This is a genomic window from Bacillus sp. FSL R5-0523, from assembly GCF_037975295.1.
GTDB lineage: Bacteria > Bacillota > Bacilli > Bacillales > Bacillaceae > Bacillus > Bacillus subtilis.
Map to the genome: position 1 here is coordinate 2,838,283 of NZ_CP150251.1, position 164,218 is coordinate 3,002,500.

Annotated in this window: 160 protein-coding genes, 11 tRNA genes, 1 pseudogene, 1 riboswitch and 2 other annotated features (2 of these 175 running past the window's edge); of the genes and pseudogenes, 43 read left to right on the plus strand and 129 right to left on the minus strand. The window is 44.6% G+C overall.

The features are described from left to right. Nucleotides 1-190: the 5' end (the start) of an N-acetyltransferase SnaA gene (snaA, locus tag NYE53_RS14580; protein WP_015251464.1), read on the minus strand. It extends 347 nt beyond the left edge of the window; only the first 190 of its 537 coding nucleotides appear in the window; its start codon is at nt 188-190; its stop codon lies beyond the left edge, outside the window. A 152-nt stretch (nt 191-342) separates the two neighbouring features. Here snaA and ytlI point away from each other — a divergent pair, with 152 nt between their 5' ends. Next, nucleotides 343-1,269, plus strand: coding sequence for a LysR family transcriptional regulator YtlI (gene ytlI / locus NYE53_RS14585; RefSeq protein ID WP_339245340.1), 927 nt, complete (start codon nt 343-345; stop codon nt 1,267-1,269). 50 nt (nt 1,270-1,319) lie between these two features. On the opposite strand, the gene NYE53_RS14590 is transcribed toward ytlI, so the two are convergent. The 14 genes from NYE53_RS14590 to sppA all read right to left on the minus strand — a co-directional run bounded on the left by NYE53_RS14590 (nt 1,320) and on the right by sppA (nt 12,451). Further along, a complete protein-coding gene (locus tag NYE53_RS14590) occupies nt 1,320-2,003 on the minus strand; it encodes a metal-dependent hydrolase (RefSeq protein ID WP_003245964.1) in 684 nt (227 codons plus the stop codon). Between the two features lie 62 nt (nt 2,004-2,065). Further along, nucleotides 2,066-2,833 carry an SDR family oxidoreductase gene (locus NYE53_RS14595; RefSeq protein WP_032726400.1) on the minus strand — a complete coding sequence of 256 codons (768 nt, stop codon included), beginning with the start codon at nt 2,831-2,833 and terminating at the stop codon, nt 2,066-2,068. A gap of 126 nt (nt 2,834-2,959) precedes the next feature. Then, a complete protein-coding gene (locus tag NYE53_RS14600; protein ID WP_009967976.1) occupies nt 2,960-3,091 on the minus strand; it encodes a hypothetical protein in 132 nt (43 codons plus the stop codon). A gap of 64 nt (nt 3,092-3,155) precedes the next feature. After that, on the minus strand, nt 3,156-4,541 hold the full coding sequence (gene argH, locus NYE53_RS14605) for an argininosuccinate lyase (protein WP_064670905.1): 1,386 nt from the start codon (nt 4,539-4,541) through the stop codon (nt 3,156-3,158). Then, nucleotides 4,538-5,749 carry an argininosuccinate synthase gene (locus NYE53_RS14610; protein ID WP_003229357.1) on the minus strand — a complete coding sequence of 404 codons (1,212 nt, stop codon included), beginning with the start codon at nt 5,747-5,749 and terminating at the stop codon, nt 4,538-4,540. The genes argH and NYE53_RS14610 overlap by 4 nt, the downstream gene beginning before the upstream one ends. A gap of 169 nt (nt 5,750-5,918) precedes the next feature. Further along, nucleotides 5,919-6,431, minus strand: a complete 513-nt coding sequence (locus NYE53_RS14615; protein WP_339245343.1) for a molybdenum cofactor biosynthesis protein B — start codon at nt 6,429-6,431, stop codon at nt 5,919-5,921. Between the two features lie 84 nt (nt 6,432-6,515). Next, nucleotides 6,516-7,703: an acetate kinase gene (locus NYE53_RS14620; protein ID WP_003223511.1), complete on the minus strand. Its 1,188-nt coding sequence runs from the start codon at nt 7,701-7,703 to the stop codon at nt 6,516-6,518. Between the two features lie 172 nt (nt 7,704-7,875). Beyond that, complete coding sequence (locus NYE53_RS14625) at nt 7,876-8,079, minus strand: hypothetical protein (protein ID WP_251187627.1); 204 nt, start codon at nt 8,077-8,079, stop codon at nt 7,876-7,878. Next, on the minus strand, nt 8,051-9,040 hold the full coding sequence (locus tag NYE53_RS14630) for a class I SAM-dependent methyltransferase (RefSeq protein ID WP_251187628.1): 990 nt from the start codon (nt 9,038-9,040) through the stop codon (nt 8,051-8,053). The genes NYE53_RS14625 and NYE53_RS14630 overlap by 29 nt, the downstream gene beginning before the upstream one ends. A 60-nt stretch (nt 9,041-9,100) precedes the next feature. Then, complete coding sequence (gene tpx, locus NYE53_RS14635; protein WP_003223506.1) at nt 9,101-9,604, minus strand: thiol peroxidase; 504 nt, start codon at nt 9,602-9,604, stop codon at nt 9,101-9,103. Nucleotides 9,605-9,712: 108 nt separating this feature from the next. Beyond that, nucleotides 9,713-10,168: a GerW family sporulation protein gene (ytfJ, locus tag NYE53_RS14640; RefSeq protein ID WP_003223504.1), complete on the minus strand. Its 456-nt coding sequence runs from the start codon at nt 10,166-10,168 to the stop codon at nt 9,713-9,715. Nucleotides 10,169-10,181: 13 nt separating this feature from the next. Further along, complete coding sequence (locus NYE53_RS14645) at nt 10,182-10,862, minus strand: DUF2953 domain-containing protein (protein ID WP_015483561.1); 681 nt, start codon at nt 10,860-10,862, stop codon at nt 10,182-10,184. A 74-nt stretch (nt 10,863-10,936) separates the two neighbouring features. Further along, nucleotides 10,937-11,431 carry an RDD family protein gene (locus NYE53_RS14650; protein WP_014477652.1) on the minus strand — a complete coding sequence of 165 codons (495 nt, stop codon included), beginning with the start codon at nt 11,429-11,431 and terminating at the stop codon, nt 10,937-10,939. A 12-nt stretch (nt 11,432-11,443) separates the two neighbouring features. Then, nucleotides 11,444-12,451, minus strand: a complete 1,008-nt coding sequence (sppA, locus tag NYE53_RS14655; RefSeq protein WP_021480310.1) for a signal peptide peptidase SppA — start codon at nt 12,449-12,451, stop codon at nt 11,444-11,446. A gap of 185 nt (nt 12,452-12,636) precedes the next feature. Between sppA and NYE53_RS14660 the strand changes: the two genes are divergently transcribed. Beyond that, entirely contained in the window at nt 12,637-13,440 is an 804-nt protein-coding gene (locus NYE53_RS14660) for an NAD kinase (protein ID WP_046160737.1), read from the plus strand. A gap of 29 nt (nt 13,441-13,469) precedes the next feature. Here the strand turns inward: NYE53_RS14660 and NYE53_RS14665 are convergent, their stop codons facing one another. The 5 genes from NYE53_RS14665 to NYE53_RS14685 all read right to left on the minus strand — a co-directional run bounded on the left by NYE53_RS14665 (nt 13,470) and on the right by NYE53_RS14685 (nt 19,510). After that, a complete protein-coding gene (locus tag NYE53_RS14665; protein WP_339245348.1) occupies nt 13,470-15,059 on the minus strand; it encodes an amidohydrolase in 1,590 nt (529 codons plus the stop codon). Nucleotides 15,060-15,078: 19 nt separating this feature from the next. Beyond that, a complete protein-coding gene (locus NYE53_RS14670; protein WP_339245351.1) occupies nt 15,079-16,668 on the minus strand; it encodes an acyl--CoA ligase in 1,590 nt (529 codons plus the stop codon). Between the two features lie 178 nt (nt 16,669-16,846). Further along, nucleotides 16,847-17,062, minus strand: coding sequence for an alpha/beta-type small acid-soluble spore protein (locus NYE53_RS14675; RefSeq protein WP_010329658.1), 216 nt, complete (start codon nt 17,060-17,062; stop codon nt 16,847-16,849). A 93-nt stretch (nt 17,063-17,155) separates the two neighbouring features. Further along, on the minus strand, nt 17,156-18,361 hold the full coding sequence (gene thiI, locus NYE53_RS14680) for a tRNA uracil 4-sulfurtransferase ThiI (RefSeq protein WP_003229326.1): 1,206 nt from the start codon (nt 18,359-18,361) through the stop codon (nt 17,156-17,158). A 3-nt stretch (nt 18,362-18,364) separates the two neighbouring features. Beyond that, the gene (locus tag NYE53_RS14685) at nt 18,365-19,510 is read right to left on the minus strand and encodes a cysteine desulfurase family protein (RefSeq protein ID WP_339245355.1); all 1,146 of its coding nucleotides are present in this window, start codon (nt 19,508-19,510) and stop codon (nt 18,365-18,367) included. Nucleotides 19,511-19,704: 194 nt separating this feature from the next. Between NYE53_RS14685 and brnQ the strand changes: the two genes are divergently transcribed. Then, the gene (gene brnQ / locus NYE53_RS14690; RefSeq protein WP_017695726.1) at nt 19,705-21,042 is read left to right on the plus strand and encodes a branched-chain amino acid transport system II carrier protein; all 1,338 of its coding nucleotides are present in this window, start codon (nt 19,705-19,707) and stop codon (nt 21,040-21,042) included. Nucleotides 21,043-21,137: 95 nt separating this feature from the next. Here brnQ and ezrA read toward each other — a convergent pair whose 3' ends face one another. Further along, nucleotides 21,138-22,826 carry a septation ring formation regulator EzrA gene (gene ezrA / locus NYE53_RS14695; protein ID WP_003229320.1) on the minus strand — a complete coding sequence of 563 codons (1,689 nt, stop codon included), beginning with the start codon at nt 22,824-22,826 and terminating at the stop codon, nt 21,138-21,140. Between the two features lie 196 nt (nt 22,827-23,022). Here ezrA and hisJ point away from each other — a divergent pair, with 196 nt between their 5' ends. Continuing rightward, nucleotides 23,023-23,829 (plus strand): histidinol-phosphatase HisJ, encoded by an 807-nt coding sequence (gene hisJ / locus NYE53_RS14700; RefSeq protein WP_327828210.1) that lies wholly within the window; start codon nt 23,023-23,025, stop codon nt 23,827-23,829. Here hisJ and refZ read toward each other — a convergent pair. Continuing rightward, complete coding sequence (refZ, locus tag NYE53_RS14705; RefSeq protein ID WP_327828211.1) at nt 23,826-24,449, minus strand: transcriptional regulator RefZ; 624 nt, start codon at nt 24,447-24,449, stop codon at nt 23,826-23,828. The two genes, hisJ and refZ, sit on opposite strands and share 4 nt — an antisense overlap. A 126-nt stretch (nt 24,450-24,575) precedes the next feature. Here refZ and NYE53_RS14710 point away from each other — a divergent pair, with 126 nt between their 5' ends. After that, nucleotides 24,576-25,067 carry a GAF domain-containing protein gene (locus NYE53_RS14710; RefSeq protein WP_251187637.1) on the plus strand — a complete coding sequence of 164 codons (492 nt, stop codon included), beginning with the start codon at nt 24,576-24,578 and terminating at the stop codon, nt 25,065-25,067. Nucleotides 25,068-25,104: 37 nt separating this feature from the next. Here the strand turns inward: NYE53_RS14710 and NYE53_RS14715 are convergent, their stop codons facing one another. Next, nucleotides 25,105-26,844 (minus strand): diguanylate cyclase, encoded by a 1,740-nt coding sequence (locus tag NYE53_RS14715; RefSeq protein WP_339245363.1) that lies wholly within the window; start codon nt 26,842-26,844, stop codon nt 25,105-25,107. A 294-nt stretch (nt 26,845-27,138) separates the two neighbouring features. Between NYE53_RS14715 and rpsD the strand changes: the two genes are divergently transcribed. Then, nucleotides 27,139-27,741 (plus strand): 30S ribosomal protein S4, encoded by a 603-nt coding sequence (gene rpsD / locus NYE53_RS14720; RefSeq protein WP_003229304.1) that lies wholly within the window; start codon nt 27,139-27,141, stop codon nt 27,739-27,741. A gap of 21 nt (nt 27,742-27,762) precedes the next feature. Here the strand turns inward: rpsD and NYE53_RS14725 are convergent, their stop codons facing one another. The 3 genes from NYE53_RS14725 to acsA form a co-directional block, all read right to left on the minus strand. Next, the gene (locus NYE53_RS14725; protein WP_064911653.1) at nt 27,763-27,891 is read right to left on the minus strand and encodes a hypothetical protein; all 129 of its coding nucleotides are present in this window, start codon (nt 27,889-27,891) and stop codon (nt 27,763-27,765) included. A 129-nt stretch (nt 27,892-28,020) separates the two neighbouring features. Further along, the gene (gene tyrS, locus NYE53_RS14730; RefSeq protein ID WP_336153765.1) at nt 28,021-29,289 is read right to left on the minus strand and encodes a tyrosine--tRNA ligase; all 1,269 of its coding nucleotides are present in this window, start codon (nt 29,287-29,289) and stop codon (nt 28,021-28,023) included. A 50-nt stretch (nt 29,290-29,339) separates the two neighbouring features. Next, nucleotides 29,340-29,576, minus strand: a binding site (T-box leader). A 54-nt stretch (nt 29,577-29,630) separates the two neighbouring features. Beyond that, a complete protein-coding gene (gene acsA, locus NYE53_RS14735) occupies nt 29,631-31,349 on the minus strand; it encodes an acetate--CoA ligase (RefSeq protein WP_339245367.1) in 1,719 nt (572 codons plus the stop codon). 159 nt (nt 31,350-31,508) lie between these two features. Between acsA and acuA the strand changes: the two genes are divergently transcribed. Genes acuA through NYE53_RS14750 form a run of 3 tightly spaced genes read left to right on the plus strand, consistent with a single transcriptional unit; the run spans nt 31,509 to nt 33,972 of the window. Continuing rightward, the gene (gene acuA / locus NYE53_RS14740) at nt 31,509-32,141 is read left to right on the plus strand and encodes an acetoin utilization protein acetyltransferase AcuA (RefSeq protein WP_014477669.1); all 633 of its coding nucleotides are present in this window, start codon (nt 31,509-31,511) and stop codon (nt 32,139-32,141) included. A gap of 26 nt (nt 32,142-32,167) precedes the next feature. Beyond that, entirely contained in the window at nt 32,168-32,812 is a 645-nt protein-coding gene (locus NYE53_RS14745) for an acetoin utilization AcuB family protein (RefSeq protein WP_003229294.1), read from the plus strand. Further along, on the plus strand, nt 32,809-33,972 hold the full coding sequence (locus NYE53_RS14750) for an acetoin utilization protein AcuC (RefSeq protein WP_339245370.1): 1,164 nt from the start codon (nt 32,809-32,811) through the stop codon (nt 33,970-33,972). The genes NYE53_RS14745 and NYE53_RS14750 overlap by 4 nt, the downstream gene beginning before the upstream one ends. 9 nt (nt 33,973-33,981) lie before the next feature. On the opposite strand, the gene motS is transcribed toward NYE53_RS14750, so the two are convergent. The 13 genes from motS to NYE53_RS14815 form a co-directional block, all read right to left on the minus strand. Next, nucleotides 33,982-34,710 (minus strand): flagellar motor protein MotS, encoded by a 729-nt coding sequence (gene motS / locus NYE53_RS14755; RefSeq protein WP_335388772.1) that lies wholly within the window; start codon nt 34,708-34,710, stop codon nt 33,982-33,984. Continuing rightward, nucleotides 34,700-35,518 (minus strand): flagellar motor protein MotP, encoded by an 819-nt coding sequence (motP, locus tag NYE53_RS14760; RefSeq protein WP_014477672.1) that lies wholly within the window; start codon nt 35,516-35,518, stop codon nt 34,700-34,702. The genes motS and motP overlap by 11 nt, the downstream gene beginning before the upstream one ends. Before the next feature lie 62 nt (nt 35,519-35,580). Then, the gene (gene ccpA / locus NYE53_RS14765; protein WP_003229285.1) at nt 35,581-36,585 is read right to left on the minus strand and encodes a catabolite control protein A; all 1,005 of its coding nucleotides are present in this window, start codon (nt 36,583-36,585) and stop codon (nt 35,581-35,583) included. 275 nt (nt 36,586-36,860) lie between these two features. Beyond that, nucleotides 36,861-37,937, minus strand: a complete 1,077-nt coding sequence (locus NYE53_RS14770; protein ID WP_339245374.1) for a bifunctional 3-deoxy-7-phosphoheptulonate synthase/chorismate mutase — start codon at nt 37,935-37,937, stop codon at nt 36,861-36,863. 235 nt (nt 37,938-38,172) lie between these two features. Continuing rightward, nucleotides 38,173-38,499, minus strand: a complete 327-nt coding sequence (gene ytxJ / locus NYE53_RS14775) for a bacillithiol system redox-active protein YtxJ (protein WP_014480571.1) — start codon at nt 38,497-38,499, stop codon at nt 38,173-38,175. 23 nt (nt 38,500-38,522) lie between these two features. Beyond that, nucleotides 38,523-38,978 carry a YtxH domain-containing protein gene (locus tag NYE53_RS14780; RefSeq protein WP_187957011.1) on the minus strand — a complete coding sequence of 152 codons (456 nt, stop codon included), beginning with the start codon at nt 38,976-38,978 and terminating at the stop codon, nt 38,523-38,525. Between the two features lie 30 nt (nt 38,979-39,008). Next, nucleotides 39,009-39,431, minus strand: coding sequence for a DUF948 domain-containing protein (locus tag NYE53_RS14785; protein WP_003229276.1), 423 nt, complete (start codon nt 39,429-39,431; stop codon nt 39,009-39,011). Between the two features lie 161 nt (nt 39,432-39,592). Beyond that, nucleotides 39,593-40,891, minus strand: a complete 1,299-nt coding sequence (murC, locus tag NYE53_RS14790; RefSeq protein ID WP_038429473.1) for a UDP-N-acetylmuramate--L-alanine ligase — start codon at nt 40,889-40,891, stop codon at nt 39,593-39,595. Nucleotides 40,892-41,140: 249 nt separating this feature from the next. Beyond that, nucleotides 41,141-43,999 (minus strand): DNA translocase SftA, encoded by a 2,859-nt coding sequence (gene sftA, locus NYE53_RS14795; RefSeq protein ID WP_339245377.1) that lies wholly within the window; start codon nt 43,997-43,999, stop codon nt 41,141-41,143. 159 nt (nt 44,000-44,158) lie between these two features. Next, complete coding sequence (gene ytpR, locus NYE53_RS14800; protein WP_076458270.1) at nt 44,159-44,764, minus strand: YtpR family tRNA-binding protein; 606 nt, start codon at nt 44,762-44,764, stop codon at nt 44,159-44,161. Nucleotides 44,765-44,779: 15 nt separating this feature from the next. Further along, entirely contained in the window at nt 44,780-45,589 is an 810-nt protein-coding gene (locus NYE53_RS14805; protein WP_009967991.1) for a DUF1444 domain-containing protein, read from the minus strand. 14 nt (nt 45,590-45,603) lie between these two features. Continuing rightward, on the minus strand, nt 45,604-45,927 hold the full coding sequence (locus NYE53_RS14810; protein ID WP_003229265.1) for a thioredoxin family protein: 324 nt from the start codon (nt 45,925-45,927) through the stop codon (nt 45,604-45,606). A 38-nt stretch (nt 45,928-45,965) separates the two neighbouring features. After that, nucleotides 45,966-46,082 carry a hypothetical protein gene (locus tag NYE53_RS14815; RefSeq protein ID WP_004399150.1) on the minus strand — a complete coding sequence of 39 codons (117 nt, stop codon included), beginning with the start codon at nt 46,080-46,082 and terminating at the stop codon, nt 45,966-45,968. 78 nt (nt 46,083-46,160) lie between these two features. Here NYE53_RS14815 and NYE53_RS14820 point away from each other — a divergent pair, with 78 nt between their 5' ends. Then, nucleotides 46,161-46,607 carry a YtoQ family protein gene (locus tag NYE53_RS14820; RefSeq protein ID WP_003229263.1) on the plus strand — a complete coding sequence of 149 codons (447 nt, stop codon included), beginning with the start codon at nt 46,161-46,163 and terminating at the stop codon, nt 46,605-46,607. Between the two features lie 54 nt (nt 46,608-46,661). On the opposite strand, the gene NYE53_RS14825 is transcribed toward NYE53_RS14820, so the two are convergent. Next, a complete protein-coding gene (locus NYE53_RS14825; protein WP_339245380.1) occupies nt 46,662-47,735 on the minus strand; it encodes a M42 family metallopeptidase in 1,074 nt (357 codons plus the stop codon). Between the two features lie 158 nt (nt 47,736-47,893). On the opposite strand from NYE53_RS14825, the gene NYE53_RS14830 reads away from it, so the two are divergent. Further along, a complete protein-coding gene (locus tag NYE53_RS14830) occupies nt 47,894-48,211 on the plus strand; it encodes a PepSY domain-containing protein (RefSeq protein ID WP_014477682.1) in 318 nt (105 codons plus the stop codon). Nucleotides 48,212-48,263: 52 nt separating this feature from the next. On the opposite strand, the gene NYE53_RS14835 is transcribed toward NYE53_RS14830, so the two are convergent. The 3 genes from NYE53_RS14835 to trmB form a co-directional block, all read right to left on the minus strand. Continuing rightward, nucleotides 48,264-49,964, minus strand: a complete 1,701-nt coding sequence (locus NYE53_RS14835) for an NAD-dependent malic enzyme (protein WP_339245382.1) — start codon at nt 49,962-49,964, stop codon at nt 48,264-48,266. An 82-nt stretch (nt 49,965-50,046) separates the two neighbouring features. Then, on the minus strand, nt 50,047-50,892 hold the full coding sequence (locus NYE53_RS14840; RefSeq protein ID WP_032726424.1) for an MBL fold metallo-hydrolase: 846 nt from the start codon (nt 50,890-50,892) through the stop codon (nt 50,047-50,049). Nucleotides 50,893-50,961: 69 nt separating this feature from the next. After that, nucleotides 50,962-51,603: a tRNA (guanosine(46)-N7)-methyltransferase TrmB gene (trmB, locus tag NYE53_RS14845; protein WP_014477684.1), complete on the minus strand. Its 642-nt coding sequence runs from the start codon at nt 51,601-51,603 to the stop codon at nt 50,962-50,964. 206 nt (nt 51,604-51,809) lie between these two features. On the opposite strand from trmB, the gene NYE53_RS14850 reads away from it, so the two are divergent. Continuing rightward, nucleotides 51,810-52,088, plus strand: coding sequence for a YtzH-like family protein (locus NYE53_RS14850; RefSeq protein WP_003237926.1), 279 nt, complete (start codon nt 51,810-51,812; stop codon nt 52,086-52,088). Here the strand turns inward: NYE53_RS14850 and NYE53_RS14855 are convergent, their stop codons facing one another. From NYE53_RS14855 to thpR, 5 genes are all read right to left on the minus strand, one after another. Continuing rightward, the gene (locus NYE53_RS14855; protein WP_009967993.1) at nt 52,089-52,886 is read right to left on the minus strand and encodes a phosphotransferase family protein; all 798 of its coding nucleotides are present in this window, start codon (nt 52,884-52,886) and stop codon (nt 52,089-52,091) included. It abuts the gene before it with no gap. 179 nt (nt 52,887-53,065) lie between these two features. Next, the gene (pulA, locus tag NYE53_RS14860; RefSeq protein WP_339245384.1) at nt 53,066-55,222 is read right to left on the minus strand and encodes a type I pullulanase; all 2,157 of its coding nucleotides are present in this window, start codon (nt 55,220-55,222) and stop codon (nt 53,066-53,068) included. Nucleotides 55,223-55,247: 25 nt separating this feature from the next. After that, nucleotides 55,248-56,177 carry a YegS/Rv2252/BmrU family lipid kinase gene (locus NYE53_RS14865; protein ID WP_327828222.1) on the minus strand — a complete coding sequence of 310 codons (930 nt, stop codon included), beginning with the start codon at nt 56,175-56,177 and terminating at the stop codon, nt 55,248-55,250. Nucleotides 56,178-56,225: 48 nt separating this feature from the next. Further along, nucleotides 56,226-57,140, minus strand: coding sequence for a hypothetical protein (locus NYE53_RS14870; RefSeq protein ID WP_339245388.1), 915 nt, complete (start codon nt 57,138-57,140; stop codon nt 56,226-56,228). Between the two features lie 25 nt (nt 57,141-57,165). Further along, nucleotides 57,166-57,717, minus strand: a complete 552-nt coding sequence (gene thpR, locus NYE53_RS14875) for an RNA 2',3'-cyclic phosphodiesterase (RefSeq protein WP_339245390.1) — start codon at nt 57,715-57,717, stop codon at nt 57,166-57,168. A 148-nt stretch (nt 57,718-57,865) separates the two neighbouring features. On the opposite strand from thpR, the gene cysK reads away from it, so the two are divergent. Next, complete coding sequence (gene cysK, locus NYE53_RS14880) at nt 57,866-58,801, plus strand: cysteine synthase A (protein WP_339245392.1); 936 nt, start codon at nt 57,866-57,868, stop codon at nt 58,799-58,801. Nucleotides 58,802-58,834: 33 nt separating this feature from the next. On the opposite strand, the gene pepV is transcribed toward cysK, so the two are convergent. Beyond that, nucleotides 58,835-60,226, minus strand: coding sequence for a dipeptidase PepV (gene pepV / locus NYE53_RS14885; protein WP_029318264.1), 1,392 nt, complete (start codon nt 60,224-60,226; stop codon nt 58,835-58,837). Between the two features lie 96 nt (nt 60,227-60,322). On the opposite strand from pepV, the gene pbuO reads away from it, so the two are divergent. Next, entirely contained in the window at nt 60,323-61,621 is a 1,299-nt protein-coding gene (gene pbuO / locus NYE53_RS14890) for a hypoxanthine/guanine permease PbuO (protein WP_339245395.1), read from the plus strand. Between the two features lie 38 nt (nt 61,622-61,659). Here pbuO and NYE53_RS14895 read toward each other — a convergent pair whose 3' ends face one another. Next, the gene (locus tag NYE53_RS14895; protein ID WP_336156224.1) at nt 61,660-62,817 is read right to left on the minus strand and encodes an ABC transporter permease; all 1,158 of its coding nucleotides are present in this window, start codon (nt 62,815-62,817) and stop codon (nt 61,660-61,662) included. Continuing rightward, nucleotides 62,814-63,524, minus strand: a complete 711-nt coding sequence (locus tag NYE53_RS14900; RefSeq protein ID WP_339245397.1) for an ABC transporter ATP-binding protein — start codon at nt 63,522-63,524, stop codon at nt 62,814-62,816. The genes NYE53_RS14895 and NYE53_RS14900 overlap by 4 nt, the downstream gene beginning before the upstream one ends. 289 nt (nt 63,525-63,813) lie before the next feature. Here NYE53_RS14900 and NYE53_RS14905 point away from each other — a divergent pair, with 289 nt between their 5' ends. Continuing rightward, nucleotides 63,814-64,035, plus strand: a complete 222-nt coding sequence (locus tag NYE53_RS14905) for a DeoR family transcriptional regulator (protein ID WP_003152337.1) — start codon at nt 63,814-63,816, stop codon at nt 64,033-64,035. A gap of 121 nt (nt 64,036-64,156) precedes the next feature. Here the strand turns inward: NYE53_RS14905 and NYE53_RS14910 are convergent, their stop codons facing one another. Further along, nucleotides 64,157-64,876, minus strand: coding sequence for a pseudouridine synthase (locus NYE53_RS14910; RefSeq protein WP_339245400.1), 720 nt, complete (start codon nt 64,874-64,876; stop codon nt 64,157-64,159). Between the two features lie 68 nt (nt 64,877-64,944). Beyond that, entirely contained in the window at nt 64,945-66,579 is a 1,635-nt protein-coding gene (murJ, locus tag NYE53_RS14915; protein WP_283933671.1) for a lipid II flippase MurJ, read from the minus strand. Nucleotides 66,580-66,782: 203 nt separating this feature from the next. Here murJ and NYE53_RS14920 point away from each other — a divergent pair, with 203 nt between their 5' ends. Further along, nucleotides 66,783-68,045, plus strand: a complete 1,263-nt coding sequence (locus NYE53_RS14920) for an NAD(P)/FAD-dependent oxidoreductase (RefSeq protein WP_072173641.1) — start codon at nt 66,783-66,785, stop codon at nt 68,043-68,045. 188 nt (nt 68,046-68,233) lie between these two features. Next, nucleotides 68,234-69,772, plus strand: a complete 1,539-nt coding sequence (gene opuD, locus NYE53_RS14925) for a glycine betaine transporter OpuD (RefSeq protein ID WP_003229220.1) — start codon at nt 68,234-68,236, stop codon at nt 69,770-69,772. A gap of 36 nt (nt 69,773-69,808) precedes the next feature. Here opuD and NYE53_RS14930 read toward each other — a convergent pair whose 3' ends face one another. The 6 genes from NYE53_RS14930 to rmgP form a co-directional block, all read right to left on the minus strand. Further along, complete coding sequence (locus NYE53_RS14930) at nt 69,809-69,991, minus strand: sporulation protein Cse60 (protein ID WP_003223398.1); 183 nt, start codon at nt 69,989-69,991, stop codon at nt 69,809-69,811. 67 nt (nt 69,992-70,058) lie between these two features. Further along, entirely contained in the window at nt 70,059-70,727 is a 669-nt protein-coding gene (locus NYE53_RS14935; protein ID WP_339245403.1) for a YesL family protein, read from the minus strand. A gap of 22 nt (nt 70,728-70,749) precedes the next feature. Continuing rightward, on the minus strand, nt 70,750-72,036 hold the full coding sequence (locus tag NYE53_RS14940; protein WP_339245405.1) for a Gfo/Idh/MocA family oxidoreductase: 1,287 nt from the start codon (nt 72,034-72,036) through the stop codon (nt 70,750-70,752). Nucleotides 72,037-72,047: 11 nt separating this feature from the next. Next, nucleotides 72,048-72,551 (minus strand): rhamnogalaturonan transport/degradation protein RmgS, encoded by a 504-nt coding sequence (rmgS, locus tag NYE53_RS14945; protein ID WP_077671500.1) that lies wholly within the window; start codon nt 72,549-72,551, stop codon nt 72,048-72,050. Then, nucleotides 72,548-73,669 carry an unsaturated rhamnogalacturonyl hydrolase gene (rmgQ, locus tag NYE53_RS14950; RefSeq protein ID WP_335388810.1) on the minus strand — a complete coding sequence of 374 codons (1,122 nt, stop codon included), beginning with the start codon at nt 73,667-73,669 and terminating at the stop codon, nt 72,548-72,550. The genes rmgS and rmgQ overlap by 4 nt, the downstream gene beginning before the upstream one ends. A 7-nt stretch (nt 73,670-73,676) precedes the next feature. Beyond that, nucleotides 73,677-74,642 (minus strand): polygalacturonan/rhamnogalacturonan ABC transporter permease, encoded by a 966-nt coding sequence (gene rmgP / locus NYE53_RS14955; RefSeq protein WP_014477700.1) that lies wholly within the window; start codon nt 74,640-74,642, stop codon nt 73,677-73,679. A gap of 215 nt (nt 74,643-74,857) precedes the next feature. Between rmgP and NYE53_RS14960 the strand changes: the two genes are divergently transcribed. Further along, nucleotides 74,858-77,176 carry a helix-turn-helix domain-containing protein gene (locus tag NYE53_RS14960; RefSeq protein WP_339245410.1) on the plus strand — a complete coding sequence of 773 codons (2,319 nt, stop codon included), beginning with the start codon at nt 74,858-74,860 and terminating at the stop codon, nt 77,174-77,176. Nucleotides 77,177-77,216: 40 nt separating this feature from the next. On the opposite strand, the gene NYE53_RS14965 is transcribed toward NYE53_RS14960, so the two are convergent. From NYE53_RS14965 to NYE53_RS15010, 10 genes are all read right to left on the minus strand, one after another. Continuing rightward, nucleotides 77,217-78,713, minus strand: coding sequence for an extracellular solute-binding protein (locus tag NYE53_RS14965; RefSeq protein ID WP_339245412.1), 1,497 nt, complete (start codon nt 78,711-78,713; stop codon nt 77,217-77,219). A 24-nt stretch (nt 78,714-78,737) separates the two neighbouring features. Next, nucleotides 78,738-79,598 (minus strand): carbohydrate ABC transporter permease, encoded by an 861-nt coding sequence (locus tag NYE53_RS14970; RefSeq protein ID WP_015251420.1) that lies wholly within the window; start codon nt 79,596-79,598, stop codon nt 78,738-78,740. 206 nt (nt 79,599-79,804) lie between these two features. Continuing rightward, nucleotides 79,805-80,566 (minus strand): NAD(P)-dependent oxidoreductase, encoded by a 762-nt coding sequence (locus tag NYE53_RS14975; RefSeq protein ID WP_003245974.1) that lies wholly within the window; start codon nt 80,564-80,566, stop codon nt 79,805-79,807. A gap of 80 nt (nt 80,567-80,646) precedes the next feature. After that, the gene (gene bioI, locus NYE53_RS14980) at nt 80,647-81,834 is read right to left on the minus strand and encodes a biotin biosynthesis cytochrome P450 (protein WP_339245415.1); all 1,188 of its coding nucleotides are present in this window, start codon (nt 81,832-81,834) and stop codon (nt 80,647-80,649) included. A gap of 68 nt (nt 81,835-81,902) precedes the next feature. After that, complete coding sequence (bioB, locus tag NYE53_RS14985) at nt 81,903-82,910, minus strand: biotin synthase BioB (RefSeq protein ID WP_017695470.1); 1,008 nt, start codon at nt 82,908-82,910, stop codon at nt 81,903-81,905. Nucleotides 82,911-82,912: 2 nt separating this feature from the next. Continuing rightward, nucleotides 82,913-83,608: a dethiobiotin synthase gene (gene bioD, locus NYE53_RS14990; RefSeq protein WP_015251416.1), complete on the minus strand. Its 696-nt coding sequence runs from the start codon at nt 83,606-83,608 to the stop codon at nt 82,913-82,915. Continuing rightward, nucleotides 83,605-84,774, minus strand: coding sequence for an 8-amino-7-oxononanoate synthase (gene bioF, locus NYE53_RS14995; RefSeq protein ID WP_339245417.1), 1,170 nt, complete (start codon nt 84,772-84,774; stop codon nt 83,605-83,607). The genes bioD and bioF overlap by 4 nt, the downstream gene beginning before the upstream one ends. Further along, complete coding sequence (gene bioA, locus NYE53_RS15000) at nt 84,764-86,110, minus strand: adenosylmethionine--8-amino-7-oxononanoate transaminase (protein WP_339245420.1); 1,347 nt, start codon at nt 86,108-86,110, stop codon at nt 84,764-84,766. The genes bioF and bioA overlap by 11 nt, the downstream gene beginning before the upstream one ends. After that, the gene (gene bioW / locus NYE53_RS15005) at nt 86,100-86,876 is read right to left on the minus strand and encodes a 6-carboxyhexanoate--CoA ligase (protein WP_033884852.1); all 777 of its coding nucleotides are present in this window, start codon (nt 86,874-86,876) and stop codon (nt 86,100-86,102) included. Before bioW ends, bioA begins: the two co-directional genes overlap by 11 nt. A gap of 209 nt (nt 86,877-87,085) precedes the next feature. Further along, complete coding sequence (locus NYE53_RS15010; protein WP_339245423.1) at nt 87,086-87,985, minus strand: alpha/beta hydrolase; 900 nt, start codon at nt 87,983-87,985, stop codon at nt 87,086-87,088. Between the two features lie 217 nt (nt 87,986-88,202). Here NYE53_RS15010 and NYE53_RS15015 point away from each other — a divergent pair, with 217 nt between their 5' ends. From NYE53_RS15015 to melA, 5 genes are read left to right on the plus strand one after another with little or no spacing between them, the layout of a single operon-like run. Then, the gene (locus NYE53_RS15015) at nt 88,203-89,237 is read left to right on the plus strand and encodes a LacI family DNA-binding transcriptional regulator (RefSeq protein ID WP_339245427.1); all 1,035 of its coding nucleotides are present in this window, start codon (nt 88,203-88,205) and stop codon (nt 89,235-89,237) included. A gap of 32 nt (nt 89,238-89,269) precedes the next feature. Continuing rightward, nucleotides 89,270-90,550: an ABC transporter substrate-binding protein gene (locus NYE53_RS15020; RefSeq protein WP_339245429.1), complete on the plus strand. Its 1,281-nt coding sequence runs from the start codon at nt 89,270-89,272 to the stop codon at nt 90,548-90,550. Continuing rightward, the gene (locus tag NYE53_RS15025; protein ID WP_015251409.1) at nt 90,543-91,454 is read left to right on the plus strand and encodes a sugar ABC transporter permease; all 912 of its coding nucleotides are present in this window, start codon (nt 90,543-90,545) and stop codon (nt 91,452-91,454) included. Before NYE53_RS15020 ends, NYE53_RS15025 begins: the two co-directional genes overlap by 8 nt. Next, nucleotides 91,451-92,281, plus strand: coding sequence for a carbohydrate ABC transporter permease (locus NYE53_RS15030; RefSeq protein WP_339245431.1), 831 nt, complete (start codon nt 91,451-91,453; stop codon nt 92,279-92,281). The genes NYE53_RS15025 and NYE53_RS15030 overlap by 4 nt, the downstream gene beginning before the upstream one ends. Nucleotides 92,282-92,300: 19 nt before the next feature. Further along, nucleotides 92,301-93,599 carry an alpha-galactosidase MelA gene (gene melA, locus NYE53_RS15035; protein WP_038429489.1) on the plus strand — a complete coding sequence of 433 codons (1,299 nt, stop codon included), beginning with the start codon at nt 92,301-92,303 and terminating at the stop codon, nt 93,597-93,599. A 21-nt stretch (nt 93,600-93,620) separates the two neighbouring features. Here the strand turns inward: melA and NYE53_RS15040 are convergent, their stop codons facing one another. From NYE53_RS15040 to NYE53_RS15050, 3 genes are all read right to left on the minus strand, one after another. Next, nucleotides 93,621-93,932 carry a rhodanese-like domain-containing protein gene (locus NYE53_RS15040; protein WP_004398993.1) on the minus strand — a complete coding sequence of 104 codons (312 nt, stop codon included), beginning with the start codon at nt 93,930-93,932 and terminating at the stop codon, nt 93,621-93,623. A 115-nt stretch (nt 93,933-94,047) separates the two neighbouring features. Continuing rightward, nucleotides 94,048-96,462 carry a leucine--tRNA ligase gene (gene leuS, locus NYE53_RS15045; RefSeq protein WP_063335761.1) on the minus strand — a complete coding sequence of 805 codons (2,415 nt, stop codon included), beginning with the start codon at nt 96,460-96,462 and terminating at the stop codon, nt 94,048-94,050. Nucleotides 96,463-96,571: 109 nt separating this feature from the next. Next, nucleotides 96,572-96,786: a binding site (T-box leader), on the minus strand. A 102-nt stretch (nt 96,787-96,888) separates the two neighbouring features. Then, a complete protein-coding gene (locus tag NYE53_RS15050; protein ID WP_003246114.1) occupies nt 96,889-97,224 on the minus strand; it encodes a DUF4257 domain-containing protein in 336 nt (111 codons plus the stop codon). Between the two features lie 404 nt (nt 97,225-97,628). Between NYE53_RS15050 and NYE53_RS15055 the strand changes: the two genes are divergently transcribed. Then, complete coding sequence (locus NYE53_RS15055) at nt 97,629-98,414, plus strand: blue-light photoreceptor (RefSeq protein WP_014480616.1); 786 nt, start codon at nt 97,629-97,631, stop codon at nt 98,412-98,414. A gap of 236 nt (nt 98,415-98,650) precedes the next feature. On the opposite strand, the gene NYE53_RS15060 is transcribed toward NYE53_RS15055, so the two are convergent. After that, nucleotides 98,651-99,844 (minus strand): MFS transporter, encoded by a 1,194-nt coding sequence (locus NYE53_RS15060; protein ID WP_339245434.1) that lies wholly within the window; start codon nt 99,842-99,844, stop codon nt 98,651-98,653. 188 nt (nt 99,845-100,032) lie between these two features. Here NYE53_RS15060 and NYE53_RS15065 point away from each other — a divergent pair. Continuing rightward, a pseudogene (locus NYE53_RS15065) lies at nt 100,033-100,780 on the plus strand (hypothetical protein). 36 nt (nt 100,781-100,816) lie between these two features. Here the strand turns inward: NYE53_RS15065 and bceB are convergent. The 12 genes from bceB to NYE53_RS15125 all read right to left on the minus strand — a co-directional run bounded on the left by bceB (nt 100,817) and on the right by NYE53_RS15125 (nt 111,257). Further along, nucleotides 100,817-102,757: a bacitracin ABC transporter permease BceB gene (gene bceB / locus NYE53_RS15070; protein ID WP_339245437.1), complete on the minus strand. Its 1,941-nt coding sequence runs from the start codon at nt 102,755-102,757 to the stop codon at nt 100,817-100,819. Beyond that, entirely contained in the window at nt 102,747-103,508 is a 762-nt protein-coding gene (bceA, locus tag NYE53_RS15075; RefSeq protein ID WP_003229137.1) for a bacitracin ABC transporter ATP-binding protein BceA, read from the minus strand. Before bceA ends, bceB begins: the two co-directional genes overlap by 11 nt. 101 nt (nt 103,509-103,609) lie before the next feature. After that, nucleotides 103,610-104,614: a two-component sensor histidine kinase BceS gene (bceS, locus tag NYE53_RS15080; protein WP_339245440.1), complete on the minus strand. Its 1,005-nt coding sequence runs from the start codon at nt 104,612-104,614 to the stop codon at nt 103,610-103,612. Next, entirely contained in the window at nt 104,607-105,302 is a 696-nt protein-coding gene (gene bceR / locus NYE53_RS15085) for a two-component response regulator BceR (protein WP_339245444.1), read from the minus strand. The genes bceS and bceR overlap by 8 nt, the downstream gene beginning before the upstream one ends. A gap of 96 nt (nt 105,303-105,398) precedes the next feature. Further along, complete coding sequence (gene ytrF / locus NYE53_RS15090) at nt 105,399-106,709, minus strand: ABC transporter permease YtrF (protein WP_021480351.1); 1,311 nt, start codon at nt 106,707-106,709, stop codon at nt 105,399-105,401. After that, nucleotides 106,699-107,394, minus strand: coding sequence for an ABC transporter ATP-binding protein YtrE (gene ytrE / locus NYE53_RS15095; RefSeq protein ID WP_014477726.1), 696 nt, complete (start codon nt 107,392-107,394; stop codon nt 106,699-106,701). The genes ytrF and ytrE overlap by 11 nt, the downstream gene beginning before the upstream one ends. Nucleotides 107,395-107,408: 14 nt before the next feature. Continuing rightward, nucleotides 107,409-108,386 carry an ABC transporter permease YtrD gene (gene ytrD / locus NYE53_RS15100; RefSeq protein WP_327828263.1) on the minus strand — a complete coding sequence of 326 codons (978 nt, stop codon included), beginning with the start codon at nt 108,384-108,386 and terminating at the stop codon, nt 107,409-107,411. Between the two features lie 29 nt (nt 108,387-108,415). Beyond that, entirely contained in the window at nt 108,416-109,402 is a 987-nt protein-coding gene (gene ytrC, locus NYE53_RS15105) for an ABC transporter permease YtrC (protein WP_327828264.1), read from the minus strand. Next, nucleotides 109,396-110,274: an ABC transporter ATP-binding protein YtrB gene (ytrB, locus tag NYE53_RS15110; RefSeq protein WP_003229123.1), complete on the minus strand. Its 879-nt coding sequence runs from the start codon at nt 110,272-110,274 to the stop codon at nt 109,396-109,398. The genes ytrC and ytrB overlap by 7 nt, the downstream gene beginning before the upstream one ends. After that, on the minus strand, nt 110,267-110,659 hold the full coding sequence (gene ytrA / locus NYE53_RS15115) for a GntR family transcriptional regulator YtrA (RefSeq protein WP_003229121.1): 393 nt from the start codon (nt 110,657-110,659) through the stop codon (nt 110,267-110,269). Before ytrA ends, ytrB begins: the two co-directional genes overlap by 8 nt. Nucleotides 110,660-110,692: 33 nt before the next feature. Further along, complete coding sequence (locus NYE53_RS15120; protein WP_003229119.1) at nt 110,693-110,830, minus strand: hypothetical protein; 138 nt, start codon at nt 110,828-110,830, stop codon at nt 110,693-110,695. A 154-nt stretch (nt 110,831-110,984) separates the two neighbouring features. Then, nucleotides 110,985-111,257 carry a YtzC family protein gene (locus NYE53_RS15125; protein WP_003229117.1) on the minus strand — a complete coding sequence of 91 codons (273 nt, stop codon included), beginning with the start codon at nt 111,255-111,257 and terminating at the stop codon, nt 110,985-110,987. A gap of 161 nt (nt 111,258-111,418) precedes the next feature. On the opposite strand from NYE53_RS15125, the gene NYE53_RS15130 reads away from it, so the two are divergent. Both NYE53_RS15130 and NYE53_RS15135 read left to right on the plus strand, forming a co-directional pair. Continuing rightward, nucleotides 111,419-112,387 (plus strand): TIGR01212 family radical SAM protein, encoded by a 969-nt coding sequence (locus NYE53_RS15130; protein WP_064670861.1) that lies wholly within the window; start codon nt 111,419-111,421, stop codon nt 112,385-112,387. Then, nucleotides 112,384-112,968: a class I SAM-dependent methyltransferase gene (locus tag NYE53_RS15135; protein WP_161621753.1), complete on the plus strand. Its 585-nt coding sequence runs from the start codon at nt 112,384-112,386 to the stop codon at nt 112,966-112,968. Before NYE53_RS15130 ends, NYE53_RS15135 begins: the two co-directional genes overlap by 4 nt. On the opposite strand, the gene tbcS is transcribed toward NYE53_RS15135, so the two are convergent. Then, on the minus strand, nt 112,958-114,061 hold the full coding sequence (tbcS, locus tag NYE53_RS15140) for a tetraprenyl-beta-curcumene synthase (protein ID WP_004399076.1): 1,104 nt from the start codon (nt 114,059-114,061) through the stop codon (nt 112,958-112,960). The two genes, NYE53_RS15135 and tbcS, sit on opposite strands and share 11 nt — an antisense overlap. 20 nt (nt 114,062-114,081) lie before the next feature. Next, on the minus strand, nt 114,082-114,861 hold the full coding sequence (gene ytpA, locus NYE53_RS15145) for a phospholipase YtpA (protein WP_014477734.1): 780 nt from the start codon (nt 114,859-114,861) through the stop codon (nt 114,082-114,084). Between the two features lie 48 nt (nt 114,862-114,909). Between ytpA and NYE53_RS15150 the strand changes: the two genes are divergently transcribed. Next, nucleotides 114,910-115,425, plus strand: coding sequence for a gamma carbonic anhydrase family protein (locus tag NYE53_RS15150; RefSeq protein WP_327828266.1), 516 nt, complete (start codon nt 114,910-114,912; stop codon nt 115,423-115,425). Between the two features lie 245 nt (nt 115,426-115,670). On the opposite strand, the gene alaP is transcribed toward NYE53_RS15150, so the two are convergent. The 3 genes from alaP to metK all read right to left on the minus strand — a co-directional run bounded on the left by alaP (nt 115,671) and on the right by metK (nt 120,448). Continuing rightward, nucleotides 115,671-117,062, minus strand: coding sequence for an alanine permease AlaP (alaP, locus tag NYE53_RS15155; protein WP_003229105.1), 1,392 nt, complete (start codon nt 117,060-117,062; stop codon nt 115,671-115,673). A 135-nt stretch (nt 117,063-117,197) separates the two neighbouring features. Beyond that, entirely contained in the window at nt 117,198-119,096 is a 1,899-nt protein-coding gene (gene asnB / locus NYE53_RS15160) for an asparagine synthase (glutamine-hydrolyzing) (protein WP_004398625.1), read from the minus strand. Between the two features lie 149 nt (nt 119,097-119,245). Next, nucleotides 119,246-120,448, minus strand: coding sequence for a methionine adenosyltransferase (metK, locus tag NYE53_RS15165; RefSeq protein WP_003229102.1), 1,203 nt, complete (start codon nt 120,446-120,448; stop codon nt 119,246-119,248). 167 nt (nt 120,449-120,615) lie between these two features. Further along, a riboswitch (SAM riboswitch) is annotated at nt 120,616-120,754 on the minus strand. Nucleotides 120,755-120,950: 196 nt separating this feature from the next. On the opposite strand from metK, the gene pckA reads away from it, so the two are divergent. After that, nucleotides 120,951-122,534, plus strand: coding sequence for a phosphoenolpyruvate carboxykinase (ATP) (gene pckA, locus NYE53_RS15170; RefSeq protein ID WP_339245450.1), 1,584 nt, complete (start codon nt 120,951-120,953; stop codon nt 122,532-122,534). Nucleotides 122,535-122,572: 38 nt separating this feature from the next. On the opposite strand, the gene NYE53_RS15175 is transcribed toward pckA, so the two are convergent. Continuing rightward, nucleotides 122,573-122,815, minus strand: a complete 243-nt coding sequence (locus NYE53_RS15175; RefSeq protein ID WP_004398611.1) for a DUF2584 domain-containing protein — start codon at nt 122,813-122,815, stop codon at nt 122,573-122,575. Between the two features lie 45 nt (nt 122,816-122,860). Beyond that, nucleotides 122,861-123,640 (minus strand): prolyl oligopeptidase family serine peptidase, encoded by a 780-nt coding sequence (locus tag NYE53_RS15180; protein ID WP_339245452.1) that lies wholly within the window; start codon nt 123,638-123,640, stop codon nt 122,861-122,863. A gap of 151 nt (nt 123,641-123,791) precedes the next feature. On the opposite strand from NYE53_RS15180, the gene NYE53_RS15185 reads away from it, so the two are divergent. The 3 genes from NYE53_RS15185 to NYE53_RS15195 are packed head-to-tail and all read left to right on the plus strand — an operon-like array spanning nt 123,792 to nt 126,378. After that, complete coding sequence (locus NYE53_RS15185) at nt 123,792-124,796, plus strand: ABC transporter substrate-binding protein (RefSeq protein WP_339245455.1); 1,005 nt, start codon at nt 123,792-123,794, stop codon at nt 124,794-124,796. Between the two features lie 12 nt (nt 124,797-124,808). Continuing rightward, a complete protein-coding gene (locus NYE53_RS15190; RefSeq protein ID WP_003229092.1) occupies nt 124,809-125,591 on the plus strand; it encodes an ABC transporter ATP-binding protein in 783 nt (260 codons plus the stop codon). After that, on the plus strand, nt 125,566-126,378 hold the full coding sequence (locus NYE53_RS15195; RefSeq protein WP_003229090.1) for an ABC transporter permease: 813 nt from the start codon (nt 125,566-125,568) through the stop codon (nt 126,376-126,378). Before NYE53_RS15190 ends, NYE53_RS15195 begins: the two co-directional genes overlap by 26 nt. Nucleotides 126,379-126,404: 26 nt before the next feature. On the opposite strand, the gene ytkD is transcribed toward NYE53_RS15195, so the two are convergent. The 3 genes from ytkD to NYE53_RS15210 all read right to left on the minus strand — a co-directional run bounded on the left by ytkD (nt 126,405) and on the right by NYE53_RS15210 (nt 128,097). Beyond that, a complete protein-coding gene (gene ytkD, locus NYE53_RS15200; RefSeq protein ID WP_003229087.1) occupies nt 126,405-126,881 on the minus strand; it encodes an RNA deprotection pyrophosphohydrolase in 477 nt (158 codons plus the stop codon). A 208-nt stretch (nt 126,882-127,089) separates the two neighbouring features. Further along, nucleotides 127,090-127,494 (minus strand): holin family protein, encoded by a 405-nt coding sequence (locus tag NYE53_RS15205; RefSeq protein WP_003229085.1) that lies wholly within the window; start codon nt 127,492-127,494, stop codon nt 127,090-127,092. A 165-nt stretch (nt 127,495-127,659) separates the two neighbouring features. Further along, nucleotides 127,660-128,097: a Dps family protein gene (locus NYE53_RS15210; protein ID WP_003229083.1), complete on the minus strand. Its 438-nt coding sequence runs from the start codon at nt 128,095-128,097 to the stop codon at nt 127,660-127,662. 128 nt (nt 128,098-128,225) lie between these two features. On the opposite strand from NYE53_RS15210, the gene ytzI reads away from it, so the two are divergent. Next, a complete protein-coding gene (gene ytzI, locus NYE53_RS15215) occupies nt 128,226-128,366 on the plus strand; it encodes a YtzI protein (RefSeq protein ID WP_003229081.1) in 141 nt (46 codons plus the stop codon). Here the strand turns inward: ytzI and NYE53_RS15220 are convergent. Together NYE53_RS15220 and NYE53_RS15225 are read right to left on the minus strand one after the other, a co-directional pair. Then, on the minus strand, nt 128,360-128,797 hold the full coding sequence (locus NYE53_RS15220; RefSeq protein WP_339245457.1) for a FixH family protein: 438 nt from the start codon (nt 128,795-128,797) through the stop codon (nt 128,360-128,362). The genes ytzI and NYE53_RS15220 overlap by 7 nt on opposite strands. Nucleotides 128,798-128,916: 119 nt before the next feature. Beyond that, complete coding sequence (locus NYE53_RS15225; RefSeq protein ID WP_003219361.1) at nt 128,917-129,390, minus strand: S-ribosylhomocysteine lyase; 474 nt, start codon at nt 129,388-129,390, stop codon at nt 128,917-128,919. A gap of 127 nt (nt 129,391-129,517) precedes the next feature. On the opposite strand from NYE53_RS15225, the gene yidD reads away from it, so the two are divergent. Next, complete coding sequence (yidD, locus tag NYE53_RS15230; RefSeq protein WP_014665092.1) at nt 129,518-129,745, plus strand: membrane protein insertion efficiency factor YidD; 228 nt, start codon at nt 129,518-129,520, stop codon at nt 129,743-129,745. On the opposite strand, the gene NYE53_RS15235 is transcribed toward yidD, so the two are convergent. Together NYE53_RS15235 and NYE53_RS15240 are read right to left on the minus strand one after the other, a co-directional pair. After that, nucleotides 129,742-130,305: a carbonic anhydrase gene (locus NYE53_RS15235; RefSeq protein WP_014665093.1), complete on the minus strand. Its 564-nt coding sequence runs from the start codon at nt 130,303-130,305 to the stop codon at nt 129,742-129,744. The two genes, yidD and NYE53_RS15235, sit on opposite strands and share 4 nt — an antisense overlap. A 93-nt stretch (nt 130,306-130,398) precedes the next feature. After that, nucleotides 130,399-130,647 (minus strand): type B 50S ribosomal protein L31, encoded by a 249-nt coding sequence (locus tag NYE53_RS15240; RefSeq protein ID WP_003219346.1) that lies wholly within the window; start codon nt 130,645-130,647, stop codon nt 130,399-130,401. A 204-nt stretch (nt 130,648-130,851) separates the two neighbouring features. Between NYE53_RS15240 and NYE53_RS15245 the strand changes: the two genes are divergently transcribed. The 3 genes from NYE53_RS15245 to NYE53_RS15255 are packed head-to-tail and all read left to right on the plus strand — an operon-like array spanning nt 130,852 to nt 133,479. After that, nucleotides 130,852-132,183, plus strand: coding sequence for a cytochrome ubiquinol oxidase subunit I (locus tag NYE53_RS15245; protein ID WP_339245460.1), 1,332 nt, complete (start codon nt 130,852-130,854; stop codon nt 132,181-132,183). 43 nt (nt 132,184-132,226) lie between these two features. Beyond that, complete coding sequence (locus tag NYE53_RS15250) at nt 132,227-133,267, plus strand: cytochrome d ubiquinol oxidase subunit II (protein ID WP_015384444.1); 1,041 nt, start codon at nt 132,227-132,229, stop codon at nt 133,265-133,267. Between the two features lie 53 nt (nt 133,268-133,320). Further along, nucleotides 133,321-133,479 carry a DUF1540 domain-containing protein gene (locus tag NYE53_RS15255; RefSeq protein WP_014665097.1) on the plus strand — a complete coding sequence of 53 codons (159 nt, stop codon included), beginning with the start codon at nt 133,321-133,323 and terminating at the stop codon, nt 133,477-133,479. 18 nt (nt 133,480-133,497) lie between these two features. Here the strand turns inward: NYE53_RS15255 and mntD are convergent, their stop codons facing one another. From mntD to NYE53_RS15305, 10 genes are all read right to left on the minus strand, one after another. After that, a complete protein-coding gene (gene mntD / locus NYE53_RS15260) occupies nt 133,498-134,385 on the minus strand; it encodes a manganese ABC transporter permease MntD (protein WP_339245464.1) in 888 nt (295 codons plus the stop codon). Further along, complete coding sequence (gene mntC / locus NYE53_RS15265) at nt 134,375-135,682, minus strand: manganese ABC transporter permease MntC (protein WP_339245466.1); 1,308 nt, start codon at nt 135,680-135,682, stop codon at nt 134,375-134,377. Before mntC ends, mntD begins: the two co-directional genes overlap by 11 nt. 5 nt (nt 135,683-135,687) lie before the next feature. After that, entirely contained in the window at nt 135,688-136,440 is a 753-nt protein-coding gene (gene mntB, locus NYE53_RS15270; protein ID WP_339245468.1) for a manganese ABC transporter ATP-binding protein MntB, read from the minus strand. A gap of 18 nt (nt 136,441-136,458) precedes the next feature. Further along, a complete protein-coding gene (gene mntA, locus NYE53_RS15275; protein ID WP_339245470.1) occupies nt 136,459-137,379 on the minus strand; it encodes a manganese ABC transporter substrate-binding protein/adhesin MntA in 921 nt (306 codons plus the stop codon). A gap of 279 nt (nt 137,380-137,658) precedes the next feature. Next, on the minus strand, nt 137,659-138,774 hold the full coding sequence (gene menC, locus NYE53_RS15280; protein ID WP_339245473.1) for an o-succinylbenzoate synthase: 1,116 nt from the start codon (nt 138,772-138,774) through the stop codon (nt 137,659-137,661). Continuing rightward, nucleotides 138,771-140,231: an o-succinylbenzoate--CoA ligase gene (locus NYE53_RS15285; protein WP_339245474.1), complete on the minus strand. Its 1,461-nt coding sequence runs from the start codon at nt 140,229-140,231 to the stop codon at nt 138,771-138,773. Before NYE53_RS15285 ends, menC begins: the two co-directional genes overlap by 4 nt. A 90-nt stretch (nt 140,232-140,321) precedes the next feature. Beyond that, on the minus strand, nt 140,322-141,137 hold the full coding sequence (menB, locus tag NYE53_RS15290) for a 1,4-dihydroxy-2-naphthoyl-CoA synthase (RefSeq protein WP_003229054.1): 816 nt from the start codon (nt 141,135-141,137) through the stop codon (nt 140,322-140,324). Nucleotides 141,138-141,171: 34 nt separating this feature from the next. Further along, the gene (gene menH / locus NYE53_RS15295; protein WP_015714575.1) at nt 141,172-141,996 is read right to left on the minus strand and encodes a 2-succinyl-6-hydroxy-2,4-cyclohexadiene-1-carboxylate synthase; all 825 of its coding nucleotides are present in this window, start codon (nt 141,994-141,996) and stop codon (nt 141,172-141,174) included. Continuing rightward, on the minus strand, nt 141,984-143,726 hold the full coding sequence (menD, locus tag NYE53_RS15300) for a 2-succinyl-5-enolpyruvyl-6-hydroxy-3-cyclohexene-1-carboxylic-acid synthase (protein WP_339245477.1): 1,743 nt from the start codon (nt 143,724-143,726) through the stop codon (nt 141,984-141,986). Before menD ends, menH begins: the two co-directional genes overlap by 13 nt. Further along, nucleotides 143,723-145,138: an isochorismate synthase MenF gene (locus NYE53_RS15305; RefSeq protein WP_251187682.1), complete on the minus strand. Its 1,416-nt coding sequence runs from the start codon at nt 145,136-145,138 to the stop codon at nt 143,723-143,725. The genes menD and NYE53_RS15305 overlap by 4 nt, the downstream gene beginning before the upstream one ends. A gap of 289 nt (nt 145,139-145,427) precedes the next feature. Between NYE53_RS15305 and NYE53_RS15310 the strand changes: the two genes are divergently transcribed. After that, nucleotides 145,428-146,147: a yteA family sporulation protein gene (locus NYE53_RS15310; protein WP_003229046.1), complete on the plus strand. Its 720-nt coding sequence runs from the start codon at nt 145,428-145,430 to the stop codon at nt 146,145-146,147. An 8-nt stretch (nt 146,148-146,155) separates the two neighbouring features. Here the strand turns inward: NYE53_RS15310 and NYE53_RS15315 are convergent, their stop codons facing one another. Then, nucleotides 146,156-146,974, minus strand: coding sequence for a UTP--glucose-1-phosphate uridylyltransferase (locus tag NYE53_RS15315; protein ID WP_339245480.1), 819 nt, complete (start codon nt 146,972-146,974; stop codon nt 146,156-146,158). Nucleotides 146,975-147,145: 171 nt separating this feature from the next. On the opposite strand from NYE53_RS15315, the gene NYE53_RS15320 reads away from it, so the two are divergent. Genes NYE53_RS15320 through NYE53_RS15330 form a run of 3 tightly spaced genes read left to right on the plus strand, consistent with a single transcriptional unit; the run spans nt 147,146 to nt 150,605 of the window. Continuing rightward, nucleotides 147,146-148,432 carry a UDP-glucose/GDP-mannose dehydrogenase family protein gene (locus NYE53_RS15320; protein ID WP_339245483.1) on the plus strand — a complete coding sequence of 429 codons (1,287 nt, stop codon included), beginning with the start codon at nt 147,146-147,148 and terminating at the stop codon, nt 148,430-148,432. Beyond that, nucleotides 148,429-149,379 carry an NAD-dependent epimerase/dehydratase family protein gene (locus NYE53_RS15325; RefSeq protein WP_339245486.1) on the plus strand — a complete coding sequence of 317 codons (951 nt, stop codon included), beginning with the start codon at nt 148,429-148,431 and terminating at the stop codon, nt 149,377-149,379. The genes NYE53_RS15320 and NYE53_RS15325 overlap by 4 nt, the downstream gene beginning before the upstream one ends. A gap of 2 nt (nt 149,380-149,381) precedes the next feature. Next, nucleotides 149,382-150,605 carry a glycosyltransferase family 4 protein gene (locus tag NYE53_RS15330; protein WP_336156180.1) on the plus strand — a complete coding sequence of 408 codons (1,224 nt, stop codon included), beginning with the start codon at nt 149,382-149,384 and terminating at the stop codon, nt 150,603-150,605. A 73-nt stretch (nt 150,606-150,678) separates the two neighbouring features. Here NYE53_RS15330 and NYE53_RS15335 read toward each other — a convergent pair whose 3' ends face one another. The 3 genes from NYE53_RS15335 to cotSA are packed head-to-tail and all read right to left on the minus strand — an operon-like array spanning nt 150,679 to nt 153,318. Continuing rightward, nucleotides 150,679-151,113 carry a hypothetical protein gene (locus NYE53_RS15335; RefSeq protein WP_339245488.1) on the minus strand — a complete coding sequence of 145 codons (435 nt, stop codon included), beginning with the start codon at nt 151,111-151,113 and terminating at the stop codon, nt 150,679-150,681. A 1-nt stretch (nt 151,114) separates the two neighbouring features. Then, on the minus strand, nt 151,115-152,170 hold the full coding sequence (cotS, locus tag NYE53_RS15340; RefSeq protein ID WP_014477763.1) for a spore coat putative kinase CotS: 1,056 nt from the start codon (nt 152,168-152,170) through the stop codon (nt 151,115-151,117). A 14-nt stretch (nt 152,171-152,184) separates the two neighbouring features. Continuing rightward, nucleotides 152,185-153,318, minus strand: a complete 1,134-nt coding sequence (gene cotSA, locus NYE53_RS15345; protein ID WP_339245489.1) for a spore coat protein CotSA — start codon at nt 153,316-153,318, stop codon at nt 152,185-152,187. Between the two features lie 189 nt (nt 153,319-153,507). On the opposite strand from cotSA, the gene cotI reads away from it, so the two are divergent. Together cotI and NYE53_RS15355 are read left to right on the plus strand one after the other, a co-directional pair. After that, nucleotides 153,508-154,581 carry a spore coat kinase CotI gene (cotI, locus tag NYE53_RS15350; protein WP_339245490.1) on the plus strand — a complete coding sequence of 358 codons (1,074 nt, stop codon included), beginning with the start codon at nt 153,508-153,510 and terminating at the stop codon, nt 154,579-154,581. Between the two features lie 79 nt (nt 154,582-154,660). After that, complete coding sequence (locus tag NYE53_RS15355; protein ID WP_339245491.1) at nt 154,661-155,128, plus strand: TspO/MBR family protein; 468 nt, start codon at nt 154,661-154,663, stop codon at nt 155,126-155,128. Between the two features lie 30 nt (nt 155,129-155,158). On the opposite strand, the gene glgP is transcribed toward NYE53_RS15355, so the two are convergent. The 16 genes from glgP to NYE53_RS15435 form a co-directional block, all read right to left on the minus strand. Next, complete coding sequence (gene glgP / locus NYE53_RS15360) at nt 155,159-157,555, minus strand: glycogen phosphorylase GlgP (RefSeq protein ID WP_339245494.1); 2,397 nt, start codon at nt 157,553-157,555, stop codon at nt 155,159-155,161. Next, entirely contained in the window at nt 157,542-158,996 is a 1,455-nt protein-coding gene (glgA, locus tag NYE53_RS15365) for a glycogen synthase GlgA (protein WP_339245497.1), read from the minus strand. The genes glgP and glgA overlap by 14 nt, the downstream gene beginning before the upstream one ends. Continuing rightward, nucleotides 158,993-160,024 (minus strand): glucose-1-phosphate adenylyltransferase subunit GlgD, encoded by a 1,032-nt coding sequence (gene glgD / locus NYE53_RS15370; protein WP_021480380.1) that lies wholly within the window; start codon nt 160,022-160,024, stop codon nt 158,993-158,995. The genes glgA and glgD overlap by 4 nt, the downstream gene beginning before the upstream one ends. Nucleotides 160,025-160,047: 23 nt before the next feature. After that, nucleotides 160,048-161,190 carry a glucose-1-phosphate adenylyltransferase gene (locus NYE53_RS15375; RefSeq protein WP_339245498.1) on the minus strand — a complete coding sequence of 381 codons (1,143 nt, stop codon included), beginning with the start codon at nt 161,188-161,190 and terminating at the stop codon, nt 160,048-160,050. Beyond that, on the minus strand, nt 161,187-163,070 hold the full coding sequence (gene glgB, locus NYE53_RS15380) for a 1,4-alpha-glucan branching enzyme (RefSeq protein WP_339245501.1): 1,884 nt from the start codon (nt 163,068-163,070) through the stop codon (nt 161,187-161,189). The genes NYE53_RS15375 and glgB overlap by 4 nt, the downstream gene beginning before the upstream one ends. A 231-nt stretch (nt 163,071-163,301) precedes the next feature. Then, nucleotides 163,302-163,373 (minus strand) — tRNA-Glu (locus NYE53_RS15385). A gap of 25 nt (nt 163,374-163,398) precedes the next feature. Continuing rightward, nucleotides 163,399-163,489 (minus strand) — tRNA-Ser (locus tag NYE53_RS15390). 3 nt (nt 163,490-163,492) lie between these two features. Next, nucleotides 163,493-163,567, minus strand: a tRNA-Asn gene (locus NYE53_RS15395). A 12-nt stretch (nt 163,568-163,579) separates the two neighbouring features. Continuing rightward, nucleotides 163,580-163,656: transfer RNA gene (locus NYE53_RS15400), tRNA-Ile, on the minus strand. Nucleotides 163,657-163,671: 15 nt separating this feature from the next. Further along, a tRNA-Gly gene (locus NYE53_RS15405) sits at nt 163,672-163,745 on the minus strand. Between the two features lie 10 nt (nt 163,746-163,755). Next, nucleotides 163,756-163,831: transfer RNA gene (locus NYE53_RS15410), tRNA-His, on the minus strand. Nucleotides 163,832-163,848: 17 nt separating this feature from the next. Continuing rightward, nucleotides 163,849-163,924, minus strand: a tRNA-Phe gene (locus NYE53_RS15415). A 12-nt stretch (nt 163,925-163,936) separates the two neighbouring features. Beyond that, nucleotides 163,937-164,013, minus strand: a tRNA-Asp gene (locus NYE53_RS15420). An 11-nt stretch (nt 164,014-164,024) separates the two neighbouring features. Further along, nucleotides 164,025-164,101, minus strand: a tRNA-Met gene (locus tag NYE53_RS15425). Between the two features lie 17 nt (nt 164,102-164,118). Further along, nucleotides 164,119-164,211: transfer RNA gene (locus tag NYE53_RS15430), tRNA-Ser, on the minus strand. 6 nt (nt 164,212-164,217) lie between these two features. Continuing rightward, nucleotide 164,218, minus strand: a tRNA-Ile gene (locus NYE53_RS15435); it runs 76 nt beyond the window's last position.

Consider the following 164,218-nt stretch of genomic DNA (forward strand, 5'->3'; position numbering starts at 1 on the left):
TCAGCTTCCCATCCCGCTCCAGCACAATCGCTGAATGATGTTCAATATTTTCTGATACCATTTGGATATCAGCTCTCGTGGATGGCCAATCAATATCCAGCTGCCGAATGGGCTGAAATGCGCTGTTAACCAGTTTCAACAGCTCCGATGCATCTTCAACAGTTGCCAGTCGAAAAATATCCTCACTCATTTTTGTCACTCCTCTTCACAAAATATATAATTCCTATTTGTTTACTAAGTTTTTATTGTTTATACTATAAAGCATACTCTGATCTTTGACTAATCAAAAAAAGTAAACCTTCACTTCAGTATTTTTAATGATGAAAAACAGGAGGGAGCACATTGGAGTTACGCTCAATCAAAACGTTTCATACGATTGTAAAATTTGGAAGCTTCTATAAAGCTGCAGAAATACTCAACTACTCGCAGCCGACGATATCGATGCGTATGAAGCAATTGGAGCAGGATTTAGGCGTACTGCTGTTTGAAAGAGGAAAAAGCCTGCAGTTGACAAAAGCAGGGAAGCTTTTTTATGAACGAACAGGAGATCTCTTGATACAATACGAGGCGCTTAAACACAACCTCTCCGACTTAAAGGAAGAAGAGGCAGGCATTATCAACATAGGGGTTTCAGAGCCAACCGCCAGTCTGATATTCCCCGAGATTTTAAAGGATTTCTTAAAGGATTACCCAAAGATAACAGTTAATATCAAGGTTGATGACGCCAATACCTGCAGTCAAAAGCTCTTAGACGGGACGATTGATTTTGCAGTCTGCGGCGAGCCGGAGCTGATTCTTGAAAATTACTACCATCCATTTTTTTATGACACATTAAATGTGATTGTATCTGATCAACATCCGCTCGCTGAGAAGAAGGCTGTCCATTTGTCTGATTTAGCAGAAGAGCGCTTCATATTTACGCCCGCCAATTGCCCCATTCGCTTACAAATTGAACAGCACTTACATAGAGAACTCGGGAATCGCTACAAAAAAATGGAGCTCACAAGCAGCATGTCACATGAATATTACGTACGTGAAAACATCGGAATTTCAATCTTTACCAGCACCGCACACTCTAAACCGTTCAACGGCACTAAAGTCATTCCAATTCTGAACCTGGATATCACCCCGCCCATAGGGCTGTTGACAAATCAAAAAGAAGATCATTTTGACCGCGCCACGAAGGACTTGATCGCCCGGATAACCAAACGTTTTCAGCAGCACAGCAAAGAATTGGAAGGAACCTCTGATAAGACCATTACAGGATAACTGAAAAAATAAAAACCACCTCCTGATTCATCAGGAGATGGTTTCACGGTTTAAAGCTCGATCGTCTCACCGACCGACATGACTTTGCCGACTCCGCCCGGCAGGCTGTCAGCGAATGCTTCTGGGTCTTGTTCGATGACCGGGAATGTATTGTAATGCACCGGCACGACCTGTTTTGCGCGCAGCCATTCAGCGGCAAGCTTGGCGTCTTCAGGCCCCATCGTAAAGTTATCGCCAATCGGCAGGAAAGCAAGGTCGATATGATTCAATTCGCCAATGAGTTTCATATCAGAGAAAAGAGCCGTATCGCCCGCGTGGAAAATCGTTTTATCTTCTACAGTCAGCAAAATACCGGCAGGCATGCCTGTGTAAGTGATTGTTTTGTTTTCTTCATCTGTGATGGCTGATCCATGAAAGGCCTGTGTGAGCTTCACTTTTCCAAAATCGAACTGGCGGGAGCCGCCAATATGCATTGGATGAACATTCAAGCCTTTCCAGCCTAAGTACACAGCGAGCTCGTTCGGGGCTATAACTAACGCGTTATTTTGCTTGGCGATTTGTTCAGTATCGCCGACATGGTCATTGTGGCCGTGCGTTAGTAAGATGACATCCGCTTTTACATCCTCCGGCTTTATATCCGTTAATGAATTCCCTGTTAAAAACGGATCAAAAATAATATGATGGTCCTTCGTTTCCACTGTGATTACAGAATGTCCGTGATATGTCACTTTCATTTCTTTCACCTCGTCACATGATTTTGATTTTTTTATTTTCCCTTTTTAAAAAGCTGAAAAACTTATGTTGTTTGATTCTTGTTAATGACATTGAGGCCACCGGTGGCTTCAATGACAGTCCCTGTCACAAGGTCTGAGTTCTCCTCACACAAGAAAGCGATAATCCGGGCGATATCCTCGCCTGTACCGGATCTTCCTATCGGCGTTTTTTCTTTGCCGATTCGCATTCTGGCTTCCTCTATTGATGCTTCTTTCATGTCGCCGACAATGTCTCCCGGGCAAACCATGTTGGCGGTTATGCCGAATTCGGCTTCTTCAATGGCAATTGTCTTCGTCAAAGAAGCCAAGCCCACTTTCGCAGCGCCAAATGCCGATCGGTGAAGCCAGCCGGGCGCGTGAGCCGCACCTTGGAATCCGTACGTAATGATGCGTCCAAATTGCTGTTTTCTCATAACAGGAATAACCGCTTTGAATAAATGAAAGACGGCGCTTAAATTTCCTTCCAGCATGCCATACCATTCATCATCAGTATAATCGGCTAACTTTTTACGTTCAAATATGTATGGTCCCGCGTTGTTAATCAAAAAGTCGATCCTTCCGAAGCGGTTTAAGGCAGCCTCTGCAATACGCAGCAGATCTTCTTTTTTGGTGACATCACCTTTTACAAATTGCAGCCGGTCAAGACAATCGGGACAGGCTTCCTTCAGGCGGCTGACTGCCTCCTCATCCTGTCTGTAATTGACTGTTACTGAATACCCCTTTGCAAGCAACGTTTCAGTCACTTTGCGGCCTAAACCCTTCGAACCGGCAGTAATTAAAGCATGTCGCACATGAATACCTCCCAAAGCAACGTCGCCGCTTTCAATAAAGTGTTTCTTCTTCTACTTTACTATAAAAGGCTTGCAATATCACTTTTTACACTTTGGCATACAAAAAAAGCTGCCTGTACAGACAGCTTATTCTGCAGGAGATGAAGACTCCTGATCAGGCATATCGACATAACCGCTTTGATATGCTTCTGAAATGAGCCTTGTTGTCTCCTGGCTTTCTTGTTCATCATAAATATAGCGTTCCGGTTCTTTTTTCATCATTCTGCCTCCCATCATTATAGAGGTAGGTTGGCTATAATGACGGGATTTTATGAAGGAAATTTTAACAAACTCCAGCTGCCACGCAAGCTTTCGCTTTTTCAAGCGCCTGCTTTACCTGTTTGAATCCGGTGCCCCCGGCGCTCATTCTTTTTTCAACTGCGTAGTAAGGGTCTAACACAGTGTAAATATCTTCTTCGAATAGTGTGCTCGCCTGCTGAAACTCGCCAAACGGCATATCGCTTAAATAGATCCCTCTTTCGATGCATGTGTACACAAGTTTCCCGACCACTTCATGCGCTTCTCTGAACGGCATTCCCTTTTTAGCTAAATAATCCGCCAGTTCCGTCGCATTTGAAAAGTCTTGTTTTGTCGCTTGCTTCATGACGTCTTTGTTTACAGTCATTGTTTGGATCATGCCTGTGAAGATTTGCAGGCTGCCCTCCACCGTTTTCACCGTGTCAAACATGCCCTCTTTGTCTTCCTGCAGATCTTTGTTGTAAGCGAGCGGAAGTCCTTTCATGATCGTAAACAGCCCCATCATATCGCCGTATACGCGTCCTGTCTTGCCGCGGATCAGCTCCGCCATATCAGGATTTTTCTTTTGCGGCATCATGCTGCTCCCTGTTGCGTACGTATCGTCAAGCTCGATGAATTTAAACTCCTGCGAGCACCATAAAATGATTTCTTCAGAGAAACGGGATAGGTGCATCATCAGCATACTGCTGTTGCTTAAAAACTCCAAAATGAAGTCTCTGTCGCTGACGCCGTCCAAGCTGTTTTCATAAATGGCATCAAAGCCGAGCAGTTCTGCTGAATAATCACGGTCAATTGGGAAGGTTGTTCCCGCGAGCGCCCCGCAGCCGAGCGGAGATTTGTTAATCCGCTTCATCGAATCCTGAAAACGCTCCTTGTCGCGCTCAAGCATCCAGAAATACGCAAGCAGATGGTGAGCGAATGAAATCGGCTGGGCGCGCTGCAGATGTGTGTAGCCCGGCAGAATCGTTTCAACGTTCGCTTCCGCCTTTTCAATCAGCGCACTTTGGAATGCCTCAATCAGCTCGATGATGTGGCCGACATGATTCTTCAAGTATAAATGCATGTCAGTCGCCACCTGGTCATTCCGGCTTCTGCCGGTATGCAGCTTGCCGCCAAGAGGACCGATTTCGTCAATGAGCATTTTCTCAATGTTCAAATGAATATCCTCATAATCGACTGAGAATTCCAATGCTCCCTCCTCTGCTTTTTGCAAAAGGGTATTCAGGCCCTCTCGGATTTTCAGCTCTTCTTCTGCTGTCAGAATACCGCATTTTTTCAGCATGGCAGCATGTGCGAGAGACCCTGTAATGTCTTCAGCAACTAAATGTTGGTCAAATGATATGGACGCGCCGAACTCGTCGACCCATTTTTCCGGTGTTTTTTGAAATCGGCCTCCCCAAAGCTTCTTCATGCTTTAATCTGCTCCTTCTTTTTCACGATGCTGTTCACTTTTGTCGGAAGTCCCCAAAGCTCGATAAATCCGATTGCTGCATGGTGATCAAATGCATCGTCTTTTGTATATGTTGCAAGTTTTTCATCATATAGAGAGTATTCCGATTTACGTCCTTCTACAATTGCATGGCCTTTAAACAGCTTCACGCGGACAATGCCTGTGACATGCTTTTGCGTTTCTTTTAAGAAAGCGTGCAGCGCATCTTTTAACGGCGAGAACCATAAGCCGTTGTAAATGATCTCTGACATTTTTTGCTCGATGATCGGTTTAAAGTGGGCTACCTCTTTCACCAGTGTCAAATCTTCTAATTCTTTATGCGCTTTGATCAGTGTCATCGCACCAGGGCATTCGTATACTTCCCGGGATTTAATGCCGACGAGGCGGTTTTCCACGTGGTCGATACGTCCGACACCGTGCGCCCCCGCCATTTCATTCAGCTTCAAAATCAGCTCAGAAAGCGAGTAGGAAACACCGTCAATGGAGACAGGCACGCCCTGTTCAAATGCAATTTCAATCACTTCCGGCGTGTCCGGCGTTTTTTCCAGCGGAGCTGTTAAATCGTATGCACCTTCTGGCGGCGCCGCCCATGGATCTTCTAGAATGCCGCACTCATTGGCGCGTCCCCAGAGGTTTTGGTCGATAGAATACGGGCTGTCAAGATTGATCGGAATCGGAATGCCGCGGCTAGCCGCATATTCAATTTCTTCTTCACGTGACCACTGCCATTCGCGAACCGGCGCGATGACTTCAAGATCAGGGTTTAATGATTTAATGGAGACTTCAAAACGAACCTGGTCATTTCCTTTCCCTGTGCATCCGTGGGCAATCGCCTGTGCATCTTCTTTTTCCGCAATTTCAACCAGTTTTTTCGCGATCAGCGGTCGAGATAATGCCGAAACAAGCGGGTATTTTCCTTCATACATCGTGTGGGCCTGCAAAGAAATAAGCGCGTAGTCCTGTGCAAATTCTTCTTTTGCATCGATCACGTAGGAGTTTGTCGCGCCGACTTCAAGCGCTTTCTGCTGAACAAATGCCAAATCTTTACCCTCACCGACATCCAGACAGCAGGCGATTACATTATATCCTTGCTCCTGAAGCCATTTTATTGCGACGGAAGTATCAAGACCCCCTGAGTATGCTAATACGACTTTTTTCTGTTCTGACATGATAAAATTCCCCTCTCAACCGTGTTTCTATTTTGTATAAAAATAAATTATATTTAATAAAAATACATTTTGTATGTATACACTTTAACAAGTACGTTTCGTTTTTTCAAGCCTTTTATAAAAAAAACTTCACCTAAATTTCAGGTGAAGTTTCATAGTATTTATTCATTTACTTGTCTTTTCTGATTTCTCTGACCACATGTGCAAGTTCGGGAATAATCAGCTTATTCATTGCCAGCTTTACCGCGCCGCTTGAGCCTGGCGTTGAGAAAACAGCGGTATGCTGAATGACGCCGGCAGTTGCTCTCGACATGATTGCGGCAGATCCGATATCCTCTGTATAACTCAACATCCTGAATATTTCTCCAAAGCCGGGCAGTTCTTTCGAAAACAGCTGCGTTATGGCTTCAATTGTGACATCCCGATCTGCTATGCCTGTCCCTCCGTTTAAGAGTACCGCGTCTGTCTGTTCATCCATGCAGCCCGCAAGCACTGACCGCTGCAAAGCATCCTTTTCGTCTTTTACAATTTCATATGCAGCAATGTGATGACCGGCTTCTTCTAAAAACGAGATCATCAGCTTGCCGCTTTTATCGGTTTCCTCTGTCCTCGTGTCACTGACAGTAATCACTTTGCACCGAACGATATCGGGAGCTTCTTGTTTATGCTCTTGAACGCTCATTGGCCCACCTCTTTTATGTTTTCTGTCTGTCACTATCATGCATCAACAAAAAAGCACATTCAAGAGAATGTGCTTTCATGCGATTTATTTTGCTAAACGAACAACGTCGCGCGCAATCATGACTTCTTCATCAGTTGGAATGATCATGACTTTTACCGGGGAATGCGGATAGCTGATGAAAGCTTCCTCGCCGCGCACGTTATTAAGCGCAGGATCCCAGTATACGCCCATGAATTCTAAACCGCGAAGAACGCGTTCTCTGACTTCCACACTGTTTTCACCGATACCGGCAGTAAAGATGATCGCATCGACACCGCTCATTCTTGCAGCGTAAGAACCGATGTATTTGTGGATTCTGCTTGCGAATACCTCAAGAGCCGTTTCCGCGCGCTCATTTCCTTCTTTCGTTGCTTCAACGATGTCACGAAGATCGCTTGAGAAACCGGAAATGCCGAGCAGTCCGCTTTTTTTGTTTAATGTATTCAATACTTCGTCAGCCGTTTGGCCTGTTTTCTCCATGATGTATGGAATCAGGGCAGGGTCGATGTTTCCAGAGCGTGTACCCATTGCTACACCGGCAAGCGGCGTAAAGCCCATGGATGTGTCAATTGATTTTCCGCCTTCAACAGCCGCAATACTTGCTCCGTTTCCAAGGTGGCAGGAAATCAGGCGCAAGTCTTTTAACGGACGGCCGAGAAGCTCTGCCGCACGCTCAGTTACATATTTATGTGAAGTGCCGTGGAAGCCGTATTTACGGATGCCGAATTTTTCATAGTATTCATACGGCAGGCTGTACAGGTAAGACTGCTCAGGCATTGTTTGGTGGAATGCCGTATCAAATACAGCTACCGCAGGAACATTTGGAAGCACTTCTTTGAACGCTTTAATTCCAACGATATTTGCCGGATTGTGAAGCGGTGCCAATTCAGAAATATCTTCGATTTCCTTAATGGTTTCATCCGTTAATAAAACAGAATCGCTGAATTTTTCTCCGCCGTGAACGACACGATGGCCAATTCCGTCAATTTCATTCAAGTCTTTAATAATGCCAAATTCCGTTAACTTATTCAGCAGCATTTTAACAGCTACCGCATGATCCGGAATATCAGTTACTTCTGTATTTTTTTCGCCGTTCACAGAAATTGTGAATACGCTGTCGGCGATACCGATTCGTTCAACTAACCCCTTCGTTAAAACGGTTTCTGAAGGCATTTCGAAAAGCTGAAATTTCAAAGACGAGCTTCCTGCGTTAATTGCAATAATTTTGGACATGATTGACGCTCCTTTATACTCTGTATCAACAACTTCGTTTTTCGTACTTTTTTCCCGGTGAATATCAACATCTTCTCCGAAAAATATCTGACTTTTCCATTTAAACATTGTCATGTCGGCTTTTCAAGTCAACTTGCGTATTGATAACGCTTACAATAAGAAGTCGTTATTTTCAGACACATTCCCTATAGGTTTTGTATTGATGAACGCTTACAATTTGCGGTTTTTCCCTCTGTATTTTGTGTTTCAAAGCTGGATTCAATTCGTCAAGTCCGGTCTTCAAAAGCATAAATAAAAACAGCTTAGGCATCGACCTCATACGGCTGCCTAAGCTGCTTTTAAAACATTTACTTTTCTTTTTTAAACCATTCATCAAATTGAGCCATCATATCAAGCATCGCCTTTTGATTGGAGAAAGACGGAAGATTCGCAAGCAGAATTTGCCCCGGCGCTTTCGTATTCTCTCCTTGTTTCTGAAGCACAAGGATGCTTTTGGCATGAGCTTCGTCTTTAAAAATAGATTTTGGCAGCTGCAACAGTGCGTTGATATGAACCTTATCTTTGAAAAACTGTTTCAGCTTGCCGCTTTGGGAGCTCTCAAACAAATGATTCGGAATCATAAAAAATAAGTAGCCGCCCGGTTTGGTATGCTTGACGCTCTGTTCAATAAACAGATGATGAGCGAAGGAATGGCCTTCGTCAGCTTTGAGCTCAAACGCTTCTGCTCCTTCGTCATTCGGATAATAGCCGACTGGCAGATCACAAATGACCGTGTCAACTGGATCGATAAACAACGGCTCAAGGCTGTCCTGGTGGAAAAGCTCAAGCTCTTTTTTCAGAAGGTTCGCTTGGGCATAGGCGATCTTCAAGAGCACATCATCAATTTCAATGCCAAAGCTATTTGCCGTTTTTTCAGACAGCTGGTTCAGCACGGTAAACAGAAGGTTCCCAGTTCCCAAGGCTGGATCAAGAATGGTCAGTTCCTTTTTGTCCGCCATAAACTTATTCACCAAATAGCTGATGAAAAGCCCGATCGTATCCGGCGTCATTTGTCTGTTTGGATGGGAGATATCTTTCATTCCTTTAAGAACGGCAAGCTGAAAAGCCTTGCGTACCCACTCATCCTCATACGTGCCGAATTCCGCTTTTTCAAGCAGAGCCTGAAGTTGTTTGGTTTTCTGATCAGCAGGCAGTTTCAGCTGATCCGTTTTTTCAAGAAAATACATTTCTCCTGCTTCGGCCAGCGCCTCTATATATGAAATTTGCAATTCATTCTTTATCATAATCGCGGCTTCGTTTAACAGCTCATACACCGCACCTACATGGTCTTTTTGCATATTGTGTTCCTCCTTGCCATGAAAAAAGCTCCGGCGGCAGCCTGGAGCTTTTTTCCCTGCTTACTTCACTAATGCCTTAGCAGCCTCAATTGGCTTTTCATAGTTCGGGTGGTTTGTTGCTTCGCTTACATATTCAGCGTAAACGACTTTTCCGTTCTCATCAAGGACAAATACGGAACGCGCAAGCAGACGAAGTTCTTTAATATACACACCGAACGCTTCGCCAAATGACATATCTCTGTGGTCAGACAGTGTTTCCACTTTGTCAATTCCGTTAGCGCCGCACCAGCGCGCTTGCGCGAATGGAAGATCTGCACTGATTGTGTAGACGTTGACATCTCCAAGCTTTGCAGCTTCTTCGTTAAAACGGCGTGTTTGTGCATCACAAACACCTGTATCAATTGAAGGGATAACAGAAATAATCGTTACCTTTCCTTTCATGTCAGCTAACGATTTTTCTTCAAGGCTGTTAGTCAGCACTGTGAAATCAGGAGCTTGATCTCCTACCTTCACTTCTTGTCCGACAAGTGTAACCGGACCGCCTTTGAATGTAATTTCAGCCATTATAATTCCTCCCTTTTGTATGTATGTCTCTATCATAGTAAAGTTTCCTGCAAACTGCAAAGTTTATGCCAAAAAAAAGTTAACTGCGGCCAGCGCAGTTAACCTTTTTTAATAGTTCATATTGTTCATTTGGTTTTGATTTTGGCCCTGGCCTTGGTTTTTGTTATTTTTCTTGAACATTTGCTGGATGCGTTCGAGTGTTTGAGGGGCTGCGTCTAAAATTTTCTCTATTAAATGGGTATTTTCATCTAAATGAAGCATTCTGATGCCTGTCGATCCGACAATTAAAAACGCGATCGGCGTAATGGACACACCGCCCCCGCTTCCGCCTCCGAAAGGAAGTTTCTGTTCTCTTGTCTCATCGTCTTCCGATTTCTTTTCGGCCGGCTTTCCGCCAAACTCGCTTCCGCCTGCGGCGAATCCGAATCCAACTTTAGAAACAGTTAAAATCACACTTCCATCAGGCGTTTCTACTGGATCTCCGATGATGGTGTTAACATCAATCATTTCCTTCAAGTTTTCCATTGCGGTTTTCATTAACCCTTGGATGGGATGGTCTGCCATATACGCTTCCTCCTTAAACTGATGAATCATTCTTTGAAGTCATTCTAGCCGACGGATTCTTCTTTAATACGGATAGCTCCCGTCCGTATTTGACGAATTTGAAAGCTGCAAGCATAGCATGTCCAAAGCGAAAAAAGAATATACACTGAAAATGGGTCTTGGAAACAGGGACTTGAAACGACGGGATCACCTCATAGACAGGTTTATTCACAAAGTCCAGGTGGTCGTAGAGCATTGCTGCGATACCGCCCTTCACACCCCATACAGCACCTGTTAACACACCTGTCACTGCCGCGTCCTGAATTCCGATTACTGTAACCCATTCTAGTTTTGTGATATGTAAATGCGCGAGAAAAGACGCGCTGATTTTTCGCAGTCTGGTGACCTGATGCAAAAGCATTTCGATTTTATTAATGCTTTGCTGCACATCGTTTTGTGTAATTTTTTTCTTTCCGCTGCTTTTTTTCATTTTAGATTCAGTTTTTTGTTTGATATCCACTGTTCCGTCTTCTTTGTTCACCTTAATCGCCGGGATTGTTTTTTTGATCCTTATAAGGCCAAACAGCGCCGTAATCTTCAAAGTCAATTTGTCATTATCAGCGGCATGAAGATACTCCAGCGCGACATGGATTTTCATTCTGAGAAGCAGTACGATCCCTATGAGAATAAGAATGGCTGTCAGTACATACACCATATTCTTCACTTCCTCTAGGAGCATTATCGCCAATTCCTAAAAAAATAAACCCGGACAGAGGTCCGGGTTATCGGTTATTTGCGGTATAATTTTTCATGCACCACGGTGGTATCCGCGATGTAATCATGAATCCCTTGTTTTGTAGGTGAAAAAGCAACAACGATATATAAAATCCAAATCTTATCAATATACCGTCCCACCACTTCACGAAAAATCACTGTACTCCATGTCAGCTTGCTATCTTGCTTCACAGAAACCACTTTGAGGCCGAACACCATTTTACCAAGCGTCTGCCTGAAGTATTTTGTCATTAGTGCGAAATAGGCAAGATACACAATAAGCGTTGTCACACTGTAGGCCGAGAAGGTAAACATGCCAGATGTTTTCGGCAGATCCAATACGGTAAAGAGGGGAGAAACGAGTAAATGGTTTAATCCCCATATCACGAGCCAATCAAGCAGGAAAGCCCAGAAACGAACCCAAAAGCCAGCATAGGCATGTGTCAGCTGCTCCGCTTCTTGCGGGCCTTTGATGTCATTGCGCTCTAACTCTTCATATGTCGCGTCCATTATTGTTCCCTCCTACTTCGCATAGAGATACATCATTCTCGGCGAACCGGATTGCGATAGAATTTCTCTCATATTCAAAAAATCAATTTCACTTTTAAACATTTTGTTCGCACCCATAGAAAACAGTGAGCCTAATCCGAAGCTTTCCTCATAAGAAATGACAGAGGCGTTTTTCAAATCCTTGTGATCCTTTTTCATCGCCGTAATGGTATCGTCATAAAAACCAAGCTCATCAACGAGGTTCAGTTTTTTTGCCTGCCGTCCGTCATACACGCGGCCGTCCGCAATTTTCTTTACCTCTGCTTTCGGCATGCTGCGCCCTTTTGAAATGACATCAACAAAGCCTTCATACGAATTATCAACCATTGATTGCATGATGTTTTTTTCTTCTTTCGTCATCTCACGGGAAGGAGACATAATGTCCTTATGGGCCCCGCTCTTAATCGTTTCAAAAGAAATGCCAAGCTTATCGGCAAGCTTTGAATAATTGACGCTTTCCATAATGACGCCGAGTGACCCGGTCAGGGTTTCTGGTGTCGCAAAAATCTTATCAGCCGCTGTTGAGATGTAATAGCCTCCTGATGCTGCCATCGAACCCATTGACACGTAAATCGGTTTTTTCGTTTCTTTCTTGATTTCTTCCAGTTTCTTATGTATTTCAGCACTTTCATACACTCCGCCACCCGGAGAATTCACCTTCAGAACGATACCTTTGACCGTCTTGTCATCTTTTGCGCGCTCAAGGTTTTTTAAGAACGTTCTGTGGTTATATCCGTCTGCACCAAGCAGACTGCTTGAGTCCCCATTATCCTGAATGGTGCCGCTGACCTCTAATACGGCAATTTTACTTGAGAGACTGCCGTTTTCCAGCGTCTTTTCCTGCGATTCATCCGTCAGTGATGTGAGATCCGTTTGAGCGCCTTTGACGCTTTCAAAGAAACTCATAGAGATGCTGACGATAATAGACACGCCGAAAATCCCCAGAGCAATCACTAATGCAATCCATCTTTTTGCATTCATTTTTTCTCCTCCTTTTTCCCAAACTCTCTCATTATACGATTCAATATGAAAAATGTTTCACTTCATGAGAAAGCTCCGGCTTAACGGGCTGCCGGCAAACGTGGTACACTTATGGCCAAAGGTATTTTACCACAAATACTGGATGGCAGAAAAACTTAAATATGACAGCAAAGGGGAAATGGGATATGACCGATCAACGCCGTAATGTTTATTTTTTTCACAAACAGGATCAGGAAACGAACGAACAAGCCCACTCGTTAACACAATTGGCGGAAGAGCATGGATTTACCGTTGTGAACCAGCACTCAGACGCCAATATTATCGCTAGCATTGGCGGGGACGGCACATTTTTGCAGGCAGTCAGAAAGACGAATTTTCGTGACGACTGCTTGTACGTCGGCATTACCAAAAAGGGGAAAGCTCATCTATATTGCGACTTTCATAGTGATGAGCGAGAAAAAATGGTTGATGCAATGACGTTTGAACAAATTGAAGTGAGAAAATACCCGCTGATTGAAGTGACAGTGGATCAAGCCAGTCCTTTTCACTGCTTAAACGAGGTATCCATCCGCTCAAGCATCATCAAAACCTTTGTGATGGACGTGCTGATTGACGATCTGCACTTTGAAACGTTTAGAGGCGACGGAATGATTATCTCAACGCCTACAGGGAGCACCGCCTATAACAAGTCTGTTGCAGGAGCGGTTGTTGATCCATTGCTTCCATGCATGCAGGTATCAGAGCTTGCATCCCTTAACAATAATACCTACCGGACACTCGGCTCGCCATTTGTCCTCAGCTCTGACCGAAAGCTGACCCTTCGTGTGGTGCAGGACGGCAATGAACACCCAATCATCGGCTTGGACAATGAAGCACTCAGCACGAGAAATGTGAAAACGATCGAAATCAAACTGTCTAATAAGAAAATCAAAACAGTCAAACTAAAGGACAATTCATTTTGGGAAAAAGTGAAGCGTACTTTTTTATAGAAAATAAGGACAGGCTGCTGCCTGTCCTTTTATGATTTCTCATATACAATCTGGCCGTTAATCACGGTTTTTTTAATATCTAAAAGATGAAGCTGTGCGGGGTCAATGGCAAACGGATCACCACTGAGAACTGTAAAATCCGCGTCATAGCCTTCCGCAATTTTCCCGCGTGACTTCTCTTTATAAATGATACCGGCGCTACCTTCTGTATAAAGCTTTATCGCTTCATATACAGGTAAACATTCACTTTCATTATAGCTTGGCCCGTTTTGCTCATGACTGCTTTTCCTTAGGACCGCGGACTGGATCCCTAGAAGCGGGTCAACAGGCTCAATCGGGGCGTCTGAACCGCCCGCGCATAAAATGCCTTTAGATATGAGGGTTTTCCAGGCAAATGCAGTCTTCATCCGGTCTTTTCCGAGACGGTCAATGACCCACGGAAAGTCGCTTGCAACGAAATGCGGCTGAAGATCAAGTGCGATCGGCATGCGTGCTGCTCTCTCGATTAATTCGTTATCAAGCACTTGGGCATGAATAAGCCGATCATGCCGGCCGTTTTTGGGCGGATGCTTTTCAATTGCGTTCAGCACTTTTTCAAAAGCAAGATCGCCGATTGCATGAACAGCAACCTCCATCCCTTTTTCTCTCGCTTTGCGAATGAGCCGGCCAAGGGTTTCGTCATCGTGAACCTGAACACCATTTGTTGATGGATCATCCTGATATGGTTCTTTCAACAAAGCCGTTCTCCCGCCAAGCGCCCCGTCCGCAAAGATTTTCATTGCACCAAACTCCACATAAGGGCCGGACGGCTTATCCAGCTGCTCCCATCGATCGACCGCTTCATGATGAACGAGCAAATGGCAGCGGAACGGATACTTTCCGCCAGCGGCAGCTTTCTCATAAGCTTTCAACGGCACCGAAACATCACCATAATAGGACAAGTCTTCCGAATGACCGCCCGTCAGGCCTTTTGTCCAGCAATCCTTTATTCCAGCCGTTAATGCCTCATCAACATAGTGCTGGGAGACTGGCGGGACAGCCTTCAGAATCAAATCCTGCGCCTTATCAAACAGGAGTCCGGTCGGCTCGCCATTTGCATCTTTTACGATGACTCCGCCGTCAGGATCAGGAGTATTTCTTGAAATTCCCGCTGCTTGAAGAGCCGCAGAATTGACAGCTATTGCATGCCGGCATATACGCTTGAGCAAGACGGGCCTGTCAGGAAACAGGCGATCAAGATCATGCTTAGTCAAGTAGTCAGGTGTCTCAAACTGATTTTCATTCCAGCCTTCTCCAATGAGCCAATCGTTTTTAGGAAGCTGCCGCTCTCTTTCCTTCGCAGCCTGTAAAATTGAATCTTTCGACGTCAGTGCGGACAGATCGAGCTGAAGCTGTTTCTCACCGTGGCCGATCAAATGTAGATGGCTGTCAACAAAACCGGGGAACATCACTGCTCCGTTCAGGCTGATTTCTTCTGTTTCCGGCGACCCGTACTTTTCCTTCAAAAGTTCATAGCTGCCGGTGCCTTTTATGACACCATCCTCAACATAAACTGCCTCAGTCCGATCGCCTTCTTTGAGCATCGTATAAATGAAACCGCCGTGCCATATCGCCTTCATTCACGTTCACTCTCTTTCTTTACGCCTTTTTATTGGCTTTGAGCTGTTCTTCCCGTTTTCTTAATTCCACTCGTCTGATTTTTGCAGAAGCCGTTTTTGGCAGGCTTTCCACAAATTCAATTTCTCTAGGATATTTGTATGGAGCGGTAATCGTCTTCACATGGTTTTGCAGCGTTTTGACAAGCTCATCACTGCGTTTTTCATGATTTTGCAGGACAACATATGCCTTTACGATGGAGCCTCTGATTTCATCAGGGCTTGCGACAACAGCACATTCTTTTACTTCTGGGTGCTTAACAAGCGCGTCTTCCACCTCGAAAGGCCCGATCGTGTAGCCGGAGCTGATAATAATATCGTCATTTCGGCTTTCAAACCAGAAGTAACCTTCCTCATCTTTTCTTGCTCTGTCTCCCGTTAGGAAATAATCGCCGCGAATTTGTGTTTTCATTCTTTCCGGATCTTTAAAATACTCTTTAAAGAGCGCAGGCGTACTGAGGTGAACAGCGATATCGCCGACCTCACCAGGTTTGCAGATTTCACCGTCTTCATTTATGATCTCCACCTGATTTCCCGGTGTCGGTTTTCCCATGCTTCCCGGTTTAATAGGCGTATCTTTCAAAACACCAACCAAAAGCGTGCTTTCTGTTTGGCCATATCCGTCCCGTACCTTAATGCCAAAGTGCTTTTGGAAAACATCAATGACTTCACGGTTGAGCGGCTCACCTGCGGAAACAGCACTGTGCAGGGCAGAAAGATCAAAGCGGTCCAAGCCCTCGACCTTCGCCATTAAGCGGTATTCTGTCGGCGTGCAGCAGAAAACATTGATTTTGTAGCGATTTAAAAGCTCTAGATATTTTTCTGCTTTGAATCTGCCGTGGTACACAAAACCGGTTGCTCCGCTGCCAAGCACCGCTAAAAACGGACTCCATACCCACTTTTGCCAGCCAGGGGCAGCAGTTGCCCAGACGATATCCTTTTCAGAAATATCAAGCCAAGCGCCGGCAGAAGTTTTTAAATGAGCAAATGCCCATCCATGTGTATGTACAACACCTTTCGGCTGACCTGTTGTCCCGGATGTATAAGATAAGAATGCCATATCATCTCTTGTTGTGTCAGCTGTTTTAAATTGGCTTCCGTCCGCTTCAATTGATAAGAGGTTTTTCCAGCCGGCATCATTTTCACCAATAGACAGTGTAATCAGTTTGTCAGTCGTACTGACATCCCGGAAAGCGCCAATAAATTCTGAGTAGACGATGGCGCCTTTTACCTCTGCATGTTCAATCCGGTAATCAAGATCTTTCGCGCGAAGCATTTCGGAGCACGGAATGACAACCATCCCTGATTTCAGGATAGCCAAATAAACAGCATAGGCTTCAAGCACCCGCGGTACCATTACAATCAGCTTGTCTCCCTTTTTAAATCCAAGGTCAGCTAAGGCCGCTCCGATTTTATTTGTTTCTTCCATCAGCTTTTCATACGACCAAGATTCTTGCTTGCCCGACTCGTCCTCCCACAGAAGAGCGGTTTTTTGTCCAGCAGCACTGAACTTTTCCATTTCATTCACTAAATTATATTGCATAGGGGCAATTAAATCTTCACGTTTTAACACGAACAACTCCTCACTTTCTCCACCCATTATACATAAATACAGGCTCTTTCCGTAAGGATATGCCTAAAAACAACCTCTGTAAACATAGATTTTATAGGCCGCTGGTCCTTTTTTATATGTAAAAAATGAAAAGGAGTGGGGATTCCCCCACTCCAAAGCCATTATGTGAAATTGTAAATTAGAATTGTCCTCCGCCCATGTTTTGTTGAGCAAAAGATACAAGACGTTTTGTGATCTCTCCTCCAACAGAACCGTTAGCGCGAGAAGTTGTGTCTGCTCCAAGGTTTACACCGAATTCAGAAGCGATTTCTAATTTCATTTGGTCGATAGCTTGAGCAGCTCCTGGTACTAGAAGTTGGTTACTGCTGTTACCGTTTTGACTGTTTTGTGCCATGTGTCTCACCTCCTTGTGAGTATAGAATGTGTCAAAACACATGGCTTCATTCAGAAAAACTTTGGTAATTGTATACAGGAGCTGAAAATTGATTTAAAAGAGTTCAGCGAATTTATCGTTAGCTTCTTGTTCGCTATACAGGGTCATTGTCTCAATGTTATCTACCGCTTCTTGAATATACGGCTCGAAATCAACAAAGCTTTCAAAGTGTTCAATTTTCTCTTTTTTAGGGCGGGTTTTCGGGCTTGGCGGTGTAAAGATCGTGCAACAGTCTTCAAACGGCTGAATGCTTGTCTCATATGTGCCGATTTCCCGTGATTTTTCGATGATTTCTGTTTTGTCCATGGCGATTAACGGACGCAAAATCGGTGTTGACGTCACCGCATTAATTGCATACATGCTTTCAAGCGTTTGGCTCGCTACCTGACCGAGGCTTTCTCCCGTAATAATGGCAAGCCCGTTTCTCTTTTCTCTGATTCTGTCGGCGATCTGAAGCATGAGGCGGCGGGTTGCCGTCATTGTGTAATTTTCAGGAATTTGTTTTTGGATGAGCTCTTGCGTTTTTGTAAATGGAACAATATGAAGTGTCATACTTCCCCCAAAACGGGACAGACATTTCGCCAGATCCATTACCTTTTGCTTTGCGCGCTCACTCGTGTATGGCGGGCTGAAGAAATGAACAGCTTCTACCGACAGTCCCCGTTTCATCGCATAAAAACCGGCCACAGGGCTGTCAAAACCGCCAGAAAGCATCAGCATCGCTTTTCCTGCTGAACCAACTGGCAGCCCGCCTGCACCTTTTTCATCACGAATTGTCAAAAATGTTGCTTCTTCCCTGATTTCGATTCTGAGCGGGATGTCTGGGTTGCGAACATCGACCGTCAATCCTTCTGTATTTCGCAAAATATGGCCGCCGATTTCAGCGTTCATCTGGTTTGTATCTAATTCAAATTGCTTATACGCTCTCTTTGTCGCGACTTTAAACGTATCACCTGGTTTATACTGATCTTTGATAGCCTTTAGTGCGGTTGCCTTAATATCATCAAGGCGGCTGTCACATTTAATTGCCAGGCTGAAGCTTTGAATCCCAAACACTTGCTTTAAATGAGGAAAAAGAGCCTCAGGATCCTCTCCATTTAATGTAATCGTCATACGATCCCTGTTGGAAAAGTATTTTAAATTCGGATAGTCTTTCAAAACGAGTCTGATGTTTTGTTTTAAGCGCTCAATAAAGCTTTTTCTGTTTTTGCCTTTGGTCGAAATTTCCCCAAAACGAATTAATATATGATCGTAATTCATGTTCTACCTCATCATTTTCCTTAATTTTTTGATGCCAGGACGAAGCGCGTTCATAAACGGTTCTGCCACATTGCTTGTCTGGCTGTAATTTAAACTGATTCTGATGCTGCTTCCGGCAATCTGCTCTCCTTTGCCCATCTCTAAGAGAACCTTGCTGGGTTTATGTTCTTTTGCCGAGCAAGCCGATGTTGTGGAGACGAAAATACCCTGTTCCTCAAGCATGTGTAAAAGCACTTCCGCTTTAATCCCCGGTACAGAGAAATTAATAATGTGCGGCGCGCTATTCATTTGAGGCGTGTTGATAACGACGCCCTCAATTTCTCTCAGCCTTTTCATAAACAATTCCTTTGCGGCAGTCATCGTGTCAAGCCGTGTGTCAAAATCTGCAGAGGCAAGATTAATGGCCTTGGCAAGCGAAACCGCACCAGCAGTATGTTCTGTTCCGGCCCGTATGCCTTTTTGCTGAGAGCCTCCCGTTATGAGCGGAATAAGGCGTGTTCCTTCTTTTACAATAAGTGCGCCTGTCCCCTTCAGCCCGTGAAATTTATGCCCGGAAATTGAACATAGATCAATGCCGGCCTTTTCAATTGCCAAGGGCACTTTATAGATGCCCTGCACATAATCGACGTGAAACAAAATGTTCGGGTGCTTCTTCAGCACTTCCCCTGCCGCTTCAATCGGCTGCACGGAACCGACTTCATTGTTCACATGCATCATGCTGACAAGCACGGTATCGGGACGGATGGCTGCTTTTAGTTCTTCAATAGAAACAAAACCGTCTTCATTCACAGAAAGATAAGTGATATCAAACCCGAACAACTCTTTCAGTTGTTCTAACGATTCCGTAACGGATGGATGTTCAATAGAAGTGGCAATGATATGTTTGCCTGTTTTTATCTTGGACAAAGCCGCTCCTTTTAAAGCCGCATTATTGGCTTCTGTGGCGCCTGACGTAAATACAATATCATATTTTTTTAGGCCTAAGGACCTTTTGATTTGATTTTTGGCTGCTTGAAGCAGCTGTTCCGTTTCGGCTCCATATCGGTGCAAAGATGAAGGATTGCCAAAGTATCGGCTGCTTGTCTGTTCATATACGTTCAAGACTTCATTGTAAGGCTTCGTCGTTGAACTATTATCTAAATATATCATCTTTTTTACTCCTTTATGAAAGCGGTACAAGGTATGATATTTATGTTACCATAACAAAATTTAATAGAAAATTACGAAAAACTAGTATTGACTTCTAATTTTTTTACCATATAATAAGATTTGTTCGTTTCGTCATATTATCTGACAATTAATTGACAGAATATTTTAACATAATTATTAGGAGGATTTTTTTCATGAAACACTCACTGCCTGTCAAAGATACCATTATTATTGGTTTCATGCTATTTGCGTTATTCTTTGGAGCAGGAAATATGATTTATCCGCCGGAACTTGGACAAGCAGCCGGACACAACGTCTGGAAGGCCATCGGCGGATTTTTACTGACAGGGGTAGGCCTGCCGCTTCTCGGCATTATCGCCATCGCATTAACCGGTAAGGACGCTAAAGGCCTTGCTGACAAAGCGCACCCTGTTTTCGGCACAATCTTTACTGTCGTGCTTTATTTATCAATCGGACCATTATTCGCCATCCCGAGAACAGGAACTGTTTCATATGAAATTGGCGCTGTTCCGTTTTTGACTGGCGTACCAGAAAGACTTTCTTTATTAATATTTACACTTATCTTTTTCGGCGTTACGTACTATTTAGCGTTAAACCCATCCAAGGTTGTCGATCGAGTCGGAAAAATTCTGACTCCCATTAAATTCACAATTATTTTAATCATTGTTCTCAAAGCCATCTTCACGCCGATGGGCGGATTGGGCGCCGTGACAGAAGCATATAAAGGAACACCGGTTTTTAAAGGATTTTTAGAAGGCTATAAAACAATGGACGCACTTGCTTCAATTGTATTTGGCGTTGTCGTTGTAAATGCTGTAAAAAGCAAAGGCGTTACACAGTCTAAAGCTCTTGCTGCAGCCTGCATTAAAGCAGGTGTGATTGCCGCTTTAGGCCTGACTTTCATTTATGTATCCCTTGCTTATCTAGGTGCAACAAGCACAAATGCCATTGGTCCTGTTGGTGAAGGAGCTAAAATTTTATCTGCGTCTTCCCATTATTTATTCGGTTCATTAGGCAACATCGTACTCGGAGCAGCGATTACAGTCGCATGTTTAACAACAAGCATCGGCCTTGTCACATCTTGCGGCCAATATTTTTCAAAACTTATTCCGGCATTATCATATAAAATTGTCGTTACGATTGTCACGTTATTCAGCTTGATCATTGCGAATTTCGGACTCGCGCAAATTATCGCGTTTTCTGTTCCTATTTTATCAGCTATCTATCCGCTTGCCATTGTCATTATCGTTCTTTCCTTCATCGATAAGATCTTTAAAGAAAGACGCGAAGTGTACATCGCATGCTTGATCGGCACAGGACTTTTCAGTATTTTAGACGGTATCAAAGCAGCCGGTTTTTCACTTGGATCTTTAGATGCGTTTCTAAATGCGAATCTTCCTCTTTACAGCCTCGGCATCGGCTGGGTGCTTCCAGGAATCGTCGGAGCGGTTATCGGCTATGTGCTGACCTTATTCATCGGACCATCCAAACAGCTTAATGAAATAAGTTAATGTCACAGAACGCCTGCGTTATTGCGCAGGCGTTTTGTAATGAAAAAAAGAGCCTGCTCATTACACTGCGGGCTCTTTTTCATGGTCGTGATTATCTAAGCGGATATGTCAGCTTTGATTTTTTCAACTGCACCTGGCGCAGCCTTTTCTACAGCGGCAGCTGCAATTTCATAAGAGTCGTCATAATCAAAAGCATAAAAACGTCTTTCCGCTTCTTTCAGCTGTTCAGATAAAATGTGATTTTGGCTTCTGAACCGGTTTCCGAACTGAATGATTTTTTCAATGAGGATGACCTGCTCGACAAGTTCCTCTGATTCCCGGCTTGCCCTGTTGACGATATCTTCTGCTTGTTTCAAATGGGCTCCGGCTTCTTCCATATTTAATGGAAGTTCGTTTAGTTGATTGACTGTTTCTTGAATATGATGATGCGCGTTCTCCAGCATCTCTTGAATATGGCTCGGGATGCCTGGGATGTTGCTAGTCTTCAGCAGTCTTGCTGTCTCAGAAATTGTTTTTTTCAAATTGCTGAGCGTCTCCCTCGCCTGAAGCTCTTCTTTTCTCAGCGCTTGCAGATTTTCACGATACTCGGCATGCTCTTTTTTCACTTCTTCAATTTGCTTCTCTATTGAAGCAACTTCTTCTACTAAAAGTGAGTAGGCGACATGCTCTGCATCGAGCTTATCTTTAACGGATGATAGCAGCTTCCCAATTTCATCAAGGCGCTTTTCAAAAGCCTGCTGTTTGCCGAGCTCACCGGCTGTCAGCCTGTAGCTTTCCTTCACCAGCTCAGTTTCCGCCTTCGTATGCTCTTTCTCTTCTTTAAGCTTGTCGTAAGCAATAATCAATTCAGGCATTTTGCTTAGTACGGATTGACCGGCTTCAACTTCGCCCTCCAGCTGCTGATAAACAGATTGAATATTTTCGTCAATGAGCTGCAGGATTGCGGATGCTTCATCAATATCCAGCTCAGTCATCAGGACATGTTCCGCTCGTTTCAGCTGGTTTGACAGATTTTCTAATTCCTTATCAAGCTGGATATGCTCAAGCTTGTACCCTTTTTCTTTCATTTCGCCATAGCCATCCTTGAGCTTTGCAATCTGTCCGGGCACCGTCTGTTTACAGTCAGCTAACAGCTTCGGCACATCATCTATGTATGACTGAAGCCGTTCAAGATTGCGGTCCTGCTCAAGCAGTACTTTTCGTGCAGTAATATAGTTTCCGCCTTCTGTTTCTTCTTCAAATTGTTTGATGCCGCTCCAAATTTCGTCCAGATCCTTTTCAAGGCTGTCATAAAGCTCCCCGTAAAGGTGGCTGTAAGCCAGCAGGTTTTTTCGAGATTTCGAATAGCGCTCCCTCACCTGTTCAATCTCTTCACGGCTCTTTTCCTCACTTGTGACAAGATCGCTGATTTCCCGAAGAATCTTTTCAATGCTTGATTCAGCCGCTGTCAGCAGGTCGTCGATATGAACGAGCACTTGATTGGCCTTTTTAAACCGGTATTTGTCTGCATTTTCCTCGGCATCATAAAGGAGCTCTTCAACTTTCGGCATGTGGGCTGTGACAATCTCATCCCATTCTTCACGCCACTTCTCAAAGAACTCTTCTGTCTGACCCGTCATTTTTAAATGTTTTATTTTAGACATTTCTTCCACGATCGACCGATTCAGAATTTCAATCTTCCACGATTCCAGCCGGTCGATTTCGGCGTAGATTTTTTTCCTGAAAAAGTAGCCTGCCGCAAACAGCGCAAGCAGTACAATTAATAATCCAATGACAAACTCCATAATGAGCCCCCTTGCTGTTTACCTTAATCTGTCAGGGTGTTTTATTTATTCAGAAAGATTTCAGGATATGTATTGAGAAAAACTGTCGTTTTCATTGTTATTATGATACCATGTAACAAACATTTTTTGACCAGAAATCAAAAACTTTTTGTGCAAAATCGGCAGGATTTGACTATTTTTTCATGGGGTGACATTAATGCAAAAGCGAGACGGACATATTCACACACCATTTTGCCCTCACGGCTCCAATGACACACTCAGACAATATGCAGAAGAAGCCTTAAAAAAAGGGTTCGAATCGATTACTTTTACCGAACACGCCCCATTGCCGCCCTCTTTTACCGATCCCACGCCGCTGAAAGACAGCGCGATGGCGCAAGCTTCTTTGGAACGCTATATCAATGAAATTTCCGGATTAAAAAAAGAATATCGCGGACAGCTTAGCATACGGACAGGGCTTGAAGTCGATTATATCGCTGAATTTGAAGACGAAATTACATTATTCCTGGACACATACGGGCCATATTTAGATGACAGCATCTTATCCGTTCATTTTTTGCGCACAGACTCTTCCTATCTATGCCTTGATTATGACGAGCATACCTTCAAAGAGCTGATTTCAGCCTGCGGAAGCATTGAAGCTGTATACGAACAATATTACCGGAGTATCTATTCTTCCATTGTAGCATCTCTCGGCATTTATAAGCCAAAAAGAGTCGGTCACATCACACTCGTCCAAAAATTCATCAAGCTGTTTCCATACAGCATGTCAGAGCATATTCGCGGCCTCGTTTCCCTGTGCTTAAATGCCATTGAAGAAAACGGAATGGAGCTCGACTTCAATACTTCCGGCTTAAGAAAAACTTACGCTGGCGGTATTTATATCGAGGATTGGATGCTGAATGAAGCGAAGCAAAAGAAGATCCCGCTTGTGTTTGGGTCTGATGCCCATCAAGCGGGAGATGTCGGATATGCGTATGAGGCGTTTTTGGAACGGTGCTAATTGGTGAGCGCCACGTCTCCTGTCCGGAAGACGCTTCTGATCCAAATCTTGATTTCTTCAAAATACATTTTATAAAAATACGGCTCGTGCGGCTGCATGTAGAGTACTTCTGAAATATATTGAGGCTGGAGATAGGGCATCATCAAGAGAGATTTTAATTGGAGAATAAAATGAGGCAGCGGCAGCGTTAAATATTCACGCTGTTTTTCTCCTTCCTCAATGATCAGCTGAAAGATATACTTTTCCTTCATTAGATATGTCGACATAATTTCCCTGATTAATGTGGAGTCAATTGTGACTTCCCGGTAGACAAAACGAGTTAATTGACGATGATTATGCTGATAGGATAAAATATCGAAAACCAATTGAAGAAGCTGTTCCTGCGTGCTTTGAGAAGAGATACTGCTTGCCGCTGTTTCAAGCGTTTTGCTGTAGCCTTCGTAAAACTCTGAAACTAAGTGTTCCATCAAGCCTCCTTTGCCTTTAAAATAGTAGGAGATGTGCGCAACATTTACATCAGCTGACTTTGCGATTTCACGGACAGACGTGCCAGAAAATCCTTTTTGGTTAAAAAGCATGACAGCAGATTCAATAATTTTGTCTTTGGTGCTTACTTTCATACGGCTCACTCCTTCCTCTTGATACTATTCAAGCAGAAAGCCGCTGTTCCTGTAAGAACTTATCGACAAATGCCGGCAGAAAAGCCGGAACTTTGTTTTATATTATAGAAAAAGTGAGGGTTTTCCATGTTCCATGTCGAAAAACAATCTGGAGATAAAGAAAAAGACTATCAGCTTCTGCTAAAACAGCTCGAAGCCATGACCGAAGACGAAACAGACCAAATAGCTAACTTTGCAAATGCCTCAGCACTGCTGTATCATTCGCTGCCTGAAGTCAACTGGGCGGGTTTCTATTTTGCCAAAGAAGAGGATGGACAGCTTGTGTTAGGTCCGTTCCAAGGCCTGCCGGCATGTGTTCGGATTCCTTTCGGCAGAGGGGTTTGCGGCACAGCGTACGCAAACGGAAAAGTGGAACGTGTTGAGGATGTAAACGCGTTTCCTGGACATATCGCCTGCGATGCAGCGTCTCAATCAGAAATTGTGCTTCCGATTCGTGTAGACGGAAAAATTGTTGGCGTCTTGGACATCGACAGCCCAGTGAAAAACCGTTTCGACGAAATTGATGAAAAATACTTAACTCAATTTGCCGAAACGCTAGAAAAAGCGTTAGCGCAGTAATATAAAAGCCCAAAACTGATATCGTTTTGGGCTTTTTTTATTTTATTGAGTCATGAATCATCAAGCGGTTTTTCCCGCTCCGTTTCGCGCTGTAGAGCGCTTCATCTGCCTCATGCACAAGCTCTTTCAGCGACTTTTTTGTTTCTGTCGTCCAGCAGGAGATACCGCAGGAAATGGTTACCTCGGGTTTCGTATTTTTTCTGACCGCATAAACCAGTCGCTCGGTAATCCGTTTCCCCACTGCAACCGGCACATTTGGCAAATAAATCGCCAGCTCCTCGCCTCCCCAGCGGGCACCGACATCATGCTTTCGGATGTTGCTTTTAATCACTGAAGCGACTTGAATTAAAATCTCGTCCCCAGTCTGATGGCCGTACGTATCATTTACATTTTTAAAATTATCAATATCAACAAGAATAAAAACACCCTTTTGGTGGATTTTCATGCTGTATTGAATTTTTTCATCTAAATACACTCGTGAATACAGTTCAGTCAGCTGATCTGTTTTCACAAGGTGCTCAAGACGGTCGCGAAGCATTGAATTGGTTACAGCCAGTGTCGCGTGATGAATCAGCGCCTGAAACAGCTTGTACATTTCAAATGTAAAAGCGTACAGCTCCTGTTTCAATAAAACCGCAAAGCCCAGAAGCCGGTCGTTTTGAATCATCGGAGCAGCCATCAGCGAGCCGTACCCCGCCTTCCCAAAAACAGACTGGCCATTCCCGATGAAAACCCCTTTTTCACCTTCATACAGCTTTTCTTTCAGCTCATTATAAAAATCTGACGGCTTCGCTTCTTTAAAAAATGCTGTGCTGCCTGGGAGCAATGTTAGGTTTTCAAAATGGTCTATATGAAAAAATCCCACTTCTTCTGCCTGAAACGATTCTGCCATTCTCACAGCCAGATCATTCATTGTATCAGTCAGTGTCAGCCGCTGATTCAGGCGGCGTGATGTTTCATTAATCAATTCCAAATTTGCGATGCTTGCTTTGGATTGTTCATAGAGCTGGGCATTTTCAAACGCTTTTCCCGCCGCGTTTGCTAACAGCGACATTTCATCAAGGCAGGCATCAGTAAGAAAGCTGTCACCCGTTCCCTCAGCCTTCAACACCCCGTATGTGCCCTGCTGTCCTTTGATCGGAATATAGGCGGCAGATTCATTTTTCCGCAAAATGTCTCCGGACAAATACACTTTGAGCGCAAAGGAATCGGATTTTTCCCCTTCCATATACAGCTCTTTTGCAGGAATCCCTAAACATTGGTCTTGATCGTGCGATATAAATAAAGAAAACTCAAAAAGAGAAAATGTGCTGGTCAAGCTTTCTAAAAGCTGCTTCAGCACATCTGTCTGATCAAGCAGTGAATGGAACAGCTCTGTCATTTTGTATATCTTTTTTTGGTAGATCGTTTTGTTATAGAGTCTTTCCTGTTTCATCGACTGGTTTAAAAATGAAGCAACCACGTCCGGAAGCCCCTCAGGAATCTCTTCATCCTGCCTGCACGCAAGATGGAAACGCCTGCCGGAGCCGTCCTCAATCAGATAACATGAAGTGTTTATTTTTGAAGCGGAAAAACGCGCTTCACCATCTGCCAGTTTTGTCACAAAGTCTGATGATGACGGTGTAAGCGAAACACAAAGGGTTGAAAAATAGGTTTGAATAGCCGAAGTCAGCCATATGAAAGAGTCGGTGAATGTGACTTTTTCAGATTTGGTTAATAAAAAATCGAGCATATGATAATGAAAGGCGGATAATTGATCTTTAGTTTGTTCTACCATGTTTTTATCACCTAAAAGTTTACCACTAATTTTTGTTTATTATATCATAAACGTTGAAGCAATAATGGAGGAATGGTTGACTTCAAGACAAATAAATTATATAATGACCTTTGTGTGAAATATTGCAGCCTTTTTGTTCAGCTTCTATGTTTTCATTTTGTTCCTTATCAATAAGGTGTATCGTGTAACTCTCTGCTGCTGGAGCGAGGATACATGAAAACAAAATGTGCATGGTCGAATAGAGCAGACGGTTTTTATTTTCCACAAAAATAAAACCAAAGGAGGAGTCACATTATGGCTCGCTATACAGGTCCATCTTGGAAACTGTCCCGCCGTCTAGGAATCTCTCTTAGCGGTACAGGAAAAGAATTAGAAAAACGCCCTTACGCTCCAGGTCCACACGGCCCAGGACAACGTAAAAAATTATCAGAATACGGTTTGCAATTGCAAGAAAAGCAAAAGCTTCGTCACATGTACGGTGTAAACGAACGTCAATTCCGCACTTTGTTTGACAAAGCTGGCAAACTAGCTGGTAAACACGGTGAAAACTTCATGATTCTTTTAGATTCTCGTCTTGATAACGTTGTGTACAAGCTAGGTTTAGCACGTACTCGCCGTCAAGCTCGCCAATTGGTTAACCACGGTCACATTCTTGTAGACGGAAGCCGCGTTGACATCCCGTCTTACCTTGTGAAACCTGGTCAAACAATCGGTGTTCGCGAAAAATCAAGAAACCTTTCTATCATCAAAGAATCTGTTGAAGTGAACAACTTCGTTCCTGAATACCTTACTTTCGACGCTGAAAAGCTTGAAGGTACTTTCACTCGTCTTCCTGAGCGTTCTGAACTTGCTCCGGAAATTAACGAAGCGCTTATCGTTGAGTTCTACTCTCGTTAATCGTTTTAAAAACCCCTGCCGCTATGCGGTCGGGGTTTTTTTATCGTCTGTTTCGTCATTCGCCTCTTGCTGGCCAACACTATCCTGCGCCTGCCGCTCCCAATAATCCCGCTGCAGCCGTTCTTTTGCAATCGTACACATGAGATTCACGCTTTAGCGCTCCTTTCATTTAAAAGGTGGTGATTGGTCGTGTTTGCCCTATCTAATATACTCTTTTCCTTTCATTCCTATGCGGTAAACAAAAAGATCCTTTGCCTTCAGTGGCAAAGGATCTTTTTCTTATTTATACGTCACAAGGAAGTATTTTTTCTTCCCGCGGCGCAGAACAGTAAATTGGTTTTCGATACGGTCTTCACCTGATAGGGTATAATTTATTTCCGTCTGGCGTTCACCGTTAATGTAAACAGCTCCGTTTTGAATGTCTTCACGCGCTTGGCGTTTAGAAGGAGATAATGTAGATTGCACCAACACATCTACCAGTGAAAGCTCTTGGGTGCTGTCAACTTCCATAGAAGGAACATCTTTAAAGCCTACTTTTACGTCTTGAGCAGAAAGCTCTTTAATATTGCCGCTGAACAGCGCTTGGGAGATGTTGATGGCTTGCTCCAGCGCCTCGCGTCCGTGAACAAGTGATGTCACTTCTTCTGCCAGGCGTTTTTGCGCTTCACGTTTTTCTGGCGCCGTTTCTGTTTTTTCAGCGTATGCTTCAATTTCCTCTTTTGAAAGGAACGTAAAGTATTTCAAGTATTTGACAACGTCACGGTCGTCTGTGTTGATCCAGAATTGATAGAATTCATATGGCGATGTTTTTTCTTTATCAAGCCAGATCGCGCCGCCTTCCGTTTTTCCGAACTTCGTGCCGTCTGCTTTTGTGACAAGCGGAATCGTTAGGCCGAACGCTTTTGCTCCTTCTTCTTCTGATTTTCTGATCAGTTCAAGACCCGCTGTGATATTGCCCCACTGATCGCTTCCGCCGATTTGCAGTTTACAGTTTTTGTCTCTGTAAAGATTTAAGAAATCATAAGATTGAAGAATCATGTAGCTGAATTCCGTGTACGAGATGCCGGATTCAATTCTTGAGCTAACCGTATCTTTTGCCAGCATGTAATTGATGCCGAAATTTTTACCAACGTCACGAAGGAAATCGATCACATTCATTTTGCCGATCCAGTCAAAGTTGTTCGCGATGACAGCTGGGTTTTCTGCTGCTTCAAAATCTAGAAATCTGGACAGCTGGTTTTTGATTTTTTGGGACCATTCGGATACGATGTCAGCAGTGTTTAATGTACGCTCTGCTTTTTTTCCGCTTGGATCACCGATGAGGCCCGTCGCGCCCCCCACAAGCGCAATCGGATGATGCCCTGCAAGCTGAAAACGGCGAAGTGTTAAAATAGGCAGCAGGTGTCCGATATGCAAGCTGTCTGCTGTCGGGTCAAAGCCTGAGTACAAGCGGATTTTTTCTTGATTCAGCTGTTTATTTAACCCTTCTTCATCTGTCATTTGCTGAATCAATCCGCGGAAGGATAAGTCTTCAAGTAAGTTAGTCATAAGATAAAGCTCCTTTTTTGATTAAAATAAAAAACGCCCCTTCGTTTACACGAAGGGACGATTGATTATCGCGGTACCACCCTACTAATAAGAGAATGCAAACATTCGTCTTATCACTTTGCCTGATAACGGATCAGGTCCGTTCTTTCACTACTGAAAGCCTGGGCGGCTTTGTTTGCAAAAGCGGTTCATGAGTGTATTCGATATATCCGTCTGTGCTGATTTTCACCGGCCATCAGCTCTCTGGAACGTAAGGATATTCTACTTGTCTCAATCTTTACCTTTTCATATGAAGCTATATCATTTTTAACATAAATAAAATCCTGTGTCAACGCCGCCTTTTAATCCTCCATTGTTGACAGATCTCCAGCCGGCAAATTAAGCTCCCATGCCTTCAGCACGCGTCTCATGATCTTTCCGCTTCGGGTTTTCGGAAGCTTCTCTTTAAATTCGATCTCACGCGGAGCCGCATGGGCTGCAAGACCTTGCTTTACAAATAGGCGGATCTCTTCTTTCAGTTTATCAGACGGCTCAAATCCTTCCCTGAGTGCAATAAAGGCTTTAATGATTTCTCCACGCACCGGGTCAGGCTTTCCGATTACGCCTGCTTCTGCAATAGCCGGATGCTCGACAAGCTTGCTTTCCACTTCAAATGGGCCGACGCGCTCACCGGAGGTCATGATGACGTCATCAACTCTGCCTTGGAACCAAAAGTATCCCTCTTCATCCATGTAAGCAGAATCGCCGGACACATACCAGCCGCCCGGCATGAAATACGATTCATACTTTTCAGGGTTATTCCAAATGGTATGCATCATGGAAGGCCAGCCCTTTTTGATGGCGAGATTGCCCATTCGGTACGGCGGTAGCTCGTTGCCTTGATTGTCAACGATCGCTGCCTCTACTCCTGGAATCGGCTTACCCATTGAACCCGGTTTAATATCCATGCAAGAATAGTTGCAGATGAGCTGACTGCCCGTTTCTGTCATCCACCAGGTATCATGGATACGTTTGTTAAAAACTTTGTGTCCCCATCTGATGACTTCCGGATTTAGCGGCTCACCGACACTGAGCACATGCCGGAGTGAAGTTAGGTCATATTTCGCAGCCATTTCATCTCCCGCTCCCATCAGCATCCGAAAAGCGGTCGGCGCGCTGTACCAGACATTGACGCCAAGCTGTTCAATCGTTCCATACCAGCTTTCCGGGCTGAAACGTCCGCCGACGATGACATTTGTCGCTCCGTTCAGCCACGGTGCAAAAATGCCGTATACCGTACCTGTCACCCAGCCTGGATCAGCTGTGCACCAATAAATGTCTTCTTCCTTTAAATCAAGGACCCACTTTCCTGTTTGATATTGCTGAATCATCGCTTCATGGACATGCAGCACGCCCTTTGGCGTTCCAGTGGAACCTGATGTATAGTGAAGCAGAAAGCCATCTTTTTTATCCATCCATTCGATATCCAGCCTTGTGCTCTCCTGTTTCGCTGCTTCATCATAATTGATGATGTTCGTGCCGCTCTCAGCCTCTCCCCCGACTACGAAGACATGCTGCAAGTGAGGCAGTTTGTCTACCGGTATTCTCTCCAGCAGCTCAGGTGTTGTGACAACAACCTTTGCCTCACTGTTTTCAAGCCGGTCTTTCACCGCTCCCTCCATAAATGCTTCGAACAGCGGCCCGGCGATGGCGCCAATTTTGATTGCGCCAAGCATAATAAAATAAAGCTCGGGTGATCTCGGCATAAAAATAAAAACGCGGTCCCCTTTTTCCACATTTCCATACCGTCTCAGCACATTCCCGGCTCTGTTTGATTCTTCCTTCATTTCTTTAAATGTGTATTTTTCATCCCTTTTTGCGTCTTTATAATAAAGCGCTACTTTGTTTTTTCGAAACGATTCGGCATGGCGGTCAATCGCTTCATACGCCGCATTCAGTTTCCCTGTCTTATGCCAAGAGAAATGTTTCTCTGCCTCGGCCCAATCAAAATGCCGGTACGTTTCTTCATAGTTTTTTAAGTTATGATCCCCCTCTATTGCTGGTAACGCTTTCAAATTCATGCCCAAACATCCCCCTTTGCTGAAGTTGTCACAATTATTATAGTATATATTCATATTCTTCTCAATTTTTAAAATATAAACCATGTTGAAAACGCTTTATAATTTGGTATTCTTAAAGAAGGCATGTATTTTTATAAGAATTGATGGGACGGTGAATTAGTGGAACATCATAAAACATACCATTCAGCAAACATCAAAACAGCAACCGGCTCTATACTGATAGAAGGGCCCGTCTCTCCAGAGGATTTGGCAGGTTATGAGTTTCATAAAGATTTAACCGCATTTCGCCCGCCTCGCGAGCAGCATGAAGCGCTAGTCGACATTGCAGGCCTTCCCGAAGGGCGCATTATTATTGCCAGAGACGGCCGAACCATTGTCGGCTATGTCACGTATTTATATCCTGACCCGCTCGAAAGATGGTCTGAAGGAAATATGGAGGATTTGATTGAGCTCGGAGCCATCGAAGTAGCGCCGGACTATCGGGGATGCGCTGTCGGAAAGACGCTCCTGACCGTCAGCATGATGGATGAACAAATGGAAAACTACATTGTGATGACGACAGAATATTACTGGCATTGGGATTTAAAAGGGATGAAAAAAGATGTGTGGGAATACAGAAAGATCATGGAAAAGATGATGAATGCAGGCGGATTGGTCTGGTTTGCAACGGATGAGCCGGAGATCAGCTCCCACCCTGCAAACTGTCTGATGGCCCGCATTGGAAAAAACGTCAGCCAAGAATCAATTGAGCAATTTGACAGGCTCCGTTTTTATCATCGTTATATGTATTAACTGACACTGGCAAAGGGGAAAAAATAATGATTGTTGAGCAAATCATGAAAAGAGATGTCATTACATTAACGAAGACGGATACGCTTGAAACAGCAATATGCAAACTGAAGGAATTCCATATCAGGCATCTGCCTGTTGTAGATGAAGAACGACACGTGATCGGCATGATTACAGACAGAGACATGAAACAGGCCAGCCCGAGTATTTTTGAAGAAAACAAACGAAGCCTATTTCTCACACGAAGCGTAGATTCAATTATGAAAAAGGATGTTGTCTGCGCCCACCCGTTAGATTTTGTCGAAGAAATATCAGCCGTGTTCTACGAGCATGGCATCGGCTGCCTTCCAGTGGTACACCATCAAAAATTAATAGGCATTTTAACAAAAACCGATTTGCTGCGGACGTTTGTCAAATTGACAGGCGCTGACCAGCCGGGATCGCAAATTGAGATAAAAGTAAACGACATCACCAAAAGCCTCGCTGAGATCAGCAGTCTTTGCCAAGACCTTCAAGTGAAAATATTAAGCGTGCTTGTTTATCCGCATGACGATCCCGGTGTAAAAGTGCTTGTCTTCCGTGTAAAAACGATGAATCCGCTGCCGTTTTTGCAGGCATTACAAAGAAATGGACACCACGTCGTATGGCCGTCAGAGCAAAGGGATCTGCTATGAGAGACAGTGTATTTATCTATTCTCCATCCTACCAAACCTATATGTTTCATCAGGAGCATCCCTTTAATCAGCAGCGGGTTCTGTTAACATATGATTTGCTTAAGACGATCAATGCCTTTGATGATGGAGACATTGTCACCCCCAGACTCGCTTCAGAAGAAGAGCTTTCCCTTGTCCACACGGACGATTACATTCAGGCCGTAAAGCTTGCGGGCGCCGGAAAGCTTCCCGCTGAAGAAGGAGAAAGCTACGGGCTCGGCACTGAAGACACACCCGTCTTTGCCGGCATGCACGAAGCGGCATCACTCTTGGTCGGCGGCACTTTAACGGCCGCAGACTGGGTCATGTCAGGACAAGCCCTGCATGCGGCAAACCTTGGCGGAGGGCTTCATCACGGCTTTCGTGGGAGAGCTTCAGGGTTTTGCATATACAACGACAGCGCTGTGGCGATTCAATATATCCAGAAAAAATATAGCGCCAGAGTGCTTTATGTTGATACGGACGCCCACCACGGGGACGGTGTGCAATTTACATTTTACGATAATCCTGACGTATGCACGCTGTCCATTCATGAAACAGGAAGGTATTTATTCCCTGGAACCGGTCAGATCCAAGAAAAAGGCAGCGGAAAAGGATATGGCTATTCCTTTAATATCCCGCTTGACGCTTTTACAGAGGATGATTCTTTTCTTGAGGCTTACCGGACAGCAGCTTCAGAAGTCGCCGCTTATTTCAAGCCCGATGTCATTATCAGCCAAAACGGCGCCGATGCCCATTACTACGACCCGCTGACGCATTTATCAGCAACAATCAATATATACGAAGAAATCCCCCGTCTTGCACACACTTTGGCTCATCAATATTGCGGAGGGAAATGGATTGCAGTCGGAGGCGGCGGATATGATATTTGGCGTGTCGTGCCTCGCGCCTGGGCCAGAATATGGCTTGAAATGAAGGGAATTGATCCGGGACACGAGATCCCGCCGGAATGGATCGCTAAATGGCAAAAACAATGCCCCGTCGCTCTTCCGTCGAGCTGGAGCGATCCGGCTGATTTATATCCTCCGATTCCCCGCAAGCCTGAAATTACAGAAAAAAATGCCCAAACTGTCAGCAAAGCATTATATGCGATACGTTCTGAACAGCAAAGAACAAAGTAAAAAACGACCTTACGAAGAGGTCGTTTTTGATTTTTTAATCACTATTTCCACACGCCGATTTTCCTTCATGTGTTCATTTGTCTTGTTATCCTTCACCGGCTTTGTATCCGCATAACCGACAGCAATAAAGCGCTTGGAGGGAAGCTTCTCTTTTGACGTGAAGTATTGAATCACTCCACTTGCCCGTGCTGCTGATAGCTCCCAATTCGACGGGTATCGGTATGTCGAAATGTTTCGGCTGTCTGTATGCCCCTCCACCTGAATGTCATTTGGAATTGTTTGAAGAAGAACGGCAATTTGGTGAAGAAGTGTTTCGGCATTTTTCAGCACCTTTGCCTCACCTGTATCAAACAGCACAGCCTCCTGAAGAACGAGCACGACACCGCGTTCATCCCGTTTGGCTGTCATTTGGGCCTTCAAATGATTGTCTTTTATATATGTATTTACTTTCTTGAGAAGCTGATCCTGCTGATCCTCTTGCTTCTTCGTATCAGATGCGGATGTATTCTTTTTTTCTATGGATGTTTGGTCCGGCTGAAGCCCGTTGCCTTCCTTCTGGATCGAGTCCACTGCAGCTTTGAATTTTTGCAGATCGATTTGGGACATCGAAAAGAGTAAAATAAAGAACACAAGGATCAAGGTAATCAGATCTGTAAAGGTTACCATCCAGCTGGATGAAGATTGACTGTTTTTTCCGCTTCCATTCCTTCTTTCAAAACGTTCTCTTCTAAGCTTCATGTACAGATCCCTTTTTTGTTTTTACTTGTTTTGGCTGCTTCTGCCATTCTTCCCGTGAGCTGAAAACGACCAGCTGACTTTCAAGGTTGCGCGGGTTTTTTCCGGATTGAACACCGATAATCCCTTCCACCATTACCTGCTTGATGAAAATTTCACTTTCTGTTTTCTCTTCAAGCTTAGCCGCGATCGGGTTGAAGACCATATTTGCCAGTAATGAGCCATATAAAGTCGTCAGAAGCGCAATGGCCATGTTTGGTCCAAGCATATGCGGGTCATTTAAGTTTTTGAGCATCAGCACAAGCCCGACGAGTGTTCCGATCATTCCCCATGCCGGAGCGAATTCTCCCGCTTTTTCAAAAACTCGCCGCCCTTTGCGGTGCCGTTCCTCCATTGCTGCGATTTCTGAATCCATGACGAGCCGAATCGTTTCTTCATCCCAGCCGTCAATCGCTAAAAGCAACCCTTTTTTCAAGAATGGATCTTTGATTTCCCGAGCCTGATCATCCAATGATAAAAGCCCGTGTTTTCGCGCGTGATCGGAAAGGGAGACAAAGGTTTTCACAAGATCTTTCACATTGTCTTCCTGGCGGATGAATGCCTGCTTTAACACAGAGGGCGCTTTTTTCAGCTCTCTTGGCGGAAAACTGATAAAAACAGCCGCGCAAAGTCCCCCTGTTACGATGAAGAAAGAGGTCAGATCAAGAAAAGAGCGGAAACCGCTTACTCCCGATCCCGAAATAATCCCGATAACAATAATAATCGTTCCTAACACAAATCCAACAGGTGTAAGATAATCAAAACGTTTCATCATTTCTCCCCATGAAAAAAGCAAGAATTCACCATAAAGGTGAAGCTTGCTCTTAGTTTTTCTTATGACTTGGTTGACTTTCTTAGCTCTATACGGTGCGGCAGTTCGACGATATGCTCTTCAACCGGCTCTTTATTCATGAGCTTCGTCAGCAGTCTCATCGCAACGGCGCCAATATCATATGTCGGCTGAACAACTGTTGAAAGCTGCGGACGAACCATGAGGCTTAATCTTGTATTATCAAAGCCGATAATGTCGAGATCCTCCGGAATGGATAAGCCCTGATCCTGAGCGGCATGGATAATGCCGAGTGCCATTTCATCAGTTGCAGAAAGAATGGCTGTCGGTTTTTTATCCAGGCTCATCAGATGCTGCAGTGCTTCGAGTCCGGAATCATATGTGTAATCCCCTTCAGCTACAAATTGTTCATTAAACGGAAGGTTCGCTTCTTCAAGCGCACGTTTGTAGCCTTGGAGTTTTTTCGAACGGTTGATCGGCTCTGCCATTGGTCCGGAAACGAACGCGATGTCTGTATGTCCTTTATCAACCAAAAGCTTCACGGCATCATAAATCGCCTGTTCGTAATCGATAGCGACTGACGGTGTTTCCTCCTGCTCTTCTACAGAAGCGGCAAGTACAATCGGCACTGGGGAACGCTTAAATTCCGCCACATGCTCGTCCGTAATGTTTCCGCCCATAAACACGATGCCGTCCACTTGTTTGCCGAGCATTGTGTTTAACAAGTGCAGCTCTTTCTCCATGTTTTGGTCAGAGTTACTCAAAATAATATTGTATTTGTACATTGTCGCGATATCTTCAATTCCGCGCGCAAGCTCTGAATAGAAAATGCTTGAGATATCAGGAATGATGACACCTACAGTTGTTGTTTTTTTACTTGCCAGTCCTCTTGCCACCGCGTTTGGACGGTAACCGAGACGTTCAATGGCTTCCAATACTTTTTTCCTCGTTGTCGGTTTTACATTCGGGTTGCCGTTCACGACACGGGAAACGGTTGCCATGCTTACATTAGCTTCTCTCGCTACATCGTAGATCGTAATATTGCTCATCCTAAAACCACTCCTTTTACTGGATACACTTATCCTTATCTATAGCATAAACACTTTATGTAGAGAAATGTCATAATGTCCGAATTTATGTCGTTTATGATTTGTAAGCGTAAGTCAGTAGTGTACATTATTTTTCATTATTCATCAAATTTAATTACTTCTCATGAAATTATACACGTTTTTATAGATGATGAAAACGTATACTTGGTTTTTATAACTAAATAAACGAGAAAGCATAAAAAAAGGCCGCAGGCGCGGCCTTTTGGATTGTTCAATTAAGCGTTGACTTTCACCATTGGCTTCAGTTCATTCAGCCATTTTTCGAATTCAGGAATCGCCATTTGCTGAGCAGAGTCAGAAAGTGCGACTGACGGATCAGGGTGAACCTCAGCCATTACGCCATCTGCACCGATCGCTAAAGCGGCTTTAGCTGTCGGAAGCAAGAGGTCACGGCGGCCTGTTGAATGCGTAACATCAACAAAGACTGGCAAATGCGTTTCTTGTTTCAAAATTGGCACAGCTGAAATATCCAGCGTGTTTCTCGTTGCTGTTTCATATGTTCTGATTCCGCGCTCACAAAGGATAATTTGGTCATTTCCTTGTGACATGATGTATTCAGCAGCATTGATGAATTCAGAGATCGTTGCAGCAAGACCGCGCTTCAGAAGCACTGGCTTTTTCACGGCGCCGGCCGCTTTCAGCAATTCGAAGTTTTGCATGTTGCGCGCTCCGATTTGAATGACATCAATGTAGTCCAGCGCTTCTTCGATATGAGCCGGAGTTACGATTTCACTGATAACCGCCAGATCAAATTCATCCGCTACACGTTTTAAAATTTGAAGGCCTTCAACACCAAGCCCTTGGAAATCGTATGGGCTCGTACGAGGCTTAAAGGCTCCACCGCGCAAAATTTTAATCCCTTGTTTTTTCGCAGCTACAGCGACTTCAGCTACCTGCTCATAGCTCTCTACCGCACATGGGCCGACAATGAATCTTTGCTGGCCGTCTCCGATTTTTTCGCCTTTGATATCAACAATTGTATCTTCAGGTTTTTTCTTGCGGGAGACAAGCAGCGCTTTGCTGTGATCTTCTTCCTGAAGCTCTAAACCGGCTTTGAATATCTCTTTAAAAATGTGCTGGATGGTTGAATTTTCGAACGGCCCGTCATTGTTTTCAATGATATTGTTTAACATCGTGCGTTCTCTGACAGGGTCAAATCGGTTCACACCCTGTGCTTCCTTCGCTTTACCGATCTCTTTTACAACATTTCCGCGTTCGTTGATTAATTTTAAAATTTGTAGGTTTAATTCGTCTGCTTTCTGCCTTAAAAGCTCTAACTCTGTGTTGCTCATTTTTTTCATCCTTTCCCTGCACATTCATTTTTTATTTTGTAGTTATCATGCATCTTACTATAAGTAATTCCAAATGGAAATACTGAAATACAAAAAATTTTATAAAAACTCTACTTTATTACCCAAACGCTTTTCAGTGATAAAGTAATCTATGAAGCTATCCTACATGATGTGAGGGCAATGTTCAAGGGTTTTTTACAAAAAAAAGCGCCAGATGATATCTGGACGCTTTTTTCTATGACAAATGCTGCTCAATAGCGGCTTCTGTAATTTGTGAATGTGAGGTATGCCATTTCACTTCACCGTTCTGAATGATGAATATCTGAGGGCTTTCATGCTTGACCCCATATGTTTCTGCAATGAAATTTGACAGCGGCCGGGCTTCTTGTACTTGAAGATAGTAAGCCGGCACATCCTCATGCTGATTTGCAAAGGCATCAAACTCATGAAATGCTGCCTGGCTGATCGGGCATGTGGTGCTGTGTTTAAAGAAGACGAAAGCGCCTTCCTGTTCTGCAATCCGTTTAAATTCTTCCTCAGATTGAATAAGCTGTTTAGCCATGACTCAAGCTCTTCCTTCCCTGCTCAGCGATTCATCTGCTCAGCCTGTTTTTGTGCATCTTTCAGTTCGTCTTTTACATCTTCTTTCGTCTGGAGGACTTGATCTTTTGTTTCATCAGCCGCCTGCATCGCTTCTTCCCTCATATCTTGCATTGCAGTCGATGAATCCGTTTTGTCAGATTTGGAACGGTCTCTTAAATCCTTTACCTTGTTCATGATTTGCCCAGACTGATCCGCTACAAGCTGTGTGATGTTGGAAGTTTTGTCTTTTGCGATGCTGACATATTGCGTGCCTTTTTCCTTCGCATCTGCCGTCATTTTATCAGTTTTGTCCCGTAAAGCAACAGCTTGGCTGCCGAGATCGTCGCGAAGTTCTTTGCCTGATTTAGGCGCTAGAAAAAGAGCTGTAGTGGCACCGATGATTCCCCCGATTAAAGTTCCGATTAAAAAATCTTTACTATTAATTCCATCTTTGCTCATCATTATTCCTCCTCTTAGTATTTTTTTCTCTTACAGGGCTGATTTTTTCTTTTGCTTCCATTTCTCCCAAATTTCCATTGCTGCTTGACTCCATGTGACAACTTGATTGATCTTATCTTGATTTTCTCTAACTGATGCCGATACAGACCCTGCCGCTTGTTTCATGGATGTATTGAACTGCTGTACAGAAGCTCCCACTCCTTGAACAGCATGAACGACCGTGTTCAGCTTTTCTGATTTTTCCTGAATATCTTCAGCCAGGCGGTTGGTCTTATGTAAAAGCTCGGCTGTTTCAGTTGTGATGCCCTTCATTTGTCCCTCCAGCCCTTCAAGAGTGGATGCGACGTTTTTTAGTGTCAGCTGCAGTGACTTCAATGTTTTAGACAAGTAGATCACTAATACGAGAAATGCAACTGCGATGAGTGCAACGCTCAAATAAAGAATAATAATCATCTCAAACCTCCTTGCTGCAGGATATACTGCTGTTTACCCGTTTTCTTCAATCATAAACATGTGTACTGGGCTGTATACATACTATTCTCCGTTATGTAAGAAAATCCTTTAATAAGCTTTTCCATCAGATAAATAAAAAGCAGTGAGATCACTGCTTTTTATTATGCCATGACGTTTTCGTAGGCTCTCATATATTTTTGGATATCTCCTGCTCCCATGAAGATGAGAACGGCTTTATCATGAGCTTTTAAAACAGATGTGTCATCTTCTTCAATCAGCTTGGCATTATGAATTTTTCCCTGGAGATCACCGATCGTCAGCTTTCCGGCATTCTCACGGGCTGAGCCGAAAATATCGCATAAATACACACAGTCAGCGCCGCTCAGGCTTTCTGCAAATTCGTCAAGGAACTGCTGCGTCCGTGTAAATGTATGAGGCTGAAATACCGCGACAATTTCCCGATCAGGATATTTCTGTCTTGCCGCCTCAATTGTCACTTTTATTTCTGTCGGATGATGAGCATAGTCATCGATCAGCACTTGATCCCCAAGCTGCTTCTCATTGAATCTGCGTTTGACACCCCCAAAGGATTTGAGAGCATGCTTAATGATGCTGGAATCAATTTCTTCATAATGGCATAACGCAATGACCGCCAATGAGTTTAATACATTGTGGTGGCCGTACGCAGGAATATAAAACGTATCATAGAACGTATTGCGGACAAAGACATCAAAAGTTGTCCCTTCCGTGCTTTTTACGATGTTTCTGGCTTGAAAATCATTTTCTTCCCCCGTGCCATAATACACAACCGGGACGTTCGCATGGATTTTCGGCAGATGCTCATCGTCTCCGCAGGCAATAATGCCTTTGTTGACTTGAAGAGCCATCTCTTGGAAAGCGTCAAATACATCGTCAATGCTTGAGAAGTAATCAGGGTGATCAAAATCAATATTCGTCATAATCGCATAATCTGGCTGATAGCTTAAGAAATGGCGGCGGTATTCGCACGCTTCAAACACAAAGTATTCGCTGTTTTCATTTCCCTGGCCTGTTCCGTCTCCGATTAAGAAAGACGTCGGTTTTGCGTTTTGGATCACGTGAGCCAGCAGACCCGTAGTCGACGTTTTGCCGTGTGCGCCCGTAACGGCAACACTCGTGAATTTTTTCATGTAGTCGCCTAAAAACTTATGATAACGTATCACCGGAATTCCCTCAGACATCGCTTTTTCTATTTCAGGATGCGTGTCTGGGAATGCGTTTCCGGCGATGACTGTCATGCCGGGTTTAATATTCTCCGCGCTAAAAGGAAGAACCGTAATATTTCTTTTTTCAAGCGCTGTTTGCGTAAAAATAAATTTTTCGATATCCGATCCTTGGACAGTATATCCATTATCATGAAGTATTTGGGCAAGCGGACTCATACCGGTCCCTTTTATTCCAACAAAATGATAAACAGTCATAATTGTACCTCCAACAAACGTCTATCTGTTCCCCAGTATATGACGCTCATTTCAATTTGCGACCGCGGCGGCTGAAAAGCCTCCCTTAGCGGCGTATTTTATATGTTTTGTTATGTTTAGTATCAGGTTATTTCTTTCCGATTAAACCCAGATATCAAGATTTGTCTATGCACAGCTGCTGTAAAGCGGCATAGCTGTTAAATGCTCTAAACACTATCATACCATGTTTGGTGTGAAAATGAACCCATATTATTCGTTTATTAGATCACTTGCTGTGATCAGAACCTCCCGAGGCTTGCTTCCTTTTGCCTCAGAGATCATGCCTTCCGCTTCCATCATGTCGATCAGCCTTGCCGCACGATTGTAACCGATTCTGAATCTTCTTTGCAGGCTTGAAGTGCTCGCACTGTTTTGCTCTACAACAAACTCACACGCTTCGTAAAACAGTTCGTCCTCTTCTTTCAGGGCTGATCCTTGTCTTACGAGCTCTTCTTGTTCAAATAAATAGGTCGGCGGCATTTGGCTTCTGACGTGGGAAACGACGCGGTCGATTTCCCGGTCTGACACAAAGTTACCTTGCAGACGGACCGGTTTTCCCGAGCCGTTTTCCAAAAAGAGCATATCCCCTTTTCCGAGAAGCTTTTCTGCACCGGCTATGTCAATAATTGTTCGGGAATCAACCTGGCTTGAGACAGAAAAGGCGATTCTCGTCGGGATATTCGCCTTAATCAGACCTGTTATGACATCGACTGACGGACGCTGAGTTGCGACGAGAAGATGGATACCGCACGCTCTGGCTTTTTGGGCGATCCGCGCAATGCTTTCTTCCACATCGTTTGGAGCCACCATCATCAAATCTGCAAGCTCATCAATAATGACAACTAAATATGGCAGCTTTTCACCCATTTGGTGTTCAGCCGTTAATTGATTAAAGCGGTCAATGTCGCGGACACCGGAATGGGCAAAAAGCTCATAGCGGCGCTCCATTTCCTCAACGACCCATTTCAAAGCAGCTGTAGCCGCTTTAGCGTCAGTAATGACCGGGCTGACGAGGTGAGGAATTTTATTGTAAGGGGCCAGCTCTACCATTTTCGGATCAATCAGCAGCACCTTTACCTCACTCGGGTCAGCTTTATAAAGCAGGCTGACTAATATTGTATTGATGCATACGCTTTTTCCGGAGCCTGTAGCGCCGGCAATCAAGCCATGCGGCATTTTCTTCAAGTCGATAACAACAGGATTTCCTGAAATATCTAATCCCAGCGCAGCTGTGAGCGGTGACTTGCTTGTCCTGAAAGCTGAGCTGCGAATCATTTGGCGCAAATCAACCACCTTGCTCGTGCGGTTCGGCACTTCAATTCCGATCGTGTTTTTCCCCGGAATCGGCGCTTCAATCCGAATATCTCTCGCTGAGAGACTGAGTTTAATATCATCGGACAAGTTGGTGATTTTATTCACCTTTACACCTGGTTCAGGATGCACTTCAAATCTCGTGACAGACGGACCCTGGGTTACATGGACCACATTGGCGCGGACATTGAAGTTTTTCAGGGTCAAATCAAGAAGCTGACGCTGTTCTTCGATCCACGCAGTATCATCTTGAACCTGCGCTGGCGGGACATCAAGCAGTGCAACATTCGGAAATACATAGCTGCCGCGGCGCTCCTCTGCTTTTTGCTGTTTATGCGTATCTCTTTTCAGCATCATCACATTAAAAGGAACGGATGGCCCTTTTTGAGAAGATGCGCTTTGTTCAGTCCTTTTCTCCTGTACACCAGGCCTTTTTTTCGGCTCTTCTGAAGCTTCGCGAGGTTTGTCTGCGCGAATTCCCTGCCGGTTTTCAAGGGTTGCAGAAAACGATTTGGAACCCTGCTCCAAGCGTTCAGTTTTCTCAAGCTCTGTATGGCTGTCTGGCTGAACATCTATCTTCGTTTCCTGAGCCTCTCCCAGGATGTCATAATGATTATTTATTATACTGTCTGATGGCTCTTCTGATTCTTTTGCCACAGTTTCTGCTTGAGCCAGAGCCTCTGATGAATACTCATGATCAGTAAATAAAGGCTCTTCCTGACGAATGTCCATTTGTTCTTCTTGAACGAACGGGGACTCAGCACCTTCTGCCGCGTTTTCATGATGATTGTATACTGGGCTGTCTGTCGGCTCTTTTGCTTTTTCATCCTCAGATACTGCCTCTGTCTGAGATTCAGGAGCTGTTTGCTCTTCATCAAGTTCAGCGGAGAAAACAGGCTCTTCAAGTTTCTCTGGCTGCCGCTCCCTTTGTTCTTCCTCAGCCGTTGCAGGCTCTTCGCGGCCTACTTCACTGTCTGAAAGCCCTTCAGCCGCCGTATCTGTGAGCATCTCAGGCGGTGTTTGCTCTTCGGCATGTTCAGCTGGGAAGGAAGGCTCCTCTTTTTCCGGCTGTTGAACGCCTGACTCAAATGGCACTTTGTTACCTGACGGCTCGGCTGGCCGTTTCGCCAGCGCCTCATCATTCTCCATATCCTTTCTGTTTAAAACGCCAGAAGGCTGTTTTTCAAATTGGGTATCCGGGAAGAAAGGACTTTCTTTTTTGGAATGCGCCTGTGTGTCTGAAGCAGGATAGCCGCGTTCACGTTCGATCTCTTCTGACAGCAGTGTTACCTTCTCTTTTACCGATTTATCCGGTTCGTTCAATGTTTCAGAAGGCTTTTTCGGCATATCCTTTTTAACAGATGGTTTTTGATTGAATCCATAGACAGGAGAAGGGATATTTGTCGGTTTAAATGGTTTCTTCGCCGGCTCTGCTGCTTGATATGTATGCTGCTCTTCTTCATTTCTGGGACGCTCTCTGTAAGGTGCAGCACTTGGACGAGGAGCGGATTTCGGTTCGTCCGATGGTGTGCGGCGCCTTCTCAGGTCATGATTTTTGTATCCGTCAGGCACGACTGGAAAACGGAATTTGCCTTTTGGATATTCATAATATATTTTAGGATCTTCCATTCTTTTTAATTGTCCTTCAGGATGATGTACTTCTTGTTGCTGCGGAATTTGAGCGGGTTTTGTCTCCCGTTCAGCATCCTCTTCGCTTTCGCCTAAAAACAAATCAAAAAATTTATGAAGCCAACTCATAATTTATCTCTAACTCCCTTATAGTTTTCTGGGACGGTTTTTAGTATACCACTGCTGGTCGGCCCAGAAAAGATTAAGCTATCAGCAGAAACAAAGCCGCTAAACAAGGGCTTAGCGGCTTTTCACATGATTCGTTTTTTTTGGCGGATTTATGGGAGTCTAAAACTGAAATGCGTCTCCTGCCTCATAGTCTCCTTCTAACACAAGGATTCCTTTTTCAGCAGGGGCATCCGGCAAATCAAGCTCTTTCGCTGAGCAGATCATCCCGCTTGACGGAACGCCGCGAAGCTCTGCATCCTTAATGACAAGTCCGCTAGGCATCACAGCACCGACTTTGGCAACGACAACTTTTTGGCCTTTGTCAACGTTAGGCGCGCCGCAGACGATCTGAAGCGTTTCTTCTCCTACGTTGACTTTACATACGCTTAATTTATCCGCATTCGGATGTTTTTCTTTTGATTCAACATACCCCACAACAAACTTCGGAGATAAATCAACGACTAATGTTTCTTCAACGCCGTTTCTGTTTAAAATTTCATTCACATCTTGCACGAATGTTTCTGAGAGCGCAACAGGGCCGTTTTCATCAATGGTCAAGTAAGAAGACGCGTTGAAAATGTTGAAGCCCGTTGTTTCTTTTGTTTCGTTATTGAAAATTTTGACGACGTCGCCGTGTTTTTCATAGCCTAATTGTTCGCGTGTCACATCTTGAAGAGAGATCAGGAGCGTGTCTCCCACACCTTCTTTATTATAAAAAGCGTTCATAAGTAAAAATCCTTTCTAATCCTTTTTCGGACGGCTTTTCGCCAGGATAAACACCGGTTCCAGCTTTCCTTCATTGTACAAAAATGAAAGGGCGGTAATCGGGACGGTGCCGCCTGCAAAGAAGCTCATCGACATTTGTCCTAGAATATCATACCCCGATTCATTCCGGATGTCAGCAAGAATCAAAACGTCCTGATGAGGAACAGAGATCGCCAGCTCCCCTTCTGCATGCTGCTTATACTCATTTAAGATCGCTTCGTTCAAAATCCGGCTTGCGTCGTATCCGTCGTTTGCCCTGAAGAAATAAAAGTAATTGCCGGCAACCGTATCCTCTTTGACAACCGTCGGCAGGGAACGGAGATTAAATGCGGCCGTCTCTCTGATCCGCTCTTTTGTCCAGTTTTCTTTCTCAAGCATGCGCTGGTCAATTAAACGGTAGGTTTTCCCGAGATCTAGCGCGTAATAAATTCTTGTCTCTGCGGTATGATCGTCATAAATGAGCGGGATATCTTCGCTGGACTTGTCCGGGAAGGAAGTCGAGCGGATGACCGGATAAATGCGAGTTTCTTTCCCGGTCATTTCCTGAGCCTTCCCTTCCATTGCCGTCATCGCTTCGGAGACATAGTACACGATCTCATCAATCGCTTCGTCTTTTTTCAGTTCCCATTTTGCAATAATCGGCGGCAAATCGAGTGTAATCCCTTTTTTAGTCGTTTGATCCTCAACACGGAGGGTGTCTTTTTCTCTGTCAAACAGAAAGGAGCGATTCTCGTGCTGAAGGCGCTGCTTCAGTATATCTGACAGCTTCCTTGAGGTCATTTTCAAACCGATGTCCTCCTTTACGCTTTAGCGAGAGAGTCTGTTAAAAACTGTTCAATTTCTTCTTTAGTTTTGCGGTCTTTGCTCACAAAACGATTTACTTCTTTACCTTCATTAAACACCACAAAGCTTGGGATTCCGTAAATTTCCCACTCTGCACATGTATCAATGAATTTGTCACGGTCTACGTAGTAGTAGGTGAATTCAGGGAAATTCGCTTCCAATTCAGGCAGGAAAGGCTCTACAAAACGGCAATCCGGGCACCAATCGGCTGAAAACATAAATACAGACCAATCATCCTTTACCGCTTTTTCCAGCTCTTGAGTTGATTCAATTTTTTTCATTTCATATCCCTCCAGTTGTTTATGTTCTTACATGTTTTTTATCGATACTCGTCCATTTGGATCATACCAAACTGCTTGAGGCAAAACCACTTATATGCAACGAATGAATATGTAAGATTTGCTTTCCCATTATCATTATCATATTTTATTTGCATTATCAAGCTCGTTTCGTTTAACATCGTGTACATGAGGGTAAAATTTACAGATGGACATACATAAGGAGGGATTTTAATATGGAGTTTATCGTCTATTTAGCAGGAGAAATCCACAGCAATTGGCGCGAGGAAATCAAAGAGAAAACAAAATCACTGAAACTGCCGATTACGTTTGTTGGCCCGATGGAGAATCATGACCGCTCAGACAATATTGGTGAAGAAATTATGGGCGTACAGCCAAATGCCGTTTTAAAGGATGACAAAGCCTCTGACATCAACAACTTCAGAACCGCCGTCCTGATGAATAAAGCAGACTTTGTGATCGCCCTGTTTGGCGAAAAGTACAAACAGTGGAACACGGCAATGGATGCATCATATGCGATCGCAAAAGGAAAACCCCTGATTATCATCCGCCCGGAATCGCTCCACCATCCTTTAAAAGAGCTTTCCAATAAAGCGAATATAACGGTCGAAACTGTTAACCAAGCCATTAAGGCCCTTTCCTATCTATTTGAAACAGAATAAGAAAAAAGCTTGTCGATCCGGGCTTACTGCTCGTTCAACAAGCTTTTATGAAACCTACATATTTTCTTTAATCGCATCCACTGTCTGCTTATCGCAGGCTGTTACAAGTTTGATGAGCATTTCTTTAGCAGCAGCATAATCATCAATATGAATGATAGAAGCGTTTGTATGAATATAGCGGGAACATATTCCGATAACCGCTGACGGCACACCGCTGTTCGAAATATGAACCTTGCCTGCGTCTGTTCCCCCGCCGGATACAAAATATTGATATGGAATATCATGCGTTTCAGCCATATCAAGAACGAATTCCCTCATTCCGCGATGCATGACTGTCGTTCTGTCAAGAATGCGCAGCAAAAAGCCTTTTCCAAGCTGGCCGAATTCATTTTTGTCTCCGCTCATATCGTTTGCAGGGCTGGCGTCAAGGGCGAAAAACAAGTCCGGTTTAATCATATGAGAGGCCGTTTGCGCGCCCCTTAGCCCTACTTCTTCCTGAACCGTTGCACCCGCATAGAGTGTATTCGGAAGCTCTTTACCGTGTAATTCCTTCAGAAGTTCAATGCTTAAGCCGCATCCATATCTGTTATCCCATGCTTTTGATAAAATTTTCTTTTCATTCGCCATCGTCGTAAACGGACAAACAGGCACAATCTGCTGTCCCGGTTTAATGCCGATTTTGATGGCGTCTTCTCTATCATCCGCTCCAATATCGATCATCATGTTTTTGATATCCATCGGGCGGTTTCGCTGAGCATCTGTCAGCAGATGCGGCGGTATGCTTGAAATCACACCCGGAACCGGCCCGTTATCTGTTTGAATTTCAACCCGCTGCGCAAGCAAAACCTGGCTCCACCAGCCGCCGAGCGTCTGGAATCTGAGCAGCCCGTTGTCTGTAATGGATGTCACCATGAAGCCGACTTCGTCCATGTGCCCGGCTACCATAATTCTCGGTGCGTCCTCTGCGCCTCGTCTGACTCCGAAAACACTTCCCAGTCTGTCCTGAACGATGTCATCGGCATATTTGGCTAGCTCCTGCTTCATAAAAGCACGAACCTGATGCTCATTGCCCGGCGCGCCGGGAAGCTGCGTCAGTGTTTGGAAAAGCGCTTTCGTTTCTTGATTCATGTTTTCCCCTCATTTCTATGTAGTCCTTTTATTTTATTAGAAACAATGAAGTTTTCCAAGCACCCTGACCCAATCTGCTCGATCAGCCGCGTATTGCTTAACAGGATTTGGCTGTTTCTGTATAATGAAAAGTACGATCAACCAGGAGGTGCTTTATTTTGAAATTGCGTCATCTTCTTTTAGGAGCAGGACTTGGAATTTGTACGGCTGTCGTTGTGAAACAATATGTGATGAAGCCTTATATTTCTTCAGAAAAAGCGCTTCGCATTGTAAAGTCTGCTTTTAAGCAGCGGGGCCCGATTGACGGATCATGGATTTACACCCAGCCGGAGCCTTACAATATTAACGGAGAAACGGTACAAGTATACAAAACCGGCATTACACGATCAGCTTTCGGAGAATTAGAACAGTATGAAGTCATGGTGGATGCGAAAACGGGAGAAATTGTTGATGTCATTGATACAATCGCCTCTTAACACCGGACAAGCAAAAAATAGAAGCCGCTGCCTATGCAGCGGCTCTTTTTTATTATATCGCGCGAATCGGTTTGTATACCGGATACCACATCGCATCCTGCACTGCCTGTATAATGTCTTCAGGCTCTTCCGTAGCGACGCCTTCCTTCATTGCGGTTTTTGCAACTTCAACAGCAACGGTTGCCGAAACAGTGCGCAAATCTTCAACTTTTGGAAGCATCGGCGCGCCAGGCACCCCGACATTGACCATACCTGCGATTGCCCGGGCACATGCTTCAAACATGCCGTCGGTAATTAATTTTGATTTTGTAACAATCGTTCCAAGACCGAGACCAGGGAAGACAAGCGCGTTGTTTGCCTGCCCGATATGATACGTAACTCCTTTATATTCAACTGGCGGGAACGGGCTTCCTGTTGTGATCAGCGCACGGCCTTCTGTCCATTCGATTAAATCCTCCGGTTTTGCTTCAGAAAGGGTTGTCGGATTTGACATTGGCAAAATCGCCGGCCGTTTCACATGTGACGCCATTTCTTTTACAATTTCTTCAGTGAAAGCGCCGGAAACTGTAGATGTGCCGATCAGGATCGTCGGTTTCGCCTGCCGGACCACTTCAAGAAGATCAATGCCTCCACCGTCTCCGTTCCGCTGATAATCCTTCACTTCATCAGCCGAACGAGCATACGGCTTTTGGAAATCAAGAAGCTGATCCATATCATCTGTTAACAGCCCGTTTCTGTCTATGCACCAGAAGCGCTTGTATGATTCTTCTTCACTCAGTCCCTCGCGCACCAATGCTTCCCGCAGCTGTTCGGCAATTCCGATTCCTGCCGTTCCCGCTCCGAATATAACAACTCTGTGATCCCTCAGCGGAACTTTAGACGCTTTTGCACAGGATAAGACTGCGGCCAAAGAAACAGCGCCAGTTCCTTGGATATCATCATTGAAGGTACACACTTTATCTTTATAGCGTTTCAAAATGCTTCGCGCGTTTTTCGCCCCGAAATCCTCCCAATGCAGCAATGCATTCGGAAATGTTTCTCTCGCCAGCGCAACGTAGTCGTCAATAAATTGGTCATAGCGTTCTCCGCGCACTCTGGAATGCTGGTTGCCGACATAAAGCGGGTCGTTCAAGAGGCTCTCCTGATTTGTCCCCGCATCTAAAACAACAGCCAGCACTCTGCTCGGATCAATGCCTGCAGCCGCTGTATAAACCGCCAGCTTGCCAATAGAAATCGCGATTCCTCCGACGCCCCAGTCACCGATTCCTAAAATTCCTTCCGCATCAGTTGCAACAATTAAATCGATCGTATCGCTTTGATCTTTATACTGTTTAAATGCTTCTTTCATACCGTCCGGGTCATCGATTGACAGATAGAGCCCTCGTGGTTTTCTGTATTCATGGCTGTATCTCTGAATTGCCGTTCCGACTGTCGGTGTGTAGACAATCGGGAGCATTTCTCCTAAATGGTCATTTAACAGGCGGTAAAACAGCGTTTCATTCCGATCGTGCAGCGCCGTTAAATAGACATTTTTGCTCAAATCGTCAGGCTGTGCGGAATATTGTTCATACGCTCGTTTCGCCTGATCATCAATTGTTAATACCTTGGGCGGCAGAAAGCCTTTTAAACCAAGTTCTTTTCTTTCTTCCTCAGTAAAAGCAACACCTTTGTTCAAAAAAGGAACAGAGAGCACTTCAAGGCCTCTTAATGTTGTTTGAATGTCTCCTTCGTTTGTTACTTTGAATTGTTTCACCCTGCCTCTTCCTTTCTGAGCATAATTAGTACTAGGTTTGCATTATTAGCCGGAAAACATGCAGGGTAAACATAAAAATATGCTATTGCTTCATTCGCTTGACTGAATCTTTGATGCTTCCGTCCTCCTCCCATTGAAGGGCGCGATACTCGGCATCATGATAAAAAATAAACCAAGCGTCTTTTTCTGCTGCGAACGCCTGCCATTTCTGCTTTTGCGGGATAGAGGTCATCGGATAATCATCGTAAGCCAGCACCCATAGCGGATTGCGGTGGGCATGTGTCGGCATCAGATCTGCCATATGTACGGCAGTTTCACCCGCATCCTCGCATATCAGGACACTGTGTCCGTCGCTATGGCCTCCGGTGTGATGCAGTGTAATACCCTCTGTGATCGTTAAGGTGTCTTCAAAGGTTTTGACTTGGCCTGCTACAGCCTCCCAATTTTCTTTCCAATACGTATTTTTCGACCTGATATTCGGATGGCGCATTTCGTCCCATTCAACAGCTGATGTATAAATCACTGCATTCGGAAAGACAGAGACGAGCCGTTCACCTTCATATTCCGTTAAACCGCATGCATGATCAAAATGAAGGTGTGTCATTGCGATCACATCTATATCGGCAACCGTTAATCCGAGTGCAGCTAATGAGGGTTTCACATTCGACTCTTGTGTCACGCCATAGTTTCGTTTTTGTTTATCAGTCAGCTTGCCGGACCCAATTCCGGCGTCAACGATGATATTGAGCCCATCCTTTTGAATCAAAATAGGGTCTGTCCTTAGTTCAATCTGGTTTTTTTCATTGACTGGATATTTTTTAGACCAAAGCGGCTTTGGCACAACGCCAAACATGGCGCCTCCGTCCATATGCGTCACGCCTCCGTCAAGCCAGGTCAACGTGATGTTTCCAATTTTCATTGTTTCCATTTTCATCCCCCCTGTCATCATGGTAGCAAACGGCCCATAAAAAAAACAGACTCCTGTCAGAGTCTGTCTTTACGTTCTCCATTCAACCTCAGCCCGATAGATCGGCTGGCCGAGTGCAGAGAATTTTTCTTCATATTCTGTCATAATATTGCCTTCCAGATTGCTGTTATGCAAATCGAGACTGACGTATGTCAGCAGGAGGCCGTACTCAGAGAAGCTCTTCAAAGAGTACTCAAACAAACCTCGGTTGTCCGTTTTAAAATGAATCGCTCCGCCTTTGCCCATTACATCTTCATATTTTTTGAGGAAGTGGGAATATGTCAGGCGGCGTTTTTCATGCCGTTTCTTCGGCCAAGGATCAGAAAAGTTCAAGTAGACCCGTTTCACTTCCCCCGGCTCAAACACATCCGTCAGCGTGTCCGCATCTATATTCAGAAGCTTTACATTCTGCGCTTCGCTGTCTTTTACTTTTTGGACGGCTGTCACGATGACGCTTTTAAATAACTCAATACCAATATAATTGATGTCGGGATTTTGTTTGGCCATACCAGAAATAAATTGGCCTTTTCCTGTACCAACCTCGATATGGATCGGATTGTCGTTGCCAAACACTGTGTTCCATTTCCCTTTATAATCAGCAGGATTGCTGATGGCAATATCTGCGTTTTCAGCCAAAAAGTCATCAGCCCAAGGCTTGTGGCGCATTCTCATATGATTGACACCTCTATCTATTATTTCGACTAACAACATACCATGAATTAAAAAGACCCGCAAGCTCGTTTTTCCAGTGTATCTCTCTTAAGGCCGAGCGCATAAAAAAAGAGGGTCCCGTCTGCCGGAACACTCCTTTCACATGTATAAAAACGCTCTGTTTTGAACAATTTAACCCGTATGATACTGAAGGGATGTGTACCGTTATGGGTTTACATTATGAGCATCAAGTTCATTTATTGAAGGATATATTGACTGACCATCAATTGGACTGCTGCGGAACAGTCGCAGAGTACGAGCAGCTTGAGCGTGTGATTAAATCACTGATGGCAAACACCGAGCTTGATTCAAATTTCAAAAACGTGCTTGAAGATGTTTACCGCTACAGCCAATCAGGAATATCGTCCAAATCCATCGACTCACACATACAAGAGCATCAGAACAGCCTGTCTCAATGGGTAGAGCAAATGGATTCGTATTCCTGATTAATCAACAATTCGTTTCATGAGGATATGCAGCTCTTCCATTGCATCATGAAATTCCTTATCATTGCCTTTTGCTTTATGCCAGGCAATGAAAGTAATTGTTTCAGATAACACATACCAAGCCATTCGCAACCGAAGGCTTTCTGTCAGCTCTATGCCGTACATGCTCAGCCAGCTCTCCCAAGCTGGCTTTTCGACGTAGTGGTACAGCAAAGGCCCGAGGTCCATCGCCGGATCAGCGATCATGGCGCCGTCCCAGTCAATTAAATACAGCTGGTTGTCTTCAGACAATAGCCAGTTATTATGATTGACATCACAATGGCAAACGACTTTCTCACCGAAATGCACTTCATGCAGGTGTTCTTCCAAATACTTGATCCCTTCTTGAATCAGCGGCGAAGATTGCTGCACAGCAAATACAGCCTGCTTCAGCTGAGACAAAAGAGCCCCCGGGTTCAGCGGTTCTTTTCCAAGTCTCTTCAGCATGTCCAGCAAGGCTTTTGATGTGTGTATTTTACGAAGCAATTCAGCAACGGGCCGTCCGCTCATGTCTTTAGGCTTCAGCTCTCTGCCGGTCATCCAGTGCTGGGCCGTAATGACGTCCCCATTTTCCATCCGTTTTGTCCAAACCAGCTTCGGAACAATGCCTTCGGCGGATAAAACAGCTAAAAAAGGTGAGCTATTACGTTTTAAAAAAAGCTGCTGCCCGTTATGTTTCGCATAATATGCATCTCCTGTAGCTCCTCCGGCGGGGAAGATCTCCCAATCGCTACCTAGTAATTGTCCCAACCAGTTCATATCAATGTTCAACCCATCATTTCTTAAAATATTTTAGAATTAAGGCTAATCGTTTCTAGTCTATCCAGCGAATGCCTTTTTCGTACGAATCGTATAAAAATAAAAAAGACAGCTATTGAGAGTCTCATATGCTAATCAATAGCCGTCCTTTAAATTTTAGCGCTATAGCACAAACTTCGTCAAGCAAAACTCTTAAGATCTGATGCTAAATATAAGATAACCGTTCCGATGCCGTTTACTGTAACCGTTTTCTTGATTTCTGCCGGATCTTCCTGAAATCCTGATGGATCACATAAAAGCCGATAAGGTATGTCGTTTGGCAGCCTCCACTCGACGGAGTCTGGACTCGCGTGATGGATAACAATGATATCTTTCCATTCGTCAACCTCGTCAAGATCATAAAGCCTGTATGCGATAAGGTGTTCTTTTAGCGTCAAGCATTCAAGATGGCGCCGGATGTCTGCAGCGGACCTAAGACGGAATGCAGGATGCGCTTTTCTCAGCGAGATCAGCCTGCGGATATAGTGAACATCTTCTTTGAATGTTTCACGGCGATCCCAGTCGAGCTGGTTGATGCTGTCATTGGATTGATAGCTGTTTTCCACTCCCTGCTTCGTCCGGAAAAATTCCTGGCCGCTGTGAATAAACGGCACCCCTTGGGCAAGCAAAATAATCGCGGCTGCAAGCCTTTGCCTGCTTCGCTTTCGGCTGTCATTTTCTTGAGGAAGCGCGAAGCTCATTTTATCCCAAAAGGTGTGATTGTCGTGTGATTCGACATAATTGATGGACTGGCTTGGTTCCGGAACAATCGGTGCTAATGCCTTCCATCCGGAAGACCCGGTAATTCCATGCATCACAGCTTGTGCTGATTCACTGCCGCCGAGCGCAAACCCTGCTGCCATAAGGTGAAAGGTGTTCCCTTTTACAGCGTCACGAAACATATCATTAAAAAAACCGATGCCCGGCATTCTTGGCGCGTTCGCCAAAGCAGCTTTCTGTTCATGCGGCAGAGGTGTAGCCAGATCCCACCCTTCTCCAAAAAGCAGGATTCCGGGCTTTGTCTTAGTTGCTTTCTCTTTCATATAAAGCACGGTGTCAATATCTAAAATCCCGAGGAGATCAAAGCGGAAGCCGTCAACATTGTATTCTTCAAGCCAATAGACCACGCAATCCGCGATGAATTTTCTTGCCATCCTTCTTTCTGATGCAATATCATTGCCAACGCCGGTGCCGTTTGATGGCATCCCACATTCGTCGTGCCGGAAAAAATAACCGGGCACTGTCTTTTCAAAGGGGGAATTCTCCCTCTTATACACATGGTTAAAAACAACATCCAGAATGACTCGCAGACCGTGCTGATGCAGGGTATTGATCATTTGTTTCAGCTCTGTTTTTCTCGTTTGAGGATCATGAGGATTTGAGGCATAGCTTCCCTCCGGGGCAAAGAAATGAAGCGGGTTATATCCCCAATTGTATGCATCAAGCGGCTTCTCTTCATCAACTCCGGCAAAATCATTCACCGGCAGAAGCTCCACATGTGTAACACCAAGCTCTTTTACATACGCTAATCCCGAAGAACTGCCATTCGCGGTTTGTGTATCAGTTTCCGTCAGCGCTAAGTATTTTCCCTTGTTTATCATGCCGCTGTTTTCATGGATGGAGAAGTCGCGAAGATGCGTCTCATAGATGACGGCATCCACAGGGTGTGAGAATGGTTTAAGAGGAGCAGTCCATTTCATTTGATCCGGGCGCAAGACGACGCCCTTCTCTCCATTTACAGTCACAGCCTTGGCATACGGGTCAACGGTTTCCATCCATTCTGAATTGTTGCAGATGCAAAACAAATACTCATATCCGTGAAGGTCACCTGTGACCGTAACGGCATAGACGCCTTTTTCCAACCGAGTCATTTGAAATGTGCGCCCGCTTTTATTGGGGTGTGAAAGCTTGACAGCAGCTGAGGTTGCAGCAGGCGCCCATACTTTAAATACGGTATGATCCGCGGTATAAACGGCGCCCAGCTCTCCGTCATAATAAAATTCGTCATCAAACGCAGCCGTCCGGATGACCGCGCCAATTTGGAGATCCGTTTTGTGGCCGCTGGATGCTCTGACGCAATGGATTTTTCCAAATGTCACAGGATGGTCGGATACGCAGACGTACTTGTATTTTGCTTCAAGGGAGTATTCCTCCCTGACAGCCAGAGGAAAAACTGTTGTTTCTGTCTCAAGCCGAAACGGCGGTGTCATGATTTCCTTTTGTTCAGCAGGAATCAGAACAGTAATGATATTCATGTCATCGACATACGCTTCGAAGCTGCGGCGGATGCTGACCATCGGAAGCTCTCTCCTTCAAACACGTTTATGTTTTGATCCTTAGGGGTGAAGGACTAGATGCCAGACGAAACGGGGTAGTGCCCATGATTTCTCCGTCAGCATGGAACGGGATTTTGTCCTTCGTGTAAAATGTAATGTCCTTCGCTTTAAACATCGTAACGCCATCCATCTTTGTATGTTTTCCAAATGCCATGAGACATAAAAGCCAATATTTTTTCAAAAACGGCTGGTTTTCAACGATTACGATATCAAATGTCTTCTCGCGCGGATTTGCTAGGGGCGCCGCCTTCATGCCTCCCCCGTAAAACGGATGGTTGGATACAACGGCAAACCAGACATCATGAAATTCGCGCGTCTCGTCTTCCGTCGTACAAGCTAACGTAAACGGCTTAAAGGTTGCCGAAGCGTGCAAATGAGAAAGCGGATACACAAGAAATCCAAGGCGGAGAAAAAGAAAAAACCGTCTCAACGGAAATTCCATCGCCTTTTTATTGACATATGCGTCAAACCCGATCCCGATATGATTCATAAAATAAAGAATCTGTGATTTATCCTGGAGGAAATTGACGCTCCCTAAATGAAAGGTTCTTGTTAACGGGCGCTTTACCTTCTTGATTTCCTGTATCAGATCGATTTTTTTAATAGAAAACCCTCTCGAAAAATCATTATACGCGCCCGCCGGCACAAAGCTCAGCTCAATATCGTCAACATCTTTCAGCCCGTTGACAACTTCATGCATGGTTCCGTCTCCGCCAATGACGATCAGGCGCTTCAGCTTATATTCTTGTATCGTTGAAATCTGTCTGGCGAGCACCTCGGCGTGTCCCGGATGTTCAGTTAAAAATGAACGGTGCTCAACCTTTCGTTTGATCAATTCTTTTTGAATGGACTTCCAAACACGCAGGCCGTTTCGATGTCCTGCTGTCGGGTTAATAATAAAAAACCAATGGCTCATCTTTCTCACCTGCTTATGTTATGAGAAAACCGCTCAAATCGTTCTCTTTTACTCCAGCCACTCCTGTCTGCGATAGGAGTCAGACATGCAGTAAGACAATAGAGCCTTTGCAGCCTTTACCTGATGATGTTTGATCGGAGCAGTGTTTTTCTTCTGCCGCTCAATCCATTCTTCCGCGCTCCGCTTATCCGCTATTTCTAAGCCGTATGGCGGCTCCGGGTAATCGATGTACGACGTTCTGCTCAGAAGCAATTTTCGAACCGGAATCTCAGCCTGTTTTTCCTTTACGATCTTTGACACAACCGAGTCCGTACGAAACAGGCTAAGCCCTGGATTTAACACTGATGCAGTCTGAGAGGCTGTTTTCTTGTCCCAAAAACGATTTTTAGACCCTATGTAGACACTGTCTTCCTCAGCCTCTAAAAAAGAAACGCAATAAATTTCCAGAGGAGAAATAATCACAATGCTTAATTCAACCGCCGCCTGCTGAATTTTCAGCACAGGCTTATACATAATAAAATAAGAATCGGGCAGCTGCTGGGTCAGATAACGCAAAATGCGGTCCTGCTTCACCTGGTTTGAGAGTTGAGATATTTCTGAAAGAGTAGAGCTTGCCCATTTGAGCTGAAAATCATATAAATGTCTTTTATAAAAAGAAGCAAGCGCCACCCTGCTCTTCGGGAGCCTTACATGAATATCTTCTTCGTCCTCAAACCATCGGTGTCTCTCTTCTTGTATATCGGCTTTTATCTCTTCTTTTCTTCTTTTCAATGAAAATTTTTTTCGTTTCTGCACCGGTTCCGGTTCTTCAGCTCTGGCTTGCCTTTCTTCATGCTGGCGCTCCGCTCCTTCTACCAGTGAAAGCCAGCGTTCTTTTTTCAGACGTACGAACTGGTTGATATAATGGTATGGATCAAGCTCATATCTCGATATATAATCATGAATTTTGATGATTTGTGCCATGTTTGTTTCTCCACTCCGCAATGAATTAAGATAATTGAAATTTGAATATTTCCTCGTATTTTGGTGATTGGTTCAAGTGTATTTGAAAGAGCGAAAATCGTTCAGCCACCATCGAAACCTCGCCGCTTTCAAACGGAACATGAGCTGGAAATCCATCTTCGCCTGTCCATTTTCTTGCCAGCGTCATATGAGGATGATACGGTCTTTTTTCCACTTGAAAGCCAGCCTGAAGTACAGCCTGCTTCGTATGTTCCCGCAGTCTTTCAAGCGTTTTGTTTTTCTTTGGCTCCAGATGTAAAACACGCGGCCTTCTGCGGTCGCCGAATACATCTATCTTGCCAAACTCAATTGAAAATGGGTCAATTTCTGAAGCAATCTCTGCTAGCGAACCTTCAAGCTTCTTTATTTGTGTCTCATCCGCCGCTCCGAGAAAAATTAACGTGATATGATAGTCAAGCGGGTGCACCCATTTTTGAAACGTCAATACTGGTTCGTTTTTCGCAGCCTGGTAGATCGGCTTTGCAATTCCCTCAGGTATGGGAACGCCGATGAAATAATGAGGCCGTATATCTGGCATCCGTCTGACACTCCCTTCTTTGACAGCTATTATTTTATCAATAAAGAGGCTGTGCGGATAGAGGAACAGTGTATGAAAACACTCTCGCACAAACGTTTATTATGTTAGGATATTATATGACACTTGTTTTATTCAGAAAGGAATGACAATGTTGAAAATCGTTGCAAACACAGCTGATCTGATAGGAGATACACCGCTAGTGAGATTGAATCGGCTTCAGCCGGAAAATGCGGCACAAGTCTATTTGAAGCTTGAATTTTTCAATCCGAGCGGCAGTGTGAAAGACAGAGCCGCTTATCAAATGATCATAGAAGCTGAACAAAACGGTTTACTCAAGCCGGGATCAGTTATTATAGAGCCGACAAGCGGAAATACCGGAATCGGGCTCGCCATGAATGCGGCAGCACGCGGATATAAAGCAATCTTAGTTATGCCTGATACGATGACGAAGGAACGGATCAACCTACTTAAAGCTTACGGTGCAGAGGTTGTATTAACTCCCGGAGAGGAAAGAATGCCGGGCAGCATCAAAAAAGCGAAGGAGCTTGCCGAACAAATTCCGAACAGCTATATTCCAATGCAGTTCGATAACACTGCTAATCCTGATGCGCACCGGAAAACAACAGCGCCTGAAATCGCCCGGGCAATAGAGGAAATCGGAAAACCGCTCGGCGCTATTCTCGCCTCCTCTGGAACGGGCGGAACCATTACCGGAACAGGTGAGGCGCTCAAAGAGCTTTTTCCGGATATCACGGTTCATGTTGTTGAGCCAGCGGGTTCGCCTGTATTATCCGGCGGAAAACCTGGCGCGCATAAACTTGTAGGAACGAGCCCAGGCTTTATACCGCCGATTTTAAATGAAGACGTTTATGATGAAATTATCAAAATCTCCGATGAAGACGCGTATACGACGACAAGACGGCTTGCTGCTGAAGAAGGAATTCTTGTTGGTCCTTCATCAGGCGCTGCCTGCTTCGCGGCAATCGAAACAGCGAAACGCCTCTCTCCTGACAAAGTTGTGGTCTGCATGACAGCTGATACAGGAGAACGGTACTTATCAACTGATTTATGGTCATTTATTTAAAAAAAGGACTGGCTTCAGCAGAAGCCGGTCCTTTTATTTTGCAAGCTCGTAAATGGCCTGCGCATATAACGCTGTCGATCTAAGAAGGTCATCAATTTCAATATATTCATCCTTTTGATGTGCGCTGTCAGGGCGTCCGGGAAACAGCGGGCCGAACGCGACACCGGCTTTTAGCGATCTGGCATAAGTCCCACCGCCGATTGAGATTAAGTCAGCTTTTTTACCCAGCTGGCCTTCATAAACCTTTTGCAGGGTTTTGACTAGCGGATGATCTGCTGACACGTGATGCGGCTTGCTGTCTTTGAATTCTCCCAGATCAAATTCAGATGCACTTTCGAATGCATCGCGAATCGCTTTGCTTTCTGCTGTCACAGGATAGCGGATATTGATCCCGAGCTCACCTCCTTGCCCTTCTTTATAGCGCAGTGTTCCGACATTTAATGTCAGCTCACCGCTGATTTCATCCTCACAGTCGATGTCCAGTTTTTTTCCTCTTGTATCACCTGAGAATTTGTCTGTCACAACTTGCACAAACCGTTTTCCTGCATCGTCAAGCTCAGTCTGCTGGAGAAATTCGCACAATAAAATGCCGGCATTGATCCCATTGTTCGGTTCCATCGCATGGCAGGAAAGACCGTACATACGCAAAATGAGCTGTCCGTTCTCTATTGCAGCTTCCCCTTTTTGGTCCGTCGTGCGGAGCATGTCTTTAAATGAAGACAGAATCTCTTCATTTTTCGGCCCTTCAATGACAGCTTCCGCAGCATCAGGCACCATGTTCAAACGAAGGCCTGATTGAAACGAGACAAGCACTGCCTTTGGTTCTGCTTGATTTGGACGGTGCGGAATAAGTAAAGAAGCATCGATGATCCCTTTTTCCGCATTAATGATCGGAAAATCGGCGTCAGGCGCAAAGCCCATTGTTGGCATTTCTTCATGCTTGAAATAATGCTCTACGCATCTCCAATCACTTTCTTCATCTGTTCCGATAATCATTCTGACTCGCTTGGACAGGGGCAAATTCATGTCTTTCACGATTTTCAGCGCGTAGAATGCCGCCATTGTCGGGCCTTTGTCATCAATGGCGCCCCTTGCATAAATCCGTCCGTTGCGGATTTCAGCTGAAAATGGATCACTCGTCCACCCATCTCCCGGCGGCACGACGTCAACATGGCAAAGTACGCCGATAATGTCATCGCCCTCCCCCCATTCAATATGACCTGCGAAGCCGTCAAGATTTTTTGTTGTAAAGCCTTCTTTTTCTCCAAGCTCCAGCAATGAAGTCAGGCTGGCGTTTACCCCTTCTCCAAACGGTTTACCGGGTCCGGCGGTTGTTTCGTCCATGACACTATTGATTCTCAAAAATTCCTGCGTATCACGAATTAAATCCTCTTTTTTTCTGATCACTTCAACTTCCCAGTTCATAATGATCCCCTTTCCGCAAGAAATGACTTGCAAAAACCAAATAAAACGAATAATATTAATGGTGTTTTGTTAAAACGTTCGTAATTGGAGGATACTATGTTTCATCTAAAAGAGCAGCAAACATCCATAAAGCAAGAAATCATAGCAGGGCTGACGACCTTTTTCACAATGGTCTATATCGTCGTGGTCAATCCGGTCATTCTGGCTAACGCCGGGGTTCCTTTCGACCAGGTGTTCACCGCAACGATTATTGCCTCCATTGTCGGAACGCTGTGGATGGCCCTGGCAGCAAATTATCCGATTGCTATTGCGCCCGGCATGGGCTTGAACGCTTATTTAGCCTTTCATGTCGTAAGCGCAAGCGATGGCGGCATCACGTACGCAACAGCTTTCAGCGCAGTATTTACAGCAGGGGTTCTCTTCATTATTCTATCGTTAACGCCTTTAAGAAAACAACTTATAGAAGCGATTCCAAACAATTTAAAATACGGGATCACAACAGGGATCGGGCTGTTTATTGCTTTTATCGGTTTGCGTCAAGCGGGCATTGTGGCAGCTGATGAGTCAAACCTGGTCACTCTCGGCAATCTGCATTCACCTGGTGTTATCTTAACGCTGGTTGGCCTTTTGATCAGCGTGGTCCTGATGGTGCTGAATGTAAGCGGCGCTTTATTTATCGGAATGGCAGCTACCGCTTTGATCGCCTTTTTCACCGGTCAGCTCCATTTTCCAAAGGGATTTATGTCGCTTCCTCATTTGCCGGAAGGATTGATGATCTCAAATCCATTAACCGCTTTTGGCGATGTCATTCATCACGGCCTGTATGCTGTCGTCTTTTCTTTTCTATTAGTCACCATTTTTGATACGACAGGCACGATGATCGGAGTTGCCGAGCAAGCCGGGCTGATGAAGAACAACAAGCTGCCAAACGTGCGAAAAGCGCTGCTTGCTGATTCAACCGCGACGACAGTAGGAGCTGTTTTCGGCACAAGTCCAACGACTGCATTTATCGAGTCTTCCGCCGGTGTCGCAGCCGGGGGAAGAACGGGGCTTACGGCTTTGACTGTCGCGGTGATGTTTGCGGCTTCAATGTTTTTCAGTCCGCTTGTCAGCGCCTTGTCCGGTATAGCCGCCATCACCTCGCCTGCTTTGATTATCGTCGGCAGCCTGATGATGGGCTCAGTTTCCAATATGAATTGGAAAGAGATGGACGAGGCATTTCCTGCGTTTCTCGTCATTCTAGCCATGCCTTTGACCTCTAGCATTTCTACAGGAATTGCGCTTGGCTTTATTTCATATCCGATCGTAAAAGCGGCGCGGGGAAAATGGAGAGAGATTCATCCGCTCGTCATCGTTTTCGCCATTCTGTTTTTCATCCAGCTGTTTATTTTATAACATAGACCAAAAAACCCAAACGTCGCCGTTTGGGTTTTTTATGTAAACAATAAAGAGACAGCGGCCGCTAAAAAACAACAGGCGGCAAACGCATAGTGCAGGATGTTGATACAGTTTTTTCTGGCCCGATAATATTCATCACTTTCCTTATCGGTGCCAATTAAAAAAGGGGCATCCATGACCTTGTCAAAAATAAGCGTCAGGATATAACGGCAAACCCCTGTATATACCAGCAGCGCAATCACCTTCAGCCAAATTGGGGAAACAAATATGAGAACGGTGAAAGCTGACAATAGCATGTACATCTGCCTCGCATACTCGCCATTCCTCAGCATGACTTTAAAAAACAATTCCTTATAGCCTGTGCAGATCGTTCGTCTTTTAAATATCCTTTTTGAATTTCGGTATAATAACGGTTTTCTTCTCATCTTGTCTTTTACTTTTGGCATTCCCGCCTCCTGACTCATCATCATCACAAGTCCTGCAAGGGCAAGCCTGCTTTTTTTCTCTTCAGTCACTTCAGCTTCAAAAGCCGTGAACGAAGCCGTCTTTTTCAAACTGCGGATAACTGAGAAAAGCAAAAATAAAATGCCAAAAAGCGCAAGCAAGTGCCACTGAGTCAAAACAATCAGGATAGCAGAACCAGCAAAAAGAATAGCTCTGACAAGGATATCGCCAATCCATCTCGAAATAGAGCGCGGCTTTCTGATCCTGTCTTGCTTTAAGGATAAAAAGAATATATGAAGGCCAAACAAATAACACAATAGAGCAGTGGTTTCTGCGAATGTGATGTGAACAGAATGACTGATCAAGGGAAGGACAATGAAAAAGAGAAGCAGCCATTTAGCCATCGTGACGAGAAAAGAATACAAAAGCGCGTACCGTTTGAGCTGATAGATGATTTCTTTCTTTTGCAGCAAAAACACTTTGTCCGCTTCCATTAAAAATGTACGAATCGAACCTGTAAACATGATCAGCCCACACACAGCGTACAGCCATCTCCACTCCGCCACTTCAGACCACTCATAAAGAAGACCTCTTCCATTCATCAAATCAATATACTGATAGATGACAAAAGCAATCGCCGGCAAAACAATATAGAGAGCGACTGTCCAGTCAATGACCGCATGCAACACTTTAAACTGATACTTATAATAGTCAAACAGCCTTCGAAAAAAGAGCGTACGCCCGTTCATGGCCGATCACCTTGAACTGCCTTATAAAAACAGTCAAGCAATGACTGCCCCTCTAATCCGGTCTCGTCCTGAATATCTTTTAACGTGCCTTGGAGAAATAATGAACCTTTCTCAATCATATAAAACCGGTCACAGATTTTTTCCGCGGTATCGAGTACATGCGTGCACATAAGAATTCCGGCTCCACGTTCTTTTTCAGCCTTAAGCATGTCCACAAAGCGTTTCGTCGATATCGGATCAAGGCCGATAAACGGTTCATCAATCACATACATATCCGGCTTAGAGAGAAAGGCCTGGATAAGCATTAGTTTTTGCTGCATGCCCTTCGAAAAGGTGACAGGCAGCTCATGTTTGACATGATCAAGCGAAAACGTCTGCAGCAGGCTTTGGGCCCGAGGCGCAAATTCTCTCTCTTCAATGCCGTGGAGTGTGCTGATCAGATCCAAATGCTCCCACAGCGTCAGTTCTTCGTAAAAGGACGGATGCTCCGGAATATATGCAAATGAACAGTCGTTCCAGGCAATATGCCCTTTAAAATCTTCTGAAAGGCCGAGTATCGCCTTGATTGCGGTGCTTTTTCCGGCGCCGTTAGCTCCGATCAGTCCAACTAGTTCCCCTTTTCTGACTTCCAGAAAAACATCGGTGAGCACTTTTTTTCGGCTTGTATACCCGGCCTGTTCTATTGAAGCTTCAAGCAAATTTGTCAAAACTCACCCACCTCCAAAATTTACTACGAAACAGAATAAAAAAAGTTTCTTTAACCATAATAATATTGAGCCGAAATACATAGTAATCCAACAAGGATGGCTGCCCAACGCGAATTGGAAAAAATTAATAGGAGTTATCCCTAGATTCATCACTGCAATATCGTGTATAATGAGGGCGAATTATTATAACAATTACAGATGTCTGCCTTTGTTGCTATTTCGTATGCAGTTGATAGTCGTGAGTTGTGGTTAGTCAAGTCCATCCGATCTTATGATAGGGAGTGGTTTTTTGAAACCTTCAACAAACCGTATGCTAACTCGAATCAAATCAGTTTACATGTTTATCCAAGAAAAAGGTCTTGTGACAACACAGGAACTGGTTGACGAATTCGGCATTACACCTAGAACGATTCAAAGAGACTTAAATGTGTTGGCATATAATGATCTTGTTCATAGTCCAAGCCGTGGCAAGTGGGAGACAACGAGAAAGAAAGTAAAGATTACCTCATAAATTGAAAAATTACATAGGGCCGCCTGAGAGCGGCCCGATAGATAACAGGGCGAAGAAACTACTGAGCCTTGTTTTTGTGCGCTTATAAATAAAACCCCGCATTCGGTATGCGGGGTTTTTGTCATGCTTTCGGCTCATTGAGCAAATGAAGCTCTTCCTCTGTCAGCTCACGGTATTCTCCGGGTGCCAGAGCGGGATCTAGGGAAACGCGTCCCATCGAAAGCCGCTTCAGATAAACCACTTCATTGCCGACTGCCTTTGCCATTTGCTTGACCTGATGGTATTTTCCTTCTGTAATTGTCAGGTATATCACGGTATTGCCACTGTCGTTTGTTTTGATTTCCGTTTTTGCCGGCTTTGTTTTATAGCCGCCCTCTATGTAGACACCCGTTTCCAAATCGGAGATGTCTTCCCGAGAAATCTGTGATTTTAAATGGACTTCATACGTTTTTGGAACATGCTTTTTAGGAGAAAGGAGCCGATGTGCGAGCTGGCCATCATTTGTGAGCAGCAAAAAGCCCTCTGTATCTTTATCAAGCCTGCCGGCTGGAAATGGCTCAAATCTCATCTCCTCCGGCGTCAGCAGATCGACCACTGTTTGCTGCCGGCTGTCCTCAGTCGCCGACAGCACACCCTGCGGTTTATTCATCATAAGATAAATGAACTCTCGATAATCAACCGGTTCCCCGTATACGGTCACCTCCTGCGCATCAGGATCAACGTGCGCCTTTACATCTTTGGCAGGTTTGCCGTCGATCATCACGGCTCCAGCCTTCACAACGGCTTTGACTTCTTTTCTCGAACCATACCCGCTGTTGGCAAGCAGCTTATCAAGTCTCATTCCCAATCTCTCCTTTATAAAAGAAAGCCCGCAGCATGCGAGCCCTCAGTTTCATCATATCTAGTTCATCAGCCTGCATGTCTGCCTTTCCTTAAGAAACCTGGCAAACGGCGGCCTAAAATTTTCTGCAAAAATCCTAATCGGTAGCCGCAGTACAGGTAGACAGCTCCGCCAACAGCGGCCGCGATCACCACAACAATCGCAGCTTGCAGCTGGCCATCCTGATAGGAAATAAAGAAGCCTAATACCCACTGCACGATTTTCACGGCAATACCCATAATGGCTGATAAGACCAGCATCAAAACAGTTCGTTTAACAAGTATCTTATACGAATAGCCTGCATGGCGCTTAATCATGATAAACCCATATAAAAGGGAAGCGATATATCCAAGCGCCGTCGCTAAAATCGCTCCGTCAGCCTGCATCAGTTTGATCAGCGGAACATTCAGCACAAGCTTGATCACGACGCCGATCACAAGGCTGACAACCGCAAATTTTTGCTTATTGATGCCCTGCAGAATGGCTGCGTTGACTGTAAACAAAGAGAACAAAATCGCGACTGGCGAATACCATAGCAAAATGTTTGCCCCCAGTTCAGGGTGAAGGCTCTCTGACCCGTAAAAGAACGTATACGTCGGTCCTGACAATAGAGAGATCCCGACAACAGCCGGAATAATTAAAAACAGGATCGTCTGCATCGTTTGATTAATCTGCTGATTTAACAGCTTATAGTTTCCGCTTGTAAACGATTCAGTAATCGTTGGAATTAATGTCAGTCCGAAAGCAGTTGCTAGGGAAACCGGGATCATCACGAGCTTCTGAACATACAGGGTTAGAATCGCTAGCATGTCCTGGCTGATGGCTTGATGACCGGCTTCAATCATCGCTTTGTTAAACGTATTTGTATCAATATAGTTATACAAAGGGATGGCTAGTCCGACAAAAACGTACGGAGCAGCATAGCTGAACAGCTCGAAAAACATTCTCTTGTAGCTTAGGTTTGCTGTCGGACCCGTATTCGGCATCATCGCCAGCAGGCTGCCCTTCCGTTTGTTCCAATAAATATAAAGCACGACCAGCCCACCGAAGGCACCGATCAGCGCTGCGAAGGTTGCATAGCCCACAGCGATGACAAGGCCGCCGTTGAAAACCTTCAAAATCAAGAATGTCGCACTCAATAGAAAGATGATGCGGACAATCTGTTCAACGACTTGGGAAACAGCTGTCGGACCCATCATTTGGTGCCCTTGAAAGAATCCGCGGACAAGGCTCATAATCGGTACGACCAAAAGCGCTAAGCTGACCATGCGGATGACATAAACGACATGATCAATTGTCAGGCCGTTATTATCCTTGCCACCCAGCGATATTTCCGCAAACATCGGAGCCGATAGATACAGAATGAAAAAGGCTATCATTCCTGTGACGAGCATAACCGACATGCCCGCCTTGAGCATTTTCCTGCTTGTCTCATAATCCCCTTTTGAATTATATTTGGAAACAAATTTAGAAACAGCGGCCGGAAAGCCCATCGTAGCAATATTCAAAAATAAAGTGTATTGGTTGTATCCGTATTGAAATAATGCACCGCCTGTCGCCCCGACCATAATGCTGAAGGGAATTAAATAGACCATCCCCAGAATCCGCGATATATATGTACCGAGCGTTAATACAAACGTGCCTCTTAACAGTTTGCTTGACATGTTTCTTCATCACCATTTTCTACGAAGATTCAACTTTTCTATTTTACCACAACTGGGCATTTAGACGGTAATAAATACAAAAGCAATCCTGTGAACATTCATGTCCGCGGCAAAAGACGTTTAAGGAGCGGCTTTCTTTCGCTATAATAGTACTGCGGACGGGGGTGTCCGCACACGAAATGAAAAGAAAGTTGATGATAAAGATGAAACAATATGACGTAATCGTAATCGGTGGAGGCCCTTCAGGCTTGATGGCTGCGATTGCAGCAGGAGAACAGGGCGCTGGCGTGTTGCTGATAGATAAAGGAAATAAATTAGGACGGAAACTCGCGATTTCCGGGGGCGGCCGCTGTAATGTGACGAACCGCCTTCCTGTGGAAGAAATTATCAAGCACATCCCCGGCAACGGGCGTTTTTTATACAGCGCGTTTTCTGAATTTAATAATGAAGACATTATCAAGTTTTTTGAAAACCTCGGCATTCAATTGAAGGAAGAGGATCACGGCCGGATGTTTCCTGTGACCGACAAAGCCCAAAGTGTCGTTGACGCGCTGTTAAACAGGCTGAAGCAGCTCCGCGTAACAATCAGAACGAACGAGAAAATTAAATCTGTTATATATGAAGATGGACAGGCAGCAGGGATTGTGACGAATAATGGCGAAATGATCCATAGCCAGGCAGTCATTATCGCTGTAGGCGGTAAAAGCGTGCCTCATACCGGAAGCACGGGAGACGGCTATGAATGGGCTGAAGCCGCGGGCCATACCATAACAGAGCTGTTTCCGACAGAGGTTCCAGTCACTTCTGGCGAACCGTTCATTAAGCAAAAAACACTTCAAGGCTTATCACTAAGAGATGTAGCCGTCAGTGTGTTAAATAAAAAAGGCAAACCGATTATCACACATAAAATGGACATGCTGTTTACCCATTTCGGCCTCTCAGGACCTGCCATTCTCAGATGCAGCCAATTTGTCGTAAAAGAGCTGAAAAAACAGCCTCAAGTGCCGATCAGAATCGACTTGTATCCGGATATCAATGAAGAAACGCTTTTCCAAAAGATGTATAAAGAACTGAAGGAAGCACCGAAAAAAACCATTAAAAACGTGCTGAAGCCTTGGATGCAGGAGCGCTATCTCCTATTCCTGCTCGAAAAAAACGGCATCTCTCCGAACGTATCGTTTTCTGAGCTGCCGAAGGATCCTTTCAGACAATTTGTAAGGGACTGCAAGCAGTTTACTGTTCTCGCAAATGGCACACTGTCGCTTGATAAGGCATTTGTCACGGGAGGCGGGGTATCTGTAAAAGAAATTGACCCGAAAAAGATGGCTTCTAAAAAAATGGAGGGGCTGTATTTTTGCGGTGAAATTCTGGATATCCACGGCTACACAGGCGGATACAATATTACCTCCGCCCTTGTCACAGGCAGGCTTGCGGGGCTTAATGCCGGACAATACGCCCGTTCTTAACCATTGCTTTTGAACACTTGCCACAAAGGCCGAATATTTGAACATTCCCCGCATTCATGTTAGGGTGAGACTTGTTTTGTTTCACCTGATTGCGGGGTAATTTTAAGAGAGGAATGAGCAGCCATCGTACGACCATACTAAGCCTGCGAGCAAGATATAGGCGTACACAAAAAATTAGAGGGTGAGAAATGTTGAAACATATATCTAGTGTATTTTGGATTGTGATTGCCATCACAGCTGCAGCTGTATTATGGGGCGTTATTTCTCCTGACAGCCTGCAAAATGTGTCTCAATCGGCACAAGCATTTATTACCGATTCATTTGGTTGGTATTATCTTTTAGTTGTCTCTTTGTTTGTCGGGTTTTGTCTCTTTTTGATTTTCAGCCCGATCGGAAAAATCAAACTCGGAAAGCCTGATGAAAAACCGGAATTCGGGTTATTATCATGGTTTGCCATGCTGTTCAGCGCAGGCATGGGAATCGGCTTAGTATTCTACGGTGCGGCTGAACCGATCAGCCATTACGCAATTAGCTCTCCATCAGGTGAAACAGAAACCCCCCAAGCCTTCAGAGATGCACTCCGCTATACGTTTTTCCACTGGGGTTTGCACGCTTGGGCCATTTATGCCATTGTGGCATTATGCATTGCCTATTTCCAATTCCGCAAAGGCGCGCCCGGGTTAATCAGCAGCACACTGTCACCGATTCTCGGCGATAAAGTAAACGGACCGATCGGAAAGGCCATTGACTGTATTGCAGTTTTCGCCACTGTTGTCGGGGTGTCAACAAGTCTTGGTCTTGGCGCAACCCAAATTAACGGCGGTTTGAATTACCTGTTCGGCATTCCGAATGCGTTTATCGTCCAATTGGTTTTAATCATTATTGTGACAGTGCTCTTTTTACTTTCTGCGTGGAGCGGACTCGGAAAAGGAATTAAGTATTTAAGCAACACAAACATGGTATTGGCCGGATTGTTAATGTTGTTTATGCTCGTTGTCGGGCCTACAGTGCTGATCATGAACTCATTTACAGATTCTATCGGACAATACATTCAAAATATTGTTCAAATGAGCTTCAGACTGACACCGAACGATCCTGAAAAACGCGAATGGATTAACAGCTGGACGATTTTCTATTGGGCATGGTGGATTTCCTGGTCTCCATTTGTCGGCATTTTCATCGCCCGTGTATCCAGAGGCCGGACGATCCGCGAATTTTTAATCGGCGTCTTGGTGACACCTTGTATTTTGACATTTCTATGGTTCTCCATTTTCGGCGTATCAGCCATGGATCTCCAGCAAAAAGGCGCGTTCAATGTAGCAAAGCTGTCCACTGAAACGATGCTGTTCGGAACACTTGATCACTATCCGCTGACAATGGTGACATCGATCCTTGCATTGATTCTGATCGCAGTATTTTTTATCACGTCTGCAGATTCAGCTACATTCGTGCTGGGCATGCAGACGTCGTACGGTTCTTTAAATCCGGCGAATTCTGTGAAACTCAGCTGGGGTATCATTCAGTCTGCCATGGCGGCTGTGCTCCTATATTCCGGAGGGCTTGCCGCTTTGCAGAACACAGCGATTCTGGCAGCGCTGCCGTTTTCTATCGTTATCCTGCTGATGATTGCCTCTCTCTATCAATCGCTCTCAAAAGAAAGAAGAGAGATCAAAAAAGCGGAGAAACTCGATAAACCGAGAAGTCCAAGAGTGAAAAAAGCATATTAACAAAAAAGATCTTTCCGTGCCTGCGGAAAGATCTTTTTATTTGCGATATAAGATAAGGGCGGAAAAACAGTAAAGCTGCTCGCCGTCTGGGTCGCACGCTGCCGAAACCGTATATTTGATATCAATCAGCTGCTCCTCCGATATCCCTTTTAAAAATGAATTGATTTCCGTTTGTAAGTCTTTTTCATGCTCTTCATCAAATACCGCTACCTTCAGCATTTTATCCGCTCTCCTTTCTCTATCAATCTATTCCGTTTGGAACAGCGTTATGATAGAGAAATGATGATTATCTCGTTTCCGGATAAAAAGCTTTCCGTATACGGGATTCCCTCTGTGGCTCGCCGCCTTGCTGCTCCACTTTCAGCAGCACGGCATAAACAATTCGCATATGGCAGTAGCTGATCAGGCTGACGCTGAAAAAAGGGACAATGCCGGGCAGGTACGCAAGCAAGAAAAAGAGAACAACAGTCAGTGCAAGCATCGCAAGCGTATATTGCAAATACGCCACACTGAGCAAGAGCGAAAATTTCACATACAGACGTTTTTTCCAGTCAAAATGGACAAGCAGCGGAAACACATAAAAAAGCATGGATACGAACAAAAAGCCAAATATCATAATGGCGAAGCGCAGGATGTGCAGTAGGAAATGACTTGGATAAATGAAGGCCAAATCAATATAAATGATCACTCCGATGAGCGCCAGTACAGCACCGAGCAGATTTGAACGAAAAAATTCACCCTTGTATTCCTGCCAAAACGTTTTGAGCACCGGAACGTTGTCCTGCCCCTGGATCCACTTCCGCATGACAGCAAATAAAGCCGCGGTCGCGGGCATAATGCCAAACACACCGAGACCGAGCAACGTAAAAAACAGCCACAGCAAGTTTGTATACGCAAATCTCATGATCCATTCGCAAAAACGCAGCATTCGTCCCAGTGAGCCATCATGTTCCATGGCGCCCCCTCCTTTTTTTGCATTATACATTCTGCATCTGAAAAAGCTCTTTCATGCCGATCGGCTTCTTTTCGGCAACCGAGCGCCACATTCCCTCACCAACCGCGATGGAGTAGGCTCCAGCTTCAGCCCCGGCTAAAATATCATAGCGGCGCAGCGGGTCTTTTCCTAAAAAAAGATCCTCAAGCAAAAGCGGATCACCTCCGCCATGCCCCCCTTCATTTTTGACTACTTGTATCGTCTGCTTTGATTCAAAAAGCGGATAGTATTCGATTGTCTGCTCAGGAAAAGCAAACGGAATTCTGGAAGGTTCGTGAAATTCATTTGATTCAATACGCCCTTTTGTGCCGTTGATCGTCAGCCGGTAGCCTTCATACGGGGCCGAAAAAACAATCGAGTAGCTTAACAGTGCGCCGCCATCATATTTGACTGCCGCCACGTACGTATCCTCGATGTCAATTTCCTCGTCAAAAATACACGCGTCAGGCCTGTATGCAGTATATAAGCTAGACTGGTCTCCTGCTTCGAGATGATCATCTTTTATAGAAGCTTTAGAGGAACGGGGATGCCACCTTGAATAGTAGTGGCATTTTTCTTTGACCCGGCACGTCCCGCAAAAACGCCCGTCTTCTTCAGGCAAAGGGTTCCACTCACTGTCCGGCCCATAGTAATTCAAGGCGCCATAAGCAAATACCTCTTCCGGATTTTGCCCGAGCCACCAATTGACGAGATCGAAGTGATGTGTTGATTTATGGACAGAAAGGCCCCCGGAAAACTGTCTCGACCTGTTCCAGCGTTTAAAATAGCTGGCGCCATGATACGTATCAATATACCAATTTAAATCAACGGAGGTGACCCTGCCTATTTTTCCGTCCAGAATCATTTCTTTTATTTTCCGATGAAACGGGCTGTAGCGATAGTTAAACGCGACGGTGACTTTCCCTTCGCTTTTGGCCTCAGCTTCAAGCACCCAATTCGCATCCTGCACTGTTGTCACCATTGGTTTTTCAGTAATCACATCTGTATTCCACTGAAGACTTTTTACAATATATGTGACATGCGTATCGTCCCTGCCTGCCACAATGACGATATCAGGCTTTGACACGCGCATCATCTCGTCAAAAGCATCTTCGCTAAACTCGGGCACGTGGGCCAGCTCGGGAAATTTCTTTTTGCAAACGGCAAAACGTTTCGGATCGGCATCCAGCAATCCCGTAATCTCATAATGAGTTGAAAACCGCTCCAACAGCGGTTTGATAAACATACTGAATGCTCTGCTGCTCAATCCGCAAAAGACGATGTTCTTCAATATCCTCACCTCTATCGGGCTTCAGTTAGTTGAGAAATCAGCTGCAGCGCTTCCTCTGTTTTTTCAGCATACACAGGGATAAACGCCGCCATATCGCGATTCAATCGAAAAGAATAGCCGTTCAGCTGTTTTTTCCCTTTTTCGATCTGAACGGCATAGATCGTTTTTTCTCCTGTTTTTTTATTAACAGTTGTATAAGGAGATGTTTTTTTAGGAGGCAATCCGTTTAACGGCTGAAAATTTTCCGGATCATCGTAAGCTTGAAACATGTCTTCAGGCACGATGAAAACATCTCCCTCATGGGCGGTAATTTCAGTCAGCAGTTTTTCCTGAAAAGCTGGAAAGATATCGACCTTCCTGGCATTCTGCTCGGCTGCCTTTTTTATTTTTTCCTGTACGCCAGCCTGCATATCAGAAAAGAGAATGACATGCATTCCGTCCGGCCTGCTTGAGCATGATGCCAAAAAGAGGACTGAGACAATCACACACAAAGCCGTACGTATCTTTTTTGTCATTTCCCCGCTGACCTAAAGAGAGGCTCCAGCTCTGTCATAGCTAAAATAAACGCGCCGGCTCCGTGCAGGTCGTTTGTGCTTCTTTCGCGGCTGATATAATAGTCATAGAAACCGGCTGACGTTCCGACACATATGTCTTTGACGAGAAACGCGCCGTCTTCTGATGTTTCGGTTTTATGCTGAATCAAGCCTTGATACGCTTTTAGCAGTGTTGTTTCGTAAGCTCTGTCTAAATAGCCTTTATTGATTCCCTTCGCAAATGCGTACATGTACAGGCAGGATCCTGAGCTTTCTAGCCAGTTATCAGACCTGTCTCCCTTATCAACAATCTGATACCATAGCCCCGTCTCTTTGTCTTGATAGCAGCAGATGCTTTCCATCATGTCCTGCAGCGTGTTTTTCCACACATGACGGTTTGGATGCTTCTTCGGCAGCTCTTCAATCATGTCAGCAAGAGACATGACGTACCAGCCGATGGAACGTGCCCAAAATTCCGGTGAACAGCCTGTCTCTTCATTGGCCCAAGGCATTTTTTTCGCTTCATCCCAGGCGTGATAAAAGAGTCCGGTTTTTGCATCCTTCGTATGCTTTCTCATCAATGACTCCTGCAGCACGACCTGATCAAACAGCTCCGGCTCCTGCTTCAGATTGGCATATTTCAGTGCGAACGGCCCCCCCATGTATAAGCCGTCAAGCCACATTTGGTATGGATAACCGTCTTTATGCCAAAAACCGCCCTCAGACGTCCGGTTCAGTGTTCCATATAAGCCGCGCAGCCTTTTTGCCGCTTTGACATACCGTTCATCCTTCGTCTGCTCGTATAATGGAAAAAGAATGAGACCCGCTTGAATGGCGTCCAGTTCATCTCTTCTAAATAATAGATTGCCATAATCATCGATTAAGAGATCTGCATAAGCCTTCGCATACTCAAAATACCGCTTTTCCCCGGTTGCTTCCCACAGCCGCAATACACCGCATAAGAAAACACCCTGATGGTAGTGCCAGCGGTTTGCAGGAGGCAGCTCCTCGACTGTGTACGTATTCATAATGGTTTTTGCCAATGCCTCCGCGTACGTAAGAGGCGATTTTACAGCGATTGATTGATCCATTGATCCCATCCCTTTCTTAATAAATTCCTTCCTCGCCAAATTTCTTCGCCAAACGATTCGCTAGCATGACCAAAATCAGCCCGACCGCCGCTTTAAATACGCCGACTGCTGTACTGTAGCTGAATTGGCCCTGTTTCAGCCCTGCAGTATAAACATACGTATCAAAAATTTCCGCCACTTCCCTGTTTGTCGCATTTAACAGCAAATACACATGCTCGAAGCCAAGCTCCAGCGTGTCTCCGATTTTCAAAATCAGCAAAACGACGATAACGCTTTTAATGGCGGGCAGCGTAATATGCCACATTTGCCGCAGCCGTCCCGCTCCGTCCATTTTCGCCGCTTCATACAGCTGGGGGTCAACCGCTGTAATGGCCGCGAGATAAATGATCGTCGACCAGCCCGCTTCCCTCCAGATAACCTGAAGAATATACAGGGGCCGGAACCATTCTTCGTTCAGCAGAAAATTGATTTTTTCACCGCCAAAAAACACAATCAGTTCATTAATCAAGCCCCCGTCTACTGTTAACAGCACAAACGAAAGCGATACAACAATGACCCAAGACATAAAATGCGGGATATAAATCAGCGTCTGAACAAATTTTTTAAAGAGAGCAATCCGCACTTCGTTCAATAGAAGCGCCAGCAGTATCGGCACCGGGAAAAATATGGCCAGGTTCAACGCAAATAACACGAGCGTGTTTTTTAACAAGAGAAAAAATGTAGGCTCAGTAAACAGCCTGATAAAATGCTTCAGCCCCACCCACTCACTGCCCAAAATGCCGAGGAACGGCTGATAATCCTGAAACGCAATCACAATTCCCCACATCGGCACATACTTAAAAAGCAAAAAATAAATACACCCCGGCAAAATCATCAAGTACAAATATTTTTGCTGGACCAGCTTACTTAGTAAGCGCTTTCTTTTTTCTTTTTTAAAAATGACTGTATCAACAGCCGGCGCTTGCGCTTCTGCTGTTTTCATTTTTTCCTAGCCTCCTTTCACGGGTTCTTGCATTCACTGTAGCGCGGCAGACAAAAGTCCGTCTACAATCATATGATCACATCCTGATTTATCCCTTTATAATCAAGGGTTCAGCCGGTCCACCTGAAAAAAAGACACCGATATTAGAAAATGATTATTGACAATATCTATCAATCTTTGGATTAATTGTATTAAGGTGAAGTGGATGTTATGAAATGGGGGGTTTTATGAAAAGAAGCCAATACAAGTTTTACTACAAACTGATCACGTTTTTCTGCCTGCTCAGCACCATTCCGGTTATTTTGGTCGGATTGTTTTCGTACGAGCACTCTCAGAAAACGGCTATTTCCAACGTTTCGGAGGAAAAATTCGACACACTCCAGCAGACCCAGCAAAGCATCGAGCATATATTGAAAACCGTTGATCACTCTTTAACCCACTATGTGAGTTCGCCGCCTCTCCTTCGCACATTGTCCGAGCCTTTGCACTCAGACCAATTTCAAATCTATAACCAAGTGAACCAAGAGCTCAATTATCTGCAAAGCTTTGATACCGATCTGTCCAACATGACGTTAGTCAGTTATACGAAAAAATGGTACATGAACAATTCCGGTTTGTACCGTTTGAATACAGACACTCTTCATGAAGCAGCCTCAGCGTACACGAAACACAAAGCGAGCCGCTCATATTGGACGCTTGAGGAAAACAATCATTTGATTTCAACCAAAGAAGGCACATCAGACAACTGCCGCTACAATATCAATTTAATTAAGCAGCTTCCTTTGAACAGCACAAATACAAAGGGATTGGCCGCCGCAAGCATCCCGAGCTGTTCGCTTGTCAAAAATATGCCTGGCTATTCAAACGCCAACAACCTGTTTATCATCGATGAAAAAGGCCGCATCATCCTTCATAACAACATGTCTGACATTGGTGAATCTCTTCATAACGACGGCTTTGTCCAAAAAGTGCTGGCGCAAACCGCCAATAGCGGACAGTTTGAAACAGTGATTGACCGGATTCATTATAAAGTCACCTATCAAAAATCTGACTATAATACATGGACTTATTTTTCTCTCGTTTCCCTGCCTGAGCTAAAAAAAGAAGCCAAATCAATTGGCTGGATCACTTTTGCAGTATGCCTTATTTTGTTAACGCTTTCATTATTGTTCTCTTGGCTGGGCTCCCGCCATTTTTACAAGCCGATCAGGATGCTTTACGAATCATTCGCAAGACATGGAGCCATACAAGAGAAACAGCAGCCTCCTCAAAATGAATTTGAGTTAATTGAACAGAGCTTTAAGCAGCTGAAGGACAGAAATGACGACCTTGAGGAAACGATGAAGCAGCAGGCCACTCATCTGCAGCAATATTTTATGGTCAGGCTTATGCTTGGAAAACTGACGGATGAGGAAGTCGATAACCGCTTTAAAAGCCTCGGTTTAAAGCAAAATTGGCGGCACCTTGCTCTGCTTGTGCTCCAAATTGACACACTGAATCATACGCCTTATGAGAAAAAAGATATGGATCTGCTTTTGTTTGCCGTCAACAGCCTGATTGAGCGCAACATCCCGACGGACAAACATCTTGCCCCCGCCGTAGTTGACAAACAGCAGGCGACGATTTTGATCAACCAAAGCGGGACAAAAGAAGAATTCATAGCTGAGCTGAATGAGACTGCAAGGATGATTCAGGAAAAAGCGGAAGCTGAGCTGCAGCTGTCTGTCAGCATCGGCATCAGCCAGCCGTTTGATGTGCTGACAAAAGCGAAAACAGCCTATGCGGAAGGCTCAGAAGCGTTGAAATACCGGCTTAAAGCGGAAAACAAGTCGATCATCTTTTACGAAGACCTTGACCAGAAAAAAACCTTCAAAACCCATTTTCCAAAGCAGCTTCAGCATGAGCTGTTCGATGCCGTTAAAGCAGGAGACAAGGAGAAAGCGGATAAATGCCTGCACGCGATTTTGCAAGCCATTTTCACCCAGAACACCAACCCGTATCAATTTCAAATCGCCATCGCCCGTTTTTTGAACCATGTGATTGAGCTGATGCATGTGCTCGGGATCGAATTGTTTGAGCTTGAAGAAAACAAAATGCTGTATGACCAAATTTTTGAGCTGAAAACGTTCGAGGATACCGAAAACTGGCTAAAAAATGAGTTTATTGATCCGATGACAGACAAAGTGAACGCCCGCGCGGATGCCCAGTACAAAAATATTTCCGACAACATCATTCATATCATCCATCATGAGTTTGAATCCGAATTGACACTGGACGAAATCGCGCGCAGGCTGCATTACAACCCAAATTATTTAAGCAGCATTTTCAAAAAAGAAATGGGTATTTCATTCAGCGAGTATGTCTCAAGCTACCGACACCATATGGCGAAAAGCTGGCTTGCCGAAACAGACATGGCGGTCAAGGACATTGCCGAAAAGCTGAAATATAAAAACTCGCAAAATTTTATCAGGTCTTTTAAAAAGCTGGAGGGGATTACACCGGGAAACTACCGCCAGCAAAAAAGAAGCATGTAAAAAACCCAAAACCGCTTGCGCGTTTTGGGTTTTTCCAACATTATTTTGCTTGTTTAAACGCTTCTTCGTATTCCTGAATAATTTGTTTTCCTCCGCTTGACTCCCATTTTTCCACTTCTTTATCGAACTGGCTTTCTGTGATGTCTCCAATCATATATTTGTAGGTCGCGTCATCAATGATTTTCTTCAGTTCATCACCCCGTTCCGACTCCGATGCGGAATATAGGCTTTCAGCCGGGTTTGAGACGATAATCTTTTCATTGTCCTCGGTCAGCTCCTCGTACGCCGTCCGAAGCGGATCTCCAGTGTTTTTTAAGTAGGCTTTATCAATGGCAATTAAGGCGGACAGCGGCTGAATATCAGTCTGCCAGTCTTTTACCTGGCTTTCTTTGCGTGTAAACGTTTTGTCCTCACCTTTGTTGTAATGAACACCGTCAATGCCATAAGTCATCAGGCTATAGACATCTTCTTCGGCAATTCGGTCAAAAAACGCCAAGATCCGTTTAAGCTCAGCTTCCGTTTTCACACTCGTTTTCGGGAAAGCAAACACGCCGTTATGGCCTCCTGATGCCCATACCCGCTCTTTCCCATCTGGACCTTTTATGCGGTTGATGATCTCGAGCTTCATCGATTTATCAGAGGCATGGTCGCGCAGATTGACCGCATCTACCATATTGCCAATATAAATTCCGGCTTTTCCTTGAGAAAACAGCTCCTGCTGCTGGGTTTTGCTTGTGACGGGAAAATCCTTATTCATATACCCGTTATCACGCAGCTTTTTCATATAGTTCATCGTGTCTTTGTATTCCTGTGTCATGAAATCAGGCGTGAATTTGCCGCCCGATTCCTTCCAATCTGTCGGCATGCCTTCATACGAGCCAATCGTTTTAAACGCGCCGTAAATCAAGTCATTACGGTCTGCCAGCCCGATCGTATTATCTTCCCCATCCTTGTCCGGGTCGTCCTCCGTAAATGCTTTGGCCACTTCATAAAGCTCATCCAACGTTTTCGGGGTTTTCAAATTTAAATTGTCCAGCCAGTCCTTCCGAATGACGATCCCCTGTCTGGAAAGCGGGCGCTCTCTGTATATCCCGTAGAGCTTGCCTTCAATTGTCACATTTTTATTAATGAGTTTGTTCATTTTGTTTAAGTTGGGATAATCCTTGATATAATCGCCGATTTCCCAAAACATTCCTGACCGAAAGGCATTCATGACTGACGAATTTTTAATATCCTGGATGGTCACGATTTGCGGAAGATTGCCGGCTGCAAGCGCTGCATTCAGCCTGTCTTCTTTCACCGCGTCTGGAACCCAGGTGATGTCGAGTTCTGTATTTGTCAGCTTTTCGATTTCTTTAATCGCCCTGTCTTTCGGCGGCTGCTGGTGATACAAAATCGCCATCCAAGACAGCTTTACCTTTGAATCCGGGCCATCTTTGCCTTCAGCCGAAGACTGATCAGCCCCTTTACAGCCCGCCAGCACTCCGCCGAGTGCCAGTACAAGCACAATCAAAAGCACCCTCCATTTGTTTCCCATCGTACCCCTCCGTTTCATATTTCTTTATCCTTTGACAGATCCCAGCAAAGCTCCTTTTGCAAAATGCTTTTGTATAAACGGATAGACAAGCAGAACCGGGATGGTCGCCACCACTATGACCGCCATTTTAATGGTTTGCTCAGGCGGCGGGCTGCCCGACCCCATTTCAGACATATCCCCCTGCATACCGCTTGATACAATGACGATTTGGCGCAGAAGCACCTGAATCGGCCATTTTGCTGAATCATTTAAGTACAAGATCGCTGTCATATACGTGTTCCAATACGTGACCGCATAAAATAGCGAAATCGTTGCGATCGCAGGAAGAGACAGCGGCAGCACAATTTTAAAGAATATGCCCAGATCATTGCACCCGTCAATTTTCGCGGACTCTTCCAGGCTTGACGGGATATTTTGAAAGAAGTTTTTCAGAATGATCAGGTTAAAGGCATTAATGGCTGTCGGCAAAATAAGCGCCCAGTAAGAATCGAGCAATCCAAGCGATTTGACCACAAGGAAAGTCGGAATCATGCCGCCGCTAAACAGCATCGTAAATACGACGAGAAACATGAGCGGCTGCCGGCCGATTAAATCACGGCGGGATAACCCGTAAGCCATCAGTGAAGAAAGAAACATGCTGACCGCAGTGCCTATCACTGTCACAAACACAGAAACAAGCAAACTCTTATAAATAATATCTGTTGAAAAAATGTAGCGATAAGCATCTAGCGAAAAAGTGGTCGGTATTAAAATAAATGTTTTCGACACGACTTCTTCTACTGTGGCGAAAGATGCTGCGATGACATGAATGAACGGAAGTACGCATATTAAAGCGAACATCAGCAAGAAACCATAAATCAACATATCAAACAGACGGTTTTTCAGTGAATGTGCGATAGCTCCCACCTCTCTTTGTAAGCGTTATCATATTTTTGAAAACCGAGCTCAGCATGTGACGATATCGTGTCTAAAATGTAGCAAATCTGTGATTGCCATGTCTATAATCATTTGAACAGAGTCCCCGGCCGGGCGGGGGCTGCCGCGAATTGAGACCGATAACAAAAGAAAAAGAGCATAATCTTAGAAAATGATTATGCTCCGTTCTCCTCCTCGTTCAGAAGTTCGGCCGTATTGATTTGTGGCGAAAACCCAAGTTCATTCACGGCAGATTCAATGGACCATGGCCGGCCCGGATTATCAGAGACGGCGTAATAAGTGCCGTACCGGATATTGGTCTCAATAGCGGCTTTGAAAATCGACAGCAGATCGGGGTGAGAAAGCAGTGTCTTTTTCGTCCGTTCTTTTTCATGCAGCGTATCCATTTCATCTGTCACGACTGTTCCGATTCGAAGGTTGATTACTGATAGCTTATTTTCCAAATAAAACAAATGGCCGATCTGTTCAGAGGTCAGCTTTAATACACCGTACAAGTTTTTTGACAGCGGATAATCGCTTGTTGTGATTTCCCGTCCTAAGAGCGAGCGCCCGTCTTTTTCATATACATCTGTAACATGATTGCTGCTGGCGAACACGAGCTTTTGAATGCCGAGCTCCGCTGCCGCACGGCACAGATAATAGCTTGCCCTATAGAAAACATCCGTCATTTTTTCAAACTCAGCGATGTCCATAATATCGTATTTGATTTTAACAGCGAGTAAATTCAAGATGGCATCGGTATCTTTTGGAATCTTCTTCAACAGCTCCTCATAATTTGCCGCGTCAGCCTGAATGGAAGAGGCTTTGCCATCGAAATGATCTTTATCAAGCACTGTCACTTCATAGTCTGAAATAAGCCCTTCAGCAAGCAGTCTCCCAATCACACCATTTCCGCCGGCGATCAGCACTTTTTTCACTGTGTTCACTCCCCTTTTTTTATAGATTGCCCATTTTCGCCGGGGCTGACACTTTTTTGGCACTCACATGCTCTTTTAGTTTATTCAAAAGTCACCGGCAGCTGCTCAAGCGCCCGGAAGCCAAAAAGCGGCCGGTACTGCCATTCAGAGCCAGCGAGCTTGAGGCCGGGCATTCGCTGCAGAAGGGTATGAATCGCTATCTTTGCTTCTAATCGTGCCAGTGAGGATCCTAGGCAAACATGATGTCCATGCCCGAATGAAAGATGCGGATTAGGGCTTCTGGTTATATCGAAATCATCGGCGTGCGTGAATATGTTTGGATCTCGATTAGCAGCCCCTAACAGAAGATAGACTTGTTCCCCTCTACGGATCGTCACCCCGCTGATGTCAATATCCTCTGACGCAACTCTGGCTGTCATTTGCGTGGGGCTTTCATAGCGTAAACATTCCTCAACTGCGGTACCAATAAGATCTGGATTTTCTCTCAGTTTCAAAAGCTGTTCTGGATGCTGCAGCAGACAAAGGACTGAATTGCTGATGAGATTAACCGTTGTCTCATGTCCGGCGATCGCCAGCAATATGCACGTAGATGCCGCCTCCTCTTCCGTCAGCTTATCCTTTTCTTTCCCTTTCAAGAGCATGCTGATCATATCCTGTTGAGGGTGGCGTTTTCTCTTTTGAATCAGCTCTTTGAAATATGCCATAGCCTGCACAGCCATAATATCGCCCTCTGTTAATGCCTTTCTTGACCGGGTAAAATCAATCGTTTGAATGAGACTCGCAGCCCACTCCTTTAATTGCTCCCTATCTTCCTCCGGTACACCTATAATGTTAGCTATGACAAAGCTTGCTAAAGGAAAAGCAAAGTCCGAAATGACCTCCATCTTTTTTTCACCTTGCACTTGATCAAGCAAATGATGGACAGTTTCAATGATATACGGCTGATAACTCTCTGTCGTTCTCGGCGTAAACGCTCCGCTGGCAAGCGTCCGCAATCGTCTATGATCAGGCCGGTTCTGAAACAGCATCATTTGATTTTGCACATGTGAAAGGTCCTGATATTTGGTTGAGCTCTCAGGCAGCGGGGTGCGGACTTTGAATCTCGCATCTTTCAAAATAGCAGCCGTTTCTTTATATCCTGTGACATACCAGCCCGGATATTTTAAGAAACTCCCTTTATAGATAGGATGAACAGCTCGCAATGTGTCGTAAAAAGAATATGGGTTTTTCAAAAACTCAGAAGATGCAGTTGACGATGCAATTGTCACGTGATTTTCTCCTTTCTGTTCAAAAATAAAAGCAATCGACATCATACCGATTGCTTTTATTGATTCTTTCAGCTTTTCGCACTTAAACTGGCCTTCATTTCTTCGACTGATTCAACTTCAAAGCCTAAATCACTCAGCATTTTATGATCCTCCGTCTCCTCTTGCCCGGCAGTTGTTAAGTAGTCTCCAACAAAAATGGAGTTTGCGGCGTAAAGCCCTAATGGCTGCAATGAGCGGAGATTGACCTCTCTTCCTCCGGAAATGCGAATTTCTTTTGATGGATTGATAAAACGGAACAGCGCCAGCACTTTTAAACAATACAGCGGGTTTAATTCGTTGACGCCTTCTAACGGCGTGCCATCAATTGCATGCAAAAAATTCACAGGAATGGAATCCGCGTCAAGAGCCTTCAAGCTTTTGGCGATGTCAATGACATCCTGTTTCGTCTCCTTCATCCCGATAATGGCGCCTGAACACGGAGACAGCCCCGATTCTTTTGCGATTTCAACCGTATTGACTCTGTCATCGTATGTATGTGAGGTCGTGATGTTTGAATGGTTTCTCTGTGACGTATTCAAATTATGATTATAGCGGTCTACTCCGGCATCTTTGAGCCGCTTCGCCTGCTCTGGCTTCAACAGTCCGAGACACGCACAAATCTTCAATCCATACGTCTCTTTAATTTCCTGAACCGCATCTACGACCTGATCCACTTCTCTGTTAGACGGCCCTCTGCCACTTGCCACGATACAATATGTGCCAATATTCAGATCGTGCGCCCGCTTCGCGCCTTCAAGCAGCGTTTCCTTATTCACCATCCGATAAGACTCAATCGGCGCTTTCGAAATCGCAGACTGTGAACAATAGCCGCAGTTTTCCGGGCAGAGCCCGGATTTCGCATTCATAATCATATTGAGCTTTACTTTTTTTCCATAAAAGTGTTTTCTGATATGAAAAGCTCCATGCATTAATAGCAAAATATCTTCATCAGGACAATGTAATATTGAAAGCGCCTCTTCGTCAGTCACTTCTGCTCCAGCCAGCACCCGGTCTGCAAGTTCCATCCATTGATTCATTCTCATACCCCCACTTGATTCATCAGTAATGATAGATTGATATGGTCTTTTACCATATGTAGAACCGTTTCTTTCGTCACGTTGGCAAGCTTTGGCGTAACCCCTAAAATCGGCACACCGCATAAGCGCTCAATCATCTCAGGATTGGTTTTTTCATCTTCATCAGGAGAGTCACTGATTCCATTAATGATAATTCCGGCGATTGGAAGCCCCATGCTTTCTGCATATTTGACAGTTAAAAAGGTATGATTAATGGTTCCAAGGCGAGGACGCGCCACAATAATCATGGGAAGCTGCAACGCTTTTATGACATGACTGACCAAATAGTCCTCTCCCAATGGCACAGAAATACCGCCTGCACCTTCTACGATGAAGCATTCATGTTTTTCTCTAATCCGCCCCCAATGGCTTAAAACCTCTTCCATGGTGACAGTCTTTCCTTCAAGTTTCCCTGCAACGTATGGTGCAAGCGGCGCTTTGAAGGCAAAAGGCGTAATGTCTTCATGAGAAAGACTGGTCTGCGACATGTCTTTCAGCAGACTAGTATCACTATCTGGATGATGGCGCGATATCCCGCTTAAAAATGGTTTATACACCCCGACATCTCTATTATGTTCTCGCAATAAAGCGGCGATTCCGCTGGATATAACCGTTTTCCCCACTTCTGTATCTGTTCCTGTCACAAAAAAACCCCTCAAATGATGTGCAGCTCCTTTCCGATTGAATGAAATGTTTGCAGCAAATGATCAATATCACCCATACTGTGATCAGACGTGATTGTAATTCGAATACGGCTTTCACCCGGCGCAACGGTTGGCGGCCGAATGGCAGGAGCATAAATTCCGTTGCCCTGCAGTTTTTCAGCAAATATGACCGTTTTATGGGCATCGCCAATGACGACAGGAATAATCGGTGTGTGATCTCCTTTCACCACATAACCCATATTCTTCAGACTGGTTCTGATCATACTGATATAAGAAAATAAAAGCTGTCGTTTTTCCCTGCTGGCTTCAATGATGTTGAAAGCCTTATGAGCAGCCGCACAGCTGGCTGGCGGAATAGCGGTTTGAAAGATAAATGTTCTGGCATGGTTCAGCAAAAAGTCGATGAAGACCGCTGATCCTGCCGCAAAACCTCCTTCCGCGCCAACAGCCTTGCTTAAGGTGCCGATCACAATGTCAGGACAAACACCAAAGTATTCACTCGTTCCTCGTCCCGAATCACCCAAAACTCCTGTTGCATGGGCATCATCAACGACCACGAAGGCATGATAGCGTTGCGCAAGTGAGATGATCTGATCAAGAGGGGCAATCGTGCCATCCATGCTGAATACCCCATCTGTTACGATAAAACGGCGCTGATAACGCTGTGTTTCATTCAGCTTGTTTTCAAGATCATTCATATCAATATGCCGATAAACAACTGTATCAGCCTTAGAAAGTCGGCAGCCGTCGATAATACTTGCATGATTGAGCTGGTCACTTAAAATGACATCTTCCTTTTCTGGCAAGGATGAAAGGACACCGACATTGGCCAAGTAACCGCTCGAAAACAGCAGGGCCGCTTCTGTCCGTTTAAAGCTGGCAATCTTCTTTTCTAGCTTTTCATGCCAGACCGAATTGCCTGTCGTTAAACGTGAACCGCTGCTTCCTGTCCCAAATTGCTGCAATGCTGTTTGGGCTGCATCGATCAAACGTCTATCGCTTGCGAGTCCTAAATAATTGTTTGAGGACCAGACCGTTTGATTCTTGCCATCAATGTTCCTCTCTGGAACCGGAGCTCCATCCATTGACCGCAGGTTACGGTGTACGCCGGCTTCCTTTGCTCTGTCTAACCGCTCGTTTAACCAGGAATCAATCTTCAAGGCTCGTAACCTCGTGGATGGCTTGTTTCATAATGGCAACCATTTCCGTGAGCTCCTTAGCAGTACTGGCGAGAGGAGGAAGAAATGCAACCACGTCCCCAAGCGGCCTTGTCAGCATTCCCAGCTCTCTCATTTTTAAGGAAACTTTGTATCCAATCCGCCGATCAGCCGGGTAAGGTTCTTTGGTTTCCTTTGACCGGACGAGCTCTGCACCGCACATAAAGCCAAGCTGCCGAATATCCCCAACATGAGGAAGAGCGTGCAGATCTTGAAGAAGAAAATGGAGCTTTTTACTTTTTTTCGCTACTTGTTCCACAATGTTTTCAGATTCAAATAATGCCAGATTTTCAAGCGCAACCGCACAGCCAAGCTGATTGCCTGTATAGGAATGGCCATGGAAAAAGGTTTTTAGGTTTTCATAATCATCATAAAATGCCTTATAGATGTCTTCAGTGGCAAACGTAACGGCAATTGGCAAATAGCCTCCTGTAATGCCTTTACCGGCAGCCATCAGATCAGGCTGGACATTCTCGTGCTCGCACGCAAACATTTTTCCTGTACGGCCAAAGCCTGTAGCGACTTCATCAACGATCATTAAGACATCGTATGTTGTACATAGCTCGCGCACCCCTGCCAAATATCCTTCCGGCATCACGATCATACCGGAAGCCCCTTGTACCATTGATTCAATGGAAAGCGCGGCAATTTCCTCGTGATGTTCCTTAAGCAGCTGTTCAAGCTCTCGGAGGCACTGATCACGGCACTCATCAGGATCACCGCTTTCAGAGCGATACACATAAGGAATCGGAGCCTTGTAACTCTCGAACATCAACGGGCCGTATACGTGGTGAAAAAGCTCAATTGAACCGACACTGACGGCGCCAATCGTATCACCGTGATACCCGTTTTTCATTGCGATGAATTTTTGTTTCTCGGGCTTCCCGATGTTCCTCCAATACTGAAACGCCATTTTTAGGGCTATTTCCATCGCTTCTGCGCCGCTGTCTGAATAAAAGACCCGCGTGAGTTTTTTTGGGCTGATGTCGATTAATGTTTCGGCAAGCTGGGTTGCTGGAACGTTGGTCATGCCCAATAACGTGGAGTGCGCAATTTTTCCGAGCTGTTTTTTTATGGCGTTATCTAGTTCTTTTTTGCGGTGTCCGTGGACATTAAGCCAAACTGATGAAAAACCGTCATAGTATTCCTTGCCATTTATGTCTTTGACTTTGATTCCAGTCCCGCTTTCGATGATTAAGGGGTTTTCATCATAATCTTTCATTTGGGTAAATGGCAGCCAGAGGTGCTTTTTACTTTTTTCTATCAAATCATGAGTCATGATCTTCCTCCCACTCTATTAAAATAGGCTGCTTCTCCAGGTCATGTATGTACGTGTTTACATCATTGGATCCATCAATAAAAAAGACTCGGCAGCCCTCTTCAGTCCCGTATTCTTTCATTGCTGTAATACGCTGATAGCCCATTTTCTTACCCGCAACATAGCCTGTTATGTAATCCGGATCGTCCGACCAGCATAATTCTGCAACGGCTGCCGGGTGCCGGCTTACCTTTGAAGCGAGCGCAAGGGCCTCTTTTATTCTTGAATGAGCTGGCACGTGACTGTGAAGCGCCCATTTTTCAAAATTAGCGTCCGGCCAATCCATTCTGGAGACCCGCACCCCTTTTTCTTTTGTTTGATCCATTCGCTTGCCTGTATGAATATCAAACAACACCGCACCCCTGACATCTGACCATTCAGGGATTTGTTCATATGCTTTTTCAATCACGTCTCGTGAAACGCCTTCTTTTTCCAATAACAATCGGGCCAGCTTTTGTCCTTCTTCCGGGCAGCTCACTTCATTCGTATGCACAGGCAATGGCTGAATGGTTTTTATCGATTCATATACCTCTTCAAATTGAATTTGCATAAAATCAGGTTTTCCTCTTGAATGGGATAACCCTTTTTCTAATAAAGCATTGACTGTATGCTTCATCTCATGGAAAGGAATAAGCCGTTCTCCGCCGGATATATGCTTTCCGCCGTCTTCATGAGATCCATTCATAGAAGCCCTCATTCTGACACTATAAAAAGTTTCTTCTTGCATCATTTCTCGCCCTTTCACTGATAACTGAAGAACGTGTAGTGCTTCTCGCTTTAATTGTTAACCAATTATATTTAAAGGTTAACAATTAGAATATATTATTCTCTCCTGTTTCTGTCAATAGAAGAAAGCATCGATTTATGGCAGTTGGTTAAAAGGAAACAAAAAGACCGTTTTCACACAAAACGGTCTTTTTCGATTTCTTTTAACATTCACAGCCACTTTTTCAAAAACCGTACAGCTTCATGCCTCATAACTGCTGTTTCGAAATGTCCCGAAGCAGAACGGACCACTCGGTAGCAATCAGAAGCTCCCTGTCCAGCATAGACAGCTGTCAATTCTTTTTCGATTTTGTCCACGCCCTCAGCCGGCGTTAACCGGTCGTGTACACCAACAAGACTAAGGTGCGGGCGCGGCGCGATCAGGCTTTGGATCTCCGATGCGGAAAAATGCTTTGCAAGCGATGGGACGTAATAATAAAAGCCGTGCCTGTCAAGATTCTGTGTTTTGATCAGAACGTGATGATCCACCTGGCTGCACAAATCCACACACACCTTAATCCGGTCATCGAGCGCCGCTGTCCACCACGCCATCAAACCTCCCATAGACATGCCGATGGTTCCGATCCTGTCAGGCTGAACATCAGAGCGTGACTGCATATAGTCCAACGCACTTAAACTGTCATAAATCATCATCCCCCACATCACTTTTCCGGTGAGAAGCATTTCTTTAAATATCTCACTTTCCGCTTTTCCCCGCCGATCTCCAAATCCCCAATGATCAATCGCAAGAACGCCGTATCCGAGTGAAGTAAGCTCATCAGAAAAAGAAGGCGTTTTCAAATAATCCGCTCCCTCAATCAGCTCACTTTTTCCCCTATCATACTGGCCCCCATGCGAATGCTGAAACAATACGGCTGGGCACGGTCCTTCTGTTTTCTTCGGCTTCACAAAATAAGCGGGCACCTTTTCATGTCCATTTAAATCGAGCAGGAGCGTTTCAACAATATTTTCTTCTCTTTCTTCAATACGTAATGTCTCAACACTGATTGGCCTCCGATCAGGCAAATCACCAAGCAATCGAAACAGTTGCTTTCTTCTTTCGACTCTCATCCCATCACCCTTCCTTATTCGCTTACTTCACATTTACGAGACAGATCTGGGTTCCCCTTTATTTTTCCAACATAAATCACATCATTTACTAAATATTTAGTAAATATAACGAAATATTCCGAAAATAATTATTGTAACCGCTTACTTTTATATGATAGTATCAGTTTATCAAAAACAGATGAGTTAATATTTTACTAAATAGATGAGAGGGATACCCATGGTTCGTATTAAAGATATCGCATTGAGAGCTAATGTTTCCAGCGCAACTGTGTCCAGAATTTTAAATGAAGATGAGTCGCTTTCTGTTGCGGGCGAAACGAGACAAAGAGTCATCAACATCGCTGAAGAGCTTGGTTATCAAACCGTTGCCAAACGCCGAAAATCCCGCGGGCAAAAACAGCGGGCCCAGCCGCTGATCGGCGTGCTGAGCTGTCTGTCCCCTGATCAGGAAAGGCAGGACCCTTATTTTTCTTCCATTCGGAAAGGCATTGAAAAGGAATGCTTTGAACAGGAAATTTTCATTACAAATTCGATTCATCTCGGCTCCTTTCAGGAACATATCTTTCGGGAATTGGATGGTGTCATTGTCATCGGCCGTGTTCATGATGAAGCGGTTAAGCATATCAGCGGAAGGCTGGAGCATGCCGTATTTATCAATCATTCACCAGATCCGCAAGCATACGATTCGATTGGAATCGATTTTGAATCGGCTTCACGCCAGGCGATTGATCACCTTTTCGACTTGGGCTACAAACGGTTAGGCTACATTGGCGGACAAGAAAAAGAGCATACGCTGAAGGACGGCCAAAGCATTCGCAGAACGATTGAAGATAAACGCCTGACCGCTTTTTTGGAGTCAGCCGCCCCCCAGCCTGAGCATGTGCTGATCGGAGAATACAGCATGCGTGAGGGCTATCGCCTGATGAAGAAAGCAATCGATCAAGGCCATCTGCCGGAAGCATTCTTTATTGCCAGCGATTCTATGGCGATCGGCGCATTAAAAGCGCTTCAGGAAGCCGGACTGCAAGTGCCGCGGGATACCGCAATCGTCAGCTTTAACGGCATTGAGGAAGCTGAATTTGCCAGCACGCCTTTAACGACGGTGAAGGTATACACAGAGGAAATGGGCCGGACAGGCGTAAAACTGCTGCTTGACCGTCTCAATGGCCGAACGCTTCCTCACCATGTCACCCTGCCTACAACATTAATCGTAAGACAAAGCTGCGGATGTACAGCAAAGGAGGTGACATAAGCAAAGATTCATCAGATGATAAGGAGGAAAAGATGAAACACACTTTTGTTTTATTTCTCTCTCTTATTCTGCTTGTTCTGCCCGGGTGTTCAGCAGAGAAAAGCTCAGCAGATACCGCAAAAAAGACGTTAACCATTTATTCTACAATGTCAACCGACAGTGAAAGAGATACGTTCAGAAAACTAGCGGCAGCATTCGAAAAGGAACACAGTGACATTCATGTCAGCCTTCATTTCCCAGGCAATGACTATGAAAATATGATGCGTGTCAGAATGGCGGCCAATGATTTGCCAGATCTATTCGATACACATGGCTGGGGGAAAATCAGGTACGGTGAATATACAGCGGATCTCCGGGATATGGAATGGACTCAAGATCTTGATCCCAATTTAAACAGCATCCTCAAAAATAAAAGCGGAAAGGTGTATGCCTATCCGATCAATCAGGCAAAAGACGGTCTGGCGTATAACCGCAATATTTTAGACCGTTACGGCATTGCTCCGCCGGAAACCATGGATGACTTTATCAAAGCACTGAGAACGATTAAAGAAAAGAGCAAGGGAAGCATTGTTCCCTTCTGGTTTGCCGGCTATGACAAAAGCTCATTCGCTCAATATTACGACCAATTCGCTACACCTCTTCTCATCACAGACCCTGCCCATAATGAAAAAAAACAGCTCATCAATGGCACTTTTCAATGGAGTAAATTCACTTATTTATCAGAAATCCTCAAACAAATGCAGAAAGAAAAATTGATTAACATCGACGCCGTCACGGCAAAAAAATCACAGCTCATTGAATTAATGGCCCAAAACAAAATCGCCTTTACAATGCAAGGCGGCACCCTCGGCCAAGACGTTGCCCAGATCAATCCGAACGTCAAGGTCGGAATTATCCCGACACCCGCCATACATCCCGGTGATAACCCGATATGGATCGGCGGTGAACGCTACACCCTTGCAGTATGGAAAGATTCGCCTCAATTAAAAGAGGCAAAAGAATTTATCGCATTTATGGCCCGCCCGGCCAATGCCAAACAAATGGCTGAAGCCACATCGCTTCCTTCAGGGCTGACCAATGTGAAAGCTGATATTTTCTACGCAAACGATTATGAGCATTATCAAGATGTCAAAGTCGAGCCTTACTTCGACCGTTTATACTTGCCAAACGGAATGTGGGATGTCCTGGGCACGGTCGGACAGGAGCTGGCGGCTGACATTTTGGCGCCTCAAGACATTTCGCAGAAGCTGGGAAGAGAATATAAACGACTCCGGGAGCAATCGGAAACACAGGGAGCTGAAAACAATGAGTGAGATCGCAAGGGACGTTCATGTGAAACAGGTTAAGCCAAAAAAGCAGTCCTCACTTTGGTGGATGTACATTCCTGCTTTGCTCTCCGTTCTGGTCTTTATGATTTATCCGTTTGTGAAAGGCACATTGATTACCTTTACAAACTGGAACGGCTTTTCACAAGTTTACCAATGGGTTGGATTCGCGCAATATGAAAGGCTGTTTTCTGATCCTGATACTTGGCATATCTTAAAAAACACGCTGCTTTACGGGCTTGGCAGCACCTTTTTTCAAAATGTGGTCGGGCTTCTGTACGCTCTGCTCTTAAATCAAAGCATTAAAACGAAAGCGGTAACAAGAACAATTGTGTATTTGCCGGTGATGATCAGCCCGCTCATTATGGGCTACATTTGGTACTTTTTCTTCTCCTATGACGGAGGCGCGCTCAACGATTTGCTCGGGGTCTTCGGCATCAGCCCTATTAATGCGCTCGCCAGTCCCTCGCTCAATCCATGGATCATTGTCATGATTAACACCTATCAATATGTCGGGATCGCTATGGTTGTCTACTTAGCCGGTCTGCAAAGCATTCCGAAAGACTACTATGAAGCGGCGCAAATGGATGGCGCGAAACAAGGCCAGCAGTTTTTTACCATCACGCTGCCGCTGTTAATGCCCTCCATTACCATTAATATGGTCATCAACATTATCGGAGGCTTAAAGCTGTTTGACGTCATCATTGCACTCACCGCAGGCGGCCCCGGAAATGCGTCACAATCCATGTCCACGTTTATGTATGATTTGTATTTCAAACGGCAGGATGCCGGCTATGCCGCAACGCAAGGCATATTTATGGCATTTGTCATTTTGATCATCAGCTTTTGCGCGCTTGCGTACTTTAAAAGAAAGGAGACGGAAATGTCATGAGAGCCGCCCGTACAAAAAGCATGCGGATCATTACGCTTCTTGCAGCCATTGTGGCCTGTGCGCATTTTATTCCTTTTTATATCCTGCTGACCACTTCATTGAAAGCAAAAGGAGACTACAGTTCGAAATGGATATTTCCAGCCGACATCTCCTTTCATAATTTTTCAGAGGCGTGGGAGCGCGCTTCGCTAGGAAACTCTTTTATAAACACCATGATCATCACAGGTTTTTCTGCCTTGTTATTAATTATATTCGGCTCACTTGCCGCCTACCCGCTTGCCCGGCGGGAAACGAAACTGAATAAAGCCGTTTTTGCCTTGCTGATTTCCATTATGATCATTCCTCCGTTAACGTCCATGGTTCCTTTGTACCGAATGGTCGTGGACGCCGGGATGGTCAATACACACGCAATTGCCATTTTCATCAATACAGCGGCTTACATGCCGTTAACCGTATTCTTGTATTCGGGCTTTATCCGATCGACCATTCCAAAAGAGCTTGAAGAAGCCGCAAGAATTGACGGCGCAGGCATGCTGAAAATCTTTTTTACGATTGTGTTTCCTCTGCTGAAGCCGATCACTGCGACCATCTGTATTATTTCTTGTGTCTTCATTTGGAACGACTATCAATTTGCCATTTTCTTTTTACAAGATCAAAAGGTTCATACATTAACAGTAGCCATGGCAGGTTTTTTCGGAGAAAACGCAAACAACCTTCATTTAGTTGCCGCAGCGGCACTTATGGCAATGCTGCCGATGGTTGTTCTGTTTTTGGCGCTGCAAAAATACTTTATTGCCGGCCTGTCTTCCGGAGCGGTAAAGGGTTAACATTAAAGGAGGAAGCAATATGAAAAAGATTACATTTATCGGTGCAGGGAGCACGATTTTCGCCAAAAATGTTTTGGGAGACTGCCTGTTAACAGAGGCACTGAATGGATTTGAGTTCGCTCTTTACGACATTGATCCCAAACGCCTGCAGGAATCCCAGCTCATGCTCGAAAATCTAAGAGACCGTTATAACCCAAGTGTGGCCATCAACAGCTATGATGACAGAAAACTCGCCTTGCAAAACGCAGGCTATGTCATCAATGCGATTCAGGTTGGAGGATACAAACCGAGCACAGTCATCGATTTCGAGATTCCTAAACGGTATGGGCTGCGCCAGACGATCGCCGATACAGTCGGCATTGGCGGGATATTCAGATCTCTCAGAACAATCCCGGTCTTATTTGATATCGCAAAAGATATGGAGGAAATGTGCCCTGACGCATGGTTCTTAAACTATACAAATCCAATGGCCACTCTTACAGGCGCCATGCTCCGCTATACCAATATCAAAACAATCGGGCTCTGCCACAGTGTTCAAGTGTGCACGAAGGATTTATTTAAAGCTCTCGGAATGGAGCATGACGGAATTGAGGAACGCATCGCAGGAATCAATCATATGGCTTGGCTTTTGGAAGTCAAAAAAGACGGCACAGATTTATATCCAGAAATCAAAAGGAGAGCGAAAGAAAAACAAAAAACAAAGCATCATGATATGGTGCGGTTTGAATTAATGGATAAGTTCGGCTATTATGTCACGGAATCGTCCGAACATAACGCAGAGTATCACCCATACTTTATTAAACGGAATTACCCTGAACTGATCAGCGAGCTGCAAATCCCGCTCGACGAATATCCGAGAAGGTGCGTCAAGCAAATTGAAAATTGGGAGAAAATGCGGGATGATATCGTCAATAATAAAGACCTTACGCACGAACGCTCAAAGGAATATGGTTCAAGAATTATAGAAGCAATGGAAACAAACGAACCATTCACCTTCGGAGGAAACGTCTTGAATACAGGGCTGATCACCAACCTTCCTTCAAAAGCGGTTGTGGAAGTGACATGCGTCGCCGACAGAAAAAAAATTACACCGTGTTTCGCCGGAGAACTGCCTGAGCAGCTTGCCGCCTTAAACCGGACGAATATTAATACACAGCTGATGACAATCGAAGCGGCTGTCACACGAAAAAAAGAAGCGGTTTACCAAGCTGCAATGCTTGATCCGCATACAAGCGCGGAGCTTTCCATGAAAGACATCATCTCCATGTGCGACGATTTATTTGCAGCACACGGCGATTGGCTTCCGGAATACAAATAAAAACTAGGGGACCGCTCCCCCCTAGTTTTTTGGTTTTGTTTCGCCTTCCCAGGCCATCATGCCGCCTTCAACATTGACTGTTTTAAAGCCTTGCTCATCCAGGTACTTGCAGACGTTCATACTGCGCATTCCTGAGCGGCAGATAAATACGTACTCTTTGTCTTTATCAAGGGTTTCCATTTTTTCAGGAATATCCCCCATGCGAATATGAACGGCTTGAGGGATCATGCCTTCCGCTACCTCTTCATCTTCTCTGACATCAATTAAATATAATTCTTCGTCCGCCTCAATTTTTTCTTTCAAAGCGGCTGTGCTGATTTCTTTTATTTCCAAAGAAAACACTCCTATTCACAGTGATCATGTTCAGTATATCAAAGTCAGCTGAACGATTGCTATTCTGAGACTGATGAAAAAAATCCCCTTTTGGCAAAGGGGATTTTTTCTAGGCTTAGTTTGCCACAATATTGACAAGCTTCCCAGGCACCGCGATGATTTTCCGAATCGTTTTGCCTTCAAGCTGCTCTTTGACCTTTTCATCTGCTTGAGCAAGCTGTTCCAGCTGTTCTTTCGTTGCATCGGCAGGAACCTGTAATTTCGCTTTTACTTTTCCGTTCAGCTGAACAACGATTTCAACTTCATCATCCACAAGTTTTGTTTCATCATATACAGGCCAAGCTTCGTAGGCAATTGTGCCGGAATGGCCAAGCTTCTCCCAAAGCTCTTCCGCTAAGTGTGGCGCGATAGGAGAAAGAAGCTTCACGAAGCCTTCCATATATTCTTTCGGCAGTTCTGATGCTTTATAAGCTTCATTAATAAAGACCATCAGCTGGGAAATACCCGTGTTGAAACGAAGGCCTTCATAATGGTCTGTGACTTTCATGACCGTTTCATGATAGACGCGCTCCAATGTTTCACCCGCGCCTTCAACGATTTTGCCATTAAGCTCACCGCTGTCTTCAATAAACAGGCGCCATACACGGTCAAGGAAACGGCGCGCACCGTCTAATCCTGATTCAGACCAGGCGATTGAAGCATCAAGAGGTCCCATGAACATTTCGTACAATCTCAGTGTATCAGCACCGTGAGAGGACACGATTTCGTCAGGGTTGACAACGTTCCCTTTAGATTTACTCATTTTTTCGTTATTTTCACCGAGAATCATTCCTTGGTTGTACAGCTTTTGGAACGGTTCTTTCGTCGGCACTACACCGATATCATAAAGGAACTTATGCCAGAAGCGGGCATACAGAAGGTGAAGCACGGCATGCTCTGCACCGCCGATATACATATCGACCGGAAGCCATTTTTCCAATTTTTCTGGTGATGCCAGCTGATCCGGATTGTGCGGATCAATATAGCGCAAGAAATACCAGCAGCTTCCCGCCCATTGCGGCATTGTATTCGTTTCTCTTCTTCCTTTTTTCCCTGTCTCAGGGTCTGTGACTTCCACCCACTCTTTAATGTTCGCAAGCGGTGATTCGCCCGTTCCGCTCGGTTTGATTTCATCCGTTTTCGGCAAAATCAGCGGCAGCTCCTCTTCCGGGACAGCTGTTGACGTTCCGTCTTCCCAATGAATGACCGGAATCGGCTCGCCCCAATAACGCTGGCGGCTGAAGAGCCAGTCACGAAGACGGTACGTCACTTTCTTCTCACCGTTTTTCGTTTCTTCCAGCCAAGCGATCACTTTCTCAATCGCTTCCTGTTTGTGAAGGCCGTTCAGGAAATCAGAGTTCACGTGCTCGCCGTCGCCAGTATAAGCTGCTTCCTCAACGTTCCCGCCTTTTACGACTTCCTTCACCGGAAGGCCAAATGTTTTGGCGAATTCAAAATCACGCTCGTCGTGGCCTGGAACTGCCATGACAGCACCTGTTCCGTATGATGCAAGAACATAATCTGCAATCCAAATCGGCAGTTTTTCTCCGTTTACAGGATTGATCGCATACGCTCCTGTGAATACGCCTGTCTTTGTTTTCGCAAGATCTGTGCGTTCAAGGTCACTCTTTGATTGAATTTCTTTGATATAAGCTTCAACAGCTTCTTTTTGCTCAGCCGTTGTGATGTTTTCCACCAATGCGTGTTCCGGGGCAAGGACAGTGTATGTAGCGCCAAACAGCGTATCTGGTCTTGTTGTAAACACCGTAAAGGAATCATCATGTCCATCTATAGCAAAATGAACGTGAGCGCCTTCCGAACGGCCGATCCAGTTGCGCTGCATATCTTTAATGCTTTCCGGCCAATCAAGCTCTTCCAAATCCTCAAGGAGCCTGTCCGCATAGGCTGTGATTTTCAGCATCCACTGCTTCATTGGGCGTCTCTCTACCGGATGGCCGCCGCGTTCGCTCTTGCCGTCAATGACTTCTTCGTTGGCAAGAACAGTACCGAGCGCAGGGCACCAGTTTACAGGCACTTCGTCAACATAAGCAAGGCCTTTTTCGTATAGCTTTAAGAAAATCCATTGCGTCCATTTATAGTATTCAGGGTCAGTCGTATTGATTTCGCGATCCCAGTCATATGAGAAGCCAAGCGCTTGAATTTGGCGGCGGAAGTTATCAATATTCTGCTTCGTAAACACAGCAGGGTCGTTCCCTGTGTCAAGGGCGTATTGTTCAGCTGGCAGGCCGAATGCGTCCCAGCCCATTGGATGAAGGACATCATAGCCCTGCATGCGCTTCATCCGGGACAGAATATCCGTAGCTGTGTATCCTTCAGGATGGCCGACGTGCAACCCAGCTCCAGACGGATAAGGGAACATGTCCAGCGCGTAAAATTTTTGTTTTTCATTATTATCAAGAGTGGCAAATGTTTTGTTTTCAAGCCAATATGTTTGCCATTTCTTTTCTATCTCTTTGTGCTGAAAACTCAAAGTAAAAACCTCCTTCTGATTGAATACGGCGTGTATGGTTCAAGTATTGACGGGAAGGAGAGGATTATATTCAGAATATTCCCAAACTAAAAAAAACTCCCTCATCCCAAAAAGGGACGAGAGACTTTCGTTTTCCCGCGGTACCACCCTCGTTAGCGCGGCATACGCCGCACTCACTTGATACTTTTAACGCAGTTATGCGTCAGCGGCTTTTCACCGCTGCAACTCTGAGGTGAGTTCGGAAACAAACTTGATTGACTTTCACCAGCCGTCAACTCTCTGCAACAATATCTGTTTCTTACTGCTCCTCTTCATTGTTCTTATCGCAACCGTAATCTAACTGTATTTTATAGAATTCTGTTCATAAGTGCAAGCAGGTTTGTATACAATGGGAATGTACCCTGAACGGGCGAAGATTGAGGACAATTATTCGGGTGGAGTTTTGGTTTGACGTTTGGACTCGGCCGGTTCGCCGCCGCTGTTCAGTTCTCTCACAAAGTCAAAACTTCTGAGAACAGCTTCACCGCCGTAGCCTGAGATAATGGATAAGATGACAAGTTGAATTCCTGAATCGGGGTCAGCGGATAATACAAGTAAAATGGAAGCTGTCATTCCGATAAACCAATCTTCCAAAAATCCAAGGTAGATAAACCGCTTCGTCATTCTGGGCTTCTCCAGCCTGCCTCTCTTTTTCACATGACCGAGAATCCCCATGATTCCTCCAATTACACAAGCAATAAGTACCTGATGCAGCATCTTCATCATCACCTTCCTAAAGCCCTTATTTCGTAAAGCGACTTCAGGCCATCCAGCCCCCTTAAACGATTCCGATGATTTTCGATATCTACATACCGGCAAATCTGTAAAAAGCTTGTTTCTTCCATTATATGTGAACACATGATCGGTAAGCTTGATGCATTGGATTCATTTTTCACCCAGTGACATTTACCTAGTCACCTATTTAGCATGTAGAAAACCTTTCCGTTCATATGTTCAAATTCTGTTCTTATTTTTAGTGTATACGAGGACAAGCCCTAATGACAAACAACAAACTGCACTTGCTTGAATCAGAACATGTGTTGTGCTACGGTTACTGTAGAATTCATTTTAAAAAAGGGGAATATCAGGCTTTCGCATAGCAAGCTGACGGCCTAAGGGGGATTTATATGGCTAGTTTTCAATCATTTGGGATACCAGGACAGCTGGAAGTCATCAAAAAAGCGCTTGATCACGTGCGAGTCGGTGTGGTAATTACAGATCCCGCACTTGAAGATAATCCTATTGTCTACGTAAATCAAGGCTTTGTTCAAATGACCGGCTACGAGACCGAAGAAATTTTAGGAAAGAACTGCCGCTTCTTACAGGGGAAACACACAGATCCTGCAGAAGTGGACAACATCAGAACCGCTTTACAAAATAAAGAACCGGTCACCGTTCAGATCCAAAACTACAAAAAAGACGGAACGATGTTCTGGAATGAATTAAATATTGATCCAATGGAAATAGAGGATAAAACGTATTTTGTCGGAATTCAGAAAGACATCACCAAGCAAAAAGAGTATGAAAAGCTTCTCGAGGATTCCCTCACGGAAATTACTGCACTTTCAACTCCTATTGTACCGATTCGCAATGGCATTTCGGCTCTTCCGCTAGTCGGAAACCTGACAGAGGAGCGATTTAATTCCATCGTTTGCACATTGACGAATATCTTATCAACATCCAAAGATGATTATTTGATCATTGATTTATCCGGATTGGCCCAAGTGAACGAACAAACGGCCGACCAAATTTTCAAGCTGAGCCATTTGCTGAAATTGACCGGAACTGAGTTAATCATTACCGGCATTAAGCCTGAATTGGCCATGAAAATGAATAAATTGGATGCCAATTTTTCATCGCTGAAAACATTTTTAAATGTAAAGGATGCCGTTAATGTCCTTCCGATTATGTAAAAAGATCCCGCTCATCCGGCGGGATCTTTCAGATTGTTGACAAAATCCTAAAATGGTTTTCATTTTAGGATTTTGTCATCTTTTCAGCGTGATTGAAAACCCTTGAAGTCTAGGAAGGACGAGCATAGGAGCGGAGCGAATGTTCTAATTCGTGAGCACCGAAGCGCAGGCCTGACAACGAATGCGAGGGTTTGTCGACACGCTGAAAGATCCCGCTCACCCGGCGGGATCTTTTATTATGAAGAGATTGATGCCTGCTTATTTGTTTCTTTAGCTGATTTTAGCCGTTTGTCATATAGAAGCGTTGTGGCAATACTGATCAGCAGCAATACCAACAGAGATAAAACAAGAGCCTTAATGCCGTAATGATCGACAAGCACTCCTCCGAACAGGGGACCAATCATTCTGCCGCCTGTCGCCGCACTGTTGACAAAGCCTTGATAAAAGCCTTCTTTCCCTTTAGGGGCAAGCTGATTGGCAATAGTCGGCACAGCAGGCCAAACAAGCATTTCTCCGATAGTCAGGATCACCATCGCAGCAAGAAACATCGGAAATTGCTTTGCAGTCAGCAGCATGCTGAAAGACACAATAAAAATGATAAAGCCAATGACCATTTGCGCTTTTAGCGACTCGGCCCATTTTTTCACCACAAAACTGACGAGCGGCTGGCCGAGCACAATTAGAATTCCGTTAACTGTCCATAGCACGCTGTATAAGGAAAGAGATATTCCAATGCTTTGTGTGTACGAAGCAATTGTGGTGGACCATTGAGAATAAGCCAGCCATCCGAGTACATAGCCTCCGCTTAAAATGATCAATGCGGCAAATTTTGCTTTGCTGTTCACTGCATCATAATCAAGCACGGATGTTTGGGATGCATCGCCCGTCTGAATATTTCGAAATCCGAAATATACAATAAAGAAAAAGATCAGATACAATACGGCATTTGCCAAAAATACATATGAAAACGAGAAAGATGCCACGACACCGCCAAGCGCTGAACCGACGGCCACACCCGCGTTTTGCGCGACATATATCGCATTAAATGCCTTCCTTCCCCCTTCAGGCCATACCGATCCCGCCATTGCGTAGCTGGCCGGAAAAACAACACCGGAGCCAAAGCCCACAATCGTCAGCAGCACAATATAGGTCGGCCAATCATGAAAAAAGACAAGACCCATCAGGCTTGCTAACGTAATGGCTATCCCAAGCATAATCGATTTAAAACCACCGATTTTATCAAACAAAAAACCTCCGCATAAATTACCAGCCACACTGGCGCCGGAATTCAGCATCAAGACAAGGCCGGCTACTGTTAACGACTTTCCTAAATGATTATGGATATAAATCGTATTCAGCGGCCATAAAAAAGAAGCACCCGTCACATTGATAAACATTCCAATGACTAAAATTTTAAGAGCACGCGGCATACTCATCCCCCTTTCTTACCTAAAAAAGCTCATGAAAAAAACGAAACCTAAAACGGCTCCGTACGAATCCAGTTATCATAGCACATTCATTCTATCTGTCTCTCTCACATTTTTCAACTGATGAGCGTGAAAAAATCTAACAAATATTGTTTGAAAAATGTAAAATAAATAGAAAAAGGAGTCATATTATGGAAATGGTATTAGCATTCTTAGGTTTTCTGGCATGTCTCATTGCACTGGGCTATGGATTATATCACTTTGTCAGATATGTACTGAAAAAGGAAAAACGTTTCTCCAAGAGACTTTTTTGGCCGCTTTTCATTGGAGGCCTGTTGTTGCTCTTTACCGGGGCCAGCATTGGCAGAACCTGACACTTCCGCAGCAAATGCCGAGAAAAAATATTCAGCGCTAAACGCCGAATATAAAAACCTCACAAAAGAGCATGAAGAACTTGAGAAAGAATATATATCTGTCAGCTCTGAAGCAAAGAAATTAAAAGACAACAAAGAGGATCAAGACAAGCTTGAGAAGCTTAAAAACGAAAATAGCGATCTAAAAAAGACTCAAAAATCATTAAAAGCTGAGATTAAAGAGCTTCAAGAAAATCAAAAGCAGCTCAAAGAAGATGCAAAAACGGCAAAGGCTGAAAATGAAACACTCCGACAAGATAAAACAAAGCTTGAAAATCAATTAAAAGAGACGGAAAGCCAAACCGCCAGTTCTCATGAAGACACTGGAAGTTCTTCAAGCAATACGAGTAAAAGTGATGAAACCAAAACAGCTGACAAAGCAGAAAGCTGTAATATCAAAGGAAGCAAAAACGGCATCTACCACACGCCAGGCAGTACATACTACGACCGGACAACCGATCCGGCTGAAATGTTTTGCTCAGTAGAAGAAGCTGAAGCGGCCGGTTATCGGGCGCCAAAACGATAAACAAAAAGCTCCAGAATGTCTGGAGCTTTTTCTGTTTCACAACGACGATTTAATGACCTTCTTATAATAAAGAACTGACAGAAAACCAAAAATGGAATAGAGCGCAGTATATAATACCATCACCATAATCATAGGCGTCCACACCTCTGATCCAAATAAAAACCAGCCGGATTGGACGGCAAAGTAACTGTGGAAGAGGCCGACAACGAGCGGAATGCCGAAGTTATACATTTGTTTGATGCGTATTCCCTTTATTAGGTCGCCCTGCGTAAAACCGAGTTTTCTTAAAATCGTATAGCTCGGTTTTTCATCTTCACTTTCACCCATTTGTTTAAAATAAAGGATACAACCTGATGTAATCAGGAACGTTAACCCTAAGAAGCCGACGATGAACATCACCATACCAAACAGTGATTTTTGCGCAGCGCTTGTATCCAGTCTTGATAAATGCTCGTTTTTCTTGTTCACCTGTTGAAAAAGCTCATTTGCTTTTTCCATTTGATCGTCATGTTTCACATTGACGCCGATAAAGGTAGATTGCGCCAGCTGAATGCGGGGGTCTTTATCCTTGTTCAGCTGTTTAAACAGGCTGTCATCCACAATGACAGCGGGCATGCCCCCGCTTGTAAACGTGTAGGACACAAGAAACTCTTCTCTTAATCCTTTATATTTTAATGGCTGCGTCTCATGTTTGCTTTTTACTTTAATAACACCAGAGTCCTTGAAAACCATTATTTTTTGCAGCAAGTCGGTGTATCCTGAGAAAACGGCTTCTCCAGCCGCCACATCGACTCCTTTTACATCTTTGTCGCTAACAACAGCAAGCTGCATATTGCTGGGATCGCCCTGCATCTCTTTCGGAGTTCCATCCATGATATTTGCAATGTCAACATTTGCTTGTAGGACAGGTGTTGCCTTTTTTACAAACGAGATGTTGCTTTCCCTCAGTCTGTTTTCAAATAACGTGGCATCTTTCTCATTCATGAATGAAAAATCAGCCGCTACATTTTGTTCAGCGGTCTTTTCCGATGAGTAATACGAGATGTAAGCAAGAGATAACAGCCCGATGGCGAGCGCTGAAACGGTTGTAATAATCGTCAGCAAAAGCGCATTCGATTTCATTCTGAACATGATCGATGACAGTGACAGGACCTCAGAAATATTTAAGTAGCCGCCCTTGCTTTTTCGAATGATATTCGAGATAAACGTAACTGATCCTTTATAAAACAAAAACGTCCCGATAATGACGCTCCCAAGAATGAAGCTCATCGCACCAAACAGTTCATTAATGGTCTTAAATTTCCCGCCAAACAGCTCAGAAGACACATAATATCCTGTCAAAATCAACACGATGCCTAAAGCGCCGATTATCATTTGGAAAAATGATATTTTCTTTACTTTGTCTTCAGTGGAGGACGTTACTTTAAACAAAGATAAAATACTCTGTTTTTTGATAAACGTATAATTCATGATCATGATCAAAAGGTAAATGCCGCAGAACACAATGACCGTTTGGACCAAGGCCTGCTCAGAAAAATGCAGTTTCGCATCCGCTTTGACATCGACAATTTTGAACAGAATCATCAAGACCAGCTTCGATATCGAAAACCCGGCCGCTACCCCGATCGCTAATGAACCGAAATACAGCATGACATTTTCTGCACTTAAGATGCGAAAAATTTTATGTTTTGTCATTCCAATTAATTGAAACAGCCCGATTTCTTTACTCCGTCTCTTAATAAAAATCGTATTGGCATATAAAATGAAGATCGCCACCACAGCCACAAGCAAAATCGAAGCGGTTTTAATAGCCGCAGCTCCCTTAATTGAAGCCTTCACTTCGTTAATTGCTGGATCATACTGCAGCGTGACAAAGGCGAAATAAAGCGCCACGCTAAAGATGAGCGCAAACACATACAGATAGTAATTACGAAGATTCTTTTTCAAATTTCGCAGGATGAGCTGATTAATGTTCATGCTGCACCCCGCCTAACACGCCTTGCGTTTTCATAATATCCTGGAAAAACGTCTGCCTGTCCTGGCCCCCTTTATTCAGCTGTGTATACATTTGCCCATCCTTAATAAAAATGACTCTGCCGCAGTAGCTGGCAGCGACGGGATCATGGGTAACCATAATAATCGTGGCGTTGCGTTTTTGATTGAGCTGGCTCAGCTTATTTAATAGATCAGAGGCCGATTTCGAATCAAGCGCGCCGGTCGGTTCATCAGCGAAAATAATGCTCGGGTCGTGAATAAACGCTCTTCCGGCGGATGTTCTCTGCTTCTGGCCGCCGGAAATTTCATTCGGGTACTTATCCCGCAATTCATATATTCCCAGTTCTTTTGCAACTTCCTCAAACTTGCGATTGGCTTCCTTTTTTGATAGTTTCGTGATCGATAAAGGCAGAAGGATATTCTCTTTCACTGTCAATGTGTCTAACAAATTGTAATCCTGAAAGATAAAGCCTAAATGCTGTTTTCTAAATTCAGCCAGCTGCTTTTCCTTCATAGCCGTCATGTCATTTCCATTAATATGAATGGTTCCGTGACTGACCTGATCGATTGAGGACAGAACGTTGAGCAAAGTGGTTTTTCCCGACCCGGAAGCACCCATAATACTGACGAATTCGCCCTTTTCAATGTGAATATCGATGCCCTTCAGCACTTCCTGTTTATTCAGCTTGTTTCCATAACTTTTTCGAATTTTATTCGCTTCTAAAATCACCATTTACGCAGTCTCCTTTATATTGGATAATCTCATTATAAAAAGGAATGCCGGGCTTTTCCTTCGATACGGCGAACAAAAAAGAAAAGCATGTGACATTTTCGTCACACGCTTATGACATGTTCAAATTGATTCCGTCTTGGAAAGGTTAATGTAAAAACTGTCCCCGCACCAAACTCCGACTCAACATCAATATGGATCAATAACGGCGCCGCTGCTTTTTTTGCCAAGTACAGCCCCATGCCAGTTGACGCTTGATCATGGTGATCTGTTGTGGATGTAAACCCTTTATCAAAAATACGCGGTACATCTTTTGGATCAATGCCCCTGCCACAGTCTTTCACTTGGAGCTGCGTCTGTTCCCCTTTTCGAAAGCTTTTGATCTCAATTTCAGAGGCTTCGCTGTATTTCACCGCGTTTGTCAGCAGCTGCCTGATGATAAACGCCAGCCATTTTGCATCGCTCAGCACTTCTTTGGCCTCGAGCTGTATGTCAAAACCGATCCCTTTTTGGATACACCACGATTGTAAATCTTTGATTTCTTTAAAGATCAAAGGCTGAAGCTGAATGAATTCTACTGACAGATCGTTTTCAATAAATGAAATGCGTTTTTGATGAAGCTGCTGATCAAGAAGCAGGTGAATACGCAGCCATTCATATGACAGCTGGGATTTCAGTGCTTTTTCTTCCATTCTATCAATGATTAAATGCATCGCTGTTAATGGGGTTTTGACCTCATGGATCCATGCCATCAGCTCATCTTTCTCATTTTCCAATGTTAAGCGATGCCGTGCTGCGGTCTGCTTCAAGTGTTCTGTTTGCCCGGCAATGCTTCTTTCAATCATTGCTTCAAACGGCGTTTCCGGTTCATTTATGGCTGTCACATCGAGATTGTTCTCCCATGTTTTCAAGCTTTTATAAAACGCTGTTTCTTTCCGATAGCGGAACCAAAGGAATATGATAAAAAACAAGATGCACAAATACACCATATAAAGTACATTCCCGAATGATATGGAAGAATCGACAAAAGCAATGAACAGCATCAAAGCCTGCTGAAACAAAAACGCGGCAATCCAGCTCCGCCTTTCGATAAGGAATGCTTTAATCATAGAACTTGTCCTCTTCCTTCGCGATGTAGCCCTGGCCCACCTTTGTCTCGATATATGCACCAAGCTGCAGGACGTCCAATTTTTTTCGCAGGCGATTGACATTGACGGTCAGCGTATTATCACTAACAAAACGCTCATCGTTCCACAAGCTTCTGATCAGCTCTTCCCGGCTGACGATCTTGTTTTTTTGCTCTATTAATTGTTTTAGAATGAACATTTCATTTTTGGTCAGTTCAACAGATCCTTTGTCATTGCTGACGAGGTTCTGCTCCGCGTCTACAGCAGCGCCGCACCACGTTTTAATCGTATTCGGCTCCGTATTATAATGGTGCACACGCCGGAACATCGCTTGGATTTTCGCGATCAGCACATCAAAATGAAATGGCTTTTGGATAAAGTCATCTGCCCCGAGCTGCATGGACATCACCATATCAGCAGGATGATCCCGGGAGGATAAAAAGAGAATCGGAACATTTGACCGGGAGCGGATCTGCCGGCACCAATGAAAGCCGTCAAATTTAGGCAGCTGTACATCAATAATGACACAATCAGGATTAACCGCCGCAAATTCCTGCAGCACCTGACTGAAATCCTGAATGCCGTATACATCATAGGACCATCCCGTTAAACGATCCTTGATTTCATGAAACAGCGATTCATCATCTTCAATCAGCAAAAGTTTAAACAATCAACTCACCGCACTTTTTCCTTTTTTATCAAGTGTATAGCAAAACGCTATCATGCGCTATAGAAAAAGCCGGCTGTCTCAGCCGGCTCGTTCGCATTATAGTTCTCTTCTCAACGCTGTCAGCACGTTGGTTTTTGTTGCTTTTCTCGCCGGGTTCATTCCGGAAATGACTGCAACCCCTCCGCAAATCACAACGGCAATGATCACAAGACTCGCCGGGATGTAGGAGAATGTGTAATTCAAGTCGCCCGCATCGCTTCCGCTTGTGGCCGCAAGGATCATCGGAACGGCCAGGTTGACAAGGTAGCTCACGCCGTAAGAAATGATAATCCCAATCACACAGCCTAAAATTCCGATATACGCGCTTTCCATCAAGAACATTCGGCGAATGATTGACGGGCTCGCCCCAATCGCTTTCATAATGCCGATCTCTTGCGTTCTCTCTGTCACCGCCATCGTCATCGTGTTAAAAATGCCGATCGCTGAAATGATAACTGCGATACATCCGACAAAGATCAGTCCGATTTTGAAAACCATGAAGAAGGTATTGGCTCCCTCAAGTTCGGTAGTCACTGATGTGACATAGTACCCGTCATCTGTTAGATCATTTGTCAGCTGTTCCACATTCTCAAACTTATCAGCAAAAACACCAATGTTCGTTTCAACATTTCCGCCTTTGAAATCTAAGAATTCCGAAAAATCTTTTTTGAATTGATCACTGATAAAAATGTTTGAGTCCTCCATCCAGTCTTGAGATGGTTTTTTTGTAATACCGACAATTTTAAAGTCATATGCTTTTGTTTTTGTAACATCCCCTGTTTTAGGATCTGTCTTCGATACACTTAGTTCTATTGTTTTGTTCAGAATATCTTTCGTATAGCCCTTTGGTTCTTTTATATCTTCTGGATTTCCTTTTGCTTCTTCGATTTTTTTGTTATATTCTTCCGATTCTTTTTTCGTCAATAATCTCTTTGCGAAGTCGTATCCTACTACGATTTCATTTTCTGACTTTGCGACTCTTCCCTTTTCCAATTCCATATTGGCCTTTAATTCATCATTCATATTAGTAAAAATGAGATTTGAGCTTTCATTTGTGCGATTGCCTAAAGTAGCTTTGTTTGGTTCATACACTTGCGTTCTTTCTACAACTGACCTTACGTGATCATACTTCTCTAAATCAGCTTTTTTAATAGGCTTGTCTCCTTCCTTGCCCATTACACTGACTTTCGTTACAATCTGCTGGCTCATTGTCATATCTGTAATTGTCTTTTGAATCCCAAATCCAACGGACGACAGCACAACCAAAAACGCACACGCCATCGTTGTTGCAAGAATCGTCATAAAGACGCGAAGTCTGTTTTTCTTCATATTTCTTCTGATAAAATGAACCTGATCCTTAAACCTCAACGGTAATTCCTCCTTTTAGCACACCATCATGAAGCTGAAATTTTGAATGTCCGATAGAAGCGACTTCATCATCGTGAGTAATGATCACAAATGTAATGCCACGCTCACGATTCAGCTGCTGGATCAATTCCAGCACTTCATGTTCCGTTTCTGAATCAAGGCTTCCCGTCGGCTCATCCGCTAAGATAATCGAAGGATTTAAAATCAACGCTCGAGCAATACTGACACGCTGCTGCTGGCCGCCTGACAGTTCATTCGGATAATGAGCGGCGTGGTTTTCCAGACCGACGCGTTTCAGCATGTCCTGCACCTTTTGCTTCCGCTCAGAGGGCTTGATTCCTTTTAACGCCAGCGGCATTTCAACATTCTCATACGTCGTTAAACCCGGGATGAGCTGAAAGCTTTGGAAAATAAACCCGAAATGATCAAGCCGAAATTGCGCCCATTCCTTTTCATTAAACCCCGTAACATCAGTGCCATTAATGACAATCCGCCCTTTTGTCGGCGATATGTAGCCGGAAATCAAATTCAAAAGCGTTGATTTCCCTGAGCCGCTTCGCCCGACAATACAGGCGATCTCACCTTTCGCCACACGTAATGAAACATCCTTCAATACTGGAACTTCATTCTCACGGCCCTTTTTTCCGATCGTGAAAGAATGGTCGATATGCTGAACATCTATCATATGTTCTCTCTCCCTTACAAAAGTTTTGTTTTTTTATAAATCGCAAAATAACTAATCAAGAAACCGATTACCGCACCGGCAGCCATGCCAATGAGATAACCTGCAAAGCTCTCGCTTGCCGTAAAACCAAAGTAGCCGAAGCCCATGATTCCTATGATAATAACGATGATCTGCACCGGGCGGTTAAGCGGCTTCCATAAGAAGAAATATCCGTTTCTTTCATTAGACAGTTTGACAAAGCTAATATAGCCGATGATGTAAAAAATGATAGTCATGATAGCCGGAATGACTAAATAATATGGTGAATTCTCAGCCCATTTCGAGTCTACATAAATTATCGGAATGAAATACTGCACCCATTTGGGTACTGGACCATGGATAAAATCTATTGATCCGCCAAAAAGGATCTCGAGGTTGATCGCAGGCAGGCTGATGAGCAAAAATGGCGAAATGGCTACGGTAAATGAGACCAAAAGCTGGGCAAAAATATTGCCTGTCAGAGCTCCACCCGCCATAACAAGCGAATAAGCCAGCATGCTGACAATGATCATCCCAAGACTGTAATTGTGAAAATAAACGGCCTGATCTGGCTTCAAAAGCATGATCAGCAAAACAGACAAAACATAACCGATGAGCTGCGGCACCACAATCACCATTCCACCAGTAAGGAACTTCGCATGAAATATCTGCCCTCGTGTATATGGAAGGCTTAATGTAAAATCAAAAAAGCCCTTGCTTCGTTCAATCCCTAGCTGGCTGACCGCCAAAACGACTCCCCAAATCCAAAACAATGAGATAAATGAGCTGTTTAAATAATCAACGCTGAATACGCAGGGGCCGACCCAATTTTCTTTTCCAGTGACACAGCCTTGATAGATGAGATACATATTTAAAATTGATAATGGATTACCTAATATAAAAACCAAAATGGTGATAACTAAGGCGACTTTATTCTGCCGCCACTCTTTGTAAAACAGTCCGGAATCCGGCAACTCACTTCCCTCCAAACCTAAGGCATTTCTTACACTTTTGTTTTCTTATAAATAGAGAAGTAGCTCACAAAGAATCCAGCCACTGCCCCAATGATCATACCCAAAATATAACCAATAATGGAATGTCCGGTATAGTATCCAAATAAACCAAATCCAAGGATGCCGAAAGCCATAACCAGAATTTGCACCGGACGGTCTAATCTGTTCCATAAGAAAAAGTGTCCGTTTCGTTCACTTGGATGCTTTTTGAAGCTTATCAAACCAATCAAGTAAAATAGAATGCTCATTACGGCTGGAATCAATAAAAGATATTTACTGTCAGATAGCCATCCATTTTCAACGTAACTAATCGGTACTAGATAAGTTAAATTGCTTACCAGGGAGACATACGCCTCAGGAGAAGGAAACATTTCCCATATATTCACACCAAAAGCAACTTCTAGGTTTCCAACCGGCAATGCAATAATTAAATACGGCAATATAGCTGCAGAAAACGCGGTTAACAGTTGGGCAAAAGCATTCCCAGTTAACGCTCCGGCGGCCATCACCAATGAAAAAGCCATAAAACTTATCACGATTACTCCAATGCTGCTGTGCTCAAAAAAGTAGACGTGTTCAGGGTTATAGACAAGAATCAGCAGCCATGCAAGTAAAAAGCCAATCAATTGTGACAGCACAATCACAAAACCGCCTAACCAAAATTTCGTCTGAAAAATTTGGCTTCTGTTATACGGGAGGCTTAATATAAAATCCATCGCGCCTTTCGAACGTTCCATTCCCATGAAGCTGACCGCCAAAATGACACCCGGCACCCAGTTGATATCTATCAGATTGCTTACTCTATAATTGACAATAAAATCACAATATTGCGGGTCTTGATGAGCCAGACATCCTTGATAAGACAAATACGTATTCACAATAGAGAGCGGATTTGCCAGCACTAAAAACGCAATACTCAGCAAAATCACCACTTGATTCTGCTTCCACTCTCGATAGAGGAGACCACGGTCTACCATCTCCGCTTCCCTCCAAACTTCGCAATGAACACTTCTTCCAAGTTGACAGGAAGCTCATTCCATACTTTTGGCTTCAGCTCTCTCAAAAAGCTCTTTTTCTCCTCATCGCTTTTCGGAATCAGCACTGTGTAAAACACGCCGGCCTGATCGAGCATCGGAATGTTTTGCTCTCTGATGGCCAAATTGACATCTGTATCGAAGGCCATTTGAATTTTAATGTATTCTTCTTTTAACTCATCAAGATCCATGACGTTGGTCAGCCTGTTATCTTCAAGAAAACCAATTCGGTTGCACATCCGCTCTATGTCTTCAAGCCGGTGGGACGTAATCAGGATACTCGTATCACGCTCTGCCACTTCATCGACCATCAGCTGCAGCACATCATGTCTAGTTACCGCATCAATACCGTCCGTCGGCTCATCCAGGAGGATCAGCGCCGGTCTCGCCGCAAACGACAGAACGAGGGACAGCTGTTTTTTCAAGCCTGTCGACAGCTCACGGTATTTTTTCGTTTCCGGAATTTCGTATCTGTTCATCAGTTCATTCGCGTACGTGACATCAAATTTCGGATATATTCTTCTCAGGATATCAACAAGCTGCTTGTATGTATACTTGTCGTAAAAAGGATTTTGAACAGGCATGTAGATGATATTTTGTTTGACCTTCGGGTGCTTTTTGATTTCTACGCCATCAAATAAAATCGTTCCGCTGTCAGCGAAAATGATTTGCTGGATTAAGCGAAGCATCGTCGTTTTGCCCGATCCATTGCGTCCAAGCAATCCAAAGATTTCTCCTTTTTCGATTGTTAATGAAACATCTTTTAATACTTGATTGCCGTCAATCGCTTTTGACAGCTGCCGCAGTTCAATCATTTTTTTTGCCTCCCTTCACATCAGCGCTGATTTCCTTTATCCATTCGTGCAGTTTTTCCAGCTCAACCCCTGCATAGTGTGCATCGATGATGAGCTGTTTGAGTTGCTCTTTAATCATCGTCATCTTCCCTTCAACCAGTGTCGTTTTTGCATTCTCCGATATATAGGTCCCTCTGCCCCGCAGCGTTTCAATAATCCCCTCTCGCTCAAGTTCTTTATACGCTTTGCTGACAGTGTTCGGATTCGCAATAATGATCGTTGCCAATTCTCTGACAGAAGGAAGCTTATCACCAGGCTTCATGATCCCTTTCAAACAAAGCTCTTTCATTTGCTGAATAATTTGTTCGTAAATGGGTGTTGAGCTTCTTGGATCGATTTGAATCATTTACTTCCCTACTTTCTATACGATCTGAACCTTTTATAGATAAAAATGATCAATTATACTTTTTTGCCATTCAAAACCGATCATCACAAGAACAAGAAAAAAAGAACAAGCGATCACAGATGCCGCAATCAGCATTGGCACGTTACGTTTGTTTCGTTTTTTATGTTTCATAACTGCCTCCCTTAATGTCAATATATAAATGATTTTATATTAGTGTCTATAGTGTATTACTTCAATTAGTACACTTAATACAATAAATACTTTGACTCACAAAGTCAATCCTTTTTTTACAAAAAAACGGACCCTTTTAAAAGGGTCCGTTTTCCTACACATCAAGAGGGTGCTGCAGGATCATATTATTTTGCAAAGATTGAAGCTGAAGTCTCATTCTGTACAGCTGTTCTCTCTGCTGATCATTTGACGACAGCCATAGTTTATTCAAGGCATTTACCGCATCTTCTAGCTGCATTTGTGCATCACTATATTCTTGATCGTTATAATGCTCTTGTTTAGAAGCGATTTTCAGCTGTTCTTCAGCATAATCATAGGCCTGCATACATTGCTGGAGATGTTCATCTACTGATTGTCTTGTTGCCACAGTAACCCCTCCTCTTGGTAATGGAAATCATCCATCATTCATATTGTAGCCTCATCTGACTTTATTCAATAAAGTAATTTATGGTCGATATTCATTTGTTCTCTTGTGAAATGCGTGCTACAATTTTAGGATGCAATCGTACGCAAGGAGGCACATGAATTGTGATGCAGAACAATCCTTTTCCTTATTCAAATACGGAAAAACGCTATCATACATTGAATTATCATCTCAGAGAACATTTCGGCCATAAGGTGTTTAAAGTAGCGCTTGACGGCGGTTTTGACTGTCCAAATCGGGATGGCACCGTAGCCCACGGAGGCTGTACGTTTTGCAGCGCAGCAGGCTCCGGAGATTTTGCTGGAAACCGGGCCGATGATTTAATTACGCAATTCCACGACATCAAAAACCGCATGCACGAAAAATGGAAGGACGGCAAGTACATCGCTTATTTTCAGGCTTTCACAAACACTCACGCCCCGGTTGAGGTGCTTCGTGAGAAATTCGAATCCGTCCTCGCTTTAGATGATGTGGTTGGCATTTCGATCGCCACTCGCCCTGACTGTCTGCCTGATGATGTCGTTGATTACCTGGCAGAGCTGAATGAACGCACCTATTTGTGGGTGGAGCTTGGGCTTCAAACAGTTCATGAACGGACTGCACTTCTGATCAACCGCGCACATGATTTTAACTGCTATGTGGAAGGCGTCAATAAATTAAGAAAACACGGCATACGTGTCTGCTCGCATATTATCAACGGGCTGCCTTTGGAAGACCGGGACATGATGATGGATACGGCAAAGGCCGTCGCAGATTTGGATGTCCAGGGCATTAAAATCCATCTGCTTCACCTACTGAAAGGCACGCCGATGGTCAAGCAATATGAAAAGGGAAAGCTGGAATTTCTTTCTCAAGATGATTATGTGCAGCTCGTCTGCGATCAGCTTGAGATCATTCCGCCTGAAATGATCGTCCACCGCATTACAGGTGACGGACCGATTGAGTTGATGATCGGGCCAATGTGGAGCGTCAACAAATGGGAAGTGCTTGGCGCCATTAATAAAGAGCTAGAAAATCGAGGCAGCTATCAAGGAAAGTTCTTTCAGCGGCTTGAGGAGGAATCAGCGCTATGATTTTGAAGAAAATTCTTCCCTACAGCAAAGAACTGCTGAAAATGGCCGCGGGAGAAGGAGATATTGTCGTAGATGCGACAATGGGCAACGGACATGATACACAGTTTTTAGCGGAGCTTGTTGGTGAAAACGGCCATGTGTACGCATTCGACATCCAAGAATCAGCCGTGGCCAATACAAAGGAACGGCTCGGTGACATGTATCAAGCGCGAACAACGTTATTTCACAAAAGCCATGATAAAATCGTTGAATCCCTCCCGCCTGAAACACATGGCAAAGTGGCGGCCGCGGTATTTAACCTCGGCTATTTGCCGGGCGGGGACAAATCAATTACGACAAACGGCAGTTCTACGATCAAAGCCATTGAACAGCTTCTCAGCATCATGAAAGACGAAGGTCTAATTGTTCTCGTCGTCTATCATGGGCACCCGGAAGGCAAAGCTGAAAAAAACGACGTGCTTGAGTTTTGCCGGGACTTGGACCAGCAAACAGCGCGTGTATTATCATACGGATTTATCAATCAGCAAAATGACCCGCCATTTATTATCGCCATCGAAAAAAAAGCTCAGATCAGCAAATGATTTGAGCTTTTTTCTTTGAGTTTTTCATCCAGGACATTTTTTGAAATTTCCGGTAGGCTCTGCCGTTGATATAAAAGAAAAGGGAGGTTTTTCCGCTGGCTTTGATCAGCTTCTTTGCGAGCCGGCCCATTTCCTTTTGGCCCGCCACTTTATCATCTGACAAATAAACGCCAAGCAAGCCGCGATTGATTAAACGATGGAAGTTTTCATGCGGAATGCCTTGTAAATGCTCGTCGGCTTTATGGATAAAGTGTTCAAGCCGGTCCATCATCTCTTCATGAGACTGATAATACGAGCAGAAATTCAAGTCTCCTTCCAGCAAGTCCTCCTCTTGATCAATCAAATAATCAAGCAGGATATGAAGGCCCTGTATGTAAGGAAAATAACTGTCGCGGATTTTTTTAGCGGTGCTTTCTGTGAAATCAGGCTGGAACGAATACGCAACCAGACAGAAAATGCCTAACGTTGAGCCTGCACAGGCTGAAAATTCATACCATTCCATCTCAGGCAGCTCTGATTCATATTGAGTAAACCACTTTTCAAGCCGCGGAACACGCTCATGCTCAATAACGTGCTTATGCACCTGCAAATCGCAATAATAGCCGCACAGTTCAAGCAGATAAGGTTTAATCATGTCATAGTGCTCAATGGAGCCGAGAACACGCTGGCACGTTTTAACCAGTTCATGCAAATATCCGCTGTCATCCTGTTCTTCCCTGAATTGATAATAGTTTTGCAGTTCCGCCCCAACTGTCAGTGCATCCTGCATTGAGGCATGGAGCATCCGAAAATCCTGCGGGTCCAGCGAGGTGCTGCGGTCACACAGATTGTCCAAATAATCACTAATCGTTTGATACGCGATGATAAACTCGACACATTTCTGCTTTTGGCTGCCTGACAATAAGGCCAGTATGCCGCCGCCTTCACAGTGAAACGTTTTGTCCCGAATACTTGCGGTTGCCTGTGCTTTCAATTCACTGTTATGAATCGATTCTGATTTTTGCTTCCATATGTCCAGCTCTTGATGAACGAGCGGAAAAATATCTCGATATACCTTTGCCATCAATCCAAAAGGATGTTCCGGTACTGTCAACACATGCACCCCCTACTAGTTCAAATATATTGATCAGTAAACGCTCTTGCTGCTTTAAAGACATCTTCTCTCTCGGGTTCATTGAAGATCTCATGGTAAAGCCCTTCCCACTCTCTGTATGCTTTATTATGAGAAGCAACACCATTAAACCACTTGATGACCATCGTTTTGTCAACAAGCTTGTCATCACCGGCTTGCATCACAAGAAGCGGAACTTTCAAAAATGCCTCTGTCGGCACCATTGCCGAGTCAATTGTCTTTAAAAGCTCTCTGTACCATCTGACAGAAACTTTCCTGACGTATAACGAATCATTTTGGTCAGCCTCGATGACGTCCTCATTGCGCGTCGCCATATCAATTGATAATCCCGAATCAACCTTAAGTGACGGAGCGATGACATTCAGGCCTTTTGATGCAAGATCAAGCGCTTTATTGACTTTAATTTGCAGTCCGAGACACGGTGATGATAAAATAATTCCCGTAATCCGGGGATTTCTTTGCTGTTTAACCCATTCAATCGCGACCAGACCGCCCATGCTGTGACCTAGAAGAAAAACCGGCAGATCAAAGGTTCGCGCTTTATCTATCCAAGCATCTACTTCATCAATGTATTCTTGAAACGAGCGAATATGCCCTCTCGCTCTTGTCGTTGTTCCCTGTCCAGGCAAATCGCCCATGACAACGTGATAACCCGAGGACCGCCACATTTCAATCAGCCATTTATATCGTCCGTGATATTCACTTGCCCCGTGAATGATTACAATCACGGCAACAGGTCTGTCTGCTTTCCAGGTCCACATGCTCTTCACCTCATACGAAATTTAAATAGAGAAAGAAGGATGAATCTTATGATCTACCCTTATAAGGAACACAAGCCAGATATCCACCCAACAGCCTTTATAGCTGATAATGCAACAATTACCGGTGATGTCGTGATCGGAGAACAGTCCAGCATTTGGTTTTCTGTTGTCATAAGGGGAGATGTTGCGCCGACCAGAATCGGAAACAGAGTCAATATCCAAGATTTAAGCTGCCTCCATCAAAGCCCGAACAAGACGCTGCTCATTGAAGATGACGCCACGATAGGCCATCAGGTTACACTTCATAGCGCTGTTATCCGCAAGAACGCCTTAATCGGCATGGGCTCAATCATTTTAGACGGAGCCGAAATTGGCGAAGGCGCTTTTATTGGTGCCGGCAGTCTTGTCCCGCCTGGAAAAACCATTCCGCCTGGCCATCTCGCCCTTGGCCGCCCTGCAAAAGTCATCCGCCCTTTGACGGAAGAAGACCGAAAAGATATGCAAAGAATACGGTCAGAATATGTAGAAAAGGGCCAATATTATAAATTTCTTCAACAAACATAAGACCTGCTTCGTCTTACTTTACCATTTTTCAAATTATATTTGAAAGCAATAACCATCGTTAACCCGGACGTCATCACAGTTCGGGTTTCGATTTTTCCATAAAACGTTCACATATAGCATGAAACGTATGACTTTTATCTTATCACAAAACTATAAACAGCCTCTGCAAACACACATACCTATTCTTTCCTGTTCTTTATTTTCTATGAGCACACACAAAAAGAGCCCACTGGGAGCTCTTTTTGTCAGCTGATATTTCGTTCGCTGGCAGCAGCCGCATTTTTTTTGTGAAACCCTTTTCCATAGTACACAGCCAGCAAGATGAGAAACCATATCGGCCCGATAATCACGGCTACTCTTGTATCAGGGCTGTAAGCCATAAGAATGACGACGAATGCTAGAAATGCCAATGACACATAAGATGTAAACGGAAATAAAGGCATTTTGTACTTTAATTGTTTCTTTTCTTCCGGCTTCAAACTTTTCCTGTATTTTATTTGAGAAAGCAAAATGATTGCCCACGTCCAAATCGCTCCGAACGTCGCAATACTTGTAACCCAAGTAAATACCTTCGCAGGGACAACATAGTTTAACAGCACTCCGACTAATAAAGCCCCCGCTGAAGCCAGAACAGCTTTACCCGGGATGCCGCCTTTCGTCAGCTGACCGTATGCTTGTGGCGCCTCTTTCTGTTCCGCCAAGTTAAACAGCATCCGTCCTGTGCTGAAAATACCGCTGTTGCATGAAGACAGCGCGGCAGTCAACACGACAAAGTTAATGATACCTGCGGCCGATGGAATGCCCACTTTTTGAAATGTGAGAACAAATGGGCTTCCTTGAGAGCCAATTTCCTGCCACGGATAAATAGACATAATGACAAATAAAGCGCCTACATAAAAAATCAAAATCCTCCAAAATACTGTATCGATTGCTTTGGCTAACGATTTTTGCGGGTTTTTTACTTCGCCAGCCGTCACCCCGATCATTTCAATCCCTAAATAGGCGAACATGACCATTTGAAGAGACAATAGAACCCCTTTTAAACCATGAGGGAAAAATCCTCCGTTGTTCCACAAATTGCTGATTCCAGTGGCAATGCCCCCATTGCCGACTCCTGCAATAATCATCAATAAACCGACAGCAATCATGGATAAGATCGCAACAATTTTAATCAATGCGAACCAAAATTCCAACTCACCGTAAGCCTTGACAGCCAGGAAATTAACACCCGTCATAATGACCAGTGCCGATAACGCCCAAATCCAGTTTGGCACGTCAGGAAACCAGAACCCCATATAGATACCGACAGCAGTAATTTCGGCCATACAGGTGACAACCCATAAAAACCAGTAGTTCCACCCTGTTAAATAGCCTGCAAGCGGTCCCAAATAATCACGCGCATACCTGCTGAAGGAGCCTGCGACCGGTTTTTGAATGGCCATTTCCCCAAGCGCTCTCATAATAAAAAACATGACCAGGCCGCTTGCGGCATACGCTACCAAAATACCAGGCCCTGCTAATTGAATAGCTGATGCGGAGCCGAGGAACAACCCTACTCCTATAGCAGCTCCTAAAGACATTAAAGAAATATGCCTTTCTTCGAGTCCGCGGTGCAGCTCTTGTTTTTGTTTTTGCATGCTTCTTCTCCCCTAGAAAAAAATATCATTATATCATTTTTCTGAATATTCCGTACAGATCGGGTAAATCAATGATGATGGAGAAATAAAAGGATAACAACAAGGCTTTCGACTACTCGAAAGCCTTGTTGTCTGTTACACAAAGATGACTTCTTTAGGCTGATGGCTCAGCTCTTCAGGCATATACCGTTTTTCAATATTGATGCTGTGCCAGATCATAAAGATCAGTACAGTCCAGATTTTACGGCTGTTATCAGCCTTGTCCGCACAATGGTCTTCAAGAAGCTGAAGGACATAATCCTTATGGATATAAGCATCCGTTTGGCTTTCCTGAATAATATTCCGCACCCATTCGTTCATTTCGTTTTTCAGCCAATGACGGATCGGTACAGGGAAACCGAGCTTTTTGCGGTTTAATACATGCTCAGGCACAATTCCTTCAGCGGCTTTGCGAAGAAGATACTTCGTCGTGCCGTTCTTCGTTTTCAGCTCATCAGGAATTTTTGAAGCGACGTCGAATACGACTTTATCCAAGAACGGCACACGCAGTTCCAAAGAATTCGCCATCGTCATTTTATCCGCCTTTAACAAAATGTCGCCGCGCATCCAAGTGTGGATATCGACATACTGCATTTTGTTGATATCGCTGTACGAGCTGCTTTCTGTAAAGTAAGTCTTCGTCACATCGCGATATGAAAGGTTCGGATTATAATGCTTCAACAGCTGCTTTTTGACAGACTCTTCAAAGATTTTCGCGTTACCGATATAACGATCTTGAAGCGGAGTACAGCCGCGCTCAAGCAGGCTCTTTCCTCTCATACCTTCAGGCATAACGGCAGCAACGTGCAGAAGCATCTTTTTCAGGCCGGACGGAATGCGTTCAAACGGTTTAAGCGAAAGCGGCTCACGGTAAATGTTATATCCGCCGAAGAGCTCATCCGCTCCTTCACCTGATAAAGCAACCGTTACATGTTTTTTCGCTTCTTTTGCAACAAAGTACAACGGAATCGCTGCCGGATCAGCAAGAGGGTCATCAAAATGCCATACGATCTTCGGAAGCTCATTCATGTATTCCTCGGGCGAAATGACTTTGCTGATATTTTCAATGCCCAGCGCCGCTGCCGTTTCTTTCGCTACATCAACCTCACTGAAGCCCTGCTGTTCAAAGCCGACAGAGAATGTTTTTAAGCTTGGATGAAATTCCTTCGCAACAGACACAATAAAGGAAGAATCAATCCCGCCAGACAGGAACGAACCGACAGGAACGTCACTTCTCATATGAACGTTTACAGAGTCATAGATCGCGTCTCGGACTTCTTTCACAAGCTTGTCTTCTTCAGTCTGAACCGGCTTGAAGTTCGCTTTGAAATACGTTTTGAATGTGATATCGCCGTCCGGGCGGATTGTGAATTGTGAACCCGGCTCTACTTTTTTCACATGGGCATCAAGCGTGCTTGGTTCAGGAACAAATTGGAAAGACATGTACTGCTGCAATGCCTCTTTATCTATTTCAATATCATTCTGAGCAACCATTAAACTTTTTCTCTCTGAGGCAAAATAAACCTGATCATTGATCGTTGTGTAGTACAACGGTTTTATGCCGAATGGATCTCTTGCCCCATAAAGCACATGATCGTTTTTATTCCAAATCAGAAAGGCAAACATACCGCGCAGTTTGGACGCCGCTTCTTCTTTATAGTGACGGTAAGTCGCAAGAAGAACCTCTGTGTCCGAATCCGTGTTGAATGTGTACCCCTTTGCTTCAAGCTCTTCTCTCAGTTCGATATAGTTATAGATTTCTCCGTTAAAGATAATCCAATATGTTTCATCTTCATATGATAAAGGCTGTCCGCCATTTTCTACATCAATAATGCTGAGCCGTCTGAATCCGAAGCCGACGTGCTCATCATGGAAATATCCATCACTGTCAGGACCGCGGTGAACGATCATTTGGTTCATTTGTTTGATTAGTTCTTCTTGATCAGCGGTTTGAGCTAACGGATGCTTGTTAAAAACCCCGACAAATCCACACATAGTATTGCCTCCATAATTAAAATTGTCATCATTGAACCCCTATTTATAGACGCTGTGAATAGTATTTGGTTTCACAGTTATGTAAAAAAATAAACATGAATACAACGATAAAAAAGGGAAAGCCGCTTAACCAGTAAGCGGCTATAAAATTATTCTCCTAACGCTTCTTTACGCAGCTGCTCCGCTTTGTCTGTGCGCTCCCAAGGAAGGTCAACATCGTGACGTCCAAAGTGGCCGTACGCAGCAGTTTGTTTGTAGATCGGACGGCGCAAATCAAGCATTTTGATAATGCCGGCAGGTCGTAAATCAAAGTTATTGCGAACAACTTCAATCAGTTTTTCCTCAGAAGCTTTTCCGGAACCGAATGTGTTGATTGAGATTGACACAGGCTGTGCAACACCGATCGCGTAAGCAAGCTGTACTTCGCAAGAATCAGCAAGCTCAGCCGCAACGATGTTTTTCGCAACGTATCTTGCCGCATAAGCTGCAGAACGGTCTACCTTCGTCGCATCCTTACCTGAGAACGCGCCTCCGCCGTGGCGTGCATAGCCGCCGTACGTATCAACGATGATTTTGCGTCCTGTAAGTCCCGCATCCCCTTGAGGGCCTCCGATTACGAAACGTCCTGTAGGGTTGATGAAATATTTTGTTTCTTCATCAATCAGCTCTTCAGGAACAACCGGATTGATGACATGTTCTTTAATGTTGCGCTGAATTTGCTCAAGTGTAATTTCAGGATGATGCTGAGTTGAAATAACAATCGCGTCAATGCGGACTGGTTTGTTATTTTCATCGTACTCAACCGTTACCTGTGTTTTGCCGTCAGGGCGAAGGTACGGAAGAATATCTTCTTTACGGACTTCACTTAGGCGGCGGGCTAATTTATGGGCAAGTGAAATTGGAAGAGGCATAAGCTCTTTCGTTTCGTTGCACGCATAACCGAACATTAATCCTTGGTCACCCGCACCAATCGCTTCAATTTCTTCGTCGCTCATTGTGCCTTCACGGGCTTCAAGCGCTTGGTCTACGCCCATCGCGATATCAGCAGACTGCTCATCAATTGATGTTAAAACCGCACAAGTTTCCGCATCAAATCCGTATTTTGCACGTGTGTATCCGATTTCTTTAATGGTTTGGCGAACCGTTTTCGGAATGTCAACATACGTAGAAGTTGTGATCTCTCCGCTTACAAGAACCAAACCTGTTGTCACAGATGTTTCACAAGCAACACGCGCGTTAGGGTCTTTCTTTAAAATTTCATCTAAAATGCTGTCAGAAATCTGGTCACAGATTTTATCCGGATGCCCCTCCGTAACAGATTCTGATGTAAATAAACGACGATTTTTACTCATGATTTGCTTCCTCCTGCACAAGGCCTCCCGAAAGACCTTGTATATATGATACGGAACTCGCTCCCTCTTATACAATGTACAGTTATATTAGAGAATGTTAATTGGCATATTTATGAAATAAAAAAACCTTTTCCATCGAGGAAAGGGTTTGGTCTTTGTGCCTTTCACTCTTATCGCTCAAGGAATCATACAACCTTGCAACAGGTTAGCACCTTGGTTGTCTCACTCAGTTGAACATAATAAATAACAGAGAAACCGGTTGCTGGGCTTCATAGGGCCTGTCCCTCCGCCAGCTCGGGATAAGAGTATCCGCTCAATGAAATATCTTATCGTAAAAGGGTTTGCAATGTCAATATGATTCAGAAGAAATAGGCACCTATATTGAGGGAAAACAATGGAAATGCACACACAAAAAATAATAAATAGTATAGACTATTTGAAAATATATGTTATACTAATTCACAATTAGCAAAACACAAAAAACGATAAAGGAAGGTTTCATATGAACTCAGTTGATTTGACCGCTGATTTACAAGCCTTATTAACATGTCCAAATGTGCGTCATAATTTATCTGCAGCACAGCTAACAGAAAAAGTCCTCTCCCGAAACGAAGGCATTTTAACATCCACAGGTGCTGTTCGCGCGACTACAGGCGCTTACACAGGACGCTCACCTAAAGATAAATTCATCGTGGAGGAAGAAAGCACGAAAAATAAGATCGATTGGGGCCCGGTGAATCAGCCGATTTCAGAAGAAGCGTTTGAGCGGCTGTACACGAAAGTTGTCAGCTATTTAAAGGAGCGAGATGAGCTGTTTGTTTTCGAAGGATTTGCCGGAGCAGACGAGAAATACAGGCTGCCGATCACTGTCGTAAATGAGTTCGCATGGCACAATTTATTTGCGCGGCAGCTGTTTATCCGTCCGGAAGGAAATGATAAGAAAACAGTTGAGCAGCCGTTCACCATTCTTTCTGCTCCGCATTTTAAAGCGGATCCAAAAACAGACGGCACTCATTCCGAAACGTTTATTATTGTCTCTTTCGAAAAGCGGACAATTTTAATCGGCGGAACTGAGTATGCCGGTGAAATGAAGAAGTCCATTTTCTCCATTATGAATTTCCTGCTGCCTGAAAGAGATATTTTATCTATGCACTGCTCCGCCAATGTCGGTGAAAAAGGCGATGTCGCCCTTTTCTTCGGACTGTCAGGAACAGGCAAGACCACCCTGTCGGCAGATGCTGACCGCAAGCTGATCGGTGACGATGAACATGGCTGGTCTGATACAGGCGTCTTTAATATTGAAGGCGGATGCTACGCTAAGTGCATTCATTTAAGCGAGGAAAAGGAGCCGCAAATCTTTAACGCGATCCGTTTCGGGTCTGTTCTCGAAAATGTCGTTGTTGACGAAGATACACGCGAAGCCAATTATGATGATTCCTTCTATACTGAAAACACGCGGGCAGCTTACCCGATTCATATGATTGACAACATCGTGACTCCAAGCATGGCCGGCCATCCGTCAGCAATTGTATTTTTGACGGCTGATGCCTTCGGAGTCCTGCCGCCGATCAGCAAACTGACGAAGGAGCAGGCAATGTACCATTTCTTGAGCGGTTATACGAGTAAGCTTGCCGGAACCGAACGTGGTGTAACGTCTCCTGAAACGACGTTCTCTACATGCTTCGGCTCACCGTTCCTGCCGCTTCCTGCTCACGTCTATGCTGAAATGCTCGGCAAAAAGATTGATGAACACGGGGCAGACGTTTTCTTAGTTAATACCGGCTGGACCGGGGGCGGCTACGGCATAGGCGAACGAATGAAGCTTTCTTACACGAGAGCAATGGTCAAAGCAGCGATTGAAGGTAAATTAGAGGATGCTGAAATGATAACTGACGATATTTTCGGCCTGCACATTCCGGCACATGTTCCTGGCGTTCCTGATCATATCCTTCAGCCTGAAAACACGTGGACCAACAAGGAAGAATACAAAGAAAAAGCAGTCTACCTTGCAAATGAATTCAAAGAGAACTTTAAAAAGTTCGCACATACCGATGCCATCGCCCAGGCAGGCGGCCCTCTCGTATAAAAAACAAAAGCCAAGAGCAATTATGCTCTTGGCTTGTTTTAATTGACGGAATGCAAAGAAGTCAGCTTGTACGTAATGATGGTCCGGCCTTCTTCCCATTGAAGCTTCTGCACTTCAGCTGTGCCTGACTTTTCGCCAAACTTTGTTTTGCGTACATCCATTGGAATCTCCATCGGATATACTCGGTATCCGTCCTTCTCTAACGTGAATATATTCTCATCTATGCGAACTTCTTTTCCTTTTGTCACAATCAGTGTATTAAATTCAACAGGCATTCCCAAAGTGAAATCCCCTTTCGTTCTCTTTTTTCTTTATCATAACATATTTCACTGGTAGCGGTTTTTCATCCATTGTGTGAGCTGCCGCACGATACGCCGGTTTTCTTTTGGCGGGAAATAATGTGTGAATGTACTGTAGTACCACGTCTCCACCGGCTTATGCAGTTGTTTTAGCTTCTCTTCTAATAAATAGGAATGCTGAATCGAAACATTTTGGTCTTTTTCTCCATGGATTAACAGCACGGGAGCCTGAATTTTGTTTACTTGGTCAAACGGTGTCCTCCATTGATATTCCTCAGGCACCTTTTTCGGTGTTCCGCCGATGACTCTTTTCATCATTCGCCGCAAATCCTGCCGCTCCTCGTATGTAAGAATCATATCACTGACGCCTCCCCAGGAAACAAATGAAGCTGCCTGCCCGCCCATTTCGATCGCAGTGAGCATTCCCATAATTCCGCCGCGGGAAAAACCGAAGATATGAATTCTGTCCTTCTTGACATTTGGGTGCTGCTGAAGCAGGCGAAAAGCAGAAAATGCATCCTCCCTGTCTTCTCCGGCAAAATCCTCATTGCCTTCTCCTCCTTGATTTCCTCTGTAAAAAGGAGCAAACACCACAAACCCTTGGGATGCAAACTGGATAATCCGGCCCGGCCGAACCATGCCCACGCTTTTAATCCCGCCGCGCAAATATAAAAATCCGTCATATTGTCCCGGTTCCGCCGGCTCAGCCAGAAGCCCCTTAACCCGTAATCCATTTGACAGATAGCAAATCGTATACAAACGCACATGCTGGCTTGGCGACGGAAATCTTCTTTTCTCTATAATCAAAACAGCCGCCTCCTTTTTTTCTATATGCTTTCCTTACTCCAAAATTACATCCGGAGAACCTGGTTAGGCATTCACACATTTTTATACCCATCATACGATATGTAAAGCAAAAAAGGATATTAACTTGATGCGAAATAAGGAGGTTGTCTATGTGAACAGATGGTTAAGGCTGGGCTTCGCCTGTGTCGGCAGTATCTTTCTGATGATCGCCCTGGCGGCTTGCAAGCAGGAAGAAACGCTCACCAAAGTCAAAGTAGCTGAAGTGACCCATTCAATTTTTTACGCACCTTTATATGTTGCTGAGTCTAAAGGTTTTTTTAAGGAAGAAGGGCTTGATGTCGATGTGAATACGACCTGGGGCGGAGACAAAACGATGACATCGCTTCTTTCCAACGGCTCCGACATCGCGCTTGTCGGGTCAGAAACATCTATTTATGTCGAAGCGCAAGGGGCTAAAGATCCCGTCATTAATTTCGCCCAGCTGACTCAGACAGACGGAACGTTTCTTGTCGCGAGAGAAGTTGTTGAACACTTCGACTGGGATCAGCTGAAAGGAAAAACGTTTCTCGGTCAGCGAAAAGGCGGCATGCCGCAAATGGTCGGCGAGTATGTGCTGAACAAACATAAGATTGACCCGCATAAGGATATAGACCTCGTCCAGAACATAGACTTCGCCAATATTGCCAATGCGTTTGCTTCTGGAACCGGCGAGTATGTACAGCTCTTTGAACCGCAGGCTTCTCTCTTTGAGAAAAAAGGCATCGGCCATATCGTGGCTTCATTCGGAGAAGAATCAGGAGAGGTTCCTTATACGACTTTTATGGCGAAACAAAGCTATTTGAAGAAAAATGAAGACACAGCCGTCAAGTTTACAAAAGCCATTTATAAGGCGCAGCAGTGGGTTGAAAATCATTCTGCAAAGGACATCACAGATGCCATTAAAGATGAATTTGATGATACCGACCCAGACGTCATCGAAACATCCATTGAACGCTATAAAAAACAGCATTCATATTCGCCAGACCCTCTGCTTAACGAAAAAGAATGGGAGCTTCTCCAAACCATTATGGATCAATCGGGAGAACTGCCGAAGCACATTCCATACAATCAGCTTGTAAATAAAGAAATTGCTGAAAAAGTCACCTCGGAGAAATAGGAGGCGCCATCTATGTCTTTCTTACATGTCGACCATGTAACCCATACTTATTTTTCTATTAAAGAAAAAACAACGGCTGTGCGGGATATTCATTTCGATGCCGAAAAAGGCGATTTCATCTCATTTCTCGGCCCAAGCGGCTGCGGAAAAACAACACTGCTTTCCATTATTGCCGGTTTGATTGAGCCATCAGAAGGCAGAGTTCTGATTGAAGGCCGTGAGCCGAATCAAAAAGAACATAATATTGGCTATATGCTTCAGCAGGATTACTTATTTCCCTGGAAATCTATCGAGGAAAATGTGCTTCTCGGTTTAAAAATCGCCGACACGCTGACAGAAGAAAGCAAAGCCGCTGCACTCGGTCTATTGCCGGAGTTCGGCCTCATAGATGTGGAGAAAAAATATCCGAAAGAGCTGTCAGGCGGGATGCGCCAGCGGGCTGCGCTTGCAAGAACACTTGCGCCTAACCCTAGTCTGCTTTTGCTGGATGAGCCATTTTCCGCGCTTGATTTTCAGACAAAGCTGTCTTTGGAAAACCTGGTATTCCGCACATTAAAGGAATATCAAAAAACAGCAGTGCTTGTCACTCATGATATAGGGGAAGCGATAGCGATGAGCGATACGATCTTTTTATTTTCAAATCAGCCGGGCACCATCCATCAGATTTTTACCATTCCTAAGGAATTGGCCGCGATGTTGCCTTTTGACGCCCGTCAGGAACCTTCCTTCCAGACACTGTTTCAAACGATATGGAAGGAGCTGAATTCTCTTGAGAAACAGCAAAGAAACCATTGATCTGCTTCACGAGCAGTATCAATTCAAACAGAAAAAGGAAAAGTGGAAGGTCCATTCCTTTCAGCTTGCCATATTTATTCTCTTTTTCTCGGGCTGGGAAATCTCCAGCAGGCAGGGCTGGATCGATCCGCTGATCTTCAGCTCTCCATCAGCTGTGTGGCGATTATTGCTGGAGAAACTTGGTGACGGTTCTTTACTGTCACACATCGGCGTCACTTTATTTGAAACGGTGCTTGGCTTTTTGCTTGGGACGTTTATGGGCACGTGCCTCGCCGCTTTGTTATGGTGGTCTAACCGACTTGCCAGAATTTTAGATCCGTATCTTGTGATTTTGAACGCAATGCCGAAAGTGGCCCTGGGCCCGATCCTGATTGTCGCGCTCGGTCCCAGTTTTATCAGCATCATTGCGATGGGAGCCATCATCAGCGTCATTATCACAACCATCGTTGTCTACACCGCCTTCCAAGAGGTCGACGAAAACTATACGAAAGTCATGAAAACATTCGGCGCAAAAAAGTGGGTTATTTTTAAAGAAGTCATACTGCCTGCATCCTCCCCCGCGATTATTTCAACACTAAAAGTGAACGTCGGTTTATCATGGGTTGGCGTCATTGTAGGGGAATTCCTCGTTTCGAAGGTCGGATTAGGATATATGATTATTTACGGATTCCAAGTCTTCAATTTTACACTCGTCTTCTTAAGCCTGCTGATCATCGCCATCTTCGCCACTCTGATGTATCAGGGCGTCGAGCTGCTGGAAAAGAAATGGACGAAGGGGAGGACATAAAAAACCCGGCACATGTGCCGGGTTTTTTATTCAATCCATCCAGATTCTTTCAGTTTTTTCAAACTGATCGGAAGAACGGAATCCTTCATAATAAAGCTGAATTTTTTATTGCGGGAAAGGTTCTCCGGCAGCTCGTGAAACAAAACCGGGCCTTTCGTTTCAAAGTAATCAGCCTGCTTTTCAAGCTTTTCTATATCTGCAAAATATATATTTTTTACAATCACTTTTTCTTTTCCGAGAACTTTATACTGTCCGAGATACTTGAGGCTTTTGACTCTCGCGCCCGTCTCTTCCTTTACTTCCCGGAGCGCAGCCTCTTCTGCGCACTCCATCGGCTCTACTTTCCCGCCTGGAAACTCATAGCCTCTGTCCTCATGTTCTGTTAAAAGCCATTTGCCGCCAAAACGGCAAATCACCCAGACATGCTTCGGGCTGTCCGAGAAAGGCTGATCGTCAAAGGAAAGCTGAACAGTATTCTGATAATAATCTTTAAACTCGTACATGTTTATCCCTCAAATCCGTTCCTAGCTATCTTCCATACATCATACCACAGTTACGTTTCTTCGGAAGCCTTTTATCAAAAAATAAGGGAAACCCAGCACGCCGTCAGGTTCTGCATGCAGACTAGCTCGTACAGTTTTTTGCGATAGCTTTTGCCGAAAAGTGCGGCCGACGCTCTGGGCTTTATTATGACCCTCGAACAGGGAAAAGTTACGGTTTGCGCTTAAATTTATTTTTTAACGTTTCTAAAAGATCGACAAGCATCTGAGGAACCGGTATGCCAAGAGAACTGGCTGTTACAACAATTTGCACAGATTCATAAAGAATATAAAACATAATAGCCAAGTCACGAATTGATCCCTGTGTATTCAGCAGCTGATCAAAAAAGTGGCATACAGAGATCAGAGCCAGCGTGACTAATTTTTTGACAAGCCGGGCAAATACCTTTTTAAATGACAGTTTGTGAATAATGGTTTCCTTCAAAGTCGTACTGATAAATTCAATTGCCATCAGAGAGAGCAAAATCAGAAATGAATACTGAAAACCTCCAAAGAAAAAACCCGCTGCTGAAACGCTGACTGCTAAAAACGAAAAGATGCCAAAGTCTCTATCCATTTATCCCAACATCCTTTCACAGAAACGGCCTTACGATATTCTATGGAAAACAAGCCGAACGGATTGGATTTTTCAGAAAAATGGACTGGTTGTCGCCTATTTTTCAGATACAAAAAGAAAAGCCGGACGTCTTTTTTAAGACATCCGGCCGTTCTATTTTTGAACTTAACCTAGGTAAGCTTTTAGCATCCAGTTATGTTTTTCAATATTTTGATGGATCGCAAGAAGCATGTCCCCTGTTGTTTCGTCACCGACTTCATCAGCTAAATCCATGCCGTTTTTCAGCTCTTCCGCGATGACTGTGAAATCATCATATACGCTTTGAACCATTTGTTCAGCTGTTTCATTTCCAGCCGCTTCTTTGACAGAAGCCGTTTCTAAGGATTCCTTCATTGTTGCAATCGGTTTTCCGTTCAGCGCCAAAAGACGTTCTGCTAAGTCATCAATATAAGTTGCCGTTTCATTGTACAGCTCCTCAAACTTTTCATGAAGAGTGAAGAAATCTTTTCCTTTCACATACCAGTGATAATTATGTAGTTTCACATACATGACCGTCCAGTTGGCTACTTGTTTGTTCACTGCTTGAATCAATTGTTCTGACATGGTATCTCCTCCTTGTTATATAACTATGTTTACCCTTAATATCGTACGCTAAAACCTCTTTTTTACCCTTATCTGTCACGATTTCTTCTATTATGCTACAATTGTTAAAAAACGGGAGGTGGAATGTCATGACGCTTCTCATTACGATAAGTATTTTGATTGTGCTGGCTGTTTTGCTTGTAACCATTTGGACGACTGTAAAAGCCTATAATGTAAAGCATACCATTGATCCACCACAAGAAAATCACTCTGATTCACACAATCAATGATGATGTGAATGCTCCTCTTCTGACTGATTGCTGGCAGCATCGGCGTCTCCGACTTGGACTTTTAAGGTCGGCATGCTATGCTGTTTTTTTGCTGTGACATGGGATTGGACAGTGTATACACCATCTTCCTTAAACGTCGTTTCCAATCGGTATACGCCTTTTTCTTGTTTCGCCTTAAACATTTGGCTTGCGTCTTTTTCCCCTTCTTTCCATACTTCAAACTCTACTTCATCGGCATCCGTCACAGCTTCATCACCATATGTTACGGCTGCTTCATAAGCAGCGCTTTCTCCGGGATTTACTTTTTCAGGCCCGGTCAGCTTGACATCCAAAACCTCGGGCGTCTCAGCTGTATTTGCTTTGCTTTCACCAGATCCGCATCCATTAAGCAATAAAGCAGAAAAAAGCAGAACAACCAACATCTTTTTCATGCCATCACCCTTTCATCGTTTACCTAAATAGTAGCAAACGCTTACAGCAAATGGTATACAAAATATGAGACGTCACAAAAAAGACCTTTTTGCTTATGCGCAAAAAGGTCCTTTCTATTTTAGCCAAATACTTTTAGCAATTCTTCTTTATCCTGTGAAAGCCAGAAACGCATTAAACGTTTAGCGCCTTCCAAATCATGAAGCTTCGCTTGGCCGCACTGCTTTTCATTCGCAGCTGGTATTTCTGTAATCTCTACCGCTTCCTTCATTGTGTCTTCAAGCAGATCAACGATTTCCGCTGATGTCGGCTCTCCGCTCACAACTAGATAATAGCCTGTCTGGCAGCCCATTGGAGAAATATCAATGATATCAAAATGATCGTATTTCTCAGCGTGAGAACGAATCGTAAACGCGAGCAAATGCTCGAGTGTGTGAATGGTGTCAGGCTTCATCGCCTGTTTATTTGGCTGACAAAAACGAATGTCAAATTTATTTACAACGCCGTCTGTTCCTACTTTATGCACGCCGCAATGTCTTACATATGGAGCAACAACCGCATTATGATCAAGCTCAAAACTTTCTACTGAAGGCATAATGGCACTCTCCCTTTTTTAAAAATGTAATTTCATTATAACATACCTTTCCGATAAGAATAATCGAATAGCTTTTCAATCTGCGTTTTTTTTCTTATACTTGCATCAGAAAGGTTGCTGAATACATATGAAAACCCTATTTATCGCTCTGATCAGAGGATATCAAAAATTCATCTCGCCGCTGACGCCGCCAACATGCCGCTTTTATCCGACTTGCTCTCAATATGGAATCGAAGCGATTAAAACACATGGGGCTTTAAAAGGCGGCTGGCTGACAATCAAACGGATTTTGAAATGCCACCCGTTCCATCCGGGAGGGGTCGATCCCGTTCCTGAAAAGAAACACAAACATTAAGCGTTATAGCCATTTACGACAAGATCCAGTTTTCCTGTGTCAGGATCAATAACCAAGCCGTGGACTGGAACGTTTTCCGGGAACAGCGGATGATGTTTAATGACTTCTACGCTGTCTTTCACGCTTGCTTCTACTGAATCAAAGCTTTTAAACCATTGATCAAAATCAACACCGGAGTACTTTAATGTTTCGATGCGTTCTTCCGGAATTCCTCTTTCTTTGATTCTATCAAGCATGCTTTCGCTGCTGATTTTGCTCATGCCGCAATCGTGATGTCCGATCACACATACCTCATCGGCGTTCAGCTCGTACACTGCGACGAGTAAACTTCTCATGATGCTTCCGAATGGGTGTGTCACAAGCGCACCGGCACTTTTAATGATTTTCACATCGCCGTTTCGCATATTCATTGAATGCGGCAGCAGTTCAACCAGACGAGTGTCCATGCAAGAAAGAATCGCCATTTTTTTATCGGGGAATTTTGACGTTTTATACTTTTCATACTCTCTTTGTTCAGTAAATGTCTTGTTAAATTCGAGAATATCATTTAGAAGACTCATGTTCGTTGTCCCTTTCTATTCTTTTTACTCTTCAATATATCACAACACTTGTTTATTCGTCATAATAAAAAAAGACAAACCCTCAGGTCTGCCTTATTTCCCCATGTTATAGCGTTTTTTGAACTGCTCAACTCGTCCGCCTTTTTCATTGAATTTCTGGCGGCCTGTATAAAACGGATGCGTGTCAGAGCTTACTTCTACTTTAATGACGGGATATGTGTTACCGTCTTCCCACTCTGCTGTTTCATTAGATGTTTTCGTAGAGGTGCTTAGAAAACGGTAGCCGCTGTTGACATCCTGAAATATCACTTTGTGGTTCTTTGGATGAATTCCTTCTTTCATGCGTATCTCCCTTCTTCAAATCGTAATAATTACGTTTTATTTTATAACGTCACAAACGTTTTGTCAATCTTCTTACATCCTTCCCTCTGTTCTTTCATCGTAAACTCATGGCATTTAAGAATAGGAAGAATAATCTAACCGAGGAAGCAAATAATAAACCCAAAATACATAAAGAACGTCATTTGAGAAAGGTGGTTTACGATTGTGGATGATTTAGTTTTGGCCAGAAGCCTTTTTGGCACGACAATGGGCTTTCATATCATTTTCGCAACGCTTGGAGTCGGTCTGCCGCTCATGATTTTAGTGGCGGAATTGATCTATCAAAAAACGAAAGATGACCATTATGCGATCATGGCGAAAAGGTGGACGAAAGCACAAGCCGTTTTACTGGGAGTCGCCATACCGACCGGAACGATCGCGGGCACTCAGCTCGCGCTTTTATGGCCGGGATTTATGGAAGTCATCGGCCGGGTCATGTCCCTGCCGTTTCAAATTGAAATCTATGCTTTTTTTGTTGAAGCCCTATTCATGTCGATTTATGTATACGCTGCAGACCGTTTGTCACCTGCAATGAGGATTGTTGCTGTTTTCTTTGTGTTAGTCGGGGCAGCAGCATCCGCTGTTCTGATCACGAATGTTCACGCTTTTGAAGGAACGCCCGCCGGTTTTAAAATTTCAAACGGAAAAATTACAGATGTTGACCCGTGGGCTGCGTTTTTTAATCCAAGCTTTTTTATCACTGCCGGCCATGTCGTGCTGTCCGCGTTTATGACCGGTGCGTTTATCGTGGCTTCTGTTGCGGCGTATAAAATGATCCGGACGAGGAAAAAGGAAAAGGTCTATCGCTTTCACCGGAAAGCCCTTTTGCTCGCACTGACGATCGGCGGTATTTTTTCATTGCTGACCGCTTTGAACGGACACGAATCTGCACAGATGCTGTACGAATACCAGCCCGAAAAATTAGCCGGTGCGGAAGGCCTGTTTGAAACAAGATCCCATGCCCCGCTCGCTATCGGCGGTTTTACCGACCCGAATGAAGAAAAAGTAAAATGGGCAATCGAGATTCCATGGGCTTTAAGCTTTTTGGCAGCGAACCGTTTTGACACTGTTGTAAAAGGATTAAATGCATTTCCGAAAGACGAATGGCCGCCGCTTTTCATTCACACGCTGTTTAATGCGATGGTCGGTGTAGGCATGCTGCTTATTCTTTATTCCATTATCGGTGTGGTCTGGAGAAAGGTGCTCAAGAAAGACCGTTTCCCAACGTGGCTTTTGGTCATTTTCATGACAGCAGGCCCTTTTAGTCTCATCGGCATTGAATTCGGCTGGATTTTCGCATGTACGGGGAGGCAGCCTTGGGTCATCTATCATCTGCTGAAAACGTCAGATGTCGTAACAACGACTGGCTCGATCGGGGTGCTGTTCTTATTTTTCACATTTGTTTATGCCGTGTTAGGCGCAGCTGTCGTCTACGTGCTGCTGTATTATTTCCGCAAGCACCCGGTTGACGAAGATTTAAATACAGCGGAGTCGTAATGGCTCCGCAAACAGGAAACCAAATGGAAGGAAGATCGTACAAATGGAGATTTCAACTGACGCTCTGATCGCCATCTCAATTATCTGGGGCTTTGTGTTTATTTACGCCGTCATGGCGACAATGGATTTTGGAGCGGGATTTTGGTCTATGATCTATTTAAACAAGGAGCATATGAAGGCCACCGATATTGCGAATCGCTTTTTGTCCCCAACTTGGGAGGTCACAAACGTCTTTATTGTGGCCATCGTCGTGGCGCTTTTCAGTTTTTTCCCCGGCGCTACATTTGTGCTCGGCACCGTTTTATTAATTCCCGGAAGCATGATTTTGCTGCTTTTAGCGATTCGAAGCGGATTTCTCGTTTTTTCAAATACAGCAAAGGAGCGGAAAACGCTAAGATATATTTCCGGCATCTCCGGCTTTATCATTCCTGCTATTTTAATTTTGGTGCTTCCTGTGACACACGGAGGGTTTATAGAAAAAACGGATGGAATCTATAACTTAAATATGTCTAAAATCTTTTCAAGCCCCAACGCCTATTCATTTATCGGGTTTGCGATTTTAAGCACCTTATTTTTGTCCTCCCTGCTGCTTGCAGATGTTTCAAATGTGGCAGAGGAACAGGATGCGTACCGAGCCTACAGAAAAAGCGCCCTGATTACCGGCCCGATTTCACTGTTGTTTGCTGTATGCATCATGGTGACGATGCGGAATGAAGCAAACTGGCTGTACAGCGGAATGCTGAATGATTTTACTTGGATTATTGCATCGTTCATTACATTTGTCATTGCTGGAATCGCCCTTTTCCTGCCTAATAAGAGCTTTGGGCAAAACATCGGAAAACCGCGGCTTGCACTTGTCGCGATTGGGATACAGTATTTTCTCGCAAGCTACGCGTACGGGCGGGCGCATCTTCCGTATATGATTTATCCCGATGTGACAGTCATGTCAGGCTTCACAGAGCCAGCAACGTTCAGAGCGCTGTTTGCAACGTATATCGTTGCATTTATCATTCTATTTCCGGGCTTCTTTTTCTTCTGGAAAATGTTTATGCGAGATAAACGCTATATCCGCCAGGAGGAATAGAGGGCAAACCAGCCGGCAATACTAATCCAGAACCTTTATAAGGAGGGGATGGCATGGAGCAGAAAATTCTATGTGAGGTCAACAACTGTTCTTATTGGGGCAAAGGAAACAAATGCACCGCTGATGCCATTTATGTTGTCAGCCATACTGGTGAAACGGCTGAAAACAGCCGGGAAACAGACTGCAAAACGTTTAAGCCGCATGAATTGTAATTAAAAGAAAGAGCTGCATCAGCCAGCTCTTTCTTTTTGCATGTTGAGTGTTCTTAACTTTTTAGTCATGACCCCGTTTGCAGGTGAAAACAAAAAGGCGCTTGCATAACATACACCTGTCATGGCTGCCATCGCTCCTGAAATCGAAACATTAAGCCATGTTGCGAAGAAATAGCCCATGACCGCCGACAGCCCGCCAATCAACGCGCTGAGAATCAGCATATAAAGAAGCCGGTCTGTCAGCAAATGTGCCGCAGCAGGCGGAACAATCAGCATGGCCACAACCAATACGGCACCAACCGAATCAAAGGAAGCAACAGTCGTCAGGGACAGCATGCCCATTTGCACGTAATGAATGAGCAAAACCGGTATTGCCAAGGCTAAAGCCATTTGAGGATCAAACGAAGCGATTTTAAACTCCTTATAGCACACACTGATCAACACTACGTTTAAAACCAGAACAGATGTCAGCATCCAAAACGCTTTCGGCCCAATATCAACCCCGAATACCGTCACCGTATTCCACGGCACAAAAGCGATTTCTCCCATTAACGAGTGCTCAATATCGAGATGGACATTCGCTCCATACACAGAAAGCAAAATAACCCCAATTGCAAATAAGGATGTAAACACAACTCCTATGGCAGCATCTGATTGAACCCCCTTGCTATGAAGAAGCTGAACCAAGAAAGCCGTTAACAGACCGGTTGCGGCTGCGCCGATAAACATAGAAATCCCTTCGAGACTTCCCGTCACTAGAAAAGCGCCGACAATGCCAAGCAACACTGTATGACTGATTGCGTCGGCCAGCATCGCCATGCTTCTCAGCACAAGAAATGTGCCGATCAATCCGCAGCTTACACCGACTAATACACCGGTAGCTATAATCCATGCTTCAAAACTCATTTGCGATCTGTCCCTTCTCGGCATCACGAGACGCTTTTCGACGCTCAGGCATCCGTCCATACAGCTTTAAGAGTGAATAAAGCCGCTCTCTCGTTTCTCTCGGTAAACGGTCTGGGTCAAAGTAGTCCTGATCGGATTCTATATTGGCAAGTTCCATTTCATGCATGAGATACACTTCATACATCCGCTGCTTCAAAGCTGTGTGATAGCCTTTTTCTATCCCTTTGCTTGTGATTTGCCAAATCCCATTTTCGATACGCTCAATGCATCTCTCTTGTTCCAAGTCATTTAATGCCTTAAGGCATAATGAAGGGGATAGGCGTCTTTTCTTTCTTACACTTTCAACAGTTACACAAAGATTATTCTTTTCATACTGTTCATAAATCTCCAAAAGCACTTGCTCCCTGCTTGTTCTGCGCCGCAGCCTCATCAGCCTTATGGCTTTAGCAGCCAATCCCCGCTTAGGCGCGCAAATCATTGAAAAAAGAAAGAGCAGCGTTGCAGATAAGATCATTAATGGCCCTGTCGCCATTCCCTTCATCGTGGTGCTAAGCAGGGTTCCGGCCACGCCGCTGACCCCGCCTGTAATCCCGGCAATGACGATCATCCCGGTTAATCGTTCGGTCCAATATCTCGCAGCTATGGCAGGTGTAATCAGCATAGCCGCCATTAATATCACACCAACAGTCTGAAGCCCAACGACGACAGCACAGACAATCAGACAAGCCAAAAGCCCGTTTAAAAAACGCACCGGGATTCCTAATCCCTTTGCAAACGCGAGATCAAAAGTAATCAATGTAAATTCCTTAAAGAAAACAATACATAGGAGCAGCAGAGCAGCGGATATTCCTGCAATAAGGATGATATCCTGCCTGACCAATGAAGCAGCCTGGCCGAATAAAAAAGAATCAAGCCCGCTTTGGCTTCCCGCCCCCTGTTGCTGAATATATGTCAGCAGAATGATCCCGACGCCAAAAAACACAGAAAGAACAATCCCGATCGCCGAGTCCTCCTTTGTTTTTGAAAGCCGCGGAATCAGCTGAATACAAAACGTTCCGAGCAGCCCGGCGAGCGCCGCACCCAGCAAAAAGAAAGGCAGTGATTTTTGCCCAGTGAACAGAAAAGCGAGACACACTCCCGGCAGAGCTGAATGGGCCATCGCATCGCCGATTAAACTTTGCTTTCTCAGCAGCACAAAGCTGCCCAAAACACCGCTTGCCATCCCGAGCAAAAGCGTACCGGCCAGCACCCACTGTGTATTCGGATGCTCGAGCTGCAGCCACAAACTTTCAAACATCGCGCTCACTCCTTATGTCCTTCTGCCAGCACTTTATCTTTTAAAAACGTAAGCCTTCCTCCATATGTTTTTTGCAGGTTTTCGATCGTAAAAACGTTTTCCGCCGGTCCGAAAGCGATTTTTCTTAAATGAAGCAGTAAGATCCAATCGAAATAATCCTCGGCGGTCTGCAGGTCATGATGGACGACAAGCACGGTTTTTCCTTTTTCTTTGAGTTCTGCCAACAGCGTCATAATCGCGCGCTCCGTCGCTGCATCGACACCTGCAAACGGTTCATCCATAAAATAAATGTCAGCGTTCTGGCAGAGTGCCCGGGCAAGAAACACTCGCTGCTGCTGGCCGCCTGACAGCTGGCTGATCTGCCTCTTCGCATAATCAAGCATCCCGACTTTTGCTAATGCGGCCTTCGCCATCTCCACATCCGCTTTCTTTGGCCTCTTTAATAAACCGATTCTCCCGTATCTTCCCATTAGGACGACATCGAGCGCGCTTGTGGGGAAATCCCAGTCAACCGAGCCGCGCTGCGGAACATATCCGATTCTGGTCCGCTGCTCCTTATAGTCTTTGCCGTAAATAGAGATGTCTCCGGAAGCCCGGGGCACAAGACCGAGAATCGTTTTGATCAAGGTTGATTTTCCCGCGCCGTTTGGGCCGATAATGCCAATAAGTTTTCCTTCAGGCACCTGCAGCGAAATGTCCTGCAGTACAGGCTTTTTATGATAAGCAACCGTCACATTATCAAGCTCAACAGGGAACATATCCTCCACCTCTTTTCTTTATTTAAGCGCTTTAGTAATCGTGTTGATATTGTGGCGGAACATTCCTTCGTATGTGCCTTCTTTTGTGCCCTTTTCACCCATGGCATCCGAATAAAGCTGACCGCCGATTGTGACTGTATGGCCTTTTTCTTTAGCGCCTTCCACCACTGCATTGATTGATTTTTCAGATACACTGCTTTCTACGAACACAGCTTTTATTTGTTTGTCTGTCAGAAGATCAACCAGCTCCTGGACATCCCTTAATCCATAGTCCGAATCTGTGCTGAGTCCCTGCAGGCCTTTTACCTTAAATCCATACTCATTCCCAAAGTACGCAAACGCATCATGAGCAGTCACAAGCACACGGCTTTTCTCCGGAATATGTGCGATCTCCTTACGCGACCACTTATCTAAATATTGCAAATCTTCTTTGTACTCTTTGGCATTTTTTCGAAAGGCATCTGCGTGCTGAGGCATTGCTTTGCTGAATTGCGCTTCAATTTCATCCACCGCATAGATCCATAACGGAATGCTGAACCAGACGTGGGGATCAAACGTCTTGCCTTCCCCCGCGGGAATAAGCTTATTTTTCGGAATGGCCTCAGCTACTGCCGCCGCTTGTTTTTGTTCGCCGATTTTTTGGAGGACATCCTCCATTTTCCCTTCCAAATGCAACCCGCTGTACAGAACAACATCGGCAGACATTAATTTTTTCGTGTCACCTTGGGAAGCTTTGTAAAGGTGCGGATCAACCCCCGGTCCCATTAAAGAGATGACTTTTACGTGCTTACCTCCGATGTTTTCTGCTGCATCGGCAATTTGAGATGTTGTCGCTGTCACTTGTAATTGATGATCAGCGCTTTTTCCGGCTGAATCCGTTCCGCATCCTGTTAAAGCAAAGGTCGCAAAAAGTACTGCTGCCATCAGCCCTCGTCTCATATTTCTCCTCCTCTTTGCCATCAATGTCCGATTGTTTTATCTTATGTTGTCAGTTCTTAGACATGTGACATTAAATTAGCCAAAAGCATGTTTTATTTACACAGGACAAAAAGTTTCCTATGTGCAAAATTATCGCGTTTGACCATTTTTGTCAAGCTGATTTACATAAAAAAACCGGCTGGGTCAGCAGCCGGTCCAAACGAGAAGGGATGTATTCAACGAACACTTTTACTGTAACAGCACAGTGTCATTTATTCAAAATAGCAAAATTCTTTTTTCTTACCCATGCTGTGTGAAAACATCCATTTTGGTCACATATTTTCGCATAATGTCTTGATTCACCTCAACCCCTAAACCAGGCTGTTTTGACACAGAAATAAATCCATTATCAATACGAATATCAGGGGTTACAATATCTTCATCCCAATATCGTGAGGATGAAGATATATCGCCAGGTATTGTGAATTGAGGCAGTGAAGCAAGCGCCACGTTCTGCGCTCTTGATATGCCTGTTTCCAGCATTCCGCCGCACCAAACCTGCATATGATGCTCTTTGCATAAATCATGAATTTTTAAGGCTTCTGTTAAGCCGCCGACACGAGAAGGTTTTATATTAATAATTTTGCAGCTTCCTAGCTCAATCGCCCGTCTCGCATCATCAACTGAACAAATGCTCTCATCAAGGCAAATGGCCGTTTTCAAATGTTTCTGCAGGTGGCGGTGGTCAACGATATCGTCGGATTGAAGGGGCTGCTCAATCATCATTAAATGGTAGTCATCAAGCTCCTTTAAGCGGCTGATATCCTTCAATTCGTAGGAGGAATTGGCATCGGCCATAAGCGGAATATTTGGGAATCGGCTGCGGATGGCCTTGACCAATTCCACATCCTGCCCAGGCTGAATTTTAATTTTTATTCTTTGATAACCTTCTTTTTGATAGCTCTCAATTTCCTTCAGCATATCGTCAAGAGGCGCCAGGCCGACTACCACCCCGGCAGGGATTTTATCTCTTGTTCCGCCCAATGCCTCAGCAAGGGATACGCCCTTCTTTTTGGCATAGATATCCCATACAGCAGATTCAAGTCCCGCTTTTGCCATCCGGTTTCCTTTATAACGCGCCAGGCTGTCCGGCACTTCTGAAGGATGATTGAATTCACAGCCGACGACATTTGGGATAAAAAAATCTTTTAGCATATGCAAACATGTTCCAATGGTTTCCTCGGTGTACCAAGGCGAAGAGAAAGCGGAAACTTCTCCCCACCCTGTGACACCTGATGTATCAATGGCTTCCACGATCAGAAATTTACGCTCTTGAAGCGTTTCGATACTGTTTTTAAACGGTTTCTTTAAGTTCATGCTCAAATGGTAAAGCGTGATTTTTTCTATTTCGATCATAGCAGTTCTCCTTTACGCGCATCCTTCAGCTGATTTCGCAAGAGCTTATTAGACGCATTGCGCGGCAGGCGGTCAAGCACAAAGAATTTTGCCGGAATTTTATACTTCGCCAAGCGTTCTTTGCAGTAGGCAGTCAATTCTTCTGCGCTCACAGGCTTGTGAAGGACAAGATAGGCGTGAGGCACTTTTCCCCATTTTTTGTCCTCAGCCCCTGAAACCCCGGCTTCGGCCACAGCGGGGTGTGAAAGCAGCACTGACTCCACTTCGGCCGGATAAATGTTTTCTCCGCCGGATATGATCAGATCTGAACGTCTGTCTAATACATATAAAAAGCCTTCGCTGTCCAAATAACCAAGATCACCTGTTTTCAGCCAGCCATTTTGAAAAGAGGCTTCGTTTGCGCTCTCCCGGTTAAAATAGCTTTTCATAACATTCGGGCCTTTGACCATGATTTCACCGTGTTCAAACGGTTCACATACCTGTCCGTCCCGCTCTATTTTGATTTCACACGAAAACAGCGGTTTCCCCGCAGATCCGAGCTTTTCCATACTGAATTCCGGCGACAGGGTAACAATTTGCGAGCATGTTTCTGTCATTCCATATGACTGAAAGACAGGGAATCCTTTCTCACGGCATTCCTCAAGCAATGGCAGCGGTGCAGGACCGCCGCCGAGAAGAATGCATCTGATGGATTCAGGGCAGCGGTTTGTTTCTTCCAAAAGACTGGCCAGCATAGTCTGCACCGCAGATATCATTGTCACTTCATGCCTGTTGATAGAATCCAGCACATCGCTTACGGAAAAACGCTGGTGAAGCACCACAGTCATTCCATAGATCACAGATTTAAATAAGGCGGACAATCCGCTGATATGAAAGAGCGGCAATGCGATAAGCCAGCGGTCTTGTTCTGTTATACCCAAATTAAGAGCGGACGACACCGCACTGAAATAATGGTTTCCGAACGTTTGCTGAACTCCCTTGGGCTTTCCTGTCGTACCCGACGTATACATCAGCGTTGCCGTTGCATCCATTTGCATATAAGCCTGGATTTCAATTTCCTCTGCTGCTTCTTTCATCAGTTCATCCACATCAATCGTTTGAACGATGTGTTCATATTCTTTCTTCTCAAAGCTTGAATCTGTCAATAAAAAGCCGGATCCCGAATCCTTCAGCTGAAACAGCCTTTCATGTGTTGACAGCTTCGTATTCAAAAACACCGCCTTAACACCAAGCAAAAAACAAGCGTGAACAGCGTATACCATTTCTGCACGGTTTTGGAGCAAAATAGCCGCAGTATCCCCTTTCCGAACCGAATGAGCGGCAAGCTGTTCCGACATTCGTTTAGACGCGGCAAATAATTCTGCAAATGTCACGGTTTGGTCTTCATAGATGAGAGCGATTCTCTCAGGTGTCAGCTGTGCCCGCTGCATGAGCCAGTTGGGCTGTTCTGTCAGCATGTCATCATCTCCGAGGTAAAATGTCTATATTGAAAAGAAAACAGCTTGGACCGCAAAGTCTCAAGCTGTTGGTTTACTAGGTATTGCTGATCACGGAAAACGAGGGAACTGTCCGAAATCAGGTTTGCGTTTTTCCTTAAAGGAATCACGGCCTTCTTTTGCTTCATCTGTTGTGTAGTAAAGAAGGGTAGCATCCCCTGCAAACTGCTGAATTCCAGCAAGTCCGTCTGTGTCCGCGTTAAACGCAGCTTTAAGAAAGCGCAGTGCGGTCGGGCTTTTTTCAAGCATTTCTTCACACCATTTAATCGTTTCTTCTTCAAGCTGTTCCAAAGGAACGACTGTGTTGACAAGACCCATGTCCAGTGCTTCCTGTGCGTTGTACTGACGGCATAGGTACCAGATTTCACGTGCTTTTTTATGTCCTACAATTCGAGCCAGGTAGCCAGAACCGTAACCTGCATCGAAGCTTCCCACTTTAGGTCCTGTTTGTCCGAAAATTGCGTTGTCCGCAGCAATTGTCAAGTCACATACGATGTGAAGCACATGGCCTCCGCCGATCGCATATCCGGACACCATCGCAACAACCGGTTTCGGGATGACGCGGATTAAACGCTGAAGATCCAATACGTTAAGACGAGGGATCTGGTCGTCTCCTACATATCCACCGTGGCCACGCACTTTTTGGTCTCCGCCAGAACAAAATGCCTTGTCCCCTGCACCGGCAAGCACGATAACCCCAACGTTTTGGTCGTCTCTTGCGTCAGCAAACGCATCAATCATTTCAGCAACCGTTTTAGGGGTAAACGCATTATGTACCTCAGGTCGGTTGATTGTTATTTTTGCAATGCCATTATACGTTTCATACAATATCTCATCGTATGTCCGTTTTGTTTTCCATTCAGCCATATGATGACCTCCTTTTATTCTCTATGTGAATGAGTCAGATGCTTGTCAAAAACTCACTCACTATTTTACCAAACAATCGCGGCTGTTCCACATGGACCGTATGTCCTGCTTTTGGAACAATCTCTATTCTACTAGAAGGAAGCATCTTATGCACCTCTTGATTGATGGCGCAAAATTTTTCGTCCCACTCCCCGCAGATCAGAAGCACTGGGACATCTATTTCCTCTACACGGCTCCACAAAGAAGGCTGTGATCCGGTGCCCATGCCGGTTAAACTGTTCGCAAGCCCAATCTTATTGTTCCGCAGACGGCCCGATCGTATCCTGTGCCGAATATCTTCAGCCAGCCTCTGCTGAGATGAAAACAAAGGGATATTCTCCCAATACGCAACAAACGCTTTGAGCCCGTCTCTTAAAATAAAATCAGCAAGCTTCCGGTCCCGCATGATTCGTTCCCGCCGTTCCCCAAGTGTTTTGAGCCCCGGCGTCGTGCTTTCAAGCACAAGTGCCGATACCCGCTCGGGATATGTCATCGCAAAAGAGTAAGCAAGCCTTCCTCCCATAGAATACCCAATCAATTTCACTTTGTGAAGTTTTAATTGATCAAAAATCTCGGCAAGGTCAGAAACTTGCCGGCTTGTGCTGTATCTTTTCCCATTCAGCGGGGCATCGGTTTCCCCATGCCCTAAACAATCAATTTTGATCAAGCGGGAATCAGGCAGCATCTCATCAAGAAAAGTCCATGATTGTTTGCTGCCGGTAAACCCGTGCAGACAGACGACGGCTTCGGAAGCATTCGGTCCCTCGTCTGCCACTGCATATCGGACACCATCTGATACCGTTATGTTTACAGTTCCCATTGTTTTTTCACTTCCCGCACAGCCTCATTCAGCATATCGCGATGAAGCTGGACTCTTGATTGGCGATCCGTTTTGATTTCAATCAAATGGAGTCCGGGCTTGTCTGCCTGCGGCGCGTAAGCTGTTTTGAATTCATCCCAAGAAGCCGGGCATGAATACGTTCCGCCGTAAAGTGCAGCCGCATGCTTGAAATCGAGCCCTGTCGGTGTGCCGAACAAATCTTCAAAGTGTGTCTTCTCAGAAGCCTGCGGCAAAAAGGAGAAAATCCCTCCTCCGTCATTATTGACAAGAATCACAGTAAGAGGAATACCCAGCTTTTTGGTCGCCAGCAGGCCGTTTAAATCGTGATAAAAAGATAAATCTCCAATCACAAGGGTAACAGGCGCTTTTGTTCCTTCACATACCCCCATGGCAGAGGAGACGACACCGTCTATCCCGTTTGCTCCACGGTTTGAATAAATCCGGAAAGGGCGATCCTGCTTTTCAAAAAACGTATCAACATCCCTGATCGGCATGCTGTTTCCCACAAACAGCGAGCTGTTTTCAGGCACAAGATGCTGAAGGATTCGATAGAGATTGCCTTCAAACGAAACATCTTCACTGCTGATTGTTTGCAGATGCTCGCGGAACCGCCTATTGACAAACTGCCACTTTTCCAGCCACTCTGAGGATCTGGCAGCAGCAGTAAGGCCTGCCATGATCTCCTCAGCAAAAACAGACGCATTACAATGAATCATATGCGCGCTTGCCTGTGTCGGGTCTCTCCAGCCTCCATCCTCGTCAATCACGATTTGCTGAATGGCCGGATCATCTTTAAGCCATAAGAAAACCGGTTTTGAAACAGGCATCGGTCCAAACCGAATGACAACATCAGGACGAAGTTTCCGCTTCAGCTCATCATCTTTTAAAAACGAATCATACGCATCAATAACAGTGCTTTTATCATGAACACCATTCCGCAGATTAGACAGCGGATCCGCTAAAATTGGATACTGAAGCGCTTTTGAAAGCGCGATAATGTTTTCCTTGTCCGCATCACTATGGAGCTCTCCGCAGACGATCATTCCTTTTTCAGCCTCTGCGAGCATCTCAGCCACATCAGACAGGGACTCGCGGTCAACAGACTGCGTACCCGTTTTCACAGACACATGACGGCCTGTTCTCATTCTTCCAAACGGCTCATCTGAAAGATCCGGCATCAGCGGTTCGCGCAGCGGCACATTCACATGGACAGGCCCCATTGGGCGCTTTTGTGCTTCTCCGGCAGCGCGGCTTGCCAGCGTTCGAATGTATCTCAGCATTTGCGGAGACTCTTCAGGAAGAGCAGAGTCTGTGAAAAACTTAACAAAGTTACCGAATAAGAAGTGCTGATTAATAGCCTGCGGTGCGCCTACCTCGCGCAGCTCATGAGGCCGATCAGCAGTTAACACAATAATAGGCACCCTTGAATAATGGGCTTCAACCACAGCCGGATAAAAGTTGGCCGCGGCTGTTCCAGATGTACAGATCAATAGTACGGGGCGCTGCTTCGCTTTTGCCAAACCTAAGGCAAAAAATCCGGCAGACCTTTCATCAATTTGGACATGGACGCTGATATCGGGATGCGCAGCACAAAGAACAGCCAGCGGTGTAGATCTTGAGCCCGGACAAACGACGGCGTCCGTAATTCCGGAAAGGGCGAATTCATCAATAAAACTTCCGATGTAATGAGTAATCGGGTTGACTGTCAACGCCTCTCACCTCCTAATGCAGAGATCATCGGCTTCAATTTAATCTGTGTTTCTTCATATTCCGAGATTGGTTCCGAGTCTTCCACAATACCGCACCCGGCAAACAGCCTTGCTGTGCTTCCTTCGATGAGCCCTGAACGAATGGCTACCGCGAATTCCCCGTTATCCTGGCTGTCAATCCAGCCGATAGGGGCCGCATACCAGCCGCGGGACATCGGTTCAATCTCCCTGATCACGTCAACAGCTTTTTCCTGAGGTGCTCCCCCAAGCGCCGGAGTGGGATGCAGCTTCTCAATTAAGTCAAAAATCGATGCAGACTCGCGCAGCTGTCCGACAATCGGCGTAAACAGGTGCTGAACGCTTTTTGTTTTGTACAAAACAGGTCCATCAGGCTTTTCAACCTCTGAACAGCTTGATACAAAAGCATTATGAATCATACCTACCACAATATCATGCTCAAGCAGGTTTTTCTCATCGTTTAATAATTCAAGGCCTATCCGGCGGTCGTCTTCTTCATTCACGCCTCGTTTAATGGAGCCTGCCAGACAGGAAGACATAACAGTGCCGCCGTCTCTTTTGATCAGTCTTTCCGGAGACGCGCCGACAAAGGTTTTGCCTTCTTGTTCAATTGCAAAAACATAGCTTGTCTGCTGATCGTCCAGAAGCGTTTTAAGCACCGGTTCAATTTGGATTTGACCGTCAAACGTGAGCAGCAGCTCTCGGGCAAGAACAACCTTATCATATTGTTTCTCTTTAATTTGGCTTGTGGCCGTTTCGATTGCTTTCAGCCAATCATCCTTATCCAGCTCTTCGGCTGCTGCAATCACAGCCTGATCTTCTTGCTTGAAATCGGGAACCATAAATTCCGCCGCAAAAGCTTTTAAGCCTTCTAAAACAGCTTCTGCGTCTTCTCCTCCGCTTACCCATCTGTTAACTGTTAAGAACGGGCCTTCAGCAGTCATCGTCAGCATAAGCGCAGGCACAAAGAAATCCCCTTCCGAGAAATGGTCCCATTGTGAACCTCTTTCTTCGCAAGGGTCAAAAGAAAATCCTCCGAATAACACAGGTCCCACTGCAGAATGCTGCAGCTTTTCTTCTTCATAAATATGAAAAGCCGTCTTTTTAAAGCGCTCCCATTGTTCAAAAACCTCACGATACCGCTCGCTGTTTTTTTGATTTGTCTGGAAAACCGCTTCTTTGCCAAGACCGACTATTGTCAATTCACTTTCAGGATCTGACCAAAAAAATCGATTGCCTGTATATTTTTTTGCTCCGTAATTGAAAAATGATAGAGGGTCAAGAGACTCGATTTGTCTCGAATAGCTTATTAAGACAGCATGGTTGACTTCTTTGGCTTTATGTAATGCATGTAGAACTTCCTTTCGGAACGTACGCTGCACCGTTGTCACCATGAGACATTCCTCCATAATCCTTAAAATGCTTTTAATACCATACACCTGTGTCTCCTTTGTGTCAAACACAGATCATGCAGTCCAAATGGCCTGCCTTACCTATTATAAACCTAATTTCAGAAATGAAAAAGAAACAAAGCTTAAATTTCTTTCTCCACTGATAGCAAAGGTTGTATCCGCTTACCATAAAAGGAAAACCTCCTATATTCCTCCACCCGCCATTTATGAAAGTTCTCAGGCGATCTGTTCATACTAAAGGTATGCATCACAAAGAAACGAGGCGATCACATTGCTTACGAAAGAACAGCTTCAGCATTTAAAAAATGAACTGGAACAAACGAAAAAAGATATCTTAAACCGTTTCAAAGACAATGATCATTTTCAGCTTAACTCAGCATTTCCTTATGATTCGTGGGGTGAGCTTTCTGCATACGACAACCATCCCGGCGATCAGGCGACAGAACTTTACGAGCGTGAGAAAGACATCGCTCTAGACTTGCATGAGCGAGAGCACCTTCGGGACATTGAGCATTCATTGAAGGCGATAGAAAACGGTACGTATGGCATTTGTGAAGTCAGCGGAAAGGAAATCCCTTTCGAACGACTTGAAGCGCTTCCGACTGCCACAACCCTCGCGGAGTATTCGTCACAGGACGTGGTTTCCAAAGACCGTCCGATTGAAGAAGAAACACCATTCGGGCAATTTGAATTTGATGATGATGAAGAAATCAGAGCGCCATATGACAGTGAGGATTCCTATCAGGATGTCGAAAAATATGGTAACTCACAAACGCCGCAGGATATGGAAAACCCTCCGCTCAGCTATGATGATATGACGATGAATGCCGAAGAGAATATCGGCAATACGGAGTCTTACGAAAATTTCATCGCTACAGATATCACTGGAAAAGAAATTACCGTTTATCAAAGCAGAGCCCATGAGCGCTATGAAGAAGAACTTGACGAAGAGGGAATCATGACCACATTCGGCGATCTCCACGCTGATTGAACCCCCGATTATTGGGGGTTCTTTTCCGTTTTCAGCATATCGTAAATCAGCTTCAGATAATCCTTTTGCAGACCGATGTCATACCGCTCGCCCTCTAGCAATTTCCCGTATACGGTACATGCCCCGAGCGAAGCTTTTATCGCATCCGTTACCTGCACTTCTCCTCCGCTATCAGCTTCTAATGCCTCCAGCTCATTAAAAATATCCGGTGTGAAAATATAACGCCCTGCTGCGGCAAAATGAGACGGAGGGTTTTGTTTAGGCTTTTCCACAATATCCTGTATGCGATAAAGCCCTTTTTCAACAGGCTCCCCTTTTATCACCCCGTAATGATGTAAATCCTCCGTTTTTGTTTCTTTTAAGCCGATCACACTGGACTGATATTTCGTATACGCTTCAATCAGCTGCCCCAAAGCCGGCTGATTGGCGGAAAAAATCAGATCATCTGGCAAAACGACGGCAAAAGGCTCTCCGCCTGCAAATGGCCTTCCGTAAGAAATGGCGTCGCCAAGACCCTTTGCATAAGGCTGCCGCACATAGTGAATCCGTATATCCGGAATGGGATGCTCACTAAGCAAATGCAGTTTATTCTTAGAGGCCAAAAAAGCCTCAAGTGCCAAAGAGGAATCAAAATAGTCGACAATCAGATTTTTATGGCTCGATACAACCATCAAAATGTCCTCAATGCCTGACTCCTTTAATTCTTCAACAAGATAATGAATCACAGGCTTAGATCCTACTGGAAACATTTCTTTCGGAATCACCTTCGTCACCGGCAGATTTCTCGTGCCGAATCCGCCTGCAGGAATGATCGCTTTTTTTATCATGTTATTTTCCCCTCAGCTCATGTTTATTACATGATATTCCAAGAGCGCATCCCGATGTTTGTACATCTGAAATTAGGCGGAAGCAACTGGGCAGAAAGCGGAATCACGAACCAGCCCTTTTTTAATAGGATATTGATATATGACCAGTAATCTTGTAAAGGAGCTCAGGTGATGAAAATTTGTGTGGTTGGCGCCGGGTATGTCGGTTTAACCCTATCAGCGGCACTGGCATCCATCGGACATGACATGATATGCACAGACAAAGACGTCAAAAAAATCGAGCAGCTGAAAAAAGGAGTCATTCCCTTTTACGAGCCTGGGCTTTCAGATGCAATACTTCGTTGCGGCAATCTCTCGTTTTCTTCTGAAGTGAAATCGAGCATGGAGGAATGTCCCGTTATTTTTATCGCAGTCGGAACCCCGCCGCGTTCGGACGGATCAGCTGATACGAAAGCCCTGCAGTCCGTCATCGGTGATTTAAGAGAGGCAATCCGATCGTATAAAACCATCATTACGAAAAGCACTGTTCCGCCCGGGACAAATGAAAACATAGCAAAACAGCTGATTACCTCCGGAGTGTCTAAAAACCTCTTTAATATCGTATCCAATCCGGAGTTTCTGCGGGAAGGCAATGCCTTATATGACATGCTGCATCCTGACAAAACAGTCATCGGTGTTCAGGAAGAAGATTACGTATCGGCAGCCATCGTCAAATCCATTTACAAACATATTGATACCCCTTTTATCGTTACAAGCTTAGCGGGAGCAGAGCTGATCAAATATGCCAATAATTTCTTTTTAGCAGCCAAAATTTCGTTTATTAACGAAATGGCCCGCATATGTGAAGCCTATCAATCAGATATCTCAGATATTTCCCGCGCTATCGGTCTAGACCCAAGGATCGGGGAGCACTTTTTGCAGGCAGGCATCGGATACGGAGGCTCTTGTTTTCCAAAGGATCTGCAGGCGCTGCAATTTGCTGCCCAGAAAAAAAACACGGAGACCTTCATGCTCCAAGCCGTGCAGCACATTAATGACACCCAGCTCGGCCTGTATATCAAAAAAATACAGTCATTCTTCGAAACACTTCAAGGCAAGAAAGCGGCTGTACTCGGCATTTCCTTCAAACCGAATACCGATGACATCAGGAATTCTCAGGCTGTCAGACTGATGGAAAGGCTGGCGGAGCTGGGATGTGATGTTCATGCATATGATCCTGAAGCTGTACTTCCAGAACATTTGCGGCAGCATGTAACTCAGCATTCTCAAGCTTTTGATGCGATCGAAGAAAGCGACTTTTTATTTTTGGCGACAGAATGGCCCGAGTTTTTAGCGTTTGATTGGAAAAAGGCTGCAGGCATCATGAAAGGGCGTCTTGTGATTGACGGACGCAACGTACTAAAAAAAGAACTGATCGAGGCTTGCGGCCTGATCTGTACGGGAGTTGGCCGTCCATGAAAATACTCGTCACAGGAGCAGCGGGCTTTATCGGCTCCCACCTCTGCGAAGAATTACTAAAAGATAAGAAACACAACGTTATCGGAATTGATGACTTTATCGGTCCTACTCCATTTTCCTTGAAATTAAAAAACCTTAAAAACCTGCTGCCGGAAAAGCGATTTACGTTCATAAAGGAAAATCTGCTGACAGCGGATCTTGCTCCCTTACTGGAAGGAGTGGACGTCATCTTTCATTTGGCGGCCATACCGGGTGTCCGCTCAAGCTGGGGCAATCATTTTCACCCATATGCTGCACATAATATCCAAGCGCTCCAAAGGCTCCTCGAGGCGTGCCGGGAACATTCTATCCAAACGTTCGTCTTTGCATCCACCTCTTCCGTCTATGGCGAAAAACAAGGAAAAGTCAGCGAAAACACGTCGCTTTCTCCTTTATCTCCGTACGGGGTAACAAAGCTTACGGGAGAAAAGCTTTGCCATGTGTATCAACAGAGCTTTGGCATTCCAATTGTGATTCTCCGTTTTTTTACCGTATACGGGCCAAGACAGCGGCCGGATATGGCTTTTCACCGGCTCATTAAGCAGCATCTTCAGCAAAAGCCGCTTACCATCTTCGGTGATGGGCAGCAGTCAAGAGATTTCACTTATATCGGCGACTGTGTCAAAGGCATCACCGCTGTTCTAGGGAAACCCCGCCTTATTGGTGAAACAGTAAATATCGGCGGCGCAGAGCGTGCCTCAGTCTTAAAGGTTGTCTCCCTCATTGAGGATATTTCCGGCAGAAAAGCAACACTGCACTTTTCGGACAAAATAGCAGGGGAACCGAGCAACACGTGGGCGGATATTTCAAAAGCAAAACAGCTCTTGCATTATGATCCCGCCACATCCTTAAAGGATGGCTTGACCAACGAAATTGCCTATTTATCGTCGCTGTATCAGGGGGAATAAAAATGAAGCTTGCCTTTATCTGTACAGAAAAGCTGCCGGCGCCCGCAGTACGCGGCGGCGCTATTCAAATGATGATTGACGGTGTCACGCCCTATTTCAGCAGCAGGTACGACCTGACCATTTTTTCAATAGAAGATCCATCGCTCCCAAAAAGAGAAACAAAAGACGGCGTACATTATATCCATCTGCCAAAAGAACATTACCGCGAGGCGGTAGCCGAAGAGCTGCGAGCCTCTTCCTTTGACCTCATTCATGTGTTCAACAGGCCTTTAAATGTCTCTTTATATAAAAAAGCCTCACCAAACAGCAAGATCGTTCTGAGCCTGCATAACGAAATGTTTTCTGAAAAAAAGATGACCTTCGCGCAAGGAAAAGAAGTACTCGACAATGTCTCCATGATCACAACTGTGAGCGAATTTATTAAACAAACCGTCATTGAACGTTTTCCTGAAGCTGAGGACATCACAAAAGTTGTGTACTCCGGCGTTGATTTAAACTCTTATCCGCCTGTCTGGACAATGAAAGGCTCGGCTGTCAGAAAAACATACCGGAAAAAATACGGTATTGAAGATAAAAAAGTTATTTTATTCGCCGGCCGCTTAAGCCCGACAAAAGGACCTCACCTTCTCATTCACAGCATGAGACGGATTTTGCAGCAGCACCCTGATGCTGTACTGGTCATAGCAGGCGGGAAGTGGTTCAGCGATGACAGCGAAAACCAATATGTAACCTATCTGCGTACGCTGGCGCTGCCATACAGAGACCACATAATTTTTACAAAATTCATTCCCGCTGACGACATCCCAAACCTTTTTCTGATGGCAGATGTATTTGTGTGCAGCTCTCAGTGGAACGAACCCCTCGCCCGTGTGAATTATGAAGCAATGGCGGCCGGCACGCCCTTAATTACCACAAACCGGGGCGGAAACGGAGAAGTCGTAAAAGACGAAGTCACCGGCCTTGTCATCGACAGATACAACAAACCTTCTTCATTTGCAAAAGCAATTGACAGAGCCTTTACAGATCAAGAATTAATGATCAAAATGACAAAAAACGCCCGACAGCATGTAGAAGCTTTATTTACCTTTACCCATGCGGCCAAAAGGCTCAATACTGTTTACCAATCCGTTCTGACCCCGAAAAACAAACAATTTCCGCCGCCTTTTCTGACGCAAAATTTTGATTTATCATCTATCAATCAGCTTTTTGTGAAAGCAAAAACATAAAACCTACAGCTCGTGTTGCAAAACGGGCTGTTTTTTTGCTGCAGAGAACATGAAAAAAGGCATAAATATGACTTTATGCCTTGCGCTTTACGGTTTGAGAAAACCATGGAGCTGGTTTAGATTCACTTGGAAGAATGATGATTTCCACTTTAGCTTCTTCCGCTAAGTCTGGTTCTTCATCTTCCTCCTCTTCTTCTACATATGGGGGCGCTGAGCGTTTCGAATCACGTTCCTCCTCAGGCTCTAGAATGGTTTCGAATTTCGTTTCTTCTTCATCATCGACGATTTTGTGATCTGTTTCCTTTTCCTTCGTTTCTTCTTGATATTCTTTCGGTGCATTGATGTGAGGGAGCTCTCGAATGCTGCCCACATCTAAATGCTTCTCCTCTTCTTCCTTCTCAGCTGAGATTGAGTCATGAGCCTGCCATCCCATCGGTCCAGGCGGTGTAAATACGAATTGGTCGAGATCCAGTTTAGAAATAGAGGCTTTTTGTCTCGATGACCTCATGTCAATTCGCCTCCCGATACGCTTTTATCTTTTTATACAGTTCCGGCAGTTTATCCAAAAACGAATCTTTAGATTCTTCAACAGAAATCATATTTTGCAGCGCCCAGTTATATTTCTCATCTGACCACGTTTTCTTTTGCTTCAAATAATATTTGTGCCCGATTGCACAGAACAAATGCGGAAACGCGAGATCAATCCAAAGTACCTCGTACTGTTTTTCTGTGAGCGGATACACTGCGTCGTAGGCCGCAAGCAGTGCAACCATGAAATCAGTATCCCATACAGAAAGCTTAACCATCACTTTATTCAGCAGAATACGAAGGTCTCTTGACGGCAAATCGTAGGTAATCGAGTGAAGCTCCTTTAAAAAAGGTTCCCCTTCGATCTCTGTCAAACGTGCCAATGTAAAATCCTGAAAACAGAATCCGCCATGCTCGAGCGTTTCTTTTGTCCAGGTTTCGTATTCTGAGTCATCAAGCGCCTGAAGAGCTTCTTTTCCTCTTGCCAGCATTTTATCAGCATGTTTTAAGAAAGTTTGCGAAAATACGTCATCAGGATAGGATGCCGCGATCTGCATATTCCCTTCAAGTTCCTGCAGCTTCCATCGGTACAATTTGTGCCATTTTCCCAGCCTGCTTCTCTTCTTGCTTTCATCTGTGCAAACATATCCTTTTGAGGCATGATGAAAATGGCCGGCAAATGACATGACTTTTTTCATTTGCTCTGCATCATAGTAAATCATTTCTTTTCCTGTCACTTTGTCATATAAGCTGTAAGAAACCTGATCCGTGCCCAAGCAGCTCCCGCCATTTTTTGTTTGATGAATCGGCGCTATCGGCAGCCCTTTCTCTTGTAAATGGGCGTGTGCCTGAGTGATAAAAAGCATCCGCTCCGGTTTCATTTGCGCTTCTTTTAGCAGCTTTGGGCCATGATCAGTTTCGACTTCCCAGATTTTGCGTCCGCTTTTGTTCGATTTCAGCGCCACATTGTCAATATGAAAAGGATAATAGCTGAGAATTTCGGACACAATCTGTTCTTCATGCTCTTTTTGGTACACTCTGTTCACCCCTTCTATCTGTTCTTTTCATAGACGCTGAGCAGATTTTCAGCCACCCTCTGCCAGCCAAAATTGCTTTCTGCCTCACGGCGGCTGTATTTCCCAAGCCGTTCCCGCTTTTCCGAGCTGCTCAGCAAATCATTGATATGTTCGGCATATTGTTTAGGATTTTCAAAGTCATGAATGATGTAGCCGTTTTTCCCTTCCTCTATGACCTCTGGATTGCCTCCCCGATTGCTTGTAATAATAGGAAGTCCCGCAGCCATCGCTTCATAATGCACCCTTGCTAAAGGCTCCTGCCATTGCGAAGAGCATACAAATACATCTGACATGGTATAAAGGCGCGGAATGTCCTTTGGCTTCACAAATTGAATAAATGTGACATGATCCTTTTGCATCGCACCGAGGGTATGAAGATGTTTGACATAGTTATTTAATTCATTATCTCCGAACCATTTTGACCCGATAAACACCATCATGACATTGGGGTGCTCCTCAATGATGTCCGGCAAAGCCTGCAATAATATGTGCGGGCCTTTGACTTTGCTAAGCCGGCCGACAAACAAGACGATTTTTTTGCCGTGAAGCCCCAGCTCGCTTCGCATCTCTTCGCGAGCCCGCTGCCCTTCATTCGTCCAGCGAGGGTGGTACGTTTTTAAATCCACACCGGAATACACCGTTTTTGTTTTTGATCGTGCTGACGGAAAACGGCTTGTGATCGTCTGTCCGATATAATCGCTGACCGTAACAATCTGCGCTACGGAGTCGATGCAAATCTCGCCTTCCGTCTGGCTGATTTTATCGTAAGCGAACATTTCATTGTGAACGCTTAAAATAAAAACAGCATCCGGCGCCTGTTTCTTCAATTTCGGAACCCAGCTTGGGCGATTACAAACATGCACAAGATCAAAACGGCTCTTTTTCAGCTCTGCTCCAACGGCTTCTTCATAACGGTCTTCATCCAAATGCACATAATGGACACCGTCTACCTTCTCTCTATCAGCGAGATTCGGATCTTTAATAGAAAACACAGTCACCTCATGTTTTTTGGCAATTAAAGGGGCAACCGCTTCGAGGTAGATTTGAATGGCGCCTCCTCGAACCGATGGGACAGGAAGCTTCTCTGTGGCGATCAGTGCTATTTTCATACATAGCCTCCATTCCTGCATGATTTTTAACTAGTTAGAATCATGATACGGCTGAACAACCAACTTGTGCGGAATGGGACTGCCCTAAAAACAAAACGGGTAAACAACCAGATTCATCTATTAAATATAGTCAAATAACTCAATCATTTTTTCCTTTTGATTCATAAGGTAGGAGTAAAACAGGTAAGGATGTGTCCTTTAATGGCAGAAAACCATGAAGTCATTGAGGAGGGGAATTCATCAGAGCTTCCTTTATCAGCAGAAGATGCAAAAAAATTAACGGAGCTGGCTGAAAATGTGCTTCAAGGATGGGATGTGCAGGCTGAAAAAATAGACGTCATTCAGGGAAACCAGATGGCGCTTGTCTGGAAGGTCCACACAGACTCCGGCGCGGTTTGTCTAAAACGAATACACAGGCCAGAAAAGAAAGCGTTGTTTTCCATTTTCGCGCAGGACTATTTAGCAAAAAAAGGCATGAATGTTCCTGGCATACTCCCAAACAAAAAAGGCAGCCTATATTCCAAGCACGGCTCATTTCTATTTGTCGTATATGACTGGATCGAAGGAAGACCGTTTGAGCTGACTGTAAAGCAGGACTTGGAGTTTATCATGAAAGGCCTTGCTGATTTTCATACAGCGTCCGTCGGATATCAGCCGCCAAATGGCGTTCCCGTATTTACCAAATTAGGTCGCTGGCCGAATCACTACACGAAACGGTGCAAACAGATGGAAACGTGGAAGCTGATGGCGGAGGCGGAAAAAGAAGATCCTTTCTCACAGCTTTATCTTCAGGAGATAGATGGCTTTATTGAAGACGGGCTGCGCATCAAAGACCGGCTTTTGCAGTCGACCTATGTTCCATGGACTGAACAGATGAAAAAAAGCCCTAACCTTTGCCACCAGGATTACGGAACCGGAAATACACTCTTAGGGGAAAATGAACAGATTTGGGTCATTGACTTAGATACCGTTTCATTTGATCTGCCTATTCGCGATTTGCGCAAAATGATTATTCCGCTTTTGGATACGACGGGCATTTGGGATGAAGAAACATTTCATGTCATGCTGAACGCATACGAATCCAGAGCCCCATTAACTGAAGAACAAAAACAAGTCATGTTTATTGATATGCTGTTTCCTTATGAGCTTTACGATGTCATTCGCGAAAAATACGTCCGCAAGTCTGCTTTACCGAAGGAAGAATTAGAATCAGCTTTTGAATATGAACGCATTAAAGCAAACGCATTGCAGCAGCTTATTTAAGACCATCATTTCCCCCGCATATCGGGGGTTTGATCTTTATAAGATAAAGGGTAAATAAATACATGCGGAGGTTGCAAATATGAAAAAGATTGTCGGCGCTTTAGCCATTTTTGTGATTACATATGCGCTGTTTTCAGCCGCAGGCTACCTGTTTCCTGTGGACCAAGAATGGTACAATTCATTGAAAAAACCGGACTGGACGCCAAGCGGAACTGCGATCGGCATCATTTGGGCCATCCTGTTTGCCCTGATCTCCCTTTCAGCAGCCATTGTATATGCTGCGTTTTCATTTAAAGGTGCGAAAAGCTTTTGGTTTACACTTTTGATAAATTACGTGCTCAATCAAGCCTTCAGCTATTTCCAGTTTACGCAAAAAAATCTGCTGGCTGCATCGCTTGACTGCCTGCTTGTCGCCATCACAGCAATCGTATTACTGATCATTGCCAAAAAATACAGCAGAGCCGCAAGCTATCTTCTTTTGCCTTATTTTTTATGGAGTGCATTTGCGACGTTCTTATCCTTTACAATCAATTCAATGAATCTGTGAACAAAAAAAGCCGCTTATACAGCGGCTTTTTCACATCATCGGCTTGATGCCCCAAATGTCCTTCGCATATTCCCGGATCGTGCGGTCACTGGAGAAATATCCAGAATGAGCAATGTTTACAATCGAACGCTCAGACCATTTCCTTCGCTCTCGATAATCAGCTTGAATTCGCTCCTGCGCATCTGCATATGAGCTGAAATCCTTCAGCACAAAATACTCATCATTATGCGGAAGCAGCGAGTCAAAGATCGATTCAAATTCATCTGCTTCTCCTTCAAAAAAACCATTGATCAGCTGATCCGCTACCTGCCTGATTCTTCTGTCATGCTGATAATATTCCCTCGATCTATAGCCGCCGTTTTCCTGATACGATAGAACCTCATCCGCCTTTAAGCCGAACGTGTAAATACAGTCAGGGCCCACCCGCTCAAGGATCTCGATATTTGCGCCGTCATGCGTGCCGATCGTCAAAGCCCCGTTCATCATAAACTTCATATTCCCCGTACCAGACGCTTCCTTGCTTGCGGTTGAAATTTGCTCACTTACGTCTGATGCCGGAAAAATTCGCTCAGCCATAGAAACTCTATAATTTTCTAAAAAAACAACTTTGATCAGCTGTTTGACCGCCGGATCATAATTGACTTTTTCTGCGACAGAATGGATCAGCTTAATGATTTTCTTAGCATAATAATAGCTTGGTGAAGCCTTTGCCCCGAAAATAAAGGTTTGCGGGTAGATTGAAAACCCCGAATCCTCCTTGAGGCGGTTATACAAATACATAATGTGAAGAACATTCAACAGCTGCCGTTTATATGCATGAAGCCGTTTCACCTGTACGTCGAATATGCTCTCAGGGTTCACAACCACCCCGGCCGTGCAAAAAATCAAATCGGCAAGCTCTTGTTTTTTCTTGCTTTTGTTGTTTTGAAACTGTTCAATAAATGCAGGATCAGAGGCGTACGGTTCTAAACGGATCAGCGATTCCGGTTGCTTGACCCATTCATCACCGATCGCCTCTGTAATGATGGCAGACAAGCCTGGATTCGCTTTTAACAGCCAGCGCCTGTGGGCAATTCCATTCGTCTTATTGTTAAAACGATTCGGAAACAGCAGGTGAAAGTCGCGCATCTCTCTTTCCTTTAATATATCGGAATGTATTTTTGCAACGCCATTTACACTGTAGCTGCCTACTATGGCCAGATGAGCCATTTTGACAACACCATGCGCTGTAATCGCCATGTTCTCTATCCTTTTCCAGTCTCCCGGATACTTTTCCCAAACTGCGCGGCAAAACCTCTCATTGATCTCTTCAATAATCATGTACATTCGCGGGAGCAGCGGCTTAAACAAATGAATCGGCCATTTCTCGAGCGCTTCTGACAATGTTGTATGATTTGTATAAGAAATCGTATGTACAGTGATATGCCAAGCTTCTTCCCAGCTCATGTTCTCTTCATCGAGCAAAATCCGCATCAGTTCAGGCACCGCAAGCGCAGGGTGAGTGTCATTAATATGAATGCTCACTTTTTTATGCAGGCCGGATAAAGATTTATGTGTTTTTCGGTAATTGTTCACAATGCTTTTTAAGCTTGCGCATACTAAAAAATACTGCTGCTTCAGCCGTAAAATTTTCCCCTCATCATGGGTGTCATCGGGATATAAGAATTCAGAAACCGCTTCTGTTTCTCGCTTATAAGACAAAATATTACCGCCGTGATAATGGGCATAGGGCTCGGCGTTCCAAAGCCTTAACGTGTTGACAGTGCCCGTTTCATAGCCGATGATCGGTATATCATAAGGAACAGCGGTAACAATTGTCGCTTGTTCGTGGCGAAAATGCAGGCGCCCGCTTTTTTCTGTCATATGGACTTCGCCCCAAAACGGCACGTCCACTGCTTGATCCGCATTCCTTACTTCCCATACGTTCCCGTTTTTCAGCCATTGCTCAGGCAGCTCCACCTGATGCCCGTCTACAATTTTTTGCTCAAACAAACCATGCTTATAACGTATGCCCATGCCGTGCCCAGGCAGGTTCAACGAAGCAAGCGAATCTAAAAAGCAAGCGGCCAAGCGCCCAAGTCCGCCATTGCCGAGACCTGCATCGTTCTCTATCTGAAGGATCTCCTCTAAATTGATGCCGATTTCCTTTAAACCAGCTTCTACAACATCACGAACACCAAGATTCATTAAGTTTTGCTCAAGGAGCTGACCGAGCAGAAATTCGATTGATAAATAATATGTCTGCTTCCCGGAATTTGATCTGCTTTTTTCATTCGTTTCGATCCAATCAGCGCTGATATACTCTCTGACCATATTGCCCAACGTTTTATATTGATCCAGCTTGGCAGAATCTTTAAAACTTTTTCCGCACGTCATTTCCAGACGCTTTAAAAATAAGTCTGCAAAGCGTTCTTTACTCGAGAACATCCCGTCCACTCCTTGTCACCTGCTCGAAAATACGCTGATACTCTTTAGCCGACTTCCCCCAGCTGTAATCTGCATTCATTGCGGTCTTCATGATGCTCTGCCATACATCCTGTTGGCGATAAAACGACAGCGCCCTTTCAATCGTAAATTTCAGATCATGCGCATTAAAGGCAGAAAACGTAAAGCCATTGCCCGTTCCCTCTTTCTCCTGATAGGCACGGACAGTGTCGTAAAGACCGCCCGTTTCCCTGACAATCGGAATGGCGCCATATTGAAGAGCAATGAGCTGCCCCAAACCGCACGGCTCAAATTTCGACGGCATCAAAAACATATCAGAGCCCGCATAAATTTGATGGGCTAGCGGCTCATCAAACCCGATATAAGCCCGGCACTTCTCATGAAAAGCAAATTCTGCATACCGGAAATAATCTTCAAATTCACGTTCTCCTGTACCTAGCACAACCAGCTGTATGTCTCGCTCCTCAAGAAGTTCGTGCATAATTCTGCGGACAAGATCAAGCCCCTTTTGTTTAGTGAGCCTTGTCACCATACTGATCAGCGGAATATCGTTTTTCTCTGGAAGCCCCATCCGCTGCTGAAGCTTCGTTTTGTTTTCCAGCTTGCATGCAAGATCCCCTGAATCGTATTGCGCCACTATATAAGGGTCGCTTTTCGGCTGATAGAACGTATCATCAATGCCATTTAATATGCCGGTTACATCATCTTCCCTATATTGCAAAACCTGTTCCAACTGCTCACCATAATACGGCGTCATGATTTCATTTCTGTAAGTGGGGCTCACAGTTGTCACATGATCAGCCGCAATGATGCCCGCCTTCATAAAATTAACAAATCCGTTGCATTCTAACCTTTCATAATGAAAATGATCCATCTCAAGACCCAGCAAGTCATGTGTGACATCAGGAGGGAATATGCCTTGAAACTGCAGGTTGTGGATCGTGAGCACGCTTTTCATCCGTTCATAAAAAGGATGTTTTCTGTACTCCTCTTTCAGCAAATAATTGACCATCGCTGTATGCCAATCGTGAGTATGAACAATATCGGCTTGAACATTCACAACTTTGGCAGCCTCCAGCACAGCTCTTGAAAAAAAGGCAAACCGCTCACCGTCATCATAATGCCCGTACAACGAATCCCTGTTGAAATAGTACTCATTGTCGATGAAATAATAATTCACATCATCTTCGGCCATATGTTCAATTCCGCAATATTGCTGACGCCAGCCGACAGCTACCGTACACTCTGCCTTTTTTTTCATACGCTTTTTCCACGGTTCAGGTATTTGTCTGTACTTCGGCAGCATCACAGCTACTTCATTGCCTAATCGTGCAAGTGCCTTTGGCAGAGCACCTGCTACATCGGCAAGACCTCCTGATTTAACAAATGGGGTGCATTCTGACACAGCAAATAATATCTTCAAGAATTCATCAGCTCTCCTTGCACCAAACCTTTTCTTAATACAAGCGGCTGGTCAGCTGTTCCAGCAGCTTCCGTCGCCTTGCCGATTTTAACGTCCTTATCAGAAATGACCTGCTCAAGAAGGCAATCCTCGCCAATCTGCGTTTTTTGCATAATAATACAGTTTTTCAGCTTCGTCCCCTTTCCGACATGGACCGCCCTGAACAAAATGCAGTTTTCAACCTCTCCTTCAAGCACACAGCCGTTTGCCACCAAAGAATTTTTGACAGTGCTGTGTTTTCCGTATTTCGTAGGCGGCTCATCCTTCACTTTTGTGTAGATAGGCTGCTGCGGCAAAAACACCTGCTGCCAAAAACGGGGCTGAATGAGTTCCATACTGTGGGTATAATATTTTTCCACCGAATCAATAACTGCGGCATAACCTGAATATTCATAAGGGCAAATGGTCAGAGCGGAAGCTTCCTTTTCAACAGCCTCCTGAATGGTTTTATAGCCTTTTTCACTATGTCCGTAGATCAAATCTTTTAAAAGTGTTGTAGACATGATATAAATTTGCAGCGACTGGCCGTCCTGAAATACCTCGGTGACATCGCAGCCAACCTCCTGATGGCGTTTCAGCACATATTGAAATTGAATGTTGCATACGGTATGGCTGTTGGAGATTACAGCATATTGCTGAGTGCTTCTGTGGAAGTAATCTAGATGGTCCGAAAACTGGCGAAAGGAACCGAATTCATCGTATTCGTGATGAAGATGGGGAGACGGGAAAAAAAAGAGGCCGTCCTTTTTCCGGTGCAAATCCCATTCCTTACCCGCGCCAAGGTGATCCATGAGCGAACGATAACGATACTTCGGAAAAATTGCAACACTCCTAATATCCGCATTCACCATGTTGGAAAGCATAAAATCAATCAGTCGGTACCTGCCGGCAAAAGGGATCGCCCCGAGCGACCGCTGTGCTGTTAAATCCTGAAGAGAATGCTTATATGTGGTTTCATCTATAACACCTAACATTTGATTATTGAACACTGACTCTGCCCCCTCTTCAGTAATTAAATCAATTCTTTTTCTACAAATTCCTCTGAAACGAGTAGCACCTCTTCAATGTCTTTTTCGGAGCGAATCACTGCGCCATCCGGCAGCACCATCCCATTAGGAACGATGGCATTTTCAATGACTACATGCTCCCCAATCGTCACATCCGGCATTATGACGGATGATGTAACAGTCGTATGCTTACCAACAGTCACACCTTGAAAAAGAACGGAGTGAGACACATTTCCATATACAACACAACCTTCGTTCACAAGCGAATCTTGAACCTGCGCATCAGATGAAATAAATTGCGGAGGCTGATTTGGATTGACGGAATAAATTTTCCATTTGCGTTCAAACAGCTTCAGCTCCGAGTCCTCTTTTAACAAATCCATATTGGCTTCCCACAAGCTCTGCACCGTTCCGACATCCTTCCAATATCCCTTGAACGGATAAGCAGAAAGCTTCTTTTTCTCCTCCAAAAGCAGAGGAATAATATCTTTGCCGAAGTCGTGGCTAGAATAAGGGTTTTGATCGTCCATCTCAAGATACTGTTTCAAAAGCGGCCAATTGAATATATAAATTCCCATTGAGGCAAGATTGCTCTTAGGGAATTTAGGCTTTTCATCAAAATGTGTGATCGTCCCATCTGGATTGGTCTTCATGATGCCGAACCGGCTTGCTTCCTCCCAGCCCACTTCGATGACAGAGATGGTCACATCTGCTTTCTTTTCAATGTGATAATCAAGCATTTTGCCGTAGTCCATCTTGTATATGTGATCTCCTGATAAAATCAGCACATACTCAGGATCATACTGATTCAAATAATTGAGATTTTCATAAATGGCGCTTGCCGTCCCTTTATACCATTTGACTTCTGATGACTCGGCATAAGGGGGTAAAACCGTCACGCCGCCATTATATCTATCCAGGTCCCATGCACTGCCGATCCCAATATAGGAATTCAGCTCAAGCGGCTGATATTGCGTTAAAATCCCGACTGTGTCTATGCCTGAATTAGAACAGTTGCTTAGGGTAAAATCAATAATCCTGTATTTTCCCCCGAAAGATACAGCCGGTTTGGCCATATTTTTTGTTAATCCGCTGAGACGGCTGCCCTTCCCGCCGGCAAGGAGCATGGCTACACATTGTTTTTTCATCTTTTTATCTCTCCTCTTTTTTTAACCGCCCGTAAAATCGAGATGCCGTAAGGGGGGATGGTCATCGTGATATAACACGGTTTATGATGAAGTGCTCCCTTTTTAGCCGATAATGGCTTTTTGTTGATTTGCCCTGAGCCTCCATATGTTTCACTGTCACTGTTAAGCACTTCAATGTATTGAGTAAAAAAAGGAACTCCAACATCATATTGATGATAGACCACGGGTGTAAAATTACAAATGATGACAAGCGCCTCACCGTGCTTTTTGCCATAACGAATAAAAGAAAAGATTGATTGTTCGTCATTATGGACATCAATCCATTCAAACGATTGTGCACGATGGTCATGCTCATAAAGGATTTTGCTTTTTTGATAAAAGCGGAGAAGATCTTGCGTAAAAACGCTGGCTTTCTGATGCATGGGGAAGGAGTCCAAAAACCAATCAAGCTGTTCTGTATCTTTCCATTCATCAAATTGGGCAAACTCTGATCCCATAAAGATCAATTTCTTTCCGGGATGCACTGTCATATAGCCCAGCAAAAGCCGATACTGGGCAAATTTCTGCCAGTAGTCGCCAGGCATTTTATTAAGAAGTGATTTTTTTCCGTATACGACTTCATCATGAGAAAACGGCAATACAAAATGTTCACTAAACGCATATAGTAATGAAAAAGAGATAAGCTGATGACAATGCCGCCTTTCTTCGGGCGGCGTCTCCATGTATTTCAGTACGTCATTCATCCATCCCATATTCCATTTATAATGAAAACCAAGCCCCCCTTCCTCAACGGCACCTGTCACTTGAGGCCATTCTGTAGAATCTTCCGCAATCATCATCACATGTGGATATGCCTCTCTCATGGTTTGATTGAGTTTTTTTAAAAAATCAACAGCATATGGATTCGTGTGGCGTTCATCCTGATTTGGCCAATACAAGATATTAGCCACTGCATCAACCCTAAATCCATCTATATGATAGAATTCCGCCCAGTACAACGCATTCGAAATTAAAAAACTATGAACTTCCGGTTTTCCCAGGTCAAAGTTTGCCGTGCCCCATAACCAGTTCTCCCGATCACGTTCTTCTTTGTATTCATAAAGCGGTTCTCCATCAAACATATAGAGTCCATGTGCATCTTTACAAAAATGTCCGGGGACCCAATCCAAAATGACTCCGATATTTTGTTGATGACATTCATCAACAAACTTCATCAGATCATGCGGCGTGCCAAACCTGCTTGTCGGGCTGTAATACCCCGTTCCTTGGTACCCCCATGAACGATCATATGGATGCTCATACACCGGAAGCAGTTCAATATGGGTAAACCCATGCTCCTTGATATAAGGGATAAGCGTCTGACTTAATTCTTTATAGGAATAATGCCTGCCATCAGAATGCTTCTTCCAAGACCCAAGATGCAGTTCATAAATGAAAACAGGTTTTTCATACAGGGTCTTAGCCTTCTGTTTCTTTTGCCATTTTTGATCTTGCCAGCTGTACCCTTCCAAATCGTAAGTAAGTGACGCTGTGTTTGGTCTGACTTCTGAATAAATAGCGTATGGATCTGCCTTCAGCCTGATCTCACCGTTATTCGTCACAATTTCGTATTTATATCGTTCCTTTTCTCCTATACCTGGAATAAATAACGTCCAAATGCCATTATCATTCACTCTGTGCATCACATGCTCTTCTCCAGACCAGCTGTTAAAATCTCCAGCCACTCGTACTTCCGACGCATGAGGCGCCCACACACAGAATTCATATCCGCTTTTGCCATTCAGCTCGCGGTAATGCGAGCCAAACAGCTGATAGCTTTTAAACAGACTGCCTTCGTGAAAAAGATAAACATCATGTGCTGTCGGGCTGGCAGTGGCCATGTAATCATCCTTTCTGACATCATAGTTTTCATTTATAGTATTTATTCGAAGAAATAAAAAAAAGCCCTTTCCTGAAAGCGCTTATACTTATAGACAATTAACTTCATTTTCTGAAGAAAAACGAAATATATGGAGATTTTTGTAGCCTGTTTTTAAAATAAAGAACAAAATCTAAGACATATCATGATTTAGAAAACAAAAAAACCTTGCAGGATATGCAAGGCTTCTGGATGACCCGTACGGGATTCGAACCCGTGTTACCGCCGTGAAAGGGCGGTGTCTTAACCGCTTGACCAACGGGCCGATAATTATTATATCTGTAATCATATGGCGGAGAAGGAGGGATTTGAACCCTCGCGCCGCTTACACGACCTACACCCTTAGCAGGGGCGCCTCTTCAGCCACTTGAGTACTTCTCCATTTGGCTCCACAGGCAGGATTCGAACCTGCGACCGATCGGTTAACAGCCGATAGCTCTACCACTGAGCTACTGTGGAATACAAAAGTCATGGTGGGCCTGAATGGACTCGAACCATCGACCTCACGCTTATCAGGCGTGCGCTCTAACCAGCTGAGCTACAGGCCCATGACGATATAGAAATGGAGCGGGTGATGGGAATCGAACCCACGACATCAGCTTGGAAGGCTGAGGTTTTACCACTAAACTACACCCGCAATTTTTATTTGGGGCGATTGATGGGAATCGAACCCACGAATGCCAGAGCCACAATCTGGTGCGTTAACCACTTCGCCACAACCGCCAAAATATAATGATAAATGGTGGCTCGGGACGGAATCGAACCGCCGACACACGGATTTTCAGTCCGTTGCTCTACCAACTGAGCTACCGAGCCTAAGTATTTAAATGGCGGTCCGGACGGGACTCGAACCCGCGACCTCCTGCGTGACAGGCAGGCATTCTAACCAACTGAACTACCGGACCATTTTAAAATTTGGTTGCGGGGGCAGGATTTGAACCTGCGACCTTCGGGTTATGAGCCCGACGAGCTACCGAACTGCTCCACCCCGCGATGATTAGGAATATGTATGGCGGAGGAAGAGGGATTCGAACCCCCGCGGGCTTTGACACCCCTGTCGGTTTTCAAGACCGATCCCTTCAGCCAGACTTGGGTATTCCTCCGTATAGT

What these genes read in the sequence shown, in the direction of transcription:
- NYE53_RS14590 (WP_003245964.1), bottom strand. Translation starts at nt 2,003, where the DNA reads ATGAAAGTGACATATCACGGACATTCTGTAATCACAGTGGAAACGAAG.
- NYE53_RS14600 (WP_009967976.1), bottom strand. Translation starts at nt 3,091, where the DNA reads ATGAAAAAAGAACCGGAACGCTATATTTATGATGAACAAGAAAGCCAG.
- argH (WP_064670905.1), bottom strand. Translation starts at nt 4,541, where the DNA reads ATGAAGAAGCTTTGGGGAGGCCGATTTCAAAAAACACCGGAAAAATGG.
- NYE53_RS14610 (WP_003229357.1), bottom strand. Translation starts at nt 5,749, where the DNA reads ATGTCAGAACAGAAAAAAGTCGTATTAGCATACTCAGGGGGTCTTGAT.
- NYE53_RS14615 (WP_339245343.1), bottom strand. Translation starts at nt 6,431, where the DNA reads ATGAGCGTTCAAGAGCATAAACAAGAAGCTCCCGATATCGTTCGGTGC.
- NYE53_RS14620 (WP_003223511.1), bottom strand. Translation starts at nt 7,703, where the DNA reads ATGTCCAAAATTATTGCAATTAACGCAGGAAGCTCGTCTTTGAAATTT.
- NYE53_RS14630 (WP_251187628.1), bottom strand. Translation starts at nt 9,040, where the DNA reads ATGCAAAAAGACCATGTAGGTGCGGTGTATGAGCTGTTAAACGAAGCC.
- tpx (WP_003223506.1), bottom strand. Translation starts at nt 9,604, where the DNA reads ATGGCTGAAATTACATTCAAAGGCGGTCCGGTTACACTTGTCGGACAA.
- ytfJ (WP_003223504.1), bottom strand. Translation starts at nt 10,168, where the DNA reads ATGGCAGACCATCCCATCCAAGGGTTAATGAAAACCGCAATGGAAAAC.
- NYE53_RS14645 (WP_015483561.1), bottom strand. Translation starts at nt 10,862, where the DNA reads ATGGTGTATGTACTGACAGCCATTCTTATTCTCATAGGGATCGTACTG.
- NYE53_RS14650 (WP_014477652.1), bottom strand. Translation starts at nt 11,431, where the DNA reads ATGGACGCGACATATGAAGAGTTAGAGCGCAATGACATCAAAGGCCCG.
- sppA (WP_021480310.1), bottom strand. Translation starts at nt 12,451, where the DNA reads ATGAATGCAAAAAGATGGATTGCATTAGTGATTGCTCTGGGGATTTTC.
- NYE53_RS14660 (WP_046160737.1), top strand. Translation starts at nt 12,637, where the DNA reads ATGACCGATCAACGCCGTAATGTTTATTTTTTTCACAAACAGGATCAG.
- NYE53_RS14665 (WP_339245348.1), bottom strand. Translation starts at nt 15,059, where the DNA reads ATGAAGGCGATATGGCACGGCGGTTTCATTTATACGATGCTCAAAGAA.
- NYE53_RS14675 (WP_010329658.1), bottom strand. Translation starts at nt 17,062, where the DNA reads ATGGCACAAAACAGTCAAAACGGTAACAGCAGTAACCAACTTCTAGTA.
- thiI (WP_003229326.1), bottom strand. Translation starts at nt 18,361, where the DNA reads ATGAATTACGATCATATATTAATTCGTTTTGGGGAAATTTCGACCAAA.
- NYE53_RS14685 (WP_339245355.1), bottom strand. Translation starts at nt 19,510, where the DNA reads ATGATATATTTAGATAATAGTTCAACGACGAAGCCTTACAATGAAGTC.
- brnQ (WP_017695726.1), top strand. Translation starts at nt 19,705, where the DNA reads ATGAAACACTCACTGCCTGTCAAAGATACCATTATTATTGGTTTCATG.
- ezrA (WP_003229320.1), bottom strand. Translation starts at nt 22,826, where the DNA reads ATGGAGTTTGTCATTGGATTATTAATTGTACTGCTTGCGCTGTTTGCG.
- hisJ (WP_327828210.1), top strand. Translation starts at nt 23,023, where the DNA reads ATGCAAAAGCGAGACGGACATATTCACACACCATTTTGCCCTCACGGC.
- refZ (WP_327828211.1), bottom strand. Translation starts at nt 24,449, where the DNA reads ATGAAAGTAAGCACCAAAGACAAAATTATTGAATCTGCTGTCATGCTT.
- NYE53_RS14710 (WP_251187637.1), top strand. Translation starts at nt 24,576, where the DNA reads ATGTTCCATGTCGAAAAACAATCTGGAGATAAAGAAAAAGACTATCAG.
- NYE53_RS14715 (WP_339245363.1), bottom strand. Translation starts at nt 26,844, where the DNA reads ATGGTAGAACAAACTAAAGATCAATTATCCGCCTTTCATTATCATATG.
- rpsD (WP_003229304.1), top strand. Translation starts at nt 27,139, where the DNA reads ATGGCTCGCTATACAGGTCCATCTTGGAAACTGTCCCGCCGTCTAGGA.
- tyrS (WP_336153765.1), bottom strand. Translation starts at nt 29,289, where the DNA reads ATGACTAACTTACTTGAAGACTTATCCTTCCGCGGATTGATTCAGCAA.
- acsA (WP_339245367.1), bottom strand. Translation starts at nt 31,349, where the DNA reads ATGAATTTGAAAGCGTTACCAGCAATAGAGGGGGATCATAACTTAAAA.
- NYE53_RS14745 (WP_003229294.1), top strand. Translation starts at nt 32,168, where the DNA reads ATGATTGTTGAGCAAATCATGAAAAGAGATGTCATTACATTAACGAAG.
- NYE53_RS14750 (WP_339245370.1), top strand. Translation starts at nt 32,809, where the DNA reads ATGAGAGACAGTGTATTTATCTATTCTCCATCCTACCAAACCTATATG.
- motS (WP_335388772.1), bottom strand. Translation starts at nt 34,710, where the DNA reads ATGAAGCTTAGAAGAGAACGTTTTGAAAGAAGGAATGGAAGCGGAAAA.
- motP (WP_014477672.1), bottom strand. Translation starts at nt 35,518, where the DNA reads ATGAAACGTTTTGATTATCTTACACCTGTTGGATTTGTGTTAGGAACG.
- ccpA (WP_003229285.1), bottom strand. Translation starts at nt 36,585, where the DNA reads ATGAGCAATATTACGATCTACGATGTAGCGAGAGAAGCTAATGTAAGC.
- NYE53_RS14770 (WP_339245374.1), bottom strand. Translation starts at nt 37,937, where the DNA reads ATGAGCAACACAGAGTTAGAGCTTTTAAGGCAGAAAGCAGACGAATTA.
- ytxJ (WP_014480571.1), bottom strand. Translation starts at nt 38,499, where the DNA reads ATGGCTAAACAGCTTATTCAATCTGAGGAAGAATTTAAACGGATTGCA.
- NYE53_RS14780 (WP_187957011.1), bottom strand. Translation starts at nt 38,978, where the DNA reads ATGAGCAAAGATGGAATTAATAGTAAAGATTTTTTAATCGGAACTTTA.
- NYE53_RS14785 (WP_003229276.1), bottom strand. Translation starts at nt 39,431, where the DNA reads ATGATTATTATTCTTTATTTGAGCGTTGCACTCATCGCAGTTGCATTT.
- murC (WP_038429473.1), bottom strand. Translation starts at nt 40,891, where the DNA reads ATGACTGTTTATCATTTTGTTGGAATAAAAGGGACCGGTATGAGTCCG.
- sftA (WP_339245377.1), bottom strand. Translation starts at nt 43,999, where the DNA reads ATGAGTTGGCTTCATAAATTTTTTGATTTGTTTTTAGGCGAAAGCGAA.
- ytpR (WP_076458270.1), bottom strand. Translation starts at nt 44,764, where the DNA reads ATGAACGCTTTTTATAATAAAGAAGGTGTGGGAGACACGCTCCTGATC.
- NYE53_RS14810 (WP_003229265.1), bottom strand. Translation starts at nt 45,927, where the DNA reads ATGAAAAAAATTGAATCAACTCAAGAGCTGGAAAAAGCGGTAAAGGAT.
- NYE53_RS14815 (WP_004399150.1), bottom strand. Translation starts at nt 46,082, where the DNA reads ATGCAAATAAAATATGATAATGATAATGGGAAAGCAAATCTTACATAT.
- NYE53_RS14820 (WP_003229263.1), top strand. Translation starts at nt 46,161, where the DNA reads ATGGAGTTTATCGTCTATTTAGCAGGAGAAATCCACAGCAATTGGCGC.
- NYE53_RS14825 (WP_339245380.1), bottom strand. Translation starts at nt 47,735, where the DNA reads ATGAATCAAGAAACGAAAGCGCTTTTCCAAACACTGACGCAGCTTCCC.
- NYE53_RS14840 (WP_032726424.1), bottom strand. Translation starts at nt 50,892, where the DNA reads ATGGAAACAATGAAAATTGGAAACATCACGTTGACCTGGCTTGACGGA.
- trmB (WP_014477684.1), bottom strand. Translation starts at nt 51,603, where the DNA reads ATGAGAATGCGCCACAAGCCTTGGGCTGATGACTTTTTGGCTGAAAAC.
- NYE53_RS14850 (WP_003237926.1), top strand. Translation starts at nt 51,810, where the DNA reads ATGGGTTTACATTATGAGCATCAAGTTCATTTATTGAAGGATATATTG.
- NYE53_RS14855 (WP_009967993.1), bottom strand. Translation starts at nt 52,886, where the DNA reads ATGAACTGGTTGGGACAATTACTAGGTAGCGATTGGGAGATCTTCCCC.
- pulA (WP_339245384.1), bottom strand. Translation starts at nt 55,222, where the DNA reads ATGGTCAGCATCCGCCGCAGCTTCGAAGCGTATGTCGATGACATGAAT.
- NYE53_RS14865 (WP_327828222.1), bottom strand. Translation starts at nt 56,177, where the DNA reads ATGAGCCATTGGTTTTTTATTATTAACCCGACAGCAGGACATCGAAAC.
- NYE53_RS14870 (WP_339245388.1), bottom strand. Translation starts at nt 57,140, where the DNA reads ATGGCACAAATCATCAAAATTCATGATTATATATCGAGATATGAGCTT.
- thpR (WP_339245390.1), bottom strand. Translation starts at nt 57,717, where the DNA reads ATGCCAGATATACGGCCTCATTATTTCATCGGCGTTCCCATACCTGAG.
- cysK (WP_339245392.1), top strand. Translation starts at nt 57,866, where the DNA reads ATGTTGAAAATCGTTGCAAACACAGCTGATCTGATAGGAGATACACCG.
- pepV (WP_029318264.1), bottom strand. Translation starts at nt 60,226, where the DNA reads ATGAACTGGGAAGTTGAAGTGATCAGAAAAAAAGAGGATTTAATTCGT.
- pbuO (WP_339245395.1), top strand. Translation starts at nt 60,323, where the DNA reads ATGTTTCATCTAAAAGAGCAGCAAACATCCATAAAGCAAGAAATCATA.
- NYE53_RS14895 (WP_336156224.1), bottom strand. Translation starts at nt 62,817, where the DNA reads ATGAACGGGCGTACGCTCTTTTTTCGAAGGCTGTTTGACTATTATAAG.
- NYE53_RS14910 (WP_339245400.1), bottom strand. Translation starts at nt 64,876, where the DNA reads ATGAGACTTGATAAGCTGCTTGCCAACAGCGGGTATGGTTCGAGAAAA.
- murJ (WP_283933671.1), bottom strand. Translation starts at nt 66,579, where the DNA reads ATGTCAAGCAAACTGTTAAGAGGCACGTTTGTATTAACGCTCGGTACA.
- NYE53_RS14920 (WP_072173641.1), top strand. Translation starts at nt 66,783, where the DNA reads ATGAAACAATATGACGTAATCGTAATCGGTGGAGGCCCTTCAGGCTTG.
- opuD (WP_003229220.1), top strand. Translation starts at nt 68,234, where the DNA reads ATGTTGAAACATATATCTAGTGTATTTTGGATTGTGATTGCCATCACA.
- NYE53_RS14930 (WP_003223398.1), bottom strand. Translation starts at nt 69,991, where the DNA reads ATGCTGAAGGTAGCGGTATTTGATGAAGAGCATGAAAAAGACTTACAA.
- NYE53_RS14935 (WP_339245403.1), bottom strand. Translation starts at nt 70,727, where the DNA reads ATGGAACATGATGGCTCACTGGGACGAATGCTGCGTTTTTGCGAATGG.
- rmgS (WP_077671500.1), bottom strand. Translation starts at nt 72,551, where the DNA reads ATGACAAAAAAGATACGTACGGCTTTGTGTGTGATTGTCTCAGTCCTC.
- rmgQ (WP_335388810.1), bottom strand. Translation starts at nt 73,669, where the DNA reads ATGGGATCAATGGATCAATCAATCGCTGTAAAATCGCCTCTTACGTAC.
- rmgP (WP_014477700.1), bottom strand. Translation starts at nt 74,642, where the DNA reads ATGAAAACAGCAGAAGCGCAAGCGCCGGCTGTTGATACAGTCATTTTT.
- NYE53_RS14960 (WP_339245410.1), top strand. Translation starts at nt 74,858, where the DNA reads ATGGGGGGTTTTATGAAAAGAAGCCAATACAAGTTTTACTACAAACTG.
- NYE53_RS14965 (WP_339245412.1), bottom strand. Translation starts at nt 78,713, where the DNA reads ATGGGAAACAAATGGAGGGTGCTTTTGATTGTGCTTGTACTGGCACTC.
- bioB (WP_017695470.1), bottom strand. Translation starts at nt 82,910, where the DNA reads ATGAATCAATGGATGGAACTTGCAGACCGGGTGCTGGCTGGAGCAGAA.
- bioA (WP_339245420.1), bottom strand. Translation starts at nt 86,110, where the DNA reads ATGACTCATGATTTGATAGAAAAAAGTAAAAAGCACCTCTGGCTGCCA.
- bioW (WP_033884852.1), bottom strand. Translation starts at nt 86,876, where the DNA reads ATGCAAGAAGAAACTTTTTATAGTGTCAGAATGAGGGCTTCTATGAAT.
- NYE53_RS15010 (WP_339245423.1), bottom strand. Translation starts at nt 87,985, where the DNA reads ATGAGAGTCGAAAGAAGAAAGCAACTGTTTCGATTGCTTGGTGATTTG.
- NYE53_RS15015 (WP_339245427.1), top strand. Translation starts at nt 88,203, where the DNA reads ATGGTTCGTATTAAAGATATCGCATTGAGAGCTAATGTTTCCAGCGCA.
- NYE53_RS15020 (WP_339245429.1), top strand. Translation starts at nt 89,270, where the DNA reads ATGAAACACACTTTTGTTTTATTTCTCTCTCTTATTCTGCTTGTTCTG.
- NYE53_RS15025 (WP_015251409.1), top strand. Translation starts at nt 90,543, where the DNA reads ATGAGTGAGATCGCAAGGGACGTTCATGTGAAACAGGTTAAGCCAAAA.
- NYE53_RS15030 (WP_339245431.1), top strand. Translation starts at nt 91,451, where the DNA reads ATGAGAGCCGCCCGTACAAAAAGCATGCGGATCATTACGCTTCTTGCA.
- melA (WP_038429489.1), top strand. Translation starts at nt 92,301, where the DNA reads ATGAAAAAGATTACATTTATCGGTGCAGGGAGCACGATTTTCGCCAAA.
- NYE53_RS15050 (WP_003246114.1), bottom strand. Translation starts at nt 97,224, where the DNA reads ATGAAGATGCTGCATCAGGTACTTATTGCTTGTGTAATTGGAGGAATC.
- NYE53_RS15055 (WP_014480616.1), top strand. Translation starts at nt 97,629, where the DNA reads ATGGCTAGTTTTCAATCATTTGGGATACCAGGACAGCTGGAAGTCATC.
- NYE53_RS15060 (WP_339245434.1), bottom strand. Translation starts at nt 99,844, where the DNA reads ATGCCGCGTGCTCTTAAAATTTTAGTCATTGGAATGTTTATCAATGTG.
- bceB (WP_339245437.1), bottom strand. Translation starts at nt 102,757, where the DNA reads ATGAACATTAATCAGCTCATCCTGCGAAATTTGAAAAAGAATCTTCGT.
- bceA (WP_003229137.1), bottom strand. Translation starts at nt 103,508, where the DNA reads ATGGTGATTTTAGAAGCGAATAAAATTCGAAAAAGTTATGGAAACAAG.
- bceS (WP_339245440.1), bottom strand. Translation starts at nt 104,614, where the DNA reads ATGATTAAAGCATTCCTTATCGAAAGGCGGAGCTGGATTGCCGCGTTT.
- ytrE (WP_014477726.1), bottom strand. Translation starts at nt 107,394, where the DNA reads ATGATAGATGTTCAGCATATCGACCATTCTTTCACGATCGGAAAAAAG.
- ytrC (WP_327828264.1), bottom strand. Translation starts at nt 109,402, where the DNA reads ATGGTAGACCGTGGTCTCCTCTATCGAGAGTGGAAGCAGAATCAAGTG.
- ytrB (WP_003229123.1), bottom strand. Translation starts at nt 110,274, where the DNA reads ATGATTGAACTGCGGCAGCTGTCAAAAGCGATTGACGGCAATCAAGTA.
- ytrA (WP_003229121.1), bottom strand. Translation starts at nt 110,659, where the DNA reads ATGATTCAAATCGATCCAAGAAGCTCAACACCCATTTACGAACAAATT.
- NYE53_RS15120 (WP_003229119.1), bottom strand. Translation starts at nt 110,830, where the DNA reads ATGAAACATAAAAAACGAAACAAACGTAACGTGCCAATGCTGATTGCG.
- NYE53_RS15135 (WP_161621753.1), top strand. Translation starts at nt 112,384, where the DNA reads ATGATTTTGAAGAAAATTCTTCCCTACAGCAAAGAACTGCTGAAAATG.
- ytpA (WP_014477734.1), bottom strand. Translation starts at nt 114,861, where the DNA reads ATGTGGACCTGGAAAGCAGACAGACCTGTTGCCGTGATTGTAATCATT.
- NYE53_RS15150 (WP_327828266.1), top strand. Translation starts at nt 114,910, where the DNA reads ATGATCTACCCTTATAAGGAACACAAGCCAGATATCCACCCAACAGCC.
- alaP (WP_003229105.1), bottom strand. Translation starts at nt 117,062, where the DNA reads ATGCAAAAACAAAAACAAGAGCTGCACCGCGGACTCGAAGAAAGGCAT.
- asnB (WP_004398625.1), bottom strand. Translation starts at nt 119,096, where the DNA reads ATGTGTGGATTTGTCGGGGTTTTTAACAAGCATCCGTTAGCTCAAACC.
- metK (WP_003229102.1), bottom strand. Translation starts at nt 120,448, where the DNA reads ATGAGTAAAAATCGTCGTTTATTTACATCAGAATCTGTTACGGAGGGG.
- pckA (WP_339245450.1), top strand. Translation starts at nt 120,951, where the DNA reads ATGAACTCAGTTGATTTGACCGCTGATTTACAAGCCTTATTAACATGT.
- NYE53_RS15190 (WP_003229092.1), top strand. Translation starts at nt 124,809, where the DNA reads ATGTCTTTCTTACATGTCGACCATGTAACCCATACTTATTTTTCTATT.
- ytkD (WP_003229087.1), bottom strand. Translation starts at nt 126,881, where the DNA reads ATGTACGAGTTTAAAGATTATTATCAGAATACTGTTCAGCTTTCCTTT.
- NYE53_RS15205 (WP_003229085.1), bottom strand. Translation starts at nt 127,494, where the DNA reads ATGGATAGAGACTTTGGCATCTTTTCGTTTTTAGCAGTCAGCGTTTCA.
- NYE53_RS15210 (WP_003229083.1), bottom strand. Translation starts at nt 128,097, where the DNA reads ATGTCAGAACAATTGATTCAAGCAGTGAACAAACAAGTAGCCAACTGG.
- ytzI (WP_003229081.1), top strand. Translation starts at nt 128,226, where the DNA reads ATGACGCTTCTCATTACGATAAGTATTTTGATTGTGCTGGCTGTTTTG.
- NYE53_RS15220 (WP_339245457.1), bottom strand. Translation starts at nt 128,797, where the DNA reads ATGAAAAAGATGTTGGTTGTTCTGCTTTTTTCTGCTTTATTGCTTAAT.
- NYE53_RS15225 (WP_003219361.1), bottom strand. Translation starts at nt 129,390, where the DNA reads ATGCCTTCAGTAGAAAGTTTTGAGCTTGATCATAATGCGGTTGTTGCT.
- yidD (WP_014665092.1), top strand. Translation starts at nt 129,518, where the DNA reads ATGAAAACCCTATTTATCGCTCTGATCAGAGGATATCAAAAATTCATC.
- NYE53_RS15235 (WP_014665093.1), bottom strand. Translation starts at nt 130,305, where the DNA reads ATGAGTCTTCTAAATGATATTCTCGAATTTAACAAGACATTTACTGAA.
- NYE53_RS15240 (WP_003219346.1), bottom strand. Translation starts at nt 130,647, where the DNA reads ATGAAAGAAGGAATTCATCCAAAGAACCACAAAGTGATATTTCAGGAT.
- NYE53_RS15250 (WP_015384444.1), top strand. Translation starts at nt 132,227, where the DNA reads ATGGAGATTTCAACTGACGCTCTGATCGCCATCTCAATTATCTGGGGC.
- NYE53_RS15255 (WP_014665097.1), top strand. Translation starts at nt 133,321, where the DNA reads ATGGAGCAGAAAATTCTATGTGAGGTCAACAACTGTTCTTATTGGGGC.
- mntD (WP_339245464.1), bottom strand. Translation starts at nt 134,385, where the DNA reads ATGAGTTTTGAAGCATGGATTATAGCTACCGGTGTATTAGTCGGTGTA.
- mntC (WP_339245466.1), bottom strand. Translation starts at nt 135,682, where the DNA reads ATGTTTGAAAGTTTGTGGCTGCAGCTCGAGCATCCGAATACACAGTGG.
- mntB (WP_339245468.1), bottom strand. Translation starts at nt 136,440, where the DNA reads ATGTTCCCTGTTGAGCTTGATAATGTGACGGTTGCTTATCATAAAAAG.
- mntA (WP_339245470.1), bottom strand. Translation starts at nt 137,379, where the DNA reads ATGAGACGAGGGCTGATGGCAGCAGTACTTTTTGCGACCTTTGCTTTA.
- menC (WP_339245473.1), bottom strand. Translation starts at nt 138,774, where the DNA reads ATGATCGAAATAGAAAAAATCACGCTTTACCATTTGAGCATGAACTTA.
- NYE53_RS15285 (WP_339245474.1), bottom strand. Translation starts at nt 140,231, where the DNA reads ATGCTGACAGAACAGCCCAACTGGCTCATGCAGCGGGCACAGCTGACA.
- menB (WP_003229054.1), bottom strand. Translation starts at nt 141,137, where the DNA reads ATGGCTGAATGGAAAACAAAACGGACATACGATGAGATATTGTATGAA.
- menH (WP_015714575.1), bottom strand. Translation starts at nt 141,996, where the DNA reads ATGGGAACTGTAAACATAACGGTATCAGATGGTGTCCGATATGCAGTG.
- NYE53_RS15305 (WP_251187682.1), bottom strand. Translation starts at nt 145,138, where the DNA reads ATGGTGACAACGGTGCAGCGTACGTTCCGAAAGGAAGTTCTACATGCA.
- NYE53_RS15315 (WP_339245480.1), bottom strand. Translation starts at nt 146,974, where the DNA reads ATGATAAAAAAAGCGATCATTCCTGCAGGCGGATTCGGCACGAGAAAT.
- NYE53_RS15320 (WP_339245483.1), top strand. Translation starts at nt 147,146, where the DNA reads ATGAAAATTTGTGTGGTTGGCGCCGGGTATGTCGGTTTAACCCTATCA.
- NYE53_RS15325 (WP_339245486.1), top strand. Translation starts at nt 148,429, where the DNA reads ATGAAAATACTCGTCACAGGAGCAGCGGGCTTTATCGGCTCCCACCTC.
- NYE53_RS15330 (WP_336156180.1), top strand. Translation starts at nt 149,382, where the DNA reads ATGAAGCTTGCCTTTATCTGTACAGAAAAGCTGCCGGCGCCCGCAGTA.
- NYE53_RS15335 (WP_339245488.1), bottom strand. Translation starts at nt 151,113, where the DNA reads ATGAGGTCATCGAGACAAAAAGCCTCTATTTCTAAACTGGATCTCGAC.
- cotSA (WP_339245489.1), bottom strand. Translation starts at nt 153,318, where the DNA reads ATGAAAATAGCACTGATCGCCACAGAGAAGCTTCCTGTCCCATCGGTT.
- cotI (WP_339245490.1), top strand. Translation starts at nt 153,508, where the DNA reads ATGTGTCCTTTAATGGCAGAAAACCATGAAGTCATTGAGGAGGGGAAT.
- NYE53_RS15355 (WP_339245491.1), top strand. Translation starts at nt 154,661, where the DNA reads ATGAAAAAGATTGTCGGCGCTTTAGCCATTTTTGTGATTACATATGCG.
- glgP (WP_339245494.1), bottom strand. Translation starts at nt 157,555, where the DNA reads ATGTTCTCGAGTAAAGAACGCTTTGCAGACTTATTTTTAAAGCGTCTG.
- NYE53_RS15375 (WP_339245498.1), bottom strand. Translation starts at nt 161,190, where the DNA reads ATGAAAAAACAATGTGTAGCCATGCTCCTTGCCGGCGGGAAGGGCAGC.
- glgB (WP_339245501.1), bottom strand. Translation starts at nt 163,070, where the DNA reads ATGGCCACTGCCAGCCCGACAGCACATGATGTTTATCTTTTTCACGAA.